Below are 225,382 nucleotides of genomic sequence, written 5' to 3' on the forward strand. Positions count from 1 at the left end.
CTGGCCTTCAAGGAGGCGCTGCGCGGCATCGACGTGCTCGTGATCGACGACCTCCAATTCCTGCAGGGCAAGTCGACCCAGGCCGAGTTCTGCCACACGCTGAACGCGCTGATCGACGCCGGCCGCCAGGTCGTGATCGCGGCCGACCGTCCGCCGTCCGATCTCGAAAGCCTCGACGACCGCGTGCGCTCGCGGCTTGCCGGCGGCCTCGTTGTCGAGATGGGCTCGCTCGGCGAGGAGCTGCGCCACGGCATCCTCAAGTCGCGCGTCGCGGCCGCCCGCGCCCATCACGCGACGTTCGAGGTGCCGGAGGAGGTGCTGCATTATCTGGCGCGCACCATCACCCATAACGGCCGCGACCTCGAAGGCGCGATCAACCGTCTGCTCGCTCACTCGAAACTCAACAACCGGCCGGTGACGCTGGAGATGGCGGAGCACGAGGTGCGTGACCTGGTGCGGCCGCAGGAGCCGAAGCGGATCAAGATCGAGGACATCCAGCGCGTGGTGGCCCGGCAGTATAATGTCAGCCGCTCCGACCTGCTCTCCTCGCGCCGCACCGCCAACGTGGTGCGCCCGCGCCAGGTCGCGATGTATCTCGCCAAGACCCTGACCCTGCGCTCGCTCCCCGAGATCGGCCGCCGCTTCGGCGGACGCGACCACACCACGGTGCTGCACGCCGTGCGCAAGATCGAGGCCCTGGTCTCCAAGGACAATGCGCTGTCGGAGGAAGTGGAGTCGCTGAAGCGCCAGCTTCAGGAATAAACGCCTATCCGTTTTCACCTCTCCCCGCTTGAGAGGTCGGAATGCGCGCGCAGCGCGGATTCCGGTGAGGGGGTACAGATCCAACGACCGCCTCACCCGCGGAGAGAGGCCCCTCACCCCACCCCTCTCAGGGCGAGCGAAGCTCGTCCCGGCCCCGTAAGAACGGGGCGAGGGAGCGCAGCTGTGCCCGGGCGACGGCTCTCGTTTTGGGCGGGTAAATCGTGGGGAACTGCCTCCGATCTCTTGAAACCGGGGGCCATCCAAGCCACCTTGCGCGACCCTGACAGCTTTGGTCATATCGGCTGGATGATCCGGCTTTCCGGGGTCTTCGGTGCCGTGGCGCGCGTCCCGCCGCCCGGCGTTCTCAACGTTGTGTTTCCTTGGGGATCGGGCGAGTAGTGCAATGAAGGTTACGGTCGAACGCGCGCAACTCCTGAAGTCGCTGGGCCATGTCCACCGCGTCGTCGAGCGCCGCAACACGATTCCGATCCTCGGCAACGTGCTGGTCCGGGCCGAGAACGCCAAACTGTCGCTGAAGGCGACCGACCTCGACCTCGAGGTGACGGAAACGCTGCCCGCGGAAACCGCGACCGCGGGCTCCACCACGGTGCCGGCGCACATGTTCTACGACATCGTGCGCAAGCTGCCGGATGGCTCGCAGATCGTGCTGGAGGCGGATGGCGACCGCGCCGTACTGGCGATCCGCGCCGGCCGCTCGCGCTTCACCCTGCAGACGCTCCCCGAGAACGACTTCCCGGATCTGGCCGCCGGCGACATGTCGCATTCCTTCTCGCTCGCCGCCAAGGACGTCAAGCGGCTGATCGACCGCACCCAGTTCGCGATCTCCACCGAAGAGACGCGCTATTACCTCAACGGCATCTATCTGCACGCGGCCGGCACGGCCAAGGCCGCGACCCTGCGCGGCGTCGCCACCGACGGCCACCGCCTCGCCCAGCTCGATTTGGTGCAGCCCAAGGGCGCCGAGGGCATGCCCGGCGTGATCGTGCCGCGCAAGACGGTCGGCGAGGTGCAGCGCCTGATCGAGGACACCGACGCCGAGATGACGATCGAGCTGTCGCAGGCAAAAATCCGCTTTACGATCGGCAACGTCGTGCTGACCTCGAAACTGATCGACGGCACCTTCCCCGATTACGGCCGCGTCATTCCGCAGGGCAACGACAAGGAGCTCGTCGTCGACAAGAAGGACTTTGAGAACGCGGTCGACCGCGTCTCGACGATTTCGAGCGAGCGGGGCCGCGCGGTCAAACTGTCGCTGTCGCCGGGTAAGCTGGTGCTGTCGGTGACCAATCCGGATTCCGGCAGCGCGACCGAAGAGCTCGAGGTCGAATACGCCTCCGACGCCCTCGATATCGGCTTCAACTCCCGCTACCTGCTCGACATCGCCGCCCAGATCGAAGGCGACGTCGCCACGCTCAAGCTCGCCGACCCCGGCTCGCCGACCCTGGTGCAAGACCGCGACGACAAGAGCGCGCTGTACGTGCTGATGCCGATGCGGGTGTGAGACCTAGCGGCATCCAGACCTGTTACTACATCGTCATGGCCGGGCTCGTCCCGGCCATCCACGTCTTCAGAGCCAAGAACGTGGATGCCCGGCACAAGGCCGGGCATGACGGAAAACGGATCTCATGACTCCCTCCCGCATTCACCGCCTGACGCTGACGCATTTTCGTAATTACCGGGCGGCGGGGCTCGAGACGGCGGCTGACCTGGTGGCGCTGGTCGGGCCGAACGGGGCGGGCAAGACCAATTGCATCGAGGCGATCTCGTTCCTGTCGCCGGGGCGGGGCTTAAGGCGCGCCACGCTGGAAGACGTCGCCGACAACCAGGGCGACGGCTCCTGGGCGGTATCGGCGCAGGTCGAGGGCGCGCTGGGGCTGGCGACGCTCGGCACCGGCATCGATGCGCCGCGGCCCGACAACGCGGTGAGCCGGCGCTGCCGCATCGACCGCGAGCCGGTGGGGTCGGCGGCAGCCTTCGGCGACCACATCCGCATGGTGTGGCTGACGCCGGCGATGGACGGGCTGTTCATGGGCGCGGCGTCCGAGCGGCGGCGCTTCTTCGACCGCCTGGTGCTCGCCATCGACAGCGAGCATTCCAGCCGCATCAACGCGCTGGAGCGCTCCCTGCGCTCGCGCAACCGGCTGCTCGAGACCCGCAATTACGACGATCATTGGTGTGACGCGATCGAGCGCGAGACCGCGGAGCTTGCGGTCGCGGTCGCGGCGACGCGCGGCCAGACCGCAGCTCGGCTGACCGGCATGCTCAACGCGCGCGCGCAGGCTTCCGCGTTTCCGTCCGCGCAAATCGCGCTCGATGGCTGGATGGAGAACGCGCTGCTGAGCGAGACCGCGACGTCGGTCGAGGACCGCTACCGCCAGATCCTGCGCGACAACCGTCCCCGCGATGCCATCGCCGGCCGCACCACCGACGGCCCGCATCTCACCGACCTCCAGGTGATCTATGCACCGAAGAGCATGCCGGCGCGCGACGCCTCGACCGGCGAGCAGAAGGCGCTGCTGATCGGCCTCGTGCTGGCGCATGCGAGCCTCGTTGCCGAGATGACCGGCATCGTGCCGCTGCTGCTGCTCGACGAGGTCGTGGCGCATCTTGATCCGAGCAGGCGCGCCGCGCTGTTCGACGAGCTGAAGAAGCTCGGCGCGCAGGTCTGGCTGACCGGCGCGGACCCGGCGGCCTTCGCCGAGATTGGCGCAGGTGGCGAAGTGTTTGACGTCGAGAGCGGACGAGTCTCGGCCCGAACGTAGAAGCGGCATTGAACCCGCTCGTTTCCGTCAGCGACTAGCTGCTTGAGGCCGTAACACGCGGCCATCGCGCGACTATCTTGGACACGCGATATCCTTGGAGCATTGGCATGACGACGCTGAGGCATGGGGCGCAAGCTCCGGCACGATGGCAGCTGTTTGCGTGTGGCCTTGCGCTTCTCGCAAGCTGCCTGCTCGCGGCAAGTGCCGGCGCCCTGGTCTCCAATCTGCCGCCGCTGTTCTCGGCCGCGCTCACGCCGGATCCCGCGGCCAGACTGCCTGCGCCAACCCGCTACCTCTATCGCGGCACCCACACCACCGTGATGCCCGGCATCGAAGCCCCGCTCCGCACCAGGCTCGAAACCACCGTGCCTGCAGAGCTCGGCGACGTCCTCACCTTCTATCGCACCGAGCTCGGAAAGCTCGGCTGGCAGCAGAAGCCCGATGGCGCGGTGATCGCAGCCGACCACGCCCAGCTCGCCTTCGCCTCCCCGCTCGGGCCCGCCGCACTGGAGCTCGCCCGCAAGGGCGGCAGCACCTCGGTTCATCTCGTGCAGAAGAACGCCGAGGCGGCGACCCGGGCGAACGTCCTGCCCGAGCCCGACCAGGCGAAACTGGTGTTCAGCAATATCAGCGGGACGGACGCCGTGCTCACGATCGACGCGCGGACCGTCAGGCGTACCGCCGGCGCCCACGCGGTCTCACTGGATCTGGCGCCCGGCAGATATTCCTACGAACTGCGCGTGCCGGACCGCTCCGCCACCACGAATGTCCTCACCATTGCCGCCGGCGATGCCTGGGAGCTCACGGTCGGGCGCGACGGAGACGCCTGGCCACCGCTGCAGTTGTATTGAAGGCTTCTGAGGCTTCGGCGAGCTTTGAATCTCACGGGACCAAAGACCCGGACCAGCCTTTTCCAGGCGCCCCGGCCCCTCCTACCGCCCGCAAAACCACGCCTTTCGAAGCCCCAAAACGCCCCTCGAATCGCTTTTTTGCAGCGCCCTAAATCGGCCTCGAGAAGGCTTGAAAACTCGCCAGAAAACCCTATTTATTCAAAGGGTTGCGGCGGCATACTTTGCGCTAGGCGCAATCCCGCTTTCATGGCACAAATAGCTCGCAAATCAGCGCCTTCTGCGCGGCTGATTCGGGCGACATCTCGAAGGCATCTCATGACTGAACCTGCTCGGCAGCCCGCTGCCGAAAACGAGCCCTCCAATCCGAACGAATACGGTGCGGAATCGATTCGCGTGCTCAAGGGTCTCGATGCCGTCCGCAAGCGCCCCGGCATGTATATCGGCGACACCGACGACGGCTCGGGCCTGCACCACATGGTCTACGAGGTCGTCGACAACGCGATCGACGAGGCGCTGGCGGGCCACGCGACGCGCGTCGACGTGATTCTCAACGCCGACAATTCCGTTACCGTGCGCGACGACGGCCGCGGCATTCCCGTCGACATCCACAAGGGCGAAGGCATCTCGGCAGCCGAGGTCATCATGACCCAGCTGCACGCCGGCGGAAAGTTCGACCAGAATTCCTACAAGGTTTCCGGCGGCCTGCACGGCGTCGGCGTCTCCGTCGTCAACGCGCTGTCGAGCAAGCTTGGCTTGCGGATCTGGCGCGACAACAAGGAGCATTATATCGAGTTCGCCCATGGCGATGCCGTCGCGCCGCTGAAGGTCGTCGGCGATGCGCCGGGCAAGCGCGGCACCGAAGTGACGTTCTTGGCTTCGACCGAGACCTTCAAGAACATCGAATATGATTTCGCCACGCTCGAGCATCGCCTGCGCGAGCTCGCCTTCCTCAATTCCGGCGTCAACATCGCCCTCTCCGACATGCGTCACGCGGTCGAGAAGCGCGAGGAGATGCACTATTCCGGCGGCGTCGAGGAATTCGTCAAATATCTCGACCGCAACAAGAAGGCGATCGTGCCGGCCCCGATCATGGTGCGCTCGGAAGCCAACGGTATCGGCGTCGAGGCGGCTTTGTGGTGGAACGACAGCTACCACGAGAACGTGCTGTGCTTCACCAACAACATTCCGCAGCGCGACGGCGGCACCCATCTGGCCGGTTTCCGCGGTGCGTTGACGCGCCAGGTCAACGGCTATGCCGACGCCAACGCCAAAAAGGAAAAGATCGCGCTGACCGGCGACGATTGCCGCGAAGGTCTCACCGCCGTTTTGTCGGTGAAGGTGCCCGATCCGAAATTCTCGTCGCAGACCAAGGACAAGCTGGTGTCCTCGGAAGTGCGACCCGTGGTCGAGAACGTGCTCAACGAGGCGCTGCAGGCCTGGTTCGAGGAGCACCCGTCCGAGGCCAAGATGATCGTCGGCAAGGTGATCCAGGCCGCCGCGGCCCGCGAAGCCGCGCGAAAGGCGCGTGAGCTGACCCGCAAGAGCCCGCTCTCGGTCTCCTCGCTGCCGGGCAAGCTCGCTGACTGCCAGGAGAAGGATCCGGCCAAGTCAGAACTGTTCATCGTCGAGGGCGACTCGGCAGGCGGCAGCGCCAAGCAGGGCCGTAACCGCGAATTCCAGGCGGTGCTGCCGCTGCGCGGCAAGATCCTCAACGTTGAACGCGTCCGCCCCGACAAGATGCTCTCATCCGAGCAGATCGGCACGCTGATCACCGCGCTCGGCACCGGCATCAGCGACGAGTTCTCGATCGAGAAGCTGCGCTATCACAAGATCATCGTGATGACCGACGCCGACGTCGACGGCGCCCACATCCGCACGTTGCTCCTGACCTTCTTCTACCGGCAGATGCGCGACATCATCGACGGCGGCTATCTCTATATCGCCCAGCCGCCGCTCTATAAGGTCTCACGCGGCAAGTCCGAGCAGTATCTGAAGGACGAGCGAGCGCTGGAAGACTATCTGATCGACGCCGGCCTCGACGACTGCGTCTTCATTCCCGGCACCGGCGGCGACCGCATCGGCCGCGACCTGCGCTCGCTGGTCGACGACGCGCGCGTGGTCCGCAGCATTTTGCGCAATCTGCACAGCCGCTATAACCGCAAGGTCATCGAGCAGGCCGCCATCACCGGCGTCCTGAACAAGGCGATCTACGGCGATCCCGAGAAGGCCGCGGCCGCCGCACAGTACATCGCGGGCCGGCTGGACAACCAGGCCGAGGAGGTCGAGCGCGGCTGGATCGGGCAATACGTGGAGGGCCAGGGCTTCCAGTTCGAGCGCACCGTACGAGGCGTCAAGGAAGCCGCTGTCATCGACGACGCCTTCCTGGGGTCCGCCGAGGCACGCAAGCTCGACGAGTACACGGTGAAGCTTCAAGACGTTTATGCCCGCCCCGGCAACCTGCGGCGCAGGGATGTCGAGCACATGGTCTACGGCCCGGTCGACCTGTTCGAGGCGGTCACCGATGCCGGCCGCAAGGGCATCGCGCTGCAGCGCTATAAAGGCCTGGGCGAGATGAACCCGGAGCAGCTCTGGGAGACGACGCTCAACACCGACGTCCGCTCGCTCTTGCAGGTGAAGGTCAAGGAGGTCGACGAGGCCGACGACATCTTCACCAAGCTGATGGGCGACGTGGTCGAGCCGCGCCGCGACTTCATCCAGGAACATTCGCTGAGCGCGACGATCGATATTTGAGGCCTTTGGCTTCAGGTGCGATCTCCTGGCCATGGGCGTGTCGCTGCTGATCGTCATCCTTTATGTGGTAGCGAATATCATCGGCTTGTTCTAAACGCCTGACGCAGCGGGCCTGTTCAAGGCCAATGAGCGGCTTCCGCCGCGACAAGTGCAGAATTGCTACCCTGCTCAATTCTCGGTAGTTTCCGCTCCCGAAGCAGCCCGCCCCAACGCAACAGGACAGCGAGAAACCCCGTGGCGCCCATCCAATACATCGTCGAGGGCGGTCACCGGCTCTCGGGCTCGATCGAGCCATCCGGCAACAAGAATTCGGCGCTGCCGATCATCGCCGCCGCCCTGCTCACCGAACACCCGGTGACGCTGGAGAACGTGCCGCGGATCCGCGACACCGAGACGCTGGTCGAGCTGATCCGCTCGGTCGGCGCGTCCGCGGAATGGACCGCTCGCAACACGCTTCACATCCACGCCAAGAGCATCCGCGCCGCCGATCTCGACCCCGAGCTGTGCGTGCGGATCCGCGCCTCGATCCTGCTCGCCGGCCCCCTGCTCGCGCGCTGCGGCGAAGTGATGCTGCCGCCACCGGGCGGCGACGTCATCGGCCGCCGCCGGCTCGACACCCACGTGCTGGCGCTGGAGCAGCTGGGAGCAAAAGTCACCGCGACCGATCGGCTCGAATTCCGCGCGCCCAAGCTTGCCGGCGCGGACGTGTTCCTGGACGAGCCGAGCGTGACCGCGACGGAGAACGCGCTGGTCGCGGCGGTCGCCGCCGACGGTGTCACCATTTTGCGCAATGCGGCCTCCGAGCCGCATGTACAGGACCTCGCCAACTTCCTGGTCGCGCTCGGCGCCAAGATCGAGGGCATCGGCACCAACACCATGATCGTGTACGGGCCGGCGACGCTGGGAGAAGCGACCTACCGGATCCAGCCCGACCATATCGAGGTCGGCTCGCTGATCGGCCTTGCCGCGGTGACGCGCTCTCCCTTACGCATCACGCGCGCCGGCGTCGAGCATCTGCACTCGATCCGCATGGGGTTCGAGCGGCTCGGCATCGTCTGCCGCATCGAGGGCGACGATCTCATCGTGCCGTCCAATCAAACATTGAAGATCCAGGACGATTTCGGCGGCCACGTGCCGAAGCTGGAGGACCAGCCCTGGCCAGCGTTCCCCGCCGATCTGATGTCGATCGCGATCGTCACCGCTACGCAATGCGAGGGCGTCATCCTGATGTTCGAGAAGATGTTCGAATCCAGGATGTTCTTCGTCGACAAGCTGATCGCGATGGGCGCGCGCATCGTGCTGTGCGATCCGCACCGCGCGATCATCGCCGGTCCGAGCCGTCTGCACGGCGCAACCATGACCTCGCCCGACATTCGGGCCGGCATGGCGATGCTGCTCGCGGCCGTGTGCGCCCAGGGCACCTCCACCATCAACAACGCCGACCAGATCGAGCGCGGCTACGAGCGCATCGAGGAACGGCTGAATGCGCTGGGCGCGAAGATCAAGCGCGTGCCGGAGCGGAAGGGCTGATCTTCGCCTCTCCCCGCTTGCGGCAGGGTAATCGCATTTGAACATTCAGCAGAGGTCGTCATGCCCGAGCTTGTCCCGGGCATCACGTTCTTTGTGCTGCGTGGAAAGGCGTGGATGGCCGGGACAAGCCCCGGCCACGACGCTGTGGGTACTGTCGGTGCCCCCAGCCCACACCTCATATGCGATTGCCCTGCCGCGTGCGGGGAGAGGCCGGAATTTGCGAGAGCAAATTCCGGGTGAGGGGGACTCTCCGCGAGTCCAACTGCCATCTTTTCTGCGGAAACAGCCCCTCACCCAAACCCTCTCCCCGTAAGAACGGGGAGAGGGAGAAGAAGCGTCGGGCCATGTTTTCGTCGCGCGGCCGTGCTATTGAGCCGCCATGCTCGACACCGTGCAACATCGTGCGCAGCCGCAGGCCGGCGTGCCGCAAAACCATCTCGCGCAGGAATTCGTCGAGACGCTGCGGCTGGCCGTGCCGCTGATGCTGACGCAGCTCGGACAGATCGCAATGATCACGACCGATCTCGCGCTGATCGGGCGGCTCGGCGAGGATGCGGTGGCCGCGGCGGCGCTGGCCCACACGGTCTATTTCGTCAGCTTCACCTTCGGGCTCGGATTGATGGCCGCGGTGTCGCCGCTGGCGGCGCAGGCATTCGGTGCCGGCGACGTCAGGCTGATCCGGCGCTCCTTGCGTGTCGGACTATGGGTCGCGTTGCTGATCTCACTGCCGATGATGGCCTCGCCGCTCTATGGCGAGCAGATCCTCCTCGCGCTGGGACAGGCGCCGCAGCCAGCCGCGCTGGCGCAGCGCTATCTCAATGGCCTCGCCTGGGGCATCGCGCCGGCGCTCGGCTTCATCGCGCTGCGCAGCATGATGAGCGCGGTGAACCGGCCGCAGCCGCCGCTGTGGATCACGCTGGCGGCGATCCCGGTCAATGCCGTGCTGGTCTACGCCCTGATCCACGGCCTGTTCGGCCTGCCGGAGCTCGGCCTGTTCGGCGCGGGACTTGCGACCACGATCGTCAACCTCGGCACGTTCGTCGCGACCCTTGCCATCGCGGGGCTGCGCAAGCCGTTTTCGGACTATCGCCCGCTCGCCCGCCTGTGGCGGATCGACTGGCCTCTGATGCGGCAGCTGATCGCGCTCGGCGCACCGATCTCGTTTTCACTGCTGCTGGAATACGGCCTGTTCTCCTCGGCCGCGCTGCTGATGGGATTGATCTCGACCACCGCGATTGCCGCGCATCAGATCGCGCTGCAGGTCACCGCCGTGCTGTTCATGGTGCCGCTCGGCATCGGCATGGCGGCGACGGTGCGGGTCGGCCACGCCTTCGGCCGCGGCGACCCGGCCGCGGTGAAGCGCGCGGGGCTGGCCGCCGCCGTGCTCGGTATCGCGCTCGTGTCGGCGCTGACGCTCGCCATCATTCTCGGTCGTTATCAGCTGGGGCGATTGTTCTTCGGCAGCAATGAAGCCAGCGCGCCTACGGTCGCGCTGACCGCGACGCTGCTGCTGGTCGGCGCCACCTTCTTCATCGCCGACGGTCTCCAGACCATCATGGGCGGCGCGCTGCGTGGCATCAACGACACCAGGATGACTCTGCTGTTCGCGGCGATCGGCTATTGGGGCATCGCCTTTCCCGTCGCCTGGGTGCTGGCATTCCATGCCGGGCTCGGCGCGGTCGGCGTCTGGATCGGATTCTCGGTCGGCACCTTCGTCTATGCCGGGCTATTGATCTTGCGCTTCCGGATGCTGACGCGCAGACTGGCGGGATGACGGCGACAGTCCACGAAGTCATGCCCTTCCACAAGCTAGTCGTCCGCGGCATGATGGGACAGATCGTGGAGCGGGCCGATGACTCTGTCAGTTGATCTTTTCTTCTCTTTCCGCAGCCCGTTCAGCTATCTGGCGCTGCCGAAGACACTGAAACTCGTGGAGGAGTACGATCTCGCCGTCAACCTGCGGCCGGTCTATCCGCTCGCGGTGCGCGTCCCCGGCTTCTTCAAGAAGGCCAGCCCGAACTTCATTCGCTATGTCGTGCTCGACAGCACGCGCGTGGCGCAGCACGAGGGCATTCCGTTCCGCTTTCCCCGCCCCGATCCGATCGTGCAGGACAAGACGAATTTCGATGTCGCGGCCGAGCAGCCCTATATCCACCGCCTGACCCGGCTCGGCGCGATGGCGCAGCTCGATGGCCGCGCGCTCGCGTTCACCAATGCGATCGCCCGCGTGCTGTGGGACGGTTCGGTCGCGGGGTGGAACGAGGGCGATCATCTCGCGCGCGCGGCCGCGGACGCCGGCTTCGATCTCGCGGCGATGGATGCCGCGATCACCGCCGATCCGGATCGCTACGAGCAGGTGATTGCCGACAACGAGAAGGACCACGCCGCGTCAGGCCATTGGGGCGTACCGACCTTCGTGTTCGAGAACGAGCCGTTCTTCGGACAGGATCGCATCGACCTGCTGGTCTGGCGCATGCAGGGCAAAGGGCTGACGCGGCGTGCGGGCCAACATCGATGAAGACTGCCGTGTTCAACCCACGGGCCCCGGGGTCCAATTGTCCCCTGCAAGCGGACTAACTCTCACGTCAGTAATGACTCCGAGGTCCATGCTTGGATCAAAATGGCGCATCGTCCGCTCATTGAGGTCAATGATGCGGCCAGGTCTTAGTGGCCCCACGTCATTTATCTTGACGATGACCTTCTTGCCCACGGCCTCGACAAGGGCATATTTCGGCCTCGTGCCAAATTGAACCCCACCGAATTTCCGACGCAAGCTCGTCTTGATGGCGGCCGTCCAGGCAGAGGGATCATAACGCTCGCCGGTCGCTGTCTTCAGACCTCCCTCCTCCTTGCCGGGCTTGAACGGATTGTATGTGGACGCCGCGCCAACAATTGCATTGCCAGAGGCGGCATCGACGACGTCCTTTGAGGGATCCCCACGTGTTTCACTTCGAGCACTGGCAACAGAAACGGCAAGCGCAATCAGGGCGCCGCAAATTGCGGCGCTCGAGCGGAAGAGCATCATAAGTCCTGTGATTTTCTGGATTGTCCGGTTCCAGAACCGCAAACATGGTCAAGCCGAACGCAGAAGCGTCCATGAACTTGCGCCAATCTTTTGCGGATTCGAGCCAACCCCTGGCTACGGAACCGTTGTGAGAACCGGAGTTGGTCCTCACGTCGTGTTTAGCTTCTCATCCAATAAGACAGAGATTGCGTCAGCAGCATGACCCGATGGAACCTCGTGCGCGCAACGTCTCAGGGTCGCAGGCAGCCGATCGGGGCCAAGCCGCGCGACATGCGCATTGCTGTCGAAAGCCGACGTTTACGAGGTGGGGCCCGAACTCACTCCGCCACACGCACGGACTTGCCGCTCGCGACCTCCGACCATTCGCCGACGACGCGGTCGAGATCGCAGAGATTCTGGTGCATCTGCTCCAGCGAGAAACCGAGTGCGAAGAAGCGTTCGGCGGTGTCGCCGGCATGGCCGCGGATCAAACCGTCCTGACGGACGGCGGCAACCGCCTCCGCGTAGTGCTGGAGCGCGACGTGGACGGGATGGATCGGCGGCGCGCCCGCGCCTTCGCGCAAGGCGCTAGCGGCCGAACGCAGGAAGCGCGCGATCGCGGTCGACACTTCCGTCAACGGAGCAGCTAACCGCATCTGCACCTCGACCGGCAACGGCACCACGGTCGCGCGGCCGATCATCACGACGTCGTGGCGCAGCCGCAGCACGGTGCGCAACAGCGGGCCGGTGTCGGGCCCGCTCGACAGCCGCGCGGCGCGCTCGCGTTCGGCTTCAGCGCCGATGGCATTCATGCCCACCATCGCGGTGCCGATGCCGTCCTGGATCCGGTGCAGCGCGTCGTTGTCGCGGCCGCGCGTGAGGCCCGCGAGCAGCTCCGTGAAGGCATCCGCGATCAGCTCGAGCAGGATCGCCGCACTGGCACGAATCTGGCGCACCGCGCGCGAAGGCAGCACCAGAAACGACACCAGCAATCCCGTGATCGCGCCAACACCGACCTCGCTGACGCGATCGATCGCCGAGGTCATGGGATCGGAATGATGCATGGTCGGAACCAGCAGCACGATCACGGCCGTCACCGTGGCCGCGCTGAGGCTCGGATTGATCGCGGCGATGAAGGCGAGCGGCGCGACGGAGAGCACCAAGAGCCCCAACAGCCCCGCTTCACTGGAATAGGGGATCAGGATCGCGATGGCGCCGCCATAGATCGCGCCGCCGATCGTGCCCAGCATGTAGTCGCGCGTCGCCTTCAGCGAGCGGCCGACGCTCATCTGGGTGACGATCAGCGAGGTCAAGACCGCCCAGAGCGGCAGCAACAGATGCAGCGCGGTGGCGAGCGCATAGGCCGCGGTCGCGGCGACCGTGACCCGGATCGCCAAGCCCAGTTGCGTCCGCCGCGACCTGATCCGGTCGAACAGCTCGTTTGCGAGTGCCATCGTCTGAAGTCCCGATCCTCTCGAGGCCAGGCAAAAGCATGGCTGATGCCCGCGGCCGCAAGGCCGCTTGAAAGGCCAAATCAGCCCGCCTAACTTGCGCGCCAAAACGAGGAAACACGATGGCTCACGAAACCGCAACGCTCGCCGCCTATGTCTTCAATCTGAAATACGGGGATATTCCGGCTGAGGTGCTGGATCGCGCCAAAGTACTGACGCTGGACTTCCTCGGCAGCGCGATCCGGGCGAGGCGCGAAGCAGAATCGACCCCGTCGATCCTGAAGATGCTGGAAGCGCTGGCGCTCGACACCAAGGGCGAGTCCACCGTGTTCGGCGACAACAAGACGTGGACGCCGGCGGTCGCAGCCCTCCTCAACGGTGCGCTCGGCCATTCCCTCGATTTCGACGACACCCACGCCGATTCCTCGCTGCATCCGAGCGCGCCGGTCGTTCCGGCCGCATTCGCCGTCGGCGAGATGGTCGGCGCGTCGGGCCGCGACGTGCTGACCGCGATCGTCGCAGGCTATGAGGTCTGCTGCCGGCTCGGCAACGCGCTCGACCCGACCTCGCATTACGCGCGCGGCTTCCACCCGACCGCGACCGCCGGCACCTACGGCGCGGCAGCTGCCGCGGGCAAGCTGTTCGGCCTCTCCGAGCAACAGCTCATCTCCGCCTTCGGCGTCTCCGGCAGCCAGGCCGCGGGCTCGCTGCAATTCCTGGTCAATGGCGCCTGGAACAAGCGCTATCAGGTCGGTGCCGCCGCGATGAACGGCGTGATCGCCGCGACGCTGGCGCGCAACGATTTCGTCGGCGCGACGGAATCGGTCGAGGGCAAGCACGGCCTGCTCGCCGGCTACACCGACGATGCGCATCCGGACAAGGCGGTCGCCGAGCTCGGCAAGACCTATGAGACGATGAAGATCGGCGTAAAGCCCTATCCGAGCTGCCGCTATACGCATGCGGCGATCGACGCGCTGATCGCGATGCGGCGCGAGCACAATCTGACACCCGACCAGGTCAAGCGCGTCGAGATCGGCCTGCACCGCAACGGCATCACGCTGACCGGCGATGCCGCGACCAAGCGGCATCCGACGTCGATCGTCGGCGGCCAGTTCTCGATGTTTTTCACCGGTGCGCTTGCGCTCGACCAGGGCTCGTTCGGCTGGGACGATTATAATCGCCTCGGCGATGCCGCGATCGAGGCGCTCGCCGACAAATTCGATGTGGTGCAGGACGACCGGCTCGAGATCGGCCGCACCCACCCGTTCGGCGCCCGCGTCAGCATCACCACCGACGACGGCGTGCACGAGCGGCTTTATGCGGATCCCTCGGGCGAGCCGACCTCGTTCCCGGATACTCAGGCGATGCAGCAGAAGTTTCTGACGCTGGCACGCCCCGTGCTGAACGCGCGCGCGGAGAAGTTTGCCGATGCGATCATGACGCTGGAGCGGTTCGATCGCGTCGCGAAGGCGACGGAGCTGGGCCGGTAGCAAATTCTCGCCGCGCAGACGGTGCACCCTCGCCCCTTGTGGGAGAGGGTGGATGCGCGAAGCGCAGCCGGGTGAGGAGACGGCACTCCGCTCTCAATCCGCCCCCGCCAATTTCCCTTTCTCGCGCGTCGCGGCCACCACCTCGCGCACGAGATCGAACACGCCGTCCGCTTGCGGCGGCACGTTCGGCGAGCGGCCGAGCCGCACGATCACCAGCTTCTCCGACGGGATCACGATGGTGTATTGCCCGATCGTGCCCTTGGCGAAGAAGGCGTCGCGCGGCCAGCCGTGCTCCACGCGAAACTTCGCGTCAAAGCTGTCGCCCTGGTTGGTCCAGAAGCCGGCGCCGATGCCGACCCAGGCGTTTGGCGTGGCCGTCGCCGAATAGTTTACCCAGCCCTCCGGCAAGATGCGTTTGCCGCCGGCGACGCCGTCATTGAGATAGAGCTGGCCGAAGCGCGCCCAGTCGCGTGCGGTGGCGAGCATCTCGCTCGACCCTTCGATCGTGCCGGAGCCATCGAGCTGGAGCGTGACATGGCGCATGCCGAGGGGCGCCAGCAATTCGCGCCGCGCGAAGCGCAGGGCAGCTTCGGGCGCGCCGCCGGCGGCGTTGCGGATCAGGCGCGAGAGGATGAGCATGTTGCCGTCGTGATAATTCCACGCGGTGCCGGGCGCGGTCTCGAGCGGAATGGTCTCGGCATAGGCCGCCATGTCCGTCTCCACGAACTTCATGCGATTGATGGGCTCGAAGGCGGAGCCGAGCGAGGCCTGGAGCGAGCTGCCGAGCGCAAGCCCTGCGGTGTGGCGCAGAAGCTGATCGACCGTGATGGCGTGGCGCGGATCATCCGGATTTTTCCAGGCCGCGACCGGCGCGGGCTCGTCGAGCTTCAGCTTGCCCTGACGCACCAGCACGCCGATCAGGGCGGACACCACGGATTTCGTCATGGAGAAGCCGAGCAGCGGCGTCTCCGGTCCAATGCCATCGGCATAGCGCTCGGCGATGACGCGGCCCGATTTCATCACGACCACCGCGCGGGTGCGCCGGTGAGGCGGCTGGGCGGGCTCGGTGAAGGCGCGGTCGAGCGCGGCGGCAAGCGAGGGGCTCTGCGGCGGCACGATTCCGGGGCCGGCAATCTCCGGCAGCAGCGCCGGCTGCCCGTCCTCCGCCGGTACCTGCACATCGGCGAGCGGCACACCATGGTCGAGCGTGCAACCGAGGCCCTCGCGATAGACGGCATGGCTGCGGCCGAGGCCGAACAAAGTCACCGTAACGTCCTTGCGGACACGGTCGACCCGGTAGTCCATCGCCCAGGTGATCAGGCTGGTCCCGGGCATGGCATCGGTGGTTTCCGTGAAGGTGCGCTGCGGATCAAGGCCGGAGACAAAGGTCTCCGAGCACAGGATGTCGGCGACGAAGCCGGTCGCGACCTTCGACACGTCGCGGGCACGCGCCGCGCCGAGCGCGAGCCCGGCACAGGCGATGGTGGTGGTGAGGAGGGTGATCTTACGGCGGCGGGTCACTGGCTTTCTCCGGCTGGGGCGTAGGCCGGAAGGACGCCGGAGTGGGCGGAGAAGCGCTCGCCGGATTTGGAAAATGGCCTGGTTGAAGTCAGAAAGAGGCTGATCGATACTGAAATATTACAGTGATTACAGCGACTTGGATCTAAGCCGCATTCACCTTGAGTCGCCGGTACTCCGTCGGCGTCACGCCCGTGACCGCCTTAAAGGCGCGGTTGAAGGGCCCGAGCGACTGGAAGCCCGCGTCCATGGCGATGGTGATGACGGGCACCTCGGCCTGGGCGGGATCGGCGAGTGCGGCCTTGGCCTCCTCGATCCGGTGGTTGTTCAGGAACACATTGAAGTTGCGGTAGCCGAGCCGCTGGTTGATCAGCCGGCGGAGCCGGTACTCGGGAATCTTCAGCCGGCCCGCCAGCACGCCGATGGTGATGTTCTCCTGGCGATAGATCCGCTCGTCCGCCATCAGCCGCATCAGGGCATCGATGAGCTTTTGATCGGCGGCGTCCTCGGTGGCTTGCGGAGAGAAAACGACCGCCGGTGCGGCCTTCGCTTCGAGCGGAAACAGATCGCTGGCGTCGACGTGCATCATGGCGTAGGCGATGGCCGCAACGATACAGGCGAGCACGCCCGTATTGATCGCGTCGGCGACATCGCCGACTTGGCTGCCCGCGACGGCGATCTGGAGAGCCGCATTCACGCCGCCATAGAGCGCGCCCGCACAGACGATGAAAACGCGAACGCGGCGGCGGCGCTCGACCAGGTCGGCCGGCCATGAGGCGATCGTCTGCCCGATCGCAAGCGCGATGAAACCGAGCACGATCAGGTTGACCACCGTCACCGAGAATCGCACATGGCCGCTTGGCGCAATCCAGACACAACCTGCGAAGCTGAACGCCGTCACCAGCGCCCAGACCCATCCATGCCACCAGCGGAGGCGAAACTCGTCGTCGAATAGCGCGCGCGTGAACAGCCAGAACACGACGATATTGCCGGTCGACAGTGCAATCAGCGGCGCATGCGACGCCGAGATTCGCGACGTGACACCCACCGAATAGCTCACCGCATGCGCGGCCAGGCCCAGTGCGAGGGCGGCACCGAGCCGTCCCGCCAGCACGTTGCGGAAATCGGAAAGCAATGACGCCGCCAGAATCAGCAGCAGCGCGACGCTGGCAGCGCGGAAAGCAAGCTCGGTTGCGGCAAGTGTCATCGGGTGATGCGATCGGTCGCGGCTGGAAGCAGCCGAACATCGTTCGTTGCGCCGACTTTTTCAAGGACGATCCGCACTCACAACTGTCGTCGCCCGGCCAGCGCGCAATTGCGCACTAGGAACGGGCGATCCAGCACGCCGAGAGGGTCGTTATTGAACCGATGGGCGGCGGCGTACTGGATGCTTCGCTTTCGCGCGGCATGACAACGGAGTGGAACGATGACAGCGGAGTATGCGAAGCCATTCGCCGCGACGTCCGGTCCCGGCTTTGTCGCGACGCCACTTCAAAATCCTGCTACGATCATACCAACAAGAAACAGGAGTCCACTATGAGCTGGCAACCCTCGAACGATCCCGTGCTCGGCGATCCCATGTCCTGCGATGCGCTCGACCTCGTCATCGTGCCGCGGACGCGCGATCTCGGTGACGGGTTCGCAGTCCGGCGTGCGCTGCCGCACGGCAAGCGGCAAATGGTCGGGCCGTTCATCTTCTTCGACCATTTCGGGCCGGTGCAGTTCGTCTCCGGCAAGGGCTTGGACGTGCGCCCGCATCCGCATATCGGGCTTGCCACCGTCACCTATCTGTTCGACGGCGCGATCATGCATCGCGACAGCGAGGGCAATGTCCAGGAGATCGCGCCCGGCGCGATGAATTTGATGACGGCGGGGCGCGGCATCGCGCATTCCGAGCGCACGCCGGATGCGCAGCGCGCCTCGGGCCAGAAGATGCTGGGCTTGCAGAGCTGGATTGCGCTGCCGGCCGGGTCGGAAGAGATCGCGCCGTCGTTCCAGCATTATGCGGCGGGCGACCTGCCGATGATCTCCGAGCGCGACTTCACCGTACGCGTGATCGCGGGCTCCGCCTTCGGCATTTGCTCCCCCGTGTCGATGGTCTCGCCCTGGTTCTACACCGAGGTCACGGCCGCGGAAGGCGCGAGCATGCCGCTCGACCCCGACCACGAGGAGCGCGCGATCTATGTCGTCGATGGCGAGGTCGAGATCGCGAACGAGCGCTATGAGGGGCCGCGGCTACTGATCTTCCGCCCGGGCGACCGCATCACCGTGAAGGCGCTCAAGGTCACGCGGATGATGTTTCTCGGCGGCGATGCGCTGGAGGGGCCGCGCCATATCTGGTGGAATTTCGTCTCCTCCAGCAAGGAGCGGATCGAGCAGGCCAAGCAGGACTGGAAAACCGGCCGTTTCGCGGCAGTTCCGCAGGAACATGAGTTCATTCCGCTGCCGGAATAGGCTAATCCGGTGTCCGGCCGTGCCATCAGGCGCGGCCGGATGTTCTGCCTGAAGGCCTTGTCCGCGAAAGCTTTGCCGATGACCACCATGCTCTCCAGCGACCTGCCTCTGCCCAAGATCGGACGCGGCAAGGTGCGCGATATCTACGCCGTCGACGACGACCGCCTGCTGCTCGTCACCACCGACCGCATCAGCGCCTTCGACGTGGTGATGGGCGAGACCATCCCGATGAAGGGCGCGGTGCTGACGCAGATCAGCGCGTTCTGGTTCAACGAACTCGAAGGCGTGGTGCCGCATCACATGATCAGCGCCGACACCGACGAGATCATCGCGGCCATGCCGGCGTTGAAACCGCACCGCGCCGAGATCCTCGGCCGCGCCATGCTGTCGCGCCGCACCACCGTCTTCCCGATCGAGTGCGTGATCCGCGGCTATCTCTCGGGCTCGGCCTGGAAGGAGTACGCCGCCAGCGGCACGCTCGCCGGCGAGAAGCTGAAGGCGGGTCTCGTCGAGAGCGAAAAGCTGGAGCCGGCGATCTTCAGCCCGGCGACCAAGGCCGAGACCGGCCATGACGAGAACATCACCATCGCGAAGATGCGCGCGGTCGTCGGCGACGAGGTCGCCTACACGCTGGAGAGCATGACGCGCGCGATCTACACGCTCGGCGAGGAGCTGGCGCGTGAGCAGGGCATCATCATCGCCGACACCAAGTTCGAGTTCGGCCGCGACAAGGACGGCCGCATCATCCTGATCGACGAGGTCATGACGCCGGACTCCTCGCGCTTCTGGGCGGTCGATGCCTACAAGCCCGGCCAGCCGCAGGCGAGCTTCGACAAGCAGCCCTTGCGCGACTATCTCGACGTCGAGCGCCGCGCTGGCCGCTGGAACGGCGACGCCCCCCCGCCCCCGCTGCCGGCGAGAGTGGTGGAGGCGACGAGCAAGCGATATCTGGAAGCGTATCGGCGGGTGACCGGAGCGGAGCTGAAGATCTAGCTCCCACTTTGCCGTCGCGACAACACGCGTCGCCTCAAGCGTCCGACGACACGATGCGTTCGGCAACGATCGATCGGTGACCGGCTTCAGCGCCGGTCGCGCGATCCGCATCCAAAGCCAGCAGCAGCTCGGCAACCCGGTTGGCGGACGCCGTCCATTCCGCGAGCTTGGCGTAGTTGTCCGTAAACCAGTTGAAGGCGGTCTGGACAACGACGAACGCCGCCGAGGCCTGAACCACCTCGCCGAGCGTCATGGTGTCATCGAGGTACTTGGGCAGGCAAAGCAGCAGGCCGACCACCGGCGTCACCAGAAGCCCCGTATAGGTGACCAGCGTCATCCGCATCAATTGCCAGCAGTAGATTCGCCAGATGGCGATCACGGCTTTCAAAGCGGCGCCGACGGCGTGGCGGTCGTTCGTGCCGGCCTCCTCCACCACCTTGCCTTCGCGGGTCTCGCGCACATGCGTTCCGATCGCCCGCAGCTCGGCTTCCATGCGCTTATTTTCCTCGATGACCCGAGTCAGACGGCCGGCTGTCAGCCAGATGCCGATCACCAACAGCCCGGAATATGCGATCACCGCGAGGACGAGATAGCCGGGAATCGCAAAGGCGATGCCGTCGACGTTGACCGCCAGGCTCCCACCGACCGACCATAGCACGCCGACGAAGGTTGCGATCGTGAGCACCGACTGCAGCAGACCGGTGACCAGATCGATCGGGAGGTCCGTTGCCACCTTGGCATCTTCGGCGATGCGATATTCCGGCGCCTCGTGATGTCCCTCGATGGAGCTGCGCCCCGCAGAACGATCATCCGCCAGCCAGTCGCCATAGAGACGGCTGCTCAGCCACTCGCGCCAGGAACGCTGCAGGGTCATGCGCGCCCACACCGAGAACACGGTCAAGGCGATGCTCGCCGCCGCCAGCGGCAGAAACCGAAGTGCCTGGGACAGCAGCTCCGCCTGATCCTTCCGGCCGACGGCGTTGAAGAAATCCCGATTCCAGAAGTTCAGTCCGTACTGCGTCAGGAGTTGGAGGATGACGTTGATAATCAACGCGACCACCAAAAGCCACGCTGTCCAGGCGGTTGGTCCGCGCCAGTATCCCGAGGCGCTCTGCCAGAAGCGGCCTAGAAGCTGCTTTTCACCCGGAACGAAAGAGGTCCTCGTCAGCATCAGCGAGCCGCAAATCCTGCGCGCGCGCCATCCCTATGATGCCGCGCGTCCCAAATTAGGCGGTCTTGGCCGAGGCCTCTTGACCTGCGTCAAGCGATGCTGGCGGCTACACCCCCGCCATCATCACGTATTTGATCTCGACATATTCTTCCATGCCGTGGCGGGAGCCTTCGCGGCCGAGGCCGCTCTCCTTGACGCCGCCGAAGGGTGCGACTTCGGTGGTGATCAGGCCGGTATTGACGCCGACCATGCCGGATTCCAGCGCCTCGGCGACGCGCCAGACGCGGCCGAGATCGCGGGAGTAGAAATACGAGGCCAGGCCGAACGGCGAGGCGTTGCACATCGCAATGACATCGGCCTCGTCCTTGAACCGGATCACCGGCGCGAGCGGACCGAAGGTTTCCTCCTGCGACACCAGCGAATCCGACTTGACGTCGGCCAGCACAGTCGGCTCGAAGAACGAGCGTCCGAGCTCGCTGCGCTTGCCGCCGGTCACGACCTTGGCGCCGCGCTTGACGGCATCCGCGATGTGGCGCTCGACCTTGTCGACCGCCTTCATGTTGATCAAGGGCCCTTGCGTGACGCCGCTCTCGGTGCCGTCGCCGATCTTCATCGCCGCGACCTTTGCCGACAGCTTCTGCACGAACTCGTCGTAGATTTTGTCCTGGGCATAGAGACGGTTGGCGCAGACGCAGGTCTGGCCCATGTTGCGATATTTCGAGACGATGGCGCCCTCGACCGCAGCGTCGATGTCGGCGTCGTCGAACACCACGAAGGGCGCGTTGCCGCCGAGCTCCAGGCCAAGCCGCTTCACGCCGACGGAGGCCTGCTGGTAGAGGATCTTGCCGACCGCGGTCGAGCCGGTGAAGCCGACGAAGCGCACCGCCGGATGCTCGCACAGCACCTTGCCGATCGGCGGCGCATCACCGGTGACGATGTTGAGCACGCCCTTGGGGATGCCGGCCTTCTCGGCGAGCACGGCGAGCGCCAGCGCCGACAGCGGCGTCTCGTTGGCGGGCTTGAGCACCACGGTGCAGCCGGCCGCGAGCGCGGGGGACACCTTGCGCGTGATCATCGAGTTCGGGAAATTCCACGGCGTGATCGCGCCGCAGACGCCTATCGGCTGCTTGATCGCGAGCAGGCGCGCATCGGGGCGCTGCGTCGGAATGGTCTCGCCATAGACGCGCCTTGCTTCCTCGGCGAAGAATTCGATATAGGCGGCGCCGATATCGACCTCGCCGAGCGCCTCCGAGAGCGGCTTGCCCTGCTCGGAGGTGAGGATCAGCGCGAGATCCTCGCGGTTGGCGATGATCAGCTCGAACCATTTGCGCAGGATGTTGGAGCGCTGCTTGGCGGTGTGCTTGGCCCAGGCCGGAAAGGCGCGCTGAGCGGCTTCAACCGCCTTGGTGGTCTCGTCCGCGCCGAGCTGCGGGACTTTTGCCAGCTCGACGCCGGTCGCGGGATTGTTGACGGCGAAGACCGGCGTGCCGACCCAGGCGCCGTCGATGTAGCAGGCCTCCTTCAGGAGCGAAGGGTCCTTCAACCGGTCGCGCAGGGTGGCGGTGGCTTGCGGGGCGCGTGCGGCGGCGGTCGGTGTCATGGCGTACTCCCTTAGGCAATCGGACTTGGGACGATCGGATTGGCCCGGAATATAGGGGCAAGCGGTGCCCGATGCACCGCCCCGCAACGCACATCTGATGGGAGCTAAAGTTGGGAGCGGTGCTGTTATCCCTCCCCAGCGGGGAAAGGTTTGGCATCGCGATCGAGGTCAGGCCGCGCCGCTCATATAGGTTTCGCGCCGGCCGATCATGCGCTCGGCGGCGGCCTTGGCGTCGGCCTTCGAGGAGGTCGCGCAGGTCCGGTATTCGAGATCGGGCACGTCGGACGCGTTGCGACGTCCGAACCAGGATTTCGAGCCGACCGGCAGCAGCGCCAGGGATTGCGCCAGATTGTCGACCGCGCCGAAGGAATAGAGCGCGCCGGTGCCGGCGACTCGGACTTCGTAAATGCCGGGCGAGATCGGCGCCTCCAAATTCTCGCCCCGTCCGGGCCGGGGATAGCGCTTCCATTCACTCCAGGTCGAAATCATTTGAGGTCCCCCTCGCGGCCGGTCAGCAGCCGCCAATTTGCATCAAGTCTTAATGTCGCCGGCCGATTGGCCGCGTGCTCAACCGCCGCAACGCACAAAATGTTTCAAGTGCTTCAAACAGGTGAAACATATCGCCAGAGCCCATCCACGGTCACTTCGACGTGCGGCCATCCACCGCAGATTGTGCCGGAGTGTTGCCGTTCAGCTCACCTGTCGTCCTGCGTGGGGCACGGACCGTCAAGTCACGACATCGCGACCGAAGCGGGCATCCCGACGCGCTTGCCGCGCGGAGCGTGCGGGAGGACAATCGGCTACTACCAACAATAATCAAATCCGAGGAAACGCCATGCAAAGCAAAGCCCAGATCGATGAGATTCTGCGTCAGAAGAGCGAGGCCAAGGAGATCCCCGGCGTCGTCGCGATCGCCGCGAGCGGTAACGACGTGCTGTATCAGGGCGCCTTCGGCAAGCGCGACCTGTCCAAGCCCGATCCGATGACCGCTGACAGCGTGTTCTGGATCGCCTCGATGACGAAGGCGGTGACATCGGCGGGCGCGATGCAGCTGGTCGAGCAGGGCAAGCTGTCGCTGGATGCGCCGATCGGTGAGCTGTTGCCCGACCTCGCCAATCCGCAAGTGCTTGAGGGCTTCGACGCCAAGGGCGAGGCGAAGTTGCGGCCGGCCAAGCGGCCGATCACGCTACGCCAGCTCATGACCCACACCGCCGGCTTCTGCTACAATATGTGGAACGGCGATCTCGCGGTCTATCTCGACAAGCACGGCATTCCCGCCATCACCACCTGCCAGAACGCGGCACTGAAGACGCCGATCATGACCGACCCCGGCACGCGCTGGGAATACGGCACCAACATCGATTTCGTCGGCAAGGCCATGGAGGCCGTCAGCGGCAAGCGGCTGGATGCCTATTTGCGCGACAATCTGTTCGCCCCGCTCGGCATGAGCGACACGGCGTTCAAGATCACCGACAGCATGCGCAAGCGCCTCGTCGGCATGCATGCGCGCGGCGAGGACGGCCAGCTCGCATCGATCCCGTTCGAGCTCGAGCAGGAGCCGGAATTCCACATGGGTGGTGGCGGCCTCTATTCGACCGCGGCCGACTACATCAAGTTCACCCAGATGATCCTCAACAAGGGACGCGGCAACGGCAACCAGGTGCTGAAGGCGGATACGATCGCCATGATGAGCCAGAACCAGATGGGCGATCTCAACATGACCAAGATGACGACGGCGGCGCCGATGTACACCAACGACGTCGACCTCTATCCGGAGCAAGTGAAGAAATGGGGCCTCAGCTTCATGATCAACACCGCCAAGACCGCGGAAGGGCGCAGCGCCGGCAGCCTCGCCTGGGCGGGTCTCGCCAACACCTATTACTGGATCGACCCGGCGCGTGACGTCACCGGCGTCATCCTGATGCAGCTGCTCCCGTTCGCGGATGGAAAGTGCCTCGAGGCGTTCGCGGGCTTCGAGCGCGGAGTCTATGCCGGGCTCGATGCGGGAAGCGGTCAGAAGGCGGCATGACAGGGAGCCGCTCTCTTTCCACGCGTCATGGCCGGGCTCGTCCCGGCCATGACGACCCAAAAAGATCGTGCTGATCATTCTTCGATGGGGATTTCGACTTGGCTGACAATTTGGCTGACAAAGCGGACAGTTACGTTTGCGGTATCTCGGACACGCCGCTGCTCGGCGACACCATCGGTCGCAGCCTCGACCACGCGGTGCGGCGCTGGGGCGATCGCGAGGCGCTGGTCTCGCCCAGTCACGGCGTCAGATGGACCTGGAGAGAATTCGCCGAGCGGGTCGATGCGCTCGCCGCGGGCTTTGTCGCGCTCAGGCTCGAACGCGGGGATCGGATCGGCATCTGGTCGCTGAACCGGCCGGAATGGACGCTGACCCAGTTCGCCGCCGCCAAGGCCGGCCTGATCCTGGTGACGATCAATCCCGCCTACCGCCTCAGCGAACTGGAATTCGCGCTGAAGAAGGTCGGCTGCGCGGCGATCGTCACCGCCACCGCGTTCAAGACCAGCAATTACATGGAGATGCTCAATACGCTGCTGCCGGAGCTGGCGGGCGCCACGCCCGGACAATTGCAGGCGGCGCGATTGCCGGCCTTGCGGATGGTGATCCAGATCGGCGGCCCGGCGGCCTCAGGCACGATCCCTTTCGAGAATGTCGCGCGCATGGGCGGACCCCCGCACCGCGAACAGCTTGCCGCGCTCGGCGCTGCGCTTCAGTTCGACGACCCCGTCAACATTCAATTCACCAGCGGCACCACGGGATCGCCGAAGGGTGTCACGCTGACTCACCACAACATCCTCAACAACGGCTATTTCACCGGGCGCGCGATGCGCCTGACCGAACAGGATCGCATCTGCATTCCGGTGCCGCTCTATCATTGCTTCGGCATGGTGATGGGCAATCTTGCCTCGGTCACGCTCGGCACCACCATGGTTTACCCGGGCGAGGGCTTTGATCCGCTCGCGACACTGCGCGCGGTCGAGCAGGAGAAATGCACCGCGCTGTACGGCGTGCCGACCATGTTCATCGCCGAGCTCGATCACCCCGAGTTCAAGAATTTCAATTTGAAATCACTGCGCACCGGCATCATGGCGGGCGCGCCCTGCCCGATCGAGGTGATGAAGCGCGTCAACACCGAGATGAACATGCGCGAAGTCACCATCGCCTATGGCATGACCGAGACCAGCCCGGTCAGCTTCCAGAGTGCGACCGACGATCCGCTCGAGCGGCGCGTCTCCACGGTCGGGCGCATTCACCCGCATGTCGAGGTGAAGGTCGTCGATCTCGAAGGTCGGATCGTCAAGCGCGGCGAACGCGGCGAGCTCTGCACCCGCGGCTACAGCGTCATGCTGGGCTATTGGGAGGAGAAGGAAAAGACCGCCGACGTGCTCGACGCCAATGGCTGGATGCACACCGGCGACCTCGCCACCATCGACGCCGCCGGCTATTGCAACATCGTCGGCCGCATCAAGGATCTGGTGATCCGCGGCGGCGAGAACCTCTACCCGCGCGAGATCGAGGAGTTCTTGTACCGGCACCCCAAGATCCAGGACGTGCAGATCTTCGGCGTCGCGGACACCCGCTACGGCGAGGAGCTCTGCGCCTGGATCCGCGTCAGGCCGGGCGAGACGCTGACGGCCGAGGAGGTGCGCGCCTTCTGCGACGGCCAGATCGCCCACAACAAGATCCCGCGCTACGTCGAGTTCGTCGACGAGTTTCCGATGACGGTGACGGGCAAGATCCAGAAATTCGTGATGCGCGATGCCGTGGAGCAGCGGCTGGGATTGAAGGCGGCGAAGACGGCGTGAGGGGCCGAACGCTCTCGCCACGCCGTCATTGCGAGCGCAGCGAAGCAATCCAGGCTGCCTCCTCGGAGAGATTCTGGATTGCTTCGTCGCTGCGCTCCTCGCGATGACGAGGAGAGAGACGCGCCCTACGCCGTCAGCCCGCGCTGCCCGGCCAGCTCTTTCAGCGACACCAGCGGACGGGCGCCGATGTGCTGGATCACTTCGGCGGCCGCGAGTGCACCGAGCTCGCCGCACTGCTTGTACGCAAGATTGCGCGCCAGGCCATACAGGAAGCCCGCGGCGAAGAGATCGCCGGCGCCGGTTGTGTCGACCACCTTGTCGACCGGGAATGCCGGCGCGGCGACGGCATCTTCAGACGAGACCACCATGCAGCCCTTCTCGCTGCGGGTGACCACGCCGAGATTGACGTCGTTGCGCAGCTGCTTCAGCGCGGTGTCGAAGTCGGAGGTCATGTAGAGCGAATGCAGCTCGGATTCGTTGGCAAAGACGATGTCGACGGTGCCGTTGCGCATCAGTGAACGAAACTCGTCGCGATAGCGGTCGACGCAGAACGAATCCGACAGCGTCAGCGCCACCTTGCGCTTGGAATCATGAGCGATCTTGGCCGCCTTGACGAAGGCGTCCTTGGCGTTCTTGGGGTCCCAGAGATAGCCTTCGAGATAGACGATGGCCGCGCCGGCGATCTCGGCCGGATCGATATCGGCGGGCGACAGGTCCTGCGCCGCGCCGAGATAGGTGTTCATGGTGCGCTCGCCATCATCCGTGACGAGGATGTAGGAGCAACCGGTGGCGGGACCGTCCGTCGCGGCGGGCGTGTTGAAGGCGACGCCGGAAGCGCGGATGTCGTGGACATAGAGCTTGCCGATCTGGTCGTCCTTGACCTTGCCGACATAGGCGGCACGTGCCCCCAGGCTGCCGATGCCGACGATGGTGTTGGCCGCCGAGCCACCCGAGACTTCCGTGGCCGGCCCCATGTCCTTGTAAATGGCCGCCGCCCGCGCCTCGTCGATCAGGGACATGCTGCCCTTGGTCATGCCGTGCTTGGCCAAAAAGGCCTCGTCGGTCCTGACCAGCACGTCGAACAGCGCGTTGCCGATGCCGAGAACGTCATATTTCACGTCAGCCATTCACCTTGATCCTGTTTGGCGGATTGCGAACCCTGCGAAAATCCGCTTCCTGTCAGCCTGAAATCCGGTTCGCGGCCTATCACGACCGAGCCTTCGCGGGCAAGCAACGGTATTATCAGAGAGCATGATCCGCTCCTTCCTGACCGTCTCGACGGGAACATTGGCCTCGCGGCTGCTGGGTTTTGCGCGCGATTCCATGATTGCCGCCCTGTTGGGCACGGGCGCCGTGGCGGACGCGTTTCTGGCGGCCTTCCAGCTCGTCAACGTGGTACGCCGGCTGCTCAGCGAGGGGGCGCTGAATGCGGCGCTGATTCCGGCTTGGCTGCGGGTCCGCGAGGGCGACGGCGAGAAGGCCGCCTCCGCGTTCGCAGGGCGCGTGCTCGGCACGGTCAGCGCGGCCCTGATCGCGACCTCAATCGGGATCGCGCTGGTGATGCCGTTGATCATTACGGTGATCGCGCCCGGCTTTCTCGGCAGCGCGACGCTCGATCTTGCCGTCGCGAACGCGCGGCTGATGCTGCCTTATCTCGCCTTCGCCGGCCCCGTCACGGTGCTGATGGGCCTGCTGAACGCGCAAGGACGCTTCGCCCTCACCGCCTTCTCGCCGCTGCTGTTCAACATCGCGCTGATCGCCGCGATCGCGACGCTGCTCGTCGGACATGCTGACGCGCGCCTCGCCGCCTGGCTGCTGGCGGCCACCGTCGGCATCGCCGGGCTGCTGCAACTCCTGATGCTGCTGTCGCAGCGAAGTGCGCGACTAGCGACGCCGCTGCGCGTCAGTTTCGACAAGGAGATGCGCGGTTTCTTCGCCAAGGCCATTCCCGGCATGATCGCAAGCTCCGGACCGCAATGGCTGATGGTGGCCGGTGCGATCATCGCATCCGCGACGCCGTCCGCGGTGTCCTGGCTCTATTTCGCCAACCGGCTGATCGAACTGCCGCTCGGGATCGTCGGTGTCGCCATGGGCACCGTGCTGGTGCCGGAGCTGACGCGCGCCGTCGCCAGCTCCGATCGCGAGGCGGTGGCGCATGCCGAATCGCGCGCGCTGGAGCTGGCGGCCGGGCTGGCGCTGCCCGCCACGCTCGGCCTCATCGTGCTGGCCGAGCCGATCGTGCGGCTGCTGTTCGAGCATGGCGCTTTCGGCGCCGAGGACAGCATGGCGACCGCGCATGCGCTGATGTGGCTGGCGCTGGGCCTGCCGGGCCACGTGCTAATCAAGGCACTGTCGCCGGCCTTCTATGCTCGCAGCGACACGATGACGCCGCTCACGGCCACGGCCAAGGGTTTTGCGGTCGCTGTCGTGCTTGCCGTGTTGCTCGGCCATTTTTTCGGCGCGAGCGGGATCGCGGCGGGCATCGCGGCCGGCGCCTGGAGCAGCGCGCTCTCGCTGCTCCGGAAAGGTGCGGCCGAGTTCGGCTTCTCGGTCGACGCCGCTGCCCGCAACCGGCTGCCGCGGATCGTGCTCGCCGCGGCTGCGATGGGCGCCCTGCTCTGGCTGACCACAGGCCTCGTGCCCTCGGAGGCGCACAGCCTCGTCTGCTTCATCGTGCTGGGCCTGCAAATCGGGGCCGGGATCGCGGTCTATGGCCTGCTGCTGCAAATCCTCGGCGCGGCCTCGTGGCGCGAGGCGGTTACCGCGTTGAAACGGTCCAGCTAAACCACGCGCCCAGCGAAATACTCTTGACGAGGCAGCGCCGCTGTTGGAAACGACGGCCGAATACCTATGGGAAGGCTTACCATGCCATTCGTTGAACGGGTCTTTTCGGGCGTCCAGCCGACGGGCAATCTGCACCTCGGCAACTATCTCGGCGCGATCGTCAACTTCGTGAAGATGCAGGAAACCCACAGCTGCATCTATTGCGTCGTCGACATGCACGCGATCACGCAAGGCGTCGACGTCTGGGGCGGTCCGGCCGAGCTCACGCGCAACACCCGCGAGGTCACCGCGGCGTTCATCGCAGCCGGCATCGATCCCAAGAAGCACATCGTGTTCAACCAGAGCCAGGTCTCGGGCCATGCCGAGCTCGCCTGGATCTTCAATTGCGTCGCGCGCATGGGCTGGCTCGGCCGCATGACCCAGTTCAAGGAGAAGGCCGGCAAGGACCGTGAGAACGCCTCGGTCGGGCTGTTCGACTATCCCGTGCTGATGGCCGCCGACATCCTGCTGTACCGCGCCACCCATGTTCCGGTTGGCGAGGACCAGAAGCAGCATCTCGAGCTCTCACGCGACATCGCGCAGAAGTTCAACAACGACTTCGCCGATTCCATCCGCGCGCAAGGCGCCAATGACGGTCTGTTCTTCCCGTTGCCGGAGCCGCTGATCACGGGCCCGGCAACGCGCGTGATGAGCTTGCGCGACGGTACCAAGAAGATGTCGAAGTCCGATGCGTCGGACAATTCGCGCATCAATTTGACCGACGACGCCGACACCATCGCGCAGAAGATCCGTAAGGCGAAGACCGACCCGGAACCGCTGCCGACCGAGGAGAAGGGCCTCGAAGCGCGTCCCGAAGCCGACAATCTCGTCGGCATCTTCGCCGCGCTCTCCGGCCGCTCCAAAGCGGACGTGCTGCGCGAATTCGGAGGCGGCCAGTTCTCCAGCTTCAAGAACGCGCTGGCGGAGCTGTGCGTCACCAAGCTGGCGCCGATTGCGGGCGAGATGAAGCGTCTCGTCGCCGACCCCGGCCATATCGACGCGATCCTGAACGACGGCTCCGACCGGGCCCGCGCGCTCGCCGACGAGACGATGAAGCTCTCCAAGGACATCGTCGGCTTCATCCACCGGCGCTGAAGCATGATCCGGAAAAGTGCGCAGCGGTTTTCCGAAAAGATCATGCTTAAACAACGACCTAAAGCGCGATGGCGATTCATCCTAATTGCATCGCGCTTTGCAGACGGCCGGCGCCTGAGCGCCGACCCGCATCTCCTCTCCCCAAGCTTGCGGGAGTGTGGCAGCATGCCGTCCCTGCACATTCCGGGACATGCATGACCAGCAAGCGACTTTGCTACGAGCCGGGTCACAAGCCCAAATGCCTCGTCATCGTCGATGACACCGCCGAATGGGATCGCGCGGTCTATTATGCCAGCCGCTGGGCGATCCGCGCCGGTGGCGGCGTGGTGATGCTGCGTATCATCGAGCCCGAGCAGCAGAGCCAGGAATGGCTGGGGGTCGCCGACATCATGCGCGCCGAGGCGCAGGAAGCGGCGGAGGCCGCGCTCGACCGCGCCGCGGGCCGTGCCAACGGCATCGCCGCGATCACCCCGGAGCGGGTGATCCGCGAGGGCGCGCCGATGGAACAATTGCTCGCCGTGATCGACGAGGACCCCGACATCGCAATGCTGGTGCTCGCCGCCAATCCCGGCGCGGAGGGGCCAGGGCCGCTGGTCGCACTGCTCGCGCACGCGGTGGGGACGTTCCCGATTCCCGTGACCATCATTTCCGGCGCGCTCAGCGACCAAAGCGTGGATTCGCTGTCGTAGCGGCGGTGCCTCTTACCCTCCCCCCTTGCGGCCCTCCAGGAGAGGGTAAAGCGGAGCCAACCCTCTGAATTCGTGGACTAATATCGTACCTTCCCCTTGATCGTGCGTTCGCCGTCGCCATCTGCTAGGGAATGGAGCACGCGCCGGCCTTGAACCGGCGACGTCTGGAGAAAACCATGTTCATTCAAACCGAAGCCACCCCCAATCCCGCCACGCTGAAGTTCATTCCCGGCCGCGTCGTGGTCGACGGCAGCCCGATGGAATTTTCGAGCCGCGAAGCCGCAGGCCGCTCGCCGCTGGCCGAAAAGCTGTTCGAGGTGCCCGGCGTCACCGGCGTGTTCTATGGATCGGATTTCATCACCGTGACCAAGGCGAGCGGCGAATGGCAGCAGCTCAAGCCCGCGATCCTCGGTGCCATCATGGAGCACTACATGTCCGGCGCGCCGCTGCTCGCGGACGGCGCGGCTGCCGATGATGCTGATCTGGACGACGAGGACGAGTTCTTCGACGAGGCCGACGCCGAGACGGTCGACATGATCAAGGATCTGATCGAGACCCGCGTGCGGCCGGCGGTCGCCAACGACGGCGGCGACATCACATTCCGCGGGTTCAAGGACGGTATCGTCTATCTCAACATGAAGGGCGCCTGCTCCGGCTGCCCGTCATCGACCGCGACGCTCCAGCACGGCATCCAGAACCTGCTCAAGCATTTCGTGCCCGACGTGGTCGAAGTCCGGCCGATGTAGGCGAGCTGCCGTAGGGTGGGCAAAGCGAAGCGTGCCCACCTGCTCTCTCGGCGACAAAAGTGGTGGGCACGGCGCAAGAGCGCCTTTGCCCACCCTACGAAATGCAGCGCTCTCAGAGGCAACAAATAGCGAATGACGAATGGCGGATAGGCGTGTGGTCCGCTAAACTATTCGCCATTCGCCACTCGCCATTCGCTTTTTCATGCTGATCCTCGCCATCGATACCGCGCTCGACGCCTGCTCCGTCGCCGTGCTCGACACCGAAACGGCCGAGCTCCTTGCGCAGGAGCAGCTTCTGATGAAGCGCGGCCACGCCGAGGCCTTGATGCCGATGATCGCGCGCGTCATGCAAGCGGCCGATCTCGCCTTCACCTCGCTCGACCGCATCGCGGTCACCGTGGGCCCCGGAAGTTTCACCGGCCTGCGTGTCGGCATTTCGGCGGCGCGCGGCCTTGCGCTCGCGGCCGAGCGGCCGGCGATCGGCCTCACCACCTTGTCGGCCTATGCCGCCACAATCGTCGGCCAGAGCAAATCGGCGCCCGTGATCTCCGCGATCGACGCGCGGCACGACCACGTTTATTTCCAGATCGTCGCCGGCGACGGCAGCCAATTGGTGCGGCCGCGCGTCGCTTCCATCGACGAGGCGATCGCCGCCTCGCAGTTCGGCGCGCCGCATCTGGTCGGCAATGCGGCAAACATCCTCGCCGAGCGCTGGCCGAAAGATGGCGAGCAGCCGGTCGCCGTCGACGCGCAAGCAGCGCCCGATATCGGCTGGGTCGCATGGCTCGGCGCTGCGGCCGATCCCGAGACAAATCCGGCGCGGCCGTTCTACCTGAAGGCACCCGACGCCAAGCCCGCCGCAGCTCCGCCGCTCGCAGCACAAGCCGCAACCTCATGATGAGATGGCTGTCGGAATGGTGGCGCGGCGGCACCGCCGCCGTCGAGCCAGCCTCCGCGCGCGACGCCGCGCGCCTGGCGCAGCTGCACGGCACCTCCTTCGCACATGGCTGGGGCGAAGGCGAATTCGAGACTATGCTCAGTGAGCGCAACACGCTGGTGCACCGCTTGCGCCTGGGACGCAGGATCATCGGCTTCGCGGTGTCCCGGATCGGTGCGGACGAAGCGGAAATCCTCTCGATCGCGGTGGACGAGGCCTATCGCGGCCGTGGCCTCTCCCGCACGCTGCTGATGACCCATCTCGGCCACCTCGCGGGGCGCGGCGTCCGCACAATATTTCTCGAGGTCGAGGAAAACAACCAGCCGGCGCGGCGGCTCTACGCCGGGTGCGGATTCATGGTGGTCGGGCGCCGCGAACGCTATTATAAGCAGCCGAACGGGGAACAATTGAACGCCCTTCTGATGCGACGTGACTTGTCGTAACATTGGTGGCAGAAAGCGCCCCCGCCAGGCAGACAAACAATGACCGCACTGAAACCTTCTTCCGCATCCAAGGCGTCCGGCATCGAGGCGCGCTGTGCCGCCACTGGCATGCGCATGACCGAGCAGCGCCGTGTCATCGCCCGCGTGCTTGCGGAGGCGATCGATCACCCCGATGTCGAGGAACTGTACCGGCGCTGCGTCGCCGTCGACGACAAGATCTCGATCTCGACTGTCTATCGCACCGTCAAGCTGTTCGAGGACGCCGGCATCATCGAGCGCCATGATTTCCGCGAGGGTCGTGCACGCTACGAGCAGATGCGCGACAGCCATCACGACCACCTCATCAATCTGCGCGACGGCAAGGTGATCGAGTTCACCTCCGAGGAGATCGAGAAGCTGCAGGCGGAGATCGCCCGCAAGCTCGGCTACAAGCTGGTCGACCACCGGCTTGAACTCTATTGCGTCCCGCTCGACGACGACAAGCCCACCAACTAAGTGCCGGTCGATCTCATCATCTTCGATTGCGACGGCGTGCTCGTGGACAGCGAGGTGATCTCCTGCCGCGCCCATGCCGATGTGCTGACGCGGCACGGCTATCCGATCACCTCGGAGCAGGTGTTCGCGCGCTTCCTCGGCCGCTCGACGCGGCAGGCCAATCTCGAAATCGAATCCGAACTCGGCCGAAAACTGCCTGAAGCCTATCACGGCGATCTGCAGGACGAGCTGTTCCGCTCGTTCGAGGCCGACCTCGAAGCGATCCGCGGCATCCATGAGGTGCTCGACGTGGTGCCTCAACGCGTCTGCGTCGCCTCGAGCGGCTCGCATCAGCGGATGCAGGTGAGCCTCGGGAGCACCGGCCTCTACGAGCGCCTCGCGCCAAATATCTTCTCAGCCTCACAGGTGACGAACGGCAAGCCGGCGCCGGACCTGTTCCTGTTCGCGGCAAACGAAATGGGCGTGCCACCCCAGCGCTGCGTCGTGATCGAGGACAGCTTGGCCGGGATTGCCGGCGCGCGGGCCGCCGGCATGACCGTGTTCGGCTTTTACGGGGGCAGCCATTGCCGCGACGGCTATGCCGAAACGCTGCGCGAGGCCGGCGCCGACCTGGTCTTTGCCGACATGCATCGATTGCCGGAGCTGGTCCGGCGGGTCGGGGCGGACGCCCTGGCGGGCTGATCTTCGCCCCTCGCAGTCATTCCGGGGCACGCGCGGCGCGCGTGAACCCGAAATCAGAGGTTTTTGGCTCGAGATTCCCGGTTCGCCGCTTTGCTGCTCCCCGGAATGACCGTTTTGGGGCTACTCGCTGGATTTTCGCCTCTCCAGCCTCTATTTGATGGCCGTCCTCCACCGCCATTTTCGGGTTCCATGACGCCGCCGCGCAAGCTGCACATCAAATCATATGGCTGCCAGATGAACGTCTACGATGCCCAGCGCATGGTGGACACGCTGGCTCCAGAGGGATTCGTGGAGACGGCCAGCGCCGAGGACGCCGACCTCGTCATCCTCAACACCTGCCATATTCGCGAGAAGGCTTCCGAGAAGGTCTATTCCGAGCTCGGCCGCCTGCGCGTCGCCAAGGACGAGGCCGCGCGCGGGGGCCGCGCGATGCAGATCGCGGTCGCCGGCTGCGTGGCGCAGGCCGAGGGTGAGGAGATCGTGCGCCGCGCGCCTGTCGTGGACGTCGTGGTGGGGCCGCAGAGCTATCATCATCTGCCGAAGCTCTTGAAGCGCGCCGGGAACGAAGGCCGCGCGATCGAGACCGAATTTCCGGCGGCCGACAAGTTCGGCTTCCTCGCCCAGCCCAAGCCTGACGCCATCCGCGCGCGCGGCATTTCCGCTTTCGTCACCGTGCAGGAAGGTTGCGACAAGTTCTGCACCTTCTGCGTCGTGCCGTACACGCGGGGCTCGGAAGTCTCGCGCCCTGTCGCGAAGATCGTCGACGACGTGAAGCGGCTCGCCGACAACGGCGTGCGCGAGCTCACGCTGATCGGGCAGAACGTCAACGCCTATCACGGCGAGGGGCCGGACGGGAAAACCTGGCCGCTCGGCCGATTGCTCGAACATCTGGCGACGATTCCCGGCATCGCGCGGCTGCGCTATTCGACCAGCCATCCCCGCGACGTCGACGACAGCCTGATCGCAGCCCATCGCGATCTCGGTGCCCTGATGCCGTTCGTGCACCTGCCGGTGCAGTCGGGCTCGGACCGGATTCTGGCGGCGATGAACCGGAAACATACCGCTGATGATTACCGCCGGGTCATCGACCGTTTCCGCACCGCACGCCAAGACATTGCTTTTTCATCAGATTTTATTGTCGGTTTCCCCGGCGAGAGCGAGCAAGATTTTCTCGCCACCCTCGCGCTTGTCACGCAAATCGGCTACGCTGCGGCTTATTCGTTCAAATATTCCGCCCGGCCGGGAACGCCGGCCGCGGACATGCAGGAGACGGTGTCCCCCGCCGAGATGGACCAGCGATTGGAGCGGCTCCAGGAACTGATCGACAGCCAGCAATCGGCCTTCAACAAGGCGGCGATTGGCTCAACGGTCGACGTGCTGTTCGAACGACCGGCGCGCAAGGACGGCCAGATCGTCGGCCGCACCGCCTTCCTCCAGCCCGCCCATGTGATGGCCTCGCCCGACATCATCGGACAGATCCTGCCTGTGCGGATCGACAGCCTCGAGCGCTACAGTTTTCTCGGCGAGCTCGCCACACCGCGCGACGGGCGCGAGCCCGCTTTATCGCAAGCCATTGGAGCCTGAACCCTTGCCAAAAAGCGCATCGGATTCGTCTTCGTTCGCTCCCCGCAAATTTGACCGCGACATGCAAGTTCCGCCCGAGACCCAGGTCGTCATCGACTTCGACGACAATCGCGCCGCTTCGGCACTGGTCGGCCCCTACGGCCAGCATTTGGCGCAGGTCGAGCGGCGGCTTGGCGTCGTCGTCGATTCCAAGGGCAACCACATCACGATCGGCGGCACGCGCGACGGCTGCGACGCCGCGCGCCGCGTGCTGGAGATGCTCTACGCGCAAGCCGTGAAGGGACAGGATCTCGACCAGGGCGAGGTCGAAGGCGCGATCCGCGCCGTGATCGCCCAGGGCTCGCTGTTCGAGTTCGACGCCAAATCCGCCAAATCGGCCTTCGACAGCATCAACTTGCGCAAGCGCCCGGTGCGCGCGCGCACCGCCGCGCAGGACTCCTACATCCGCGCGCTGAAGCGCCACGAGCTGGTATTCGGCATCGGCCCGGCCGGCACCGGCAAGACCTGGCTCGCAGTTGCTCATGCCGCGCAGCTGTTCGAGCGCAAGGAGGTCGACAAGATCATCCTGTCGCGCCCGGCGGTGGAGGCCGGCGAGCGGCTCGGCTTCCTGCCCGGCGATCTCCGCGAGAAGGTCGATCCTTATCTTCGCCCGATCTACGACGCGCTCTACGACCTCATGGATGCGCGCATCGTCGAGCGCGCGCTGCAGACCGGCGAGATCGAGATCGCGCCGCTCGCCTTCATGCGCGGTCGGACGCTCACCAACGCCGCCATCATCCTGGACGAGGCGCAGAACACCACCTCGATGCAGATGAAGATGTTCCTGACCCGTCTCGGCGAGAACAGCCGCATGATCATCACAGGCGATCCCTCACAGATCGACCTGCCGAACGGCCAGACCTCGGGCCTCGCCGAAGCGACCCGCCTGTTGAACGGCGTCGAGGGCATTGCCCAAGTTCATTTCAAAGCCGAGGACGTGATCCGCCACGAACTCGTGGCGCGAATCGTCGCCGCCTACGAAGGTTCGCCGCAGCGGCCGGCCACCGGCCAATCCTGACGAGGCAACAGCTGGACCCCGGAGGGCGCGGACACGGCGCCTTTTCGTCCCAGACAACACAATGTCCCATCCCAACCTTCCCATGACCGAAGTCCTCGTCGTCGCCGATTGCTGGCAGCGCGAACCCGATTCCGAAGCCGTGATCCAGCGCGCGGTCGCGGCCGCCGCCGAAAGCGTCGACGAAGACGTTGCCGACGCGGAAGTGGCTGTCATGCTGACCGATGACGCCGGCATCCGCACCCTCAACAGCAACTGGCGGGGCATCGACAAGCCTACCAACGTGCTATCGTTTCCCGCGCTCCAGCCGGAAGGCGAGTGGAAGCCGGGCGATGCGCCGCGCATGCTCGGCGACATCGCGATCGCCTACGAGACCATGCGGCGCGAGGCGGACGAGGAACAAAAGCCGTTCGACCACCATTTGAGCCATCTCGCCGTGCATGGCTTCCTGCACCTGGTCGGCTACGACCACGAGAACGACGGCGACGCCGAGGAGATGGAAGCGCTGGAGACCCAGATCCTGGCTCACCTTGGAATCCCCGATCCCTATGCAGACCGCGCGGGGACGCACTGAGATGCCCGATTCCGACCCGATCCACGACAACCCGCGCAACACGGCCAATCTTCCGGCCGTGGTGACGCCAGGCGAGGTGATGCGCCCGACCGCCGACGGCTGGCTGTTGCGCGCCATCCGCACGCTGTTCGGCTGGAAGGCGGGATCGGTGCGCGACGACCTCCAGGTCGTGCTCGATGCGACGACGCCTGGCGATTCCGGCTTCTCGGCGGTCGAGCGCACCATGCTGCGCAACATCCTCGGCCTGCACGAGCGCCGCATCGCCGACGTCATGGTGCATCGCGCCGACGTCGTCGCGGTGAAGCGCGATATCCCGCTCGGCGAGTTGATGGACCGCTTCGAGAGCGCCGGCCATTCGCGCCTCGTGGTCTACAACGAGACGCTCGACGATCCCGTCGGCATCGTCCACATCCGCGACCTGCTCGCCTTCATGACCGCGCGCGCCCGCGCGTCGGAAACCACCAAGACCAAGCGCAAGAAGCCGCTGCCGGCCGGGCTCGACCTGCGCGCCGTCGATCTCGCGCTGCCGCTCGAGGAAGCGCGCATCATCCGCAAGCTGCTCTACGTGCCGCCGTCGATGCGCGCGATCGACCTGCTCGCGCAGATGCAGGCCACGCGCATTCACCTCGCGCTGGTGGTCGACGAATATGGCGGTAGCGACGGGCTGGTTTCGCTCGAGGACATCGTCGAGCAGATCGTCGGCGAGATCGATGACGAGCACGACAGCGACGAGCCGCCCTCGATCGTGCGCCTGCCCGACAACGCCTTCATCGCCGACGCGCGCGCCAGCCTCGACGACGTCCGCTCGGTGATCGGAGAGGATTTCGTCACCGGCGAAGCCGGCGAGGAGGTGGAGACGCTGGGCGGTTATCTCGTCAGCTTCGTCGGGCGCCTGCCGGTGCGCGGCGAGGTGATCTCGGGCCCCGGCACTTACGAGGTCGAAGTGCTCGATGCCGATCCGCGCCGCGTCAAGCGGCTGCGCATCTCGACGCGGAAGGAGCGTCCCGCGCCGCGGACCCAGCGCGAGAGAAGCCGCCGCGAGGCCGCGCCGGATGGCAGCCAGCCGCAGGCCGGCGACACGCCCAGCCCGCCGCCGAGCGACGGGACCGGCCAACAGTGAGTCCGTTCCAGCGACTTCGGCAGATCGCGCTTGCCATCATCCTCGCCTGGGGATGGAAGCGCGCCGTGATCGCCATGGCGTGCGGAGCGCTGTCGGTGCTGGCACTGGCGCCATTCAATTTTTTTCCAGTGCTGTTCATCACCTTTCCAGTGCTGGTCTGGCTGATCGACGGCACCGGCGCCGGACGATATGGCGGCGTCCCCGCCGCGGCGTTGACCGGCTACTGGTTCGGGCTCGGCTATTTCGTGCCGGGACTCTACTGGATCGGCTACGCCTTCTTCGTCGATGCCGATGTGTTCGCCTGGCTGACGCCGTTCGCCGTCCTCGGCCTGCCGGCCTATCTGTCCATCTTCACGGCCATCGGCTTTGCGCTGGCGCGCCTGCTCTGGACCAAGAACGCCACGCGCGTGCTTGCGCTCGCGGCAAGCCTCACCGTCAGCGAATGGGTGCGCGGCCACGCGCTGACCGGCTTCCCCTGGAACGCGTTCGGCTATGCGCTGTCCGAGCCGCTGCCGCTGGCGCAGACGGCGTCGCTGATCGGCCTGTGGGGCATGACGTTCCTGACGGTTGCGATCTTCGCGAGCCCCGCGACGCTGATCGACCGCACGCCCGATCGCCGCCTGCCCTGGCGCGCGCCGGCGGCGGCCATCGGGCTCCTGATTGTCATGAGCGTCTTCGGCGCGATCCGCCTGTCGCTGCATCCGACCACGATGGTCGCAGGCGCCAAGCTGCGCCTGATGCAGCCAAACCTTCAGCAGGACGCGAAATTCAACTACTCGGCCAAGCCGGAGGTGATGAAGAAATACCTGGCGTTGTCGGACCGCGCCTCGGGCCCGCGATCGACCGGCGTGCGCGATGCCACCATCCTGATCTGGCCGGAATCCGCCTTTCCGTTCTTCCTGACCCGCGAAGCCGACGCGATGGCGCAAATCGCCGAGCTTCTGCCGAAAGGCACCGTGCTGATCACGGGTTCGGTCCGCGCGCCTGACCTACCGCGGGGCACGCCGATCACCCGCGCCTACAATTCGATCTACGTGATCGACCACGACGGCAGCATACTGGCCGTGTACGACAAGTTGCATCTGGTGCCGTTCGGCGAATTTCTGCCGTACCAGACGTTGATGGAGACGCTCGGATTCGAGCAATTGACGCGTGTGCGCGGCGGCTTCATTCCCGGCACGGTACGGCATGCGCTGCCAGTACCCGGCGCACCGGCCGCGCTACCGCTGATCTGTTACGAAGCCATCTTTCCCGGTGAAGTGGCCGGTCGCAACGAGCGTCCGGGCTGGATCGTGAACCTCACCAATGACGGTTGGTTCGGCATCTCGACCGGCCCCTATCAGCATCTGGAGCAGGCGCGGATGCGCGCGATCGAACTCGGATTGCCGCTGGTCCGCTCCGCCAATACCGGGATCTCCGCGGTGATCGATCCGGTGGGCCGCACCGTCGCAAGCCTCGGTCTTGGAATCGAAGGCATATTGGACGCAAACCTGCCCGCCGCGATCCCGCCCACCGTCTATGCGCGGGTGGGCGATGCGCCCGCAGCCATGCTCGTCGCGCTGGCCGTGATTCTGGCGGTCCGCCGACGCGTCACCAAGCGGAAGAGCTGATCGCGCCGTCGCCGCGGAGGTAGCCGGAAACTTTTGACAACCGCAGTCCCACGGTTGACAGACTGCACACAGGCTCCCCATTCTGCACCGGCTGCAAAAGACAGTGGTGCATTGCTAAATTTCTCCGCAATGTTTCCCAATAACAGGGTTTGATTTGACGTTGCTTGCACCTGAGGCACTCCGGTTGATTGCGCTGAAGGTGGTGTTTGGAGGGGTGAGGAAATGTCGAAAGCGCCCAACCCTGTTGACAAATATGTCGGCAGTCGCGTGCGTATGCGCCGCATCATGTTGGGCATGAGTCAGGAAAAGCTCGGTGACGCTTTGGGCCTGACTTTCCAGCAGATCCAGAAATACGAGAAGGGCACCAACCGGGTCGGCGCGAGCCGCATCCAGCAGATCGCCGAAATTCTGCAGGTGCCGGTGTCGTTTCTGTTCGAGGGCGGTCCGAGCGGCGTGCCGGGGCCGGATGGCTTCAGCGAAGGCGCCTCGCCGTCTTACGTATCGGATTTTCTCGCGACCTCCGAAGGCCTGGCCTTGACCAAGGCGTTCACGCGAATCACCGATTCGAAGATGCGTCGCTCGATCGTCGATCTCGTCGAGCAGATTGCGGCTCGCGAAGGTCCCGACAAGCGCTGACGCGCCGTCTCGATGGCGATTTGAGACCGCGTCAAATCTGGCCTATGTCGTCATTTGTGGCCGCGCCTCGACGTGCGTCCGCTTCGATGATGCGATTCAAAGGCACAGATGCACCCATGGTCAGCACCAATTGGTTCGATTCTCAAACTATTCTCGATGGCATCCGCCGCTGGGTCGAGATCGAGACGCCGACGGAAGCGCCTGAACAGGTCAACAAGCTCGTCTCGGTCGTCGCGGAGCAATACCGCGATCTGCCCGTCACGCTCGAGCGCGTCGCCGGCGTCGATGGCTGCGGCGATCATCTGCTGGCGCGCTCGACCTGGGGCCAGGACCAGCCGGGCATTCTGGTGCTGAGCCACCTCGATACCGTCCATCCCATGGGATTCATCGAGCGTCTGCCGTTCAAGGTCGAAGGCGACGTCGCCTACGGTCCCGGCATCTACGACATGAAGGGCGGCGCCTTCATCGCCCATCACGCCTTTGGCGCGCTGTGTGCGACGGCCGATCGACCGCCGCTCGGCATCACGCACCTGTTCACCTCCGACGAGGAGATCGGCAGCCCGACCTCGCGCGCGCTCATCGAGCAGGAAGGACGCAAGGCCAAATACGTGCTGGTGACGGAGCCGGCGCGCGACGGCGGCAAGATCGTCACCGGACGCAAGGGCGTCGGACGCTTCCGGGTGTTCGTCAAGGGCGTGCCGGCGCATGCCGGCTCGCGGCCCGAGGACGGCCGCAGTGCCGTCCGCGAACTCGCCAACGTCATCCTGGCGCTGGAAGGCATGAACGACCTCGAGCGTGGCGTCTCCGTCAATGTCGGCGTGGTGCGCGGCGGCACGCGCCCCAACGTCACGCCGGAAGAGGCCTATGCCGAAGTCGATCTGCGCGTGCTGAGCCTCAAGGATGCAGACGAGTTCGTCGGCAAGATTCTCGCTCTGACCTCGAAAACCGAGGGCGTCGCCGTCACCGTCACGGGCGAGCTCAACCGTCCGCCTTACGAGAAGAGCAATGCGGGCGCCTCGCTGTTCGAGCATGCGAAGACGCTCGCCAGCGAAATTGGCTTCGAGCTGATCGACACCCACACCGGCGGAGGCTCGGACGGCAATTTCACCGCCCCGCACACTGCAACGCTGGACGGGCTCGGCGTCGACGGCAAGGGCGCGCACACCCATTATGAGCAGCTCTATGTCTCGTCGCTCGCGCCGCGCGCGCGGCTGCTCCATCGGCTGTATCAGACGCTGCGATGAGCGAGCGCAAATCAGACCCCGATCGCGACGACAGCGAGCGCGCCTTCTTCGGGCGCCGCAAGGGCCACAAGCTCAGGCAGCACCAGGCCGAGCTGGTCGATCACCTACTGCCGCATCTTGCGCTCGACATCCACAGTGAGACACCGACGGACGCCCGCGAGATCTTTGGCCCCGCAACTGAAGATGTCCGGCTCGAGATCGGCTTCGGCGGCGGCGAGCATCTTGCGGCCGAGGCACAGAAATTCCCCACGACCGGCTTCATCGGCTGCGAACCCTACGTCAACGGCATGGCGAAGATCCTCGCGCAGATCGAGGCCGCCAACATCGGCAACATCCGCTTGTTCGCGGGCGATGCCGCGGAGCTGCTGGCCTGGCTGCCGAAGGGATCGCTGTCGCGGATCGACCTGATCCATCCCGATCCCTGGCCGAAGCGGCGGCACTGGAAGCGGCGCTTCGTCCAGGACCGCACCATCGCCGCGATGGCGCGCGTGCTAAGGAGCGGCGGCGAATTCCGCTTCGTCTGCGATATCGACGATTATTGCGCCTGGACGCTCTCGCATCTTGCGCGCTCGCAGGACTTCGTCTGGCTGGCCGAACGCGCCGATGACTTCAGGCAGCCATGGCCGGGCTACACCATGACCCGCTACGGCCGGAAGGCCGCGCGCGAAGGCCGCAAGGCGGCATACTTACGGTTCAAGCGAGTTTAAATCGTCTGCCGGTTGCGCCAGAAATTCACGACGCGTTCGGCGGTCGTCGGCATCAGGCGCGTGAAGTTCACGCGCGCGGCCTCGATGTCGGCATCGGCGGGCGTGCGATGCGGACCGTACCAGAGCAGGATGAGCGCACGCACCGTGGGCCAGCCCAGATTCAGCACGCGGCCGACGATGAGAATCGGATCATAGCGGTCGCCTGAAATCAGGCGGTCGAGAACCGAGAGGCGAACACCGGACATCGCCGAGAGCGAGGCGATCGATTCCTCGTATTTGTTCGCCTTGGCGAAGCCGAGCAGCGCGCTCTCGCCAAGATTGCCCCCGCGATGCAAGGAGAGCACTGTGCGCTGGGCCGCCGAGAAATCGCGCCGGGGTCCGGGCGGCAGCGCGGCTTCCTCGATCGCCGCCATCGCGCGCTTGATCTCGACCTGGCGCACGGGATTGACCACGCTGGAGAGGCGGCGGCGGATGACGTCGAGTGTCCCGTCGAGAAGATGCTTCAGGTTCTCACCGGAAAGATCGGTGCGCTGGCCGATCTTGAGCGTCAGCACGCCGTCCCGCGCCGCGCGCTTGATCATCTCGGAATAGCTGGCCGGTGAGAACACCGCACCGGCATTGCCGGCGGCGCGGCGTACGACGTCGCGATCGCCGCGCTCGATCAGCACGTCGGTGATTCCGGCGGACAATGCCGGGCGCTCCGTCATCGCCAGCAGATGACCCTGGCCCTTCAGCCTCGCGATCTCGACCAGAGCGGCGTCATCGAGCACGGGCGAGCGGCGCAGCACGGGGCCGGCCACCATAATCTCGTTTTCGCGCGCGAGTTGATTGACCAGATGCGGCGGCGCGTTGTTCAGGTGCGAGAAGCGCTCGGCCAGGTCGGCGCGCGAGGCAAGCTCGGCATGCGGCACGAGATCGATCAGGAGATTGTCGAAGAGATCGATGAGCTCGGGACGAAGATTGGCGGCACCCTGAAAGAACAATTCGGAGATGGCGCGCGCAATCTCGCCGCGCCGCCGCGGATCGCCGCGTTTGACGATATCGTCCAGTCCGGGAATGAGCGACGTGGCAACGGTCATGAAAACGCAACTCGAGCAGGGCACGCCGCGGGTGCGCCCTTGGTCCAAGCCGCCCCACAATCATGGAATTTAGCCTCCCCAGGTGAAGGAAGCGTTAGGCCCGGGACGCCGCGAATCGGGCGCAAAAAGCCTCGTTTGACCCGCGATGGGCCTTGTCCGGGCGGATCAAAAGCGCTATATCAGCGCCAATTCATCTTCTCATACGATCCGCGTAGTGAGAGTGGGCCCGAAAGGACCCGCTCTTTTTTATTACCTGAACGCGGCTTGGCGGAAGATGCGCGGCCCGACGCGTGTCGGGGAAGTTCCGAAGCGGGCTTTGAGATCTTAACCAAGCCTTAACCATCGAGCGCCTGATCCTGGACATGACCGAACCGAACCCTGGTTCCACGGACGCCGAATTGCTGGCCGAGCCGAGACTCGTGGTCGAGCCGGGCGTGGCGGCACGGGTGTCCGCGGTCGCAGCGCCGGTGCTCGAGGGCATGGGCTACCGCCTGGTGCGAATCCGCATTTCCGGCGAAGCCGGCTGCACCGTGCAGATCATGGCCGAGCGGCCGGACGGCTCGATGCAGCTCGAAGATTGCGAGGCGATCTCGCGGGCGCTGTCGCCCGTGCTCGATGTCGCCGACCCGATCGATCGCGCCTATCGGCTGGAAATTTCCTCGCCGGGGATCGACCGTCCGCTGGTGCGCCGCTCCGATTTCGAGCGCTATTCCGGCCATCTGGTGAAGATCGAGATGGCCGTCGCCCATGAAGGACGTAAGCGGTTCCGCGGCATGCTCGGCGCCGTCGAAGGCGACCGCGTGCATCTGCGTCGCGACGACGTCAAGGCGGGCGATGATCCCGACGTGCTCCTGACCATGGAGGACATCGGCGAGGCCCGGCTGGTGCTGACCGACGAGCTGATTGCGGAATCGATGCGCCGCGGCAAGGCCGAGGAGCGCAAGATGCGCAGGGATCTCGGCCTGGAGCCGCCGGCTGCCCCGCACGCGGAGATCAGCGCGAAGACCACCAAGAACACCAAGCCGAAGAAGAAGCCGGCCCCGACCAATACAAAGAAGCATCGCCTGGCCGCCGAACGTGCGCGACGGGGCGAGATCGAGCCTGACGAAGGAGACTAGCCATGGCAGTCAGCGCCAATCGACTTGAATTGCTCCAGATCGCCGACGCCGTTGCGCGCGAGAAATCGATCGACCGCGGCATCGTCATCGCGGCGATGGAAGACGCCATCGCCAAGGCCGCGCGCGCCCGTTACGGCAGCGAGACTGACGTTCACGCCGAGATCGATCCGAAGAAGGGCGAGCTGCGGCTGTCGCGCCATATGCTGGTGGTCGAGAAGGTCGAAAACCATTCCAACCAGATCTCGCTGGTCGACGCGCAGCGCGCCAATCCCGGCGCCCAGGTCGGCGATACCATCGCTGACACCCTGCCGCCGCTGGAATATGGCCGCATCGCCGCGCAGTCGGCCAAGCAGGTCATCGTGCAGAAAGTGCGCGAGGCCGAGCGCGACCGGCAATACCAGGAATTCAAGGACCGCATCGGCGACATCGTCAACGGCGTCGTCAAGCGCGTCGAATATGGCAGCGTGATCGTCGATCTCGGCCGCGGCGAAGCCATCATCCGCCGCGACGAGATGCTGCCGCGCGAAGTGTTCCGCAACGGCGACCGTGTCCGGGCCTACATCTTCGACGTCCGCCGCGAGACGAGAGGCCCGCAGATCTTCCTCTCCCGCACCCATCCGCAGTTCATGGCGAAGCTGTTCGCGCAGGAAGTGCCGGAGATCTATGACGGCATCGTCGAGATCAAGGCGGTGGCCCGCGATCCGGGCTCGCGCGCCAAAATCGGCGTGATTTCCCGCGATTCCTCGGTCGATCCGGTCGGCGCCTGCGTCGGCATGCGCGGCTCGCGCGTGCAGGCCGTGGTGAACGAATTGCAGGGCGAGAAGATCGACATCATCCCCTGGTCGCCTGATATCGCGACCTTCGTGGTCAACGCGCTGGCGCCGGCCGAAGTGTCCAAGGTCGTCATCGACGAAGACCGCGAGCGCATCGAGGTCGTCGTGCCCGACACCAACAACCAGCTTTCGCTGGCGATCGGCCGCCGCGGCCAGAACGTGCGTCTGGCCTCGCAGCTCACCGGCTGGGACATCGACATCCTGACCGAGCAGGAGGAATCGGAACGCCGTCAGGCCGGCTTCGAGAACTCCACCCGCGTCTTCATGGAATCGCTCAATGTCGACGAGGTTGTCGGCCAGCTGCTCGCGTCCGAAGGCTTCACCGCGGTCGAGGAAGTCGCCATGGTGGACCTCAAGGAACTCGCCGGCATCGAGGGTTTCGACGAGGAGACCGCGCAGGAACTCCAGAACCGTGCCCGCGAATATCTCGATCAGCAGGAAGCCGAGATCGAGGCCAGGCGCAAGGAGCTCGGTGTCGAGGACGCGGTCAGGGACGTGCCCGGCGTCACCTCCAAGATGCTGGTGAAGTTCGGCGAGAACGACATCAAGACGGTCGAAGACCTCGCCGGTTGCGCCACTGACGATCTGGTCGGCTGGACCGAGCGCAAGGAAGGCGGAGAGCAGACCAAATTCCCGGGCGCCCTCGATGGAATCGATATCTCCCGCGACGATGCCGAAGCGATGATCATGCAGGCCCGCGTCAAGGCCGGCTGGATCACCGAGGCCGACCTCGCCAAGCCCGCCGAAGAGGCTGAGGCGACCGAAGATCAGCCGGCTTGAGGCGTATTCAGCAAAAGTGGAGGCCGGTTTTGCTTAGAGAACACGCGACTTAGAAGGCGAAGGAGGATGTCGCCCGGATGCTCGCCAATACTGACAGCGAACTCGACAATGGACCGCGGACCGAAAGGTCCGCGACCATGCGGATGTGCGCTGTCAGCCGGCAGGTCCGGCCGATCGACGAGCTGATCCGCTTCGTCATTTCCCCGCAGGGCGACGTAGTTCCAGATCTCAAGCGCAAGCTGCCCGGACGCGGCATGTGGCTCACGGCCTCCCGCGGGGTGGTTGCGGAAGCGGTGCGGCGTCACCAATTTAGCAAGGCCTTCAAGCGCGAGCTGCGCCCCCCACAGACGCTTCCTGCCGACATCGAGGCGCTCCTGGTTCGGAGCGTGACGGAAGCCCTTGGGATCGCCGCCAAGGCCCGCCAGATCGTGACTGGCTTCGGCAAGGTCGAAAGCGCCCTCAAGGAAGGCACGGTCGAGGTCCTGATCCATGCCAGCGACGGGGCCGCGGACGGAATCCGCAAATTGGACACGCTGGCACGTCAAAATGCCGGAAATCGCGGCGCCAAGCCGCAGATTCCCGTCGTCACCGCACTGAAATCGGTAGAATTGGATTTGGCACTGACCCGGTCAAATGTGATACATGCTGCCCTGCTCGCGGGCCCGGCGAGCAAGTCATTCCTGTCACGTAGCCAGATGCTGGTCCGATACCGGATGGCGGACGATGACAAGACTGCCGAAAAGCACGGCCAGGATTTCTGAGAGACAACGACGACCCAATTGGACGGTGCGGCAACGCACAACACTGATAAATCAGGATTAGGACTGCTGAATGGTTGATACCAAGACCCCTGGCGACAAGAAGCTGAGCGTTCCGAGCAAGACGCTATCGCTCAAGCCGCGCGTCGAAACGGGCACTGTGCGCCAGAGCTTCAGCCATGGCCGCAGCAAGCAGGTCGTGGTCGAGAAGCGCGGCAAGCGCCGCATCGACGGCACCCCTGAGCCGCAGGCTGCCGAGGTGGCGAAGCCCGCACCGGCCGCGCCCACGCCCGCCCCGTCACGGCCCGCGCCGCCGCGCAACTCCGGATCCGGCGTGGTGCTGCGCACGCTGACCGAGGACGAACGCTCCGCCCGCGCCAGCGCGCTGGCCGATGCCAAGGTGCGCGAAGTCGAAGAGCGCCGCCAGGCCGAGGAAGAGGCCCAGCGCCGCGCGGTCCGCGAGGCCGCCGAACGCGCCGAGCGCGAGGCCGCCGAATCCCGCCGCAAGGCCGAGGAAGAGCGCCACCGCCACGAGGACGAGGCCAAGCGCAAGGCCGAGACCGAAGCCAAGAAGCGCTTTGGCGAAGGCGAGCAACCGCAATCCGCTCCGCGCCCCGCAACCGCGGCCCCGGCCGCTCCTGCGCCGCGTTCCGGCGCGCCCGCAGCGCGCCCCGGCACCACGACCACGGCACGCCCGGGAACGACGACGGCGCGCCCCGGAACCAGCACGCAGCGGCCGGCCGGCGGACCTTTGGGTCGCACGCCCGCGGTCGCGGCCGGACCGGACGAGGACGATGGTCCGCGCCAGATCCGTCGCGGTCCCGGCGGCGCCGCGCGTCCTGTGGCGGCCCCCAAGACCACCCACAAGCCCGGCCCGCAGAAAGAGCGCGGCCGCCTGACGGTCGTCACCGCGCTCAATGCCGACGAGGTGCGCGAGCGCTCGATCGCCTCGTTCCGCCGCCGCACCCAGCGTCTGAAGGGCCACGCCTCGAACGAGCCCAAGGAAAAGCTGATCCGCGAGGTCGTCATCCCGGAAGCGATCACCATCCAGGAACTCGCCAACCGCATGGCCGAGCGCGCCGTCGACGTCATCCGCATGCTGATGAAGCAGGGCGCGATGCACAAGATCACCGACGTGATCGACGCCGACACCGCGCAGCTGATCGCGGAAGAACTGGGCCACACCGTCAAGCGCGTTGCCGCCTCCGACGTTGAGGAGGGCCTGTTCGACCAGGTCGACGATTCCACCGACACCGAGACCCGCTCGCCCGTGGTGACCGTGATGGGTCACGTCGACCACGGCAAGACCTCGCTGCTTGATGCGCTCCGTCACGCCAACGTGGTCTCCGGCGAGGCCGGCGGCATCACCCAGCATATCGGCGCCTATCAGGTCGTCTCGCCCGAAAGCGGCAAGAAGATCACCTTCATCGACACGCCCGGCCACGCCGCGTTCACCGCGATGCGCGCCCGCGGCGCCAAGGTCACCGACATCGTCGTGCTGGTGGTCGCGGCCGACGACGGCGTGATGCCGCAGACGGTCGAGGCCATCAACCACGCCAAGGCGGCGCGGGTGCCGATCATCGTTGCCATCAACAAGATCGACAAGCCCGACGCCAAGCCCGAGCGCGTACGCACCGAACTGCTCCAGCACGAGGTGCAGGTCGAATCGTTCGGCGGCGACGTCGTCGACGTCGAGGTGTCCGCCAAGAACAAGACCAATCTCGACAAGCTGCTCGAGATGATCGCGCTCCAGGCCGACATCCTCGACCTCAAGACCAATTCGGAACGGCCGGCCGAGGGTACCGTGATCGAGGCCAAGCTCGACCGCGGCCGCGGCCCGGTCGCGACCGTGCTGGTCCAGCGCGGCACGCTCCGGGTCGGCGACATCATCGTCGCCGGCGCCGAAATGGGCCGCGTCCGCGCGCTGATCTCCGATCAGGGCGAGACCGTGCAGGAAGCAGGTCCGTCGGTGCCGGTCGAAGTGCTCGGCTTCAACGGTCCGCCGGAAGCCGGCGATCGTCTCGCCGTGGTCGAGAACGAAGCCCGCGCCCGCCAGGTCACCAGCTACCGCGCGCACCAGAAGCGCGAGAACGCGGCTGCCTCGATCTCCGGCATGCGCGGCTCGCTCGAGCAGATGATGTCGCAATTGAAGACCGCGGGCCGCAAGGAATTCCCGCTGATCATCAAGGCCGACGTGCAGGGCTCGCTGGAAGCGATCCTCGGCTCGCTGGAGAAGCTCGGCACCGACGAAGTCGCAGCCCGCATCCTGCATGCCGGCGTCGGCGGCATCTCGGAATCCGACGTGACGCTGGCCGAAGGTTTCAACGCCGCGATCATCGGCTTCTCGGTTCGAGCCAACAAGGAAGCCGCTGCGGCCGCCAAGCGCAACGGCATCGAGATCCGGTACTACAACATCATCTACGACCTCGTGGACGACGTGAAGAAGGCGATGAGCGGCTTGCTCGCGCCGACCTTGCGCGAAACCATGCTCGGCAATGCAGCGATCCTGGAGATCTTCAACATCTCCAAGGTCGGCAAGGTCGCCGGCTGCCGCGTCACCGACGGTACCGTGGAACGCGGAGCCAATGTGCGCCTGATCCGCGACAACGTCGTCGTGCACGAGGGCAAGCTGTCGACGCTGAAGCGCTTCAAGGACGAAGTGAAGGAAGTCCAGTCCGGTCAGGAATGCGGCATGGCCTTCGAGAACTACCACGACATGCGCGCCGGTGACGTGATCGAGTGTTACCGCGTGGAGACGATCCAGCGCTCCCTGTAAGTCCAAATCTTACCGAAGCGCCCGGATCTTTTTGAACTGAAATTGCGGGAGTGCGATGGCCGGATTTTTTCCGACCATCCACCCCTCTTCGTTTCAACAGGACAAATGACAATGCCCGTGTCCCAAACACGGGCATGACGAGGTGATTTTCGAGAATGCCACGCCATCATCAGAAGAAGAGTTCCGCACCCGGCGGAGGCTCGCAACGTCAGTTGCGCGTCGGCGAGCAGGTTCGCCACGCGATGGCCGATATTCTGGCGCAAGGCAATGTGCACGATGCGGACCTCGAAGGTCACATCATCACCGTGCCGGAGGTGCGGATGTCGCCCGACCTGAAGCTCGCGACAGTCTATGTGATGCCGCTCGGTGGCCGCGACACCGAGATCGTCATCGCTGCGCTCGAACGCAACAAGAAGTTCCTGCGCGGCGAAGTCGCGCGGCGCGTTAACCTGAAATTTGCACCCGACCTTCGCTTCCGCGTCGACGAACGATTCGACGAAGCGGAACGAATCGAGAAGCTTTTGCGAACACCTGCGGTGCAGAAGGATCTGGAACAGGATCCGGAGACGGATCGGGAAGAAGAACGATGACGATGGACCCGGCTCACGACACGATCAGCGGCGAACAGGCCGATCAGCGCGACGTGCAGAAAAATAATTTTCCGGACATGGGCGGCAATTCTGAGCCGCATCACGAGCCGCGCCGCGTCAACAACGATCCGCGCGCCAGGCAGCAGAAGGGCAACCAGGTTCGCCGCGACCGGCGCGACGTCCACGGCTGGGTCGTGCTCGACAAGCCGATCGGGATGACCTCGACGCAGGCGGTTGCGGTGCTCAAGCGCCTGTTCAACGCCAAGCGCGCCGGACACGCCGGCACGCTCGATCCGCTCGCCTCGGGCGGGCTGCCGATCGCGCTCGGGGAGGCCACCAAGACCGTTCCCTTCGTCATGGACGGCCGCAAGCGCTACCAGTTCACGGTGTGCTGGGGCGAGGAGCGCGACACCGACGACATCGAGGGCCGGGCGACCGCGACCTCCGACCAGCGTCCGACCCGGGAGGCCATCCTGGCCCTGTTGCCCCGCTTCACCGGGGTGATCGAGCAGATCCCGCCGCGCTATTCCGCGATCAAGGTCCAGGGCGAGCGCGCCTACGACCTCGCTCGCGACGGCGAGGTGGTGGAGCTGGCCCCCCGCCCGGTCGAGATCCATCATTTAACCCTTGTGGATCAACCGGATAACGACCACGCCGTATTCGAGGCCGAGTGCGGCAAGGGCACCTATGTCCGCGCGCTGGCCCGCGATATGGGCCGGATTCTCGGCACTTTCGGCCATATTTGCGCGCTCAGGCGGACCCTGGTCGGCCCATTTGGCGAAAACGACATGATTCCGCTGGATCAGTTGGAGGCTTTGTGCGATAGAGCCGCGTCCGGCGAGGGCAGCCTCGCCGACGCGCTTTTGCCCGTTGAGACCGCGCTGGACGACATCCCGGCACTGGCCGTCACTCGGGCTGATGCGGCAAGGCTCCATCGGGGCCAGGCCGTTTTGTTGCGCGGACGGGATGCGCCCACTTGTAGCGGCACAGTCTATGTCACGGTGGCAGGCCGGCTTCTCGCGCTTGCTGAAGTCGGCAATGGCGAAATCATCCCCAAGCGTGTGTTCAACCTGACCGGCCTGACTGCCAGCCCCGGTCGCAACGAGAGAAATTGACGATGTCGATTGCCGCAGAACGCAAAGCGGAAGTCATCAAGACGAATGCCACCAAAGCCGGCGATACCGGCTCGCCCGAGGTTCAGGTCGCAATCCTGTCGGAACGCATCAACAACCTCACCAGCCATTTCAAGACCCACGTGAAGGACAACCATTCGCGTCGCGGCCTCCTGAAGCTGGTCTCGACCCGCCGCTCGCTCCTCGACTACCTCAAGAAGAAGGACGAGGCGCGGTACAAGGCGCTGCTCGAGAAGCACAATATTCGTCGTTAAGAGTCCCTGCGCGCGCCACCGGCGCGCGTTTTCGCACGCGGTTTCGAACGAAAGCACTTATTTAAAGCTTTTTGATCGAGGTTGCGCGCACGTCGGATGCGGGCCGTTGACGGCCAGCATCCGGGGCATGATGGGCGAAGACCGAAGGTTCGGTGTTCGCATTCGTGCCGACTGACAGTCCAGCAGCAATCCGGCGGCTGGGCACAACGGGCAAGGCGCCCGTATGACCCGAAAGGATGGACGCCATCCGAAATCCAAAAACCATGGCAGGATCGCAGGACGCTGATCATCCGCTCCGATCAGCGTCCCGCAATCTTGCGCATGGTTTTTGTTTTTCGGGGTCGCCCCTCTTTCGAGAACCCATGAAAGAAGACCTCTATGTTCAATAAGCATTCAGTCGAGATCGACTGGGGCGGACGCCCTCTCAAGCTCGAAACCGGCAAGATCGCCCGCCAGGCCGACGGCGCCGTCGTCGCCACCTATGGCGAGACCGTGGTGCTTGCCACCGTCGTCGCGGCGAAGGCGCCGCGCGAAGGCGTCGACTTCCTGCCCCTGACCGTCGACTATCAGGAGAAGACCTACGCTGCTGGCCGCATTCCCGGCGGCTATTTCAAGCGCGAGGGCCGTCCGACCGAGAAGGAAACGCTGGTCTCCCGCCTGATCGACCGTCCGATCCGCCCGCTGTTCGTCGACGGCTGGCGCAACGAGACCCAGGTGATCGTCACCGTGCTCTCGCACGACATGGAGAACGACCCTGATATCGTCGCGCTGGTGGCCTCGTCCGCGGCGCTGACCCTGTCCGGCGCTCCGTTCAAGGGACCGATCGGCGCGGCCCGCGTCGGCTTCGCCAATGACGAGTTCATCCTCAATCCGACGCTTGACGAGATGGTCGACACCCAGCTCGACCTGGTCGTCGCCGGCACCGCCGACGCCGTGCTGATGGTGGAATCGGAAGCCAAGGAGCTGAACGAAGACATCATGCTCGGCGCGGTGATGTTCGGTCATCGCCACTTCCAGCCGGTGATCAACGCCATCATCGAGCTCGCCGAGAAGGCCGCCAAGGAGCCGCGCGAAGTCACCGTGATCGACAATGCCGCGCTCGAGAAGGAGATGCTCGGCCTCGTCGAGCAGGAGCTGCGCGCCGCTTACGCCATTCCGGTCAAGCAGGACCGCTACGCCGCGGTCGGCAAGGTCAAGGAAAAGGTGATCGCCCACTACTTCCCCGAAGGGCAGGAACCGAAATACGACAAGCTGCGCATCGGCGCCGTGTTCAAGGAGCTCGAAGCCAAGATCGTTCGCTGGAACATCCTCGACACCGGCAAGCGCATCGACGGTCGCGACAGCAAGACCGTGCGCAACATCGTCGCCGAAGTCGGCGTGCTGCCGCGCGCCCACGGCTCGGCGCTGTTCACCCGCGGCGAGACCCAGGGCCTGGTCGTCACCACGCTCGGCACCGGCGAAGACGAGCAGTACATCGACGCGCTGTCGGGAACGTACAAAGAGACGTTCCTGCTGCACTACAACTTCCCTCCCTACTCGGTCGGTGAGACCGGCCGCCTCGGCGGCACCAAGCGCCGCGAGATCGGCCACGGCAAGCTGGCCTGGCGCGCGATCCATCCGGTGCTGCCGCCGCATCACGAGTTCCCCTACACGATCCGCGTGGTCTCGGAGATCACCGAATCCAACGGCTCCTCGTCGATGGCTTCGGTCTGCGGCGCTTCGCTCGCGCTGATGGACGCCGGCGTGCCGTTGAAGCGGCCGACCGCGGGCATCGCGATGGGCCTGATCCTCGAAGACAAGCGCTTCGCGGTTCTCTCGGACATCCTCGGCGACGAAGACCATCTCGGTGACATGGACTTCAAGGTCGCCGGCACGGAAGCGGGCATCACCTCGCTCCAGATGGACATCAAGATCGAGGGCATCACCGAAGAGATCATGAAGGTGGCGCTCGGCCAGGCCAAGGAAGGTCGTATTCACATCCTCGGCGAGATGGCGAAGGCGCTCACCAACGCCCGCGCCGAGCTCGGCGAATACGCGCCGCGCATCGAGACCTTCAAGATCGCCACCGACAAGATCCGCGAAGTGATCGGCACCGGTGGCAAGGTGATCCGCGAGATCGTCGAGAAGACCGGCGCCAAGGTCAACATCGAGGACGACGGCACCGTGAAGGTCGCCTCCAGCGACGGCGAAGCGATGAAGGCTGCGATCAAGTGGATCAAGTCGATCGCGTCCGATCCTGAAGTCGGCCAGATCTATGACGGCACCGTCGTCAAGGTGATGGAGTTCGGCGCCTTCGTGAACTTCTTCGGCTCCAAGGACGGCCTCGTTCACATCAGCCAGCTCGCGGCCAACCGCGTGCAGAAGACTTCCGACGTCGTCAAGGAAGGCGACAAGGTCAAGGTCAAGCTGCTCGGCTTCGACGATCGCGGCAAGACCCGCCTGTCGATGAAGGTGGTTGATCAGACCACCGGCGAGGACCTCGAAGGCAAGGGCGGCGAGGGCGAGAAGGCCCCGCGCGAAGCCGCCGGCGAGTAGTCGCTTCACTGTGTCAGAAATAGAAAGGGCGGCCGAAAGGCCGCCCTTTTTGTTTGTGTTCGCTCCGGGCGATCTGCGCCCCCTCTCCTGCTTGCGGGCGAGGGTCGGGGAGAGGGTGTTTCCTCAGCGAGACTCCCGACGCGGAGACTGCCCTCACCCGCGCCTTCGGCGCGACCTCTCCCGCAAGCAAGCGGGGGAGGTGAAGTGCCTCATGTCGCGACGTCGTAGCGGTCGAGGTTCATCACCTTGGTCCAGGCCTTGGCGAAGTCCTGCACGAACTTCTCCTTCGCATCTGAGGTCGCATAGACCTCGGCGAAGGCGCGGAGCTGCGAGTGCGCGCCGAAGATGAGATCGACGCGCGTGCCGGTCCACTTCACCGCATTGGTCTTGCGGTCGCGGGCCTCGTAGCTGCCGTCGGCGGCCGGCGTCCACTGCGCGCTCATGTCGAGCAGGTTGACGAAGAAGTCGTTGCTGAGCGTACCCACCTTCGACGTGAGGACGCCGTGCTTCGAACCGTTCGCATTGGCGCCGAGCACGCGCAGACCGCCGACCAGGACCGTCATCTCAGGACCGGTCAGTCTGAGCAACTGGGCACGATCGACGAGGGCTTCTTCCTGCTGCAGGAACTGATGCTTCTTACCGACATAGTTGCGGAAGCCGTCGGCCCGCGGCTCGAGCGGTGCAAAGGATTCCGCGTCGGTCTGCTCCTGCGAGGCATCCATGCGGCCCGGCGTGAAGCCGACCTTCACGTCCACGCCGGCATCCTTCGCGGCTTTCTCGACCGCAGCGGTGCCGCCAAGGACGATGAGGTCAGCGAGCGAGACCTTCTTCGCGCCTGACGAGGCGTTGAAGTCCTTCTGGATCGTTTCCAGCTTGCCGAGCACCTTCGAGAGCTGAGCCGGCTGGTTGACCTCCCAGTCCTTCTGCGGGGCCAGGCGAATGCGCGCGCCGTTCGCGCCGCCACGCTTGTCCGAGCCGCGGAACGTCGAGGCCGACGCCCAGGCAGTCGAGACCAGCTCGGGCACCGACAGGCCCGATGCCAGGATCTTGCTCTTCAGCGCGGCGACGTCCTGCTCGCTGACCAACTCGTGGTTCACCGCCGGAATCGGGTCCTGCCAGATCAGCGTCTCCTTCGGCACCAGCGGGCCGAGATAGCGCTGGATCGGACCCATGTCGCGATGGGTGAGCTTGAACCAGGCGCGGGCGAAAGCGTCCGCGAACTGAGCCGGGTTCTGAAGGAAGCGCCGCGAGATCTTCTCGTAGGCCGGGTCGAAGCGCAGCGAGAGGTCGGTCGTCAGCATCGTCGGCCGATGCTTCTTCGACTTGTCGAAGGCGTCGGGGATGATCGCGTCGGCGCCCTTGGCGGTCCACTGGTGCGCACCGCCCGGGCTCTTGGTCAGCTCCCATTCGAAATTGAACAGGTTCTCGAAGAAGTTGTTGCTCCACTTCGTCGGCGTCGTCGTCCATGTCACCTCGAGACCGCTGGTGATGGCATCACCCGAATGACCCGACGCGTGCTTGCTCTTCCAGCCGAGGCCCTGATCCTCGAGCGCGCCTGCTTCCGGCTCCGGTCCGACCAGCGAGGGATCGCCCGCGCCATGGGTCTTGCCGAAGCTGTGGCCGCCGGCGATCAGCGCGACGGTTTCCTCGTCGTTCATCGCCATGCGCGCGAAGGTCTCGCGGATGTCCTTGGCCGCGGCGACCGGATCCGGCTTGCCGTTGGGGCCTTCCGGATTGACGTAGATGAGGCCCATCTGCACCGCGCCGAGCGGCTCGGCGAGCTGGCGTTCGCCGCTGTAGCGCTCATCGCCAAGCCAGGTGCCCTCGGGACCCCAATACAGCTCTTCCGGCTCCCACACGTCGGCGCGGCCGCCGGCGAAACCAAAGGTCTTGAAGCCCATCGATTCCAGCGCGACGTTGCCGGCGAGCACCATCAGGTCGGCCCAGGAGAGCTTGCGGCCATATTTCTGCTTGATCGGCCAGAGCAGACGGCGCGCCTTGTCGAGGTTGGCGTTGTCAGGCCAGCTGTTGAGCGGCGCGAAGCGCTGTTGTCCGGCGCCGGCGCCACCGCGGCCATCGGTGATGCGATAGGTGCCCGCGCTGTGCCAGGCCATGCGGATCATGAGGCCACCATAATGACCGAAGTCGGCGGGCCACCATTCCTGTGAGTCGGTCATCAGAGCGGTCAGGTCCTTGATGACCGCGTTCAGATCGAGCGACTTGAATTCCTTGGCGTAGTCGAACTCCTTGCCCATCGGATCGGACAGGCTGGAATTCTTGTGCAGCACCTCGATATTGAGCTGCGTCGGCCACCAGTCGCGGTTCACGCGCGTGGGTTTTCCGCCCGAAAACGGGCACTTCGAAGTGTCGTCCATGATTACCTCCTCTGGTGGCGTCCGACGGCGCCTTGGACCAGGTAGAACCACTCTAAGCGTCGCAATCGATCAGGGGAAGTTGACTTTAATGATCGCTGCGATAGGTTTTTCTGATGATCAACGTGACGCTGCGTCAACTCCGGTACTTTGATGCGCTGGCGCGCCACGGTCATTTCGGCCGTGCGGCCGAGTCTTGCTCCATCTCGCAACCGGCCTTGTCGATGCAGATCAAGGAGTTGGAGGAGGCGCTGGGCGGCCTGCTGCTGGAGCGCAGTGCGCGCCAGGTGGCGCTGACCCGGTTCGGCGAGGAGCTCGCGCAACGCGTCCGCGACATTTTGCGCTCGGTCGATGAGCTCGGCGATTTCGCCCGCGCCTCGCAGGATCGCTTCGCGGGCCGCTTACGCATCGGCATGATCCCGACCATCGCGCCATATCTCCTGCCCACGATCACCAAGAATCTCACGCGCCTACATCCAGAGCTCGACATCCGCGTGCGCGAGACCATGACGCCGCGGCTGATCCAGGAGCTGGTGGAGGGGCGGCTCGACACCGCCATCGTCGCGTTGCCGGTGTCGGAGCCCTCGCTCACCGAAGTCGCCTTGTTCGAGGAAAAATTTCTCCTGGTCCGGCCAAGCTCCGACGAGGGGACGCCGGCCCCCTCGCGCGAGAGGATGCGCGAGATGCGGCTGTTGCTGCTCGAAGAGGGCCACTGCTTCCGCGATCAGGCGCTGTCGTTCTGCAACATGCAGTCGGCGCCGCCGCGCGAGATGCTCGATGCCAATTCGCTGTCGACGCTGGTACAGATGGTGAGCGCCGGCATCGGCGTGACCTTGATCCCGGAGATGGCGGTGCCGGTGGAGACGCGCTCGGCCTCTGTCTCGCTGACGCGCTTCCGCGACCCCGAGCCGTCGCGCACCATCGGCATGGTCTGGCGCAAGACCAGCCCGCTGGCCCGGCAGCTGCTGCAGATCTCCGAAGTGGTGTGCCTGTCGGCTGGCAAGGTGCGGGCGGGTCCGGCCGCGCGCATTCACCGGACCTGAGCGCCAGATGTCGCATCCGGTCATCCGTCCCGCCCGCGCAGACGAATACGATGAGGTCGGCCGAGTCTGGATGGAGAGCTGGGTCTCGACCGGCCTCGGCGAGGCCAGCGACTTCCTGCTGGCAAACCTGCGCGCGCGCATCCGGCGCGAGATCGAGGACGGCTGGAGCCTGTTCGTCGCCGATGATCGCGGCACCATCGCCGCCATGCTGGCGCTGCATCTGCCAAAGCATTATCTCGACATGCTGTTCGTCGCGCCGGCCTATCAGGGCCGATCGCTCGGCCGGCAATTGCTTGCCTTCACTCGCACGCAGATGCGGGATGAGATGTACCTGCGTTGCGTCCGCGAGAACGAAAAGGCCTGGCGCTGGTACGAGCGCGAGGGTTTTGTGTTCGAGAAGGAAGAGATCGAGCCGTCGAACGGATTCATGATGAAATATTATCGGTGGAAGCGGCAGCGATCCAACGGATAGGCGACGATCTCGGGGGGCAGCTTGCGGTTGTCACGACCCCCCCTTAGTGTGGTGCGTGCGATGACCTCCTGCTTCTGATCCCCTCTGGAATCCATGTTTCGATCTGCTGCCTCAGTGCTCGTTCTGCTGATCTTTCTGGCTCCGGCAGCAGCACAATCCCCGCCTGCAACCACCGGGCCCGCCGCTCAGTCCGCGCCACAGGCAAAGCCGACAGCCAAGAAAGCGACCGCGAAACCAAAGGCGGCAGCCAAGTCTGCGGAGCCAGCGACGACCGGTCCTTGTGGCGTCGGCGTGATTGCGGGGATCGGAGACGTCTTCGTCGTCCAGAAGATCGGTCTGACCGTGTTCGGCAACGACTACGCAGAAGTCCCGGTATCTTGGGGTCTCGACGATCTCGTCTTTGCGCGGGCGCGGGCCGCAGCAGGCAACGCGCCGGTCCGACGCATTGCTTACGCCAAGGGCGCGCTCGATTCCTACTATCACCCCAAATCGGGCCTGTTCCGCAATCAGCGCCAAGAGTTGTCGAACCTGATCCGACAGATTGCGGGCAATGCCGGTTGCGAGCGCTATCTCGTCATCATGCGTAGCGAAGGACAGCTTGACGGAACCAATCAGTCGCTCAGCGGCGTCGGCATCTTCAGCCGGGGTGTCGGTCTCATCTCCTACGCCTATGTCTTCGCCTATATCGGCGTGACATGGGTCGACGGCCACACCTTCGAAATCATGAAAGGCCCCGCCGTGACGTTCGAAGGTGTTATGAAGCATATGGCGGACAACTTCGTGTCGAACGAGCTTTTGCAGAAGGTGGACAAGTCCATGTTTCCGGAGGCGGCCGCGGACTCCGCCAACAACACCGCCCTGCACGACACCACGCGCGACCTTCTGACAAAGCGGCTCGACAAGATCTTGCCGCCCTACTTCGCGCAGTAAGACGCGTTCGGGTGCGACGATGAACATTCTCGCTGCGGTACTGGTATCGTATGCGCTGCTGTCGCCGACGGGCGGGCAGGTGCAACCGGCGCCGAAGCCGGAGGTGGTCAGGCCGCCTGCGGCGAAGAAGCCGGCTGTCGCTCCACGTGTTCCCGCAGAAGGGGGTCCGTGCCAGATCGGCGTCATTCCGATTGCCGGCGACCTGTTCATGGTTGAGAAATTCGGTCCCCTGAAGTTTCTCGACAAGTATGCGCGGACTTCGGTCGCGGCGTGGGCGCTCGACGACCTCGTCGTCTCGCGCGTTCGCGCCGCCGCGTCCGGCAGTTTGGTCCGGAGAATCCCGTATGCGCCGAAAGAGCTCAGATCGGGAGGTCGTCAGGAGCAGACTTCACTCTTCAGGCCCTACCGCGAAGCGGCGGCGATCGGGAGCTTCGTTCAATTTCTCGCGCCACGGCTCCGCTGCGAACGCTACCTGGTCGTTCACCGGCACGGCGGAACGCAGCGGGAATACGGCATCGGCATCTCGCAATACCCGTATGGCGGACCCGTACACCTCTTCGCCATGATGTTCATCCGGATCTATGACGGCCGGACCTTCGAGTTGCTCAAGGAGGCGCCTGCCTTGATGACCGAGGACACCTATATCGAGCGCATGCGGGCTAATTTTCTCGGCGGCCCCTCGATGCAGTTGGAACGCGCGATGTTTCCGGAAAAGCCTGCGGACGTGGTCGGCAATCCTGTGCTCCGCGAGGGCGTACGCACGATGTTGACGAAAAGCCTCGACAAGACATTACCCTCCTTGCTGCAACGACCGGCGCAGACTCAGCCGCGCTGACTGAAGACGCCCGCCGGATTTGTTGACCAAGTTGTGGCTCTCGGACGCCGCATACGCCCAGGCGTAGTACGTTGCGAATGCGCGGCAAACGCGGCATGAATCGCCTGCTCTTCGCCTCTCGCCCACGAAAGGTCCCTCGCCATGATCAAGCTCTATTGGTCGCCCCGCTCGCGCTCGTTCACGACGCTCTGGCTGATGGAGGAGAGCGGCCTGGCCTATGAGCGCGTGCTGACCGACATCTCGACCGGCGCGCAGAAGGCGCCGGACTATCTGAAGATCAACCCGATGGGCAAGGTGCCGGCGCTGACCGACGGCGACGTCGCGCTCGGTGAAGCCGCCGCGATCTGCGCCTACATTGCCGACCGTTATCCCGAGACCAAGCTGGCGCCGGCGGTGACCGATCCGCGCCGTGGACGGTATCTGCAATGGCTGTTCTTCTCGCCGGGTTGCATCGAGCCCGCCATCATCCAGATCTTCACCAAGATCGAGATTCCGACCTCGACCGCGGCCTGGGGCAGCGCCGCGCAGGTATTCGACGTGCTGGACAATGCGCTCGCCAAGGGACCGTGGATTCTGGGCGAGGACTTCTCGGCCGCCGACATCACCATCGGCTCGGGCCTGAATTTCGCAGTGCGCCTGTTCAAGATGGTGCCGACGCGCCCCGCCTTCGATGCCTATCTGGCGCGCTGCATGGCGCGGCCGGCGTTCCAGCGCGCGGAGAAGATCGCGGCGGGGTGAAACCGCACGCTTACAACTTGATCTTGAGCACGGCGAGCCCGGACTGCTGAAGCAGTCCGGAAGATGTCGCCGCAACACCGTAGCGGATGCCGAGATCAAACCCCTTGCCGTCGGCCGCGACGAGGCCCAGTGCGGTCGAGTAGATCCAGGGCGACAACGCAAGGCCGCCTGTGACGAAACTATCGCCGCCGCCGGCAAACGCCGACTTGATCTGCAGTCCCTGGCTCAACGTGTTGTAGCCGACGCCGACATCGCCAGTGAGATAGACCTGCTTCGTGATCTGGTACGCGCTCTTCAGCCCTGCCGTCAGTGTCAGTTCGCGATAGGTTTGCGAATCCACGTTGAGGCTGAAGCCGCCCGCGCCACCCTCTTGATAGGCGGGTGAGCGAACCTGCCCATAGTCCAGCCGCGCCGACGGCGCGATGGTAAGCCCCGGCTCGGCCGAAATCAGCTTGCGGACGCCGGCCCCCACGTGACCGCTGTAGGAACGATAACCGGCGGCGGCCATGCCGTTGATGAACGTGAGCGAGCGGCTCTCGCCGCTGTCATTCAGCGCGACGTCGAGCTGACCGTCGACCTGAAAGCCATGGCCGAGGACATAGGCCCCGTAGAGACCCGCCTGATAGGAATCGATGGCAAGCCGGTTCGGGACGGCATCGTCGCTGCCGGTGATGGCTTGATGCGAATAGGCAAACACGCCGCCGAGCATCGCGCGCGAGGTGATCGTCGTGTCCGCACCGACGGCAATGCCCCCGCCGGACGCGTTATAGCCCGGTACGCCGCCGACGCTGTCCTGCCGAATGCTGCCGCCGAGCGGCTTCATCCAAAGATTCCGCTCAGGCGTGACGCCGGTGTTCAGCCCAATCACATCGTCCAGTCGCCCCGTCATCGCCTGCTGGAACACGCGCTGCGTGGCGTAGGTCGCCTGCGATGCCGCACCGGTGAGAACCGGCAAGGTCTGGTTGACCGCGTTGACCAGACCGGAACCGCTGAGATTGTCGAGCGCGGTGAAGCCGGTTGCCATGCTGCCGGTCCAGCCGAGCGATGTCGCCGACAGGCGATAGAGCATGTCGGCCGCGCCTAAGCCCGCGCGGCTGTTCTGCGCCCGAAGCGTTTCGGCATAGGGGCGCACCAGGGAGAGATAGGCGACCCCGCCAGTGGGATTGCCCGAGAGATCGTAGGTGCTGACGAGCATCTGTGCGCCCGACGCGTCGCCGCTGGCGGTGCCATAGAGGCTGGCGAGCGTGCCCTTCGAGAGCGTGTTGAAGAGGACATTGCCTTCTGGAGTGGCAGATCCCAGCAGCGTGAAGTTGGCGGCAGAGCTGCCGGCCGGTGCAACGCCCGCGCCCCAGAAATATCCGTTCTGGTAATTCGTAATGACGAAACGGCCGGGGGCCGACGTGCCGAACAACGCGTTGCTGGCAATCCGCCACGGCGTGCCCGAGGTCCACGCCCATTGCGGGACGGAGTTGGCGGGAACGGGCTGCGAGGCCGGCGGCGTGAACGTCGCGGGATCGTAGGGCAGCATATAGGCCCAGTGCGTCACCAGCAGATTGTCGCCTGTGATCATCTGCATTTCCATCGCGGTGACGCCGTTGATGGTTCGCATGTGGCCGAGGCCGACCGTCACCGCGCCGCCCGACGTCGGCGTGAACAGCATCGTGATCTGGCCCGCGGTCGTGACGAAACCCTGGATGGTCGAGGTGTCGGTCAGCAGCGCCGGCCCAAGCTTGAGCTGCGCAACGCTCGTTCCCGTGAACGAGCCGTTGGTCGCCGTCGCGAGCGACCACAGCGTCTGGTCGCCGATCGGGATCGGACTGGAAAAGCCCGTCTTCGGCGCGGCATAGGCCAGCAGCTGCGCCGTGGGGACGTACCAATTTGTGTTGGAGAGGGTCGGGTCCCAGATCGCCGACTGTGCCAAGGCATGCGAAGCCCCGCAGAGCAGCATGGCGCCCGCAACGGACGCCAGCGCGCTCGCGCGACCCATCGCATGCACCGTCGGCACGACCACTCCTCCCGAACCGCAGGAGATACGACCCTGCGGCGCCACCGCGGGAAGCATGCATAATTCTATTGCGGAGTCAGCCCCATGATCGTGGGGCAGGAGGAAACGTCGCGGCGCGATCGCCGAGAGATGGTGGGCACGGCGCGCGAAGAACGCGCCTTTGCCCACCCTACGCCATCTTGCCTATTCCGACTTCAAATCGTCCGGCCGCGGCATCAGGACGATGTTGTAGCCGGAATCGACATAGTGGATCTCGCCGGTGACGCCGCCGGAGAGATCCGACAAGAGATACAGCGCCGAGCCGCCGAGCTCGTCGAGCGTGACGCCGCGGCGCAGCGGCGAATGCTTTTGCATGAAGGCGAACATCGCGCGCGCCTCGCCGATGCCGGAGCCCGCGAGCGTGCGGATCGGACCTGCGGAGATCGCGTTGACGCGGATGCCGCGCGGTCCGAAATCCGAGGCGAGATAGCGCACCGAGGCTTCCAGCGCCGCCTTGGCCACGCCCATCACGTTGTAGTTCGGCATCGCGCGCTCCGAGGCGCCGAAGGTCAGCGTAATCATGCTGCCGCCCTCCGTCATCAGCTCGGCGGCGCGCTTGGCGACTTCCGTGAACGAGAAGCAGGAGATCACCATCGTGCGCGAAAAATTCTCGCGGCTGGTGTCGGCGTAGCGACCCTTCAGCTCGTTCTTGTCGGCGAAACCGATGGCGTGAATGACGAAGTCGAGCTTGCCCCATTTTTCGCGGAGCACGGCGAAGGTGGCATCGACGCTGGCGATGTCCTCGACGTCGCAAGGCAGCACCAGATCGACACCAAGCTGCTCGGCCAGCGGCTTGACGCGCTTGCCCAGGGCTTCGCCCTGGAAGGTGAAGGCGAGCTCGGCACCGTGGGCATGCAGTGTCTTCGCCATGCCCCAGGCGATCGAATGATCATTGGCGATGCCCATGATCAGACCGCGCTTGCCTCTCATCAAACCTTCCATCTCGCGATTACTCTCCGCTGTCCGTCATGCCCGGGCATAGCCGTCCTAAGGACGGCGTGGCTTCGCTCGCCTATGTCCCGGGCATCCACGTTCTTCCGCAACCGGTAGCAAAGACGTGGATGGCCGGGCCTTCGCCTCGCCGGTGCGGCTTCGGCCGCGCAGGCGGGACGAGCCCGGCCATGACGAAGAAACTACCAGTTCGTACGCAAGGCCTCACACATCCATCCGGCTGAACACCAGCGTGGCGTTGGTGCCGCCGAAGCCGAAGGAATTCGACAGCACGGTGCCGATCTTGACGTTGTCGATGCGCTTGCGCACGATCGGCATGTCGGCGAAAACAGGATCGAGCTCCTGGATGTGGGCGCTTTCGCAGATGAAGCCGTTGTTCATCATCAGCAGCGAGTAGATCGCCTCCTGCACGCCGGTGGCTCCCAGCGAGTGGCCGGTCAGCGCCTTGGTCGCCGAGATCGGCGGGCACTTCTCGCCGCTGCCGAACACCCGACGAAGCGCGTCGATCTCCGGAGGATCGCCGGCCGGCGTCGAGGTCGCGTGCGGATTGATGTAGTCGACCTTGGTCTTCACAGTCGACATCGCCATGCGCATGCAGCGCTCGGCGCCTTCGCCTGACGGCGCGACCATGTCGTAGCCGTCCGAGGTCGCGCCGTAGCCGACGATCTCGCCGTAAATACGGGCGCCGCGCGCCTTGGCATGCTCGAGCTCTTCCAGCACCAGCACGCCGGCGCCGCCGGCGATGACGAAGCCGTCGCGGTTGACGTCGTAGGGACGCGAGGCCGTGGCGGGCGTGTCGTTGTACTTCGAGGACATCGCGCCCATGGCGTCGAACAGCACCGACAGCGACCAGTCCAGCTCCTCGCAGCCGCCGGCGAAGATGACGTCCTGCTTGCCGATCTGGATCGTCTCATAGGCATTGCCGACGCAATGATTCGACGTCGCGCAGGCCGAGGAGATCGAGTAGTTCACGCCCTTGATCTTGAACCAGGTCGCAAGCGTCGCGGAGGCCGTGGACGACATCGCCTTCGGCACTGCAAACGGTCCGACGCGCTTCGGTCCCTTGGTGCGGGTGATGTCGGCGGCCTCGACGATGGTGCGGGCGGATGGACCGCCAGAGCCCATGATGATGCCGGTGCGGATGTTGGAAACTTCGTCAGGCGACAGGCCGGAGTCCTGAATCGCCTGCTCCATCGCGACATGATTCCACGCCGCGCCCTGACCGAGGAAACGCATGGCGCGGCGGTCGACCACGGTCGCAGGATCGAGCGACGGCGCGCCTTGCACCTGCGAACGAAAGCCGAGCTCGGCATATTTCTCAGCCCGAGAAATGCCCGACTTCGCCTCGTGAAGGCTCGCAAGCACTTCCTGGGTGTTGTTTCCGATCGACGAGACGATACCCATCCCGGTGACCACAACCCGCCTCATGACAGCCTCGCCCTGCTCGTTGTCTTCTCGTTCTCTTCGTGGTGATGCGCGTTAGCCCAGGCTCGTGCCCTGCTTGAACAGACCGACCTTCAGGTCCTTGGCGCGATAAATAATCTGCTCGTCGACCGAAAGCCACCCGTCGGCGATACCGAGCACCAGCTTTGAACGCATCACGCGTTTGATATCGACGTTGTACACAACCTTGCGCGCCTCGGGCAGCACCTGGCCGCTGAACTTCAGCTCGTTCAGGCCGAGCGCGCGACCACGACCTTCGCCCCCGGTCCAGCCCAGATAGAAGCCGACCATTTGCCACAGCGCGTCGAGGCCGAGGCAGCCGGGCATCACCGGATCATTCTTGAAATGGCAACCGAAGAACCAGAGGTCGGGCTTCACGTCGAGCTCGGCCCGCACTAGCCCCTTGCCGAATTCGCCGCCATCCTCGTTGATGTCGGTGATGCGATCGAACATCAGCATCGGCGGCAACGGCAGCTGGGCATTGCCCGGGCCGAACATCTCGCCGCGGGCACAGGCCAGCAGATCTTCGTATTCGTAACCGTTGCGCCTGTTCAGCATGGACGAGCCTCTGTTTGAATTCCGGTTGAGCGGCGTTTTTTGGCGAAAATGGGCCCCGTCTCGGTCGGAGAGCAACGCCAATTGCCACCGTCAGGCGCGGCTCCCGCATGTCCCGGATGGACTGCCGGCCGGGCTTCCGTGCCCGGCTGCGCCAAAATCGGCTAAGCGGAACCGCGCGCTCTCTAACACAGGCCATTCGGGTGGCAAAGTGCATCCATGAAGGTAAAATGACGCGATCCCGGCCGGGTTCCAAGCTTGATTAGAACCTCTCTAGTTGCGAGAAACTTGCATCTGCATCTTTCTGTTCTTATATTGCGGAGAGATATTGTTCACGCGTGCCCGAAATCTGGAAATGAGCGAGAATACCGCGCCCCATCACGACGACGACGTCCACGCCGCGGCCCTCTTGTCCGGCCGCCAGCCGGCTTTGACCGGCTGCCCCTGGCACGACGTCAACGAAATGCTCCAGTCCGCCGGGCTCCGTCCGACGCGCCAGCGCATGGCGCTGGGCTGGCTATTGTTCGGCAAGGGGGCACGCCACCTGACGGCTGAAATGCTGTACGAGGAAGCGACCCTGGCCAAGGTCCCGGTGTCGCTGGCGACCGTCTACAACACGCTGAACCAGCTGACGGATGCCGGCTTGCTCCGACAGGTCAGCGTCGACGGCACCAAGACCTATTTCGACACCAACGTCACCACCCACCACCATTACTACCTCGAGAACAGCCATGAGCTGGTGGACATCGAGGATCCGCATCTGGCGCTGTCCAAGATGCCGGAGGTGCCCGAGGGTTACGAGATCGCGCGCATCGACATGGTCGTGCGGCTGCGCAAGAAGCGCTGAGATCGTCCTGAAATCGAACTGAGACGTCATGGCCGGGCTTGTCCCGGCCATTGTCGTTTTACGGGGTCATTCCGGGGGCGGTGCGCAGCACCGAACTATGGTGCACGCTCGCGCACCTGAGGTCTGGTGCTTCGCACCATCGCGGGATGACGCTTCGCGTCAATTCACCTGCTCGTCCGAATACACGCCCCAGAGTCGTTCCTGCTGGATCCAGCCGTCGAAGCCGTTGCCGGTGACGCGGCACCAGTTTGCGGCGCACTTCTTCACCTGGGTGACGACGCCGGCCTGGAGCCTTGCTGCAACTGCACTGTCGGGATCGGCGCGATCGTAAATCGGGGCGAGATCGTCCTTGTGCTTCATGGTGACTACCGCGGTGCGGCGGCCCGACAGCAGCGAGTGATAGACCCAGCCCTCGGCGCCCTCGGAATCGCGCACCCGGCGCCAATTCTCGAACTCAGCGGTAATTTCGACCGGCAGGCCCGCGCGGGTATAGACCCAGGCCACGTCATTGTCCTTGGTCGGGCCGGCGCGAACATTGACGTGATCCGACTTGAGGCTGACGTAACGCGGCACCGGCAGGCCGCTGGCGGTCTGCGGGGTATTATCCTTGGCCGAATGCGAGGGACCGACCGAGGCGCTCCACCAGGTGCAAACGAGCGCCATCACCGAACAAAAACGCCCCAACGCCATCAACCCGTCTCCTGTCGAGGACCCGGCCTTGCCGGACCCTCACCCCGAAATTCCAAACCCTGCCGCGCAGATCCCGACCCGCCCCACGCGGGTGTTCCCCAAGCCTCGCCCGTGGTTCTTGTCTTGGCCCGGCCTTCTGCTAGAGAGGACGGGCACTTGAACAACCAGTTTGCCCCGATTTTCCGGCCGGAAATCTCGGGAGAGCTTGAAGGAAACGCCGGGGACGGACACGGCAAGGGCAGTGTCGAACAACCGGGTTAATGAGGCCTCAACGACCAGCCTTTGGCGACAGAGGCGGCCTGCGACGCCTCATGAGAGCAGGACATGTCGGTGAAGAAAAAGCCCCTCGTCGTCGTGACGCGCAAGCTGCCGGATTCGATCGAGACGCGCATGCGCGAATTGTTCGACGCGCGGATCAATCTCGATGACACGCCGATGTCCACCGAACAGCTCGCCGAAGCCGCGCGCACCGCCGACGTGCTGGTTCCGACGGTCACCGACCATATCAGCGCCGACATCGTCAACCAGCCCGACTGCAAGCTGCGGCTGATCGCCAATTTCGGCAACGGCGTCGACAATATCGACGTCCAGGCCGCCCACGCCCGCGGCATCACCGTCACCAACACGCCGAAGGTTCTCACCGAGGACACCGCCGACATGACTATGGCGCTGATCCTCGCCGTGCCCAGGCGAATGATCGAAGGCGCCTCGATCCTGACCGAGGGAAAACCCTGGGCGGGCTGGTCGCCGACCTGGATGCTGGGCCACCGCATCGGCGGCAAGCGCCTCGGCATCATCGGCATGGGCCGCATCGGCCAGGCGGTCGCGCGTCGCGCCCGCGCCTTCGGCCTGCAGATCCACTATCACAACCGCCGTCCCGTCGCGCCTGTCATCGCTGAAGAGCTTGGCGCGACTTATTGGGAAAGCCTCGACCAGATGCTGGCGCGGATGGACATCATCTCGGTGAACTGCCCGCACACGCCGGCGACTTATCATTTGCTCTCGGCGCGGCGGCTGAAGCTGATCCGCAAGGACGCCTATATCGTCAACACCGCGCGCGGCGAGGTCACCGACGAGGACACGCTGATCAAGCTGATCGAAGGCGGCGAGATCGCCGGCGCCGGGCTCGACGTCTACGAGCACGAGCCCGCCGTCAACCCGAAGCTGGTGCGGCTCGCCAAGGCCGGCAAGGTGACGTTGATGCCGCATATGGGTTCAGCCACGATCGAAGGCCGCGTCGAGATGGGCGAGAAGGTGATCATCAACATCCGCACCTTCCTCGACGCCCACAAGCCGCCGGATCGCGTGCTGCCAAGCATGCTCTGATCGCCGCGACGCTCAGGTGCGATGGGCGCTGAGGTCGGCGACCACAGGCCCGTCGCCGTTGAGCGGATTGGCCGGATCACGCGCGTAGCGCAGCGTCTCGAAGCGCATCGCGCGCGCATCGATCATCAGGAGGCGGCCGACCAGGCCGTCGCCGAAACCGACGATCTCGCGGATCGCTTCCAGCGCCATCATCGAGCCGAGCACTCCCGCCAGCGCCCCCATCACGCCGGCTTCGGCACAGGCCGGCACGGTGCCGGGCGGCGGCGCTTCCGGAAACAGGCAGCGATAGGTCGGGTTGAATTCGCCCTGCTCGTTCCTCTCATGCGCGCGGATGGTCGTAAGCGAACCGTCGAAGGTACCGAGCGCCGCGGTGATCAGCGGCCGCTTGGCGAAGAAGCAGGCGTCCGAGGCCAGATAGCGCGTCGAAAAATTGTCGGAGCCGTCGAGTACGAGATCGTAGTCGCCGATCAGGCTGAGCGCATTGTCGGCATTCAGCCAGGTGGCGTGGCCGACGAAGCGGACATGCGGATTGAGCGCCGCGATCCGTTCGGCGGCGCTCTCGACCTTGTGCCGGCCGATGTCGGGCGTGGCGTGGATGACCTGGCGCTGCAAATTGGACAGCGACACCACGTCGTCATCGACCACGCCGAGCGTGCCCACGCCGGCAGCGGCGAGATACATCAGAGCGGGCGCGCCGAGGCCGCCGGCGCCGATCACCAGCACGGAGGACCGCTTCAGCGCGGCCTGGCCGGGACCACCGACATCGCGCAGCACGATATGGCGGGCATAGCGTTCGAGTTCGTCCGGGCCCAGCATCGTCTTTCGTTCCTCTCACTCCTCATGGTGAGGAGCCAACACCTGAACCACCCCAATATTGTTCGCGACCAACGAGATGTGCTTCAATGGCACTGCGTTCAATGGGCTGGTTGGATTTGTCATGAGATCGATGCTTGCGGCAACCTTGATGTTTGCGGCTGCCACGGCTGCGAACGCCCAGATGACGACGCCGCAGATCCCCGGCACCAAGCCGAAGACGGTCCAGACCGTGCCGATCCACCCTCCCGCGATGCAGACGCCGTCGGCGACGGCGGATGCCATGGCAAAAGCCGAGCGGCTGGCGCTGCAATCCGACCTCGCCTGGGTCGGCCAGTACAACGGCGCCATCACCGGCGACGTCAGTGAGCGCATGGTCAACGCCATCAAGGAATACCAGAAGGCCAAGGGCGGCAAGCCGACCGGCGTGCTCAATCCGCAGGAGCGCGCCGCGCTCGCAGAGACGGCGCGAAAGAAGCAGGACAGCGTCGGCTGGAAGATCGTGACGGAGCCGACCAGCGGCGCCCGGCTGGGCATCCCCTCGAAACTGGTGCCGCAGCAGACGAGCGACGCCAACGGCTCGAAATGGACCTCGCCGACTGGGACCGTGCAGGTGCAGCTCAGCCGCCGCAAGGAAGCGAACCCGACCGCGGCAAAACTCGCGGAGCTGGAGAAGGGGCCGTCCGGGCGCAAGGTGGACTACACCGTGGTGAAGCCCGACTTCTTCGTGCTGTCGGGCTTGCAGGGCCTGAAGAAGTTTTACGTCCGCGGCACCTTCAAGGGCGACGAGGTCCGCACCATGACGATCCTCTACGACCAGGCGACGGAGAACACGGTCGAGCCGGTCGTGATCGCGATGTCGAGTGCCTTCAATCCGTTCCCGCCGGGACCGCAGGCCGGGCCGCCGCCGCGCAAGACCGTCGAATACGGCACCGGCCTCGTCGTCAGCGACGATGGCGCGATCGTTGCCGACCGCCTCGTCACCGACAGCTGTCTTGCGATCACCATCGCCGGTCACGGTAGTGCCGATCGCCTTGCCGAGGACAAGGAGCATGGTCTTGCGCTCCTGCACATCTACGGCGCACGCGGCCTGAAGCCGCTCAGCCTTGCCGGTGGCGCAGCGAAGACGAGTGTCGATATCGTCGGTATCGCCGATCCGCAGAGCCAGGGCGGCGCAGGCGGCGTGTCGATCGTCAAGGCTGCATTGGCGCCGGTCCCGAGCAGCGATTCCGTGCTGTCCTCGCCGCCGGCGGTCGGATTTTCCGGTGCTCCGGCGATCGATGGCGACGGCAAGTTCGCCGGCATTGCGCTGTTGAAGCCGGCAATGGTGGCAGGACCTGCGATATCGGTGCCGGCCTCGCAGGCGGTGATGGTGTCTGCCGATGCGGTGCGCGATTTCCTGAAGGCGAACGGTGTCGCGGCGAACGGCACGTCGACGGATGCTAAATCTGCCGTCGTCCGTGTCATCTGCGTTCGGAAATAGCATGTTGCGGCGTCTCATCCCTCTTTCCGCGACGGCAGCGACTGCGCTGCTGAGCTTTTCGGCTTGGGCACAATCGCCGGCGCTGCCAACGCCGAAAGTGGAGGAGGTAATGGTGAAGGTGGCGCTGCTGTCGCTCAACGACGCCAATCTCACCGGCAACTACGATGTCCTCTATGCAAAAATGGCGAGACCCTTTCGCGAACGCTTTTCAGCCGCCACGCTGAAGCAGGCATTCGCGACCTTTGCCGGACATCACATCGACGCCATTGCCGGCATGCCGATTGTGACCACGGAAGAGCCCAGGATCGGCGAGAACGGCGCGCTATTGTTGCGCGGCCATTTCGACACGGCTCCATCGCGGCTGAGCTACGCGCTGGACTACGCCATGTCGGAGGGCGAATGGAAGTTGATCACGATCGACGTCAAGATCCGATCGCTCCAGACCAATGCGACCGCCACCGACCTTGTTGCGCGCGCCGCTGCCGACCTCGCGGGCAGCGGAGCACAAAAATGAGAGCCGTCAGGCGAGCCTGAACCTGATCCCGCTCCCCGCAAGGCCGCCCGAAATGCCGACCGGCGTACCGTCGGCGCGCCAGCAGGCGGCGCCGGTCATGGTGCCGTCGTCGTGGAAGGCGATCCCGTTCATGCCGCCGGCGACGGTCGCAACGGGCAGCACCGTGTGGCCGAGCCCGGTCAGCTTCGCGCGCACATTCTCCGGCACCGTCTGCTCGACCTCGAGCGCGTTGCCCTCGGTCCAGACCCTGGGCGCCTCGACGGCCTCCTGCAGGCTCATGCCGTGGTCGATCAGATTGACCAGTGCCTGCATCGCGCTCGGGAAGATGCGCTTGCCCCCCGGCAAGCCGAGCGCATAGCGCAGCTTGCCGCCCTTTAACGCCATCATCGGCGACATCGAGGTGGTGACACGCTTGCCCGGTGCCAGCGAGAGCGCGTGGCCCGGCCGCGGATCGAATAGATTCATGTAGTTGTTGGCGATGGCCCCCAAGCCCGGGATCATGATCTTGGCGCCGAACAAATTGTTGATGGTCTGCGTGGTCGCGACCACGTTTCCGAAAGCGTCTGCCGCCGTCATGTGCGTGGTGTGCGCGCCTTCGAGCTGCGACACGCCGGCGCCCCACGTCTGCGCCCGCGCTGGGTCGATGGCGCGGCGGCGCTCCTCGGCATAGGCTTTCGAGGTCAGCTTTTCCACGGGAACGCCAACATAGTCAGGATCGCCGCTGGCCGCGGCGCGGTCGGCGAAGGCGATCTTCAGCACCTCGGCGAGATAGTGGATCGTCTCTGACGTGCCGAAGCCGAGGGCGCCGATGTCGTAGCCCTCCAGAATGTTGAGCATCTGCGCGATGTGAACGCCGGACGCGGCGGGCGGCGGCGGGCCGAGGATGGTCCAGCCGCGATAATCGGCACGGATCGGCTGCCGCTCGACGGTCTTGTAACCGGTGAGATCGTTGCGACGGATGAAGCCGCCGGACTTCTCCATGTAGTCGACCAGGATATCGCCGAGGGATCCCTCGTAGAGCGCCTTCTCGCCGTGATCGGCGATGGTGCGCAGCGTGTCGGCATATTCGGCCTGCACCACGCGCTCGCCGACCTTCAGCGGCTCCCCGCCAGGCAAGAAGATCGCCGCGATCGTCCGGTCCTTGCGCATCTCGTCAGCGCACTCGCTGATGCACTCGTGGAGGTACGGCGTCGCCGCATAGCCGCGGGCTGCATGTTTGATCGCGGGCTGCATCACGTCGGCGAGGCTCATGGTGCCAAACCGGTGCAGGGTCTCGCACCAGGCCTTTAGCGAGCCCGGCACCGCGACGGCCTTCGGACCGTTGAGGTTCTCGTTGCCGACGGTGTCGAACACGTCATGCGCCGAGCCGGGCTTCGACGTGTAGGTGGTGTCGCGAACGGCCGAGGGCGCGGTGCTCTGGCCGTCGATGAAGCGATGGCTGCCGTCGGCCAGCCGGATATGCGCCATGCCGCCGCCGATGATGCCGACCATCATCGGCTCGACCACGGTCAGCGTGAACAGGGTCGCGATCGCCGCATCGATGGCGTTGCCGCCGGCGGCCAGCATCTCGGCGCCGGCGCTGGAGGCCAAGGGATGGTTGCTGACCACCATGCCGCGGCTTGAGACCGCCGGCATCTTCTGGCAGTCAAAGGTGGTTGTTGTCCGGTCGCGCCAGTTGCCGCTCATCGCCTGCCCTTTCCGTTCACCGCAGCGAGCACATCATACGTGCGACTACTGGTCCAGTAATGGTACGGATTAGCTGGCATTCGCTATTCCGCCATCATCGTTGCCGTTGATTCGGACCTCCGCGATCCCCTTTGGATCGGGCCGGCACGTCCTGAGCGAGAAGAGCTCGGCATCGAGATCGATGCACGTTCGCGTGGCGTATTCCTGACCCAGGCACTCCAAAGGATTGAACTTCAAATGCACACGATCGTACTGGCCACCCAAAAGGGTGGCAGCGGCAAGAGCACGCTCGCTATCGGCCTCGCGCTCGCGGCCAAGCAGGCCGGCTTCACCGTCCGCCTGATCGAGACCGACCCGCAGGGCACCCTGTCGAACTGGCAGCGCCGCCGCACCGCCGATGATCTCGTCGTCGAGCCGATCTACCATGCCGCCGACATCGAGCCGCGCCTGAAGATGCTGGCTGACAGCGGCCTGCAGCTCGCGATCGTCGACACCGCGGCAGGCCTGTCCGCCGCCACCACCGCTGCGATCCGTCATTCCGATCTCTGCCTGATCCCGGCCCGCCCGAGCGTCGCCGACATCGAGGCGACGGCCTCGACGCTCAACGTCGCGCGCGCCTGGAAGCGGACCTACAGCTTTGTGCTCAACCAGACGCCGATCCGCGGCCAGCGCATCGACAATGCCGCGGGCGCGCTCGCCGAGGAAGCTTCGCTCGATCTCGCAGAGGTGCTCGCGCGCCCGCTGATCGTGATGCGCAATGATCACCAGGATTCGCTCGCGCGCGGTCTTGCGGTGAGCGAATTCGCGCCGAACGGCAAATCTGCGGACGAGATCCACGGCCTCTGGCGCTGGATCGAGACCCGGCTCGAGCTTGAAGCCACGACCAATGTCCCGATCGACCAGGTGATGGCGGTTGCAGACGGCATGCTGCATGTCGCCGCCGATCTTTCGACGGACGACACCACGACACTGGCGTCCTGAGCGGACGATCGCTCAGACGGAGGTCGGCCCTTCGCCATCCGGAAGTGCCCAGCGACGATGCAATCCAGCCACCGGCCCGGTCGGATTGCTTCGCTTCACGTTTTTACGGAATGCTTTATCCGCTCGTCATTGCGAGGAGCCCTTGCGACGAAGCAATCCAGAGTTGGACCTCCCCTAAATCGGTGGACACCTATAGCTTAGGCAGCGAGAGGTGTCAGATGGCGAAACGGCGGCGTCGGTCCTATTCGGACGAGTACAAGCGACAGGCGGTTGATCTGGCTTTGTCGAGTGGTCGCTCGGCGAAGTCGGTATCGAAGGAGCTCGGGCTTGACGGCTCCCTGCTCAGCCGATGGGTGAAGGAGCGGAGCACGGTGGCAGCCTGGATTGCCTCGCTGCGCTCGCAATGACGAAGTAACTCTCACCGAGAATGCGCTTCGCGCCCTCGCAACCAGGCCTCACGCCGCACGATCCATTTCTCGGCCTTCGACTGCCCTCCGTGATGTGGCAGCTCGATGAAGCCGACGAACTCCGCGCCGGTCTTCTGCTTGACTCGCCGCGAGGCTTCGTTGGTTGCGGCATTGCAGACGTAGAAATGATCGAGGCCGAGTGTCAGGAACGCAAAATCGTTTACGGCGATGATCGCTTCCGTCATCAATCCGCGGCGCCAGTAAGGCTCTGCCAGCCAAAAGCCGCGATTGCCTTTCAGGCCTTCGGCGCGCGGCCGAAGATGGATGTTTCCGATCGCTTCGCCGTCACCGCCCCTAAGCACCAGCACCCAGAGACGGATTTCCTGGCCGGCTGAGACCTTGTCGAGCTGCGTCCTGACGAAAGTTTCGGCGCCGTCCGCCGGATACGGCCAGGGCACGACAGTGGAGAGATGCCGGATGATATTCCAATTGTCGAAATGGCGCTGGATCGCCGGCACGTCGGAGAGTGCGAGCGGACGCAGGATCAGCCGTTCGGTTTCAAGCTGCGGCGTCTGCATGGGCAGCTATTTCTGACATTTCGGACACCAGAAGGTCGACCGGCCGTTCTGCGTGAACCGCTTGATCGTGCCACCGCAGCGCGGTGTCGTACATTTCTCGCCCTCGCGGTCATAGACCTTGAACGAGTGCTGGAAGTAGCCGAGTTCGCCCGAGGTCTGGCGATGGTCGCGCAAGCTGGAGCCGCCGGCCTTGATGGCATCGTTCAGCACGGTGTGAATTGAGCTGACCAGCCTCTTCGCATGATCGGTCGGCTCGCCCCCGCCGACGCCCTTGGTCGCGAGCGTCGCGGCGATCCGGCGCGGCGACAGATGCGAGCGATGCAGCGCCTCGCAGACATAGATGTTGCCGAGTCCGGCGACCACGCGCTGGTCGAGCAGGGCCGCCTTCAGGCTCGTTGTCTTGCCTTCGCAGGACCGCGCCAGCATCGCGGCGTCGAACTCGTTGCCGAGCGGCTCGGGACCGAGCCCACGCAGCAACGGCTCATCTTCGAGCGTATTGCGCGCGATCACTTTCATGTAACCGAAGCGGCGCGGATCGTTGAAGACGATGTCGGCACCGGAGGACATCCGAAACAGCACGTGGTCGTGCACGGTATCCTTCCCCCGCGGGTAGTGAAACTCGCCAGGCACGGCGTCGTTGTCCGGCTTGATGACGCGGAACGAGCCCGACATGCCCAGATGCATCAAGAGCACATCGCCGGAGGCGAGATCGGCCATGAGATATTTTGCCCGGCGGCCGAGCCCCGTGACGACCTGCCCCTGGAGCCGGGCCACGAAGTCCGGCTGGAACGGAAAACGCAGGTCTGGCCGGCGAGCCTCCGCGACAAGGATTTTCGCGCCCTCCATGACGGGCTGAAGGCCGCGGCGGACGGTCTCGACTTCGGGCAATTCAGGCATGGTCAGGCATTCACCTTATGAGGGCGGTGTGATAGCGCCATTGCGGCGGGCGCGCTATGGTCCGCCCAGTGGAGTAGAGTAATGGATCGGCCGGGCGAAACCACGCATTTTGGCTTCAAGGACGTTCCCCTCGGGGACAAGCAGACGCTGGTGAACGACGTGTTTCACAGCGTGGCGTCGCGCTATGATTTAATGAACGACCTGATGTCCGGCGGCCTGCACCGGGTCTGGAAGGACATCATGATCACGGCGCTCGATCCGCCCAGGAGCGATCGGCCGTTCGCACTGCTCGACGTTGCCGGCGGCACCGGCGACATCTCGTTCCGCGCCGCCAAGGCCGCAGGTGCGGGCTTCCATGCCACTGTCTGCGACATCAACGCCGACATGCTGGCGGTGGGCCGCGAGCGCGCCGTCAAACGGCATCTCGAAACCCGGGTCGATTTCGTCGAAGGCAATGCCGAAGCGCTCGGCTTCGCCGATCGCAGCTTCGACGCTTATACGATCGCTTTCGGCATTCGCAACGTGCCGCGGATCGATCTGGCGCTGCGCGAAGCCTATCGCGTGCTCAAGCCCGGCAGCCGCTTCCTCTGCCTGGAATTCTCCACCGTCGAGATGCCCGGGCTCGACAAGCTCTATGATCTGTTCTCGTTCAAGGTGATTCCGCCGCTCGGGCGCATGGTTACGGGCGATGCCGAATCCTATCAATATCTCGTCGAATCGATCCGCAAGTTTCCGAAGCCTGCCGCCTTCGCGGACATGATCCGCGACGCCGGCTTTTCCCGCGTGAGCTGGCAGACATTGTCCGGCGGCATCGTCGCACTGCATTCGGGCTGGCGTTTGTGATCTCTGCCTTCACCCACATTTCGCGCCTGATCCGCGCCGCGTTCGTGTTTGCCCGCGAGGGCGTGTTCGGCTCGGTCGATCCGAGCCTGGTGCCGCCGCCGGGACAGCTCGCGCTGAAGCTGGCGCGTCTCGTCGAACGCCGCGGCGTCAAGCACGGCCCGCGGATATCTCGCGCGCTGACGCGGATGGGCCCCGCCTATCTCAAGCTCGGGCAATTCCTGGCCACGCGCCCCGACGTCGTCGGCGTCATCATGGCCCGCGACCTCGAAAGCCTCCAGGATCGTCTGCCGCCGTTTCCGCAGGACGAAGCCGAGGCCGCCATCGCGATATCGCTGGAGCGGCCGCTGAAGGACGTGTTCGTGAGCTTCGGCCCTCCGGTCGCGGCTGCCTCGATCGCGCAGGTCCATCGCGGCGAGGTCTTGCGCGACGGCATCAGCAAGTCGGTCGCGGTCAAGGTGCTCCGGCCGAATGTTGCCGCGCGTTTCCGCCGCGATCTCGCCGACTTCTTCTTCGTCGCATACAAGGCCGAGACCTACTCGGCGGAAGCGCGGCGGCTGCGCCTCATCGAAGTCATCAACACCATGTCGCGCTCGGTCGCCATGGAGATGGACCTGCGGCTGGAGGCGGCTGCGCTGTCGGAGATGGCGGAGAACACGCGCGACGACCCCGACTTCCGCGTGCCCGCGGTCGACTGGGACCGCACCACGCACAACGTGCTGACGATGGAGTGGATCGACGGCATCGCGCTGAACGATCACAAGCGCCTGGAAGAGGCACAGGTCGATTTACCCGATCTCGGCCGCAAGGTGATCCAGAGTTTTCTGCGCCACGCGCTGCGCGACGGCTTCTTCCACGCCGACATGCATCCGGGCAATCTGTTCCTCGATGACGCCGGCCGTCTCGTCGCGGTCGATTTCGGCATCATGGGCCGGCTCGGCATGAAGGAGCGGCGCTTCCTCGCCGAAATCCTGCTCGGCTTCATCACCCGCGATTATCGCCGCGTCGCCGAGGTGCATTTCGAGGCGGGCTACGTGCCCGCGCATCACTCGGTCGAGAATTTCGCGCAAGCGATCCGCGCCATCGGCGAGCCGATCCACAACCGCACGGCGGAAGAGATCTCGATGGCGCGGCTCTTGACGCTGCTGCTCGAGGTCACCGGCCTGTTCGACATGAGGACGCGGCCCGAGCTGATCCTGCTGCAGAAGACCATGGTCGTGGTCGAAGGCGTGGCGCGCGGCTTCGATCCCAGGCTCGACATCTGGAAGGTCGCCGATCCCGTGGTGCGCGAATGGATCGAGCGCAATCTCGGTCCGATCGGCCGGGTGCAGGGCGCGCTCGCCGGAACCGGGGACGTCGCGCGGGTGCTGATGCGCCTGCCGGAGATCGCCGAGCGGTCGGTGAAGGTGCTCGAGCAGCTCGAAACCATGACGCGGGAGGGCATCAGGCTGTCGCCGGAGAGCATCGCCGCGATGGGTCGCAGCGAGGGCCGCAAGAACCGTTGGCGGACCATCGCGCTCTGGATCATCGCCGCGACCTTCATCGGGATCCTGATAGCCGTCCGGAATTTGTGATTGCATTGCAATCATTCGAATGATAGCATCGCTATCATTTCGTGCTGGAGGGCGCCGTGGCAAGCCTGACCATCCGTAAGCTCGACGAGGGCGTCAAAACCTATTTGCGGCTGCGCTCGGCCAAGAACCACAGGTCGGTCGAGGAAGAGGTCCGGGTCATCCTGCGGGAGCTAATCGAGGGCCGCGAGGAGCCGCTGACGCCGTTTTCGGCGCCGCCAGCCCCATCCACCGCCCCGACGCCCCAGCGCACCGGCGCCGTTCCCGAGGCCAGCGTCACCCTGATCATCGGCGGCGGCATCGCCGCCTATAAATCGCTCGACCTGATCCGCCGGCTGAAGGAGCGGCGCATCGAGGTCCGCTGCGTGCTGACCAAGGCGGCACAGCAATTCGTCACGCCACTGGCGGTGAGCGCGCTGTCCCATGAGCGCGTCTACACCGATCTGTTCGATCCGCAGAGCGAGTTCGACGCCGGACACATCCGTCTCGCGCGCGACTGCGACCTGATCGTGGTGGCGCCGGCCACCGCCGATCTGATGGCGAAGATGGCCAATGGTCATGCCGACGATCTCGCCAGCGCCATCCTGCTCGCGACCAATCGCAAGGTGCTGCTGGCACCGGCGATGAACCCGCTGATGTGGACCAATGCGGCCACGCGCCGCAATGTCACGCAGCTTCAGCGCGACGGCGTGGTGCTGATCGGGCCCAATTCCGGCGAGATGGCGGAGACGGGCGAGGCCGGTGTTGGCCGCATGTCGGAGGCGATCGAGATCGCCAGTGCCGCCGAGCGCCTGCTGCGGCCGCCGGTGCCAAAGCCGCTCGCCGGCAAGCGCGTGCTGATCACCGCAGGCCCCACGCACGAGCCGATCGATCCGGTGCGCTACATCGCCAACCGATCCTCGGGCAAGCAGGGTTTTGCGATTGCCGCGGCCGCGCAGGCCGCCGGCGCCGAGGTGATCCTGGTGAGCGGCCCGGTTGATCTCGACGATCCCACCGGCGTTACGGTGAAGCATGTCGAATCGGCCCGGCAGATGCTGGAGCAGGTGCAGGCCGCACTGCCCGCCGACATCGCGATCTTCGCCGCCGCGGTCGCCGATTGGCGCGTTGCCAATGAAGGTGAGCAGAAGCTGAAGAAGACTTCCGCCGGCATGCCGCCGCTGCAGCTGGTCGAGAACCCCGACATTCTCGCGACGATCGCCAAGCTGACCGACAAGCGTCCGCCGCTGGTGATCGGCTTTGCCGCGGAGACCGAGCACCTCATCGACAACGCCAAGTCCAAGCTGGCCCGCAAGGGCTGCGACTGGATCGTCGCCAACGACGTCTCGCCCGCCACCGGCGTGATGGGCGGCGACCGCAACACCGTGCATCTGATAAGCCGCAAGAATGGTGAGAAGGACGGCGAGATTGCAGTTGATTCCTGGCCGGTGATGACCAAGGAACAGGTCGCGATCGAACTGGTCGCGCATGTCGCAAAAAGCGTGAGCGGCAAATCCGTGGAGCCGGCATCTTGAGCACGAAGGTCACCGTCGAACTGCAGCAACTGTCTCATGCCGACGGCCTGCCGCTGCCGGCCTATCAGACCACAGAGGCCGCCGGGCTCGATTTGATGGCGGCGGTGCCGGACAGCGCGCCATTGACGCTCGCGCCCGGCCAATATGCGCTGGTGCCGACCGGGCTTGCGATCGCCTTGCCGCCCGGGCACGAGGCGCAGGTACGGCCGCGCTCGGGACTTGCGGCCAAGCACGGCGTCACCGTGCTGAACTCGCCGGGCACGATCGACGCGGACTATCGCGGCGAGATCAAGGTGATCCTGATCAATCACGGCGCGACACCGTTCGTGATCAAGCGCGGCGAACGCATCGCCCAGATGGTGATCGCGCCCGTGGTGCAGGCCGCGCTGGTTCCCGTCGCCATCTTGTCGGCAACCGATCGCGGCGCCGGCGGCTTCGGCTCGACCGGCCGCTAACACACGGCAATCCCAGCCGAATCATCCGAAGAACTACGTGCGTTGGAACACCACAGCCTGCATTTTTTTGGAGCCGCCTTTACGTTCACGATCTGGACTCTTACCGGCGGAGTCACGGTGAGGGTATTGTCTTTTGATTCGCGCGCGACGGGGGTCGCCGCGCGTAGATTCGTGCGGTCTTGGGGCAACTATGTCAGGCGTGATCGTGTCGATGCGTCGGACGCTGTTGTCGTGCACATCGCTTGCGCGCAACGGCTTGTTGGGAGGCGCTCTTGCAGCGCTGCTGCCGGCTGCGCCGGCTGAGGCCGCCGACCTCATCGACACCCTCTCCATCATGCTGGATTTCAACCGGCAGGAACTCGCGGTGCTCGCCACCGCGCTGGCCCTGCTCGGCTTCTCGGTGATGGCCGCGATCCTGTTGATGCGCACGCGGGTGCGCACGGCGAAGAACGAGGCGCGGTTGCACGCCCGGATCGGGGAACTGCAGCTGCAGGCCGATCGCTTCGGTGCGCTGCTGTTCGCCGAGCCGCAGATTCTGATCTCCTGGCCGGCCGGCGATAATCGCGCCCAGATCTCCGGCGACATCTCCATGGTGCTGCCGCGGGATTCTTCCCCGCAACGCGTGCTCGCATTCGGAACCTGGCTGCCGCCGGAACCCGCGCTGCAGATGGACCACGCGGTCGACGCGCTGCGTGACCGCGGCGACGGATTCCAGCTCACACTGACCACCGCGCATGGCCATACGCTGGAAGCGATCGGCCGCGCCATCGGCGGCCAGGCCATCGTCCGGATTCGCGAGCTCTCGGGGCTGCGGCGCGAGCTCGCCGAGACCAATCTGCGCTACAACGCGCTCTCCGACGAGACCGAGATGCTGCGCGGGTTTGCCGCCGCCGCACCCTGGCCGATCTGGGCCAAGGGCGAGAACGGCGCGCTGACCTACGCCAACCCGGCCTATGTCCGTGCGACCGAGGCGAACAGCGTCACCGACGCGCAGGAGCGCAAGCTCGAGCTGCTCGACAGCGCCGACCGCACCGCGATGGAGCGGGGCCTGAAGGACGCGGCCAATTTCAACGCGCGGCTGCCGATCGTGATCGGCGGCGAGCGCCGTATTTACGACGTGCGTGCCGTCAATGTCGGCAGCGGCAGCGTCGGCGTCGCCATCGATGCCAGCGAGGCGGATGGGCTCAGCGCGGCGCTGGTGCGGATGGCGGAGGCGCATCGCCGCACGCTCGACCAGCTTTCCTCCGGCGTTGCCGTGTTCGACGGCCAGCGGCGCCTGGCCTTCTACAACGATTCCTACCGCCGGCTGTGGGACCTCGACCGCAGCTTCCTCGACGCCAACCCCGACGATTCCAGCGTGCTCGACCAGCTCCGCGCCGCGCGCAAGCTGCCGGAGCAGCCGGACTTCCGGGCCTGGAAGGCCAAGCTGCACGAGGCCTATCGCGCGGTCGAGACCGCGAAGGAAACCTGGTATCTGCCCGACGGCCGCGCGCTCTCGGTCGTCACCACCCCGAACCCGGAAGGCGGCGTCACCTATCTGTTCGACGACGTCACCGAGAGCCTCGACCTCGCCCGCCGCTTCGACGGCCTGATCCGCGTCCAGCGCGAGACGCTGGACAGCCTCGCCGAGGGCGTCGCGGTGTTCGGCAGCAACGGCAAGGCGCAGCTGTTCAACCCGGCCTTCGTCCGGATGTGGAAGCTGTCGAGCGATGCCATGCGCGACGAGCCGCACATCCAGACGGTGGAAGGCTGGTGTCATCAGCTGTTCGACGACCCCGCGGTCTGGCGCCAGATTCGCGAGGCCATCACCTCGATCGAAAACCGCGCCGACGTGCCGCTCAAGCTGGAGCGCAAGGACGGCAGCGTGCTCGACGGCATGATCCGCCCGCTGCACGACGGCGCGACCATGCTGACGTTCCAGGACATCACCGACACCGAGAACGTCGAGCGCGCGCTGCGCGAGCGCAACGAGGCGCTGGAGGCCGCCGACCAGATGAAGGTGGATTTCGTCCACCACGTCTCCTACGAGCTGCGCTCGCCGCTCACCACCATCATCGGCTTCGCGCATTTCCTCAGCGATCCCTCGACCGGGCCGCTGACGCCGAAACAGGCCGAATATCTCGACTACGTCACCAAATCGACCAACGCGCTCTTGGCGCTCACCAATAACATCCTCGATCTCGCCACCATCGACGCCGGCGCGATGAAGCTGGAACTCGGGCCGGTCGACGTCAGCAAGACCATCGAGCTCGCCGCCGAGGGCATCCAGGACCGGCTCGCCACCGACCGCATCCGCCTCAAGGTCGAGATCGCGCCCGATGTCGGCAGCTTCGTCGGCGACGAGAAGCGCGTGGTGCAGGTGCTCTATAACCTCCTCGCCAACGCCGTCGGGTTTTCTCCACAGGATTCCACCGTTGGCATCAGCGCGCGGCGCACCGAACGCAGCGTGGTCTTCACCGTGACAGATTCCGGGCCTGGAATACCTGCCGACATGAAGGACAAGGTGTTCAACTGGTTCGAAAGCCGCTCGCAGGGCTCGCGTCACCGCGGCGCCGGGCTCGGCCTGTCGCTGGTGCGCTCCTTCGTCGAGCTGCATGGCGGCAAGGTGCGGGTGGATTCGATCGTCGGCCGGGGCACGGTCGTGATCTGCGATTTCCCGACCGACCAGGCGGCGCATCGCGACGCCGCCGAATGACAGAACCCACCAAACTCTCCGTCGCGCTTCACAACGAGACGGCCACCGCACAATTGATGGCCGATCTCGCGCTGCTGGTCGGTCCCGGCGACGTCATCACACTCACCGGCGATCTCGGCGCCGGCAAGACCGCCGCCGCCCGCGCGCTGATCCGCTACCTCGCCGGCGACGAGGAACTGGAGGTGCCGAGCCCGACCTTCACGCTGGTGCAGGGCTACGAGCTGCCGCCCTTCCCGGTGCTGCATGCCGATCTCTACCGCGTCGAGGACGAGAGCGAGCTCGAGGAGATCGGGCTGTCGCCGCTGCCCGATGCCATGCTGGTCCTGATTGAATGGCCGGAGCGCGCACCATCGGCGATGCCGCAAGACCGCATCGACATCGCGCTGACGCACCGGCCGGCGCTGGGCTCGAACGCACGCGCGGCCGACGTCACCGGTTACGGCAAGGGTGCCGCGCAAGTCGCGCGGCTGAAGGCGCTGCGCGAGTTCCTCGCCGCATCCGGCTATATCGACGCGACGCGTCGGCGCATGGCCGGCGATGCCTCGACCCGCTCCTATGCGCGGCTGTTGCGCAACGACGAGATCGTCATCCTCATGAACTTTCCGCAACGCCCAGATGGCGCTGCTCTCTACAACGGAAAATCCTACAGCGCCGCGGTGCACCTCGCCGAGAACGTCAGGCCCTTCGTCGCCATCGACGAAGGCCTGCGTGCGCAGGGGATCTCGGCGCCCGCGATCCACCATTTCGACCTCGAACATGGCTTTCTGATCTCTGAAGATTTCGGCAGCGAAGGCGTGATCGAAGGCGATCCGCCACGCCCGATCGCCGAGCGCTATGAGGCCGCAACCGAATTGCTGGCGGCGCTGCACGGCAAGACGCTGCCGGAGACGCTGCCGCTAGACGGGCAGACCTACGCCATTCCCGTCTTCGACATCGAAGCGATGCTGATCGAGATCGGGTTGATGCCGGAATGGTATCTGCCCGACCGCAACGCACCGTTGGCCGACGAGAAGCGCGCGGAATTTTTTGCGATGTGGCGCGAGCTCTTGAAGAAGCCGCTCGCCGCGCCGAGGACGTGGATCATCCGCGACTATCACTCGCCCAATTTGATCTGGCTCGGCAATCGCACCGGCATCGAGCGCGTCGGCGTCATTGATTTCCAGGACGCCGTGCTCGGTCCGCAATCCTACGACGTGGTGTCGCTGCTCCAGGACGCCCGCATCGACGTGCCCGAAAGTCTCGAGCTGACGCTGCTGTCGCGTTACATCAAGGCGCGGCGCGCGGGCGATGCCGGCTTCGATCCGGCCGGCTTCGCCGAGCTCTACGCGATCATGTCGGCACAGCGGAACACGCGCCTGCTCGGCACCTTCGCCCGGCTCAACCGCCGCGACGGCAAGCCGCATTATCTGCGGCACCAGCCCCGGATCTGGACCTATCTCCAGCGCTCGCTGGCCCATCCCGCGCTGGGCTCCTTGCGTGACTGGTATCTCGCCAACGTCCCACCCCCTCAAGGCTGATTTACCGGCCGTTAGCCAAGATGTCGCTATTCTGGCGGCGAGGCAGCCGGATCATTTACGGGGCTGGAGCAAGGCAGATGGCGGCGAAAACGGATCAGCGCGGAAATAGCAGGGTTATTTTCGAGCGCGGGATTCCGGCCCAGATGATGGGAATCGACGGGACCTGGCGGCGCGAATGCACCATGGAGGACGTCTCCGATAGCGGCGCCAAGCTGACCATCGACGGCTCGGTCGAAGGCCTCCACCTGAAAGAGTTCTTTCTGCTGCTGTCGTCCACCGGACTGGCCTACCGGCGCTGCGAGCTTGCCTGGGTCAATGGCGACCAGATCGGTGTCAATTTCCTGAAAGTGGGTGACAAGAAGAAAAAGGTCCGTTCCACAGCCGTCGGGGCATGACGGCAACACCCGTCGTACAACCGTCACGGCGGGTGGCTAAGGCGGTTGAGATGCGATGCGGTTGATCGAACCTCGTGTTAGGATTGCTGCGAACGCGAAAGGTCTGAGAAAGCGAAGGATGTCCGTCAAACCGACCAAAGCCATGGTGCTCGCCGCGGGGTTCGGCCTGCGCATGCGTCCGCTGACGGACAAGATGCCGAAGCCGATGGTGCCGGTGGCCGGCCAGCCGCTGCTCGACCACGTGCTCGACAAGCTCGGCCTGGCCGGCGTGAGCGAGGCCGTGGTCAACGTGCATTACCTGCCGGATCAGATCATCGACCACGTCGCATCGCGCCAGCATCCGCGCGTGACCATCTCGGACGAGCGCGACCAGGTGCTGGGCACCGGCGGTGGCGTCGTCAAGGCGCTGCCACTGCTCGGCGACGCGCCGTTCTTCCACGTCAATTCCGACACGCTCTGGATCGACGGCGTGCGTTCGAACCTGATGCGGCTCGCTGAAAACTTCGATCCCGCGCGCATGGACATCCTGCTGCTGATGGCGCCGACCGCGACCAGCATCGGCTATAGCGGCCGCGGCGATTACGGCATGCTGCCCGACGGCGCCTTACGCAAGCGCAAGGAAAAAGAGGTCGTTCCGTTCGTCTATGCGGGCGCTGCGATCCTGTCGCCGTCGATCTTCGAAGGCGCGCCGGCGGGCGAATTTTCGTTGACCAAGATGTTCGACCGCGCCAACGAGCAGGAGCGGCTGTTCGGCCTCCGCCTTGACGGCGTCTGGATGCATGTCGGCACGCCCGACGCCGTGCACGCGGCCGAAGAGGCGTTTCTGGAGAGCGTGGCATAAGGGCTACTCTCGTGTCCCGGACGCGGTGCGGCGCGAAGTGCCGCTCCGCAGAGCCGGGACCCAGAAAGCTGCACGGCAAGCGCGGCGAGTGGACCCCCGCTCTGCAGCGCACCGCTGAAGGAGCGCTGCGCTGCGTCCGGGGCACGAGAGTTGAGGTCGGCGAACAGCGGGGACTACTCGCGCACACCCATGACCATTTGACCCCGCCTCCCTATATTGCCTGATCCTTCGAATCAGGCAGCTCATGCGCGTTTTCAGCGTTCCCATCTCGGTTCCGTTCCTGCGCACGGTCGTCACAGCGCTGCTCGACGGCCGCCTGGTCGAGGGATTCGAGGCGCGCAAGGAACCGGCGCGGCTGGCCGATGCCACGCTGTATTTGCCGACCCGGCGCGCCATGCGCGTCGTGCGCGAGATCTTCCTCGACGAGATGAAGGCGGACGCCGTGGTGCTGCCGCGCATCGTCGCGCTCGGCGACATCGACGAGGACGAGCTGGCGTTCGCCGGTGAAGGCGAGCAGTTCTCCGGCGCGATGCCGCTCGACATTCCGCCGCGGCTCGGCGAGCTCGAACGGCGGCTGACGCTGGCACAACTGGTCGCTGCCTGGGCCAAGGGCCCGGTGCTGGCGCCGCTGGTGGTCGGCGGGCCCGCCTCGACGCTGGCGCTCGCCGGCGACCTCGCGCGCCTGATCGACGACATGGTCACGCGCGGCGTCGACTGGAACGCGCTCGACGGCCTCGTACCTGATAACCTCGATCGCTACTGGCAGCACTCGCTCGAATTCTTGCGCATCGCGCGCATCGCCTGGCCCCAACATCTCGCCGAGATCAACCGGATCGAGCCTGCGGCGCGGCGCGATCTCCTGATCGCGGCGGAAGCCAAACGGCTGACCGCGCACCCGAACGGGCCGGTGATCGCGGCGGGATCGACCGGCTCGATGCCGGCCACCGCGAAGTTCCTGCACGCAGTCGCGTCGCTGCCGCATGGCGCCGTGGTGCTGCCGGGCCTCGACACCGATCTCGACGAGGATGCCTGGCGGACCATCGGCGGCGTGCGCGATGCGCTCGGCAAATTCGTGGAGCATCCGGCCTCGAACCATCCGCAATATGCCATGCACGCACTGTTGCAGCGCTTCGGCATCAAGCGCAGCGACGTCGAGATCCTTCAGCTGCCGGCGGAAGGCGGCCGCGATCTGCTCGCCTCGGAATCGATGCGGCCGTCGGCCAAGACGGAAATCTGGCACGACCGGCTGAAGCAGCCGGATGTCGCCAAGAAGATCTCCGGCGCCATGAAAAACCTCGCGGTCGTCGAAGCCCCTAATCCTGAAATGGAAGCCCTCGCCATCGCAATTGCGATGCGCGAAGCACGGCATATCGACAAAACGGCGGCGCTGGTGACGCCCGACCGCGCGCTGGCGCGACGGGTGATGGCTGCGCTGACCCGGTGGGGCCTCAATTTCGATGATTCCGGCGGCGACGTCTTGATGGAAACCTCGGCCGGAATCTTCGCACGCCTTGCGGCAGAGGCGGCGACGAAGGGATTGGAGCCACCAACGCTGCTGGCGCTGCTGAAGCATCCGTTGTGCCGGCTCGGCCGCGCGCCCGGCGCGTGGAAGGCGGCGGTCGAAGGCCTCGAGCTCGCGGTCTTGCGCGGCACGCGTCCGCCTGCCGGCACGGCCGGCCTCCTGCGCGAATTCAACCGCTTTCGCGAGGAGCTTGCAAAATTGTGGCGCAGCGAGGTCTCCGCGCTCCACCGCGCCGAGCCGCGCGCACGCCTCAAGGCCGAGGATCTCGATCGGATCCAGGGCCTGATCGATGCCTTGCAAAAAGCGCTGGCGCCGATCGAGAGCCTGGCATCATCGAAGCCATATGACTTCGCCGAGCTGGCGCACCGGCATCGCGAGATCATGATCGAGCTGTCGCGCCACGAGCAGGGCATTCCGCTCGCGTTCGAGGAGCGCGAGGGTCTCGCACTCGCCGCCGCCTTCGACGATCTCCTGCGCGGCGGCACGACCAGCGGATTGATGGTGCCGCTGCCCGATTATCCCGATGTCTTCCAGACCGCATTCAGCGATCGTGCGGTGCGGCGGCCAGACAGACCGGGCGCGCGCTTGCAGATCTACGGCCCGCTGGAATCGCGCCTGATGCAGGCCGACCGCATCATCGTCGGCGGCCTGATCGAAGGCGTCTGGCCGCCGGCGCCGCGTATCGATCCCTGGCTGAGCCGGCCGATGCGGCACGAGCTTGGTCTCGATCTGCCGGAACGCCGTATCGGCCTGTCCGCGCACGACTTCGCGCAGCTGCTCGGCGGCGATGAGGTCATTCTCACCCATTCCGCCAAGTCAGGCGGCGCACCGGCCGTGGCTTCGCGCTTCCTGCACCGGCTGGAGGCGGTTGCGGGAGATGATTTCTGGAAGGCGGCGACTCGCACCGGTGCGAGATACGTGCAGTTCGCGAGCGCGCTGGACCAGCCCGTCGAGGTCAAGCCGATCAAGCAGCCCGAGCCACGGCCGCCGCGCGCAACGCGCCCGCTGAAGATGTCGGTCACCGCGATCGAAGACTGGCTACGCGATCCCTACACGATCTACGCAAAACACATTTTGCGGCTGGATGCCCTCGACCCCGTCGACATGCCGCTGTCGGCCGCCGATCGCGGCTCGGCGATCCACGAGGCGATCGGCGAATTCACGGAGCGCTATGCGACCCGTTTGCCCGACGATCCCGCGCGCGTGCTGCGCGCGATCGGCGAGAAGCACTTCTTGCCGCTGATGGAACGTCCCGAGGCGCGAGCCCTGTGGTGGCCGCGCTTCCAGCGTATCGCACGCTGGTTCGGCGAATGGGAGACCGCGCGCCGCGAAGCGATCGAGGCGATCACCGCGGAGACCCGCGGCGAGATCTCGATCCGGCTCGACAATGCGCGCACGTTCTACCTCTCCGCGCGCGCCGACCGCATCGAGCGCCGCCAGGGCGGCAGCTACTCCATCCTCGACTATAAGACCGGGCAGCCGCCGAGCGATAAACAGGTGCGCATTGGCCTGTCGCCGCAACTAACGCTGGAAGCGGCAATCCTGCGCGAGGGCGGCTTCCCTGATATCGACGCTGGATCGTCTGTGAGCCAGCTCATCTATGTCCGCCTAAGTGGTAACAATCCGGCGGGTGAGGAGCGCATCGTCCAGCTCAAGGTCAATAAAGGTGACGAACCCATTCCGCCCGACACCGCGGCAGCCGAAGCACGGGCCAAGCTGGAGACGCTGATCCGCGCCTTCGAGGACGAGAACCAGCCCTACACGTCGCTGAACCTGCCGATGTGGACCAACCGCTACGGCACCTATGACGATCTCGCCCGGATCAAGGAATGGTCCGCGGCCGGCGGATTGGGGATCGAGGAATGGTGAAGGCACCGCGCCCCATTCCCGACGAGGTGCGCGCAAGGCAGGCGCGCGCGTCCGATCCGATTGCCTCCGCTTTCGTGTCGGCCAATGCCGGCTCGGGCAAGACCCATGTGCTGGTGCAGCGCGTGATTCGTCTCTTGCTCTCCGGCGTGCCCCCGGAAAAGATCCTCTGCATCACCTTCACCAAGGCCGCCGCGGCCAACATGGCCGAACGCGTGTTCACCACGCTCGGTCATTGGGTGACGCTGGACGACACCGCGCTCGATGCGGCGATCCGCGCGGTCGGCATCCCGCATCCGAGCGCAAGGCTGCGTCGTGACGCGCGAAAACTGTTCGCCTGCGCGCTGGAGACGCCGGGCGGATTGAAGGTGCAGACCATCCACGCGCTGTGCACGCGCCTGCTCCAGCAATTTCCGTTCGAGGCTAACGTTCCCGCGCGCTTCGCCGTCATCGACGAGCGCGACCAAAATGACATGATGGAGCGCGCCAATCTGAAGGTGTTGCTGGAAGCCGCGCGGGCGCCTGACAGCGTCACCGGCCGCGCGCTGATGGCCGCGATGGAGAGCGCCGCCGACGTCACCTTCAAGGATGTCGTGCGCGAGGCGTGCCTCAGCCGCGATCATTTCATGGCCTGGACCGATGAAGCCGGCAACGCCGAAGCGGCCGCCGCGCAGATGGCGGCGGCACTGGGCGTCGATGCCAGCGACCGCATCGAGGACGTCGAGACCGAGATTCTCGACGGCCCCTTCCTGCCGCGATCGCGATGGGACGAGATAGCCCTCGTACTTGACAATGGGAACAAGACCGAAAAAGGCCATGCTGATTGCTTGCGGACTGCGAAGCCTTCCTCGGGCGGTGCGCAAGTTGATGCTTATCTTGGCGTATTCCTTACCGATGATAAGAAGCAACCGCGTAAGGCGCTGCTGACGAAGCAGTTTTGCAAGGACCATCCGTTCGTTGCGGATCTTTTAGAGAAAGAGGCGCAGCGTCTCGGCGCTCTGATAGAGAAGCGCCGCGCCGTGACCATGCGCGACCGCACCGCGGCACTCCTGCATATCGCGACCGCGGCCGCCGCGAACTACCGCCGCGAGAAGCAGGAGCGCGGCCTGCTCGACTACGACGATCTCATCGATAAGACGCTGGCGATGCTCGACCGCGTCTCCTCGGGCTGGGTGCATTACAAGCTCGACCGCGGCGTTGATCACGTCCTAATCGACGAGGCCCAGGATACGAGCCCGCGGCAATGGGATATCGTCGCGCACATCATCTCGGAATTCACGGCCGGCCAAGGCGCGCGCGAGGGGCTGAACCGCACTATCTTCGCGGTCGGCGACGAGAAGCAGTCGATCTTCTCGTTCCAGGGCGCAGCGCCGCACGAATTCGACGCGCGCCGGCGCGAGCTGCACCGCAAGTTCACCGCCGCCGGACTGAAATTCGATCCCGTCGCCTTCACCTATTCGTTCCGCTCGGGCGCCACGATCCTGCACTCGGTCGACCACGTCTTCCGCGATCCCGCGATCTACAAGAGCATTCATGCGGTCGAGATCGGCCATCCCCTGCACAATGCGCTCGCTGACGCCGGTCCCAGCGTGATCGAGCTGTGGGATCTTGCCGAGCCCGACGATCGGCAGGACATCGAGGGCTGGCGCGCGCCGTTCGACGGCGTCGCCGTCACCAGCCCCGAGGTCAAGCTCGCGCGCCGCATCCAGGCCGAGATCAAGCGGCTGGTCGAAAGCGGCACGCTGACGGGACACGAAGGCGAGCGCCGGCCACTGCGTTACGGCGACATGCTGATCCTGGTGCGCCGGCGCGGCAACGCGTTCGATGCCGTGATCCAGGCGCTGAAACACGCTGGCGTACCCGTCGCCGGCGCCGACCGGCTCAAGCTCACCGAGCACATCGGCATTATCGATTTGATGAACCTCGCCGACGCGCTGCTGCTGCCGCAGGACGATCTCGCGCTCGCGGTGGCGCTGAAGAGCCCGCTGTTCGGGCTCGACGACGACGACCTGTTTCAGCTGGCCCATGACCGCAAGGGGTCGCTGCGCCGCGCGCTCGGCGAGCACGCGGCCGCAAGCGACAAGTTCGCGACTGCGCTGCGCCGCCTGGAAGCCTGCGAGATGCGTGCGCGCGAGGAGACGCCGTTTGCCTTCTACGCCTGGCTGCTCGGCGGCGACGGCGGCCGCGCACGCATCCTGCGCCGGCTCGGCCATGAGGCCAATGACGCCCTCGACGAGTTCCTGGAGCTGGCGCTGAACTACGAGCGCAAGGCGCCGGCCTCGCTGCAGGGCTTGATGGCCTGGCTGCGCTCCGCCGACACCGAGGTGAAGCGCGACATGGAGATCTCGCGCGACGAGGTCCGGGTGATGACAGTTCACGGCGCCAAGGGCCTCGAGGCCTCGGTCGTGTTCATGGTGGACACCACATCGTCGCCCGCGGACTCCCAGCGTCTGCGGCTGATCCACGTGCCGCGCAGCAATGGCGGCGAGGTCGTGGTCTGGGCCGGCCGCAAGGCGGACGATCCCAAGCCGGTCGCCGGAGCACGCGATGCGATGCTGGAGGAGACTGAGGACGAATATCGCCGTTTGCTCTATGTCGCGATGACGCGGGCGGCTGACCGGTTGATTGTCGGCGGCTGCCTGCCGGGCAACAGGAAGGACGTCCGCAAGCTCAGCTGGTATGACTTGGTCGACACTGGGCTCGCCGGCTCGGGTCTGGACAAGCAGGTCATCGAGACGCCCCTCGGCAAGGTGACTCAATTCGCCCGACCGGAGGATGTGGCGGCGCTGGGTACGCCGGCGGCGTCCATGGATCAGACCGTCGCCCTCCCCGATTGGCTAAGGGCGCCGGCGCCACGCGAGACCACCGACGATGATCTGGTGCGCCCGTCCGGTCAGCCGGCCGAGGAGGGGCGTGCCGTGCGATCCGGCGAATCGGTCCAGTCCCGCGCTCTCGCATTGCAACGCGGCACGCTGGTGCATCGGCTGCTGCAATCCCTTCCCGACATCGCCGTTGAGCGGCGGCGCGAGGCGGCGCTCGGCTTCATGGCGCGCAATGCCTCGGACTGGACCGAGGCCGACCGCACCGCGCTGGCCGACAAGGTGCTCGCCTTGATCACCGAACCGCGCTTTGCGCCGGTCTTTGCCGCCGGCAGCCGGGCGGAAGTCGCCATCGTCGGCCGGCTGGAGCGGCCCGGTCGCCCCCCGGCATTGGTGTCGGGGCAGATCGACCGGCTGATCGTTCGATCGGATGAGGTTTTGATCGTCGATTTCAAGACCAACCAGGCCATGCCGAAGAGCGCCACTGATGCGCCCGCCGCCTATGTCCGGCAGCTGGCGCTGTACCGAGCCGTGCTATCGCGGCTTTATCCCCAAAAGCCCATCCGCGCGGTCCTGCTCTGGACCGAGGCCCTTGAATATATGGAGATTTCAGCCCCCGCGCTGGACGCGGCGCTGGCATCTCTTCATCTCGGTGTGAGCGTCCTTGACCCGGCAAGGGGCCGTTCATAGGTTGAAGCCATGATCCGCGGCGCGATTCCCATGCGCGCCGATTCTCTTTCAACCGAGTGAGGTACTCCCAATGGCCGTTGGCAAGGTTTCTGACACCGACTTCGAAGCCGAAGTGCTCAAGGCGAACGGCCCTGTCGTCGTCGATTTCTGGGCCGAGTGGTGCGGCCCCTGCCGCATGATCGCACCTGCGCTGGACGAGATCGCCGGCGCGATGGGCGACAAGGTCAAGATCGTCAAGCTGAACGTCGACGAGAGCCCGAAGACCGCCTCCAAGTACGGCGTGATGTCGATCCCGACCCTGATGATCTTCAAGGGCGGCGAGATGGCCTCCCGCCAGGTCGGCGCGGCGCCGAAGGCGAAGCTGCAGCAGTGGATCACCTCCGCGGTCTGATCCGCCTCGCGTCAGATTATTTTCGACGACGGCCGGCGAAAGCCGGCCGTTCTGCGTTGATGGGACGTGTCCAGCGTATGACGAGTCCCGCCCTTGCCTGCTCCTCCCGCGAAGCGCGCCCGAAGATCGACCTCTCTGGTTGCGATGGAGGCGCGGTCGGTCGACGAGATCCCGCGCGGCAAAGAGTGGCAGTACGAGCCGAAATGGGATGGCTTTCGCTGTCTGCTCTCGCGGAATGGCCGTGATGTCGATCTGCGCTCGAAGTCGGGCGAGGATCTCGCGCGCTATTTTCCGGAAGTCGTTTCCGCTGCGCTGAAGCTGAAAGCGGACCGTTTCACACTCGACGGCGAGATCGTCGTGCCGCACGGCAAGGGCTTTTCCTTCGACGCGCTGCTGCAACGGATCCATCCCGCTGCAAGCCGCGTAAAGAAGCTCTCGCAGGAAACGCCGGCGCTCTATCTCGTTTTCGATCTGCTTGCGAGCGCCAGAGACAAGCAGCTTGCCGAAAGGCCGCTGAGCGAACGGCGGCCGGCGCTGGAGGCATTTGCCAAAGCCAATCTGAAAGGCAGCCTCTTTCATCTCTCGCCGACGACGACGAGCTATGCCACGGCCAAGAAATGGCTGGCGCAGTCCGGCGGCGGCTCGGACGGCGTCATCGCCAAGCGCATCGATCTGCCCTATCAGGCGGGAAATCGCGACGGCATGCAGAAGATCAAGAAATTCCGCAGCGCCGATTGCGTGGTCGGCGGCTTCCGCTATGCCATCAACAAGATCGCCGGCCGCAAAGTCGTCGGATCGCTGCTGCTCGGGCTCTACGACGCGAAGGGACTGTTACACCATGTCGGCTTCAGCTCGGCGATCAAGGCGGAGGAGAAGCCCGCGCTGACCGACCGGCTGGAGGCGCTGGTCGGCGAGCCCGGCTTCACCGGCAACGCACCGGGTGGACCGAGCCGGTGGTCGACCGATCGCTCGGCCGAATGGTGCCCGCTGAAGCCGAAGCTGGTGATCGAGATCTGCTACGACCATTTCAGTGGCGAACGCTTCCGCCACGGCACCTCGATCCTTCGCTGGCGCCCAGACAAGGCGCCGCGGCAATGCAGCTTTGAGCAGCTGAAGCAGAAGGCGGCCGATCCGATGAAGCTGGTGAAGTGAGCGCAGCTGCAGCTCGGGACCACCCTACCTGATCCATCCCGTCGCGAGCGCATTCGCGAGCTCTGGCTGATTGTTGCGACGAGCCAGCGCCGCCATGGCCTCATGATCATACGCGACGTGGCGGAATGTCACCTGCCAGGCCCCCTTCACCAGTTCGAGGATCGCATAGCGTGCGTGCGGCGTGCCGGCTTCGACGACATGTGGATGCGGATGCTTGTCGCGGAAGCCCGGGCAGCCGACGCTGCCGGGATTGACGATCAGCCGGCCGTCGCGCAGGCGCACGGCACGGGCGAGATGGGTGTGGGCGCAGAGAATCAGCGATTGCGTGAGCCCCAGCGCGAATTGCTCGATCCGGTCCAGCGGCGACAGCGCCACCGCGCCGTCGGGATGCACAATGTCGAGCCAGTACACCTCGTCATCGCCGGGCGTCGCGTGACAGAGAAACACCCGGTCGTGGAACACCCGCGCCATCGGCTGCGCCCGCAGCCAGTCGAGCTGCGCGGCGTCAAGCGCTGCATGGGCAGGACGATCCCACGAGCCCATCTTCTCCGGCGGACGGTCGAGCAGATACCGGTCGTGATTGCCGAGCACGTGCACGGCGTCGAGATTCATCAGGATCTCGATCGTGCGGCGGGCATCGAGCGGGCCGCTCAGCATGTCGCCGAGATTGACGATGTCGGCGATGTCATGCGCGCGGATGTCGGCGAGGACGGCTTCAAGCGCAAGGTAGTTTCCGTGGATGTCGGCGATCGCGGCGAAACGCATATCGTATCCCTACTCTCGTGCCCCGGACGCAGCGCATCACGCAGTGGTGCGCTGCTGAGCCGGGGCCCATGGCGCGGCATTCTGGGTCCCGGCTCGCGCTTCGCGCATCCGGGACGCGAGACCGTCTATGCAGGCGGCGTGCCGTTGATCGCGAGCACGTGACCAGCCAGATACAGCGAGCCGGTGATCAGGATACGCGGCGGCACTTCATAGGCGAGCTTGGACAAAGCCCGTAGCGCGGCTTCGACGCTGGGCGCGGGCTCGACGCGCATGCCGAGGCTGCGCGCGGCGTCCGCGAGGCGGTCGGCCGGCATCGCATTCTCGGTGTCGGGGATCGGCACCGCAATGATGTGACGGGTGAGGCCGGCGAAGTTGGCGAGGAATCCTTGCGCGTCCTTGTTGGCCATCATGCCTGATATGACGACCAGCGGCCGCGACACCCGCTCTTCGAGATCGCCGAGCGCAGCGGCGGCGACGCGGCCGCCTTCGGCATTGTGGCCGCCGTCGAGCCAGATCTCGGAGCCCTGCGGACCCCACGACAGCAGTTCGCCCGAAGTGATGCGCTGCATCCGCGCCGGCCATTCGGCACCGACGATGCCGGCCTCAAATGCCGCCTGACTCACCTTGAAATTGGAGATCGCGCGTAGCGTCGCGATGGCAAGGCCGGCATTGGCGAATTGGTGGCGGCCGAACAGACGCGGCGCCGGGAGATCCATCAAGCCGCGGTCGTCGGAATAGACCAGACGGCCGCGCTCGACATTGACGTGCCAGCTCTCGTTCGCGGCGAACAGCGGCGCACGCATGCGTTTGACTTGCGCCTCGATCGCGGCCATCGCCTCCGGTGCTTGCTCGGCGCAAATCACGGGCACGCCGCGCTTGATGATCGCCGCCTTCTCGCCGGCGATCGACGCCAGGGTGTCGCCGAGGAAATCCATGTGGTCCATGCTGACAGGCGTGATCACGCAGGCCGCCGGTGTCTCGACCACATTTGTCGAGTCGAGCCGGCCGCCGAGGCCGACTTCGAGCAGCAGCACATCGGCCGGGTTCTGCGCAAACAAAAGAAAGGCGGCTGCCGTCTTCAGCTCGAACAAGGTCGCGGCTTCGCCGGCATTGACGCGCTCGACCTCTTCCAGAGCCGCGCGCAACTCGTCGTCACCGACCAGCACGCCGCCGCCAACGCGGCCGAGCCGGAAGCATTCGTTGATGCGGACGAGATAGGGCGAGGTATAGGCGTGGACGCGCAAGCCCGCGGCCTCCAGCGTCGCGCGCAGATAAGCGAGCGTCGAGCCCTTGCCGTTGGTGCCGGCGATGTGGATCACCGGCGGCAGCTTGGCTTCAGGATGCCCGAGCCGCGCGAGCAGCCGGTGCATCCGCTCCAGCCCGAGATCGATGCGTTTCTGATGCAGGACCGACAGCCGCCCGATCAATTCGCCGAGCGGGGTCTTGGTGCTGTCAGGGGACGCGTTCACGCGTGGGGCGCAGCCGGCGCCGTCTCAGCGGCCGATACGATCTGTGCCGGACTGGTGACGGCCTGCGTCGGCTTCGATGCGCCTTCCTGCGCCGGCGCCTTGGTCAGCAGGCGGCAGAGCCGCGCCAGGGTCGGGCGCAACTCGTGGCGATGCACGACCATGTCGACCATGCCGTGCTCCTTGAGGTACTCGGCGCGCTGGAAACCTTCCGGGAGCTTTTCACGAATGGTCTGCTCGATCACGCGCGCGCCGGCAAAGCCGATCAGCGCGCCGGGCTCGGCGATCTGCACGTCGCCCAGCATCGCGTAGGAGGCGGTGACGCCGCCGGTGGTCGGATTGGTCAGCACGACGATGTAGGGCAGCTTTGCCTCGCGCAGCATCTGCACTGCGACCGTCGTGCGCGGCATCTGCATCAGCGACAGGATGCCTTCCTGCATGCGCGCGCCGCCCGATGCTGCAAACACGATGAACGGCGAGTTCTTCTCGACCGCAAGCTCCATCCCGCGCACGATGGCTTCGCCTGCGGCCATGCCGAGCGAGCCGCCCATGAAGTCGAAATCCTGTACGGCGACGACGACGGCGGAGCCTTCGAGCTTGCCGTAGCCGACCTTGACCGCGTCATTCAGGTTGGTGCGCGCGCGCGCGTCCTTGATGCGGTCGACGTATTTCTTCTCGTCGCGGAACTTGAGCGGGTCGGGGGTGACCTCGGGCAGCGCGACGTCGAACCAGGTCTCGTTGTCGAAGATCGATTTCAAGCGCGCCACCGCGCCCATGCGCATGTGGTAATTCGAACCGGGGATGACGAACTGGTTGGCCTCGACGTCCTTGTAGAACACGAGCTGCCCGGAATCCGGGCATTTGATCCACAGGTTCTCCGGCGTCTCCCGCCGCAGCATGTTGCGGATCTTCGGCCGGACCACATTGGTAAGCCAGTTCATGGTTTGCTCCGATGTGCGATGCCGCCTGGCGGATCGCCTGAAAGGGTATATGGCGGCCAGGCCCCTGCCCGGCAAGCCGCCGTGTCGCCCGCCTCAAAAGCGGAATTATGGCCTATTCGGCCGCCTGTTGCGCGCCCTTGACGCCCTGGGCCAAGGCCGCCGTCAGCTCAGCCACGGCGTTAACGGTTTTGCCGGTCGCCCGCCCCTCGGCATCGAGGCTGTTCTTGAGTGCATCGACCAGCGCGGTGCCGACTACCGCCCCGTTCGCATGCGATGCGATGGCGCGCGCAGTTTCGGGCGTGCGGATGCCGAAGCCGACGCAGACCGGCAGCTTGGTGTGCCGCTTGATGCGGGCCACTGCCTCGCTGACGGCCGAAGAGTCCGCCGCAGCGGCGCCGGTGATGCCGGTAATCGAGACGTAGTAGACGAACCCCGAGGTGTTGGCGAGCACCGCCGGCAGGCGCTTGTCGTCGGTCGTCGGCGTCGCCAGGCGGATGAAGTTGAGGCCGGCCTTCATCGCAGGCAGGCAGAGCTCGTCGTCTTCCTCCGGCGGCAGATCGACGATGATCAGACCGTCGACACCGGCGCTCTTGGCATCGACGAGGAATTTGTCGACGCCGTAGATGTAGATCGGGTTGTAGTAACCCATCAACACGATTGGCGTTGCGTTGTCGTCCTTGCGGAAGCCGCGCACCAGCTCCAGCGTCTTCTTCAAGGTCATGCCGGCCTTGAGCGCACGCAGGCCCGCGGCCTGGATCGACGGGCCATCGGCCATCGGATCGGTGAAGGGCATGCCGATCTCGATCACGTCCGCGCCCGATTTCGGCAGCGCCTTGATGATCGCGAGCGAGGTCGCGGGATCGGGATCGCCGGCCATCAGGAAGGTCACGAAGGCCGAGCGGCCCTGCTTCGCAAGCTCGGCAAAACGGGTGTCGATACGCGTGGTCACTTCTTGCCCCTCAGGATGTCGCCGACCTGCGGGACGTCCTTGTCACCGCGGCCAGAGAGATTGACGACCATCAGGTGATCCCTGGGCCGCTTCGGCGCGAGCTCCATCACCTTGGCGATGGCATGCGCTGGCTCGAGCGCGGGGATGATGCCTTCGAGCTTGGACAGCAGCTGAAACGCGGCGAGTGCCTCGTCATCGGTCGCGGAGAGATAGTTGACGCGGCCAACCTCGTGCAGCCAGGAATGCTCGGGCCCGATGCCGGGATAGTCGAGGCCGGCCGAGATCGAATGCGCATCCTGGATCTGGCCGTCCGCGTCCATCAAGAGATAAGTGCGGTTGCCGTGCAGAACGCCGGGACGTCCGCCGGCGATCGAGGCTGCGTGCAGCTGCGTCAGGCCGTGGCCGGCGGCCTCGACGCCAAAGATCTCGACCGAGGGATCGTCGAGGAACGGATGGAACAGGCCCATCGCGTTCGAACCGCCGCCGATGCAGGCGACCAGCGAATCCGGCAGGCGTCCCTCGACCTCCTGCATCTGCGCCTTGGTCTCGTTGCCGATGATCGACTGGAAGTCGCGCACCAGGGTCGGATAGGGATGCGGGCCCGCCACCGTGCCGATGCAGTAGAAGGTGTTGTGCACGTTGGTGACCCAATCGCGCAGCGCCTCGTTCATGGCGTCCTTCAGCGTCCGCGTGCCCGACTGCACCGGCATCACCTTGGCGCCCAGCATCTCCATGCGGATAACGTTGGGCTGCTGCCGCTCGACGTCGACGGCGCCCATATAGACCACGCATTCGAGGCCAAAGCGCGCGCACAGCGTCGCGGTGGCGACACCGTGCTGGCCCGCGCCGGTCTCGGCGATGATGCGCTTCTTGCCCATGCGCCGCGCCAGCATGATCTGGCCGAGCACGTTGTTCACCTTGTGCGAGCCGGTGTGGTTGAGCTCTTCGCGCTTGAGGTAGATCTTGGCGCCGCCGAGATGCTCTGTCAGGCGTTCGGCGAAATAGAGCGGCGAAGGCCGGCCGACATAGTTCTTGAGATAGCCGTTCATCTCGGCCTGGAATGCCGGATCGGCCTTGGCGGCGGTGTAGGCCTTCTCCAGATCGAGGATCAGCGGCATCAGCGTCTCGGCGACGAAGCGTCCGCCGAAAATGCCGAAATGGCCGCGCTCGTCGGGGCCGCTGCGGTAGGAATTTGGCTTGGCGATGTTCATCTGACGCTCAACTCTTGACTTGCATCTTGGGTAGCGCGCGCGGCGCGAATGAAGGCCTTGATCATTTGGGGGTCCTTCACGCCGGGGGCGCTCTCGACACCGGAGGAGACGTCGACGCCGCCGGCGCGGGTGACACGGAGAGCCTCGGCGAGGTTGTCGGCGTGAAGCCCGCCCGAGACCATGTAGGGCAATTTCAGATCGAGGTTTTCAAGCAGGTGCCAGTCGAACGGTTCCCCGAGACCGCCGGGCCGCGTCGCCTCCTTCGGCGCGCGCGCATCGAACAGGATGCGGTCGGCGACCGCGGCATAGCCCGGCAGCACGGCGAGATCGGCTGAGGTCGCGATCGGAACCGCCTTCATCACCGGGCGGCCGAACCGCTGCTTGATGTCACGCAGCCGCGCGACGCTTTCCTTGCCGTGGAGCTGGAAAATGTCCGGCGACAGCGCGTCCATGATGTTGTCGAGCGTCGCATCGTCGGCATCGACGGTGAGCGCCACCTTGAGCGCGCGACCGCTCACCTGGCGGCCGAGATCCCGGCCGAGTTCCAGGGACAGGTGCCGCGGCGAAGGCGGGAAGAACACGAAGCCCACCATATCCGCACCCGCCTCGAGCGCCGTTTGAAGCGTCTCGCGCGTGGACAGGCCGCAGATTTTGACGAGCAGGGACATGGTCTCAAAGCAAATGGAGGCCGCGGGTCCGCGGCCGGAAAACGGGGCTTTCGGTTGCGGCCGCTTCTACAACGTCGCGCGCTGCTTGTCTCGCCCGACGGGCCCGTAAAGCCCCACCCCGATCGGGGTGGGAAGACGCTGGGATTCCGGCCTTGCCGCGACCGCCTGGGCCCGCAGATCGGCCAGCTCACCTCTTGCCGCCCGGGCATCCGCCTCATGCCGGCGCGCGGCGCGCCGCCAGTGCCGCTGGCCGAACCAGACCGCGCAGCCGCCGGCGAAGACCCCGATGGCGGCCACCAGGATCAGCAGCAGAAACAGCGGCAGCGTGATCTCCAGTGACGGGTCGTTCGCAATGAAGGGATCGAACGAGACCGTGACGAAATGCCGGTTGGCGACGGCAAACGCCACCAGGATCAGGCCCAGCGGAATGACGATCAGCGCGGTCAGGAACTTTCGCATCGCGATCGCTCGTCTTGAATCAAGCTTGCTGTCGCATCAGGGGGCCGTTCGGTTAAAGGCCGGACGACAGCGGCTTCTTTAATCGGGCGCGCCGGGATCCGGATGGTCGCGGTTCAGCCGCTCGCGCATTTCCTTGCCTGTCTTGAAGAACGGAACGCTCTTCTGGTCGACGGGCACATGGGCGCCGGTGCGTGGATTGCGCCCGGCGCGTGCAGGGCGATGCTTGACCGAGAAGGCACCGAAGCCGCGCAGCTCGACGCGATCACCGCGTGCGAGGGCCGCTACGATCTCTTCGAGAATCGCATTCACAATGTTCTCGACATCCCGCTGGTACAGATGCGGGTTGTGCTCGGCGATACGCTGAACAAGTTCGGATTTGATCATCGAGAGATAGGACCCGGGAGCGTGCGGATAACCATTTCCGTGAAAATACCGTGATCTGTCAAGACGCTAAATCAAGATTGAGCGTCGTGAAAATGCGTGACAAATGCCGAAAAACCAGGCTGCCCCGACGCTCGTCAGACGGGAAAACCCCGGGACGCTCGCCCAACCCCTCAGTTTGAGGTGGCCGGTTGCCACAGGGCCAGCATTCCATCCATTCCGAACCGATCGACCGCCTGCGCAACGCCGGTTTGCCCGATTTGATGCGCAATCGAGCCCAAACCAAGCGCTTCCAGCGTGACGGCGGCCGCCGTTTTGAGGAACGTCAGATCGCCAAAGCGCGGCTCGAGCTTGTAGTCGCGTACCGGCAGACCCTTCTTGACGCTCTTGTTCTCGACAAGCCAGGACACCGCCGTCTTCTCGTCGCCGATCTGGTCGATCAGCTTGAGATCGATCGCCTGGCGTCCGGTGAAGACGCGGCCATCGGCCACTTTCTCGAGCTGCGTGTCATCCATGCCACGCCGCTCCTTCACCAATCCCCTGAACCAGGCGTAGGAATCCTTCACCAGCGCATCGAGGGCGGCCCGCGCTTCGGGACTGGTCGGCTCGAAACCGTTGGGCGCGGCCTTCAGCGGCGACGACTTCACCTCCTCGACCTTGACGCCGATCGTCTTCAAGAGCTCGGAGACGTTGGGATATTGGAACAGCACGCCGATCGAACCGACCAGCGAGCTCTGCTGGGCGATGATGTGATCGCTCGCGATCGCAGTGATGTAGCCGCCGGAGGCAGCCAGGCCCTCGACCACCACGACGAGCGGCTTCTTCGCCTTCAACCGGACGAGCGAATCGTAGAGCTGCTCGGAGCCGGCGGTGGTACCGCCCGGCGAGTTGATGTGAACGATGACGGCGGCGGCGTGCGAGTTCTCGAGCCGCTCCAGCGCCTGCGTGCGATCGGAATCGCTGCGGATCAATCCCTCGATATGAACGCGCGCGATCGAGCCGGCGGATACGAAGCTGCCACGCGCGCCGGGCGTCGCAATCAGCGCAAAGCTTGCGATCGCCGCGATCGCGATCAGCGCGGCCATGACGCGCCAGAACGTCAGCTTGCGACGGATCCGGCGGCGATCGACGATGATGTCCGAATCGAGCGACATCGGAATATCTCCAAATAGAAGACTGGACGCGTTGTGCCGTCACGAGATGACCGACGGCTTATCTGGATACATCAATTGCGGCGCAATTTGAAGAAAACAAGGCCTCGTGAGGCCCAGCAAGTCGCCACAAATCCAGTCGTCATCCCCGCGAACGCGGGGATCCATAACCACAGGGAGAAGTCGTCGCGGAGACCGGCAACTCCGAGTCTTCGCCACACCACTGCCGGTGGTTATGGGTCCCTGATCTGCGCTCCGCCCTGGACAACGCGGCGCGTTGTCTAGGGCCCCGCTTGTCAGGGACGACAACGGAGTATGCGACAACAAAAAAGCCCCGGCGCGAGCCGGGGCTTTGATGCAGCGAGACGCGTTTCGCTTACTTGCTGTCGCGGTTCTTGAGCGCGGTGCCCAGGATGTCGCCGAGCGTCGCACCCGAATCGGAGGAGCCATACTGCGCGATGGCTTCCTTCTCTTCGGCGACTTCGAGCGCCTTGATCGACACCTGGACCTTGCGGGCCTTCTTGTCGAACTGGATCACGCGGGCATCGACCTTCTCGCCGACGGCGAAGCGTTCGGCGCGCTGGTCGTTGCGGTCACGGGCAAGCTCGGAGCGCTTGATGAAGGTCGAGAAGTCGGTACCGGCGATCTTCACCTCGATACCGCTCTCCTTCACTTCGAGCACTTCGCAGGTCACGACCGCGCCCTTCTTGACATCGCCCGGCTCGGCGAAGGGGTCGCCTTCGAGCTGCTTGATGCCGAGCGAAATGCGCTCCTTCTCGACGTCCACATCGAGCACCACGGCCTTCACCATGTCGCCCTTCTTGTAGTTGTCGATCACCTGCTCGCCCGGAAGCTTCCAGTCGAGGTCGGAGAGATGGACCATGCCGTCGACGTCGCCCTCGAGGCCCAGGAACAGACCGAACTCGGTCTTGTTCTTGACTTCGCCCTCGACCACCGAACCGGTCGGGTGACCTTCGACGAAGACCTCCCAGGGGTTGCGCATGGTCTGCTTGAGGCCGAGCGAGATGCGGCGCTTGACGGAATCGACTTCCAGCACCTGCACTTCGACTTCCTGCGAGGTCGAAACGATCTTGCCGGGGTGCATGTTCTTCTTGGTCCACGACATCTCGGAGACGTGGATCAGGCCTTCGATGCCCGGCTCGAGCTCGACGAACGCACCGTAGTCGGTGATGTTGGTGACGCGGCCGGTGAAGCGGGCACCCAGCGGGTACTTGGCTTCGATGCCCTGCCACGGATCGTCCAGCAGCTGCTTCATGCCCAGCGAGATGCGGTGCGTCTCGTGGTTGATCTTGATGATCTTGACCTTCACGGTCTGCCCGATCGAGAGCACCTCGGTCGGGTGGTTGACGCGGCGCCACGCGATGTCGGTGACGTGCAGCAGGCCGTCGATGCCGCCGAGATCAACGAACGCACCGTAATCGGTGATGTTCTTGACCACGCCGTCGATGACCTGACCCTCTTCGAGGTTCTGCACCAGCTCCTGGCGCTGCTCGGCGCGGGTCTCTTCGAGAACCGTGCGGCGGGACACCACGATGTTGCCGCGGCGGCGGTCCATCTTGAGGATCTGGAACGGCTGCGAGTTGTTCATCAACGGCGCAACGTCGCGGATCGGACGGATGTCGACCTGCGAGCGCGGCAGGAAGGCCACGGCACCGTCGAGGTCGACGGTGAAGCCGCCCTTGACCTGGTTGAAGATGACGCCGTTGACCTTTTCGTTGTTCTGGAACGCCTTCTCGAGCTTGCCCCAGCTCTCTTCACGGCGCGCCTTGTCGCGCGAGAGCACGGCTTCGCCGAGGGCGTTCTCGATGCGATCGAGGAACACTTCGACCTCGTCGCCGACCTTCAGTTCACTGTCACGGCCGGGGCCGGAAAATTCGCGCAGGGCGACGCGGCCCTCGGTCTTCAGGCCGACGTCGATGACGGCCATGTCCTTTTCAATTGCAACCACCTTGCCCTTGACGACGGAGCTTTCCTGCAGGTTGCCGCCTGCGAAGGACTCGTCGAGCATCGCGGCGAAATCGTCGCGCGACGGGCTATAGGTATCAGCAGAAGTCGAAGCCATTTGTTCTCCAGTTGCGGATGTCGTGCCGGCCGTTGGGTTCATGGGCGCATCGCACACGCAGTGTCGGAAGGCCCGCAAGACCTTCGAGCGACCGCTCGCTGTCCAGGCTCGGCGCCAGAACGGCGGAAGCGGGCCGGCTGAGGCCCGCGCGTTCGATACGTGGAAATCTTGTGTCCGGAGCCTGGATCGCGCCGGTCCCAAAACGGAGGGACCTGACGTATCGACCTCAAAGAGCGGGAGCGGGCACTTCCTCCAATGACGGCAGCGGCTTAACCCCGCGACCGGCCCGCTCGGACGGCCTCGATAATGTCGATGGCGGCCCGGACGCCGCCTTCTATATCCAGTTGGGAGTTATCTAGCAAGTAAGCATCCGGGGCCGGCTTTAAAGGCGCAATCGGGCGGTTCTTGTCGCGTTCGTCGCGTTGGATGATGTCGGCGAGCACGGCCGCCTCGTCCGCCTCCTCGCCCCTCGCTTTGGCTTCCATGGTCCGGCGGCGGGCGCGGACCCTGGGGTCGGCGACCACGAAGATCTTCACATCGGCATGCGGACAGATCACGGTTCCAATGTCCCGACCGTCCAGTACCGCCCCCGGTGGGTCGGCGGCGAATTGCCGCTGGAAATTGAGCAGGACCTCGCGGACGCGCGGGATCGCCGAGACGATGGAGGCGCCTTCGCCGGCCAACTGGGTCTTGAGGGCCGGATTGCCGAACTTTTCGGGGTCGAGCTCCAACGCCGCCGCGACGGCCGCGGCCTCGTCCCGGAGATCATGACCTGATTGCATCAGGGCGTAGGCCACCGCGCGGTAGATCACGCCGGTATCGAGATGACGATAGCCGTAATGGTGCGCGAGACGCTTGCCGAGCGTCCCCTTGCCCGAGGCCGCGGGCCCGTCGATGGCGATGATCATGTCACTCAAACCTTGACTGTCTGGGGCCCGCGGGCGCGTCGCAGGGGCCGCTCTTCGGTAAGTATGTTGCGAGACGCGAACTCCGCGGGACTCGCAAACGTGAGATATTCGCGCATCGCGTCGGACGGCGACGATGTGGTGAACCATGGCTCGGCGAGCCGCCGCGCGGGATCGCAGACCCACGCCGGCACCCGGCCGAGACGACGTTGCTTAGGCAGATATTCGGCGATCGCGCCGACAAGCGCGTCGAGCCGGTCGTCCTGCGTCAGCACCGGCTCGTCCTTGATCGTCTCGTATTGAGCCTCGCTCGAGCCGGCCAGATCGAACGTGTCCACGAAATCGGCCAAGGTCGTATCCTGTGGCGCTCCCGCCCGGATACGGCCGACGGCTTCAGCGAGGGTATTTGGGCGCATCCGCTCCTCCCCCGAGATCCATGTTCTTCAGCAGGAAGCGCTGCTTCTCCGAGGATGCCGCGCTCACCGGAAAATAGCGGCCGAAGGCTGCGCTCATGGCCGCGGCCTCATGAAAACTCGGCCCCTAACGAACGCATCATCGGAATGAAGTCCGGAAAGCTGGTGGCGATGAAGGCGGTGTCGTCGACGGTCACGGGCTGATCGGAGGCGCAGCCCATCACCAGCGCGGACATCGCAATGCGATGGTCCATATGGGTGGCGACGGTGCCGCCGCCGGGAACGTGACCTCGGCCTTCGACGATCAGATCGTCGCCGGAGATCTCGACCTTCACGCCGTTGCCGCGCAGCATGGCCGCGGTGGCCTCGAGCCGATCGGACTCCTTGACGCGCAGCTCGTGCAGGCCGCGCATGATGGTGGTGCCCTCGGCGAAAGACGCCGCCACCGCCAGCACCAGGTATTCGTCGATCATCGACGGCGCGCGCTCCGGCGGCACCGCGACCCCGCGCAGTTTCGAGGCCCGCACCCGCAGTTTCGCCATCGGCTCGCCAGCGTCCCCGCGCGCCTCGCTTTCCTCGATCGAGGCGCCCATTTCGCGCAGCGTGGTGAACAGGCCGGTGCGCAGCGGATTGGTCATGACGTCAGACAAGACGACATCGGAGCCCTCGACGATCAGCGCTGCGACCACCGGGAAAGCCGCCGAGGAGGGATCGGCGGGCACCACCACCGTGGCGCCGTGCAGCTCGGGCTGGCCTTTGAGCGTGATACGGCGGCCATGCACGCCCTCCCGCGCCGAGGAGATATCGGCCCCAAAATGCTTCAGCATCAATTCGGTGTGGTCGCGGCTGGCTTCGGTCTCGATGACAGTCGTGATGCCGGGTGCGGCGAGGCCCGCCAGCAGCACCGCCGACTTGATCTGGGCGGAGGCGACCGGGGTCGTGTAGGTGATCGGCAGCGGATCGCGCGCGCCCTGAAGGGTCAGGGGCAGACGGCCGCCTTCACCACCAGAGATGACCTTCGCGCCCATCTTTTCCAGGGGATCGAGGATCCGGCGCATGGGGCGGCTGCGCAGCGAGGCATCACCGTCGAACACCGCCGAGATCGGGCAGCCCGCGACGGCGCCCATGACCAGCCGGCACCCGGTGCCGGAATTGCCGAAATCCAGGGGCGTCTTGGGCGTGGCGAAGCCCGCGACGCCGACGCCGTTGACCTTCCAGGCGAAATCGCCGGTGCGCTCGACCCTGGCGCCCAGCGCCTGCATGGATTTGGCCGTGTTGAGGACGTCTTCGCCCTCGAGCAGGCCCGAAATCTTGGTCTCGCCGACCGCCAGCGCGCCCAGGATCAGCGCGCGGTGAGAGATCGACTTGTCGCCGGGCACCCGTACTTTCCCGGTCAGGGGACCGCTGGCGCGAGACTGAAGCGGCCTCGGTTGGTCGGAATGAGTCAAGATTGTGTCCTTGGATGAGCCCTGAGGGGACTGCGGCGCAGGTACCACATGGTCCGCGCCCCGTCACGGGCATGTCGTTCTCCCGTAATGCGCTATTGACAGCGGGCCGCCAACTAGCCAAGTGAAACACCGCTTTTCAGACATTCCCAGGATTCCTGCCGTGGCCAAGTCCGAACTCGGAACTAAACGTATTTGCCCGACCACGGGCAAGAAGTTCTATGACCTCAACAAGAATCCGGTGATCTCGCCCTACACCGGCGAAGTGGTGCCGATCGCCCCGGTGGCGCCAGCGCGTATGCCCCGTGGCGCCGAAGCCCGGCACGCGGCGACAGCGGACGCTACGCCCGAGCCGGCAGAGGTCGAAGAGGTCTCGCTCGAGGAGGCCGATGCCGAGGAGAACACCGGCAAGGTCAAGGCCGTGGTGCCCGAATCCGAGGAGGATATCGAGGTCGACGAGACCCTCGACGATGACGACGACGATGATTCGACCTTCATTGCCGACGAAGAAGAGGGCGATGAGGACGTGACCGACATCATTGGTGATGTCGGAGGTGATGAAGAGACTTGAGATCAGCCCTGATCTGTGAAAAAGGGTGCACCGCGCGAGTCGCCAGGACTCGCCGGTTGGGGTGATCCACCAGATTCACCCCGTTAAGGACTAAGGGGCCATAGCTCAGCTGGGAGAGCGCTTGCATGGCATGCAAGAGGTCGGCGGTTCGATCCCGCCTGGCTCCACCAGCCTTCGCTGGCTTCGCCAGCTACGGCTCGGCAAGCCACGCCGAACTCTATCGTAGCGAAGGCTGCCGCGGCTTAGCCCGGAGGGCGAAGCCGGGCTTCAGCAGATCGAAAGCGGGTGTAAGTTCTCCCTCGACAGCCGGGGAGCGTGCCGTGAAGTACGTCTACATCCTTGAGAGCCTCGATTCCCTTCACTTCTATGTCGGGATAACCGACGACTTGCGCGCCCGACTGACAAAACACAATGCTGGCGAGGTGCCTCACACCTCGAAGTACGGACCTTGGCGTCTCAAGACTTACGTTGCGTTCAGCAACGAGAAGCAGGCCGTCGCATTCGAGTACCTGAAATCAGCGTCCGGCCGCGCCTTCGCCAAGAAGCGCCTCTAAGCTCCCCTACTCCCCGATCACCGCATTCAGCCGATCCCGTAGCGCCACGATCTCGTCCCTCATCGCGACCAGTTCCGGCACCGAACAGTCCGAGGCCGCCAGGATCGACTGCGGCACGCTGCGGGCTTTTTCCTTCAAGGCATGGCCCTGCGCCGTCAGTGCAATCAACACCTGGCGCTCGTCCTCGCTGGAGCGGGTGCGCCTGACGAGATGGGCGGCCTCCAGCCGCTTCAGCAGCGGCGTCAGCGTGCCCGAATCCAGGAACAGCCGCTCGCCGATGTCCTTGACCGGCACATCGTCGCGCTCCCACAGCACCAGCATCACCAGATATTGCGGATAGGTCAGGCCGAGCCGGTCCAGCAGCGGCTTGTAGACGCGGTTGAAGGCGTGCGCGGCCGAATAAACCGCGAAGCAGATCTGGTTGTCGAGCCGCAGCGGCGCGTCCGCTGCCGATGATTTTCGGGGCATGGAGACTCTCTTTGGATTTGTCTCATTCTGGCGCCGCGCGCCGGCACATTCAATTGCGAACAATTAAATGTGAGGCTTCGCAATTTCAATTGCGTACAATCTAATTGCCTGCAATAAAGATTGCACCCATCGAACCCCCCAGGGAGACGACAATGTCAGTGAACGTGCTCTACAAGACCAGCGCCAAGGCCACCGGCGGCCGCGACGGCCATGCTGCGACCCTCGACGGCGCGCTCGACGTCAAGCTCACCACGCCGAAGGAGCTCGGCGGTGGCGGCGGCGCCGGCAACAATCCCGAGCAGCTGTTCGCGGCCGGCTATGCCGCCTGCTTCATCGGCGCGATGAAGTTCGTGGCCTCGCAGGGCGGGCCGAAGGTTCCAGCGGACGCCTCCGTCACCTCGACCGTCGGCATCGGCCCGCGCTCCGAGGGCGGCTTCGGTCTCGATGTCGACCTCGCGGTCTCGCTGCCGGGCGTCGCCCGCGCCGAGGCCGAAGCGCTGGTCGCGAAGGCCCACCAGGTGTGCCCCTATTCCAACGCCACGCGCGGCAATGTCGACGTTCGCCTGACGGTCGTCTGATCGAACGGCGGATTGGCTGGCCCGGGATCCCCCTCGGGCCGGCCGCTTCCGCTAGAATCCGCATTTGCCACGCCGCGGGATTGACGCATGGCGGGCGCATGCGGCCCTACGCCGGGAGCCATTGCTGCTCCCTGCAAACCTCGCTAGGCCTGTGACCAAACGTCGACACAGGGAAGCGAAGGCATGAGTTCTGAAGCCGTCAGTTCTGGAGCTGCCACGGGCGCAATGAGCGGACTGCGCGTCATCGATCTCACGCGCGTGCTCGGCGGTCCCTACTGCACCCAGATCCTCGCCGACCATGGCGCCGACGTGATCAAGGTCGAGCCGCCTGCAGGCGATGAGGTGCGCGAATGGGGTCCTCCGTTCCACGAGGAGGACGCGGCCTATTTCGTCGGCATCAACCGCAACAAACGCTCGATCGGCCTCGACCTCGCCTCCGAGGGCGGCCGCGTCGTGCTGCTCAAGATGCTGGAGACGGCCGACGTCCTGATCGAGAATTTCAAGCCGGGCACGCTGGAGAAATGGGGCATCGGCAACGAGACCTTGCGCAAGAAATTTCCGCACCTCGTGCATTGCCGGATCTGCGGCTTCGGTGCCGACGGTCCGCGCGGCGGCAATCCCGGCTATGACGCCATCATCCAAGCCATGACCGGCATGATCGCCGCGACCGGCTCGCCCGAGAGCGGGCCGATGCGGATCGGCGTGCCGCTGGTCGACATCACCACCGGACTTTACGCGGCGATCGGAATCCTGATGGCACTGTCGGAGCGGCAGCGCTCGGGCCAGGGCCAATTCCTCGAGACGACGCTGTACGAGACCGGCCTTGCCATCATGCATCCGCACACCGCGAACTATTTCATGCATGGCAAGCCGCCCTCGCTCACCGGCAACGAGCACCCGAACCTCGTGCCTTACGCGATCTTCCCGACGAAAACCGACAACATCTTCATCGGCGTCGGCAATGACGGCACCTTCCGCAAGCTCGCCAAGGAGATCGGCAAGCCGGAGCTCGGCACCGATCCGCGCTTTGCTCGCAACAAGGACCGCATCGCCAACCGCGAGGCGCTGCGCGCCGAACTCGCCGCCGTGTTCAGCCAGCACGAAGCCGAGCCGCTGTGCAATCGCCTGCTTGCCGCGGGCCTGCCCGCAGGGCCCGTGCAGAAGATCGACCAGGCGCTGACCAACCCGCACACGATCGCGCGCGGCGATATTATCGAGAAGGACTGGTACAAGGGCGTGGCCTCGCCGATCCGGCTCGACCGCAGCAAGCCGAGCCTGCGCCGGCTGCCGCCGAAATTCAGCCAGCACGCGGCCGAGGTGCTGGGCGAGTTCGGTTACTCCAAGGCCGAGATCGACGCGATGGTCGAAAAGGGCACGGTCTGCGGCCCCGAGCGCAAGCGCTAAGCTAGGACAGAGATCAAGCGGCGGCGCAGGTGCGCGCCCTCTCCCGCTTGCTTGCGGGAGAGGGTTGGGGAGAGGGTGTCTCCGCAATGGGACAGTCCCCAAGAGGAAAGAGCCCTCACCCGGCGCTTCGCGCCGCCCTCTCCCGCACGCACGCGGGAGAGGTTTGGGGCCCGCGGCTTGATCGTCAGCTCACATAAGTAATGCCGCACTGCGGCGCGGGCACGATAGTGCACCGCGAACGGAGGAGGCTGCCCGCTTCGTCTTCGCCTATTTGACAGCTTCCCTTTTCCAGCGCTTGCCGCTTTCGTTTCGGCCGCTTACACAGTCATGTGAACGTCATATGGCGCTGCTAGCGCAAGCGCTTCTTTAGTGACGGGCAAGGGAGGTTTTCTTGATGACTCTTCGACACTTTGGCGCGGCTGCCGCATTTGCAATCACGGTCGGCATGAGCGCCTCGCCGGCTCTGGCCGTGACTGAAATCCAGTGGTGGCACGCGATGACCGGCGCCAACAACGACGTCATCGTCAAGCTCGCGAACGACTTCAACGCCGCGCAGAGCGACTACAAGGTCATCCCCACCTACAAGGGCAACTACGCCGACACCATGAACGCGGGCATCGCGGCGTTCCGCGCCGGCAACGCGCCGCACATCATGCAGGTGTTCGAGGTCGGCACCGCCACCATGATGGCTGCGACCGGCGCCGTGAAGCCGGTCTACAAGCTGATGGCCGAGACCGGCGAGAAGTTCGATCCCAAGGCCTATCTGCCCGCGATCACCGGCTACTATTCGACCTCGAAGGGCGAGATGCTGTCCTTCCCCTTCAACTCGTCGTCGACCGTCATGTGGGTCAACCTCGACGAGCTAAAGAAGGCCAATGTCGAGATCCCGAAGACCTGGCCCGACGTGTTCACCGCGGCCAAGAAGCTCCACGACAACGGTCATGCGACCTGCGGCTTCTCCAACTCGTGGGTGACCTGGGTCAATCTCGAGCAGCTCTCTGCCTGGCACAACGTGCCGCTCTCGACCAAGGCCAACGGTCTCGACGGCTTCGACACCGTGCTCGAGTTCAACGGCCCGCTCCAGGTCAAGCACCTCGAGAAGCTGGTCGAGCTCCAGAAGGACAAGACCTACGACTATGCCGGCCGCACCAACACCGGCGAAGGCCGCTTCACCTCGGGCGAATGCCCGCTCTACCTGACCTCCTCGGCGTTCTTCGGCAACGTCAAGGCGCAGGCCAAGTTCAACTTCACCGCAGTGCCGATGCCGTATTATCCGGACGCGAAGGGCGCGCCGCAGAACTCGATCATCGGCGGTGCTTCGCTCTGGGTGATGGGCGGCAAGGCGGCCGACGACTACAAGGGCGTGGCCAAGTTCCTGAGCTTCCTCTCGGACACCGATCGCCAAGTCTACATCCACAAGGCCTCGGGCTATCTGCCGATCACCAAGGCGGCTTACGAGAAGGCCAAGGCTGAGGGCTTCTACAAGGATCAGCCCTATCTCGAGACCCCGCTGCTCGAGCTGACCAACAAGGAGCCGACCGAGAATTCGCGCGGCCTCCGCCTCGGCAACATGGTCCAGCTCCGTGACGTCTGGTCGGAAGAGATCGAGCAGGCGCTCGCCGGCAAGAAGACCGCCAAGCAGGCGCTGGACGCGGCCGTCGAGCGCGGCAACACCATGCTGCGCCAGTTCGAAAAGACCGCCGTCAAGTAAGGTGACGGACGGCAGGCCGGCAAGCCGGCCTGCCGCTCCTGCGGGCATCATGCAAAAGCAAGCCATTTTCCAATCGAAGCTGTTGCCGTATGCGTTGGTTGCGCCGCAACTCGCGATCGTCCTGATTTTCTTCTACTGGCCGGCCCTGCAGGCCGTGATCCAGTCCTTCCTGCTTCAGGACGCCTTTGGTCTGTCGACCACCTTCGTCTGGTTCGACAATTACGTCGAGCTGTTCAGGGATCCCGCTTATTTCGAGGCGATCCTCCGCACTTTCTTCTTTTCGTTCGCCATCGCGGTCTCGTCGCTGTCCTTTGCCCTGCTGCTCGCCGTGATGGCGGACAAGCCGCTGCGCGGTGTCATGCTCTACCGCACCCTGCTGATCTGGCCCTATGCGGTGGCACCGCCGGTCGTCGGCGTGCTCTGGATCTTCATGCTGCATCCCTCGCTGGGTGTGCTCTCGCGATACTTGCGCACCCTCGGCATCGACTGGAATCCGATGCTCGACGGCGACCAGGCCGCTGCGCTGATCATCCTCGCCGCCGCCTGGAAGCAGATCTCCTACAATTTCCTGTTCTTCCTCGCCGGCCTGCAAAGCATCCCGCGAAGCGTGCTCGAGGCTGCCGCGATCGACGGCGCCCGCCCGATGCGGCGGTTCTGGACCGTGACCTTCCCGCTGCTGTCGCCGACCATCTTCTTCCTGCTGGTCGTCAACATCGTCTACGCCTTCTTCGACACCTTCGGCATCATCGACACCATGACCCGCGGCGGACCCGGCACGTCGACCGTCACGCTGGTCTACAAGGTCTATTCCGACGGCCTGCTCGGCGGCAATCTCGGCAGCTCGGCGGCGCAATCGGTGGTCCTGATGATCATGGTCATCGTGCTCACCGGAATCCAGTTCCGCTTCGTCGAACGCAAGGTGACCTACTGATGGTCGAGGAAGAAGGCTTCCGGCGCTACGTCGCCCACGTCATCCTCTGGATCGGGATCGCGATCGTCGCCTTCCCGGTCTACATCGCGATCGTCGCTTCGACCCAGGACAACGCGCTGATCGCGAACGGGCAGATGTCGCTGCTGCCGGGCGGCCACTTCTTCGAGGTCTACTACCAGACCATCTTCGTCGGCACGAGCGGCTCGACCCGCGAGCCCGTCGGCAACATGATGCTGAACTCGCTGGTGATGGCGCTGGCGATCGCGGTCGGCAAGATCGCGATCTCGATCATCTCGGCCTATGCGATCGTGTATTTCCGCTTTCCGTTCCGGATGCCGATCTTCTGGCTCATCTTCATCACCCTGATGCTGCCGGTCGAGGTCCGCATCTATCCGACCTACAAGATCGTCGCCGACCTGCACATGCTCGACAGCTATGCCGGCCTCTCGCTGCCGCTGATCGCCTCCGCCACGGCAACGCTGCTGTTCCGCCAGTTCTTCATGACCGTGCCGGATGAATTGCTAGAAGCCTCGCGCATCGACGGCGCCGGTCCCTTGCGCTTCTTCTGGGATACGCTGCTGCCACTGTCGCGCACCAACATGGCGGCGCTGTTCGTGATCCTGTTCATCCTCGGCTGGAATCAATATCTCTGGCCGCTGCTGATCACCACCCGCGACGACATGCAGACCATCCAGGTCGGCATCCGCAAGATGATCACCACCACCGATGCCCTGACCGAATGGCCGATCGTGATGGCGACCGCCGTACTCGCGATGCTGCCGCCGGTGTTCGTCGTCGTCGTGATGCAGAAATTGTTCGTGCGCGGACTGGTCGAGACGGAAAAGTAAGAAGCGAGTTTTCATGGCTAACGTCACCCTGCGCAACGTCCGCAAGACCTATCCCGGCGGCTTCGAGGCCATCAAGGGCGTCAATGTCGATGTCGGCGACGGACAGTTCTGCGTGCTGGTCGGCCCCTCCGGCTGCGGCAAGTCGACCTTGCTGCGCATGGTCGCAGGCCTCGAGACCGTTACCGGCGGCGAGATCGACATCGGCGGTCGTGTCGTCAACCAGATCGAGCCCGCCGATCGCGACATCGCGATGGTGTTCCAGAACTACGCGCTCTATCCGCATATGAGCGTCTACAACAACATGGCCTACGGCCTGCGCAACCGCGGCATGGCGGAGACCGAGATCAAGACCCGCGTCGAGGAAGCCGCGCGCGTGCTCGAGCTGTCGCCGATGCTGGAGCGCAAGCCGCGCCAGCTCTCCGGCGGCCAGCGCCAGCGCGTCGCCATGGGCCGCGCCATCGTGCGCCAGCCGAAGGTGTTCCTGTTCGACGAGCCGCTCTCCAACCTCGACGCCAAGCTGCGCATCGCGATGCGGGTCGAGATCCGCAAATTGCAGCGCCGGCTCAACACGACCTCGATCTACGTCACCCACGACCAGCTCGAGGCGATGACGCTCGCCGACATTCTTGTCGTGATGAACGGCGGCCAGGTCGAGCAGGTCGGCAATCCCCTTGCGATCTACGAGAAGCCCGCGACCACCTTCGTCGCCTCCTTCATCGGCGCCCCGCCGATGAATCTGATGTCGACGCGGCCTGAGGAGATCCGCTCGCAGCTCGCCGGCAGCAACGCTGCCGACGCCGGCATTCTCGGCATCCGCCCGGAAGATTTCGTCATCACCGACCAGACCCCCGCCAGCGGCGTCGCGTTGCCGTTGACCGTGGAAGCGATCGAGCGCGTCGGCGCGGAAACTTTCGTCTATGGCTGCCGCGAGCAGGAAGGCGAGCGTGTCGCCGCAACCCCCGGCGAACTGCCGCCCGGCGAGATCATCGTCCGCATTCCCGGAACCGAGGCCCCCGCCATCGGCCAGAAGATCCGCGTCGCGGCTTTGCGCAACAAGCTGCATTTGTTCAGCGGCGACGGGCGCAAGCGCCTGGAAGCCTGAGCGGTTCCGAAGGGCCTGACAACACAAAGCGCGAAAACAACCCCATGCACAGTAGAAGGGGCTTGTTTTCATTGGGATAAATCGCACCGCGTTTTGATCATGTCGGCCATGACGATCCGGGACCATCTGGTGCGGTGAGTGACTGCGCTGCGGCTGAATCGCGCATCCACAGCCTCTTGGCTACCTGCTTGAACCCACACGGGAACATGCCCATATTGCTGAGCAAGGGGTGCCGCGTGCGGGCCCTGATGCACCAAAGTCGCTTCTGCGAGGACTTTGTAAACTATGTCTCGTGTTCCCACGTTATCCAGTCCGTTCCTTCTGGGCTTCGACGAGATTGAGCGCGTGCTCGATCGCGTCGTCAAAGGCGCCGACGGCTACCCTCCCTACAATATCGAGAGGTGCGACCGATCGGACGGCCAGCCCGAGCGCTTGCGCATCACGCTGGCGGTCGCCGGATTTACGCGCGACCAACTCGATGTAACCATTGAGGAAAACCAGCTCGTGATCCGCGGACGTCAGCAGGACGACAAGACCCGGCAATACATCCATCGCGGCATCGCCGCGCGCCACTTCCAGCGCACCTTCGTGCTGGCGGAGGGGATGCTGGTGCTGGGTGCGGATCTGAAGAACGGGCTGTTGTCGATCGATCTGGCCCGGCCTGAACCGGAGAGGATCGTTAAGACAATCGCTATCAATGAGCACGAATAATGGAACGAGTAGCGGACTCGACCGCTTAGTGTTCCAGAGGAGTCGAGACCATGAGTGAAGGTCACGTTGCGTTCGAATACGAAGCCAAGAACGTCTCGCCCGAGACGCTGGCAACCCTCGGCGAAGGCCATATCGCCTATGTGAAGCAGATCCGCTCGGAGGACGTGCCGGGCCTGTTTCCCGAAGCGCCGAAAATCGCGCCGGGCCTCAAGCTCTTCGCGCTCCACGCCGCCGACGGCACGCCGATCATGCTGACTGACAGCCGCGAAGCCGCGGTCGCCAACGCCTGGAGCAACGAGCTGCAGGCCGTCAGCGTGCACTGAGCACGCGCACGTCGCATGAATAGAGTTTTGGCGGGCATGCCTTCGCAGGAGGGCGTGCCCGTTTTCATTTTGATGTCTCGGCATCGTCAACGCGAACTCTGCGCTCGCGTGCCCCGGACGCAGCGCAGCACTACTTCAGCGGTGCGCTGCAGAGCCGGGGCCCATGCGGCTGATGACAATCCGTGTGGCACTGGGGTCCCGGCTCTGCGCAGCAACGCTTACGCGTTGCTGCTTTGTCCGGGACACGAGAGCTGAAAACACGCGCCCCACTCTCGTTCAACGCGGGAGATAGACGATCGGTTCTAGCGACCGGCTTTCTCCAGTCCGGCGATCACCGGCCGGATCGATCGACGGAATTGAAGCTCAACTTCATCAATGCGAACTGGGTGCCTCTTCTCCGCGAGCCAAGCCAGCAGTTCAACCAACGCACCCGTGAGACAATGCGCTGCGGCATCTCGCCGCCAGCTCGCCGCAAGCCGGTCCAGATCCTCTCGGACGAGTCCAAGCACCATATCCTTGAAGCGCATCTTTTGACCGCTGCGCCGACCGACGAGCGCTCGAAGCAGCTTGCGTTGCTCGTGAGCGTGCTCGATCAGTCCGCGCAGGAACGGCAGCACATCGGGGCGCCCTCGCTTGTCCAAGCTGGCCTGCAGCGCAGCGCCTGACGAAGGTCGTCCAATCCGCCTTCCAGCAATTGCTCCTTGCTGTCGTAATGCAGGTAAAAAGTCGAGCGACCGATATTCGCGCGCTCGCAGATGCTCTGGATACTGACGTCGTCCCACCCGCGCTCTGCCATCAGCGTATGGAATGCATCCCGGAGCGCTCGTCGCGTACGCTGCACGCGGCGATCGACGAGCTTTGGGTTCGGAGAAGCCAAAGGTGCCTCCTTTCCTGGACAACAGATGCCATTGTGTCTGAAAACGAACATTCCCTGGGCCATGTGTTCTTCACATGAGAGCGCACGACTGCTTTCGAGCGTATTGATTGAGATCAAGCTGAGGCGCCACCGGATATGCAGAGGGACATGACATATCGTGTTCAGGTCTCCTCACAGGTCTAGAGGCCGTCTCCGTGTCATATCAAGCGGGTACGGATGCTTCAGGGTGGCCAAGCTCGTCAGTGAATTGCTCGGGAAAACAATACGGGGGAAGGGATGCGTCGCACTATTCTATTGTTGAGGGTCAGCTATTGGATCGGGGCGGTGACCGATGCTCTTGCTGCAATAGCCATGTTGTTTCCAAGCCTCGGGAGCATGGTCTACGGTCTTTCCAATTTCACGCCCGGCGCCGACTATCGCTACGCCATGGGATCGGCAGCATCTCTCATGTTGGGCTGGACCGCGCTCCTAGTATGGGCAGATCGCGCCCCCCTGGAACGACGATTTGTCTTGGTACTCACCGTGTTTCCCGTCATCGCCGGCCTCGCAGCGAGCGAGATCGCCGCCATCCGTGCGGAATTCCTGCCCTTTGCTTCCGTCGTGCCGACGTTTGTCCTGCAACTTGCGCTATCAGCACTGTTTCTTGGCAGCTACGTTCGTGCGGGCAGGATGTTGGCGACGTGGCCAGATCGGACGGAACGGCAAGCGATCTCGACTTAGCAACGACATCAACGCTGGTCTTGTCGCGGCGAGCATCCCAATTCGCATGCGTTGGGATATTCGACAAACCGGAGCCCTTGCCGTTCCATCGCCACAGAAGGTCGGGAGAGCGCGTTCGCGGTCGACGGCACGCCGATCATGCTGACCGACAGCCGGGAAGCCGCTATCGCCAATGCCTGGAGCAACGAGCTGCAGACGGTGAGCGTGCACCGAGCGCACGCGTCGCACGAATAGAGTTTTGACGGGCATGCCTTCGTGCGAAGGCGTGCCCTTTTCATTTTGGGCGATGGTGTCTCGGCATCGTCAACGCGAACTCTGCGCTCGCGTGCCCCGGACGCAGCGCAGCACCACTTCAGCGGTGCGCTGCAGAGCCGGGGCCCATGCGGCTGACGACAATCCGTGTGGCACTGGGTCCCGGCTCTGCACAGCAACGCTTACGCGTTGCTGCTTGTCCGGGACATGAGAGCGGAAAACACGCGCCCCACTCTTGTTCACTTCAGAAAACCAAGCCCTTCGCGCGCGGTGTCCGCGGCCCATTTGTCGCTCGGCGGCAGCGCGAGCACGCGGCTGAAATCCGCGCGCGCATGCTTTGGATCTGACATCATCATGTAGAGGAGGCCGCGATTGGCCAGGGCGAGCTGGCTTTTGGGATCGAGCCGGATCGCCTCGTTGTAGTCGGCGAGTGCACGATCGTGCCGTCCCAGGTCTCGGAACACACCCGCACGACTGTGGTAGGCCTCCAAATTCGCCGGCTTTAGTCGAATAGCTTCGTCTAAATCTGCAAGGGCACGTTTGTCGTCGCCCTTCCTGTGCAGGACCACGGCGCGAACGACATAGGCTCTCTCGAAAGACGGCATGATCCTGATGACATCATCCAGTTCGCGGATGGTGCGGTCGGAATCGTCTTTTTTCAGGAACACCATGGCCCGGCAATAGTGGCCGCCGGCATTTCCGGGCTCCAGACGGACGGCGCTATCGCAGTCATCCAGCGCCGCATCGAGGTCACCCTTGTTGAGACGAATGGTGCTCCGCAGCTCGTAGGGCCAGGCTGCGGCTGGATTGCGCTGCATCGCCTCGCCGTAATCGGCGACGGCTCGATCGGCGTCGCCCTTCGCCGCGTACGCCTCTCCTCTCATGACCAACGCACGGTAAGCCTGCTTGGGGCTGCGTTCGATCGACTCGGTGAAGCCCGCGATCGCGAGATCGAAATCACGCTTGTTGAAATATTCCTCGGCGCGCGAGGTGTAGGACGGTCCGTAAGCAGGATCGAGACGAATGGCCTCGTTGTAGTCGGCCATGGCGTGATCGCGATCGCCCTTGGCAGAATATGCGCGCCCGCGGCAGTGATAGGCCCGCCCGAAATTCGGATCGATCCTGATCGCCATACTGCAATCCTCGAAGGCACGGTTCCAGTCATGCTTGAGATACCAGGCTTCCCCACGCAGCTCGTAAGCGACCGCATTTGCCGGGTCGACCGCAAGGATCTCGGTCTTCTCCGCAATGACGCGGTCGTTCGACGCCTCGTCAGCGCGGGCCACGACCGTGACGGCGATGGTGACGGAGCAAAGCAGGCCGAACGCCCGGCCGACGGAAGCGCAAATCATGTCTCACGAATCCTGCACCGAATCCCGCAGGTTGCGCGAGGCGCAACCGATCCGGACGCGCGCGGAATACGATCGACAGCGCCCGGCTACGACATAAGTCGCAGGCGGCGCGGCGCGGGTTCGAGAGAGGCGGGAGGCTTACGCTGCGGTCGCCGGCGGCAGGGCCAGCACCGAATAGATCGCCTGGGCGTCGCGCGAGGCGCGGAGTTTTTTGGCGATGTCCTGGTCGCGCAGGAGGCGGGCGATGCGAGCAAGGGCCTTGAGGTGGTCGGCGCCGGCGCCTTCGGGGGCGAGCAGCAGGAAGACGAGATCGACCGGCTGGCCGTCCATCGCCTCGAAATCGATCGGGCGATCGAGCCGTGCAAACAGGCCAAAAATCTTTTCGAGCTTGGGCAGCTTGCCGTGCGGAATGGCAACGCCGTAGCCGACCGCGGTGGTGCCGAGCTTCTCGCGCTGCAGCAGCACCTCGAACACGGAGCGCTCGTTCTGCCCGGTCAGCTCGGCGGCCCTGGCCGCGAGCTCCTGCAAGGCCTGCTTCTTGCTGTTGACCTTCAATGCCGGGAGAATCGCCTCGGGTGCGACCAGATCGGTAATCGGCATGGAGGCTTTCCGAGGTGAATTAAACCGTCAGGTTCCGATTTGGCCAGCTTGATAGACCAAGCTGAGCCGGCGTCAATAACTTGAAGCAGGAGGCGGACTTAGCCCCGATCCTGATGTGGGGGGCTTCTACTCCAACGCAATCCCGGTGCCAACTCCCGCGTGCGGCTTTGCCCCGGTCATTGTTAAGGCCCGGGATTGTACGGACCTTGCCTTGGCCTAACCCTCAGCCTTGCCGTCGGCCTTGCTATTCGATTTGGCCCCCGGCGGATCGATCCAGCCGACGTTGCCGTCCGCCCGGCGGTAAATGATATTCACCCGACCCGACGAGCCATGCTGGAATACCAGGCAAGGTGCTCCGCTGAGGTCGAGTTCCATGACCGCCTCGCTAACCGAGAGCGGCTTCAACGAGGTGGTTTGCTCTGCGATGATCACGGGGCTGTAGCCGGTGACATCCTCTTCGCCCTCTCCGGGCGCCTCCAGCACGTAAGCCGTCGCATCGAGCGCAGCCATGGCCTCGGAGGCGACATGAGCCTTGCGGGCGGAGCGGTCCTTGAGCCGGTTCTTGTAGCGGCGCAGCCGCTTCTCGATCATCAGCAGCGCCTGGTCGGCGCTGGCATAGGCATCAGGCGCGTTCGAATCGGCCTCCAGCGTGATCCCCGAATCGAGGTGCAGGGCGCAATCGGTACGGAAGCCGAAGCCGTCCTTGCTGAGCGTGATGTGGCCGGAATAATTGCCGTCGAAATACTTGCGCAGCACCTCGTCGGTGCGGTCGGCAACGCGGCCGCGCAGGGCCTCCCCGACGCTGATGCTCTTGCCCGAAATCCGAAGAGTCATGGATGCCTCGCTTGGTTTGCTCCTCAGCTGCGACGACGTCATCGCAGCTGAAGTCGTTCCCTTCGCATGACCTCCCCACGAACACTTTCCGCGTTTGTCGGGAGAGGAAACCGCTGTGCACTTTTCCGGATCATGCGCGTGCTTGGATCGGTTGCAAAGGGGAGCCGAGAGTAGCGCGATTTCGCGCCAGCGCAATCAGGCCGGTTCGGGGTTGCGCGAGCGATCGGACAAGGCGGTGGAGAGGACGTTACCAAGGGCGCTCTGCTTGTCGCGGCGGCGTTGCACCGAGGAAGGAATGCGCATGGCTTCGCGGTACTTCGCGACCGTGCGGCGGGCAATATCAATGCCCGAGGCGCGCAAGCGTTCCACGATGGTGTCGTCCGACAGGATCGCGCTAGGCACTTCCGAATCGATCAGCTGCTTGATGTGGTGGCGCACGGCTTCGGCGGAATGCGCCTCGCCGCCGTCGGCCGAGGCGATCGAGGCCGTGAAGAAATATTTCAGCTCGAACGTGCCGCGATTGGTCGCCATGTATTTGTTGGCGGTGACGCGCGACACCGTGGATTCATGCATCTGGATGGCGTCGGCGACGGCCTTCAGATTGAGCGGTCGCAAATGCGCCACGCCGTGGGTGAAGAAGCCGTCCTGCTGGCGCACGATCTCGGTTGCAACTTTCAGGATGGTGCGGGCGCGCTGGTCGAGCGCGCGCACCAGCCAGGTCGCGTTCTGCAACGCGTCGGTGAAATAGGACTTGTCGCCGTCCTTGCCGATCTTCTTCGACAGCTCGGAATAGTAGGTCTGGTTGACCAGCACGCGCGGCAAGGTGTCGCTGTTGAGTTCGACATGCCAGCCGCCGTCGGGACCCGGGCGGACATAGACGTCGGGCACCATGGCCTGCAGACGCGCCGAGCCGAATTTCATGCCGGGCTTGGGATTGAGGCGGCGGATCTCACCGATCATGTCGGCGATGTCCTCATCGTCGACGCCGCAGATCTTGCGCAGGGCGACGATGTCGCGCTTGGCGAGGAGATCGAGATGTTCGACGAGAGCCTGCATCGCGGGGTCGTAGCGGTCGAGCTCGCGGAGCTGGATCGCGAGGCATTCGCTTAAGGAGCGCGCGCAGATGCCGGGGGGATCGAATTTTTGCAGCACGGCGAGGACGCCCTCGACGTCGGCTTGCGATGCGCCAAGACGCTCGGCGGCCTGGCCGAGATCGGGCGGCAGATAGCCGGCCTCGTCGACGAGGTCGATCAGGTACTGGCCGATCATGCGCTGCGCAGGCGCGGTGAAGGCCACCGAGAGCTGCTCGGCGAGATGGTCCGAGAGTGTCATCTCCGCGGCCACGAAGGCTTCGAGATTGTAGTCCTCGTCGCTGGAGGCGCCGCCGCCCCATTCGGTGTAGGTGGTGGGCGCGGCGTCCTGGGCGTTGCGCGCAGCTGCCTCGGCCGGCTCCTCGGAGAAGACGTTGTCGAGGCCCGTGTCCAGGGTCTGCTCGATCTCGGCGCGGGTGCCGAGATCCTTGCTCATCCATTCTTCCTGGCCCGGCTCGAAGGCCTCCGCGCTGCCGCCAAAGCCATCGTCGCCTTGACCTTCTCCTTGGCCGCCGGACTCGTCGCCACCGTACTGGCCGGCATCAGGGGGGGTCTCGCCCGCGGGGGCCTCGTCATTGGCCCGTTCCAGCAGGGGGTTCCGCTCGAGCTCCTCTTCCACGAACGTCGTGAGATCGAGATTGGACAATTGCAGCAGCTTGATCGCCTGCATCAGCTGCGGCGTCATCACCAGCGACTGCGATTGCCGGAACTCTAATCTCTGCGTGAGCGCCATGAAGCAAGAACCGTTCCCAAAAATTGGTCCGATTTTTGCTTATCCTAGTCCAAGCCCGATGTACATGTCTTGACGAAACGCAAAAACGGGCTAGAGGCGGAATTCCTCGCCAAGATAAAGGCGGCGCACGTCCGGATCGGCGACGATCTGATCCGGGCTCCCCTCAGTCAGGATTTCCCCGGCATAGACGATATAGGCGCGATCGGTGAGGCCGAGCGTCTCGCGCACATTGTGGTCGGTGATGAGCACGCCGATGCCGCGATTGGTGAGGTGGCGGACGAGGTCCTGGATGTCGCCGACCGCGATCGGGTCGATGCCGGCGAAGGGCTCGTCGAGCAGCATGTAGTTCGGCCGCGTCGCCAGCGCACGCGCGATCTCGACGCGGCGGCGCTCACCGCCGGACAACGCGATCGACGGCGATTTGCGCAGCCGCGTGATGTTGAACTCGTCGAGCAGCGAGTCGAGCTGCTGCTCGCGCTTCTTGCGCGAGGGCTCGACCACTTCGAGCACGGCACGGATGTTCTGCTCGACGGTGAGGCCGCGGAAGATCGAGGCTTCCTGCGGCAGATAGCCGATGCCGAGCCGCGCGCGCTGATACATCGGCAGCTGAGTGACGTCGTGGCCGTCGAGCTCGATCGCACCGCGATCGGCCTTGATCAGGCCGGTGATCATGTAGAACACGGTGGTCTTGCCGGCGCCGTTCGGGCCGAGCAGGCCGACCGCTTCGCCGCGGCGCACATAGATGCTGACGCCACGCACCACCTGGCGGCTGCCGAAGGCCTTTTCCACGCTATGCACAGCCAGGAAACCCGGCCGCTTCAGGAGCTGAGGCCCGCCCGTGCCATTCGATTTGGCGGCGTTCCTGAGGGGATGAACGGCCTGCACACGCGGCGGCTCGGCTTGATAGTCGGCTTGATAGTCGCCCTGATACTGATCGGGCGCACGCACCTGGTCGCGGGCGATCGGCGGTGCGTCGCGGATCGGGCTGGTCACGAGCCCGCCGACACTGTCACCGAGCGCGGTGATGTCCTGACGCGCAAATCCTGGCCGGCCGCGCTTGGCGGGGCGCCGACGGAACATGCTGAAGAGATCGACCATCCCCGCCTTCTAGCCTTTCGCGACGATCCTGCGCGCATTCGCGCGATCTGCCGCACCGGCCGTTCGATTCGCCGATGCAGCATGAGTGAAGGGATGTCTCATGCCCAGTGAAACACGCCCGAAAAGCGGCGGACCCCGCTTCGAAAGCCCTGTGCGCTAGATACAGTCTCGCCGGCCAAGCTTCAACCTCGGTTCGGGAGCATCCGAACCAAGCCGTTGAATTTATTTCGGTTTACTTGCGCCGGGCAATTGCAGAGGCGGCGCTCCGCCGGGCTTGCCGCCTTGTCCTCCCTGGCCGCAATCGCTGCCGCCGCCCTGCGGCAGCAGGGCTTGAACCCGGCCATTGTCGGATTCCACCCGCGACACGCCTGTCGTCATGTCGACCATCAAACGGTCGCCGCGCAGCACGTTCTTGCACTGCGTCAGGACCACCTGGCCGGAACCACCGAGCATGGTGATGAGATTGGTCTTGGTGTCGAACACGGCGGTGTCGCCGGTCACCACCTGGTCTTTCTGGGTGACCACGACGTTGCCGCGCGCCTCCAGCCGCTTGATCGAGGAGCTGCCGCCGGGACCGGGCGTGGCCGACTGCATCGGCGCGGACTTCGCGCCCTTTGCGGGCGCGGGCTGCGGCGTGGCGGGCTTGTCGCCGCCGGACTCGTAGAACACTACCAGCGTCTTCGAGGTCATGGTGGTGTCGCCCTGGATGACCTTGACGTTGCCGGCAAAGGTCGCCTCCTTCTTCTTGTCGCGCATCTCGAGCGAGGCGGCCTCGATCTGGATCGGCTGGTCGCGGTTCTGCGAAAAGCCCTGCATCGCGTTGGGCACGCCCTGCATCGCGCTCTGCGCGATGGCCGCACCTGTGGCGACCAGCGCGATGCCGACTGCAAGTGCAGCCACGCTGACGATGGCGCACCGCTTGTCGTCGTTGCGCGAAAAGATCCTGGTCATGAAAATCATCTTGAGTTGGCAGACTTGTTCTGAGGCGTACGTGTCTTCGCCGGCGGTGGCGGCGCAGGTGCAGGCTCGACCGCCGCAGGCTGTGCGGCGGCGGGCTCGTCCAGCTTATCCAGATGCATCACCACGTTGCCTTCGAAGCGAATGACGTCGCCGCCTTCTGTAATTCGCAAGCGATCCGCGGTCAGCGTGCCGTTGGTCAGCTTGACGTCGACACGCTCGTCCGAGGAGACCGTGCCCTTGTTCATGTCGACGAAGGCCGAGTTCAGCCGCGCCTCATAGCCGGTGGAGGTGCGCAGGAAGATATCCTTGTGCAGGTCTAGCTGCTGCTGCTTGTTGTCGAAGCGGCCGGTGCGGGCATCGAGGTACAGGGTGGATTGATCCTCCATCAACACTTTCGCGCGCAGGTCGTTGAGATCGACATGGTCAGGGTCGGTGATGTCCTGCGTCGCGGTCTTGGCCCAGAGCTCGTAGGGCCGCTGGTCCGGGGTGAAGCCGGCCAGATGCGGCGATTCCATCGTGATCTTGGTGCCCGACACCACCATGTTTTCGACCGTGAGCGGCAGCTCCGGAATCCGGAATTTGTTGAAGAACGCGATGTAGATGATCACGGCCATGGCCACGACCACGGTCGCGGGGACCCAAACCCGCAGAATCCGCACCAGACGGCTGTGGCGCGCCGCACTGGCAAACTTCGCCGCAAGCGCGGCGTCGTAGGTGGGATTATGGGCCGAATTCACCTGAGCTCCTGAGGTGTCGCTCGCCAAGCCGGGTCGAGGGCGCCCCATTGTACCCGTCACCGCCGCAATATGCAGCCTTGGACATAAGCCTTGGACATAACAGGCCTGGACAGGCCGCAGGAAAGTGTCCGAAACGGGGCGCAGTCCAGAGTCTAACCGGCTGTCGAGGGCTCAGGAATGCGCGAAAATGTCCTCTTCCGCCCAGCCCTGGAGGTCGAGCAGGGCACGGGTCGGCAGGAAGTCGAAACAGGCCTTGGCGAGCGCTGAGCGACCCTCCCGGACCAGCATGGCATCTAACCGTTCGCGCAAGCCATGCAGGTGCAGCACGTCCGAGGCGGCGTAGGCGAGCTGCGGCTCGGTCAGGCTGTCGGAGCCCCAGTCGCTGGACTGCTGCTGCTTGGAGAGGTCGACATTGAGCACCTCGCGCACGAGATCCTTCAGGCCATGGCGGTCGGTATAGGTGCGGGTCAGACGGGAGGCGATCTTGGTGCAGTAGATCGGCCCGGTCATGACGCCAAAGGTCTGGTACAGCACCGCGACGTCGAACCGCGCGAAGTGGAAGATTTTTGTGATGGCGGGATTGGCCAGCAGCGCCTTCAGGTTCGGCGCGTCGGTGTGCCCCTTGGGGATCTGCACTACGTCGGCGCTGCCGTCGCCGGGCGAGAGCTGCACCACGCAGAGCCGGTCACGGTGCGGGTTCAGCCCCATGGTCTCGGTGTCGATCGCCACCGCTGTGGTGTAGCGCGTGAGGTCGGGCAGGTCGCCGCGGTGCAGGCGTACGGTCATGGCGTTTCAAAACCTCGGGTCGAATCGGTTGCGTCGGCACAATAGCTAATTCGGATTGCCGGCGATGTAGCCATTGCTGGCGGGCCGCGCAAGCAAGGTTGCGCGGGGGTGGGCGGCGCGTTGGCCGGCGGGCTGTTGCCCTAATCCCACAACCCGGCCCCGGCTTCATATTCCAGCGCAATCTGTGCCATGCGCCCTGTGGACATCGCCCCGGCCGCCCCCATCTGCCAGTTTTGCGCGCTTCCTCCCCCTCGCCATCAAACAGGTGAACATGACCGAACAGACGCTCGCTGCGGCTATCGACGATTCATCGGAACGCCGGCGCGGCTTTTCGCGCTACCAGGCGCTTCTCATCGCGCTGCTCGCGTTCACGCAGTTCACGATCATCCTCGACTTCATCATCATGTCGCCGCTCGGCGCCATCCTGATGCCCGCGCTCGACATCACGGCCGGGCAATTCGGCGTCGCGGTGTCGGCCTACGCGTTCAGTGCGGCCATTTCGGGCGTGCTGGCCGCCGGCTTTGCCGATCGCTTCGACCGCAAGCGCCTGCTGCTGTTCTTCTATGTGGGCTTCACGCTCGGCACCGCGCTGTGCGCGGCTGCGCCGAACTACCATGTGCTGCTCATGGGCCGGATCGTGACCGGATTGTTCGGCGGCGTGATCGGCTCGGTGGTGCTCGCCATCGTCACCGATCTGTTCCCGCTGCAGATGCGCGGCCGCGTGATGGGATACATCCAGACGGCGTTCGCCGCGAGCCAGGTGCTCGGCATTCCCGCCGGGCTGTTTCTCGCCAATCACTGGAGCTGGCATGTCTGCTTCATCGCGATCGTCATCGTGTCGATCGCCGCGATCGCCATCATCGCCTTCGCCATGGAGCCGGTCGATGCGCATCTGAAGCTGAAGCAGGACAGAAACCCGTTCCACCATCTGATCGCGACGATCGCGCAGCCACGCTATACGCTGGCCTTCGCAGTCACGACGCTGCTGGCGACAGGCGGATACATGCTGATGCCGTTCTCGAGCGCCTTCACGGTGCACAATCTCGGCATCGACATCACGCATCTGCCGACGATCTATCTCGTCTCCGGCCTGTTCAGCATCGTCACGGGGCCGCTGGTCGGCCGCGCGGCCGACGCGTTCGGCAAATATCCGACCTTCGTGTTCGGCTGCGTGATGACCGTGATCATGGTGCTGATCTACACCCATCTCGGCCACGTTGCGCTCGCGACCGCGATCCTCGTCAACGTGCTGATGTTCGTCGGCATCTTCTCGCGCATGATCCCGTCGCAGGCGCTGATGTCGGCGATTCCCGATCCCGACCAGCGCGGCTCGTTCAGCGCGATCAGCGCCTCGCTTCAGCAGCTCTCCGGCGGCCTCGGCTCGGTGCTCGCCTCCGCCATCATCGCGCAGGCGCCGGACGGCTCGCTGATCCATTTCGACCGGATCGGCTACGTCGTCGTCGCGACGTCAATCATCTCGCTGGTGGCGATGTATTTTGTGCAGAAGGCGGTGGCGGAGCGGGCGGGGAAGCGGGTGGTGTGAGGGGGGCCTTGGCGGGGCAATTTGGCGTACCAGGGGACCGTTGCGACGGCGACGTAGGGACCGCCGCCCCTGACCAGCTTCAGCGAGAAGCAGCCCTGTTCGGGGACCAGATCCCGCTAAATGGTGCCCAGGAAAGGACTCGAACCTTCACGGCCGTTAAGCCACTGGCACCTGAAGCCAGCGCGTCTACCAATTCCACCACCTGGGCATGCCGTTTGGGGCACGGAGGCGGTTACTACGGTTCGGTGACGCCGTTGTCAATTCATGCTTGAAGGGCGGTTCGGGATGCCGATTGCGCATCGCAAACCGGCCCGATACAAGCCTGACAAGACGCACTCTTTTCCGCAGGAATGGCTCCCATGGCATCGAATCTGGACACGCTCGTCACGATTTTCGGCGGATCGGGATTTTTGGGCCGGAATGTCGTCCGTGCCTTGTGCAAGCGCGATTACCGGGTCCGGGTTGCGGTGCGGCGGCCGGAGCTGGCCGGGTACCTCCAGCCCTCCGGCAGGGTCGGGCAGGTCCACGTTGTCCAGGCGAACCTGCGCTATCCGGCCTCGGTCGAGGCGGCGCTGCGCGATTCGCATGTCGTGATCAATCTGGTCGGCGTCCTCGCCGAGAGCGGCGCGCAGACCTTCGACGCCGTGCAGGCCAGGGGCGCCGAAACGGTCGCCAAGGCCGCTGCCGCGGCAGGGGCCGGCCTGGTGCATGTTTCGGCGATCGGGGCCGACGCCGAGTCTCCCTCGCGCTATGCCAGGGCCAAGGCGGCCGGCGAAGCCGCGGTATTGGCCGCGGTGCCCTCGGCCACGATCTTCCGCCCCTCCGTGATGTTCGGCCCCGAGGACCAGTTCACCAACCGCTTTGCCGCGCTGGCCCGGATGTCGCCGGTGCTGCCGCTGATCGGCGGCGAGACGAAGATGCAGCCGGTCTATGTCGGCGACGTCGCCACCGCGATCGCGGACGCCGTCGACGGCAAGGCCAAGGCGGGCGCGACTTACGAGCTCGGCGGGCCGGAAGTGCTGACCATGCGCGAGATCATCGAGACCATTCTCGAGATCACCGACCGCAAGCGGATGCTGGTGCCGCTGCCGTTCGGCCTCGCCCGCTTCAAGGCCAGCTTCCTGCAATTCGCACCCGGCGCGTTCAAGCTGACGCCGGACCAGGTCACGCTGCTGGAGCGCGACAATGTCGTGTCGGACGCGGCGAAAGCCGCCGGCCTGACGCTGGAAGGGCTCGGCATCGCCGCCGACTCGCTGGAAGCGATCGCCCCGCAATATCTCTGGCGCTTCCGCGCCGCCGGGCAGTTCCAGCGCAAGAGCGCGTGAGGGGTCGTTCTCTCCGTCGTCATGGCCGGGCCTGACCCGGCCATCCACGTCTTTCTCGCGCAGCCGCCAAGAACGTGGATGCCCGGCACAAGGCCGGGCATGACGAGCTTCAACGTCGAGACTGCTGTTACCTGAACTTCGAGCCTACCGGCCCAGCGCCAGCGCGATCAGGCCGAGCGTGCCGACGATGACGCGCCACCAGGCGAACACCACGAAGCCGTGCCGGGTGACGTATTCCAGGAACGTCTTGACCACGATGATCGCGGTGACGAACGACACCACGAAACCGATCGCGACGATGCCCATATGGTCCGTCGTCATCTCGGAGCGGTTCTTGTAGAAGTCGTAGGCGAACGCGCCGATCATGGTGGGGATGGCGAGGAAGAACGAGAACTCCGCCGCCGCGCGCTTGTCGGCGCCCAAGAACATCGCGGCGACGATGCTGGCACCGGAACGCGACACGCCCGGGATCATCGCCACGCACTGCGCGATGCCGATATAGAGATACATCAGCAGCGGAAACCGGGTGGCGTCATGCTCGCGCGGCTTGAGATCGAGCTTGTCGACCCAGAGCAGGATGGCGCCGCCGACGATCAGCGTGAAGCAGACGACCCACGGATTGAACAGCACGCTCTTGATGTATTTGCCGGCGACCAGGCCGACGACGACAGCGGGCAGGAACGCCACCAGCACGCCGATCACGAAGCGGCGCGAATAGGTGTCGCCGGTGAAGAAGCCGATCACGACGTCCCACAGCTTCTTGAAATAAAGGCCGACGATCGCGAGGATCGCGCCCAGCTGAATCAGAACCGTAAACGAATCCCAGAAGGCGCCTTCACCGAGATGGAAGAAGCGCTCCGCGAGCAGCAAATGGCCGGTCGAGGACACGGGAAGGAACTCGGTCACACCCTCGATGATGCCGAGGATCACTGCCCGTATTGCGTCTGACATATTTACGGTCCATTTCGGCTTGAAAAGCGGGGCTCTTCTCGCCTATTCGCCCCCATGCCGCAATCGCAAAATGCGAAATCACGCCCTTGCCTCGCGGTTTTGAAGGACTAGTGTGGCGCCGCACAAACATTGATGGATTCTTAAGCACCATCAAATAGTCAAAGGCTTCATGTTTACGCTGTTTCATCATCCGTTCTGTCCGCATTCGCGCTTCATCCGCCTGATCGCGGGCGAATACGGGCTCGACCTGAAACTGGTGGAGGAGCGCAGCTGGGAACGGCGCGAGGCGTTTCTGCTGCTCAATGCGGCCGGTACGACGCCTGTCATGGTGGACGACGAGCAGCCGCCTGTCCCGGGCGCGGCGATCATCGCCGAATATGTCGATGAGGCCTATGGCGCCGAGATGGGACCCAAGCGCCTGATGCCGGAGACGATTTCCGAGCGCGTCGAGGTGCGCCGGTTGATGGCCTGGTTCAACGAAAAGTTCTTCGAGGAGGTCTCGCATCCTCTCGTCACCGAGCGCATCTACAAGCGCTTCATGAGCGAGGAGAACGGCGGGGGTGCGCCTTCCGCCGACGTGATGCGCGCCGCGAAGGCCAATGTGCGCTATCATCTGGCCTATATCGGCTGGCTGGCGCAGACGCGTAATTTCCTCGCCGGCGACCGGCTCACTTACGCGGACCTCGCCGCCGCGGCGCATCTTTCGGCGATCGACTATCTGGGCGACGTGCCATGGAGCGAGGACGACGCAGCAAAGGCGTGGTACGCGCGGGTGAAGTCCCGCCCGTCGTTCCGTCCGCTGCTGAGCGAATGGCTGGCCGGCGTGCCGGCGTCGCGGACCTACGTGGACCTGGATTTCTGAGCTCTGATCCGACCGAACTGAAGACGGCGCTCGCACGCGAAGCGCGTGCGCTCGGCTTCGACTGCATCGGCATCACCGCACCAGGCACGATCGAGAACGCCGGGAGATACTTTCTCGAATTCATCGCCTCGGGCGGTCATGGCGACATGGACTGGCTCGCCGCGCAGCCGGAGCGTCGCGTCGATCCGCGCGGGCTGTGGAGCGACGTGCGCAGCGTCATCATGCTCGGCGTCAATTACGGTCCCGACCAGGATCCGCTCGCGGTCCTGAAGCAGCGCACCCGTGCGGCGATCTCGGTCTATGCGCAGGGCGACGACTATCACGACCTCATCAAGAAGCGGCTGAAGGCGCTGGCGCGCTGGCTGGTCGCGACCGCGCCGTCGGACGTGAAGGTGTTCGTCGACACTGCGGCCGTGATGGAGAAGCCGCTGGCGCAGACCGCCGGTCTCGGCTGGCAGGGCAAGCATACCAATCTCGTCTCGCGCGAATTCGGCTCCTGGCTGTTCCTCGGCGCGATCTATACCACGCTGGAGCTGCCGCGCGATGAAACCGAGATCGATCATTGCGGCACGTGCCAGGCCTGCCTCGACATCTGCCCGACCGCGGCCTTCCCCGCACCCTATAAGCTCGATGCGCGGCGCTGCATCTCCTATCTCACCATCGAGAACAAGGGACCGATCCCGCGCGAATTCCGCAAAGCCATCGGCAATCGCATCTATGGCTGCGATGATTGTCTCGCCGCCTGCCCCTGGAACAAGTTCGCGCAGGAGGGACGCGAGGCCAAGCTCGCCGCGCGTGACGAATTGCGCGCGCCTAATCTCGCTGAACTGGCACGGCTCGACGACGCGGCGTTTCGGGCGCTGTTCACGAAGTCGCCCGTGAAACGCATCGGCCGCGATCGTTTTGTGCGCAACGTGCTGATCGCGATTGGCAACTCCGGGGAGGTGGCGCTGGCTGCGGAGGCGCGGCGATTGCTGCAGGATGCGAGCCCGCTGGTGCGCGGAGCTGCGGTGTGGGCGCTCGCGCAGTTGATGTCGAAGGAGGAGCTTGCGGCGATGAAGAGCGCTGCGTTGAGCGGAGAGTCCGACGATAGCGTGCGTGAGGAGTGGCGCGCCGCCTCCTAACTCTCGGTGTCATGCCCCGGCTTGACCGGGGCATCCAGTACGCCGCGGCTTCTCGACTCAATCACTGCCGTCTCGGAGTACTGGATCGCCCGATCAAGTCGGGCGATGACAGCGGTTGTTGTGGCTTGAGCGGCGCGCACCCGACCCTCATGCGACACCCACACTTGATTTCCTCACCTGTTCCCGCAAAGTCGCGCGCATGACAAATATGCCTTTCTTCACCCGCGACAGCGATGCATTCCATCCGACGGAAGTGGCCAACGGCCCGTGGGATCCGAAATCGCTGCACGGCCGCGTCATCGTCGGCCTGCTCGGCTTTGCCATCGAGGAGCGCCATTCCGGCCCCGACTTCGTGCCGGCGCGGCTCACCGTCGACATGTTTCGGCTGCCGACCATCGACAAGCCGATTCAAGTGACGACGCGCCTGGTGCGCGACGGTTTGCGCATCCGCGTGGTCGAGGCGGAGTTCGTCTCCGGCGGCGTCAGCATGGCGCGCGCCTCCTGCCAGCTGCTGCGCAAGACGCAGAATGCCGATGGCAATGTCTGGTCGCCGCCGAACTGGGACGTGCCCAAGCCGGACGACATTCCGAAGCCAACCGATCCCAGGCTCGGCATGCACGGCAAATGGACGACGCGCCCCATCGTCGGACACATGGGCTCGCTCGGGCCGCGACGGCTGTGGATGAGCGAGGTGCGCGAGCTCGTCGCCGGCGTGCCGATGACGCCGTTCGTCCATGTCGCCACCGGCGCCGATTTCGCCAGCCCCTTTGCCAACGCCGGCGACAACGGGCTCGGCTACATCAACAGCGACGTCACGATCTATCTGCACCGCCTTCCGGTGACGAAATGGATCGGTTTCGAGGTGGTGAACCATCACGCTACCGATGGCGTGGCGATCGGCGAATGCTGGCTCTACGACGAAGCGGGCCCGATCGGCACCGCGACGGTCGCCGCGCTGGCGCAGCGCAAGCCGATGGCGAATCCGTCGAAGCGGTAGGGTCTCCCCGTCATTCCGGGGCGCGCCACTTGGCGCGCGCCCTGGAATGACGGCTAGGTGAGATGCCGCTGCATCTCCGGTCGCGCCTTCAGCTCGGCGCCCTGCTTGGCGACGATCTTCGTGATTCTTTCCGGCGCGAACTTCAGATCGACGAATGCCGGCGCCGTGTTGGCGACCTCGCGATAGCTGACGATCTGCCCCTCGCGAAGCGTCATGATCGCGACGCCTTCGAACATCGCCCGCGCGCCGTCCGCTTCCGGTAGCGTCGAGCGATAGCTGAAGGTGTAGCGCGCATAGAGCGTGGTGCCGTCGGTGACGGGGTCATGCATGTCCCAGCGGAAGTCCGTCGCCGTGCGATAGAACCAATCGTCGATCATCGCGGCGATGTTCTCGCGACCTGCGAAGGCGCCGTAGAAAACGTCGTGATAGACGCCGTCCGCGGTGAACAATTCGGCGAAGGCACGGCCGTTGCGCTGCTCGACGGCGTCGCAGAAGGCGCGCAGCATGGCGGTGTCTGTCATTGGCGTTTCTCCTTCCCTCGTTCTCCGTCATGCCCCGGCTTGACCGGGGCATCCAGTACGCCGCGGCTTCAGTTCATCACAACGGCCGCGGCGTACTGGATCGTCCGCCTTCGCGGACGATGACACCGCCTGTTTGGAGATACTTCACCCGATCTCCGCGACCGCGGCAAGAATCCGCGCAATGTCCTGTGGGCGGGAGAGGCGGTGATCGCCGTCCTGGATCATGGTCAGCACAACGTCGTCGGCCGGCAGACGATGCGTCAGCGCGAAGGCGTGCTGCCAGGGCACGTCGGGATCCTGCGCGCCTTGCAGGATGCGAACCGGGCAGCCAAGATCGATGGCGCTGCCGAGCACGAGATGGCTGCGCCCTTCCTCGATCAGGTTCCGCGTGATCGGATAGGGCGAGCCATCGCCATAATCCGACGGCCGCATCCAGACACCCTTGGTCTCGATCTCCTGCTTCACGGCGGGCGAGAAATTTTTCCACATCAGCTCTTCGGTAAAATCGGGCGCCGGGGCGATCAGCACGAGCCCCGCAAGCGCGGCCTTGGCTTGTTGTTTCTCTTCTTGTTTCTCTTCTTTCTCTTGCCGCTTCTTGATCTCGCGCGCGAGCAACAGCGCCATCCAGCCGCCCATGGACGAGCCGATCAGAACCTGCGGGCCGTCGCAGAAGCGTTCGAACACCGCAATGCTGTCTTCGAGCCAGCTGCCGATGGTTCCGTCGGCGAAATCGCCGCCGGATTCGCCGTGACCGGAATAGTCGAACCGGACCATGGCGCGGCCGTGATCCCGGGCCCAGCCGTCCAGCGCCACGGCCTTGCCGCCCTGCATGTCCGACTTGAATCCGCCCAGCCAGATCAGGCCAGGTCCGTTCCCGGGACGGTGGCGCACCGCGATCCTGCGTGCGGACGGCCCCTCGCCCACATCGATGAAGTCGAGCACGGCATCGGGAATTGCATCGGTCATGGAACGTTTACTCTGGCTGTGCGGTTTGAGCTGTCCGGGGTGCCTCCTGCGACGCAATCGGACGCGGCATTGGCCCTTTGGGACGCTTGCGGAACAGATGCAAGGTGTCTATGTCGAGCACCGTGCCCAGGCGTGACCAAAATGCCTCGCATTTGAGGGTTTTTCACTTGCCGCACGAGCGACTTGCTTGCCGGCAACCGCATCTTCCTTCAAGATAGCCGCTTCTTTCACAACTTTGGAGAACCACCCATTCGCCGTCCTAATAAAGCTCCGCCCGCTGCCAGCAAAGACGGGCCGCGCATCAATGATGATATCCGCAACGCGCAGATCCAGCTGATCGATCAGACCGGTGACAATAAGGGCACGGTCGAGACGGTCTTGGCCATCAAGATGGCCCAGGAAGCTGGCATGGATCTGGTCGAGATTTCGCCGAATGTCAGCCCTCCCGTCTGCAAGATCATGGACTACGGGAAGTACAAGTATTCGGCACAGAAGAAAGCCGCCGAAGCCCGCAAGCGGCAGAAGACCGTCGAGATCAAGGAGATCAAGCTCCGCCCGATGATCGACGACCACGATTACGACGTGAAGATGCGCGCGATGCAGCGGTTCTTCGAAGAGGGCGACAAGGTCAAGATCACGCTGCGCTATCGTGGCCGCGAAATGGCGCACCAGGAGATCGGCACCAAGCTTCTGGACAAGATCAAGACCGACGTGGCCGAGCTCGCCAAGGTGGAGCAGGACGCGCGCTTCGAAGGCCGCCAGGTCGTCATGGTGCTGGCGCCGCGCTGATAGCGGCTCGTTAGGACATTAAGAAGTTCAACGGCCCGTCCGGATCTCCGGCGGGCCGTTTTGTTTGTTGACTTTGCCAAGAGTGCTGCCACGAGCGCCGCTGCACCTCTCCCCAACCCTCCCGGCAAGCGGGGGAGGGAGCGCACCGGCCGCTTGGCGACAGCTAGCTCCGCGTCGCCTGCCAGGTGCCGCTGCAGGGGTCGCCGGAAATGATGCCCTTCCACGAGCCGGCGCCGTTTACGCCGGCGAGCCGGCCGCCGCCGCTGGCATGGGAGGCGCCGACCGAGACCTGGACCGCGACAGCGCCGCCGCTATTGACCCTGCCGGAGACCCGGCCCCCGCCGGCGGACGAGACCCGGCTACCGGTGACGGTGAACGGCACGCTGTAGCCGGAGCTGCAATTGCCCCGTGTGGTGGCAAAGGTGACATTCCAGATGCCGTCATAGCTGCCGACGCGGGCATCGGCCGTCGATGGCAGCGCGGCCGTGGCGAGCACGGCGAATAGCGCCAGATGGCGCAGGCGAGCGAAACCGGTCAAAGACGAAAGCGATTGGGAAAAACGAGCCATTTTGGTCCTGCTCCAGGCGACAGACTTGGACGTGAACTTGGACATGAGAGGCGCAATTCCGGATAGTCGCGGACCGAGTTCCATCGGTTCATCGTTGCCAATTGGCTTGTCCTCTGCCATAAGCCCAGCCTTCATCGCCCGGCTGATTAAGGGCTGCCGTGGCGGTGTTCGTGCGGGTTTCGCGCTTGTTCGTAAAACCTGAGCACAATCAACGCTCTAACGAGCATTTTGACGGCCAGCCGCCTTCGCGGGCGGATCTCTGTGGCCATTAGGAGAGCCAAATGCCCAAGCTGAAGACCAAATCGGGCGCTAAAAAGCGCTTCAAGGTGACTGCCACCGGCAAAGTGATGCACGCCCAGCGCGGCAAGCGTCACGGCATGATCAAGCGGACGAAGAAGCAGATCCGTCAGCTCCGCGGCACCCGCGTGCTGTTCAAGACCGACGGCGACAACGTCAAGAAGTACTTCTTGCCGAACGCCTGATCGCGTCCACGATCACTGCCAGCCGTGCCGCGTCTTGCGCGGCAATCCGATAACCAAAGTCATCTCTGAAGGATTTCGTCATGTCTCGCGTCAAACGCGGTGTGACCGCCCACGCCAAGCACAAGAAAGTCTACAAGGCCGCCAAGGGCTTCTACGGCCGCCGCAAGAACACCATCCGCGCCGCCAAGCCGGCGGTCGAGAAGGCGATGCAATATGCCTTCCGCGACCGCAAGCGTAAGAAGCGGACGTTCCGCGCGCTCTGGATCCAGCGCATCAACGCTGCCGTCCGTCCGTTCGGCCTGACCTACAGCCGATTTATCGACGGCATGGCCAAGTCCGGGATCACCGTGGACCGCAAGGTGCTGTCGGATCTCGCGATCAGCGAGCCCGCCGCGTTCCAGGCGATCGCCGAGAAGGCCAAAGCGGCTCTGGCGGCCTGACGGTTGCGCTAGCGGGTCTTCTGGCCCGCAGCCTTCTCCGCGCGCTGCGAGTAGCGCTGGGCGACCTCCGCCCGGCAGAATGCCGCGAACGACAGATACATGGTGCCGGACTTGTTTCGGTACTTCTGGTCACAAACGCGCATCTCGCGTTTGTAAGCCTGCTGCTGCGCGAGATTGAGGCCAGGCATGAAGTCCGCCTCGCATTTCTTTTCAACGGCGGCGCCAAGCTGGACATCGCCGCTCGCGGTCAATTGGCAGTCCTGAAACACCTTCATCGCGGCTTCGCAGCTCTTCTGCTTGTTGATGGTATCGACGACCTCATCCAGCGTCATGGATGTCTCCATACAGACCATGGCGCGTGCAGGGGTGCCGGCAATGAACAAAATAACAGCCAGGACAACCAGGCAGGATTTCGAAAGCATCGCAAAAGTCTCCTCACATTCCCCTTGGTGCAGGGCCGATGCGCGAGGTTCAATCCCAACCGGGTGGGAGCCCGAAACCACCGGCTTTTCGCTTGACGTTACGCCCTTCGGGCGGCGACAACCCAGCCGAATTTTGGCAGCAAGGATTTGACTGTGTCCGACCTCGCAACGCTCGAAACCTCCATCCTCGACCAGATCGCCGCCGCCGGCGACGAAGCCGCGCTCGAAGCGGTGCGCGTCGCAGCCCTCGGCAAGAAGGGCTCGATCTCGGCGCTGCTCGCCACGCTTGGCAAGATGTCGCCGGACGAGCGCAAGACGCAAGGCGCCGCGATCAACCAGGCCAAGGACAAGGTCACCGCGGCGCTCGCCGCACGGCGCGACGTCCTGAAATCGGCGGCGCTCGATGCGCGGCTGGCATCCGAGACCGTCGACGTCACGCTGCCGCTGCGCGAGGCTCAGGCCGAGGCCGGCCGCATCCATCCGCTGAGCCAGGTCTGGGACGAGCTGACCACGATCTTCGCCGACATGGGATTCTCGGTCGCTGAAGGCCCGGACATCGAGACCGACGATTACAACTTCACCAGGCTGAACTTCCCGGAAGGTCATCCCGCGCGCGAGATGCACGACACGTTCTTCTTCCATCCGAAAGAGGACGGCTCGCGCATGCTGCTTCGTACCCACACCTCGCCGGTGCAGGTGCGCACCATGCTGAGCCAGAAGCCGCCGATCCGCGTGATCTGCCCGGGCCGCACCTATCGCATCGATTCCGACGCGACCCACACGCCGCAATTCCACCAGGTCGAAGGCCTCGTCATCGACAAGACCTCGCATCTCGGCCATCTCAAATGGATCCTGCACGAGTTCTGCAAGGCGTTCTTCGAGGTCGACCACATCAACATGCGCTTCCGGCCCTCGTTCTTCCCGTTCACCGAACCGTCGCTGGAAGTCGATATCCAGTGCCGCCGCGACAAGGGCGAGATCCGCTTCGGCGAGGGCGAGGACTGGCTCGAGATTCTCGGCTGCGGCATGGTGCATCCGAACGTGCTGCGCGCCTGCGGCATCGATCCCGACGAGTACCAGGGTTTTGCCTGGGGCATGGGCATCGACCGCATCGCCATGCTGAAATACGGCATCGCCGATCTGCGCCAGCTGTTCGACAGCGACATCCGCTGGCTGTCCCATTACGGCTTCAAGCCGCTGGAAGTGCCAACGCTTGCCGGAGGGCTGAGCTCGTGATGGCTGTGATTAGCCATACGAAGACTCTCTCCGTTCCCTTTGCGGAGACAACCCTCTCCCTTTCCCTCCCCCGCAAGCGGGGGAGGGAAAGGATGGTGCGCGCTCGTGGTGACGTTTGTCTCATGGGTACCTATTCTCCGTCCGCTCGACAGGTCGAGCTCCCTCCCCCGCTTGCGGGGGAGGGTTGGGGAGAGGGTTTCTCCGCAATGGGGCTGCCGATGGTCGATCCCAAGCACCCGGATTGGAAGGTACCGGCTAAACTGCGCGCCAATGCGCGCGCGCTCAGGCGCAACTCGATCGATGCGGAGCGTATCCTCTGGTCAGAGCTGCGCGCCGGCCGATTGAACGGCGCGCGCTTTCGCCGCCAAGTGCCGATTGATCACTACGTCGCCGACTTCATCTGCCACGCGGCCAAGCTCGTCATCGAGCTCGACGGCGGCCAACATTTCTCGGATGCAGGCGAACGGGCCGATGCGCGTCGCTCTGTTGCGATCGAAGCGAAGGGCTTCAAAGTTCTGCGCTTCAACAATCATGACGTGATGACAAACCGTTCCGGTGTTCTTGAAACAATAGTTACTGCCATTGCGGAGAGAACCCTCTCCCCAGCCCTCCCCCGCAAGCGGGGGAGGGAGCAGACCGTCTCCGTGGAGAAAAAACAGCCATGAAATTTACCCTCTCCTGGCTGAAGGATCATCTCGAGACCGACGAGCCGCTGGACAAGCTCGCCGATAAGCTCACCATGATCGGGCTCGAGGTCGAGAACATCGAGGACAAGGCGAAGGCGCTCAAGCCCTTCACCATCGCGAAGGTGATCTCGGCCGAGCAGCATCCGAATGCGGACCGGCTGCGTGTCTGCATGGTCGACACGGGTGACGGCGGCGCGCCGGTGCAGGTCGTGTGCGGCGCGCCGAATGCGCGCGCGGGTCTCGTCAGCGTGTTCTCGCCGCCCGGCACCTATATTCCCGGCAAGGACATCACGTTGGGTGTTGGCACCATTCGCGGCGTCGAGAGCCGCGGCATGCTGTGCTCGGCGGCGGAGCTGCAGATCTCCAACGACCATGACGGCATCATGGAATTGCCGGCGGATGCGCCAATCGGCGCCGGATACGCCGAATGGGCCGCGCTTGGCGATCCCGTGGTCGAGATCAATCTGACGCCGAACCGGCAGGATTGCACCGGCGTGCACGGCATCGCGCGCGACCTCGCCGCTGCCGACATGGGCAAGTTCAAGGACCCCACGATCAAGCCGATCAAGGGCGAATTCCCCTGTCCGGTGAAGGTCACGGTCGAGGACACCTCGCTCTGTCCGGGCTTCGCGCTTCGCCTCGTGCGCGGCGTCAAGAATGGCCCGTCGCCGGAATGGCTGCAGAAGCGGCTGAGCGCGATCGGGCTGCGCCCGATCAATGCGCTGGTCGACATCACCAACTTCATGACCTACGACCGCGCGCGTCCGCTGCACGTGTTCGACGCCAAGAAGGTGAAGGGCAATCTCGTCGTGCGCCGCGCGCGCGACCGCGAGACGCTGCTGGCGCTCGACGGCCGCACCTATGATCTCGATCCCGCGACTTGCGTGATCGCGGACGAGCACGGCGTCGAATCGCTAGCCGGCATCATGGGCGGCGAGGCCTCCGGCTGCGATGAGACCACCACCGACGTGCTGATCGAATCGGCGCTGTGGAACGAGATCAACATCGCGCAGACCGGCCGCAAACTCGGCATCAATTCCGATGCGCGCTACCGCTTCGAGCGCGGCGTCGATCCGGCCTTCATGGTGCCGGGGCTGGAGCTCGCGACCAAGCTGGTGATGGAGACGTGCGGCGGCACGCCGTCCGAGAACGTCGTCGTCGGCAACTCCTTCGGCGACGACCGCGTGATCGATTTCCCTGTCACCGAGGTCAAGCGTCTGTCCGGCATCGAGGTGCCGCAGCCGGAGATGAAGCGCATCCTGACCCATCTCGGCTTCATGATGGCGGGCCCGGGACCGGTCGTGAAGGTGGCCGTGCCCTCGTGGCGCTCGGACGTCCACGGCAAGGCCGACATCGTCGAGGAGGTCGTCCGCATCTTCGGCGTCGACAAGGTGCCGATGACGCCGTTCGAGCGCGGCGAGGACGCGCGCAAACCGGTGCTGACGCCGCTGCAGCTGCGCACCCGCCGGGCCAAGCGCGCGCTCTCGAGCCGCGGCATGGTCGAGGCGGTGACCTGGTCCTTCATCACGAAGTCCGCGGCACAATTGTTCGGCGGTGGCCAGCGCGAGCTCGAAGTCGCCAACCCCATCGCGTCGGATCTGTCCGACATGCGCCCGACGCTGCTCGCGGGCCTGATCGCGGCAGCCCAGGCGAACGCCAATCGCGGCGTGGGCGATGTCGCGCTGTTCGAGGTCGGCCAGGTCTTCAGGGGCGATCGCCCGCAGGACCAGTTCATGGCCGCGAGCGGCGTTCGCCGCGGCTTTGCTTCGTCCGACGGTCTGGGGCGGCACTGGTCGGGCTCGGCGCAAGCCGACGTGTTCGACGCCAAGGCAGATGCGCTGGCTGTTCTGGCTGCGGCCGGCGCGCCGATGCAGGCACTGCAGATCGTCGCCGGTGGACCGTCTTGGCTGCATCCGGGCCGCTCCGGCACGATCCAGATCGGACCGCAGAACGTGCTCGGCACTTTCGGCGAGGTACATCCGCGCGCGCTCGAAGCACTCGGCGCCGACGGCCCGCTGCTTGTGTTCGAGGTGATCCTCGACCGCATCCCGGAGGCCAAGAAGAAGCCGACCCGCGCCAAGCCCGGAATCGAGCTGTCGGCGTTCCAGCCGGTGTCGCGCGACTTCGCCTTCATCGTCGATCGTGCCGTGAAGGCCGGCGACATCGTGCGTGCCGCGCAGGGGGTCGACAAGAAGCTGATCACCGGCGTCAACGTCTTCGACGTCTACGAGGGCAAGGGCATCGACGAGGGCAAGAAGTCGCTCGCGGTCGCGGTCACGCTCCAGCCGCGCGAGAAGACCCTGACCGATCAGGAGATCGAGGCCGTCGCGGCGAAGATCGTCGCCGAGGTCGCGAAGAAGACCGGCGGCACGTTGCGAGCATGATGCCGAAAAGTGTGAAGCGGTTTTCGGACAACGTCATGCTCCAGAAACATAGAGCATGACGTTCGCGGACTTCCTTCCGAAGGACGTCAGCCTCACCATTGCGATGGCGCTCTGCGCCGTCGCTTTCGTTTCGGGCACTGCACGCGGCTTCTCCGGTTTCGGCGCCGCGCTGATCTTCATGCCGCTGGCGAGCAGCATCGCCGCGCCGCGGCTGGTCGCCGCCCTGCTGCTCGTCATTGATTTCGTCTCGGCAGCACCGCTGCTGCCGCACGCGTGGCGGAAGGCCGACCGCAAGGCCACCGCCGTGATCGCGCTGGGCGCGCTGGTCGGCGTACCCGTCGGCACCTATTTCCTCAGCGTGCTCGAGCCCGTCACCACGCGCTGGATCATCTCCTGCTTCGTCGCCGCGCTCCTGCTTCTGCTGCTGTCGGGCTGGCGCTACCGCGGCAAGGACCACGCCTGGCTCGCGGTCGGTATCGGCGGGCTCTCCGGCTTCTGCAGCGGCCTCGCGCAGACCGGCGGGCCGCCGATCGTCGGCTATTGGCTCGGCCGCCCGATCGCGCCGATCGTCGCGCGCGCCAACATCGTGCTGTTTTTCGGCGCCTCTGATTTCTTCTCGATGATCAGTTACGCGACCACGGGGCTGATCTCACGCGAGTCGCTCGCGCTTTCGCTGATCGTCGGCCCGGTCTATGCGCTCGGCGTCGCGTTCGGGGCCTCGCTGTTCGGACGCGCCAGCGAGCGAGTATTTCGCGGCATCTGCTACGCGCTGATCGCGATGGCGGTGATCGCCGGGCTGCCGGTGCTGGATGGCGTGCTGCGGTAAACCACCGTGTCGTCCCTGCGAACGCAGGGACCCATAATCCCGGTCAGCGTCTATCGCGCGAAGCTGACAACTCCGAGTCTTCGTAAAACCACTTCCTGTGGTTATGGGTCCCGGATCTGCGCGCGCCTTGGAGCGCGCTTGTCCGGGACGACAGCGGAGTTTGTGGCGAGTTGAGTGCCCTACTTCCGTGGCACGCGGCGCTTCTTCGTCGACTGCGTCGGCATGTCGGCGGGCTCGTCCTTGAGCGCGCCGATCTTGCGCAAGGCCGCGTCCGCGGCGCGCTCGCCGCTTTCCCAGGCGCCGTCGACGGTGCCCCACAGCGTCTCGTGGGTGGCCTCGCCGGCGAGGAACACATTGCCGATCGGCTCTGCCAAAATCTTTCGCGAGAGCTGGCCGCCGGGTGAAGCCGCCGACATCGCGCCCATCACGTAAGGCGAGGCGTTCCAGCGCGTGGCGCTGGTCTTCTGCACGGCGGCCGCAGCCTCGCTGCCGAACAGTTTTGTGATCCATTCCCTGGCGAAGGCGGCCATCGCCTTCTCGCCCTGCTCGGAAAGTTCGCGGCCGAACGTGCCGCCGACATCGATGGAGCAGAGCGAGGAGCCGCCGATATTGGCGAACATCAGCGCCGTGCGCGTCGAATTGCTCTGCTCGATCAGGATATCGTCGCGCGACAGGCCGAGCGGGTTGCCCGGCAATTGCAGCATGATGCGATCGTAGCTGCCGAGGCCGAGTTTTGACGCCGCGTCCAGTGTGCGCTTGGGAATATCGGGCGTGAACTTGATCGCGCCTGACGTCAGCACGTTGGTCGAAACCGTGACGATGATCGCGCGCGCGGCGATCCTGCCGGCTGGCGTCTCCACGCTGACGTCGCGGTTGCTCCAGGCTACGCGGCTCACCGGGCTCGACAGCGCCACCGGTGCCTGCTCGCCGAGCTTGGTGATCAGCGTGCCGAGGCCCTGACGGCAGGCGATCGCCGCGTTGCGGTCCTGCGCGCGCCCCTTGTCGATCGCGGATAGCTCCTTCAGGTCCTTGCCGGCAAAGCTCGCGCCCAACATGAACTCGGCCGCGCCCGCCCAGTCGCCGAGATCCTTTGGCAGCACGGACGCGCAGGAGGTATCCAGCTTTCCCCGCGCGGCCTCGTCGATGGCGCGGTTGGCGCGCACCAACGCCGCCAGGAACTGCTCGGTCTCGCCCGCACGCGCGTTGCGGCGGCCGATACGCATCTTCTGGCCGGACGGCGCCGGCAGCACGTCGAGCCCGGCACTGCGCGCCAGCCGGATCATCGGATTGGTGTCGGGATTGTGCATCCAGCGCGCACCGCGGTCGAACGGCGTGTCGAATGTCATGCTGTCGGTGATACAGCGGCCGCCGATCTGGGACGCCGCTTCCACCACGACGACCTTGCGGCCCGACGCCATGATGCGCCGCGCCGCGGCGATTCCCGCAGCCCCCGCCCCAATCACGACGATGTCGACCTCGCGCGGCAGGCTGGCTGCGTTTGCGCGCAGGACCGGCATCGCGGCAACAGCCGCCGACGCGACAAGGAAACCGCGGCGCGTGATTGTCATGTCATGGTTTCCGAGGACTTGCGGCGAACGGGAACAGTCAGTGAAACTTGCCGCATCTGATGTTGCACGGCAACCATCATGGTGAATCAATCGTGCTTGACCTCACGGATTGATGAACCGAATTGCAACACGTTTCGACCATGATAGAGAAGGGAAAAAGACGGCCGGAAAAGGCCGTGGGGGGGAGTTGGAAATGGGGACGGTCCTAGATTCAGTCGGCAAGCTGATTGCCGCGTACCTCTCCAAGGAGGTGCCGGGCTACGAGCCGTTCACACCGAGCGACCCGGAGCACCTGCGCGGCGTCATCGAGCCCGGCGACGTGCTGCTGATCGAGGGCAACAACCGCATCTCCGGCATCATCAAATATCTGACGCAGTCGACCTGGTCGCATGCCGCGCTCTATGTCGGCCCTGTCGAGGGCGCCGTGGAGCCCGACGGCGAGCCGCATGTGCTGATCGAAGCCAATATCGGCGAAGGCGTCACCTCTGCGCCGCTGTCGAAATATTTCCCGTATCACACCCGCGTCTGCCGCCCGGTCGGGCTGTCCTATGAGGATCGCACCACGGTCTGCCGCTATGCGATCAACCGCATCGGCTTCGGCTACGACACCAAGAACATCGTCGACCTCATGCGCTTCCTGTTCCCGCTGCCGGTACCGCAGCGCTGGCGGCGACGCATGATCGCGATTGGCTCGGGCGATCCGACCAAGATCATCTGCTCGGCGCTGATCGCGCAGGCGTTCGACGCGGTGCGCTACCCGATCCTGCCGAAGATCACCAAGGCCGGCAGCCGCGCCGCCCGCCGCGAGATCCTGCACATCCGCGATTCCTCGCTCTACATGCCCCGCGACTTCGACATCTCGCCCTATTTCGAGGTCGTCAAACCCACCATCGTGCACGGGTTCGACTACACCGCGCTGCACTGGGCCGACAAGCAGAAGCCGCTCGAGGAGGTAGCGGGCACATTCAGTGTGTTTCCAGAAACGATCAGTGCGCCGCCGCTCGTTCCTGAAGCGATTGACCAAGAGGCGCCGGATGAGGTTCCGGCTGAGCAAGTGAGTGCTCAGCCTGCGGCAGCCGAAACCGTCCCCGAACATGTCCCGCTGCTGAAGAAGCTGGCGATGTACCGCCCGAGGCGCCGTGGCCCGGCGCGCGAGCGGGCGGCATAGGTCGTCCCTGCCTGGTGCGCAATTGCGCACGGGCGCAGGGACCCAGACCGCGTGATCTATCGCGTGCGGACGATAGCAGTACCGATCGAGAAGTCTTCGCCAAACCTCTCCCTGGGGCTATCGCGACGAGCGTAGGCGCTCGCGCGCAGGTCCCTGCGTTCGCAGGGGCGACCTGGGGTTTGAGTGCGATCTCGCGCCTCAACATCCGTCATTGCGAGGAGCTCTTGCGACGAAGCAATCCAGACTACCTCCTCGGAGACGGTCTGGATTGCTTCGCTGCGCTCGCAATGACGGTGGAGACCTACCGCTCCGCCCGTCCGATCACCGCCATCAGCTCCGCGATCTTCTCGCGTTGGTCGGCCTTGTCGCCGCTCGCGATGGCGTGCTCGACGCAATGGGCGACGTGATCCTTCAGGATCTCCTCCTCGACCCGGCGCAGCGCGGCCCGCACCGCCGAGATCTGCGTCACGATGTCGATGCAGTACCGGTCCTCCTCTACCATTTTCGAGAGGCCGCGAACCTGGCCCTCGATCCGGCCGAGGCGTTTTCCGACAGATGCCTTGATGTCTTTGCGCATGAGGTCTATATACCCCTACCGGGTATAGGTTGCAAGACCTGGGCACAAGCGCCGGAGCAAGGCTATGAACGAACACGGGCATCATCACGACGCGAACGGACATTCCGGATGCGGGTGTTCAGCCAAAACGGACGTGACCGAGGCGACAGCGGCCAAACCGGCGGAGTCCTCCTGCTGCGGCGGGCACGGCGATCATGCCGGTGACGCTCATCATCACGCGCATGACCCTGGTGAGGGCGTGACGAAGGTCAAAGATCCTGTCTGCGGCATGAGCGTCGATCCCGCGACCTCGAAGCACCAGCTCACACATCACGGCGAGACCTTCCATTTCTGCTCGGCCGGCTGCCGCACCAAGTTCGCCGCCGATCCCGCCAAATATCTTGCCAAGGAGAAGGCGCCCGAACCCGAGATGCCCGCGGGCACGATCTACACCTGCCCGATGCACCCCGAGATCCGCCAGGTCGGCCCGGGCACGTGCCCGATCTGCGGCATGGCGCTGGAGCCGGAAGTCGCGAGCCTGGAGACCGGCCCCAATCCCGAGCTCGCCGACATGACGCGGCGGTTCTGGATCGGCGGCGTGCTGTCACTGCCGCCCGTGGTGCTGGAGATGGGCGGCCATCTCGCGGGTCCACACAATTGGATCGATGCGGCGCTTTCGAACTGGATCCAGCTCGTCTTCGCCACCCCGGTGGTACTGTGGGCCGGCTGGCCGTTCTTCGTCCGCGGCTGGCAGTCGCTGCTGACACGCAACCTCAACATGTTCACGCTGATCGCGATGGGTACGGGCGTTGCCTATGTCTACAGCGTGCTCGGCACCGTCACGCCGCAGATCTTCCCTGCCACGTTCCGCGCCCATGAAGGTGCGGTCGCCGTCTATTTCGAAGCCGCCGCCGTCATCACCGTGCTGGTGCTGCTCGGCCAGGTGCTGGAGCTGCGCGCGCGTGACGCCACCTCGGGCGCGATCAAGGCGTTGCTTCAACTGGCGCCGAAGACCGCGCGACGCGTCGATGCCGATGGCAGCGAGCACGAGGTCGAGATCGATACGCTTCATGCCGGCGACCGCTTGCGCGTTCGGCCTGGTGAGAAAGTGCCGGTCGACGGAATCATTCTCGAGGGACGCTCGTCACTCGACGAATCCCTCGTCACGGGCGAATCCATGCCTGTCACCAAGGAAACCGGCGCAAAGGTCATTGCCGGCACGCTGAACCAATCGGGTAGCTTCGTGATGCGTGCCGACAAGGTCGGCCGCGAGACGCTGCTGTCGCAGATCGTGCAGATGGTCGCGGATGCGCAGCGCTCGCGCGCGCCGATCCAGCGTCTGGCCGATCAGGTCGCCGGCTGGTTCGTGCCGATGGTGATCGTCGTCGCTCTCGCGGCCTTCGCCGCCTGGGCCTGGTTCGGACCGGAGCCGCGGCTCGCCTTCGGTCTCGTCGCCGCCGTCAGCGTGCTGATCATCGCCTGCCCCTGTGCGCTGGGCCTGGCGACCCCGATGTCGATCATGGTCGGCGTCGGCCGCGGTGCGCAAGGCGGCGTGCTGATCAAGAACGCCGAGGCGCTGGAGCGGATGGAGAAGATCGACACGCTGGTGGTCGACAAGACCGGCACGCTGACCGAGGGCAAGCCCAAGGTGGTCGCGATCGTGCCGGCCGCCGGCTTTGCGGAAGATGACATCCTGCGGCTTGCGGCCAGCGTCGAGCGCGCCAGCGAGCATCCTCTGGCCGACGCGATCGTTCGCGCAGCCAAGGAGAAGCAGCTTGCCTTCGGCCAGGTCGAGCATTTCGACTCCCCGACCGGCAAGGGCGCCACCGGCAAGGTCGACGGCAAGACCATCGCGCTCGGCAACGCGAGATATCTCACCTCGATCGGAATCGACACGGCGACACTCGACGCCGAGGCCGAGCGGCTGCGCGGCGACGGAGCCACCGTGATCAACATGGCCGTCGATGGCCGGCTTGCCGGCCTGTTCGCGATCGCCGATCCGGTCAAGGCCTCGACCCCGGAGGCACTGAAGGCGTTAGCTGCCGAAGGCATCAAGGTGATCATGCTGACCGGCGACAACCGCACCACGGCGGAAGCGGTGGCGCGCCGGCTCGGTATCGCCGAGGTCGAGGCCGAGGTGCTGCCGGATCAGAAGAGCGCGGTGGTGACCAAGCTGCAAAAGGCCGGCCGCATCGTCGCGATGGCCGGCGACGGCGTCAACGACGCGCCCGCGCTGGCCGCCGCAGAAGTCGGCATCGCCATGGGCACCGGCACGGATGTCGCGATGGAGAGCGCGGGCGTGACCCTGCTCAAGGGCGATCTCGTTGGCATCGTCCGCGCCCGAAAACTGTCGCAGGCGACCATGAGCAACATCCGCCAAAACCTGTTCTTCGCCTTCATCTACAATGCCGCCGGCATTCCGATCGCCGCCGGCATCCTCTATCCGGCGTTCGGCTTGCTGCTCTCGCCGATCATCGCCGCGGCGGCGATGGCACTGTCCTCGGTCAGCGTGGTCGGCAATGCGCTGCGCCTGCGTGCGACGCAGCTGTAGGGAAGCCGCGTAGCCCGGACGGAGCGCTAGCGAAATCCGGGAGTCCTGCCCACATCGGCACCGTCCCGGATTGCGCTTCGCTCCATCCGGGCTACGGTTCACGGAACGCAGGCGAGAGGTGCGGGGAATATCTGATGCAGCGAATTACCATCACGATCGAGGACGACCTGTTGGCGGAGATCGACGCGGCGGCGGAAGCGCGCGGTTACCAGAATCGCTCCGAGATCATCCGCGACCTCGCGCGCGCCGGTCTGCAGCAGAGCACCGAGGACACCGCGCAGACCGGCCCCTGCGTCGCCGGTCTCGTCTATGTCTACGACCACGCCGCCCGCGATCTGTCGAAACGACTGGTGCAGGAATTCCACGGCCATCACGACCTCGCGCTGGCGACCCTGCACGTCCATCTCGACGACAACAATTGCATGGAGATGACGGCGCTGAAGGGGTCGGCGGATGAGGTCAAGCATTTCGCCGACCACATCATCGCCGAACGCGGCGTCCGCTACGGCCGCGTGGTGATGATCCCGACGGGCGAGGGGAAGCCGGCGAAAGCGCGGAAGCACGGGCACGGCCATCGGCATGAGTAGGCGGGCTTGCGTGCCCCGGACGCAGCGCAACGCTTCTTCAGCGGTGTGCCGCAGAGCAGCGTTGCACGCTGCACCGCGTCCGGGACACGGCCGTGTCTTGGACAACCAACCTCCCTTGCCGAAGCCGCATTGGGTGTCTACCTCTCGCGGGTCGTTTCGTGAAAGGGTCTCCCATGCTGGATGCCGCCGTGAAGGCGCTGTCGCAAATGATCTCGCCGCCGATGCGCTCGATCCTGTGGCGATCGATCGGGCTTGCGCTCGTGCTGATCATTGTGCTGGCGATCGGCTTGCAGCGGCTGCTCAGCTGGTTTGCGACCTCTGGCGAGGTCTGGCTGGAAGGCCTGCTCGGGCCGGGCTGGCACTCCTCGCTCGACGTCTTGTCCTGGATCGTTTCGATCGCAGCGGGCCTCGGCGTCGTGTTCGGCGGCATCTTCCTGATGCCCGCGATCACCTCGCTGGTGGCGAGCCTGTTCGTCGACGACGTCGCCGACATCGTCGAGCGCGAGCATTATCCCGCCGAGCAGCCGGGCGTCGCGCTGCCCCTCAGCCAGGCGATCCTCGAGGGCGTCAAGACCGCGCTGTTGACGATTTTGGTCTATCTCGCCGCGCTGCCGCTGGTGTTGTTCGCCGGCGCGGGCTTCCTGATCTTCTTCCTCGCCGCGGCCTGGCTCCTTGGCCGCGAATATTTCGAGCTCGCGGCGATGCGCTTCCGCCCGCCGGAGGAAGCCAAGGCGATGCGGCGCGACAATGCCGCGACCATCTTCACCGCCGGGCTGTTCATCGCCGCCTTCGTCTCGATCCCAATCGTCAATCTGGCAACGCCGATCTTCGGCATGGCCTTCATGGTCCACATGCACAAGCGGCTGTCAGGTCCGCGGCCCGAGCTGATCGCGCCGGCACGGCAGTTGCGGTGATGACGCGGGCCGCGGCGCCGTCGCTCAGACCGTCTTCTCCGGCCAGCGGCAGAGATCGTTGATCAGACAGACCTCGCAGCGCGGCTTGCGCGCGAGGCACGTATAGCGGCCGTGCAGGATCAACCAATGATGGGCATGCAGCATGAATGCGGCCGGGATCACCTTTTCCAGACCAAGCTCGACCTCCAGCGGCGTCTTGCCGGGCGCTAGCCCGGTGCGGTTGCCGACGCGGAAGACATGCGTGTCGACCGCCATGGTGTGCTCGCCGAAGGCCATGTTGAGCACGACGTTGGCGGTCTTGCGGCCGGCGCCGGGCAGCGACTCGATTTCGGCGCGCGTGCGCGGTACCTCGCCGCCGAACTCGCTGAGCAGCTTGGCCGACAGCGCGATCACGTTCTTCGCCTTGGTGCGGTAGAGGCCGATGGTCTTGATGTAGTCGCGCAAGCGCTCCTCGCCGAGGTCGAGCATCTTCTGCGGGGTGTCGGCGACCTCGAACAACGCGCGCGTCGCCTTGTTGACGCCGGCATCGGTCGCCTGCGCCGACAGCACCACGGCGACCAGCAGCGTGAACGGATTGAGGTGCTCGAGCTCTCCTTTCGGTTCCGGGTTGGCTTTGCGGAAGCGACTGAAGGCGTCGTGGACCTCCGCCGGGGTCCAAGGTTTTAAGGAGCTGGGTTTGGTGGCTTTGAGCGATTTTTTCGCTGAGGCCGTTTTCTGAGCGGGCTTGGGCTTCGCGACGGCGGCCCTGGCCGTCTTCTTCGGCGCGGGCGCTTTGCGCGGAGCCGGCTTGCGGGTGATTTTCGCCATGATCGGGATATACTGACGGACAATGAGCACAGGCAACGAAATTGAGCGCGGCGAGCCTGATCAGCGCGAAGTGCAGATCTTCTCCGCACTGCTGACGCCGCACCGCTCGCTGAACCGCACCGGCTTCCTCGCCGTGATGCTGTTCCTGAGCGTGGTCAGCTTCGTCACCGGCCTCGTCTTCCTGATGATGGGCGCCTGGCCGGTGTTCGGTTTCTTCGGCCTCGACGTGCTGGTGATCTGGTGGGCCTTCAAGGCCAACTTCCGCGCGGCTCGCGCGCGCGAAGAGATCACCGTCACGACGAGCGAATTGCGCGTGCGGCGCATCAGCCACCACGGCCAGGTGGCCGAATGGACGTTCAACCCGCTCTGGGTCCGCCTCGACATGGAGGTCGACGAGGATTTCGGCATCGAGCATCTCTACCTGATCTCGCGCGGCTACCAGATCCAGATTGCCCGATTCCTGGGGCCAGAGGAAAAAGCAAGTTTTTACAAAGGCTTGGTTGAGGCGCTCAATGCCGCCAAGCGCGGCCCGACCTACAATCCGGTGACCTGAGCGCAGTCAGAAATCGGGTGGTTTCCCAGCCGCCCCTCTCCTACATTTCCGGTCATGATGACACTCGCCATACATGACCAGCGCCTGACCAAGCCGGGCCCCCAGAACGCCGCGTTGCGCGACTACGATTCGGTGCGCCGGGCGATCGCCTTCATCTCGGAGAACTGGCGCGCGCAGCCGACCATCGAGGCGATGGCGGATGCGGCCGGCGTCACGCCGGATGAGCTGCACCATCTGTTCCGCCGCTGGGCCTCGATCACGCCAAAGGCCTTCATGCAGGCGCTGACGCTCGATCACGCCAAGGGCTTGCTGCGGGACTCCGCGAGCATCCTCGACGCCGCGCTCGATTCCGGCCTGTCGGGTCCGGGCCGGCTGCACGATCTCTTCGTCACGCACGAAGCCATGTCGCCGGGCGAATGGAAGAACGGCGGCGCCGGCCTCACCTTGCGCTACGGCTTTCATCCCTCCCCGTTCGGCACCGCGATCGTGATCGCCACCGATCGCGGCTTGTCGGGGCTTGCCTTCGCCGACCACGGCGAGGAAAAGGTTGCGCTCGCCGACATGACGCGGCGCTGGCCGAACGCCACCTATGTCGAAGACCACGAGGGCACGGCGCCGCTCGCCGCGCGCATCTTCGACACCAGACTGTGGCGGCCGGACCAGCCGCTGCGCGTGGTGATGATCGGCACCGACTTCGAGGTGCGGGTATGGGAGACGCTGCTGAAAATCCCGATGGGCCGCGCGGTGTCCTATTCCGACATCGCCTGCAACATCAACAGCCCGAAGGCCTCGCGCGCCGTCGGTGCGGCGGTGGGCAAGAACCCGGTCTCGTTCGTCGTGCCCTGCCATCGCGCGCTCGGCAAGAGCGGCACGCTCACCGGCTATCATTGGGGCATCACGCGCAAGCAGGCGATGCTGGGCTGGGAAGCCGGGCAGCTGGGGATGCAGTAGTCGAGATGCCGTAGGGTGGATTAGCCCTGCAGATGCGCAAAGCGCAGCTGCTCGGCGTAACCCACCTTTTTAATCTCTGCGAGAGATGGTGGGTTACGCTGCGCTAACTCACCCTACGAGACCGGCCCTACCCCGCCAGATCCAGCTTCGACGCCACGGTCGAATCCGCATTGAGGCGATAGATGATCGGCACGCCGGTGGCGAGCTCGCGCTTCAGGATGCCTTCGGGCGAGAGCTTCTCCAGCACCATGATCAGCGCGCGCAGCGAATTGCCGTGGGCGGCGACCAGCGTGCGCTTGCCGTTGAGCACGCCGGGCAGGATCTCCTGCACGTAATAGGGCAGCGCGCGCGCGAGGGTGTCCTTCAGGCTTTCGCCGCCGGGCGGCGGCACGTCGTAGGAGCGGCGCCAGATCAGCACCTGGTCCTCGCCCCATTTCTTGCGGGCGTCGTCCTTGTTGAGGCCGGAGAGATCGCCATAGTCGCGCTCGTTCAGCGCGAGGTTCTTCGAGGTCGGCAAGCCTTCTTGACCGAGCTCACCGAGGATGATGTCGAGCGTGTGTTGCGCGCGCGTGAGAACCGAAGTGAAGGCCACGTCGAACACGAGGCCCTGTGCCTTCAGCTTGCGGCCGGCTTCCGTGGCTTCCTTCACGCCGAGCTCGGTGAGATCAGGATCCTTCCAGCCGGTGAACAGGTTCTTCAGATTCCATTCGCTCTGGCCGTGGCGCACGAGCACGAGAAGACGTTCGCTCATTGACTGCTTTCCGTTAGTTTCGATCAGATATCGGCGAGGCCGAGCACGTCGGCCATGGAATAGTGCCCCGGCTTCTTGCCGTTGGCCCACAGCGCCGCCTTCAGCGCGCCATGGGCGAACAGCATGCGGTCCTCGGCCTGATGCGACAGCGTCAGGCGCTCGAAGGGGCCGAGGAAGGTCACGCTGTGGTCGCCGGCGACGGTGCCGCCGCGCAACGAGGCGAAGCCGATATTGCCCGGCCTGCGCGCACCGGTGATGCCGTCGCGGCCTCGCTCGGAATGGTCATCGAGGGTGACGCCGCGGCCGGCCGCTGCGGCCTGGCCCAGCATCAGCGCGGTGCCGGAGGGGGCGTCGACCTTCATGCGGTGATGGGTTTCGACGATCTCGATGTCAAAACCCTGGTCGAGCGCCTTGGCGACGCGCTTGACCACCGCGGCGAGCAGGTTGACGCCCAGGCTCATATTGCCTGACTGTACCACGACGGCGCGGTTGGTGACGCTCTTGATCACGGCGTTGTCGGACATCGAGAGTCCCGTCGTGCCGACGACATGGACGATGCCCCGCTGGGCGGCGATCGCGACATTGGCGATGGTGGCGGCCGGCACGGTAAAATCGAGAATGCCGTCGGCCTCCTTCGACATCGCCCAGAGATCGGCCGAGAGCTTGATGCCGTTGGCGGGCAATCCCGCGAGCACGCCGGCATCCTTGCCGAGCAGCTCCGAGCCCGGCGCCTCCAGCGCACCCGCAAGCACCGCGCCTTGGCTCTCGGCAATCGCCCGCACCAGTGCGCGGCCCATCCGGCCGCCGGCCCCAGCAACAATCAAGCGCATGTCGGACATGGTGTGATCCTCTTCGCCGCCGTTGTAGCGGGGGGATGAAGTTCCGGCAACCGAGGGGGGACAGCGGCGGCACGTTCGGGGCGGCTCGCAGAGCCGAACCCGGAATCTCGAGATTCTCAGGTGCGCAATTGCGCACCGGGGTTCGATGCTTCGCATCGCCCCATAATGACGGCCTCCTCTCAGCCGTCCTGCGGTTGCGGGCCGTCATAGCCCTCGATGATGATGAGATCGGCAACCGAGTGCGGCTGGCGCACCTTGATGTTGGCCTGGTATTCCGGCGAATTGAAGCAGCCGATCGCGGTCTCGTAGTCCGGGAATTCGATCACGACGTTGCGGGTCCGGCTGGCGCCTTCGACGGTGGTGAACTTGCCGGCGCGGACGACGAAGCGGCCGCCCCATTTCCTGAAGATCGGACCGTTGGCGACGGCGTAGGGCTTGTAGCCCTCGTCATTGTTCACGTCGACGCGCCCGATCCAGTAGCCCTTTGCCATTGCTCTTCTCCCTGTGTTGTTGATCAGCCAAGCGCCTGCGCAATCTCGGCCTGGATGGCGTCTGCGACGGCCTTGGGATCAGCGGCTTCCACGATCGGACGTCCGACGACGAGATAATCGGCGCCGGCGGCGATCGCGCGGCCCGGCGTCATGATGCGCTTCTGGTCGCCGGTCGCCGAGCCTGCCGGCCGGATGCCCGGTGTGACGAGGTGCATCTGGTGGCCGACGATCTTGCGCAGAGCACCAGCTTCCTCCGGCGAGGACACCAGACCGTCGATGCCGAGCACCTGCGCCTGCTGCGCGCGCGCCTCGACCAGCTCGGAGACGCCGAGCCGATAGCCGGCCGCGTGCAGGTCGTCCTCGTTGTAGGAGGTCAGCACCGTCACCGCGAGTATCTTCAGGCTCGAATTGCCGCGCCCTTCGACCGCGCCCTTCATGGTCTGCGGATAGGCGTGCACGGTCAGGAAGGTGGCGCCAAGCCTGGTGATGCTCTCGACCCCTTGCATCACGGTGTTGCCGATGTCGTGCAGCTTGAGATCGAGAAAGACCTTCTTGCCCTTGTCGGCGAGCTTGCCGACCAGCGGCAATCCGCCGGCATAAGCGAGCCGATAGCCGATCTTGTAGAAGGTGACGCTGTCGCCGAGACGGTTGATCGTCGCCTCCGCGGCATCGACGCTGGGCAGATCGAGCGCGACGATCAGGCGGTCCTTTGGAGCGATCTCGGCTGGCGTCATGTCACCTCACATCATGCGTTGGGAAATGTCGATCAATTGCGCGACCAGCTCCTTCAACGCGGCGATATCGCCCTCGTTCTTGAGCTTGTCCATATCGTCATAGGCCTGGTCGGCAAAGCCGAGCGTGAGCTGGCTGGCAATCACATTGGCGTGGCAGGAGGTCAGGATCAGCCGCAGCGCCTGCAGCGCGCGCGCCGCACCGAGCCGGCTCTGCGAGGCGCCGGCAAGCGCGAAGGCGCGGTTGCGGAACACATCGCCGCGCGCCTCATGCAGCTCGTGCACGCGGCTGACCCAGTCGATCGCGTTCTTAAGCAGCGGCGGCACCGAGGCGTTGTATTCGGGCGTGACGAACAGCACGCCGTGATGGGCGCCGATCATGCGCTTGAGATTGATCGCGTGCTTGGGCACGCCGGATTTGGCCTGGAGATCGCCGTCGTAGATCGGCAGCGGAAAATCGGCGAGCGAGATGCGGGTGACGTCGACGCCGGCCCGGGCAAATTCATAGGCAGCGACCGCCGCCAGCTTCGCATTGTGCGAGCCGGTGCGCAGCGAGCCGGGAATGACCAGGATTTTCGGTGCGGACATCCGCTTCCATACGTTCGGCGAAACAAGCCCGCCGCGCAGAGAAGGAAGCCGGCGGAATTAGTCCTTGCGATACACCCAGACGCGGGCCGGCGGAAGGTTCATCCAGATCCGTTCCGAAGCCTCTGTGGACACGCCGGGCAGCGATTTCGGGATCGGCGGCACCACCGCATAGGTGAACTGGACGAAGGGCGCGCCGGGCGCCAGCGCCGTGAAGGCATCGCGGATCAGCCGCAGCCGCGTCAGCATCGGTTTTGTCACGAGCGGCAGGCCGGAGACGACCGCACTGGCCGGCGCGCTCAGGACGTTCCAGAGCGTGTCCCGCAGGCGATAGGCATCGCCCTGCACCACCTTGGCCTGCGGATAGCGGTCGCGCAGCAGCGCGCAGAAGCCGGGATTGTATTCGACGAGGACCAGACGTTTCTGGTCGACTCCGCGCTCGATGAGGGCGGAGGTGATGGCGCCGGTGCCGGGCCCGAGTTCGACCACGGGCGCGTCCGAATCGACATCGACGTAATGGGCCATGGTCCGGGCGAGCAGCTTGCCCGACGGCATCACCGCGCCCATGTGCAGCGGCTTTTCGATCCACGATCTGAGAAAGCGCACCTCGTCGTCGAGACGAGGCTTCTTCAACGCACGCGCGGACGATGGCAATGGCATGTCTGGACCGGACGGGACCGCGGGACCGCGGCGTGTCAGAAAATGGTCATAAAGACGTATAGGCCGAAGGCGGTACGGTCAAGCCGAGTCAACTCGCCCGATTACCGAAGAAATCCTTGACCTTGGCGAAGAAGCCCTCGGATTCCGGCTGGGTGTTGCCGGAGGACAGCTTTTCGAACTCGGCCAGCAATTCCTGCTGCTTCTTGGTGAGGTTCTGCGGGGTCTCGACCACCACCTGAACATACATGTCGCCCATCTGGCGCGACCGCAGCACCGGCATGCCTTTTGATGCAATGCGGAATCGGCGGTTGGACTGGGTCCCGGCCGGCACCTTCACCTTGGCCTTGCCCTTCTCGATGGTCGGCACCTCGAATTCGCCGCCGAGGGCGGCCGTCACCATCGAGATCGGCACACGGCAATGCAGATCGGCGCCGTCGCGCTGGAAGAATTGGTGCTGGGCCAGCGACAGGAAGATGTAGAGGTCGCCGGGCGGGCCGCCGCGGACCCCGGCCTCGCCTTCGCCGGCGAGCCTGATCCTGGTGCCGTCCTCGACACCCGGGGGAATGTTGACCGAAAGATTCCGCTCGCGGGTGACGCGGCCCTGGCCCGAGCAGGACGGGCAGGCATCCTCGATCATCTGGCCCCGGCCCTGGCAGCCTGGACAGGTCCGCTCCAGCGTGAAGAAACCCTGCGACTGCCGCACGCGGCCGGCGCCGCCGCAGGTCGAACAGGTCTTCGGCTTGGTTCCGGCCTTGGCGCCGATGCCCGAGCAGGCCTCGCAGGTGACCGAGACCGGAATCTCGATCTGCGCGGTCTTGCCGCCAAAGGCTTCCTCGAGCGTGATTTCCATGTTGTAGCGCAGGTCGGCGCCGCGCTCACGACCACCGCGGCCGCGCTGTCCGGCCATGCCGAACAGGTCTTCGAAAATGTCGGAGAACGAGGAGGCGAAGCCCGCGCCGAAGCCGGCGCCGCCACCGCCCTGCTCGAAAGCGGCATGGCCGTAACGGTCATAGGCGGCGCGCTTGTCCTTGTCTTTCAGGACCTCATAGGCCTCGTTGAGTTCCTTGAACTTGACTTCGCTGGTCTCATCCCCCGGATTGCGGTCGGGATGGAATTTCATCGCGAGCTTGCGGAACGACGACTTCAGCTTGCCTTCGTCGGCGTCGCGTTCGACCTCGAGGGTCTCGTAGTAGCAGCGCTTGGTGGACGTGGACATGTCGGACTCGGTCTATCCAATCGCATTCAAGTTGGAGCAAAACGACGTCGCCACGCAACGATATAGGCACCCTTCCGCCTTGTGGCAGAGGGCAGCATGCCTGCGTTCAGCATAGCGGCTGGGAATTGATTGATCGTAACGGGCACGATTGAAACAGAATCTTGGCCCGTCGAGCCCGACGCGACGGCCTCCCCCGTAAGGGAGGAGGCCGGTAGCGCGTGTGGGGTCCAAGCCGTCCGCATCGTGACCCTCTCGGGGCTTAAGCGGACTTCTTGTTGTTCTTGTCGTCGTCGACCTCGGTGAATTCCGCGTCGACGACGTCGTCCTTGGCCGCATCCTTCTTGGCGTCGGCCTCGGCCTGCTGCTTGTACATGGCCTCGCCGAGCCTCATCGAAGCTTGAGCCAGCGTGTTGGTCTTGGCCTTGATCGCCTCGGCGTCGTCGCCCTTCAGCGCTTCCTTGAGGTCGCTGACGGCGTCCTCGATGGCGCGGCGCTCGCTCTCGGCGACCTTCGAACCGTGCTCGGCCAGGGCCTTCTCGGTCGAGTGCACCAGGCCATCGGCCTCGTTCTTGGCGGTGACGGCCTCGCGGCGCTTCTTGTCCGCCTCGGCATTGGCCTCGGCGTCCTTGACCATCTTCTCGATGTCGGCTTCCGACAGACCACCGGAGGCCTGGATGCGGATCTGCTGCTCCTTGCCGGTGGCCTTGTCCTTGGCCGAGACGTTGACGATGCCGTTGGCGTCGATGTCGAAGGTCACCTCGATCTGCGGCATGCCGCGCGGAGCCGGCGGAATGCCCATCAGGTCGAACTGACCGAGCATCTTGTTGTCGGCCGCCATTTCACGTTCGCCCTGGAAGACGCGGATGGTGACCGCGTTCTGGTTGTCCTCGGCGGTCGAGAACACCTGGCTCTTCTTGGTCGGGATCGTGGTGTTGCGGTCGATGATGCGGGTGAACACGCCGCCCAGCGTCTCGATGCCCAGCGACAGCGGGGTCACGTCGAGCAGCAGCACGTCCTTGACGTCGCCCTGGAGCACGCCGGCCTGGATCGCAGCGCCGATCGCCACGACTTCATCCGGGTTGACGCCCTTGTGCGGCTCCTTGCCGAACAGCTGCTTGACGACTTCCTGGACCTTCGGCATGCGCGACATGCCGCCGACCAGCACGACTTCGCCGATCTCACCGGCGGTGACGCCGGCATCCTTCAGCGCCTTGCGGCAGGGCTCGACGGTCTTCTGGATGAGGTCGTCGACCAGCGCCTCGAACTTGGCGCGGGTGAGCTTCATCGTCAGATGCTTCGGACCGGTCTGGTCCGCGGTGATGAACGGCAGGTTGATCTCGGTCTGCGTCGTCGACGATAGCTCGATCTTGGCCTTTTCAGCGGCTTCCTTCAGGCGCTGCAACGCGAGCTTGTCGTTGCGCAGGTTGATGCCCTGCTCCTTCTGGAATTCGTCGGCGAGATAGCCGACCAGGCGCATGTCGAAGTCTTCGCCGCCGAGGAAGGTATCGCCGTTGGTCGACTTCACCTCGAACACGCCGTCGCCGATTTCGAGAATGGAGATATCGAACGTACCGCCGCCGAGATCGTACACTGCGATGGTGCCGGCCTTGGTCTTGTCGAGGCCATAGGCGAGCGCGGCCGCGGTCGGCTCGTTGATGATGCGCAGCACTTCGAGGCCCGCGATCTTGCCGGCGTCCTTGGTCGCCTGGCGCTGGGCGTCGTTGAAGTAGGCGGGAACGGTGATGACGGCCTGGTCGACCTTCTGGCCGAGGTGGGCTTCCGCGGTCTCCTTCATCTTCTGCAAGATGAACGCCGAGACCTGCGAGGGCGAGTAGGTCTGGCCGTCGGCCTCGACCCAGGCATCGCCGTTGGAAGCCTTCACGATCTTGTAGGGGACGAGCTTCTTGTCCTTCTCGACCATCGGGTCGTCGTAGCGGCGACCGATGAGGCGCTTCACTGCGAAGAAGGTGCGCTCGGGATTGGTAACGGCCTGGCGCTTGGCCGGCTGGCCGACGAGGCGCTCACCGTCGTCCGTGACGGCGACGATCGAGGGCGTCGTGCGCATGCCTTCGGAATTCTCGATGACTTTGGCGTTCTTGCCATCCATCACGGCGACGCACGAATTCGTGGTGCCGAGGTCGATCCCAATGACCTTTCCCATGGTCCTGATATCCTTCTTTTTGCGGCAGGTTGGCTGGGCCCAGAAGGCACCCAAACCGAAACCCCCTAAGATCAAACATCCGCGATATTGCGATGATTGACGCTCATATAGGAGGGGGGGAGGGGCCCGCAAGGACCGAAGCTAGGTTTCTGCCGCTAAAACATTGGGTTTTGGAAGATGATATCCGGGCTCGACCGCCCTCGCGGGTGAGGAATTATTAACAGGTTCGGGCTCCGGCAAGCCCCCGCTACCGCAAGCCCGCCCGCCCTGTTGCCGCAAGCCCAAACCCGGTAAAAGGCGGACCGGCCGGGCAGCCGCCACAGCTGCTTCGCGCGACAAAGCGGCCCGGTGGCCGACCATCGAACGGCCTCAATGTGAACCAATCAGAGTGCCCATGAAGCTGATCCGCCCCCTCGCCGCGCTCGCCCTTCTCGCCGCCTCCGCGCTTCCGGCCCTCGCTGCCGACGCCGTGTTTCCGCCCGGCTTGCGCCTCGGCATGGTGCCGCTGGTCGGCCTCAACACGGCCAAGACCTTTCCGGGCTTCGAGAGCGAGGACGGCAGCGTCAAGGTGCTGATCACCGAGCTGCCGCCGGCCGCCTATGGCGAGGTCGTGAGCGCCTTCAATTCCAATCCGGCCGGAGCGAGCGGCGTCAAGCAGGATAAGGTCGAGACCCCCGCGGGTCTTGCCTATTTCACCACTGAGACCGGCAAGGCCGGCGACAGCCCGGTGAAGCGCTATTCGATGATCGTGCCGGGTACCGGCTTCTCCGGCTATGTCGCGGTGCAGATCCCGGAGAACGCAACCAAGATCTACACCGACGAGGCGGTGCGGCAGATGTTCGCGAGCGCCACCACCCGCAAGCAGGTCTCGGCCGAGGAGCAGATCGGGCTGATGCCGTTCAAGATCACCGATCTTGCCGACTTCAAGGACATCCGCACCCTGGCGCCGGGGAGCAGCATCATCCTGGCCGACGGCAACGAGGGCTCGGGTTATGAATCGAAGCCGTTCATGATCCTCGGCGTGATCGGCGCCACCCCGCAAGCCGCCGACGACCGCGCCCGCTTCGCCCAGGAGGCCGCGCTGCAAATCCCCGGACTGCGCGAATCCCGCGTCACCATGTCCGAGCCGATCCGCATCAATGGCCAGCAAGGCTTCGAGACCAGGATCGACGGCGTCAGCGGCAAGGACAAGACGCCGGTGACCGTGGTGCAGTGGATTCGTTTCTCGGGCAGCGGCGCCTCGCTGCGCATCATCGCCAGCGCTCCGCGCGACCAGTGGCAGGCCGCCTTCACCCGCTTCCGCGCCGTGCGCGACGGAATTCAGCCGAAGGGTTGAGCGCATCCACGAGCTGGATGCGCTCCCTCCCCCGCCTGCGGGGAGGGATGGGGAGAGGGTGTCTCCGCAATCAAGAACCCCCAAGAGGAGAAAACCCTCACCCGACGCGTGGGACGAGCGCTTAGCCGCTAACCAAAGCCGGCTGCATTTTCGGGCTTCTGTTCGCTCGCGCGCAGAATTAGGCTTCGCCTCGATTGGCTCACAAGGGGAGGCGAACGATGCTGGATCGGCGACAGATTTTGGCAATGCTTGGAACGACGGCGCTCGCGACTCTCGCGCCAACCGCGCTGTTTGCGGCCTCATCGATCAAGCCGGACGAGGCCTCCGCGCTGCTCGTGATCGACGTGCAGAACTGCTTCCTGCCCGGCGGCAGCCTTGCCGTGAAGGAAGGCGAGCAGGTGGTGCCCGTCATCAACAAGATCTCGAAGGCGTTTGCGAACGTGGTGATGACACAGGACTGGCACACACCAGGCCACATTTCGTTTGCCTCAGTCCACTCCGGCAAGAAGCCGTTCGAGACCGTCGACCTTCCCTACGGCAAGCAAGTGCTGTGGCCCGATCATTGCGTGCAGGGCACCGACGGCGCGGCGCTGTCCAAGGACCTTGCGATCCCGCACGCCGAGCTCATCATCCGCAAGGGTTTTCACAAGGACGTCGACAGCTATTCGGCCTTCCTCGAAGCCGACGGCAAGACCTCGACGGGCCTTGCCGGATATTTGAAGGCGCGCAAGATCAAACGCGTCTTCGTCGCAGGGCTCGCGACAGACTTCTGCGTTGCCTGGACCGCGCTCGACGCGCGCAAGGCAGGCTTCGAAGTCTATGTGGTGGAAGACGCCTGCCGCGGCATCGACACGCAGGGTTCGCTCGCAAAGGCCTGGGCCGACATGGCCAAGGCCGGCGTGAAGCGGATTCAATCTGCGGATATCGCGGCGAGTGCGTAGGACACGCAACACTGCAAAACCCTCGTCCCGAGGAGCGCGCTACTTCGCGCGCGTCTCGAAGGATGAAGGCCCCCGCTGCGGCACCTTGGCCTTCATGGTTCGAGACGCCGCGCAAGGGCGCGGCTCCTCACCATGAGGGTCTGAGGATTCAGTTCGCCGCGCTGCTGGATTCATTGTTGTTCGCCGCGGGCGCGGGCTTTACGCCGCCCTTGGCGACGCCGACCAAAGCCGGACGCAGCACGCGATCGCCGATGGTGTAGCCGGCCTGCATGATCTGGACCACGGTGCCCGACGGCACCGACGGATCGGGCACTTCGTACATCGCCTGGTGGAAGTTCGGGTCGAACTTCTGGCCCTGCGGATCGAGCTTCTTCACGCCATGCTTTTCCAGCGCGTTGAGCAGCGACCGCTCGGTGAGCTCGACGCCCTCGATCAGCGAGATCAGGCCGGGATCGGCCGTGGCACGGGCCTCGGCCGGAACGGCATCGAGCGCGCGCTGAAGATTGTCGGCGATGTCGAGCACGTCGCGGGCAAAGCCGGTGATGCCGTAGAGGCGGGCGTCAGCGACTTCCTTGGTGGTCCGCTTGCGCAAGTTCTCCATCTCGGCCAGCGTCCGCAGCATGCGATCGCGCGCCTCGGCGACTTCCTTCTGCAAGGTTTCAACCGAGCCGGGCTCGGGATCGTCGGGCATGATGTAGGGCTTTGACACCACGGGCTCGCCAGTCGGCGCAGCCGCGTCTTCGGGTTGCCGGTCTCGATCGGTCATCGGCTCTGTTCTCGAACTTGTTCCAAGGGATTTTGCTGGCCCGGATATCGTGCTTCGGGCGTCGAAAATCAAGCGCCCGTGATCGGTTCAAACGCCGGTCAGCCCCCCAGCAGGCGACTGACGATGCGGGCGGCGTAGTCCACGGTCGGGATCACGCGGGCATAATTCAGCCGCGTCGGGCCGATCACGCCGAGGACGCCGACGATGTGGCCGGCGGCATCCCGATAGGGCGAGATGATGGTGGACGACCCCGACAGCGAAAACAGCTTGTTCTCGGAGCCGATGAAGATGCGCACGCCCTCGGCGGTCTCGGCCCGGCCGAGCAGATCGATCACGCCGCGCTTGGTCTCGAGATCGTCGAACAAGAGGCGCACCCGCTCCAGATCCTCCAGCGCGTGCAGATCTTCGAGCAGATTGGCGTGGCCGCGCACGATGAGCTGGCGGTCCTCGTTCTCGCCGCCGGACCAGCTGGCGATCCCGGCTGAAATCACCTTCTGTGCGAGCTGATCGAGCTCGGCGCGGGCCTCGCCCAGCGCAGTCTCGAGCTCGAGCCGCGCCTCGGCCAGGGTCCGGCCGCGGATGCGGGCGTTCAGGAAATTGCCGGCTTCGGTGATCGCCGAGGAGGGAACTCCGGGGGGCAGTGCCAGCACGCGGTTTTCGACCTGACCATCCTCACCGACGAGGATGACCAGCGCTTTCTCCGGTTCCAGGCGGACGAATTCGATGTGCTTGAGCCGCGCATTGGATTTTGGCGTCAGCACCACCGCCGCAGCCCGCGTCAGTCCGGATAGCCGCGTCAGCGCCTGGTCCAGCGCCGCCTCGACCGAGTGCGCCTGACCTACGGACGTGAGCTGGCTCTGGATTGACTGCCGTTCGGCCTCGTTGAGGTCGCCGACCTGCATCAAGGCATCGACGAAGAAGCGCAGGCCGAGTTCCGTCGGCAGCCGGCCGGCGGAGGTGTGGGGCGCATAGATCAGGCCGAGCTGTTCCAGATCGGCCATGACGTTGCGGACCGAAGCCGGCGACAGCGGCATCGCGATCAGGCGCGAGATATTGCGCGAGCCCACAGGCTCACCGGTCGCGAGGTAACTTTCGACAATTTGACGAAAGATATCGCGGGAACGCTCGTTGAGCTGGGCGAGGCCTGCGCGCGGCGCGATCAGATGGATCGGATCGTGATGGGCCACAGCGGTAACTCCTCTCAGATCCTCATAATTTGTCCATCCCGGGCGCTTCTGACAAGCGTTGCGTTTGCAGCCCCGGAATCAGGGGCTGAATAAGCCCTTGCCGCCCACCCTCACCCCACCTACAAGCACCGCGAACAGCCTTTCCCGTTGAGTTTTGGAGGATTTCCATGCGGCCAAGCCGCCGTGCGCCCGACGAATTGCGCCCCGTGACGCTGGAGCGCGGCGTGGTCAAATATGCGGAAGGCTCGTGCCTGGTGAAGTTCGGCGACACCCATGTGCTGGTCACGGCCACGCTGGAAGACCGCCTGCCGCCGTGGCTGAAGGGTCAGGGCCGCGGCTGGGTCACCGCCGAATACGGCATGCTGCCCCGCGCCACCTCGGAACGCACCCGCCGCGAGGCCGCCGCTGGCAAGCAGAGCGGCCGCACCGTCGAGATCCAGCGCCTGATCGGCCGCTCACTTCGCACCATCGTCGATCTCGAAGCGCTCGGTGAGCGTCAGATCACGGTCGATTGCGACGTGCTACAGGCCGACGGCGGCACCCGCACGGCCTCGATCACCGGCGCCTGGGTCGCACTCGCCGATTGCATCAACTGGATGAAGGCGCGCAACATGATCAAGGCCAACGTCATGCGCGACAACGTCGCCGCGATTTCCTGCGGCATCTACAACGGCACGCCGGTACTGGATCTCGACTATGCCGAGGATTCGGAAGCCCAGACCGACGCCAATTTCGTCATGACCGGCGACGGCCGCATCATCGAGGTGCAGGGCACGGCGGAACGCGAACCGTTCACGGAAGCCGAGTTCCTGGCGCTGATGGCGCTGGCCCGCAAGGGCGTTGCGCGTCTCGTGGACTTGCAGAAACTGGCTGTCGCGTAGTCAATAAGCCCATGCACCGCCGAATCACCGGAAAGCTCGTCATCGCCACCCATAATCCCGGCAAGCTTGCCGAGATGCGGGAGCTTTTGGCGCCCCACGGCGTCGAGGCGGTGTCGGCCGGTGACCTCGGGCTCGGCGAACCGGATGAGACCGGCACCGATTTCCGCAGCAACGCCGCGATCAAGGCGATCGCGGCGGCGCAGGCGACCAAGCTTCCCGCTTTCGCCGACGATTCCGGCATCGTGGTCGACGCACTGGACGGTGCGCCCGGCATCTACAGCGCGCGCTGGGCCGGCCCGGCCAAGGACTTCAACGCGGCGATGGCGCAAATCGAGCGCCTGTTGCAGGAGCGCGGCGCCACCACGCCGGACCGCCGAACAGCGCATTTCGTCTCCGCGCTCTGCGTCGCCTGGCCCGACGATCATCTCGAAGAGGTGGAGGCGCGCGTCGACGGCACGCTGGTCTGGCCGCCGCGCGGCACTGCCGGTTTTGGTTACGACCCGATGTTCCTGCCGGATGGCCATACGCGCACCTTCGGCGAGATGGAGAGCATCGAGAAGCACGGGCTGCCGCCGCTCGGTCTCGGCCTGTCGCACCGTGCGCGCGCCTTCGTGAAACTGGCGGAGATCTGCCTTGAGCCGCGCTAAGGAAGCCTTCGGCGTCTACGTGCACTGGCCGTTCTGCCTGTCGAAGTGCCCCTATTGCGATTTCAACAGCCATGTCCGCCACGCCGCGATCGACGAGGTACGCTTCGCCTCCGCCTTCGCGCGAGAGATCGCAGCCACCGCCGAACGTGCGCCCGGACGCGAGGTCACCTCGATCTTCCTTGGCGGCGGTACGCCGTCCCTGATGCAGCCCGCAACGGTCGGCGCGGTGCTCGATGCGATCGGCAAGCACTGGAGCGTTGCAGGCGACGTCGAAGTCACGCTCGAAGCCAATCCCACCAGCGTCGAAGCCACGCGCTTTGCCGGCTATCGCAGTGCCGGCGTCAACCGCGTCTCGCTCGGCGTGCAGGCGCTCGATGATGCCTCGCTGAAAGCGCTGGGCCGCATGCATAGTGCGCGCGAGGCGCTCGATGCCGTCGCCATCGCACGGCGCTCGTTCGACCGTTATTCGTTCGACCTGATCTATGCCCGCCCCGACCAGACGCCGTCGATGTGGGCCGATGAACTGCGTCTCGCCATCGACGAGGCGGCCGAGCACCTGTCGCTCTATCAATTGACGATCGAGGAAGGCACGCCGTTCTTCGGCCTGCATCAGGCCGGCAAATTGAAGACGCCGGATGAAGCGGTCGCGCGCGCGCTCTACGACATCACGCAGGAGACCTGCGACAAGCTTGGGCTACCCGCCTATGAGATCTCCAACCACGCGCGGCGCGGCGCCGAGTGCCGGCATAATCTGGTGTACTGGCGCGGCGACGAATATGCCGGCATCGGCCCCGGCGCGCACGGCCGCCTCGACATTGACGGTATTAGGCACGCCACCGCCACCGAGAAGCGACCCGAGGCCTGGCTGATGCGGGTCGAGACCAACGGCCATGGCATCATCACCGACGATCTCCTCAACAGCGAGGAACGCGCCGACGAGTTCCTGCTGATGGGATTGCGGCTCGCGGAAGGCATCGACCCCGAGCGCTACAAGGCCCTCGCCGGCCGTCCGCTCGATCCCCGTCGTATCGCGCTCTTGCGCGAGGAAGGCGCGATCACGGTCGATGCGACCGGACGGCTGCGCGTGACCAGCAGCGGTTTTCCCGTGCTGGATGCGGTGGTCGCGGATTTGGCGGCGTAACGAGCTCTCGTAGGGTGGGCAAAGGCGCACTTGCGCCGTGCCCACCATCTCTTCGCGAATGGATTGAAGCCGTGGGCACGCTTCGCTTTGCCCACCCTACGGCACCGTCGTCCTGAGCTACGCCCCAAAGCTCTTCGGCGAGCCCGCCACCGCAACGCCACCGCCCTGCGTCACCTTCATCACCGCAAGCCCCCGCTCATTGGTGCCGTCGGCGCGGAAGCGGAACAGGCCGTCGATGCCGGCAAATCCCGAGGGGTTGGTGAGCACATCGGACGAGAAGCGCGTGGTGCCCTGCGTCCGCGCGAGCGCGGCGACGAGGGCGACGGCGTCATAAGCGAGTGTCGCGGTGCGGATCGGCTCGCCGCCGTACTTGGTGCGATAGCGGCCCGAGAAGGCGCGGAAGCCGGCCGGGTCGGGCGCGGCATAAAGGCCGCCTTGCAGGCTCGCATTGGCATAGACGCGCGGGTTGTCCCACAGGCCGGTGCCGAGCAGCTGGATGTTGCGCAAGTTCGCGCCCGCGGCGGTCATCGCGTCGGCGACCGTCACCACGGCGTCGCCGTCATCGGCGATGAACAGCGCGTCCGCACTGCCGAGCTGCTGCGCCACCGTGCGTGCCGGCGTCGCGCGGTCGGCGCCGTATTTCTCGAACGCGACGATGCGCCCGCCGCGCCGCGGCACTGCCACCTTCGCCGCGGCCTCGACGACATTGCCATAGGCATTGTCGGGCACCAGCACCGCGATCGAGCGCTTTCCGATGCTGGCGGAATATTCGACGATCCGATTGACGTCGGACTCCGGCAGGAAGGAGAGCAGATAGACGCCGCGGCCGGCGACGCTGGAATCTGTCGAGAACGCGATCACCGGGATGCCGCGCGTGCGCGCGACCTGCGCCACGGCCGGCACCGACTGTGCGAACAGCGGTCCGAGGATGATCTCGGCGCCCTCGTCGACCGCCTGCTGCGCGCCGGCCTGCGCGCCTTGCGGGCTGCCATTGTCGTCCTTGATCAGGAGCTGGATGTTCGGATTCTGGAACTCGGCCAGCGCCATCTCGGCGGCGTTGCGCATGGATTGCGCGGCAAGGCCGGCATTGCCGGCGGCCGAGAGCGGCAGGATCACGGCGACCTTGACGCCGCCGGTGCCGGCGGTCGTCGCCTGCTGCGGGGGACCTGCCGGCTGGGCCGGCGGCGCGGAACTCGAGAACGGGTTGGAGAACTGGCTGAGACTCTGCTGTACGCCGGCGCAGGCCGACAGCAGGGGCGCGCCGAGCAACAGGCCGAGCGCGCTCCGGCGGGTCGCCCCTGACATCAGGGACCCCGGAAGGGGAGACTTTGGAAAACGCGGGCCCACCATGGCAGCTTCTCTTCTGACCCGCCGTCGCCGGCCGATCACGATCTTCTTTCCACGACAAAGGCCGCGGATTCAGGCATATTGTCGGCAAATAGTTAACCAAAACAAAAGGATAATAACCGCTTAACGCGGCCGCCTTCCTGTCCCGGCAGCTGTTCGCCGTCGCTCTTGCAGCATCAAGGCGGCGTTTCCGTCGCGAATATGGCGCGAGGGCCCTAACTCCCTCCCGACGTGATCCTGACCGATCACATTCCCGTCCGTTCCTCGCCCCTCACCTCGGCACGATCTTTTTCGGCGAGCCGGTTCCCAGCCCTGCGGATCGTGCCTAAGTTGACTTCATTATGCGCGCAAAGCCGGCCCCGATAAATACGCCTGACGCTCAAGACGCCGCCTCGCGCGGTTTCTCCATCGATGCCCATCGGCTGGCGGCGCCGAAGGCGGCACCGGGCCTCCATCTGGTCGCGACCCCGATCGGCAATCTCGGCGACATCACGCTGCGGGCGCTGCAAACCCTCGCCGGCGTCGACGTCATCGCCTGCGAAGATACCCGCATCACGCGGCGCCTGACCGAGCGCTACGCCATCGCGGCGCAGCTCAGGCAATATCACGAGCACAATGCGGAGATTGCCCGTCCAAAAATCCTGGAGGCGCTCGCGGCCGGCGGCTCGGTCGCGCTGGTCTCGGACGCCGGCACCCCGCTGATCTCCGATCCCGGCTTCAAGCTGGTGCGCGAGGTCTGCGCCGCCGGCCATGCGGTGTACGCGCTGCCCGGCCCGTCCTCGGTGCTGGCCGCGCTGTCGGTGGCGGCGCTGCCGACCGACCGCTTCTTCTTCGAGGGTTTCTTGCCGGCCAAATCCGCCGCGCGCCGGACGCGCCTGGCCGAGCTCGCACGCATCGACGCGACATTGGTGATGTTCGAGTCGGGAAATCGGATGCAGGCCACCTTGACCGATCTTGCCGAGATCATGGGTGAGCGAGACGCCGCGGTCTGCCGCGAGCTGACCAAGCTGCATGAGGAGGTCAGGCGCGCGCCCCTTGCCGAGTTTGCGCGACAAGCGGACGCGCCGGAGACGCGCGGCGAGTTCGTCCTGGTGATCGGCCCGCCTGCCGCGGACGCCGAGGTGCTGACAATGGACGCCCTCGACGGTCTGTTGCGCGAGCAGCTTGCCGCGCACAGCGTCAAAGATGCCGTGGCGCATGCGGTCGCGCTCTCGGGCCGGCCGCGCCGCGAGGTCTATGCCCGCGCGCTCGAGCTCGCAAAGGATTCGCGGGGCGGCGATGGCGAAGACTGAGATCCCCGGGGAACCAAAGGTCGCCTCGCCCGAGCGTGTCGCCGCGTTTCACACCGGCATCTCCGCGGAAAGCCGCGCCGCCGCCTATCTCATGGCCAAAGGCTATCGCATTCTCGCCAAGCGCTACCGCACGGCGCATGGCGAGATCGACATCGTCGCGCGCCGCCGCAACCTGATCGCTTTCATCGAGGTCAAGGCGCGCGCAACGCTGGACGATGCCGCCTTTGCCGTGACGCCGCGCCAGCAGCAGCGCATCATCGATGCCGCGCAAGGCTGGCTCGTAGCGCATCCCGAGCATGCCGAATTCGAATTGCGATTCGACGCCATGCTGATTGCGCCGCGCTCACTTCCGCGCCATGTGTTGGCGGCATTCGACGCCTCGACCTGAAAGGCAGACCATGAAACTGAACGTCGCCGTCCAGATGGACCCCATCGCCCGCATCAACATCAAGGGCGATTCCACCTTCGCGCTGCTGCTGGAGGCGCAGAAGCGCGGCCATGGCCTTTTCTATTACACGCCCGACAAGCTCTCGATGGTCGGCGAGGAGATCGTCGCTCCCGTTCAGCTGCTGACCGTGCGCGACGAGCCCGGCGATCATTTCACCCTTGGCGAGCCGAAGCGCGAGGCGCTGAACGGCTTCGACGTGGTGCTGCTGCGCCAGGATCCGCCGTTCGACCTCGCCTACATCACCTCGACACACTTTCTGGAGCGCATCCATCCGAAGACGCTGGTGGTCAACGATCCCGCCTCGGTCCGCAATGCGCCGGAAAAGCTGTTCGTGATGAACTTTCCGCAGCTGATGCCGCCGACGCTGATCTCGCGCGACCTCGATGAGATCAACGCGTTTCGCGACATGCACGGCGCCGTCGTGATGAAGCCGCTGCACGGTCACGGCGGCGCGGCGGTGTTCCGCGTGATGCCGCAGGACATGAATTTCGGATCGCTGTTCGACATGTTCTCGGTGACGTTCAAGGAACCATGGGTGATCCAGCAATTCATCCCTGAGGTGAAGCACGGCGACAAGCGCATCATTCTGGTCAACGGCGAGTTCGCCGGCGCGGTGAACCGCGTGCCGGCCGCGGACGATCTCCGCTCCAACATGGTGCGCGGCGGCGCGGCGCAGGAGACCGAGCTCACTCCGCGCGAGCGCGAGATCTGCGCAACGGTCGGACCGGCGCTACGCGAGCACGGCCTGTTGTTCGTCGGCATCGACGTCATCAACGGCAACCTCACCGAGATCAACGTGACCTCCCCCACCGGCATCCGCGCCATCGCGCGGCTCGGCGGGCCTGATGTGGCAGCGAAGGTCTGGGACGTGATCGAAGAGAAGCGGAAGAAGTAACTCACCGCAATGATCGCGCTGGAGAGTCCGCACTCTCTCCCCAACGTCGTCCCGGACAAGCGAAGCGCAGATCCGGGACCCATAACCACGGGAAGATATGGTTACGAGGACTCGGAGTTGCCGCTTGGCACCGCAACTCCTCCCTGTGGTTATGGGTCCCTGCGTTCGCGGGGACGACAGCGATGTTGCGGCGAGCTACTACGGCCTCACTCGCATCGTCGCGAGCTCATCACTAACCACCCATTCACCATGACGTCCCCCGTCAGGTGCCAACGCACGCGCGGAAATACGTGAATCTACGGGGCCGCTGGCCGACCGGCTAACGCGACGTTCACCATCTGCGGAAAGACCCCGGCGTGACCGGCAGGCGCGGTCGGCCTCGCAACACCCCTTATACTTTTACTCCCTACTCATCGACATGGGGGGACCCGCCAGGTGCGGTTCGAGTGCCCCGCGTATGAGTAAAGCGTATGAACACCGCACGCATTATCGTCCTCGTCATCGCGCTCGCGGCCGGCGGCGTCGCCGCGTATCTGGCGAGCGGCTATCAGAATGCCTCTGCGCCCGTCGCGCCCGTGGCTGAGAAGCTGCCGACGGTCGAAGTTCTCATCGCGAAGAACGACATCCAGCTCGGCCAGGCGCTCAAGCCCGAGGATCTGCAATGGCAGACCTGGCCGGCGGCAACTGCGAGCGGCGCGTTCATCCGCCGTGACAGCAGGCCCGAGGCCCAAAGCCAGATCGCCGGCTCGATCGCGCGCGTTCCCCTGATGCAGGGCGAGCCGATCCGCGAGCAGAAGCTGGTCAAGGCCGAAGGCTCCGGATTCATGGCCGCGATCCTGCCCTCCGGCATGCGCGCCGTTTCGACCGAGATTTCCGCCGAGACCGCCGCCGGTGGCTTCATCCTGCCGAACGACCGCGTCGATATCGTGCTGACCCGCCGGCTGAAGAGTCCTGAAGGCGCCAACGCGCCGACCGGCGGCAACGACCTCATCCTGTCCGAGGTCATCCTGACCAATATCCGCGTGCTCGCGATCGACCAGGCACCGAAGGAAAAGGACGGTCAGAACGCCGTGATCGGCAAGACCGTCACACTCGAGCTCAAGCCCGACCAGGTCGCCACGCTGTCGGCCGCGCGCCAGGGCGGCACGCTCCAGCTTGCGCTGCGGAGCATCGTCGATGCCAACGCGGCGGAAGTCACCGTCGAGGACCAAGGAGCCAAACGCTCCGGAGGCGTCAACGTCATCCGCTTCGGCGTACAGACGCGGCAGCTAACGTCACAGAAGTGATGGGGACAGAATGAAATACGGGGATGATCGGACGGGGCTGCGCATTCGGGGGAAGCGCGCGGGCTCGTTCTGGACGGGGACGATGCTGATGCTGGGGCTTCTCGCAGCGCCAGGTTGCGTCAGCGCGGCGGACGCGCCGGTCGGCGACCAGGCGCCGATGCAGGCGCCGGATCTCGGTGTGTCGCCGGTCGCGACGATCGCGCCGGCGAGGACGCGTTTTCTCTCGCTTGGTATCGGCAAATCTGTCGTCATCGACCTGCCCCGCGAGGTCAAGGACGTGCTGGTGGCCGATCCCAAGATCGCCAATGCGGTCATCCGCTCGGCTCAGCGCGCCTATATCATCGGTGGTCAGGTCGGCCAGACCAACGTCGTCTTCTTCGCCGCCGACGGCCAGCAGGTCGCCTCCTATGACATCGCGGTGAAGCGCGATCTCAACGGCATGCGCGCGGCCCTGCGGCAGTCGCTGCCGGGCGTGCAGATCGAGGGCGTCGGCGACAGCGTGATGCTGACCGGATCGGTGTCGAGCCCGGTCGAGGCGCAGCAGGCCGGCGACGTCGCCGCAAAGCTGGTCGGCGGATCGGACAAGGTCGTCAACAACATCGTCGTGCGCGGCCGCGACCAGGTGATGCTCAAGGTCGTCGTCGGCGAAGTGCGCCGTGACATCGTCAAACAGCTCGGCGTCGATCTCAGCGCCAGCCTGAATGCCGGCACGGCGGTGGTGAATTTCAACAATTCCAACCCGTTCTCGGTCTCGGGCGGACCGATCGTCGGCAGCAACGGGCTCGGCGTCGCCGGCCTCGCCAAGGGCGTCGCGACCGTCAGCGCCACCATGCGCGCGATGGAAAGCGCCGGTGTCATGCGGACGCTCGCCGAACCGAGCCTGACGGCGATCTCGGGCGAATCCGCCACCTTCATCGCCGGCGGCGAATTCCCCATCCCCGCAGGCTATTCCTGCGATCCGGTCACCCACGTCTGTACCACCCAGGTCACCTACAAGAAGTTCGGCATCTCCCTGAACTTCACTCCGGTCGTGCTGAGCGAAGGCCGCATCAGCCTGCGCGTGATGACCGAGGTCTCGGAGCTGTCGAATACGAATTCGATCACGTTGACCCAGGCGGTGTCCTCGACCTCGAGCAACTCGATCACCATCCCCTCGGTCCAGACCCGCCGCGCCGAAACCACGCTCGAAATTCCCTCGGGCGGCTCGATGGCGATGGCCGGCCTGATCCAGCAGCAGACCAAGCAGGCGATCAACGGCCTGCCCGGTGTCGACCAGGTGCCGATCATCGGCGCGCTGTTCCGCAGCCAGGACTTCGTCAACAACGAGACCGAATTGATGGTGATCGTGACGCCCTATGTGGTGCGCGCAGTCGCCCAGAAGGAATTGGCGCGGCCCGACGACGGCTTCGCGCCGGCCTCCGATGCGCAGACGGCGCTGCTCGGCCGCATGAACCGCCTCTACGGCATCACGCGGCGCGTCGATCCGATCAACGGCACGCCCGGCGATTTCGGCTTCATCATCGACTGAGGCGAACGGTTTGGAGACCGGGGCAAGAACAGGCCAAGACACGGGGCAAAAGGGGACTGGGCGATGACGACAACATCAGCCGATCGACGTCGCAGCTTTGGGATCGCGCTGGCATTGACTGGGCTGTCCGTCATGCTCGGCGCTTGCAACACCACCGGCGAGATCGTCACCCAGACGGTGCCGACCGATTACCGCCAGCGTCACCCGATCGCGGTGCAGGAGGGCAAGAAGTCGATCGTGATCTTCGTCGGCAAGGCGCGAGGCGGTCTTTCTGCCGCGCAGCACTCTGATGTCGCGGGCATTGCGCAGGACTGGGTGCGCGAAGGCACCGGCTCCGTCGTCGTCGACGTCCCCGTCGACAGCGCGAATTCGCGCGCGGCGGCCACAACCTATCGGGAGATCCATTCCGTGCTCGCATCCGGCGGCGTGCCGTCGCGGGCCATTGTCCAGCATCCCTATCGCCCTGAAGACCCCGGGCTGCTGCCCACCATCCGCCTCAGCTATTCGAAGATCACCGCCGTTGCAGGTCCCTGCGGTCTGTGGCCGGAAGACGTCGGCCCCTCCATCCTCGATCCCGGCTACAACGAGAACCGGCCCTATTTCAATCTGGGCTGCGCCAGCCAGCGCAACCTCGCGGCAATGATCGACAACCCGGCCGATCTCGAGCAGCCGCGATCCGAGACGCCCTCCTATACCGCGCGGCGCAACATCGCCTTCGAGCGCTATCGCAAAGGCACCGCGATCGCGTCTCCCAATCCCGAGGCCGACAAGGCCAAGCTCAGCGATACCGGCAAATGACACGGCTCCACGACGAAGACGCGGACGATCCGCAGCACCCCGAGGAACACATCGCGCCGGTTCCTCGCATCTCGGTGCAGGCCTTTTGCGAGACCGAACAGACGCTCGCCGCAGTGACCGCGGCGGGGCAGGACCGCCGGCTCGCCAAGGCGCACCTCACCGCCAAGGACGGCGGCCTTGCCGCGGCGATCGAAGTCTATGAATCGATGCCGACGCCGAACGTGATCGTGATCGAATCCGACGGCACGCGCGACATCCTCGAGGGATTGGACGACCTCGCCGGCGTCTGCGACCCCGGCACGCGTGTGGTCGTGATCGGCAATCCCAACGACACGGCGCCCTATCGCGAGCTCGTGCGCCGCGGCGTCAACGATTATGTGGTCGGACCTGTCGAAACCCTCGACGTCGTCCGCTCGATCTGCAGCCTGTTCTCGGCCTCCGAGACCATCATCACCGGCCGCGTCATCGCAGTGGTCGGCGCCAAGGGCGGCGTCGGCGCCTCCACCGTCGCGCACAATGTGGCCTGGACCATCGCCCGCGACCTTTCGCTCGATTCAGTCGTGATCGACCTCGACCTCGCCTTCGGCACCGCGAGCCTCGACTACAACCAGGATCCGGTACAGGGCATCGCCAACGCCGTGCTGTCGCAGGACCGGCCGGACACGGCGCTGATGGAGCGCCTGCTCGCCAAATGCACCGAGCGCCTCAGCCTGCTCGCTGCGCCTGCCACCCTTGACCGCGTCTACGATTTCGGCGCCGAAGCCTTCGACGCCGTGTTCGACACGCTGCGCATGACCACGCCCTGCATCGTGCTCGACGTTCCCCACCAATGGTCGGGCTGGACGCGGCGCGCGCTGGTGAACGCCGACGACATCGTGATCGTCGCCGAGCCCGATCTCGCGAACTTGCGCAACACCAAGAACATGCTGAGCGTGCTGAAAGCGGCGCGGCCGAACGACCGGCCGCCGCTGTACTGTCTCAACCAGGTCGGCATGCACAAGCGCGCGGAGATCGACGTCAAGGCGTTCGCCAAGACCATGGAGAGCCAGCCGATCGCGGTGATCCCGTTCGATTCGAAGCTGTTCTCGACCGCGGCCAATAACGGCCAGATGATCGCGGAAGTCTCCAAGAACCACCGCACCTCCGCGCTGTTTCAGAGCATGGCGAACCGCCTCGCCGGCCGCGGCGAGGTGAAGAAGCCGAAGCGTTCGCTGCTGGAGCCACTGCTGAGGAAGCTGAAGGGCCGGCCGGGCCGCCCATCGGCCCCGCATCGTAAGGCGTCGTAAACTGACACCAAAAAGGGCGGACTACTTGTCCGCCCGTTGCTGCTTCTTCGCCAATAGCTGCCGCAGCGCCGTGACCTTGGCCGCCGCCTGGTCCGGCGGCAAATCTGCCTTCACGAGGATTTCGGCCTCGGCCTCGCGGCCCTGCAATCCCAGCACCAGAGCCAGATTGGCGCGGACCCGCGCATCGTTCTGATTGCGCTGATAAGCGCGGCCGAGCACCTGTTCGGCCTTCGGCAGATTGTTTTGCAGCATATAGGACAGGCCGAGATTGGACAGCACGGTCGGCTCGTTCGGCACGATCTTCAACGCCGCGGCGTAGTATTGCTGCGCTTCCTCGTTGCGGCCGAGCTGGTCGAGCGCCGCGCCCTGCGCCGACAGGATGCGCCAGTCGGGGTCCTCGGGCGTATGCGCGCGGCTGAGGACGTCGAAGGCCTGCTGGAAATTGCCGCTGTCGGCGAGCGCGCGGCCATAGCCGGCGAGCAGCGCCTTGTTGCTGGGATGGGCGAGTACGGCCTGTTCCAGCACCGCGACCGCCTGCGCGCGCTGGCCGCTGTCGCGCAGCGCCTTGCCGTATTCGAGCGCGATTGCGGGATCGCTGGGCTTGGCGCGGTAACGCTCGCGGAGTGCGTCCATCTCCGGCCGGGCGTTGGCGTTGGCGGCGGGCTCCTGCTTGCCGCCGAGCGCACCGGTGACGTCCTCGAGGCCGGTGGTCTGACAGCCGCCGAGGGCAAGGATCAGAACGGCGGACCACAGAAATCTCGCCGGGGGAGAGGCGAGGGACAAACGCTTGGACATACTCTGATCACTCGGCAACTGATCAGAGATGCTTACCGATTAACGCTAAAGTCCCGTTAAGGACGCGGAGCCCTTGCGTCTCAATCGACGAATTCAGCACCGAACTCGCAGCCGATGCGCCAGCGCAGGCGGCATTGGCGGGAATAATCCGGCGCGAAGATGATGGTGAATTGCGGCGGCACTTCCAGAAATTCCGCCACCACCTTCACGCCACCATCCGAGATATCCGTGATCGTGCAGTCCCGCGGCAGCGAGCCCGCGCCAAAATGGATCTTGGCGAGCCGGCTGCACACCCGACGTTCGCTTCTCCGGCGATTTGCAAGCATTTGAATTGTTCACCCGTTAGACCACGGCCCATCCCGCAGGCTTAGGAGTAGCGAACATTCGTTGGAATGTGCTGAGGACAGAAGCCGGCATTCGAAGCGTAGTGTCGGCTTGGCGTTTACGACTTGTTAGGGATGCCCGCCTTCCCCGAACGTTCCTGTATTGTTCTTGCGAAGAGAGCCAGGCTCTGCTACCCCTAATTGTGCGAGAGGGGCAGGCTGGTTTGAGCATGGTTCAGCGGGTTTCCACCGTCGCCTTTGAGGGGATCGAGGCCCGCGCGGTCGACGTGCAGGTCCAGGTCGCGCCGGGCTTGCCGGCCTTTGCCATCGTCGGCCTGCCGGACAAGGCGGTGTCGGAGGCGCGCGAGCGGGTGCGCTCGGCGTTGATCGCCTCGGGGCTGGCATTGCCGGCGCGCCGGATCATCGTCAATCTGGCGCCGGCCGACCTGCCCAAGGAAGGCAGCCATTACGACCTGCCGATCGCGCTCGGCCTGATGGCGGCGATCGGGGCGATCCCGCCGGATGCGCTGACCGGCTTCACCGTTCTCGGCGAACTCGGCCTCGACGGCTCGATCGCGCCCGTGGCCGGCGTTCTTCCCGCCGCCATCGGCGCCAATATGCGCGAGGAAGGGCTGATCTGCCCGGCGGCTTGCGGCTCCGAAGCGGCATGGGCGAGCCCGGACATCCAGATCATCGCAGCAAGCTCGCTGATCCAGATCGCCAACCATTTCAAGGGCACGCAGGTGCTGTCGCGGCCCTCGCCGAAGGTCCACGAAGCCGCGGCGTCCACGCTCGACCTGCGCGACATCAAAGGTCAGGAAAGCGCCAAGCGGGCGCTGGAGATCGCAGCTGCCGGCGGCCATCATCTGCTCATGATCGGCGCGCCCGGCGCCGGCAAGTCGATGCTGGCGGCACGGCTGCCCTCGATCCTGCCGCCGCTGTCGCCGGGCGAACTGCTCGAAGTCTCGATGATCGCCTCCGTTGCCGGCGAGATCGAAGGCGGCGCGCTGACGGCGCGGCGGCCGTTCCGCTCGCCGCATCATTCCGCGAGCATGGCCGCGCTCACCGGCGGCGGCATGCGCGCCAAGCCCGGCGAGATCTCGCTGGCGCATCAGGGCGTGCTGTTCCTCGACGAGCTGCCCGAATTCGATCCGCGCGTGCTGGATTCGCTGCGGCAACCGCTGGAGAACGGCGACGTCGCGGTGTCGCGCGCCAATCACCGCGTCACCTACCCTGCCCGCTTCATGCTGGTCGCGGCGATGAATCCGTGCCGCTGCGGCAACGCGTTCGAGCCGGGCTATGCCTGCAAGCGCGGCCGCATCGACCGCTGCACCGGCGACTACCAGGCGCGCATCTCGGGCCCGTTGATGGACCGCATCGATCTTCGCATCGAGGTGCCGGCCGTGACCGCGGCCGATCTGATCCTGCCGCCGCCGGCGGAGGGCTCGGCCGAGGTCGCCGCGCGCGTGGCGGCGGCGCGCGACATCCAGCTCGCACGTTACGCCGATGCCGGCCTGCCCAAAGTTCGCACCAATGCCGAGGCGCCCGCCTCGGTGCTGGAGGAGATCGCCAAGCCGGACGCGCAGGGTCAAAAATTGCTGCGCGACGCCGCCGAGACGATGCGGCTGTCGGCGCGCGGCTATCACCGCGTGCTGCGGGTGGCGCGCACGCTGGCCGACCTCGATCATGCCGACAAGATCGGCCGGCTGCATCTCGCCGAAGCGCTGTCCTATCGCGCACTCGCGGAGGATGTGCGGCAGATGGCTTGATCATACCGCGCATCAACCCGGCGGTAACGAGTTTCCTTTACGCTCTGCAAACCATACGGCCCGCTGATTTCGGTTTCGCGTTCCCGAGGGCCCCGGCGAGTAGAGTGTCATGTTGCGTTTCAAGATCCTGGCCTCGGTCGTTCCCGTGTTGGCGGCTGCGGTGTTTGCCCGCGCCGAGATCGGATCGGTCTCACATCCCTGCATCGCCCTCGGCGAAACCTCGGTCGAGCTGACGTCGCTGTTCTGGACCGCCGGCGTGCACGTCGCCTTCACCGAAGATCCGGAACGGGCCACGGTACGGGTGCAGGTCACTGACGATGCCGACGCTGCGGACTTCACCGTGGTCGACGACGGCCTCGGTTCCGAGCCGGATTCCTGTCAGGCCAATCCCTCGACGCGCCTCGTCTCGATAGCCGCTCAGCCGGTCGATGGCGGCCAGGTGATCTATCTCTCCACCGAAGGACCGGCGGATTACCGCATCTATGTGCGCTCGAAGTCGTTCTCGCAGCGCGAGGCGGCGGCGCTGATCGTCGGCGCCCGCGACAGCCACCGCCATCTCCAGGCGGCTTCGCTCTGAAGCGTTAATACCTCATCAACCCTGTTTGGAGGCTGAGCCGAAGCCTCAAACTGTTCGCAAGGTCGGCGGGCCATCGTCGCATACGGCAACGGGGTTTCGGACAAGAGTCGGGGTCGGTGGCGATGGGTCGGACGTTCCGGATCAAGGTGCGCATGCGCCGCTTCAGGCGACAGCACCCCCGCATCGCCTTCGCGATCCGCTCCTTCGTGATCTTCTCGGCGACCTTCGGCGGCGCCTATGGTTTCGTGTCCGGCAGCCGGTCGGAAAACTCCGGCTACGATCCCCACGCCTTTGCGATCGGCGCGAGCTTCCTGTTCGCGCTCGCCTGCCTCGGCCTTGCGACGCTGAGCATGCGCCTGCGTTTCGTGGGCAAGCGGCTGCGTACGCTCGCCGCCCACAACGAGACGCTGATCGACCGCAATTGGGAGCTGAAGGAAGCGGAAGAACGCGCCCGCAGCCTGTTCGAGCAGCAGGGCGATCTCATCGTGCTGCGCGACACCAGCCGCCGCATCACCTTTGCCAACGAGGCCTATTGCGCGCTCGCAGGACAGAAGCGCGGCGCGCTGGTCGGCACGCGTTTCGATTTCGACGTGCTGGAGCAGGGCGACAGCGCGCGCGAGAGCAACGGCACGCGCATCCACGACCAGAAGATCGCAACCCTGCTCGGCCCGCGCTGGATCGCCTGGCGGGAGGGCTATGTCCGCCTCGATGCCGGCCAGCCCGCCGAATTGCAGAGCGTGGGGCGCGACGTCACCGATCGCACCGAGACCGAACGCGCACTGTCCGACGCGCGCGACCAGGCCGACGCCGCCAACCGCGCCAAATCGCGCTTCCTCGCAATGGCCTCGCACGAGATCCGTACGCCGCTCAACGGCATCATCGGCATGGGCGGCCTCTTGCTCGACACCAATCTGACGCCGGAGCAGGCGACCTATGCCAAGGCGGTCAAGACCTCGGGCGAAGCCTTGATGTCGCTGATCGAGGAATTGCTCGACTATTCCAAGATCGAGGCCGGCAAGCTCGATCTCGAGCAGCGCCCCTTCGCGCTCTCGACCCTGGTCGAGGAGATCACCGAGCTGCTTGCGCCGCGCGCGCAGGCAAAGTCGCTCGAGATCGCCGCCTATGTCGACGAGCGCCTGCCGCTGGAAGTCGTCGGCGACGCCGCGCGGCTGCGCCAGGTGCTGCTCAACCTCGCCGGCAACGCCATCAAGTTCACCGCTCACGGCGGCGTCGCGCTGATCGTCGAGCCCGGCATCTGGGCGAACGAGATCAGCTTCCTGGTTCGCGACACCGGCATCGGTATCGCGCCCGAGGCGCAGCAGCGCATCTTCCGCGAATTCGAGCAGGCCGACGAGCGCGTCGCCCGCACCTATGGCGGCACCGGGCTCGGGCTTGCCATCAGCGAGCGCATCGTCAAGCGCATGGGCGGCCGGATCACGCTCACCAGTGAGCCGGGCAAAGGCTCGACCTTCGAGATCGCAGTACCGCTTCCGCCGTCGCAGGCGAGCGCGGGACAGACCGCCTTTCCGAGCCCCGACCTCGCCGGCAGGTCGATCCTCCTCGTCGCCGACGGCATCGAGGCTTCGCTGATTGCGCGGCGCCTGGAGCGCTGGGGCGGCCAGACCTGCCTGGTTGCGGACGCGGCGGTTGCCGAAGCGCTGCTGCCGGAACGCTCCTGGCACGCGGTGCTGATCGATCGTGCGATCGGCCCCGCAATGACCGACCAGCTGGGCGAAAGAGCCCGCGCACATGCGCTGCAGCGCCTCGTGCTGCTGACGTCGAGTTCGCGGCATGAAAAGCTGTCGCCGGCCTTCACCGGCTTTCTGGTGAAGCCGCTGCGGGCGGCCTCGCTCGCCGCGCGTCTTGCGCTGACGCCGGCGGTCGCCTCGCCCGATCTCGCGCCGGAACCAGCGGCTGAAGCTGCCGGCGCGACCGCCGCAAAGGGCCTGTCGATCCTCGTCGCCGAGGACAACGAGATCAACGCGCTGCTGATGCGCTCGCTGCTGACGAAACTCGGCCATCGCGTCGTGATCGCCGTCCACGGCGAGGCCGCGCTGGAATCCTGGCTCGCCGCGTCGTCGGCCGGCACGCCCTATGATCTCGTGCTGATGGATATCCAGATGCCGCAGCTCGACGGCATCGAGGCGACGAAGCGCATCCGCGCGCATGAGGCGGCCACGGGCGGCCATCACACGCCGATCCTCGCGCTTACCGCCAATACGCTGGTGGAGGATCGCTATGCCTGCTTCGAGGCCGGCATGACCGGGTTTCTGATCAAGCCGCTCGATCGCGATAAGCTCGACGAAGCGCTGGCCGGGCTCGCGGCATCGCAGCGGCTGTCGGTCTGATTGGGAACCTCGCGGGAACCTAGGTCGGGCCGGCTATCGACAATTGAAATCGACCGCGTTGCGCGTCACCATCCTCCGGGGGCATTTGCACGAGAGGATTTTGCGCATGAACGTGCTTTGCCGCCTCGCACTTGTTGTCCTCCTCGCTGGAATTTCCCGACACGCCGCAGCCGATACCCCGGAGCTCATCGATTCGCTCAAGCAAGGCGGCTTTGTGCTGATCTTTCGGCACACCGCCACCGACGACAGCCAAAAGGACGTCTACCCGTTCAAGTTCGACGATATGAGCGCCCAGCGCCAGCTCAGCGACAAGGGCAGGGACATGGCGCGCCAGATCGGGGCGGCGATCAAGGCGCTCGCGATCCCGATCGGCGATGTCTACAGCAGCCGGCTGAACCGCGCGATCGAGGCCGGCAAGCTGATCTCCGGCCGCGAGGTCAAGCCGGTCGGTGCGTTGACGGACAGCAGCAATGCCAGCGCATCGGGGATGGCAAACCCGACCGGGGCCAATGCAAAGGCCGGACAGGCCGTGCGTCAGCTTGTCGATGCGCCCCCGAAAGCAGGCAACAACAATTTCCTGATTACCCACAAGACCAACATCGCCGATGCCTTCGGCAAAGAGGCCGGCGACGTCCAGGAAGGCGAAGCCTTCGTCTACAAGGCCAGCGGCTCTGGTCCCGCCACGTTTGCAGGACGCATCAAGATCGCCGATTGGGCTGCGAAAACCGGCAAGTGACAGGCCGCATCCAACCTCGGCCGCCGGCGCGACGGAGGCGGGGGCGTGACTTGCCGCTCCGCCATGGTCCTGTGCTACCAACGTCGCGTGAGGTGCGACTGGAGGCCGGCGACACGTGAGAACATCGGAAGACCGCTCATTCCTGGTCTGGCTCGGCGTCATTACTCTCGCGTTCGGCTGGCTGCTTTGGCCGTTCTCTGGCGCCTTGTTGTGGGCCACGCTGCTGGCGATCATCTTCGCGCCCTTTTATCGACGCTGCCTGCGGACGTTTCCGGAAAGGCGCAACCTTGCCGCACTTTCCACCGTCATGGTCGTGGTCGTCATGGTCCTGATCCCGGTCGGGATCGTGATCGCTTCGCTCGTCGACCAGGGAGGCGAGCTTTATCAGCGCGTTCAGACCGGCGAGATCAATCTGGCTCATCCCCTGCAGCAGCTGAAAGCCGCGCTGCCGGACTGGGCCGCCTCCATGTCAGATCGCCTGGTCGGCATCGATCTGACCGCCCTGAAAGAACGCCTGTCGAGCCTGGTGGTGCCGGCTGGCCAGCAGCTGGCCGGCCACGCGATCAATATCGGTCAGTTGACGCTGGAGTTCGTCGCGAGCCTGCTCGTGATGCTGTACCTGCTGTTCTTCTTCCTGCGCGACGGTGACGAGCTGAACCTGCGCATCCGCCACGCGCTGCCGCTGCGCGCGAGCCATACCGCCGAGATCCTGGACGCGTTCACGCTGGCCGTTCGCGGGACCATCAAGGGGATCATCCTGGTTGCCATGATCCAGGGAGCGCTTGGCGGGCTGATCTTCTGGCTGCTCGGCCTGACCGCGCCGCTGCTGGCGGGCGCCATCATGGCGCTGCTCTCGCTTCTGCCCGTGCTCGGCTCCGCCCTGGTCTGGGTTCCGGCCGGCCTCTATTTGCTTGTGGCCGGCGCCGTGACGAAGGGAATCATCCTGCTTGCGTTCGGGACCTTCGTGATCGGTCTTGCCGACAACTTCCTCCGCCCGGTCCTGGTCGGCCAGTCGATCCGGATGCCGAGCTATGTTGTGCTGCTCGCGACCCTGGGCGGCCTTGCGACCTTCGGGGCGAACGGCTTCGTCATCGGCCCGCTCGTCGCTGCAATGTTCCTGACGGCGTGGCACATCTTCATCGGGTCGAAAGAGCGACAGCAGGCCTGCAAGTGATCCGTTACGCGGCGTGAGCCATAAAGCGCGGCGCGGAGAGTTTATCAGGCGGGCCGAGAGTCCCCTTGAAGATGGTTTCCGTCTGCGCGGCGCGCTTGCAGTGCGGGCAAACAAAGAGATGCGCGATGACCGGAACCGGCTCGTCCGCGAGCAGCTCCGAGCGGTACCATCTCATCTCGATGTGGCAATCGGGGCAGGTCGGTGCTTCGAGCTGCTCCGCAGCGCTTCTCAGACGATCAACCATGGAGCCCTCGCGTTTCGAAGCTCATAGTCGAATACCTTTTGCCCGTCTGCAACAAAAGACACTTTGCCCGAACGATCCAGGATCTCGTCAACCGGCGCGATTACAGCCTTCGCAACGCCACGCTCTCCACTGCGTGATCCGCCCCCTTCTTCAGGATCAGTGTCGCGCGGGGGCGGGTCGGCAGGATGTTGTCCTCGAGATTGGCGAGGTTGGTGCGCTCCCAGATCGCGGTGGCGGTGGCGGTGGCTTCGTCGTCCGACAGCAGCGCATAGCGGTTGAAGTAGGATTTCGGATTGGTGAACGCGGTGTCGCGCAGCGCCAGGAAGCGCTTGATGTACCATTGCCGCAACGCTGCTTCGTCGGCGTCGATATAGACCGAGAAATCGAAGAAGTCGGAGACCACAGGCACCGCCTTGCCGTCGCGCGGCAGCTTGCCGGTTTGCAGCACGTTGACGCCCTCGACGATCAGGATGTCGGGCTGGTCGATCTCCGCCCATTCGTTCGGCACGATGTCGTAGGTCAGATGCGAGTAGACCGGCGAACGCACATGGCGGCGACCGGACTTGATGTCGGAGAGGAAGCTCAGCAGCAGCGGCAGGTCGTAGCTCTCCGGAAAGCCCTTCTTCTGCAGAATGCCTTGGCGCTCGAGCAGGGCCTTAGGGTACAGAAATCCGTCGGTGGTGATCAGGTCGACCTTCGGACGCGGCGACCAGCGCGCCAGCAAGGCCTGGAGCACACGGGCCGTGGTGGACTTCCCGACGGCGACCGAACCGGCGACACCGATGATGTAGGGCACCTTGCGGTCGCGGATGTTGAGGAACTGGCGCTCGGCGTAATACAGGCGCTGCATCGCATCGACGTAGATCGAGAGCAGGCGCGACAGCGGCAGATAGATGTCCTCGACTTCCTTGAGATCGAGGCGGTCGTGCAGCGAGCGCAGCCGGTCGAATTCGCCCGGCTCCAGCGTCATCGGCGTGTCGTCACGCAAGCGCGCCCATTCTTCGCGCGTATAGACGCGGTAGGGATTATACTGCTGCTCGGGTGCGCGGATATCCATGACGCCGCCTTTCCGTTGCTCTAGAGCATGATCCGGAAAAGTGTGAAGCGGTTTTCCGACAAGATCATGCCCAAACAATAACCTCAATCGCTTTTGCGCGACGCCTTTTCTTCCAACCCCGACATCGAAGTGCGCTTGCCAAGCGCCGCCTCGACCTCTTCCAGCTTTATGCCGCGTGCCTTCAAAAGCACAAGGAAATGATAGAGCAGGTCGGCACTTTCAGCGACCAGATGCGCGCGATCGTTTTCGACTGCTGCGATTACGGTTTCGACTGCCTCTTCCCCGAACTTCTTGGCGCAATGCTCGGCGCCTTTGTCCAGGAGCTTGCGGGTATAGGACGCCTCGCCGCCAGCCGCGGCGCGGGCGTCGATGGTCTCGGCCAAATCGTGGATCGTGAAACGCGGCATCGGACTTACTCGGAAAACACATGAGGCCACGGAGGCCATTCCCCGTTACCTCATGTAGCACTTTTATGCACGGGAGTCGTCAGGCATCCAGGCGCATCGCCAGCCCGCGGCGGGCCATGTGCTCCTTGGCTTCGCGAATGGTGAATTCCCCGAAATGGAAGATCGAGGCCGCCAGCACGGCCGTGGCGTGTCCGTCGCGGATGCCGTCGACGAGATGGTCGAGATTGCCGACGCCGCCCGAGGCGATCACCGGAACGGGCACGCTGTCGGCGATCGCCCGGGTCAGCGGGATGTCGAATCCTTGCCTGGTGCCATCGCGGTCCATCGAGGTGAGCAGGATTTCACCGGCGCCGAGCGAGACCACTTCCTGGGCATATTCGATCGCGTCGATACCCGTCGAGTTGCGCCCGCCATGCGTAAAGATCTCCCAGCGGTCGCCGCCCGGACGCTTCACCCGCTTGGCGTCGATCGCAACCACGACGCACTGCTCGCCGAACTTCTCCGCCGCTTCCTTGACGAACTCGCGCCGGGATACAGCGGCGCTGTTGATCGAGACCTTGTCGGCGCCCGCGCGCAACAGCGTCTTGATGTCGTTGACCTCACGCACGCCGCCGCCGACGGTCACAGGCATGAAGCAGGCTTCCGCGGTGCGGCGGACCACGTCCAGCATGATGCCGCGGTTCTCGTGAGTGGCTGTGATGTCGAGAAAGGTGAGCTCGTCGGCGCCGGCAGCATCATAGGCGATCGCGGCTTCGACGGGGTCGCCGGCATCGCGCAGGTCGACGAAGTTGACGCCTTTGACGACGCGGCCGTCCTTGACGTCGAGGCAGGGGATCACGCGGACCTTGAACATGTGTCAGCTCCTGCGCGCGTCGCGGATCAAACTGAGGGCCGCAGCCGGATCGAGCCGGCCGTCGTAAAGCGCGCGGCCGGCGATCGCCCCGGCGAGCTTTTTCGCACGGGGCGTCAGCATCGCCTTGACGTCCTCGATCGAGGCAAGGCCGCCGGAGGCGATCACGGGAATCGAGATGGCGTCGGCGAGCGCGATGGTTGCATCCAGGTTCAGGCCCTTGAGCAGACCGTCACGCGCGATGTCGGTGAAGATGATGGCGGCGACGCCGGCGTCCTCGAACCGCTGTGCGATCTCGAGCACCGTGACCTGCGAGGTCTCGGCCCAGCCCTCGACCGCGACCTTGCCGTCACGGGCGTCGAGACCGACCGCGACGCGGCCGGGGAATTTCTTCGCAGCGGACTTCACCAGCTCCGGATCGCGCACTGCGGCGGTGCCGATGATGACGCGGGTGATGCCCTTGTCGAGCCAGGCTTCGACGGTCTTGAGATCGCGAATGCCGCCGCCGAGCTGCACCGGAATCTTGATCGTCTTCAGCATCGCCTCGACGGCCTCGGCGTTCACCGGCTTGCCGGCGAAGGCGCCGTCGAGGTCGACGACATGGAGATACTCAAAGCCCTGTTTGGCAAAGCTCTGCGCCTGCGCCGCCGGATTGAGGTTGAACACGGTCGCGCGGGCCATGTCGCCTTGCTCGAGGCGCACGCACTGGCCGTTCTTGAGGTCGATCGCGGGGAAGAGAATCACGGTTTCCATCGCAAGAAGTTCGAGATCAGAGCGAGGCCAAAACGCTGGCTCTTCTCGGGGTGAAACTGCGTGCCGATGGCGGTGTCCTTGCCGACGATCGCGGTGACGGGCCCACCGTAATCGGCGCGCGCGAGCACGTCCGCCTCGTTGGCGGCGTTGAGGTGGTAGGAGTGCACGAAATAAGCATGCTGGCCCTTGGGGCCGAGCGGCAGCTTGTTCAGCACCGGATGCTCTTGCAGCAGGTCGAGCGTGTTCCAGCCCATGTGCGGGATCTTCAGGCTCTCGTCGCGCGGCGTGATCTTCTCGACGTCGCCGCCGATCCAGTTCAGGCCTTCGGTGACGACATGCTCCTTGCCGCGGCTCGCCATCAGCTGCATGCCGACACAGATGCCGAAGAACGGCCGCGCCTTGACGCGCACGGCTTCGGTGATCGCCTCGACCATGCCGTTGACGGCATCGAGCCCGCGTCGGCAATCGGCAAAGGCGCCGACACCCGGCAGCACCAGGCGGTCAGCCTCATAGGCCTGGTCCGGATCGCTGGTGACGAAAACCTTTTGCGGGTTCTCCAGGCCGCGCGCGGCGCGCTCGAAGGCTTTGGCGGCGGAATGCAGATTCCCGGAACCGTAATCGATGATGGCGACGCTCATCTTGACCCTCCCGGTTCTGGAAACAATCCAATGATGCCGCCGGCCGGAATAGGCGGCGGGTTCGAAAATTGCTGGCCCGGCACATTGCGGGTCGGCGGCGGGCCGCCGCGATCGACGGCCCATTGATCGTTGACGATGCCGTGCTGCTTCTGGCTCCAGCGCTCGAAAAAGCGGCGCTCGGCGGTGTCCTCGTCGTCCGCAACCACCACGTCGAGCTGGCGCCATTTGCCGCGCGACAGCGTCCAGCGACGCAGGCTCGCGGCCTCAAGGCCCATCAGCAGCGCAACGATGAGATCGGCGAAGAAGATCGACGAGCGTCCGACGCCAAGGCTCGACAGCCCCGCATTGAATGCAGCCACGAAGATCAGGTAGCCGATCAGAGCCAGCCACAGCCGATTCCACAGCAGCCAGAACGGGCCGAAGACCATCGCCCAGAAATGAAAACCGTCACGCACGAACACGAACTTGTCGGTCGCGCGCAGATCGGCTCCGGCCGGGGAGGGAGCATGAACTGTGTAGACAGGCATGGTGATGCCCCGTTCCTAGGGATTCAGTGATACCGCAAGCGGCGCGTGCCGCCGCTGGCCGAAAGACGTCAGCCGCCGAGCGAGCCTTTGGTGGACGGGATCTCGCCCACAGCTTTCGGATCGATCGCGACGGCGGTGCGCAGCGCCCGCGCCAGACCCTTGAAGCAGGACTCGGCGATATGGTGGCTGTTATCGCCATATAGGGTCTCGACGTGCAGAGTCACGCCGGCGTTCATGGCGAAGGCCTGGAACCATTCGCGCACCAGCTCGGTATCGAACTCACCGATCTTGTCGCGGGGGAAGTCGGCCTTGAACACCAGGAACGGGCGGCCCGAGATGTCGATGACCACGCGCGACAGCGTCTCGTCCATGGGCATGTGCACGCCGGCATAGCGGGTGATGCCCGCCATGTTGCCGAGCGCCTGCTTGACCGCCTGGCCAAGCGCGATGCCGGTGTCTTCGGTGGTATGGTGATAATCAATGTGCAGATCGCCCACCGCCTTGACCGTGAGGTCGATGCGGGAATGGCGGGCGAGAAGATCGAGCATATGGTCGAAAAAGCCGATGCCGGTCGCGATATTGGCCACGCCGGTGCCATCGAGGTTCACGGAGACCTCGATGTCGGTTTCCTTGGTCTTGCGCTTGATCGTCGCGGTGCGCATTGAAAGCTGGCTTTCATCCTAGCTAGAGAGCCGAAAACGCCTGTCTATTAACAGCCAAATGACGCCTTCGCTACTGCGGGAACGGCTGGCGGGCCCTCTACTTCTGCCTATGGTGAGCGAAATTCGGCCCGGAACGGCCCGTTGTGCCCAGGTTGTCCCCTTGCCCCCGACCGCCTAAATCAGGCCGGACAACGAGGATCATTCATGCAGGCTTCCCAGAACAGCTCGCCTAGCTGGCACGGCACCACGATTTTGACGGTCCGCAAGGGCGGCAAGGTGGTGGTTGGCGGCGACGGCCAGGTTTCGATCGGCCAGACCGTGATCAAGTCCAACGCCAAGAAGGTCCGAAAGCTCGGCAAGGGCGACGTGATCGGCGGCTTTGCCGGCGCCACCGCCGACGCCTTCACCCTGTTCGAGCGGTTGGAAGCCAAACTCGAGCAATATCCGGGGCAGCTGACCCGTGCCGCGGTGGAGCTCGCCAAGGACTGGCGCACCGACCGCTATCTGCGGCGGCTGGAGGCCATGATGATCGTGGCCGACAAGGACGTCTCCCTGGTGCTGACCGGCACCGGCGACGTGCTGGAGCCCGAGGCCGGCGTGATGGCAATCGGCTCGGGCGGCAATTACGCGCTGGCGGCGGCCCGAGCCCTGCTCGACACCGACAAGGACGCCGAGACCATCGTCCGCCGCTCCCTCGACATCGCCGCGGACATCTGTGTCTACACCAACCGCAATGTGACCATCGAGAGCCTGGCGACCGGATAGTGGAGCGTAATTTGTCCGAACGCCCATCCGCGAGCTCGGTGCGACCTCTCCCGCTTGCGGGGGAGGTCGGCGCGAAGCGCCTGGTGGGGCTCTCTCCTCTGGGGGCTGTCCCATTGTAGAGACACCCTCTCCACGACCCTCTCCCGCAAGCAAGCGGGAGAGGGGCGCAGCATAGCTTTGGTAACTGAGTGGCACCCATTTACGCCTTCCGCCCGATGACCGCCGTCGACCTGCCGCTGATCCGGCGGTGGCTCGGCGAGGTGCATGTGCGGGACTGGTGGGGCGATCCGGACGAGCAGTTTGCCCTCGTCAGCGGCGATCTCGATGAACCCGCCATGGACCAGTTCATCGTGTTGGCCGGCGACAAGCCCTTCGGCTATCTTCAGTGCTATCGACTGACCGGCTGGAATACAGGCTTCGGGCCACAACCGGAGGGCACGCGTGGGATCGACCAGTTCATCGGCGAAAGCGACATGATCGGACGCGGTCACGGCTCGGCGTTCATCCGCCAGTTCGTCGATGAGCAGTTTCGCAGGGGTCTGCCGCGCATGGTCACCGATCCTGCCCCCTTCAACGCACGCGCCTTGCGCGCCTATGAGAAAGCCGGCTTCCTCCGCGACCGCATAGTCGATACGCCGGATGCGGCGGCACTGCTGATGGTGCGTGAGCCGTGACGCTGGTCCACGCGCGCGAGAGCAAGGTCGCGTTTCCGCCGTTCGGCTGGGCCGCCATCGCGCCATCGCTGCTGGCGCTGCAGGCCGCGATCCTGTTCGCGATGGGCCGGGTGCCGATCTGCACCTGCGGCACCATCAAGCTGTGGCACGGCGTGGTGAACAGCTCGGAGAATTCCCAGCATATCGCCGACTGGTACAGCTTCTCGCACGTTCTGCACGGCTTCCTGTTCTACGGCCTGACCTGGCTGTTGTTCGCGCGCCTGCCGCTCCTGCCTCTCTCCTGGCCGGCACGGCTGATCGTCGCGATGCTGATCGAAGGTGCCTGGGAGATCGTCGAGAACTCGCCGTTCATCATCGAGCGCTACCGCGCCGGCACGATCTCGCTGGATTATTACGGCGACAGCATCGTCAACTCGGTCTCCGACACTCTGGCCATGATGCTGGGGTTCCTCGCCGCGCGCGTGCTGCCGGTCTCGATAACCGTCCTGATCGGCCTCGCCTTCGAGATCATGCTGGCGCTCCACATTCGCGACAATCTGACGCTCAACATCCTGATGCTGATCCATCCGATCGACGTCGTGAAGCAATGGCAATCCGGCCTGCCGATCATCTGACGGCTGAAAAAGCGGCTTGTCCTCGCCCGCAACTGACCCTAGCTAAGGTCCCATGACAGACTTCTCCCCCCGCGAAATCGTTTCCGAACTCGATCGTTTCATCGTCGGCCAGGCCGATGCCAAGCGCGCCGTCTCGATCGCGCTGCGCAACCGCTGGCGGCGGCAGCAGCTGTCCGGCTCCTTGCGCGAAGAGGTGCTGCCGAAGAACATTCTGATGATCGGCCCCACCGGCGTCGGCAAGACGGAAATCGCGCGGCGGTTGGCAAAACTCGCGAACGCGCCGTTCCTGAAGGTGGAAGCGACGAAATTCACCGAGGTCGGCTATGTCGGCCGCGACGTCGAGCAGATCGTGCGCGATCTCGTCGAGGTCGCGATCGCCCAGGTCCGAGAGAAAAAGCGCAAGGACGTGCACGTCCGCGCTCAGCTCGCCGCCGAGGAGCGCGTGCTCGATGCGCTGGTCGGTGCCAATGCCTCGTCCACGACGCGGGAATCCTTCCGCAAGAAGCTGCGCGCCGGCGAGCTCAACGACAAGGAAATCGAGATCGAGACGCAGTCCTCGGGCGGCGGCATGCCGATGTTCGAGATCCCGGGCATGCCGGGCGCGCAGATGGGCGCGATCTCGATCGGCGACATCTTCGGCAAGCTCGGTGGCCGCAGCAAGACGCGGCGGCTCACGGTCGAGGGCTCGCACGAAATCCTCGTCAACGAGGAATCCGACAAGCTGCTGGACAATGATCAGCTGACGCTGGAGGCGATCAGCGCGGTCGAGAACAACGGCATCGTGTTCCTGGATGAGATCGACAAGATCTGCGCGCGCGAGGGCCGCGCCGCCGGCGACGTCTCGCGCGAGGGCGTGCAGCGCGATCTACTGCCTCTGATCGAGGGCACCACGGTCTCGACCAAGCACGGCGCGGTGAAGACCGACCACATCCTGTTCATCGCCTCCGGCGCCTTCCATGTCGCCAAACCGTCAGACCTGCTGCCGGAATTGCAGGGCCGCCTGCCGATCCGCGTCGAATTGCAGGCGCTGACCCGCGACGACATGCGCCGCATCCTGACCGAGCCCGAGGCCTCGCTGATCAAGCAATATGTTGCCTTGTTGCAGACCGAGGGCGTGACGCTCGACATCACCGACGGCGCGATCGACGCGCTGGCCGACGTCGCGGTTGCCGTGAACTCGGCCGTCGAGAACATCGGCGCGCGACGGTTGCAGACCGTGATGGAGCGGGTGCTGGACGAGATCTCCTTCACCGCCCCCGACCGCAACGGCGAGACCGTCCGGGTCGATGCGGATTTCGTGCAGAAGCACGTCGGCGACCTCGCCAAGAACGCGGATCTGAGCCGGTTTATTTTGTAATTCGACAGGCCCGCGGTATTCATTCCGGCGTCGTCCCCGCGAACGCGGGGACCCATAACCACCAGCGGTCCTTGTTGAAACAGATGGCGGCTCCGATCCCGGCACACTCGACCTCCTGTGGTTATGGGTCCCGGGTCGCGCTTTGCTTGCCCGGGACGACAGCGGAGGTAGTTCGCGCCACTTCAGGTGCGGCGTGATCGCTCAAATTCAGAAAAATCCCTGGCGCCTGTTGCTCGCGATCAACGCGGCGGTCATCGTCGGCGTGTTCGTTCACAAGATCGAGCTGCCGCCTTACGTCCCCTACATCCACCTCCTGGTCGACTATCATTTCGGCTTCATCAAGCGCGCCCTGGTCGGCGCCATCGTCGCGCTGTTCACCGACAAGGTGCCGGTGTGGCTGGTGTTCGCGCTCGGCGGGGCGACGTGGCTGATCACGCTCGGCCTCTATGCAAGACTGTTTCAGAAGACCTTCGGCTTCACCGCCAAGACGCTGCCGCTGTTCGTCTTGATGGCGGGCTCGCCGTTCTTCCTGAAGAATTTCATGCACACGCTCGGCCATTTCGACATCTACGGCTGTGCGCTCGCGCTCGTCCTCTTGCTGATGCCGGCGGGCTCGCTGCTGTTCGTCGCAACAGCAGCGCTGTTCTCGGTCATCCTCGTGCTGATCCACCACATTCATCTGTTGATGTATGTGCCGACCATCGTTACCATCGTCGTGATCAGGCACTATCTCGCTTACGGGCTCAATCGCAGCAACGTCGTCTTCGGCATTATCGCCTCGCTTGTCGTCTCCGCGCTGTTCTTCGCCGCGCAATTTTGGGGAACGATGCCGATTCCGGAAGCGGACTTCGTCGCGTACTTGAAAACGCGCATGGCCGATCCGTCGCGCACCGACCTCTTGCAATTCGCCTATATCTGGTACCAGCCGCTGGCGAAGGAGGTCTCGGACACCTGGGGGCGCCTGCCGCACAACATCCTCGGCGTGCCGGTGTTCGCGCTGCTGATCTGGCTGCACACGCCGCTGTGGCGCTTCTTCGCGAGCCTGGTCGGTGCGCTCGCCAGCGATCTGCACAAGCGGCTCGTGATCGCGGCGCTGATCGGCGTCAGCCTTGCCACTCTCGTGATGTTCGCGATGGTGTTCGACTATTCGCGCTGGATTTCGAACTGGGCGGTCTGCCTGTTCCTGATCCTGCACGCGGTGAAGATGCTGCCGGCGAAGCAGGAAGCTCCGCTGATTCCGGCCGAGGATCGCAAGACAAATATCTTCGGCCTGATCATCACCCTGATCCCGCGCGTCGGCATCGTCCGGCCGTTTTAGACGGTGCGCTCCCTCTCCCGCTTGCGGGAGAGGGTTGGGGAGAGGGTGTTTCCGCAGAGGGATTCCCCAAGAGGAGAAAGCCCTCACCCGGCGCTCGGGACGATGCTTCGCATCGCCCGGGACGCGCCGACCTCTCCCGCAAGCGGGAGAGGTGTAAAACAACTAGAGCCTCGCCCGCCTGATCCGCACATACAGCGCGCCCTCGCCGCCGTGGCCGATATGGGCCGTCTCGAAGCCGACGACGAAGGCGCGGAATTCCGGCAGGCTCAACCATTCCGGCACCTGACGCCGCAGGACGCCGCTTTCGCCGCCGCTGCGGCCCTTGCCGGTGATGACGAGCACGAAGGTCAGGCCGTCGTGATGGGCGCGGTGCAGAAAGCCGCTCAGCGCGCGATGGGCGCGCGTCTGGGTCATGCCGTGCAGATCGAGCCGCGCCTCGATCTCGCTGCGGCCGCGCGACAGCTTTGTCCGCTCGCGCTTGCCGAGCGGAGCCAGCGGTGGGACGGCCGGTTTTGTGGTGCGCGGCGCCGGCGCTGCGGCAATCGGCCGAGGCGATGGCGCTGGCCGCGAGACGGATATTGCGGGCAAAGGCTCGGTGCGCGGAGCGGCGTGCGCTTTCGCCGCGCGATGCTTCCGCAGCGGCTTGACCTGTTTGGCAACGAAGTCCCACAGCGCGCGCTCCTCCTCGCTCAGCGCGCGGCGGCGCGGCGAGGGGCGAGGCTCCAGCACGGGCGGACGGGACGGTCGTTTCATTGCTGCCGATGAGGACGATTCTTCACGGGACGCCGCGGCTCGGAGGCAGGCTCGATCGCAGGACGCGGCACTGGTAGCGGGACAGGACCGGCGGTGGCAATCGTTTCGTTCTTGTTGTCCGCTGAGCCGGCGGTAGCGGCCGGTTTCGTCATCCCCTTGCTCGGATCGGTTTGCGGAAACAGCTTTGCGATCTTCTCGGTGGGGCGCGGATCAGGCACCGGCAGCCGCGCGGCGCGCACGGAGGGATCGAGGCCCTTCGGCACCAGCATCACAAAGTGCATGGGATGGCGCAGCCGGCCGGAGACGCGTCCGGCGTCCTGACCGGCGCCGAAAAACAGATCGGCGCGCGCGGGCCCGATGATCGCCGAGCCGGTGTCCTGCGCGATCATCAGCCGGTGGAACGGCGTCTTTGCGCGTTCGGATTCGATCGGCAGCTCGCCCTCGATGAAAAACGGCGTGCCGTAAACATGCAGCGATTTATCGACCGCGATCGAGCGTCCCGCCGTCAGCGGAATGCCTTGCGCGCCCACCGCCTCGTCCTTGTCGGAGAGGTTGACCTCGCGGAAGAAGATGTAGGCGCGGTTCTGGCGGCGCAGCTCCTTGGCCCCATCAGGATTCTGCGCCATCCATTCCCTGATCTTGTGCATCGACATCTCTTCCTTCGGAATGATGCCGCGTTCGATCAGGATGCGCCCCACCGCGGTGTAGGGATAGCCGTTATAGGCGTCGTAGTTCAGCCGGACCGAGCTTCCGTCGTCGAACTTGATCCGCGCCGAGCCCTGGATCTGCGCGAACAACAGATCGGTCGGGTCCTTCAGCCAGGCGATCTCCAGCCCGCGGCCGGCGATCTTGCCGTCCTCGATCTCGCCACGGTCGTAATAGGGCACCAGCTTGCGGCGGCCGATCTTGCGATAGACTGGGCCCTTGTTGGGCAGGCTCACCGAATCCTGCTTGTAGCCGCGCACGAACAGATTCGAGGGGCGGCGGTAGACCGGAACGTTGTAGATTTCGGTCTGCGTGCGCGATCCCTCCAGCACCGGCTCGTAATAGCCGGTGACGAAACCATCGGGCTCGCCGAGGCGCGAGATTCGCAGCGGCGCGAAATTCTCCTCGAAGAAAGTCTTGGCTTTGGCGTCGTCGGTGATCTCGAGCGGTTTTGCCGCCCGGCACGGTTCGCTCAGCGATCCACCGAGCGCCTTGGGTTCAGCCTTGGGTTCAGCCGCGCCGTTCTGCGCATTGATCGAGCGGCAGCTGGCGCGGAACGTCTTGTAAGCGGCGAGGTGATCGTCATCGCTCCAGCCTTTCACATCCGCCCAGGCCAGCGGCAAATATTGCGCGCCTGGAATTTCGAACGGCAGAGGAAGCTGCGGATAGGGCAAGGCCCGCAATGGTGCGGCAGGCAATTGCGGCGGATGATGATGGTGATGGTTGCGATAGTGGCGCCGCGCCGCCTCGGCGCCGAGCGAAAACGACGACAGCACGACGACGCCTGCGCAAAGCGCGGTCGCGCTGGTCTTCAGTAGGATCTTAATTCGCGCTTCCGGTGCCAACCAGCTTCCAGTTCGGATCGCGAGAGGTGATGTCGCGGGCGAAAGTCCAGATGTCGGTAATGTCGGCCACCGTGTCGGCGCTGCCGTCGACGATGTTGCCGGCCTTGTCGCGGGTGGCCGAGATCATCTGCGAGACGAAGCGCACGGTGAGCTGGGCGGTGCGGTCGCGCAGCTCGGCGCCGACGAGCTCGGCCTTGTCGATCGAGACGAAGCGGGTCTCGGTCTTCTGCTCGTTCTTCTCGCGCTCCTTGATCGCGGCGTCGAAGCTCTCATAGACCTCCGACGACAGCAGGTCGCGCAGCGCGCGGCGGTCGCCATTGGCAAAAGCCAGCACAATCATCTCGTAGGCGCCGCGGGCGCCCGAGATGAAATGACGCGGGTCGAACGTGGAATCCTTGTCGACGATGGCATCCAGGCCCTGCGCCAGCGCGGTGCCGGGTTCGGTCAGGCCCTTCCAGCGGTCGGAGGGCGGGGTCGGATCGGCCGACGGCGCCAACGGGGCCTGGTCGATCACCTTGCCCGGCATGGTCACGACGTTGTTGTCCTGGGCACCCCCCAACGCATTGCGGGCCGCGGTCCGGTCGAACGGCGGCCGTTCGTTGCCGGTCCGCTGCCCGAGCACGCTGCGCAGCCGCAGAAAGATAAAGACCGCCAGCGCCAGGAAGATGATGGTGTAGATGTCCACGTCGGATTCGCTTTCTGGTCTTTGCTCTGGGTCTTCGCTTTTGGGGTCGTCGCCGGGAAAATCAATCCGGCCAGTAGACCGTTCCCTACGGGAACGGCAAGTCTACATCACCATTTTGGGTCCACATCAGGTCCCTGGGATGTAGGCACGAAATCTTGCCCGGCCAATGGCGCCTTTTGGCACAGCACTGAGTGTAGCGCGTTTTATGCTTAAGGGGAAACCCGATCCTGCCCGGAAATCGCGTATCTTCAATCGTTTAAGGCGCTATTTTACGAAAATGGCAGGATGACCGTCACAGGTGTCGGCGCGGCCCGAATCCCCGCCCGGGACCGTTCGTCCTTGTGGAACGAGGCGGCCCTATGTTAGCCAACCGCCGCGAAATTCAGCCCAAATCGGGTAAGGAGAGACTCTCATGACCAACGGTAACGGCACCCCTCCCGAGGCGGCCCAGGCTCCCCAGCTCAACGTGCTGGCGCAATATACCAAGGACCTGTCGTTCGAAAATCCGAACGCGCCCAGCTCACTCCAGCAGCAGAGCCAGCCGCCCCAGATCAACATCCAGATCAACGTCAGCGCCAACAATCTCAGCGAACAGGAGTTCGAGGTGACGCTGTCGGTCGAGGGCAAGGCCGAGACCGCGGGTAAGATCATGTTCTCGTTCGAGCTCGCTTATGCCGGCGTGTTCCGCATCGCCAACGTGCCGAAGGAGAATCTGCATCCGCTGGTCATGATCGAGTGCCCGCGCCTGCTCTTCCCGTTCGCGCGCGAGATCATCGCGACCGCGGTGCGCGACGGCGGGTTCCCGCCGCTGATGCTGGATCCGGTCGACTTCGTCGGTCTCTATCGCCAGAACATGGAGCGGCAAATGGCCGCCCAGGGTGGTGGCCAGACCGGCCAAGCCTAAATCTGGGCTAACCGTCCGAAGCAGCAGCTGGAGCGACGAGATACTCGTTCCAGATCGCCTTGTCGCCGAGCGTTGCTATGAAGGCCCGGTGGGCCTCGCGCTCGGCGTCCGACGTCCGCGGCGCAAGCGGCACCAGGCGCTGCCGCCGCGGCGCATCGCCGGCCGCATTGACGCGAATCTCCTGAGCTTCCGACGCCAGGAGCAGCCGCGACTGCCGCGCTCCGACCAGATCGACATAGACCTCGGCCAGCAGCTCGGCGTCCAGCAGCGCGCCGTGCTTGGTGCGGTGTGAATTGTCGATTGCATAGCGCGAGCAGAGATCGTCGAGGCGGTTCGACACGCCCGGATGCTTGCGCCGCGCCAGCAGCAGCGTATCGACAAGCCGCTCACGCGGGATCGCCGCGCGCTTGATCCTGTCGAGCTCGGCGTTGATGAAGCCGATGTCGAACGAGGCGTTGTGGATCACCAGCGGCGCATCGCCGATGAACTCCAGAAACGCATCGACGACCTCGTGGAACAGCGGCTTGGTCGACAGGAATTCGGCCGACAGCCCGTGCACCGCGAAGGCTTCCGCCGGCATGTCCCTCTCAGGATTGATATAGACGTGATACGACTGGCCCGTCGGCATGCGGTTGAGGATCTCGACGCAGCCGATTTCGACCAGACGATCGCCGCGAAGCGGATCGAGGCCGGTAGTTTCGGTGTCGAGGACGATTTCGCGCATGTCTTGGCGTCAGTGTCTTGAGATCAATGTCGTGAGAGCCGTGTGAGGCGGCGAATCAGGTTCGCCGCTGCGGCATCTTAACGACCTCGGCCAGGATGTGCGCGATTTGCGCCCGCACCGGCTCAAGTCCGTGCGAGGTATCCACCACGAAATCGGCCCGCTTGCGCTTCTCGGCATCGGGCGTCTGCTTGGCGATGATGGCATCGAGCTTGGCTTCATCCATTGTGCCCCGCGCCAGCACCCGTTCGCGCTGGAGTTCCGGCGAGGTCGACACCACGACCACGGCATCCACCCGCTTCTCGCCGCCGGTCTCGAACAGGAGCGGGATGTCCAGCACCACGACCGGCGCCTTGGCGGCCTCGGCCTCAGCGAAGAATTTTTGCCGGGAGGCGCCGAGCATCGGATGAACGATCTGCTCGAGCTGCTTGATCGCGGCGGGATCGTGCACGACGCGCGCCGACAGTTTTGGCCGGTCCACCTTGCCGTTGACGGTGGTGCCGGGGAAAGCAGCCTCGATCGCGGGCGCCGCTTCGCCCTCGTAGAGCCGATGCACGGCGGCATCGGCGTCGTAGACGGGCACGCCGGCCTCCGCGAACAGTTTCGCGGTGGTGGATTTTCCCATCCCGATCGAGCCGGTCAGTCCCAGGATCCGCATCAGCGCCCAGCCATCTCCGTCATTCACACCGCAACTAGCCGTTCACGCCGCAGGAACGCAAGCAGCGGCAGCAGCGGCAGGCCGAGAATGGTGAAATGATCGCCCTCGATGCGCTCGAACAAATGGATGCCCAGACCCTCGAGCTGATAGGCGCCGACGCTGGTCGTGACGGCGTCGCCGGCAGCGTCCAGATAGGCTGAAAGCTCGCTCTCGGTCATCTCACGCATGGTCATGCGGGCGATCGAGACGTCCTCGAAAACAATCTTGCCGTCATGCGCCACGGCCACTGCGGAATTCAACTCGTGGCTGTTGCCGGCAAGATCGCGCAATTGCGCCAATGCCTGCGAACGGCCCGTGGGCTTGTTGAAGAGACGGTAGCCAAGCGCCAGCGTCTGATCGGCGCCGATCACGTAGCTCCCGGGATGACGGGCGCAGACCGCCTTGGCCTTTTCGCGCGCCAGCAGCAGGGCGATCTCGCGTGGATTTGAAAGCTCTGAAGCGGCCTGAATACCGCGTTCGTCGATATCGGCGGTAACAGCCTTGAACTCCAGCCCGGCATTGGCCAGCAGCAGCTTTCGCGCGCTGCTCTGCGAGGCCAGGATCAACGGAGATGTGCCGAGCCACAGACCCATTGCGCAAACTATTCGGAAGGTCGGTTGCGTTGGCGATCGCTGTAGAGCTTCATGATCGCCGCCGCGGTTTCCTCGATCGAGCGACGCGTGACGTCCAGCAATGGCCAATCGTGCTTGGCGCTGAGCTTGCGCGCAAAAGCGACTTCCTCGGTGACCGATTGCTTGTCGGTGTAGGTGTCGCTGCCGGACTCCGCTCCCATCGAGAGCAGGCGATTCTGACGAATCTGGATCAGGCGTTCCGGCGTCGCGTGCAGGCTGACGACCAGCGGCCGCGTCAGCGTCTCCAATTGCGAGGGCACCGGAATGCCCGGAACCAGTGGCACGTTGGCGGTGCGGATGCCGCGATTGGCGAGATAAATCGACGTCGGCGTTTTCGAGGTGCGGGACACGCCGACCAGGACGACGTCGGCATCGTTGAGGCCATCGACATGCTGACCGTCGTCGTGGATCATCGTGTAGTTCAGCGCGTCGATACGCTTGAAATATTCCGCGTTGAGGACGTGCTGAGCGCCGACGCGGCCCGTGGTCGCAGCCCCGAGATAGGCTTCGAACAGCTGCATCACCGGGCCGATGATCGACAGGCTCGGAACATTGATCTCCTTGCACTTGTCCTCGAGCCTGGAGACCAGGTCCTTCTCCAGCAGCGTGAACAGCACGATCCCCGGGGCTTCCTCGATCTCGTCGAGCACGCGATCGAGCTGCTTCTGGCTGCGCACCAGCGGATAGACATGCTCGACCGGCGTCACGTTGGCGTATTGGGCGGCAACCGCGCGGGCCACGGTGATCAGCGTCTCGCCGGTGGAATCGGAGACGAGGTGCAGATGGAAATAATTGTTCGAGGTCGGCACAAAAACTCTTGGGATGAGGGCGGGACGGATTGTGGATTTCTGTGGAGCTTAACCCCTTGGAAAGGGATGTGCGACACCAGGGGCGGGACAAGGGCCAATTTTCTTCACACCGCTGCCGGTCTGAACAAGTTCGCCGGCCCGCCGTGACGAAAAAGGGATTGCGCGGACAACCCCCTTGATAAGCTGCCGACAGAAAGGCGCAAGCCTTTGAAGCTGGTCGGCTTATCGCAAAGCGCCAAGAGCAATCCGGATATGTTGATGGGTGTGAAAAAGCGCGCGTGAACCCGCGGATGGAATTGCATGAGTCCAATCCACGGTCACATAGACTCAGACCTTAAGAATCTAAGATTCTAGATTTGAGGAAGGCGCTACGGACGGATATGTGTGCACGGTGAGACCTTAACGAGTTCTTACTATCCCCAGTTCCCTTCACTGGGCAGAAGCCGGACCCGCGAAAATGTTCGAAGACGTCTATCTCTGGATCAAGGCGCTGCATGTGATCGCCGTCATCGCCTGGATGGCGGGCATGCTCTATCTGCCGCGGCTGTTCGTCTATCATTCCGAGGCCGAGATCGGCTCGAAGCAGTCGGAAACGTTCAAGGTGATGGAACGCCGGCTGCTCAAGGCCATCATCAACCCCGCCATGATCGTCACCTGGCTCGCCGGGCTCTATCTCGCCTGGTCCGGCCATTGGTTCTCGTTCGGCTGGCTGCACGTAAAACTGGCACTGGTCCTGGCGATGTCTGCGGTCCACGGCTTTTTTTCCCGCTGGCTGAAGGATTTCGCCGCCGACCGGCGCCCGCGGACCCAGAAATTCTATCGAATTATCAATGAAGTGCCGACCGTCCTGATGATTTTCATCGTCATCATGGTGATCGTGAAGCCGTTCTAGGCAAGGCGCCTGACGATTAGCTCAGTGCTTCGGCTTGCGGAGCAGGAAGCGATTTTCTATATTGTCGATATCCCACCCAACGCAGGCGGATGTGGTTGTGTCTGAGCTTTCCAGAGGCCGGACACCGCATCAGGTTTGAAGCCTCACCGGCACTCTCCTTGCCAGACCTGCGGACTTTCTCTTCTCACGTCCGCATTTCAGAGCCTCCTCGCACCCCCCTCCTAGGTTACCCCACAGGACCACCCCAATGCGGGAAATTAAACTCGAAGACCTCAAGTCCAAAACGCCAGCCGAGCTCGTCTCGTTTGCGGAGGAGAATGGGGTCGAGAACGCCAGCACGATGCGCAAACAGGAGCTGCTGTTTGCGATCCTCAAGCAGCTCGCACTCGCCGAGACCGACATTGTCGGCCAGGGCGTGGTCGAAGTGCTCTCCGATGGCTTCGGTTTCCTCCGCTCGCCCGATGCGAATTATCTGCCGGGCCCCGACGACATCTACGTTTCGCCGTCGCAGATCCGTCGCTTCGGCCTGCGCACCGGCGACACCATCGAAGGCCATATTCGCAGCCCGAAGGAGGGCGAGCGCTATTTCGCGCTGCTGAAGGTCAACACGCTCAATTTCGAGGATCCGGAAAAGGCCAAGCACAAGGTCAATTTCGACAACCTCACGCCGTTGTTTCCAAATCAGCGTTTCCGCATGGAAATCGACGATCCGACGCGCAAAGACCTGTCTGCACGCGTGATCGACATCGTCGCTCCCATCGGCAAGGGCCAGCGCGCATTGATCGTTGCGCCGCCACGCACGGGTAAAACCGTGCTGATGCAGAACATCGCGCACTCGATCACGCATAACCATCCCGAGTGCTATCTGATCGTGCTCTTGATCGACGAGCGTCCGGAAGAAGTCACGGACATGCAGCGCTCGGTGAAGGGCGAGGTCGTGTCGTCGACCTTCGACGAGCCGGCGGTGCGCCACGTCCAGGTCGCCGAGATGGTGATCGAAAAAGCAAAGCGTCTGGTCGAGCATGGCCGTGACGTCGTGATCCTGCTCGATTCGATCACGCGTCTCGGCCGCGCCTACAACACGGTGGTGCCGTCATCCGGCAAGGTGCTGACCGGCGGTGTCGACGCCAACGCACTGCAGCGCCCCAAGCGCTTCTTCGGTGCCGCCCGTAACATCGAGGAGGGCGGCTCGCTGACCATCATCGCGACCGCGCTGGTCGATACCGGCAGCCGCATGGACGAAGTCATCTTCGAAGAGTTCAAGGGCACCGGTAACTCGGAACTGATCCTGGACCGCAAGGTCTCGGACAAGCGCACCTTCCCGGCGATCGACATTTCGCGCTCCGGCACCCGCAAGGAGGAGCTCATCACCGATCCGCAGGTGCTCAAGAAGATGTACGTGCTGCGCCGCATCCTCAATCCGATGGGCACGATGGATGCGATCGACTTCCTGCTCGACAAGCTGCGCTCGACCAAGAGCAATTCGGAGTTCTTCGACTCCATGAACACCTGAGTGCGGTGCAACATAGTCTGTTCAAGTTCAAAGGGCGCCTCCGGGCGCCCTTTTTGTTGTGCGGGCTTTGTTGCAGATGATACGCAGCATGGAAGGCGGTATGATGCCGGGGCTGCTATTCAATTAATATGTTGATTTATATAAGTAATCGTTGAAATCCCGCGGTCCATCGAGAAAGGTGTCGGGATTAATTGCAGCAAAATTCCCTGATATATTGCTGTGCAATATTAGGAATTTTTGCAGCATACAGCGCAGCAAATCGTGCCGTCTTGTCGCCGGAACGGGTATTTGCCTTTTGATCGGCAGCCGGACAAATAGGCCATGCATCCGCGAGACCAGACCATCTTTGCGTTGTCGTCCGGCCGGGCGCCGAGCGCGATCGCCGTGGTCCGCGTGTCGGGACCTCAGGCTGGCCAGATACTGACGACGCTTGCGGGCAAGCTGCCGGCACCGCGGCAGGCCAGCCGCCGGCTGCTCCGCGACAGGGCTGGCCAGCCGATCGACGATGCGGTGGTGCTCTGGTTTCCAGGACCGGGCAGCGCGACCGGCGAGGACGTCGCCGAATTTCACGTCCATGGCGGACGCGCGGTGCTGGCGGCGCTGCTTGCCTCTATTTCGGTTATTCAGAATACGCGGGCGGCCGAGCCAGGTGAATTCACCCGACGTGCGTTCGAGAACGGCAAGCTCGATCTCACCGAGGCCGAGGGTCTCGACGATCTCATCCACGCCGATACCGACCGGCAGCGGCGCCAGGCGCTGCGGCAATTGCAGGGCCTGCTTGGCGACCGCGCGCGCGACTGGCGCGAACGAATTATCGAGGCGTCGGCGCTGATCGAAGCCGGCATCGATTTTTCCGACGAAGGCGATGTGCCGGCAGAATTGCGGGCTCCGGCGGTGAAGGCGATCGCAGCGCTGCATGACGAAATCAAAGAAGTCCTTGCGGCACAGGGACATTCTGAACGCCTTCGCGACGGGCTCGTGGTCGCGATCGCGGGTGAGCCGAATGTCGGCAAGTCGACGCTAATGAACCAGCTCGCGCGCCGCGAGGTCGCGATCGTCTCGCCGCATGCCGGCACGACGCGCGACGTGATCGAGATCCAGCTCGACCTCGACGGCTACCCCGTCACAATCATCGACACCGCGGGCATCCGCGAGACCGACGATCCGGTCGAGCAGGAGGGCGTGCGCCGGGCGCGGGCGCGGGCCGAGGATGCCGACCTGGTGTTGTGGCTGGTCGAGTCCGAGCAAGCCGTGGATCCGGAGACGATGCGGACGCTTCGGAATTCCGGGAGGGATAGTGATCGGTCCGGTGGCCCGGTCTGGATCATCCGCAACAAGATCGATCTGGGCAGAGCCGGAGGCGCTGCCGTGCGCGATGAGTTTGCGATCTCGGCGCGTGAGGGCGATGGCATCCCGGAGCTGGTTGAGGCCCTCGTTGAATTCGCGGCCGAGTTCTTCGCAACCAGCGAGGGCGCCGTTGTGACCAGGGCGCGCCAGCGGGAGCTGTTGAGTCGCGCGTTGGACAGCTTGCGCCGGAGCCTTGAGCTTGTAGAAGAGGGCGAAGAGCTGGCCGCTGAGGAATTGCGAGCGGCCGCTTATGCCTTGGGCCGGCTGCTGGGCCGGGTCGACGTCGAGGACGTTCTGGGGGCCATCTTCCAGAAGTTTTGCATTGGAAAGTAGCTCTAGTTCTTCAATGTAGAACTAGCACTTGTTCCATTCCTTATGTTTCACGTGAAACGGGTCAGGTTCGCGACGTTTGTTTCACGTGAAACAGGAGCTGCCGTAACAGTCTCTTCGCTCTCTCCTTAGTGTACCCCGACTCAGCTCGCAGCTTCTGAGCCCCGGCTCGGCGCAGCAACGCGCGCGTTGCTGCCGGTCCGGGACACGGGCAGAGGACTATGGGCGTGCTTTGCTGCGGAAGAGCGCGGGTGGTTCCCATCGAATTCAGACATCTTGGGCCGCCAACCGAACTTGGTTTCACGTGAAACGTGGCTGTCCATTTGCGTCCGCGGGAAGAGCAGTCGCAACAACGATCTTTCTACTGTGTTCTCGCGAAATCGATTTCCGCTCCGAAACCGCCCCGTTTCACGTGAAACATCCACCTTCCAGTTTCCGCTTCCGGCTTTCCCGCCTCTGAGCTAGAAGTCCGCTCATGCGAACAGAGCGAGAGAGCTTCGACGTCATCGTGATTGGCGGCGGTCACGCCGGCTGTGAAGCCGCAGCTGCGTCTGCCCGGATGGGCGCGACGACCGCGCTGGTGACGCACCGCTTTTCCACGGTCGGCGCGATGTCCTGCAATCCCGCTATCGGCGGTCTCGGCAAGGGGCATCTTGTGCGGGAGGTCGATGCGCTCGATGGTCTGATGGGCCGCGTGGGCGATGCCGGCGGCATCCAGTTTCGCGTGCTCAATCGTCGCAAGGGTCCGGCTGTCCGTGGTCCTCGGGCTCAGGCTGACCGAAAACTCTATGCGGCGGCCATGCAGGCCGCGATCCGGGAGACCGAGGGACTGTCCGTCATTGAAGGCGAGGCCGACGAGCTGATCGTGGCCGATGGCCGGGTGACGGGACTTCGCCTGGCGGACGGCCGGGAGCTTCGGGCAGGGGCTGTGGTGGTCACCACCGGCACCTTCCTGCGTGGTCTCATTCATCTCGGCGAGAAGAATTGGCCGGCCGGCCGTGTCGGTGAGGCCCCGGCGATGGGTCTTTCCACGTCCTTTGAGCGTGCCGGCTTCGCCCTGGGACGGCTCAAGACCGGTACGCCGCCGCGTCTGGACGGCACCACGATCGATTGGTTCGCGGTCGAGATGCAGCCCGGAGACGAACCGCCGGAGCCATTCTCGGTCATGACCGAGCGGATCACGACCCCGCAGATCCAGTGCGGCATCACCCGGACCACGGCCGCCACCCATGAGGTGATCCGGGCCAATGTTCATCGCTCGCCGATGTACTCCGGTCAGATCAAGAGCTCCGGGCCGCGCTATTGCCCCTCGATCGAGGACAAGATCGTCCGCTTCGGCGACCGCGACGGCCATCAGATCTTCCTGGAGCCGGAAGGGCTCGATGACAGCACGGTCTATCCCAACGGCATCTCGACCTCGCTCCCCGAAGAGGTCCAGCTCGCGATCCTCGCCAGCATCCCTGGTCTGGAGCGGGTGAAGATGGTCCGTCCGGGCTATGCCATCGAGTACGACCACATCGATCCCCGTGAGCTTGATCCGACCCTCCAGACCAAGCGTCTGCGCGGTCTGTTCCTGGCGGGGCAGATCAACGGCACCACCGGATACGAAGAGGCGGCAGGGCAGGGCATCGTCGCCGGCCTGAACGCGGCGCTTGCTGCGAGCGGGGCGGCGCTGACGGTGTTCGATCGTGCCGACGGCTATCTCGGTGTGATGATCGACGACCTGGTCACCCGCGGGATCAGCGAACCCTATCGGATGTTCACCTCGCGGGCCGAGTACCGGCTCACGCTGCGGGCGGACAATGCGGATCAGCGTCTGAGCGAGAAGGGCATCGCCCTGGGATGTGTTGGAAACGCCCGGACCTTCCACCATCGCGCCAAGATGGACGCGCTGAATGCAGCCAGGACGCTCTCGAAGTCGCTGACGATCACCCCGAACGAGGCGATCAAGCGCGGATTGTCCCTGAACCGCGACGGCCAGCGCCGGTCGGCCTTCGAGCTGATGGCCTATCCGGAGATCGGCTGGAGCCAGGTCCGAACGATCTGGCCTGAGCTGGCGGGGATCGATCCTGTCATCGCGACTCATCTTGAGATCGACGCCAAGTACGATGTCTATCTTGAGCGCCAGAGCGCCGACGTCGATGCCTTCAGGCGCGACGAGGGACTGGTGCTCACAGAGGTCGATTACAGCCTCGTCCCCGGTCTCTCCAACGAGGTGCGGGCCAAGCTGGAGAAGGCGCGGCCGTTCACCGTCGGCCAGGCCGGCCGGATTGACGGCATGACGCCGGCTGCGCTCGGCATCCTCGCCGCCTATCTTCGGCGTGAGGCACGAAAGTCCTCCAAGGCCATCGCATAGGTTTCACGTGAAACAGCGCGGACCGGGCAGGGACAAAGAGCTATCGCGACGTGCCGGAGTAGGTGAGGGCGGGGCCAAGCCGAAGTTCGGCAAAGCCAGCGCCAATGATCAGGCGCTCGATTCCATCATCGCCGCCGACAAGCGCGCAGCACTGAAGCTCGCGCCCGTTTCACATGAAACGGAAGCCCGGCTCGACCGCTACATCGCACTGCTGCGGGAGTGGCAGGCCAAGACCAATCTGGTCGCGCCCTCGACCTTGCCGCACCTCTGGACGCGGCACATCGCCGATTCGCTTCAACTCGTCGATCTTGCGCCGATTGCAAAACGCTGGGCCGATCTTGGCAGCGGTGGCGGCTTTCCCGGCGTCGTCCTGGCCTGTGCCATGGCCGAGACCCCCGGCGCCAGCGTCCATCTCGTCGAGCGGATCGCCAAGAAGGCTGCGTTTTTGCGCGAAGCGATCCGCGTCACCACATCTCCGGGAGTCGTACATCTCGCTGAGATCGGGGATAATGTGGATAGAATCACTGGCCCCGTCGATTGCGTCACCGCGCGTGCGCTGGCTCCGCTACATCAGCTCATCGGCTTTGCGGAGCCGCTGATGCGCCAGGGCGCAAAGGCGTTATTTCCTAAGGGTCAAGATGTAGAGGCCGAATTGACCGAAGCCGCTAAATATTGGAATATTACGCCTCAGCTCCACCAAAGCCGCACGGGTGACGGCTGGATCGTGGAGCTCAACGCCGCCGAACGGCGCAGCTGAGGCTTCAGGGGCTGAGTGGGGAAATTCGATGACCGTGATTGACGAGCCGCAGCAAGAGCAGACCCAGGAACCGACCAGCGAGGTACCGCACGGCCATCCGCGCATCCTGGCACTGGCGAACCAGAAGGGCGGCGTGGGAAAAACAACCACAGCGATTAACTTGGGTACGGCACTCGCGGCAATCGGCGAACGCGTCCTGGTCGTCGATCTCGATCCCCAGGGCAACGCCTCGACCGGCCTCGGCATCGACCGCCGCAACCGCTCCTGCTCGACCTATGACGTGCTGGTTGGCGAAGCCGCCTTGCGCGAAGCTGTGGTCTCGACCGCGGTGCCGCGGCTGCACATCGCGCCCTCGACGATGGATCTCTCCGGTCTCGAGCTCGAGCTCGGCACCACACCCGGCCGCGCCTTCAAGCTGCGCGATGCCATCGGTGCGCTCAACAACAATGTCTCGCCGGATGCCGACTACACCTATGTGCTGATCGACTGCCCGCCCTCGCTCAACCTGCTCACGGTGAACGCGATGGCGGCCTCCGATGCGATCCTGGTGCCGCTGCAGTGCGAGTTCTTCGCGCTCGAAGGTCTGTCGCAATTGCTGCAGACGGTGGAGCAGGTGCGCTCGACGCTCAATCCGAACCTGTCGATCCACGGCATCGTGCTGACCATGTTCGACTCGCGCAACAACCTCTCGAACCAGGTCGTCGCCGACGTCCGCCAGTTCATGGGCGAGAAGGTCTACAAGACCATGATCCCGCGCAACGTACGCATCTCGGAGGCGCCGTCCTACGGCAAGCCGGTGCTGGTCTACGATCTCAAATGCGTCGGCAGCGAAGCATATCTGCGGCTCGCCACCGAAGTGATCCAGCGCGAGCGCGAGCTGCGCACGACGCATTGACGGTGCGTAGGGTGGGTTAGCGTAGCGTAACCCACCAGGTCTCTCGCCCCCGGACTAACCAATGGTGGGTTACGCTGCGCTAACCCACCCTACGATTTGAAATTCAGTTCTGGAGTGCTGCACCGTGAATCCAAGGGAGCTGGCGATGGCCGATGAAGCGCGTTCGCGACTGGGCCGGGGACTTGCAAGTCTGATCGGTGATGTCGGCGGCGAGGCCCAGCACGTCGATCGTCCGCGCGCGCAGCGCAAGGTGCCGATCGAATTCATCAAGGCCAATCCGCGCAATCCGCGCCGCACCTTTTCGGACGCCGAGCTGAAGGAGCTCAGCGAGTCCATTAGGCAGCATGGCGTGATCCAGCCGATCGTGGTGCGTCCGGTGAAGGGCGCACAGGACCGCTTTGAGATCATCGCCGGCGAGCGACGCTGGCGCGCCTCGCAGATGGCCGGCCTGCACGAAGTGCCGGTCGTCCCGGTCGACATCAGCGACAGCGACGCGCTGGAGTTCGCGATCGTCGAGAACGTGCAGCGCGAGGACCTCAACCCGATGGAAGAGGCGCAGGGTTATCACGCGCTCGCCAACGAGTTCAAACGCAGCCAGGACGAGATCGCAAAGGTCGTCGGCAAGAGCCGCAGCCACGTCGCCAACATGATGCGGCTGACAAAGCTGCCAGCGGAGGTGCAGGCTTTCATCGCGACCGGCGAGCTGACGGCCGGTCACGCTCGCGCACTGATCGGCGTGCCGGATCCGCTCGCCGCCGCCAAGCGCATCGTCGAGGAGGGACTCAACGTCCGCCAGGCCGAAGCGCTCGCGCATGAAGAGGGCGTGCCGGAGCGCAAGCCGCAAAAGGCGCGCAGCACGGGGGGCAAGGAAAAGGACCCCGACACGATCGATCTGGAGAAGCGCGTCAGCGATGCGCTCGGCCTCAAGGTCACCGTCAATCACCGCGACCCCGGCGGCTCGGTCCAGATCAACTACCGCAACCTCGATCAGCTCGACGAGGTGATGAAGCGGCTCGCCAAGGGCGCGCTGTAGGTTTCGCCCTCGTTCCGCGGCGCCGGGCGAAAACCGGATCGCGCGGCCCGTTCAGTCTATCTCCCTCACCCTGAGGAGCCGCGAAGTGGCGTCTCGAAGGGCGAGGGCCACAGGCGGGCCTGCATCCTTCGAGACGCGCGCAAGAGCGCGCTCCTCGGGATGAGGAATTACCGCCATCATTGTGATATGCGACTCTCTCCCCACGTCATTGCGAGGAGCACTTGCGACGAAGCAATCCAGAATCTTTCCGCGGAGGGATCCTGGATTGCTTCGCTTCGCTCGCAATGACGGGGAGACAGTGAGAGCCTTAATTAACCCCGCCGCTTCGCGTTCGCCGCGATCGCCATCAGTGTGCGCTGGGCGATGGCGGCGGCGAGCGTCGATTGCTTGCGGGTGTCGAGCGCGGCGGTCGCGAGCTGCTCGATGACGGCGGCGAGCTTCGCCACGCTAAAATTGCGCAGCGCGGTTTCGACCGCGGGCTTTCGCGAGAAATGCAGGCGCGGATAGCCGCCGTCGAGCACGGCGGAGGCAGGCTGGCCGTCGGCGATGGCCAGCGCGGATTTGTGCAGCCACGCCGCCTGGCGCTGCGCGGCGGAGATGATTACACCGGGATAGGTGCCGGCGATCATCGCCTTGGCGAATTCGGTCTCGACGATGTCGGGCCGCCCGGCAAAGGCGCCGTCGACGATCGGATCGAGCTTCAGCTCGGAGGCGTCCGCAACCACGGCCATCACGTCGTCCAGCGTCACCTCGCCTTTGCCATGGGCGTAGAGCGTCAGCTTGCGCAGTTCGTTGCGCGAGGCTTGGCGGTCGCCGCCGAGGAACGACATCAGCGCCGCGCGGGCATCCTGTGCGATGCGCAGATTAGCGATGCGCAACTCGTCTTCCATGAGCTTGCCGAGATCGCGCTCGGTGTCGGGATAGCAGCCGATCGCCACCGCCGTCTTGGCCTTTTCGCAGGCCTTTCGCAGCGGCGATTCCGGGCGGAGCTCGCCGGCCTCGATCACGATGCGGCAATCCCTGACGTTCATCTCGGCCAGCGTGTCGATTCCGCCGGCAAAGCTGCGCGAGCCGGCGCGCACGCGAATCGCGCGGCGGCCGCCGAACAGCGGCACCGTCATCGCCTCGTCGACGAGGCGCGATGGCTCGGCGGAAAGCTCGTCGCCGTCGAGCTTGACCAGGGAAAACGGATCGTTGGGATCATCGACGGCGGAAGCGATCAACGCATCGGCACGCTCGCGCACGAGGCCGGCATCGGGACCGTAGAGCAGGATGATCGGACGGCCCGCATCGGGGCGGGCGAGGAAGCTGTCGATCTCTTTTCCGCGCAGTGCGACCATCGGGCCCAATCGTCATTCCGGGGCGCGCGAAGCGCGAATCCGGAATCTCGATATACAATCTCTGGATTCCGGGTTCACGCTTGGCGCGCCCCGGAATGACTGGAGTGACTTACGTGCCCGCGGTGAAGAACGAGGCGAGCCGGGTCGTGATGTTCTCGGCAATCTCGTTGGCGGCACGATCCTCCGCATCGCGCACGGCGCGGTTGCGGGAGAAGCGCTGATAGGATCCCGGCATGTCGTAGGACACGCGCGAGAAAGTCGAGCCGGTCATGACGGACTTGCCGGTTGCGGCGTCGATCAGATTGTATTGGGCGTCGATGCCGTAATTTTCGTTGGTCGGCAGTCCCGTCGCGGTGCTGACGATCAATGAGGAGCGGGTGGTGGTGAACCGGATGTCCAGCCGGTGGGTCGGCGGCATGCCCGTCGCCGAGCCGTAAAGCTTGAAAGCAAGCGCGTTGCGGATCTCGACGCCGACGCGGGCCTCGCGGGAGGCATTGGGCTTGCTGATCGGGGGCAGCTCGACACCCATCAGCTTCTCGCGCAGGCCGGGGGTGCCGTCGTTTCGCTCGGCATACATCGGCTGGAAGCAGCCGGCCGTCAACGCGGCCAGGGCGGCGACCGCCAGCAAGCGGGCTGCGATGCGGATCCTAGCCGACAACATTTACGATCCTCTTGGGGACGATGATCACCTTGCGGACGGGCTTGCCGTCCAGGGCCAGCTTTACCGCATCGAGGGCCAAAACGGCAGCCTCGATTTCCGGATTCTGGGCCGCTGTTGCAACTGTGACCTCGCCCCGCTTCTTGCCATTGACCTGGACCACCAGGGTCACGCTGTCTTCAACCAGCAAATCGCGTTCGATTTGGGGCCAATTGGCCTCGGAAACCAGCCCGCTCTGGCCCAGAACCTGCCAGCACTCCTCGGCGAGGTGCGGCATCATCGGGGAGAACAGCTGGACCAGGATCTGGCCGGCTTCCCGCACTGTCCAGGCTAAGTCGGCCGCAGGCTGCCCGGGACGCTGCAGGATCTCCGAGAAGCTATTGGCGAATTCGCGGATATGGGCGAGGCAGACGTTGAAGTGCAGCCGCTCGATCCCAGTGGTGACTTTGTCCAGCGCACCATGGGCCGCCTTGCGCAAGGCGGTGGCGTCCGGGCCGAAGCTGGCCGGCCGGGCCGCCGGCGCGCTCTTGCCGAGCTCGACGGAATCGTTCACCAGCCGCCACAGCCGCTGCACGAAGCGCGAGGCGCCCTGGACGCGCTCGTCGCTCCAGATCACGTCGCGGTCGGGCGGGGAGTCCGACAGCATGAACCAGCGGGCGACGTCGGCGCCATAGGTCTCGATGATGTCGTCGGGGTCGACCGTGTTCTTCTTCGACTTCGACATCTTCTCAATCGGGCCGATCGTGATGTCTTCGCCTGTGCCAAGCAGCGTGGCGCGGCGCCCGTTGCCGCCGACTTCGACCTTGACGTCGGCCGGCTGCACATAGGTACCGTCGGCCTTCTGGTAGGTCTCGTGCACCACCATGCCTTGCGTGAACATGCCGGCGAACGGCTCGTCGAGCGCAATGTGTCCGGTCGCCTTCATCGCGCGGGTGAAGAAGCGGCTGTAGAGCAGATGCAGGATCGCGTGCTCGACGCCGCCGATATATTGGTCGACCGGCAGCATCCGGTTGGCGACCGCGGGCGTGGTCGGCGCGTTCTCGTTCCAGGGATCGGTGAAGCGCGCGAAATACCAGGACGAATCCACGAAGGTGTCCATGGTGTCGGTTTCGCGCTGGGCTTTGCCGCCGCATTTCGGGCAGGTGACGTGCTTCCAGGTCGGATGATGGTCGAGCGCGTTGCCCGGCCTGTCGAAGGTCGCGTCGTCAGGCAGCTTCACCGGCAGGTCGGCATCCGGTACCGGCACCACATCGCATTTCGGGCAATGAATGACGGGAATTGGGCAGCCCCAATAGCGCTGGCGCGAAATGCCCCAGTCGCGCAGGCGGAAATTGACCTGCCGCTCGCCGACGGGCGCGTTGCCGCGCAGCTCGCTTTCCAGACGTTTTGCGACCTCGTCCTTGGCCTGCTCGATGGTCATGCCGTCGAGGAAGCGCGAATTGATCATGCGGCCGTCACCGTCATAGGCGGTGTCGGTGATGACGAACGACTTCGGGTCCTGCCCTTCCGGGCAGACCACGGGCGTGTTGCCGAGACTGTACTTGTTGACGAAGTCGAGGTCGCGCTGGTCATGCGCGGGGCAGCCAAAGATCGCACCGGTGCCATATTCCATCAGCACGAAATTGGCGACATAGACCGGCAGCTTCCAGCTCGGATCGAACGGATGCACCGCGCGGATGCCGGTGTCGAAACCCTGTTTCTCCGCGGTGTCGATGATTTCCTGCGCGGTACCCATCTTCTTGATCTCGGCGATGAACTCCGCGAGTTTCGGGTTCTTCGCGGCCGCAGCCTGCGCCAGCGGATGATCCGCCGAGATCGCCATGAATTTCGCGCCGAACAGCGTATCCGGGCGCGTCGTGAAGATCTTCAGCTCGCTCTCGCCGGCCGGCGTCGTCGCCGCATCCAGGGCGAAGCGGACAAGCAAGCCCTCCGAGCGGCCGATCCAGTTGCGCTGCATCAGCCGCACCTTGTCCGGCCAGCGGTCCAGCGTATCCAGCGCCGACAGGAGTTCCTGCGAGTATTTCGTGATCTTGAAGACCCACTGATTCATCTCGCGCTGTTCGACGACAGCGCTTGAACGCCAGCCGCGGCCGTCGATCACCTGCTCGTTGGCGAGCACGGTCATGTCGACGGGGTCCCAGTTCACCTTGCGCTTCTCGCGCTCGGCGAGGCCTTCGCGCAGGAAGTCCAGAAACATCTTCTGCTGGTGCTTGTAATAGGAGGGATCGCAGGTCGCGATCTCCCGGGACCAGTCCAGCGACAGCCCGATCGAGCGGAGCTGTTTCTTCATCGCGGCGATGTTGTCGTAGGTCCAGGCCTTCGGCGCGACCTTGCGTTCGATCGCGGCATTCTCGGCCGGCAGGCCAAACGCGTCCCATCCCATCGGGTGCAGCACGTTGAACCCCTTGGCGCGCATGAAGCGGGCCAGCACGTCGCCGAGCGTGTAATTCCGGACATGGCCGATATGGATGCGCCCGGACGGGTAGGGGAACATCTCAAGCACATAATATTTCGGCCGCGAATCATCGTTCTTGGAGACGAAGATCGCCTGTTCGTCCCAGAGGCGTTGCCAGCGCGGTTCGGCGTCGCGGGCGTTATAGCGTTCGGAGGTCATGGAATCGTTGGGGTTTTCGTGGGTTCGGCCGTGTCAAGACGGCGGACTAGGCCATAGAAGTCCTCAAGGGGTCAATGGGTTGCCGCGATTTGGAACCATGGCCGTCGCCTCCGCATAACTACGAGGATCGGTGTTGGCGTGTGATTAAGAGCTCGATGCCAATTTGCGGCCCGACAGGACCCGCATGACCGCGATGGATTCGAGCTTCGACGATCCCGACTACGACTATGCCGCCTCCATCGCCGGACGGGCGATGCGCAGCATGGCCGAACAGCGGATTGCGCCGACCCCGGCCAATTTTGCGGTCTGGTACCAATATTTCGCGGGCAGCCATGACGATCTGCGCAACGCGATCGATCTCCTGATCGACCACAATCGTCCGTTCGACGCCCGAACCAATCAAGACCTGTTCGAGACCTATGTCGCGCCCCAGGTGAGCGCCATCGCGGTCGACACCTCCGAGCGGCTGCAGGCACTGATGGGAGCGGCCAAGGAATTTCTGGCGACCGCGATCGCTGACAATCATTCGCAGATGCAGGTCATCAGCGAGGTAGCGGACCAAGGCAAGGCCGGCGTCGATCCGAAGGCGCTGGTCGCCCAGCTCATGAACGAGCTGGCCCGGGCCGCCACACGAGCGACGCGGCTGGAAGCGGGCTTTGCGGAAAAGACCCGCGAGCTTGACGTGATCCGCGATTCGCTCTCGCGCTCCGAGGAGCGCGCCCGGACGGACACGCTGACGGGCCTTGCAAACCGGCGCGCGCTCGACGAATTCCTGCGCAAGGCGCAGGCGACCGCTTCATGGGGCGAGCCGCTCAGCGTGCTGATGCTCGACATCGACCACTTCAAGGCCTTCAACGACAATTTCGGCCACGGCGTTGGCGACCAGGTGCTGCGCCTGATGGCGAAGGTGCTGCGAGAAAAGGTCCGCGAGCAGGATCTGCCGGCCCGCTATGGCGGCGAGGAGCTGATCGCGGTGCTGCCGGACGCCGATCTCGCCACTTGCGCCGAGATCGCCGAGCGCATCAGGCGTGCGCTCGCCGAATGCACGATCACGCGCCGCTCGACCGGCGAGATCCTGCCCAACATCAGCGTGTCGATCGGTGTGGCGCAGTACCGGGCCGGCGAAGCGATCACCGATTTCATCGAGCGCTGCGACCGCGCGCTCTATCTCGCCAAGGGCAGCGGCCGCAATCGCGTGGTGACGGAAGCCGAGCTCGATCGCACGGGAGCTGCGGGTTAGGCGCTGGCCGCCATCATCATGTCCGCCGCGCCGCTCTCGATCGCCTGGATGCCGTGCTCGACGACATTGTTGCGGCCGCGGTGCTTGGCGGCGTAGAGCGCGGCGTCGGCGGCTTCGATCAAGTCGCCGGGGCGCAGACTTTCGTTGGGCTTGGTCGCGGCCACGCCGATCGAGACAGTGACGATCATATGGGCTGAGGTGATGTGCGGCAGGCATAGCTTCAGCACGGCCGCGCGCACCTGTTCGCCGATTTTCACGGCGCCATTCACATCGGTGTTCGGCAGCAGCAGGCAGAATTCCTCGCCGCCATAGCGCGCCGCAAAGCCCATCGTGTCGGCGGCGATGCCGGACAGCGATTCGCCGAGCCTGGTCAGACAGGAATCGCCTTCGAGATGACCATAGGTGTCGTTGAACAGCTTGAAATGGTCGACGTCGATCATCAGCAGCGCGAGGTCGCTGCCATATTGCTGCGCACGCATCCATTCGAAGTCGAGCCGGCTCTGGAAGCCGCGGCGGTTGGCGAGGCCGGACAGCATGTCGATCGAGGCCATCACCGTCAGCCGGTCGTTGCTCGCGATCAGCTCGCGCTCGCGCTGGCTCAGTTGTGCGGCCATCGCGTTGAACGCGCGGGCCAGGGGCACGAACTCGGCCGGCAGGCGATTGCGCGCCGCGCGGGCCGACAGGTCGCCCTCACCGAGGCGCTTGGCCATGTCGACGAGCATCTCGATCGGCTTGATGACGAGCTTTTCGGCAGCGATCAGCGCGCCGAGAAGGACGAACACGACGACGAAAGCGAGCTGGAGATAGGCGGTGCGGATGTCGCGGCTGACCGCCGCGGACACCTTGTCTTCGTCGATGCTGGCGATCAGGCGGGCATTGGTGCCGGCGATGCGGATGTAGCTGACCGCGCGGCGCGAGCCGTCGGCGGCGAGGAAAGACAGTGAGCCCTCGTCCTGGTTCGACCGCAGCGCCCGGTCGGCGATGGCCGACATCAGCGGCATGTTGTCGAGGGGACGGCCGACAGCGCTGTGCTGATCGGCCGGCGCGGCCAGCACGGTGCCTGTGCTGTCGACCAGCACGGCGGTGATGCCGGCGCGTCCGCCCAAATTGCTCATCACCTTCGACATCCAGTCGAGGTTGACCGTGGCGAGCACGACGGCATCGGCGACGCCGCTGAACGCGGACACCGGGTAGACTGCCATGACGGTCGGTGACGGTACCGGGCGCGACAGGATGAAATCGCTCAGCACGAAGCGGCCGCTCTCCTGGGCCTGCTGAAAGTAGGGCCGGTCGCTGAGGTCGAGGCCGACATACATGTTATTGGTGGCGCATTGGATGCGTCCGTCCTGGCCGGCGATCAAAAGCGTGCGGATCCAGGGCAGGTTCGACGGCAGGCTCGCGCGTAGCACGTCGCAACTCTTGCTGACGCCGCCTGCGGAGGCGCGAATGAAGGCTTCCGATTTCAGGATGGTCTCGACCGATGAGATCACCTCGCGCTGCGCATCGGCGCTGTGCCTTGCGACGGTGGTGAATTCAACCGTGGCCTGCGCGATCTGCCGGGTGCGGGTGTCTTCGAGCGAACGGATGCGCTCGAGCATCAAGGGTGCCACCAGAATCACCGCGAGCAACGCAAGCCGCGCCCGGATTCCGAGAACCTGCTTGAGTTTCGCTCGCTTGCGGTTGAGACTGATGCTGGCCATCTTCGCTACCCACCCCGATGGTCCAAGGTAAAGCGAAGGGTTCAAAGACTCTTTCTTGAACTCGGTAAAATTGGACTTACCTCCGGTTACGAACACAGCCAAACGACGTCATGACAGAACCCAACGCCGCGCCGGTAACCGGCCATTCACCAAACGCGCTCGCTGCGGTCGAAGCAGAAATCGCCCGCGCCTGCAAGGATGCGCGGCGCGATCGCGCCTCCGTGACGCTGATCGCCGTGTCCAAGACTTTCGCCGCGGATGCCATTACCCCGATCATCGAAGCCGGACAGCGCGTATTCGGCGAGAATCGGGTGCAGGAGGCCAAAGGCAAGTGGCCCGCGTTAACGTCTGTTTACCCTGGCATCGCGCTGCATCTGATCGGACCGCTACAATCCAACAAGGCGAAAGAGGCGGTCGCGTTATTCGATGCCATCCACTCGGTGGACCGTCCGAGCATTTGCCAAGCGTTAGCCAAGGAAATCGAATCCCAGAACAAGCACCCGCAGCTCTTCGTCCAGATCAACACCGGCGAAGAGCCGCAGAAGGCCGGCGTCGCGCCCGGAGAGGCCGACGCCTTCCTCGCCAGCTGCCGCGACACCTATGGGCTGACGATCTCCGGCTTGATGTGCATCCCGCCGGTCGACGAACCGCCGGCGGCGCACTTTGCTCTGACCGCCAAGATCGCCGCGCGCAATGGATTGACGAATCTCTCGATGGGCATGAGCGCGGATTTCGCGACCGCGATCATGCTCGGTGCCACCCATGTGCGGGTCGGGAGCGCGATCTTCGGGCACAGGTGAGAGTCGTTGACGAGGGATGCGCCCAGCAACCGCTATCGATTTCGTCATTGCGAGCGCAGCGAAGCAATCCAGACTCCCTCCGCGGAGAGATTCTGGATTGCTCCGTCGCAAGAGCTCCTCGCAATAACGGAGCACGTACACCGCCGCCACTCACGCTGGTGTCCCGGACAAGCTGCAACGCCCAAAGCGTTGCGGCGCAGAGTCGGGACCCAGAGCAACACGATACAGTGCGGCGAGATGGACCCCGGCTCAGCAGCGCACCGCACCGGACGATGCTTCGCATCGCCGGGGGGCGCTGCGCTGCGTCCGGGGCACGACAGCAAAGCGTTGCGTTCGCAGGGACGACAGCGGAGCATGAGGCGATTTACACGAACCCCACCGACACCTTCCCCAGCACCCCAAAGTCCGCCGCAAAATGATCGCCGGACGCAATCGGCAGCGGCGGATGGCACGTGCCTGTTGTCACCACCTGCCCTGCCCGCAAGGTGATGCCGAGCCCGGAGAGCTCATTGGCAAGCCAGGCGAGCGCGGCGCGGGGATCGCCGAGCACGTTCTTGCCGTGACCGATATACCGCTCGCCGCGCAGCGTGATCTGCGGCCGCTCCTCGACGAGATCCATCGCACGCCAATTTGCAGTCGTCGCAGCGCCCAGCACGAACAGATGCGCGCAGGCATTGTCGGCGATCAGCTGCGCTTCGCCGGCGCGGGCGAAATCGGCAAAACGCGAATCGGGAATCTCGATCGCGGGATGAAAGCTGTCGACGGCGGCCAGCACCTCGAAGGCTGTGTACGACGCTGCCCGCGGCGGCAGATCGCGTCCCATGCGGAAAGCGAATTCAGGCTCGCCGACGCGCATCTCGTTGCCCTTCATCGACGCAGTGCCGCCGTCGGCGATCACCGTGTCGCTCATGATGCGGCCGGCCAGTGGTCCCGTGACATTGATGTGCTTCTGTCCTGATACGCTCGTGGCTGCGATCTTCCAGCCGAACAGGTTTCCAAGCGACTGGCTTTCGAGCGCAGCCTGGATGGCGTAGCCGTCTGCGCGGCTCTGCGGCCGCAAGCGCTTCTCCAGCGCGTCAAGCTTGGAGCCGTCGCGCCAATGTCGAACCAGCAGGCGCGATGCGGCCGCGATCTGATCTTTGTCGAGCATGCATCCTCATCCGATGATGATTTTTGTTCGCGGGCCCAGGCGCCGCAGCAATTGCAGCATCGCAGATTTCGTCATCGAGACGCAGCCCGCGGTCGGACCGAAATTGTCGCGGGCCAGGTGCAGAAATACCGCGCTGCCACGGCCGGCGATCCGCGGCCTGGTATTGTGGTCGATCTCGATGATGAAGTCATAGAGATGGTCGGCGCGCTTGAGGCGGTCGCCGCCCTGCCCCTCGCCGCGCCGGATTCGCTGGTTGTAGTGGCGGTCGCCGGGATCCTCACACCAGGCGTCCTCTCCGGTGATGGCTCGGGTCGGCAAGAAGCTCTGCGGACGGCTATGCCGGTCGCCCCGCCACCACAATCGCCGGGGATGGAAGCTGCCTCTGGGAGTGCCGCCGTCGCCCTCGCGCTTGTTGGCGAGGATGCCGCCCCGTCCCAGCGCGACCGGTATGGTCAGCGATCCCGCAATCAGCCAGCCTCGCAGCGGATTGCCGGCCGCAGGCTTAACGCGGATTGCGGAGAGCGGTCCGGCACTGCGAATCATAGTGTAACCGATTGAAGCAGCTCTATTTTTCATGTGAACGTGCAATGTCGAATTCATTACAGGACATTCATCAAAACGCCCTGCTATTCTGGGTTAGAGTGGTTCTGGCTTGTGAATCGGTGACAGCCCACTACTTCAACACGAATAACAATAACAACAGCGACCCCTAAACTTCCCCTCACGGCTGAGTGCGGCATGGATGCGCGCCGAGCCGGACCCCAAAAGGATGACCCCCTATGGCCAATGCCCGCAAGATCCTGATCGTGGATGACGATACCGATCTGCGCGATACGTTGGTGGAGCAATTATCGCTACACGAAGAGTTCGAAGCCTCCGCCGTCGATACCGGCGCCAAGGGCGCGAGCGCCGCCAAGGCCAATGCCCCCGATCTCGTTCTGATGGATGTCGGCCTGCCCGACACCGACGGCCGTGAGGTGGTCCGCTCCTTGCGCAAGGGCGGCTTCAAGGCCCCGATCATCATGCTGACCGGGCACGACACCGATTCCGATACGATTTTGGGGCTGGAATCCGGCGCCAACGACTATGTAGCCAAGCCCTTCCGCTTCGCCGTTCTGCTGGCCCGCATTCGCGCCCAGCTCCGCCAGCACGAGGCCAGCGAGGACGCGGTGTTCTCGGTCGGCCCCTACTCCTTCCGTCCCGGCTCGAAAATGCTCACCGCGGCCAATGCGCGCAAGGTGCGGCTGACGGAGAAGGAAACCGCCATCCTCCGCTTCCTCTACCGGGCCGGCCAGATGCCGGTCTCGCGCGAAACTCTGCTCCAGGAGGTCTGGGGCTATAATTCCGGCGTCACCACCCACACGCTGGAAACCCACATCTACCGCCTGCGCCAGAAGATCGAGAAGGACGCCGCCAACCCGGAAATCCTGGTCACGGAAGCCGGTGGCTACAAGCTGGTGCCGTGATACGCTCGAAGGGCGTGCGAATCGTTTTAGATCGCATGCCCTTGAGCCTCGGATCTGAATGTCAATCGACGACGACGTAGCGCTTCTCGAGCGAGTCCCGACACTGCGCCTGTTGGGAGACGCCTCGTTGCGCATGCTGGCGATCGGCTCCGAGCAGCGCGACTTCGTCCGCGGCGACACCCTGTTCAATCTCGGCGACGATGCCGATGCCGGCTTCGTGGTCCAGCGCGGCGCCTTCCGGGTCGAGGACGGCGCCGGCGCCGAAATGATCGCCGGTCCCGGCGCGTTGATCGGCGAGCTCGCGCTGGTGGTGCCGATGAAACGCCCATCGAGCGCGATCGCGCTGGAGCACTCCTCCGTCATCCGCGTCGCCCGCAGCCTGTTCCAGCGCGTGCTCGAAAGCGACCCTGCCGCCGCCGTGCGCCTGCGCGACGAATTCGCGGTCCGCTCCAGCCAGATCGCAAGCGATATATTGATGGCGGGCGCGAAGCTGACGTCGTAGCTATCTCCACTCGTCATTCCGGGGCGAGCGTAGCGCGAACCCGGAATCCATTGAGCGTCAGAGACGGTGGATGAATGGATTCTCAGATGCGCAATTGCGCATCATAGTTCGCGACTTCGTCGCGCCCCGGAATGACAAAGGTGGCTCACACCTCCAGCGTCACCGTCACGGGCACATGGTCCGACGGCCGCTCCCAGCTCCGCGCGTCGCGCAAAATCCTAAAATCGCTGACCGCATCCTTCAGCGCGCGCGAAACCCAGATGTGGTCGAGCCTGCGGCCGCGATCGCCGACGGTCCAGTCGGGGGAGCGGTAGCTCCACCACGTATAGACCTTCTCCGACAGCGGAATGCGGTCGCGTGCGACATCGACCCATTCGCCGGCTTCGAGCGCCGCCTTGAGCTTCTCGGTTTCGACAGGCGTATGCGAGACCACCTTCAGAAGCTGCTTGTGCGACCACACGTCGTTCTCGTGCGGGGCGACGTTGAGATCGCCGACCAGGATGTGGCGATCCTGCCCACGCGGATGCAGCGGCTCGCACGCCTTCATCTCGTCGAGGAAGCGAAGCTTGTGGTCGAACTTCTCGTTCACCGCGGGATCGGGAATGTCGCCGCCGGCGGGCACGTAGAAATTATGCAGCACCAGTGGCCTTGCGATATTGGCCTTCTCGCCGAACGATACGGAGATGTGGCGCGAATCCACCTTGTCGCAGAAGGTGCGGATGTCCGTGGACTCGAACGGAATCTTCGAGACGATGGCAACGCCGTGATAGCCCTTCTGCCCGTTCAGTGCGACGTGCTCATAGCCGAGCCGCTTGAAACGCTTCAGCGGAAAGGCGTCGTCGATGCACTTGGTCTCCTGCAGGCACAGCACGTCCGGTCGCGCGCTCCTAAGGAATTTCGCGACCAGGTCGATGCGCAGCCGCACCGAATTGATGTTCCAGGTTGTCAGGGAAAAACGCATGAGGGATGCGTCTTAGCAAGCTCTCGTAGGGTGGGCAAAGGCGCAAAGCGCCGTGCCCACCGCGTTTTTGGAGTTGGAAGCAAACGCTCGGTCCGATTGCGTGCCCCGGACGCTGCGCGGCACGAAGTGACGCGCTGCAGAGCCGGGGCCCATCTTGCGGCATTCTGGTCCCGGCTCTGCGCTCCGCTTCGCTGCGCTGGTCCGGGACACGGGAGTTCAACCCGGCGCAGGGCCGTAATTGGTGAAATCGATCTTGAACATGCCGGGATCGAGCTTCTTGCTCGAATCCAGATTGTAGACCGCGATCGTGGTGTCGTAGCCCTGCGGGTCGGTGACGGTCCACTGCTTCAGCTGGCCGTCCTTGGCGCCGAACATCAGCAGCAAGCGGCTGGTGCCGACCAGCGCCTGCTTCTCCTCGATGGTGACGCTGACGAAGACGTCGTCGGCCGAGACGTTGACGACGTTGGTGTCCTTCATCAGGTCGATGCGGTCGGACAAGAGGAAGCGCAACGGCGTCTGCGACAGCGGATAGACATCCTGGGTCGCAAGCTTGCGGTCGCGCACCACCAATGACGATCCGTCGGCGACGATGTCGATCGGGCTCGGCGCATCATATTCGAAACGCACCTTGCCCGGCTTCTGGATGTAGAAATCGCCCTGCGTCTTGCTGCCGTCGGGGCCGACCTGGACGAAGTTTCCAACCAGCGTCTGCAGCGACGAGAGATAGGCGCTGACCTTGGCCGCCTGCGCCTTCTGGTTGGCATCGAAGGTCTGGAAGATGCTGCTCGGCACGTTGCGGCGCGGATCCGGAATCACCGGAGTCGGCGGCGTCTGCGTCGCGCCGGTGACAGCGGGCCCACCGCCTCCGGATTGAGCATCACGGCCCTTCGGCGCGGGCTTCGGCACAGGCACGGACTGCGCGAGCGACGTCGCAGTCACCATCGCGGCAGTGACGAGCAGCACGCCGGCCACGCGCGCGCCTCGCGCAGCGATGGTGGCAGCGAATCGAATGTCCGGATGTCTGATCAACGCGTCGTCCTAACGTGGCTGGGCGCCTTTTAGCGTGATTTCGGGCAAAAGCAGATATCGATTTTGCGTGAAATGATGTCTCGAGGCTCCGCGCCTCACATATGGCTGTCTTCTTCCTCGACCAGAATCTCGCGCTTGCCGGCGTGATTGGCGGGTCCGACGATGCCTTCCAGTTCCATGCGCTCCATCAGCGATGCGGCGCGGTTATAGCCGATTTGCAGGCGGCGCTGGATATAGCTGGTCGAGGCCTTGCGGTCGCGTTTCACGATCGCAACGGCCTGCTGGAAGAGATCGCCACCGCCGTCCGCGCCCATGCCGCTGGCGTCGAACACGGCTCCGCCGTCCTCGTCCTCGCTCGGCTCTTCGGCGGTCACCGCCTCGAGATATTCCGGTTGTCCCTGCGTCTTGAGGTGACGCACCACCTTCTCGACTTCCTCGTCGGACGCGAACGGTCCGTGCACGCGGCTGATGCGGCCGCCGCCGGCCATGTAGAGCATGTCGCCCTGGCCGAGCAGTTGCTCGGCGCCCATCTCGCCCAGAATGGTGCGGCTGTCGATCTTGGACGTGACCTGGAAGGCGATGCGGGTCGGGAAGTTCGCCTTGATGGTGCCGGTGATGACGTCGACCGACGGACGCTGCGTCGCCAGGATCACGTGCAGGCCGGCGGCGCGCGCCATCTGCGCGAGACGCTGCACCGCGCCTTCGATGTCCTTGCCGGCGACCATCATCAGGTCGGCCATTTCGTCGACGATGATGACGATGTAGGGCAGCGGGTCGAGCGAGAGCTTCTCTTCCTCGTAGATCGCCTTGCCGGTCTCCTTGTCGAAGCCGGTATGCACCGTGCGCGTCGGCTCCTCGCCCTTGGCCTTCAATTCCAGCAGGCGCGTGTTGTAGCCGTCGATGTTGCGCACACCGAGCTTGGCCATGTTCTTGTAGCGCTCTTCCATCTCGCGCACGGCCCATTTCAGCGCGACCACCGCCTTCTTCGGGTCGGTCACGACGGGCGTGAGCAGATGGGGAATGCCGTCATAGACGGAGAGTTCGAGCATCTTCGGATCGACCATGATCAGGCGGCACTGGTCCGGGCGCAGCCGGTAGACCAGGCTGAGGATCATGGTGTTGATGGCGACCGATTTGCCGGAGCCGGTGGTGCCGGCGATCAGCATGTGCGGCGTGCGCGCGAGGTCGATGATGACGGGATCGCCGCCGATGGTCTTGCCGAGGCACAGCGGCAGCTTCGCCACCGTCTCTGTCGCTTCCTTGGCGACCAGCAATTCGCGCAAATAGACCTTTTCGCGATGCGCGTTCGGCAGCTCGATGCCGATGGCGTTGCGGCCCGGCACGACGGCGACGCGAGCCGACAGCGCGCTCATCGAGCGGGCGATGTCGTCGGCAAGTCCGATCACGCGCGACGATTTGATGCCGGGCGCGGGCTCCAGCTCGTACAGCGTGACGACGGGGCCCGGATTGGCTTTCACGATCTCGCCGCGCACGCCGAAATCCTGCAGCACCCCTTCGAGCGAACGCGAATTGGCTTCGAGCTCGGCCTTGCTGAGCGGCTGGCGATCGCCGGCCTTCGGCGCGGCCAGCATGGAGACGGAGGGAAGATCGAACTTGTCGGAGGATTTCTTGGCAGGAGCCTTCGGCGCAGCCTTCTTGCGCGGGGCGCGCGCGACGGGCTCCTCTTCCTCTTCTTCCTCGTCTTCTTCGTGCTGGTCCTCGTAGTCCTCGTCTTCGGGCTGCGGTGAGATCGAGGGCGCGGCACGGCCGCCGCCGAGATTCGGCTCCTGACGGCTGAACGCCGCGGCCTTGGTCTTCGGTCCGCTCGAGACCAGCGAACGGTAGGCGGCACCACACAGCCAGATCAGCCGCGCCTTCGTGCTCATCAGCGCATGGAACAACCAGCCCAGCGACACCGAGCCTCGATCGTTCTCATCGTCTTCGTCGAGCGGCTTGTCGTCATCCTCGATCTCCGTGAGCTCGTCGTCACGCTCTCGGGCGCCAAGACCGCAGGCGATCAGGAAGGTCGCGGCCATTGCGGCGAACAGGATCGTGCCCAGCACGATGCGGTAGATCGTGCCGGCGGGTCCGAAAATCACTGCGGGCGCGCGCACCAGGGCGTCGCCGACCACGCCGCCGAGGCCGGTTGGCAGCGGCCATGCGCCGCCATGCGGCCAGCAGCTGACGAAGCCCGCCGCGATGACCGTGCAGAGAACCCAGGAGCCGAGCCGCAACGCTTCGCGGTCGAACAGGCGATGCGTCATCATGCGCCAGCCCCAGACCGCGACGGTCAGGACCAGCATGATCGCGCCGAGCCCGAGGATCTGCATCGCCAGATCGGCACCGATCGCGCCGGCATAGCCGAGGATGTTGCGGATCGGCCGCGAGGTGGCGTGGCTGAGGCTGGGATCCTGCACCGACCAGGTCATCAGCGCGGCCGAGGCGAGGCCCGCCAGCGCGATCAGGCCGAGGCCGGTGAGCTCGCGCATGCGCCGCGCCAGACTCTCGCGGATCGATGGCGGCAGATGACCGACCAGTGGAATGACACGTTCAATTGCCGACATGCTCATGGGCCCCGCCTAACCCAGAGTCTCGACCAGGCGATGCAATGCTTGCGCCGTGGTCTCACCATCCTGCACCAGCGCGAGGCGAATATAGCCCGCGCCGGGATTGAAACCGTCAGGCTGCTGCCGCGCCAGGAAGCTGCCGGGCACCACGCGCACGCCGGCTTCCCTGAAAAGCTTGAGCGTCACGGACACGTCGTCGCCGATCCCGGACGTGTTGAGCCAGACGCAGAAGCCGGCATCGGGCCGGCGATAGCCGTAGCGGTTGCCGATGATCTGGTCGGCGAGATCGAACTTGATCCGGTAGAGCCTGCGGTTCTCCTCGACATGGGCTTCGTCGCCGTAGGCGAAGGTCGCGACATGCTGGAGCGGCACCGGCACCTGCGGCGCTGCGATGTTGCGCAGCTCCAGGAACATGCCGATGAAGGTCTTGTCGCCGGCGGCGAAGCCGACGCGCAGGCCCGGCAGGTTC

At 64.9% G+C, this 225,382-nt stretch carries 212 protein-coding genes, 2 tRNA genes and 1 pseudogene (2 of these 215 only partly in view); 125 read left to right on the forward strand and 90 right to left on the reverse strand.

The window, feature by feature from the left end:
• The 8 genes from dnaA to XH84_RS19190 all read left to right on the forward strand — a co-directional run.
• Window positions 1-762: the 3' portion of a chromosomal replication initiator protein DnaA gene (gene dnaA, locus XH84_RS19150; RefSeq protein WP_430641926.1), read on the forward strand. 642 nt of this gene lie to the left of the window's left edge; 762 of the gene's 1,404 nt are visible here — the last part of the coding sequence; its start codon lies beyond the left edge, outside the window; the stop codon is at window positions 760-762.
• Between the two features lie 403 nt (window positions 763-1,165).
• Window positions 1,166-2,284: a DNA polymerase III subunit beta gene (gene dnaN, locus XH84_RS19155; RefSeq protein ID WP_128922726.1), complete on the forward strand. Its 1,119-nt coding sequence runs from the start codon at window positions 1,166-1,168 to the stop codon at window positions 2,282-2,284.
• Between the two features lie 124 nt (window positions 2,285-2,408).
• Complete coding sequence (recF, locus tag XH84_RS19160; RefSeq protein ID WP_128922725.1) at window positions 2,409-3,545, forward strand: DNA replication/repair protein RecF; 1,137 nt, start codon at window positions 2,409-2,411, stop codon at window positions 3,543-3,545.
• Between the two features lie 107 nt (window positions 3,546-3,652).
• Window positions 3,653-4,396, forward strand: coding sequence for a hypothetical protein (locus XH84_RS19165; protein ID WP_128922724.1), 744 nt, complete (start codon window positions 3,653-3,655; stop codon window positions 4,394-4,396).
• Between the two features lie 315 nt (window positions 4,397-4,711).
• On the forward strand, window positions 4,712-7,147 hold the full coding sequence (gyrB, locus tag XH84_RS19170; RefSeq protein ID WP_128922723.1) for a DNA topoisomerase (ATP-hydrolyzing) subunit B: 2,436 nt from the start codon (window positions 4,712-4,714) through the stop codon (window positions 7,145-7,147).
• Between the two features lie 234 nt (window positions 7,148-7,381).
• On the forward strand, window positions 7,382-8,677 hold the full coding sequence (murA, locus tag XH84_RS19175; RefSeq protein WP_128922722.1) for a UDP-N-acetylglucosamine 1-carboxyvinyltransferase: 1,296 nt from the start codon (window positions 7,382-7,384) through the stop codon (window positions 8,675-8,677).
• Between the two features lie 379 nt (window positions 8,678-9,056).
• Window positions 9,057-10,451, forward strand: a complete 1,395-nt coding sequence (locus XH84_RS19185; RefSeq protein ID WP_128922720.1) for an MATE family efflux transporter — start codon at window positions 9,057-9,059, stop codon at window positions 10,449-10,451.
• 78 nt (window positions 10,452-10,529) lie between these two features.
• Window positions 10,530-11,195, forward strand: a complete 666-nt coding sequence (locus XH84_RS19190) for a 2-hydroxychromene-2-carboxylate isomerase (RefSeq protein ID WP_128922719.1) — start codon at window positions 10,530-10,532, stop codon at window positions 11,193-11,195.
• Between the two features lie 12 nt (window positions 11,196-11,207).
• Here the strand turns inward: XH84_RS19190 and XH84_RS19195 are convergent, their stop codons facing one another.
• Together XH84_RS19195 and XH84_RS19200 are read right to left on the reverse strand one after the other, a co-directional pair.
• Window positions 11,208-11,702, reverse strand: a complete 495-nt coding sequence (locus XH84_RS19195; protein ID WP_181769455.1) for a septal ring lytic transglycosylase RlpA family protein — start codon at window positions 11,700-11,702, stop codon at window positions 11,208-11,210.
• Window positions 11,703-12,019: 317 nt separating this feature from the next.
• Window positions 12,020-13,135, reverse strand: a complete 1,116-nt coding sequence (locus XH84_RS19200; RefSeq protein ID WP_128922718.1) for an FUSC family protein — start codon at window positions 13,133-13,135, stop codon at window positions 12,020-12,022.
• A 119-nt stretch (window positions 13,136-13,254) separates the two neighbouring features.
• Between XH84_RS19200 and XH84_RS19205 the strand changes: the two genes are divergently transcribed.
• Entirely contained in the window at window positions 13,255-14,622 is a 1,368-nt protein-coding gene (locus XH84_RS19205) for an MmgE/PrpD family protein (RefSeq protein WP_128922717.1), read from the forward strand.
• A gap of 93 nt (window positions 14,623-14,715) precedes the next feature.
• On the opposite strand, the gene XH84_RS19210 is transcribed toward XH84_RS19205, so the two are convergent.
• Together XH84_RS19210 and XH84_RS19215 are read right to left on the reverse strand one after the other, a co-directional pair.
• Window positions 14,716-16,143: a serine hydrolase domain-containing protein gene (locus XH84_RS19210; protein ID WP_128922716.1), complete on the reverse strand. Its 1,428-nt coding sequence runs from the start codon at window positions 16,141-16,143 to the stop codon at window positions 14,716-14,718.
• A 142-nt stretch (window positions 16,144-16,285) separates the two neighbouring features.
• Window positions 16,286-17,347 (reverse strand): AraC family transcriptional regulator, encoded by a 1,062-nt coding sequence (locus XH84_RS19215; RefSeq protein WP_128922715.1) that lies wholly within the window; start codon window positions 17,345-17,347, stop codon window positions 16,286-16,288.
• Between the two features lie 329 nt (window positions 17,348-17,676).
• Here XH84_RS19215 and XH84_RS19220 point away from each other — a divergent pair, with 329 nt between their 5' ends.
• Window positions 17,677-18,594 carry a pirin family protein gene (locus XH84_RS19220; protein ID WP_128922714.1) on the forward strand — a complete coding sequence of 306 codons (918 nt, stop codon included), beginning with the start codon at window positions 17,677-17,679 and terminating at the stop codon, window positions 18,592-18,594.
• 78 nt (window positions 18,595-18,672) lie between these two features.
• Window positions 18,673-19,587 carry a phosphoribosylaminoimidazolesuccinocarboxamide synthase gene (locus XH84_RS19225; RefSeq protein ID WP_128923008.1) on the forward strand — a complete coding sequence of 305 codons (915 nt, stop codon included), beginning with the start codon at window positions 18,673-18,675 and terminating at the stop codon, window positions 19,585-19,587.
• 34 nt (window positions 19,588-19,621) lie between these two features.
• On the opposite strand, the gene XH84_RS19230 is transcribed toward XH84_RS19225, so the two are convergent.
• From XH84_RS19230 to XH84_RS19240, 3 genes are all read right to left on the reverse strand, one after another.
• Window positions 19,622-20,758, reverse strand: a complete 1,137-nt coding sequence (locus tag XH84_RS19230) for an SbmA/BacA-like family transporter (RefSeq protein ID WP_128922713.1) — start codon at window positions 20,756-20,758, stop codon at window positions 19,622-19,624.
• A 106-nt stretch (window positions 20,759-20,864) separates the two neighbouring features.
• Complete coding sequence (locus XH84_RS19235) at window positions 20,865-22,358, reverse strand: NAD-dependent succinate-semialdehyde dehydrogenase (RefSeq protein WP_128922712.1); 1,494 nt, start codon at window positions 22,356-22,358, stop codon at window positions 20,865-20,867.
• Between the two features lie 168 nt (window positions 22,359-22,526).
• Window positions 22,527-22,847 (reverse strand): hypothetical protein, encoded by a 321-nt coding sequence (locus tag XH84_RS19240; protein ID WP_128922711.1) that lies wholly within the window; start codon window positions 22,845-22,847, stop codon window positions 22,527-22,529.
• 346 nt (window positions 22,848-23,193) lie between these two features.
• Here XH84_RS19240 and XH84_RS19245 point away from each other — a divergent pair, with 346 nt between their 5' ends.
• Both XH84_RS19245 and XH84_RS19250 read left to right on the forward strand, forming a co-directional pair.
• Window positions 23,194-24,387 (forward strand): serine hydrolase domain-containing protein, encoded by a 1,194-nt coding sequence (locus XH84_RS19245; protein ID WP_128922710.1) that lies wholly within the window; start codon window positions 23,194-23,196, stop codon window positions 24,385-24,387.
• 110 nt (window positions 24,388-24,497) lie between these two features.
• On the forward strand, window positions 24,498-26,192 hold the full coding sequence (locus XH84_RS19250; RefSeq protein WP_128923007.1) for an AMP-binding protein: 1,695 nt from the start codon (window positions 24,498-24,500) through the stop codon (window positions 26,190-26,192).
• Between the two features lie 125 nt (window positions 26,193-26,317).
• On the opposite strand, the gene XH84_RS19255 is transcribed toward XH84_RS19250, so the two are convergent.
• Window positions 26,318-27,319: an adenosine kinase gene (locus tag XH84_RS19255; protein ID WP_128922709.1), complete on the reverse strand. Its 1,002-nt coding sequence runs from the start codon at window positions 27,317-27,319 to the stop codon at window positions 26,318-26,320.
• A 124-nt stretch (window positions 27,320-27,443) separates the two neighbouring features.
• Between XH84_RS19255 and murJ the strand changes: the two genes are divergently transcribed.
• The 16 genes from murJ (at window position 27,444) to trmB (ending at window position 42,630) form a co-directional block, all read left to right on the forward strand.
• A complete protein-coding gene (gene murJ, locus XH84_RS19260; protein WP_128922708.1) occupies window positions 27,444-28,976 on the forward strand; it encodes a murein biosynthesis integral membrane protein MurJ in 1,533 nt (510 codons plus the stop codon).
• Between the two features lie 81 nt (window positions 28,977-29,057).
• Window positions 29,058-30,110, forward strand: a complete 1,053-nt coding sequence (gene trpS / locus XH84_RS19265; RefSeq protein ID WP_128922707.1) for a tryptophan--tRNA ligase — start codon at window positions 29,058-29,060, stop codon at window positions 30,108-30,110.
• A 194-nt stretch (window positions 30,111-30,304) separates the two neighbouring features.
• Window positions 30,305-30,799: a universal stress protein gene (locus XH84_RS19270; protein WP_164936663.1), complete on the forward strand. Its 495-nt coding sequence runs from the start codon at window positions 30,305-30,307 to the stop codon at window positions 30,797-30,799.
• Between the two features lie 176 nt (window positions 30,800-30,975).
• The gene (locus tag XH84_RS19275) at window positions 30,976-31,545 is read left to right on the forward strand and encodes a NifU family protein (RefSeq protein WP_128922705.1); all 570 of its coding nucleotides are present in this window, start codon (window positions 30,976-30,978) and stop codon (window positions 31,543-31,545) included.
• A 202-nt stretch (window positions 31,546-31,747) separates the two neighbouring features.
• Window positions 31,748-32,443, forward strand: coding sequence for a tRNA (adenosine(37)-N6)-threonylcarbamoyltransferase complex dimerization subunit type 1 TsaB (gene tsaB, locus XH84_RS19285; RefSeq protein WP_128922704.1), 696 nt, complete (start codon window positions 31,748-31,750; stop codon window positions 32,441-32,443).
• On the forward strand, window positions 32,440-32,925 hold the full coding sequence (gene rimI, locus XH84_RS19290; protein WP_128922703.1) for a ribosomal protein S18-alanine N-acetyltransferase: 486 nt from the start codon (window positions 32,440-32,442) through the stop codon (window positions 32,923-32,925). The genes tsaB and rimI overlap by 4 nt, the downstream gene beginning before the upstream one ends.
• A 39-nt stretch (window positions 32,926-32,964) precedes the next feature.
• On the forward strand, window positions 32,965-33,420 hold the full coding sequence (locus XH84_RS19295; protein WP_128922702.1) for a Fur family transcriptional regulator: 456 nt from the start codon (window positions 32,965-32,967) through the stop codon (window positions 33,418-33,420).
• Window positions 33,421-34,101, forward strand: a complete 681-nt coding sequence (locus XH84_RS19300; RefSeq protein WP_128922701.1) for an HAD family hydrolase — start codon at window positions 33,421-33,423, stop codon at window positions 34,099-34,101.
• Window positions 34,102-34,290: 189 nt separating this feature from the next.
• On the forward strand, window positions 34,291-35,685 hold the full coding sequence (miaB, locus tag XH84_RS19305) for a tRNA (N6-isopentenyl adenosine(37)-C2)-methylthiotransferase MiaB (RefSeq protein WP_128922700.1): 1,395 nt from the start codon (window positions 34,291-34,293) through the stop codon (window positions 35,683-35,685).
• Window positions 35,686-35,746: 61 nt separating this feature from the next.
• Window positions 35,747-36,742, forward strand: coding sequence for a PhoH family protein (locus XH84_RS19310; RefSeq protein ID WP_128922699.1), 996 nt, complete (start codon window positions 35,747-35,749; stop codon window positions 36,740-36,742).
• 61 nt (window positions 36,743-36,803) lie between these two features.
• Complete coding sequence (gene ybeY, locus XH84_RS19315) at window positions 36,804-37,313, forward strand: rRNA maturation RNase YbeY (RefSeq protein ID WP_128922698.1); 510 nt, start codon at window positions 36,804-36,806, stop codon at window positions 37,311-37,313.
• A 1-nt stretch (window position 37,314) separates the two neighbouring features.
• Window positions 37,315-38,433, forward strand: a complete 1,119-nt coding sequence (locus tag XH84_RS19320) for a hemolysin family protein (protein WP_164936662.1) — start codon at window positions 37,315-37,317, stop codon at window positions 38,431-38,433.
• Complete coding sequence (gene lnt / locus XH84_RS19325; protein ID WP_128922696.1) at window positions 38,430-40,043, forward strand: apolipoprotein N-acyltransferase; 1,614 nt, start codon at window positions 38,430-38,432, stop codon at window positions 40,041-40,043. Before XH84_RS19320 ends, lnt begins: the two co-directional genes overlap by 4 nt.
• 222 nt (window positions 40,044-40,265) lie before the next feature.
• Window positions 40,266-40,679 (forward strand): helix-turn-helix domain-containing protein, encoded by a 414-nt coding sequence (locus tag XH84_RS19330; RefSeq protein WP_028133651.1) that lies wholly within the window; start codon window positions 40,266-40,268, stop codon window positions 40,677-40,679.
• Window positions 40,680-40,765: 86 nt separating this feature from the next.
• Window positions 40,766-41,923: a M20 family metallopeptidase gene (locus XH84_RS19335; protein ID WP_128922695.1), complete on the forward strand. Its 1,158-nt coding sequence runs from the start codon at window positions 40,766-40,768 to the stop codon at window positions 41,921-41,923.
• A complete protein-coding gene (trmB, locus tag XH84_RS19340) occupies window positions 41,920-42,630 on the forward strand; it encodes a tRNA (guanosine(46)-N7)-methyltransferase TrmB (protein ID WP_128922694.1) in 711 nt (236 codons plus the stop codon). Before XH84_RS19335 ends, trmB begins: the two co-directional genes overlap by 4 nt.
• Here trmB and XH84_RS19345 read toward each other — a convergent pair.
• Window positions 42,627-43,709, reverse strand: a complete 1,083-nt coding sequence (locus XH84_RS19345) for a DUF2336 domain-containing protein (protein ID WP_128922693.1) — start codon at window positions 43,707-43,709, stop codon at window positions 42,627-42,629. The genes trmB and XH84_RS19345 overlap by 4 nt on opposite strands.
• A 362-nt stretch (window positions 43,710-44,071) precedes the next feature.
• Here XH84_RS19345 and rimP point away from each other — a divergent pair, with 362 nt between their 5' ends.
• The 8 genes from rimP (at window position 44,072) to pnp (ending at window position 54,486) form a co-directional block, all read left to right on the forward strand.
• A complete protein-coding gene (rimP, locus tag XH84_RS19350) occupies window positions 44,072-44,827 on the forward strand; it encodes a ribosome maturation factor RimP (protein WP_128922692.1) in 756 nt (251 codons plus the stop codon).
• Between the two features lie 2 nt (window positions 44,828-44,829).
• Entirely contained in the window at window positions 44,830-46,440 is a 1,611-nt protein-coding gene (gene nusA, locus XH84_RS19355; protein ID WP_128922691.1) for a transcription termination factor NusA, read from the forward strand.
• Between the two features lie 77 nt (window positions 46,441-46,517).
• Complete coding sequence (locus tag XH84_RS19360) at window positions 46,518-47,201, forward strand: RNA-binding protein (RefSeq protein WP_128922690.1); 684 nt, start codon at window positions 46,518-46,520, stop codon at window positions 47,199-47,201.
• A 70-nt stretch (window positions 47,202-47,271) separates the two neighbouring features.
• Window positions 47,272-49,974 (forward strand): translation initiation factor IF-2, encoded by a 2,703-nt coding sequence (infB, locus tag XH84_RS19365; RefSeq protein WP_128948496.1) that lies wholly within the window; start codon window positions 47,272-47,274, stop codon window positions 49,972-49,974.
• A 155-nt stretch (window positions 49,975-50,129) separates the two neighbouring features.
• Window positions 50,130-50,564, forward strand: coding sequence for a 30S ribosome-binding factor RbfA (gene rbfA / locus XH84_RS19370; RefSeq protein WP_128921223.1), 435 nt, complete (start codon window positions 50,130-50,132; stop codon window positions 50,562-50,564).
• Window positions 50,561-51,679: a tRNA pseudouridine(55) synthase TruB gene (gene truB, locus XH84_RS19375; RefSeq protein WP_164936483.1), complete on the forward strand. Its 1,119-nt coding sequence runs from the start codon at window positions 50,561-50,563 to the stop codon at window positions 51,677-51,679. Before rbfA ends, truB begins: the two co-directional genes overlap by 4 nt.
• A 2-nt stretch (window positions 51,680-51,681) precedes the next feature.
• Entirely contained in the window at window positions 51,682-51,951 is a 270-nt protein-coding gene (gene rpsO / locus XH84_RS19380; protein WP_028133641.1) for a 30S ribosomal protein S15, read from the forward strand.
• Between the two features lie 378 nt (window positions 51,952-52,329).
• Entirely contained in the window at window positions 52,330-54,486 is a 2,157-nt protein-coding gene (pnp, locus tag XH84_RS19390; protein WP_128921221.1) for a polyribonucleotide nucleotidyltransferase, read from the forward strand.
• Window positions 54,487-54,695: 209 nt separating this feature from the next.
• Here the strand turns inward: pnp and katG are convergent, their stop codons facing one another.
• Complete coding sequence (gene katG / locus XH84_RS19395) at window positions 54,696-56,861, reverse strand: catalase/peroxidase HPI (protein WP_128921220.1); 2,166 nt, start codon at window positions 56,859-56,861, stop codon at window positions 54,696-54,698.
• Between the two features lie 113 nt (window positions 56,862-56,974).
• On the opposite strand from katG, the gene XH84_RS19400 reads away from it, so the two are divergent.
• From XH84_RS19400 to XH84_RS19420, 5 genes are all read left to right on the forward strand, one after another.
• On the forward strand, window positions 56,975-57,901 hold the full coding sequence (locus XH84_RS19400; RefSeq protein WP_128921219.1) for a hydrogen peroxide-inducible genes activator: 927 nt from the start codon (window positions 56,975-56,977) through the stop codon (window positions 57,899-57,901).
• Between the two features lie 7 nt (window positions 57,902-57,908).
• A complete protein-coding gene (locus tag XH84_RS19405) occupies window positions 57,909-58,373 on the forward strand; it encodes a GNAT family N-acetyltransferase (protein WP_128921218.1) in 465 nt (154 codons plus the stop codon).
• A gap of 291 nt (window positions 58,374-58,664) precedes the next feature.
• Window positions 58,665-59,303: a hypothetical protein gene (locus XH84_RS19410; protein ID WP_245471769.1), complete on the forward strand. Its 639-nt coding sequence runs from the start codon at window positions 58,665-58,667 to the stop codon at window positions 59,301-59,303.
• Window positions 59,304-59,322: 19 nt separating this feature from the next.
• Entirely contained in the window at window positions 59,323-60,138 is an 816-nt protein-coding gene (locus XH84_RS19415) for a hypothetical protein (protein WP_128921216.1), read from the forward strand.
• A gap of 141 nt (window positions 60,139-60,279) precedes the next feature.
• Window positions 60,280-60,876 carry a glutathione S-transferase family protein gene (locus tag XH84_RS19420; RefSeq protein WP_128921215.1) on the forward strand — a complete coding sequence of 199 codons (597 nt, stop codon included), beginning with the start codon at window positions 60,280-60,282 and terminating at the stop codon, window positions 60,874-60,876.
• A 10-nt stretch (window positions 60,877-60,886) separates the two neighbouring features.
• On the opposite strand, the gene XH84_RS19425 is transcribed toward XH84_RS19420, so the two are convergent.
• The 4 genes from XH84_RS19425 to fabA all read right to left on the reverse strand — a co-directional run bounded on the left by XH84_RS19425 (window position 60,887) and on the right by fabA (window position 65,872).
• A complete protein-coding gene (locus XH84_RS19425) occupies window positions 60,887-62,881 on the reverse strand; it encodes an autotransporter family protein (protein WP_430641917.1) in 1,995 nt (664 codons plus the stop codon).
• A 183-nt stretch (window positions 62,882-63,064) separates the two neighbouring features.
• Window positions 63,065-63,862, reverse strand: a complete 798-nt coding sequence (gene fabI / locus XH84_RS19430) for an enoyl-ACP reductase FabI (RefSeq protein ID WP_128921214.1) — start codon at window positions 63,860-63,862, stop codon at window positions 63,065-63,067.
• 213 nt (window positions 63,863-64,075) lie between these two features.
• Window positions 64,076-65,299, reverse strand: a complete 1,224-nt coding sequence (gene fabB / locus XH84_RS19435; protein ID WP_128921213.1) for a beta-ketoacyl-ACP synthase I — start codon at window positions 65,297-65,299, stop codon at window positions 64,076-64,078.
• 51 nt (window positions 65,300-65,350) lie between these two features.
• Complete coding sequence (gene fabA / locus XH84_RS19440) at window positions 65,351-65,872, reverse strand: bifunctional 3-hydroxydecanoyl-ACP dehydratase/trans-2-decenoyl-ACP isomerase (protein WP_128921241.1); 522 nt, start codon at window positions 65,870-65,872, stop codon at window positions 65,351-65,353.
• A 352-nt stretch (window positions 65,873-66,224) separates the two neighbouring features.
• Between fabA and irrA the strand changes: the two genes are divergently transcribed.
• A complete protein-coding gene (gene irrA / locus XH84_RS19445) occupies window positions 66,225-66,716 on the forward strand; it encodes an iron response transcriptional regulator IrrA (protein WP_008131763.1) in 492 nt (163 codons plus the stop codon).
• 159 nt (window positions 66,717-66,875) lie between these two features.
• On the opposite strand, the gene XH84_RS19450 is transcribed toward irrA, so the two are convergent.
• On the reverse strand, window positions 66,876-67,406 hold the full coding sequence (locus XH84_RS19450; RefSeq protein WP_128921212.1) for an SH3 domain-containing protein: 531 nt from the start codon (window positions 67,404-67,406) through the stop codon (window positions 66,876-66,878).
• A gap of 324 nt (window positions 67,407-67,730) precedes the next feature.
• Here XH84_RS19450 and XH84_RS19455 point away from each other — a divergent pair, with 324 nt between their 5' ends.
• The gene (locus tag XH84_RS19455) at window positions 67,731-68,732 is read left to right on the forward strand and encodes a 2-hydroxyacid dehydrogenase (RefSeq protein ID WP_128921211.1); all 1,002 of its coding nucleotides are present in this window, start codon (window positions 67,731-67,733) and stop codon (window positions 68,730-68,732) included.
• A 12-nt stretch (window positions 68,733-68,744) separates the two neighbouring features.
• On the opposite strand, the gene XH84_RS19460 is transcribed toward XH84_RS19455, so the two are convergent.
• Window positions 68,745-69,548: a HesA/MoeB/ThiF family protein gene (locus tag XH84_RS19460; RefSeq protein ID WP_128921210.1), complete on the reverse strand. Its 804-nt coding sequence runs from the start codon at window positions 69,546-69,548 to the stop codon at window positions 68,745-68,747.
• Window positions 69,549-69,669: 121 nt separating this feature from the next.
• Here XH84_RS19460 and XH84_RS19465 point away from each other — a divergent pair, with 121 nt between their 5' ends.
• Window positions 69,670-71,028, forward strand: a complete 1,359-nt coding sequence (locus XH84_RS19465; RefSeq protein ID WP_164936481.1) for a peptidoglycan-binding protein — start codon at window positions 69,670-69,672, stop codon at window positions 71,026-71,028.
• Between the two features lies 1 nt (window position 71,029).
• Window positions 71,030-71,542: a hypothetical protein gene (locus XH84_RS19470; RefSeq protein WP_128921209.1), complete on the forward strand. Its 513-nt coding sequence runs from the start codon at window positions 71,030-71,032 to the stop codon at window positions 71,540-71,542.
• A 6-nt stretch (window positions 71,543-71,548) separates the two neighbouring features.
• Here XH84_RS19470 and ggt read toward each other — a convergent pair whose 3' ends face one another.
• Window positions 71,549-73,228 carry a gamma-glutamyltransferase gene (ggt, locus tag XH84_RS19475; protein ID WP_128921208.1) on the reverse strand — a complete coding sequence of 560 codons (1,680 nt, stop codon included), beginning with the start codon at window positions 73,226-73,228 and terminating at the stop codon, window positions 71,549-71,551.
• 237 nt (window positions 73,229-73,465) lie between these two features.
• Between ggt and XH84_RS19480 the strand changes: the two genes are divergently transcribed.
• A complete protein-coding gene (locus tag XH84_RS19480; RefSeq protein WP_128921207.1) occupies window positions 73,466-74,209 on the forward strand; it encodes a ParA family protein in 744 nt (247 codons plus the stop codon).
• A 218-nt stretch (window positions 74,210-74,427) separates the two neighbouring features.
• Window positions 74,428-74,616: a transposase gene (locus XH84_RS39885; protein ID WP_164936480.1), complete on the forward strand. Its 189-nt coding sequence runs from the start codon at window positions 74,428-74,430 to the stop codon at window positions 74,614-74,616.
• 11 nt (window positions 74,617-74,627) lie between these two features.
• Here XH84_RS39885 and XH84_RS19490 read toward each other — a convergent pair whose 3' ends face one another.
• On the reverse strand, window positions 74,628-75,194 hold the full coding sequence (locus XH84_RS19490; protein ID WP_128921205.1) for a GNAT family N-acetyltransferase: 567 nt from the start codon (window positions 75,192-75,194) through the stop codon (window positions 74,628-74,630).
• A 6-nt stretch (window positions 75,195-75,200) separates the two neighbouring features.
• Window positions 75,201-76,091, reverse strand: a complete 891-nt coding sequence (mutM, locus tag XH84_RS19495; RefSeq protein ID WP_128921204.1) for a bifunctional DNA-formamidopyrimidine glycosylase/DNA-(apurinic or apyrimidinic site) lyase — start codon at window positions 76,089-76,091, stop codon at window positions 75,201-75,203.
• An 81-nt stretch (window positions 76,092-76,172) separates the two neighbouring features.
• On the opposite strand from mutM, the gene ubiE reads away from it, so the two are divergent.
• From ubiE to XH84_RS19555, 12 genes are all read left to right on the forward strand, one after another.
• Window positions 76,173-76,934 (forward strand): bifunctional demethylmenaquinone methyltransferase/2-methoxy-6-polyprenyl-1,4-benzoquinol methylase UbiE, encoded by a 762-nt coding sequence (gene ubiE / locus XH84_RS19500; protein WP_128921203.1) that lies wholly within the window; start codon window positions 76,173-76,175, stop codon window positions 76,932-76,934.
• Window positions 76,931-78,505 (forward strand): 2-polyprenylphenol 6-hydroxylase, encoded by a 1,575-nt coding sequence (gene ubiB, locus XH84_RS19505; RefSeq protein ID WP_128921202.1) that lies wholly within the window; start codon window positions 76,931-76,933, stop codon window positions 78,503-78,505. Before ubiE ends, ubiB begins: the two co-directional genes overlap by 4 nt.
• A gap of 56 nt (window positions 78,506-78,561) precedes the next feature.
• Entirely contained in the window at window positions 78,562-80,013 is a 1,452-nt protein-coding gene (coaBC, locus tag XH84_RS19510; protein ID WP_128921201.1) for a bifunctional phosphopantothenoylcysteine decarboxylase/phosphopantothenate--cysteine ligase CoaBC, read from the forward strand.
• The gene (dut, locus tag XH84_RS19515; protein WP_128921200.1) at window positions 80,010-80,468 is read left to right on the forward strand and encodes a dUTP diphosphatase; all 459 of its coding nucleotides are present in this window, start codon (window positions 80,010-80,012) and stop codon (window positions 80,466-80,468) included. Before coaBC ends, dut begins: the two co-directional genes overlap by 4 nt.
• Window positions 80,469-80,658: 190 nt before the next feature.
• Complete coding sequence (locus XH84_RS19520; RefSeq protein WP_128921199.1) at window positions 80,659-83,163, forward strand: sensor histidine kinase; 2,505 nt, start codon at window positions 80,659-80,661, stop codon at window positions 83,161-83,163.
• Window positions 83,160-84,680: a tRNA (adenosine(37)-N6)-threonylcarbamoyltransferase complex ATPase subunit type 1 TsaE gene (gene tsaE / locus XH84_RS19525; protein WP_128921198.1), complete on the forward strand. Its 1,521-nt coding sequence runs from the start codon at window positions 83,160-83,162 to the stop codon at window positions 84,678-84,680. Before XH84_RS19520 ends, tsaE begins: the two co-directional genes overlap by 4 nt.
• Window positions 84,681-84,757: 77 nt before the next feature.
• Window positions 84,758-85,075: a PilZ domain-containing protein gene (locus XH84_RS19530; protein ID WP_128921197.1), complete on the forward strand. Its 318-nt coding sequence runs from the start codon at window positions 84,758-84,760 to the stop codon at window positions 85,073-85,075.
• A 118-nt stretch (window positions 85,076-85,193) separates the two neighbouring features.
• Window positions 85,194-85,916 (forward strand): nucleotidyltransferase family protein, encoded by a 723-nt coding sequence (locus XH84_RS19535; protein WP_128921196.1) that lies wholly within the window; start codon window positions 85,194-85,196, stop codon window positions 85,914-85,916.
• A 244-nt stretch (window positions 85,917-86,160) separates the two neighbouring features.
• On the forward strand, window positions 86,161-89,307 hold the full coding sequence (gene addB / locus XH84_RS19540; RefSeq protein WP_128921195.1) for a double-strand break repair protein AddB: 3,147 nt from the start codon (window positions 86,161-86,163) through the stop codon (window positions 89,305-89,307).
• Window positions 89,301-92,813, forward strand: coding sequence for a double-strand break repair helicase AddA (addA, locus tag XH84_RS19545; RefSeq protein ID WP_164936479.1), 3,513 nt, complete (start codon window positions 89,301-89,303; stop codon window positions 92,811-92,813). Before addB ends, addA begins: the two co-directional genes overlap by 7 nt.
• Before the next feature lie 70 nt (window positions 92,814-92,883).
• The gene (gene trxA / locus XH84_RS19550; protein WP_007598398.1) at window positions 92,884-93,204 is read left to right on the forward strand and encodes a thioredoxin; all 321 of its coding nucleotides are present in this window, start codon (window positions 92,884-92,886) and stop codon (window positions 93,202-93,204) included.
• A 144-nt stretch (window positions 93,205-93,348) separates the two neighbouring features.
• Window positions 93,349-94,356 (forward strand): ATP-dependent DNA ligase, encoded by a 1,008-nt coding sequence (locus XH84_RS19555; RefSeq protein WP_128921239.1) that lies wholly within the window; start codon window positions 93,349-93,351, stop codon window positions 94,354-94,356.
• 24 nt (window positions 94,357-94,380) lie between these two features.
• On the opposite strand, the gene XH84_RS19560 is transcribed toward XH84_RS19555, so the two are convergent.
• From XH84_RS19560 to aroA, 13 genes are all read right to left on the reverse strand, one after another.
• On the reverse strand, window positions 94,381-95,121 hold the full coding sequence (locus tag XH84_RS19560) for a metallophosphoesterase family protein (protein WP_128921193.1): 741 nt from the start codon (window positions 95,119-95,121) through the stop codon (window positions 94,381-94,383).
• A 125-nt stretch (window positions 95,122-95,246) separates the two neighbouring features.
• Entirely contained in the window at window positions 95,247-96,590 is a 1,344-nt protein-coding gene (locus XH84_RS19565) for a bifunctional folylpolyglutamate synthase/dihydrofolate synthase (protein WP_128921192.1), read from the reverse strand.
• The gene (accD, locus tag XH84_RS19570; RefSeq protein WP_128921191.1) at window positions 96,587-97,528 is read right to left on the reverse strand and encodes an acetyl-CoA carboxylase, carboxyltransferase subunit beta; all 942 of its coding nucleotides are present in this window, start codon (window positions 97,526-97,528) and stop codon (window positions 96,587-96,589) included. Before accD ends, XH84_RS19565 begins: the two co-directional genes overlap by 4 nt.
• Window positions 97,529-97,640: 112 nt before the next feature.
• The gene (gene trpA / locus XH84_RS19575) at window positions 97,641-98,477 is read right to left on the reverse strand and encodes a tryptophan synthase subunit alpha (protein WP_128921190.1); all 837 of its coding nucleotides are present in this window, start codon (window positions 98,475-98,477) and stop codon (window positions 97,641-97,643) included.
• Entirely contained in the window at window positions 98,474-99,688 is a 1,215-nt protein-coding gene (trpB, locus tag XH84_RS19580; RefSeq protein WP_128921189.1) for a tryptophan synthase subunit beta, read from the reverse strand. The genes trpA and trpB overlap by 4 nt, the downstream gene beginning before the upstream one ends.
• Entirely contained in the window at window positions 99,685-100,356 is a 672-nt protein-coding gene (locus XH84_RS19585; RefSeq protein WP_128921188.1) for a phosphoribosylanthranilate isomerase, read from the reverse strand. The genes trpB and XH84_RS19585 overlap by 4 nt, the downstream gene beginning before the upstream one ends.
• A gap of 66 nt (window positions 100,357-100,422) precedes the next feature.
• The gene (locus XH84_RS19590) at window positions 100,423-100,815 is read right to left on the reverse strand and encodes a lipopolysaccharide assembly protein LapA domain-containing protein (RefSeq protein ID WP_128921187.1); all 393 of its coding nucleotides are present in this window, start codon (window positions 100,813-100,815) and stop codon (window positions 100,423-100,425) included.
• 78 nt (window positions 100,816-100,893) lie between these two features.
• Complete coding sequence (locus tag XH84_RS19595) at window positions 100,894-101,199, reverse strand: integration host factor subunit beta (RefSeq protein ID WP_007598410.1); 306 nt, start codon at window positions 101,197-101,199, stop codon at window positions 100,894-100,896.
• A 170-nt stretch (window positions 101,200-101,369) separates the two neighbouring features.
• Window positions 101,370-102,350, reverse strand: a complete 981-nt coding sequence (gene sppA, locus XH84_RS19600) for a signal peptide peptidase SppA (RefSeq protein ID WP_128921186.1) — start codon at window positions 102,348-102,350, stop codon at window positions 101,370-101,372.
• A 373-nt stretch (window positions 102,351-102,723) separates the two neighbouring features.
• Window positions 102,724-104,430, reverse strand: a complete 1,707-nt coding sequence (gene rpsA, locus XH84_RS19605) for a 30S ribosomal protein S1 (protein WP_126256970.1) — start codon at window positions 104,428-104,430, stop codon at window positions 102,724-102,726.
• Window positions 104,431-104,699: 269 nt separating this feature from the next.
• Window positions 104,700-105,338, reverse strand: a complete 639-nt coding sequence (cmk, locus tag XH84_RS19610) for a (d)CMP kinase (RefSeq protein WP_128921184.1) — start codon at window positions 105,336-105,338, stop codon at window positions 104,700-104,702.
• A 5-nt stretch (window positions 105,339-105,343) separates the two neighbouring features.
• Window positions 105,344-105,685: a hypothetical protein gene (locus XH84_RS19615; RefSeq protein ID WP_245471770.1), complete on the reverse strand. Its 342-nt coding sequence runs from the start codon at window positions 105,683-105,685 to the stop codon at window positions 105,344-105,346.
• A 173-nt stretch (window positions 105,686-105,858) separates the two neighbouring features.
• Window positions 105,859-107,196 carry a 3-phosphoshikimate 1-carboxyvinyltransferase gene (gene aroA / locus XH84_RS19620; RefSeq protein ID WP_128921182.1) on the reverse strand — a complete coding sequence of 446 codons (1,338 nt, stop codon included), beginning with the start codon at window positions 107,194-107,196 and terminating at the stop codon, window positions 105,859-105,861.
• 160 nt (window positions 107,197-107,356) lie between these two features.
• Here aroA and XH84_RS19625 point away from each other — a divergent pair, with 160 nt between their 5' ends.
• The 3 genes from XH84_RS19625 (at window position 107,357) to XH84_RS19635 (ending at window position 108,318) form a co-directional block, all read left to right on the forward strand.
• Window positions 107,357-107,764, forward strand: coding sequence for a TIGR02300 family protein (locus XH84_RS19625; protein ID WP_128921181.1), 408 nt, complete (start codon window positions 107,357-107,359; stop codon window positions 107,762-107,764).
• A 94-nt stretch (window positions 107,765-107,858) separates the two neighbouring features.
• Window positions 107,859-107,934 (forward strand) — tRNA-Ala (locus XH84_RS19630).
• Between the two features lie 150 nt (window positions 107,935-108,084).
• Window positions 108,085-108,318 (forward strand): GIY-YIG nuclease family protein, encoded by a 234-nt coding sequence (locus tag XH84_RS19635; RefSeq protein WP_128921180.1) that lies wholly within the window; start codon window positions 108,085-108,087, stop codon window positions 108,316-108,318.
• Between the two features lie 6 nt (window positions 108,319-108,324).
• Here XH84_RS19635 and XH84_RS19640 read toward each other — a convergent pair whose 3' ends face one another.
• Complete coding sequence (locus XH84_RS19640; protein WP_128921179.1) at window positions 108,325-108,786, reverse strand: MarR family winged helix-turn-helix transcriptional regulator; 462 nt, start codon at window positions 108,784-108,786, stop codon at window positions 108,325-108,327.
• 152 nt (window positions 108,787-108,938) lie between these two features.
• Between XH84_RS19640 and XH84_RS19645 the strand changes: the two genes are divergently transcribed.
• The 8 genes from XH84_RS19645 to XH84_RS19680 all read left to right on the forward strand — a co-directional run bounded on the left by XH84_RS19645 (window position 108,939) and on the right by XH84_RS19680 (window position 116,394).
• Entirely contained in the window at window positions 108,939-109,364 is a 426-nt protein-coding gene (locus XH84_RS19645; protein WP_128921178.1) for an organic hydroperoxide resistance protein, read from the forward strand.
• A 183-nt stretch (window positions 109,365-109,547) separates the two neighbouring features.
• Window positions 109,548-110,768, forward strand: coding sequence for a CaiB/BaiF CoA transferase family protein (locus XH84_RS19650; protein WP_128921177.1), 1,221 nt, complete (start codon window positions 109,548-109,550; stop codon window positions 110,766-110,768).
• Window positions 110,769-111,162: 394 nt separating this feature from the next.
• Entirely contained in the window at window positions 111,163-112,479 is a 1,317-nt protein-coding gene (gene ugpB / locus XH84_RS19655) for a sn-glycerol-3-phosphate ABC transporter substrate-binding protein UgpB (RefSeq protein ID WP_128921176.1), read from the forward strand.
• 49 nt (window positions 112,480-112,528) lie between these two features.
• Entirely contained in the window at window positions 112,529-113,410 is an 882-nt protein-coding gene (ugpA, locus tag XH84_RS19660; protein WP_128921175.1) for a sn-glycerol-3-phosphate ABC transporter permease UgpA, read from the forward strand.
• The gene (ugpE, locus tag XH84_RS19665; protein WP_128921174.1) at window positions 113,410-114,258 is read left to right on the forward strand and encodes a sn-glycerol-3-phosphate ABC transporter permease UgpE; all 849 of its coding nucleotides are present in this window, start codon (window positions 113,410-113,412) and stop codon (window positions 114,256-114,258) included. The genes ugpA and ugpE overlap by 1 nt, the downstream gene beginning before the upstream one ends.
• Before the next feature lie 13 nt (window positions 114,259-114,271).
• Window positions 114,272-115,360 carry a sn-glycerol-3-phosphate import ATP-binding protein UgpC gene (locus XH84_RS19670; RefSeq protein ID WP_128921173.1) on the forward strand — a complete coding sequence of 363 codons (1,089 nt, stop codon included), beginning with the start codon at window positions 114,272-114,274 and terminating at the stop codon, window positions 115,358-115,360.
• Window positions 115,361-115,645: 285 nt separating this feature from the next.
• Entirely contained in the window at window positions 115,646-116,071 is a 426-nt protein-coding gene (locus XH84_RS19675; protein ID WP_011083554.1) for an Hsp20 family protein, read from the forward strand.
• 50 nt (window positions 116,072-116,121) lie between these two features.
• Window positions 116,122-116,394, forward strand: a complete 273-nt coding sequence (locus tag XH84_RS19680; protein WP_011083553.1) for a BQ00720 family protein — start codon at window positions 116,122-116,124, stop codon at window positions 116,392-116,394.
• Between the two features lie 302 nt (window positions 116,395-116,696).
• Here XH84_RS19680 and XH84_RS41895 read toward each other — a convergent pair whose 3' ends face one another.
• Together XH84_RS41895 and XH84_RS41900 are read right to left on the reverse strand one after the other, a co-directional pair.
• The gene (locus XH84_RS41895; protein ID WP_128921172.1) at window positions 116,697-117,011 is read right to left on the reverse strand and encodes a hypothetical protein; all 315 of its coding nucleotides are present in this window, start codon (window positions 117,009-117,011) and stop codon (window positions 116,697-116,699) included.
• Window positions 116,987-117,334, reverse strand: coding sequence for a TetR/AcrR family transcriptional regulator (locus tag XH84_RS41900; protein ID WP_430641927.1), 348 nt, complete (start codon window positions 117,332-117,334; stop codon window positions 116,987-116,989). The genes XH84_RS41895 and XH84_RS41900 overlap by 25 nt, the downstream gene beginning before the upstream one ends.
• 261 nt (window positions 117,335-117,595) lie before the next feature.
• Here XH84_RS41900 and XH84_RS19695 point away from each other — a divergent pair, with 261 nt between their 5' ends.
• Both XH84_RS19695 and XH84_RS19700 read left to right on the forward strand, forming a co-directional pair.
• Complete coding sequence (locus XH84_RS19695) at window positions 117,596-117,991, forward strand: hypothetical protein (protein WP_128921170.1); 396 nt, start codon at window positions 117,596-117,598, stop codon at window positions 117,989-117,991.
• A gap of 117 nt (window positions 117,992-118,108) precedes the next feature.
• Window positions 118,109-118,225 (forward strand): annotated as a pseudogene (locus XH84_RS19700) (DUF1150 family protein); the annotation flags it as partial.
• A 257-nt stretch (window positions 118,226-118,482) separates the two neighbouring features.
• Here the strand turns inward: XH84_RS19700 and XH84_RS19705 are convergent.
• The 8 genes from XH84_RS19705 to XH84_RS19740 all read right to left on the reverse strand — a co-directional run bounded on the left by XH84_RS19705 (window position 118,483) and on the right by XH84_RS19740 (window position 126,434).
• Window positions 118,483-119,376: a tetratricopeptide repeat protein gene (locus tag XH84_RS19705; protein WP_245471772.1), complete on the reverse strand. Its 894-nt coding sequence runs from the start codon at window positions 119,374-119,376 to the stop codon at window positions 118,483-118,485.
• A gap of 357 nt (window positions 119,377-119,733) precedes the next feature.
• The gene (ptsN, locus tag XH84_RS19710) at window positions 119,734-120,195 is read right to left on the reverse strand and encodes a PTS IIA-like nitrogen regulatory protein PtsN (protein ID WP_014438750.1); all 462 of its coding nucleotides are present in this window, start codon (window positions 120,193-120,195) and stop codon (window positions 119,734-119,736) included.
• A gap of 216 nt (window positions 120,196-120,411) precedes the next feature.
• Window positions 120,412-121,029, reverse strand: a complete 618-nt coding sequence (hpf, locus tag XH84_RS19715; RefSeq protein ID WP_128921168.1) for a ribosome hibernation-promoting factor, HPF/YfiA family — start codon at window positions 121,027-121,029, stop codon at window positions 120,412-120,414.
• A 195-nt stretch (window positions 121,030-121,224) separates the two neighbouring features.
• Window positions 121,225-122,853 carry an RNA polymerase factor sigma-54 gene (gene rpoN, locus XH84_RS19720; protein ID WP_128921167.1) on the reverse strand — a complete coding sequence of 543 codons (1,629 nt, stop codon included), beginning with the start codon at window positions 122,851-122,853 and terminating at the stop codon, window positions 121,225-121,227.
• Window positions 122,854-122,943: 90 nt separating this feature from the next.
• Entirely contained in the window at window positions 122,944-123,951 is a 1,008-nt protein-coding gene (lptB, locus tag XH84_RS19725) for an LPS export ABC transporter ATP-binding protein (RefSeq protein ID WP_128921166.1), read from the reverse strand.
• 222 nt (window positions 123,952-124,173) lie between these two features.
• On the reverse strand, window positions 124,174-124,911 hold the full coding sequence (locus XH84_RS19730) for an LptA/OstA family protein (protein WP_128921165.1): 738 nt from the start codon (window positions 124,909-124,911) through the stop codon (window positions 124,174-124,176).
• Complete coding sequence (gene lptC, locus XH84_RS19735) at window positions 124,908-125,648, reverse strand: LPS export ABC transporter periplasmic protein LptC (RefSeq protein ID WP_128921164.1); 741 nt, start codon at window positions 125,646-125,648, stop codon at window positions 124,908-124,910. The genes XH84_RS19730 and lptC overlap by 4 nt, the downstream gene beginning before the upstream one ends.
• 171 nt (window positions 125,649-125,819) lie before the next feature.
• Window positions 125,820-126,434 (reverse strand): ribonuclease D, encoded by a 615-nt coding sequence (locus tag XH84_RS19740; RefSeq protein ID WP_128921163.1) that lies wholly within the window; start codon window positions 126,432-126,434, stop codon window positions 125,820-125,822.
• A 271-nt stretch (window positions 126,435-126,705) separates the two neighbouring features.
• Between XH84_RS19740 and XH84_RS19745 the strand changes: the two genes are divergently transcribed.
• Window positions 126,706-127,977: an MFS transporter gene (locus XH84_RS19745; RefSeq protein WP_128921162.1), complete on the forward strand. Its 1,272-nt coding sequence runs from the start codon at window positions 126,706-126,708 to the stop codon at window positions 127,975-127,977.
• Window positions 127,978-128,098: 121 nt separating this feature from the next.
• Here the strand turns inward: XH84_RS19745 and XH84_RS19750 are convergent.
• Window positions 128,099-128,185 (reverse strand) — tRNA-Leu (locus XH84_RS19750).
• Between the two features lie 151 nt (window positions 128,186-128,336).
• On the opposite strand from XH84_RS19750, the gene XH84_RS19755 reads away from it, so the two are divergent.
• Window positions 128,337-129,302 (forward strand): complex I NDUFA9 subunit family protein, encoded by a 966-nt coding sequence (locus tag XH84_RS19755; RefSeq protein WP_128921161.1) that lies wholly within the window; start codon window positions 128,337-128,339, stop codon window positions 129,300-129,302.
• A gap of 144 nt (window positions 129,303-129,446) precedes the next feature.
• On the opposite strand, the gene XH84_RS19760 is transcribed toward XH84_RS19755, so the two are convergent.
• A complete protein-coding gene (locus XH84_RS19760; protein ID WP_128921160.1) occupies window positions 129,447-130,253 on the reverse strand; it encodes an undecaprenyl-diphosphate phosphatase in 807 nt (268 codons plus the stop codon).
• Window positions 130,254-130,422: 169 nt separating this feature from the next.
• Here XH84_RS19760 and XH84_RS19765 point away from each other — a divergent pair, with 169 nt between their 5' ends.
• The 3 genes from XH84_RS19765 to XH84_RS19780 all read left to right on the forward strand — a co-directional run bounded on the left by XH84_RS19765 (window position 130,423) and on the right by XH84_RS19780 (window position 133,236).
• Window positions 130,423-131,115 carry a glutathione S-transferase family protein gene (locus tag XH84_RS19765; RefSeq protein WP_128921159.1) on the forward strand — a complete coding sequence of 231 codons (693 nt, stop codon included), beginning with the start codon at window positions 130,423-130,425 and terminating at the stop codon, window positions 131,113-131,115.
• Window positions 131,064-132,239 (forward strand): tRNA epoxyqueuosine(34) reductase QueG, encoded by a 1,176-nt coding sequence (queG, locus tag XH84_RS19770; protein WP_128921158.1) that lies wholly within the window; start codon window positions 131,064-131,066, stop codon window positions 132,237-132,239. The genes XH84_RS19765 and queG overlap by 52 nt, the downstream gene beginning before the upstream one ends.
• Before the next feature lie 199 nt (window positions 132,240-132,438).
• Window positions 132,439-133,236, forward strand: coding sequence for an acyl-CoA thioesterase domain-containing protein (locus XH84_RS19780; protein ID WP_128921156.1), 798 nt, complete (start codon window positions 132,439-132,441; stop codon window positions 133,234-133,236).
• A 53-nt stretch (window positions 133,237-133,289) separates the two neighbouring features.
• Here the strand turns inward: XH84_RS19780 and XH84_RS19785 are convergent, their stop codons facing one another.
• Entirely contained in the window at window positions 133,290-133,757 is a 468-nt protein-coding gene (locus tag XH84_RS19785; protein ID WP_128921155.1) for a nuclear transport factor 2 family protein, read from the reverse strand.
• 144 nt (window positions 133,758-133,901) lie between these two features.
• Entirely contained in the window at window positions 133,902-134,723 is an 822-nt protein-coding gene (locus XH84_RS19790; RefSeq protein WP_128921154.1) for an alpha/beta hydrolase, read from the reverse strand.
• Between the two features lie 249 nt (window positions 134,724-134,972).
• Between XH84_RS19790 and infC the strand changes: the two genes are divergently transcribed.
• Window positions 134,973-135,512 (forward strand): translation initiation factor IF-3, encoded by a 540-nt coding sequence (infC, locus tag XH84_RS19795; RefSeq protein WP_085969949.1) that lies wholly within the window; start codon window positions 134,973-134,975, stop codon window positions 135,510-135,512.
• Window positions 135,513-135,675: 163 nt separating this feature from the next.
• Here infC and XH84_RS19800 read toward each other — a convergent pair whose 3' ends face one another.
• Window positions 135,676-136,080 (reverse strand): hypothetical protein, encoded by a 405-nt coding sequence (locus XH84_RS19800; RefSeq protein ID WP_128921153.1) that lies wholly within the window; start codon window positions 136,078-136,080, stop codon window positions 135,676-135,678.
• Window positions 136,081-136,361: 281 nt separating this feature from the next.
• Between XH84_RS19800 and rpmI the strand changes: the two genes are divergently transcribed.
• Both rpmI and rplT read left to right on the forward strand, forming a co-directional pair.
• Window positions 136,362-136,562 carry a 50S ribosomal protein L35 gene (gene rpmI, locus XH84_RS19805; RefSeq protein WP_008539890.1) on the forward strand — a complete coding sequence of 67 codons (201 nt, stop codon included), beginning with the start codon at window positions 136,362-136,364 and terminating at the stop codon, window positions 136,560-136,562.
• Window positions 136,563-136,642: 80 nt separating this feature from the next.
• A complete protein-coding gene (gene rplT / locus XH84_RS19810; protein WP_028179126.1) occupies window positions 136,643-137,002 on the forward strand; it encodes a 50S ribosomal protein L20 in 360 nt (119 codons plus the stop codon).
• Window positions 137,003-137,010: 8 nt separating this feature from the next.
• On the opposite strand, the gene XH84_RS19815 is transcribed toward rplT, so the two are convergent.
• Window positions 137,011-137,505, reverse strand: a complete 495-nt coding sequence (locus tag XH84_RS19815; protein ID WP_245471773.1) for a hypothetical protein — start codon at window positions 137,503-137,505, stop codon at window positions 137,011-137,013.
• Window positions 137,506-137,577: 72 nt separating this feature from the next.
• On the opposite strand from XH84_RS19815, the gene pheS reads away from it, so the two are divergent.
• The 4 genes from pheS (at window position 137,578) to XH84_RS19835 (ending at window position 142,556) form a co-directional block, all read left to right on the forward strand.
• Window positions 137,578-138,660 (forward strand): phenylalanine--tRNA ligase subunit alpha, encoded by a 1,083-nt coding sequence (pheS, locus tag XH84_RS19820; RefSeq protein WP_128921151.1) that lies wholly within the window; start codon window positions 137,578-137,580, stop codon window positions 138,658-138,660.
• Window positions 138,661-138,878: 218 nt separating this feature from the next.
• Complete coding sequence (locus XH84_RS19825) at window positions 138,879-139,325, forward strand: endonuclease domain-containing protein (RefSeq protein WP_128921150.1); 447 nt, start codon at window positions 138,879-138,881, stop codon at window positions 139,323-139,325.
• A complete protein-coding gene (gene pheT / locus XH84_RS19830) occupies window positions 139,322-141,730 on the forward strand; it encodes a phenylalanine--tRNA ligase subunit beta (protein ID WP_128921149.1) in 2,409 nt (802 codons plus the stop codon). The genes XH84_RS19825 and pheT overlap by 4 nt, the downstream gene beginning before the upstream one ends.
• A 55-nt stretch (window positions 141,731-141,785) precedes the next feature.
• A complete protein-coding gene (locus tag XH84_RS19835) occupies window positions 141,786-142,556 on the forward strand; it encodes a sulfite exporter TauE/SafE family protein (protein ID WP_128921148.1) in 771 nt (256 codons plus the stop codon).
• 179 nt (window positions 142,557-142,735) lie between these two features.
• Here XH84_RS19835 and XH84_RS19840 read toward each other — a convergent pair whose 3' ends face one another.
• On the reverse strand, window positions 142,736-144,124 hold the full coding sequence (locus tag XH84_RS19840) for a flavin monoamine oxidase family protein (protein ID WP_128921147.1): 1,389 nt from the start codon (window positions 144,122-144,124) through the stop codon (window positions 142,736-142,738).
• A gap of 193 nt (window positions 144,125-144,317) precedes the next feature.
• On the opposite strand from XH84_RS19840, the gene XH84_RS19845 reads away from it, so the two are divergent.
• Window positions 144,318-145,292: a YiiX/YebB-like N1pC/P60 family cysteine hydrolase gene (locus tag XH84_RS19845; RefSeq protein WP_128921146.1), complete on the forward strand. Its 975-nt coding sequence runs from the start codon at window positions 144,318-144,320 to the stop codon at window positions 145,290-145,292.
• Window positions 145,293-145,593: 301 nt separating this feature from the next.
• On the opposite strand, the gene XH84_RS19855 is transcribed toward XH84_RS19845, so the two are convergent.
• On the reverse strand, window positions 145,594-145,869 hold the full coding sequence (locus XH84_RS19855) for a metal-sensitive transcriptional regulator (RefSeq protein WP_024338640.1): 276 nt from the start codon (window positions 145,867-145,869) through the stop codon (window positions 145,594-145,596).
• 64 nt (window positions 145,870-145,933) lie between these two features.
• Between XH84_RS19855 and XH84_RS19860 the strand changes: the two genes are divergently transcribed.
• The 3 genes from XH84_RS19860 (at window position 145,934) to XH84_RS19870 (ending at window position 149,900) form a co-directional block, all read left to right on the forward strand.
• On the forward strand, window positions 145,934-148,399 hold the full coding sequence (locus XH84_RS19860) for a heavy metal translocating P-type ATPase (RefSeq protein WP_128921144.1): 2,466 nt from the start codon (window positions 145,934-145,936) through the stop codon (window positions 148,397-148,399).
• Between the two features lie 134 nt (window positions 148,400-148,533).
• Entirely contained in the window at window positions 148,534-148,986 is a 453-nt protein-coding gene (gene nikR / locus XH84_RS19865) for a nickel-responsive transcriptional regulator NikR (protein ID WP_128921143.1), read from the forward strand.
• Between the two features lie 173 nt (window positions 148,987-149,159).
• Window positions 149,160-149,900 (forward strand): sulfate transporter family protein, encoded by a 741-nt coding sequence (locus tag XH84_RS19870; protein WP_128921142.1) that lies wholly within the window; start codon window positions 149,160-149,162, stop codon window positions 149,898-149,900.
• Window positions 149,901-149,924: 24 nt separating this feature from the next.
• Here the strand turns inward: XH84_RS19870 and nth are convergent, their stop codons facing one another.
• Window positions 149,925-150,707, reverse strand: coding sequence for an endonuclease III (nth, locus tag XH84_RS19875; protein ID WP_164936476.1), 783 nt, complete (start codon window positions 150,705-150,707; stop codon window positions 149,925-149,927).
• 22 nt (window positions 150,708-150,729) lie between these two features.
• Between nth and XH84_RS19880 the strand changes: the two genes are divergently transcribed.
• A complete protein-coding gene (locus XH84_RS19880) occupies window positions 150,730-151,260 on the forward strand; it encodes a DUF2244 domain-containing protein (protein ID WP_128921141.1) in 531 nt (176 codons plus the stop codon).
• A gap of 54 nt (window positions 151,261-151,314) precedes the next feature.
• Window positions 151,315-152,211, forward strand: coding sequence for a methylated-DNA--[protein]-cysteine S-methyltransferase (locus XH84_RS19885; RefSeq protein ID WP_128921140.1), 897 nt, complete (start codon window positions 151,315-151,317; stop codon window positions 152,209-152,211).
• 127 nt (window positions 152,212-152,338) lie between these two features.
• On the opposite strand, the gene XH84_RS19890 is transcribed toward XH84_RS19885, so the two are convergent.
• The 8 genes from XH84_RS19890 to dnaK form a co-directional block, all read right to left on the reverse strand.
• Complete coding sequence (locus XH84_RS19890) at window positions 152,339-152,962, reverse strand: 2,3-bisphosphoglycerate-dependent phosphoglycerate mutase (protein WP_128921139.1); 624 nt, start codon at window positions 152,960-152,962, stop codon at window positions 152,339-152,341.
• Between the two features lie 23 nt (window positions 152,963-152,985).
• Entirely contained in the window at window positions 152,986-153,801 is an 816-nt protein-coding gene (gene dapB / locus XH84_RS19895; protein ID WP_164936475.1) for a 4-hydroxy-tetrahydrodipicolinate reductase, read from the reverse strand.
• A gap of 179 nt (window positions 153,802-153,980) precedes the next feature.
• Window positions 153,981-154,292, reverse strand: coding sequence for a DUF1330 domain-containing protein (locus XH84_RS19900; protein WP_128921138.1), 312 nt, complete (start codon window positions 154,290-154,292; stop codon window positions 153,981-153,983).
• 23 nt (window positions 154,293-154,315) lie between these two features.
• Window positions 154,316-155,026 (reverse strand): orotidine-5'-phosphate decarboxylase, encoded by a 711-nt coding sequence (gene pyrF, locus XH84_RS19905; RefSeq protein WP_128921137.1) that lies wholly within the window; start codon window positions 155,024-155,026, stop codon window positions 154,316-154,318.
• A 6-nt stretch (window positions 155,027-155,032) separates the two neighbouring features.
• A complete protein-coding gene (locus XH84_RS19910; RefSeq protein WP_128921136.1) occupies window positions 155,033-155,611 on the reverse strand; it encodes an NADPH-dependent FMN reductase in 579 nt (192 codons plus the stop codon).
• Between the two features lie 57 nt (window positions 155,612-155,668).
• The gene (locus XH84_RS19915; protein WP_018323496.1) at window positions 155,669-156,268 is read right to left on the reverse strand and encodes a class I SAM-dependent methyltransferase; all 600 of its coding nucleotides are present in this window, start codon (window positions 156,266-156,268) and stop codon (window positions 155,669-155,671) included.
• Between the two features lie 88 nt (window positions 156,269-156,356).
• Window positions 156,357-157,484: a molecular chaperone DnaJ gene (dnaJ, locus tag XH84_RS19920; protein ID WP_128921135.1), complete on the reverse strand. Its 1,128-nt coding sequence runs from the start codon at window positions 157,482-157,484 to the stop codon at window positions 156,357-156,359.
• 259 nt (window positions 157,485-157,743) lie between these two features.
• A complete protein-coding gene (dnaK, locus tag XH84_RS19930; RefSeq protein ID WP_128921133.1) occupies window positions 157,744-159,645 on the reverse strand; it encodes a molecular chaperone DnaK in 1,902 nt (633 codons plus the stop codon).
• Window positions 159,646-160,039: 394 nt separating this feature from the next.
• Here dnaK and XH84_RS19935 point away from each other — a divergent pair, with 394 nt between their 5' ends.
• Together XH84_RS19935 and pncA are read left to right on the forward strand one after the other, a co-directional pair.
• On the forward strand, window positions 160,040-160,981 hold the full coding sequence (locus XH84_RS19935) for a hypothetical protein (protein ID WP_164936474.1): 942 nt from the start codon (window positions 160,040-160,042) through the stop codon (window positions 160,979-160,981).
• 218 nt (window positions 160,982-161,199) lie between these two features.
• Window positions 161,200-161,922, forward strand: coding sequence for a bifunctional nicotinamidase/pyrazinamidase (pncA, locus tag XH84_RS19940; protein ID WP_128921131.1), 723 nt, complete (start codon window positions 161,200-161,202; stop codon window positions 161,920-161,922).
• A 148-nt stretch (window positions 161,923-162,070) separates the two neighbouring features.
• Here the strand turns inward: pncA and grpE are convergent, their stop codons facing one another.
• Complete coding sequence (gene grpE, locus XH84_RS19945) at window positions 162,071-162,688, reverse strand: nucleotide exchange factor GrpE (RefSeq protein WP_128921130.1); 618 nt, start codon at window positions 162,686-162,688, stop codon at window positions 162,071-162,073.
• A 98-nt stretch (window positions 162,689-162,786) separates the two neighbouring features.
• Entirely contained in the window at window positions 162,787-163,875 is a 1,089-nt protein-coding gene (hrcA, locus tag XH84_RS19950) for a heat-inducible transcriptional repressor HrcA (protein WP_128921129.1), read from the reverse strand.
• 167 nt (window positions 163,876-164,042) lie between these two features.
• On the opposite strand from hrcA, the gene rph reads away from it, so the two are divergent.
• Genes rph through hemW form a run of 3 tightly spaced genes read left to right on the forward strand, consistent with a single transcriptional unit; the run spans window position 164,043 to window position 166,544 of the window.
• Window positions 164,043-164,756: a ribonuclease PH gene (gene rph, locus XH84_RS19955; RefSeq protein ID WP_128921128.1), complete on the forward strand. Its 714-nt coding sequence runs from the start codon at window positions 164,043-164,045 to the stop codon at window positions 164,754-164,756.
• Between the two features lie 11 nt (window positions 164,757-164,767).
• Window positions 164,768-165,403, forward strand: coding sequence for an RdgB/HAM1 family non-canonical purine NTP pyrophosphatase (gene rdgB, locus XH84_RS19960; RefSeq protein WP_128921127.1), 636 nt, complete (start codon window positions 164,768-164,770; stop codon window positions 165,401-165,403).
• Complete coding sequence (gene hemW / locus XH84_RS19965; protein ID WP_128921126.1) at window positions 165,390-166,544, forward strand: radical SAM family heme chaperone HemW; 1,155 nt, start codon at window positions 165,390-165,392, stop codon at window positions 166,542-166,544. Before rdgB ends, hemW begins: the two co-directional genes overlap by 14 nt.
• Window positions 166,545-166,661: 117 nt before the next feature.
• On the opposite strand, the gene XH84_RS19975 is transcribed toward hemW, so the two are convergent.
• Complete coding sequence (locus tag XH84_RS19975) at window positions 166,662-167,894, reverse strand: penicillin-binding protein activator (RefSeq protein WP_206734158.1); 1,233 nt, start codon at window positions 167,892-167,894, stop codon at window positions 166,662-166,664.
• Between the two features lie 338 nt (window positions 167,895-168,232).
• On the opposite strand from XH84_RS19975, the gene rsmI reads away from it, so the two are divergent.
• The 7 genes from rsmI to XH84_RS20010 all read left to right on the forward strand — a co-directional run bounded on the left by rsmI (window position 168,233) and on the right by XH84_RS20010 (window position 175,424).
• Window positions 168,233-169,183 (forward strand): 16S rRNA (cytidine(1402)-2'-O)-methyltransferase, encoded by a 951-nt coding sequence (gene rsmI / locus XH84_RS19980; protein ID WP_128921124.1) that lies wholly within the window; start codon window positions 168,233-168,235, stop codon window positions 169,181-169,183.
• Window positions 169,170-169,571, forward strand: coding sequence for a YraN family protein (locus tag XH84_RS19985; RefSeq protein WP_128921123.1), 402 nt, complete (start codon window positions 169,170-169,172; stop codon window positions 169,569-169,571). The genes rsmI and XH84_RS19985 overlap by 14 nt, the downstream gene beginning before the upstream one ends.
• A gap of 10 nt (window positions 169,572-169,581) precedes the next feature.
• Entirely contained in the window at window positions 169,582-170,526 is a 945-nt protein-coding gene (gene gshB, locus XH84_RS19990; protein WP_128921122.1) for a glutathione synthase, read from the forward strand.
• 470 nt (window positions 170,527-170,996) lie between these two features.
• Window positions 170,997-171,812 carry a Flp pilus assembly protein CpaB gene (gene cpaB, locus XH84_RS19995; protein WP_128921121.1) on the forward strand — a complete coding sequence of 272 codons (816 nt, stop codon included), beginning with the start codon at window positions 170,997-170,999 and terminating at the stop codon, window positions 171,810-171,812.
• Window positions 171,813-171,822: 10 nt separating this feature from the next.
• Window positions 171,823-173,340, forward strand: a complete 1,518-nt coding sequence (locus XH84_RS20000; protein ID WP_128921120.1) for a type II and III secretion system protein family protein — start codon at window positions 171,823-171,825, stop codon at window positions 173,338-173,340.
• A 63-nt stretch (window positions 173,341-173,403) separates the two neighbouring features.
• Window positions 173,404-174,138, forward strand: coding sequence for a CpaD family pilus assembly protein (locus tag XH84_RS20005; RefSeq protein ID WP_128921119.1), 735 nt, complete (start codon window positions 173,404-173,406; stop codon window positions 174,136-174,138).
• Window positions 174,135-175,424 carry a CpaE/TadZ family protein gene (locus XH84_RS20010; protein ID WP_128921118.1) on the forward strand — a complete coding sequence of 430 codons (1,290 nt, stop codon included), beginning with the start codon at window positions 174,135-174,137 and terminating at the stop codon, window positions 175,422-175,424. The genes XH84_RS20005 and XH84_RS20010 overlap by 4 nt, the downstream gene beginning before the upstream one ends.
• A gap of 21 nt (window positions 175,425-175,445) precedes the next feature.
• Here the strand turns inward: XH84_RS20010 and XH84_RS20015 are convergent, their stop codons facing one another.
• Window positions 175,446-176,219, reverse strand: a complete 774-nt coding sequence (locus XH84_RS20015) for a tetratricopeptide repeat protein (RefSeq protein WP_128921117.1) — start codon at window positions 176,217-176,219, stop codon at window positions 175,446-175,448.
• A gap of 80 nt (window positions 176,220-176,299) precedes the next feature.
• Window positions 176,300-176,545: a PilZ domain-containing protein gene (locus XH84_RS20020; protein WP_018644993.1), complete on the reverse strand. Its 246-nt coding sequence runs from the start codon at window positions 176,543-176,545 to the stop codon at window positions 176,300-176,302.
• Between the two features lie 227 nt (window positions 176,546-176,772).
• Between XH84_RS20020 and XH84_RS20025 the strand changes: the two genes are divergently transcribed.
• From XH84_RS20025 to XH84_RS20045, 5 genes are all read left to right on the forward strand, one after another.
• Window positions 176,773-178,311 (forward strand): YifB family Mg chelatase-like AAA ATPase, encoded by a 1,539-nt coding sequence (locus tag XH84_RS20025; protein ID WP_128921116.1) that lies wholly within the window; start codon window positions 176,773-176,775, stop codon window positions 178,309-178,311.
• Window positions 178,312-178,420: 109 nt separating this feature from the next.
• Complete coding sequence (locus XH84_RS20030; protein ID WP_128921115.1) at window positions 178,421-178,888, forward strand: hypothetical protein; 468 nt, start codon at window positions 178,421-178,423, stop codon at window positions 178,886-178,888.
• 122 nt (window positions 178,889-179,010) lie between these two features.
• Entirely contained in the window at window positions 179,011-181,236 is a 2,226-nt protein-coding gene (locus tag XH84_RS20035; RefSeq protein ID WP_164936473.1) for a PAS domain-containing hybrid sensor histidine kinase/response regulator, read from the forward strand.
• A 106-nt stretch (window positions 181,237-181,342) separates the two neighbouring features.
• On the forward strand, window positions 181,343-181,972 hold the full coding sequence (locus tag XH84_RS20040) for a histidine phosphatase family protein (protein WP_164936472.1): 630 nt from the start codon (window positions 181,343-181,345) through the stop codon (window positions 181,970-181,972).
• A gap of 115 nt (window positions 181,973-182,087) precedes the next feature.
• Window positions 182,088-183,146 carry an AI-2E family transporter gene (locus XH84_RS20045; RefSeq protein ID WP_128921113.1) on the forward strand — a complete coding sequence of 353 codons (1,059 nt, stop codon included), beginning with the start codon at window positions 182,088-182,090 and terminating at the stop codon, window positions 183,144-183,146.
• Between the two features lie 4 nt (window positions 183,147-183,150).
• Here XH84_RS20045 and XH84_RS20050 read toward each other — a convergent pair whose 3' ends face one another.
• From XH84_RS20050 to hisB, 8 genes are all read right to left on the reverse strand, one after another.
• On the reverse strand, window positions 183,151-183,390 hold the full coding sequence (locus XH84_RS20050; RefSeq protein ID WP_128921112.1) for a hypothetical protein: 240 nt from the start codon (window positions 183,388-183,390) through the stop codon (window positions 183,151-183,153).
• Window positions 183,391-183,490: 100 nt separating this feature from the next.
• Entirely contained in the window at window positions 183,491-184,447 is a 957-nt protein-coding gene (gene coaA, locus XH84_RS20055; protein ID WP_128921111.1) for a type I pantothenate kinase, read from the reverse strand.
• Between the two features lie 83 nt (window positions 184,448-184,530).
• Window positions 184,531-184,854, reverse strand: coding sequence for a phosphoribosyl-ATP diphosphatase (locus tag XH84_RS20060; RefSeq protein ID WP_128921110.1), 324 nt, complete (start codon window positions 184,852-184,854; stop codon window positions 184,531-184,533).
• A 79-nt stretch (window positions 184,855-184,933) separates the two neighbouring features.
• The gene (gene hisF / locus XH84_RS20065; RefSeq protein ID WP_027561669.1) at window positions 184,934-185,707 is read right to left on the reverse strand and encodes an imidazole glycerol phosphate synthase subunit HisF; all 774 of its coding nucleotides are present in this window, start codon (window positions 185,705-185,707) and stop codon (window positions 184,934-184,936) included.
• A gap of 3 nt (window positions 185,708-185,710) precedes the next feature.
• Window positions 185,711-186,457, reverse strand: a complete 747-nt coding sequence (gene hisA, locus XH84_RS20070; protein WP_245471774.1) for a 1-(5-phosphoribosyl)-5-[(5-phosphoribosylamino)methylideneamino]imidazole-4-carboxamide isomerase — start codon at window positions 186,455-186,457, stop codon at window positions 185,711-185,713.
• Window positions 186,445-187,095, reverse strand: coding sequence for an imidazole glycerol phosphate synthase subunit HisH (gene hisH, locus XH84_RS20075; protein WP_128921109.1), 651 nt, complete (start codon window positions 187,093-187,095; stop codon window positions 186,445-186,447). Before hisH ends, hisA begins: the two co-directional genes overlap by 13 nt.
• The gene (locus XH84_RS20080) at window positions 187,092-187,622 is read right to left on the reverse strand and encodes a DUF2628 domain-containing protein (protein ID WP_128921108.1); all 531 of its coding nucleotides are present in this window, start codon (window positions 187,620-187,622) and stop codon (window positions 187,092-187,094) included. The genes hisH and XH84_RS20080 overlap by 4 nt, the downstream gene beginning before the upstream one ends.
• 68 nt (window positions 187,623-187,690) lie before the next feature.
• Entirely contained in the window at window positions 187,691-188,284 is a 594-nt protein-coding gene (gene hisB / locus XH84_RS20085) for an imidazoleglycerol-phosphate dehydratase HisB (protein WP_128921107.1), read from the reverse strand.
• 204 nt (window positions 188,285-188,488) lie between these two features.
• Between hisB and hslV the strand changes: the two genes are divergently transcribed.
• From hslV to XH84_RS20110, 5 genes are all read left to right on the forward strand, one after another.
• Window positions 188,489-189,049, forward strand: a complete 561-nt coding sequence (gene hslV / locus XH84_RS20090; RefSeq protein ID WP_128921106.1) for an ATP-dependent protease subunit HslV — start codon at window positions 188,489-188,491, stop codon at window positions 189,047-189,049.
• Window positions 189,050-189,237: 188 nt separating this feature from the next.
• Window positions 189,238-189,723 (forward strand): GNAT family N-acetyltransferase, encoded by a 486-nt coding sequence (locus XH84_RS20095; protein WP_128921105.1) that lies wholly within the window; start codon window positions 189,238-189,240, stop codon window positions 189,721-189,723.
• Entirely contained in the window at window positions 189,720-190,337 is a 618-nt protein-coding gene (locus tag XH84_RS20100; RefSeq protein WP_128921104.1) for a DUF2585 domain-containing protein, read from the forward strand. The genes XH84_RS20095 and XH84_RS20100 overlap by 4 nt, the downstream gene beginning before the upstream one ends.
• A gap of 52 nt (window positions 190,338-190,389) precedes the next feature.
• Window positions 190,390-191,694: an ATP-dependent protease ATPase subunit HslU gene (gene hslU, locus XH84_RS20105; RefSeq protein ID WP_128921103.1), complete on the forward strand. Its 1,305-nt coding sequence runs from the start codon at window positions 190,390-190,392 to the stop codon at window positions 191,692-191,694.
• Window positions 191,695-191,887: 193 nt separating this feature from the next.
• Complete coding sequence (locus XH84_RS20110) at window positions 191,888-193,012, forward strand: hypothetical protein (protein WP_128921102.1); 1,125 nt, start codon at window positions 191,888-191,890, stop codon at window positions 193,010-193,012.
• Window positions 193,013-193,174: 162 nt separating this feature from the next.
• Here XH84_RS20110 and XH84_RS20115 read toward each other — a convergent pair whose 3' ends face one another.
• Genes XH84_RS20115 through XH84_RS20125 form a run of 3 tightly spaced genes read right to left on the reverse strand, consistent with a single transcriptional unit; the run spans window position 193,175 to window position 196,000 of the window.
• Window positions 193,175-193,765: a Smr/MutS family protein gene (locus XH84_RS20115; protein WP_128921101.1), complete on the reverse strand. Its 591-nt coding sequence runs from the start codon at window positions 193,763-193,765 to the stop codon at window positions 193,175-193,177.
• The gene (mltA, locus tag XH84_RS20120; protein ID WP_164936471.1) at window positions 193,762-195,315 is read right to left on the reverse strand and encodes a murein transglycosylase A; all 1,554 of its coding nucleotides are present in this window, start codon (window positions 195,313-195,315) and stop codon (window positions 193,762-193,764) included. Before mltA ends, XH84_RS20115 begins: the two co-directional genes overlap by 4 nt.
• A complete protein-coding gene (locus tag XH84_RS20125; protein ID WP_128921100.1) occupies window positions 195,293-196,000 on the reverse strand; it encodes a Tim44/TimA family putative adaptor protein in 708 nt (235 codons plus the stop codon). Before XH84_RS20125 ends, mltA begins: the two co-directional genes overlap by 23 nt.
• 412 nt (window positions 196,001-196,412) lie before the next feature.
• On the opposite strand from XH84_RS20125, the gene secB reads away from it, so the two are divergent.
• The gene (secB, locus tag XH84_RS20130; RefSeq protein ID WP_128921099.1) at window positions 196,413-196,904 is read left to right on the forward strand and encodes a protein-export chaperone SecB; all 492 of its coding nucleotides are present in this window, start codon (window positions 196,413-196,415) and stop codon (window positions 196,902-196,904) included.
• Window positions 196,905-196,911: 7 nt separating this feature from the next.
• Here the strand turns inward: secB and dnaQ are convergent, their stop codons facing one another.
• The 4 genes from dnaQ to XH84_RS20150 are packed head-to-tail and all read right to left on the reverse strand — an operon-like array spanning window position 196,912 to window position 199,763.
• Entirely contained in the window at window positions 196,912-197,628 is a 717-nt protein-coding gene (dnaQ, locus tag XH84_RS20135) for a DNA polymerase III subunit epsilon (RefSeq protein ID WP_128921098.1), read from the reverse strand.
• A gap of 55 nt (window positions 197,629-197,683) precedes the next feature.
• Entirely contained in the window at window positions 197,684-198,283 is a 600-nt protein-coding gene (gene coaE, locus XH84_RS20140; RefSeq protein ID WP_128921233.1) for a dephospho-CoA kinase, read from the reverse strand.
• Between the two features lie 23 nt (window positions 198,284-198,306).
• Window positions 198,307-198,915 carry a Maf family nucleotide pyrophosphatase gene (locus tag XH84_RS20145; protein ID WP_128921097.1) on the reverse strand — a complete coding sequence of 203 codons (609 nt, stop codon included), beginning with the start codon at window positions 198,913-198,915 and terminating at the stop codon, window positions 198,307-198,309.
• A gap of 8 nt (window positions 198,916-198,923) precedes the next feature.
• Window positions 198,924-199,763, reverse strand: coding sequence for a pyruvate, water dikinase regulatory protein (locus tag XH84_RS20150; RefSeq protein WP_128921096.1), 840 nt, complete (start codon window positions 199,761-199,763; stop codon window positions 198,924-198,926).
• 457 nt (window positions 199,764-200,220) lie between these two features.
• Here XH84_RS20150 and hemJ point away from each other — a divergent pair, with 457 nt between their 5' ends.
• From hemJ to XH84_RS20190, 7 genes are all read left to right on the forward strand, one after another.
• On the forward strand, window positions 200,221-200,655 hold the full coding sequence (gene hemJ / locus XH84_RS20160) for a protoporphyrinogen oxidase HemJ (RefSeq protein ID WP_128921095.1): 435 nt from the start codon (window positions 200,221-200,223) through the stop codon (window positions 200,653-200,655).
• 247 nt (window positions 200,656-200,902) lie between these two features.
• A complete protein-coding gene (gene rho, locus XH84_RS20165; RefSeq protein WP_008133567.1) occupies window positions 200,903-202,168 on the forward strand; it encodes a transcription termination factor Rho in 1,266 nt (421 codons plus the stop codon).
• 321 nt (window positions 202,169-202,489) lie between these two features.
• On the forward strand, window positions 202,490-203,848 hold the full coding sequence (gene mnmE / locus XH84_RS20170) for a tRNA uridine-5-carboxymethylaminomethyl(34) synthesis GTPase MnmE (protein WP_128921094.1): 1,359 nt from the start codon (window positions 202,490-202,492) through the stop codon (window positions 203,846-203,848).
• A gap of 472 nt (window positions 203,849-204,320) precedes the next feature.
• The gene (gene mnmG / locus XH84_RS20175) at window positions 204,321-206,201 is read left to right on the forward strand and encodes a tRNA uridine-5-carboxymethylaminomethyl(34) synthesis enzyme MnmG (RefSeq protein WP_128921093.1); all 1,881 of its coding nucleotides are present in this window, start codon (window positions 204,321-204,323) and stop codon (window positions 206,199-206,201) included.
• Between the two features lie 124 nt (window positions 206,202-206,325).
• A complete protein-coding gene (gene rsmG / locus XH84_RS20180) occupies window positions 206,326-206,958 on the forward strand; it encodes a 16S rRNA (guanine(527)-N(7))-methyltransferase RsmG (RefSeq protein ID WP_128921232.1) in 633 nt (210 codons plus the stop codon).
• Between the two features lie 28 nt (window positions 206,959-206,986).
• Window positions 206,987-207,853, forward strand: coding sequence for a ParA family protein (locus tag XH84_RS20185; protein ID WP_128921092.1), 867 nt, complete (start codon window positions 206,987-206,989; stop codon window positions 207,851-207,853).
• A 145-nt stretch (window positions 207,854-207,998) separates the two neighbouring features.
• Window positions 207,999-208,886: a ParB/RepB/Spo0J family partition protein gene (locus tag XH84_RS20190; RefSeq protein WP_164936470.1), complete on the forward strand. Its 888-nt coding sequence runs from the start codon at window positions 207,999-208,001 to the stop codon at window positions 208,884-208,886.
• Between the two features lie 311 nt (window positions 208,887-209,197).
• Here the strand turns inward: XH84_RS20190 and holA are convergent, their stop codons facing one another.
• From holA to leuS, 3 genes are all read right to left on the reverse strand, one after another.
• Complete coding sequence (gene holA / locus XH84_RS20195; protein ID WP_128921090.1) at window positions 209,198-210,226, reverse strand: DNA polymerase III subunit delta; 1,029 nt, start codon at window positions 210,224-210,226, stop codon at window positions 209,198-209,200.
• Between the two features lie 109 nt (window positions 210,227-210,335).
• Window positions 210,336-210,887 carry an LPS assembly lipoprotein LptE gene (lptE, locus tag XH84_RS20200; protein WP_128921089.1) on the reverse strand — a complete coding sequence of 184 codons (552 nt, stop codon included), beginning with the start codon at window positions 210,885-210,887 and terminating at the stop codon, window positions 210,336-210,338.
• Window positions 210,874-213,498 carry a leucine--tRNA ligase gene (gene leuS / locus XH84_RS20205; protein WP_128921088.1) on the reverse strand — a complete coding sequence of 875 codons (2,625 nt, stop codon included), beginning with the start codon at window positions 213,496-213,498 and terminating at the stop codon, window positions 210,874-210,876. The genes lptE and leuS overlap by 14 nt, the downstream gene beginning before the upstream one ends.
• Window positions 213,499-213,691: 193 nt before the next feature.
• Between leuS and XH84_RS20210 the strand changes: the two genes are divergently transcribed.
• Complete coding sequence (locus XH84_RS20210) at window positions 213,692-214,738, forward strand: GGDEF domain-containing protein (RefSeq protein WP_181769648.1); 1,047 nt, start codon at window positions 213,692-213,694, stop codon at window positions 214,736-214,738.
• On the opposite strand, the gene XH84_RS20215 is transcribed toward XH84_RS20210, so the two are convergent.
• Complete coding sequence (locus XH84_RS20215) at window positions 214,735-216,438, reverse strand: diguanylate cyclase domain-containing protein (protein ID WP_128921087.1); 1,704 nt, start codon at window positions 216,436-216,438, stop codon at window positions 214,735-214,737. The genes XH84_RS20210 and XH84_RS20215 overlap by 4 nt on opposite strands.
• A gap of 110 nt (window positions 216,439-216,548) precedes the next feature.
• Here XH84_RS20215 and XH84_RS20220 point away from each other — a divergent pair, with 110 nt between their 5' ends.
• Window positions 216,549-217,238 (forward strand): YggS family pyridoxal phosphate-dependent enzyme, encoded by a 690-nt coding sequence (locus tag XH84_RS20220; RefSeq protein WP_128921086.1) that lies wholly within the window; start codon window positions 216,549-216,551, stop codon window positions 217,236-217,238.
• Window positions 217,239-217,602: 364 nt separating this feature from the next.
• On the opposite strand, the gene XH84_RS20230 is transcribed toward XH84_RS20220, so the two are convergent.
• Together XH84_RS20230 and XH84_RS20235 are read right to left on the reverse strand one after the other, a co-directional pair.
• Window positions 217,603-218,388, reverse strand: coding sequence for a 2-keto-4-pentenoate hydratase (locus XH84_RS20230; RefSeq protein WP_128921084.1), 786 nt, complete (start codon window positions 218,386-218,388; stop codon window positions 217,603-217,605).
• A gap of 6 nt (window positions 218,389-218,394) precedes the next feature.
• Window positions 218,395-218,931 (reverse strand): L,D-transpeptidase family protein, encoded by a 537-nt coding sequence (locus XH84_RS20235; RefSeq protein ID WP_245471775.1) that lies wholly within the window; start codon window positions 218,929-218,931, stop codon window positions 218,395-218,397.
• 236 nt (window positions 218,932-219,167) lie between these two features.
• On the opposite strand from XH84_RS20235, the gene XH84_RS20240 reads away from it, so the two are divergent.
• Window positions 219,168-219,854 (forward strand): response regulator transcription factor, encoded by a 687-nt coding sequence (locus XH84_RS20240; protein ID WP_007598630.1) that lies wholly within the window; start codon window positions 219,168-219,170, stop codon window positions 219,852-219,854.
• Between the two features lie 58 nt (window positions 219,855-219,912).
• Window positions 219,913-220,356 carry a cyclic nucleotide-binding domain-containing protein gene (locus tag XH84_RS20245; RefSeq protein ID WP_028133428.1) on the forward strand — a complete coding sequence of 148 codons (444 nt, stop codon included), beginning with the start codon at window positions 219,913-219,915 and terminating at the stop codon, window positions 220,354-220,356.
• 145 nt (window positions 220,357-220,501) lie between these two features.
• Here the strand turns inward: XH84_RS20245 and xth are convergent, their stop codons facing one another.
• The 4 genes from xth to XH84_RS20265 form a co-directional block, all read right to left on the reverse strand.
• Complete coding sequence (gene xth, locus XH84_RS20250) at window positions 220,502-221,317, reverse strand: exodeoxyribonuclease III (protein WP_128921082.1); 816 nt, start codon at window positions 221,315-221,317, stop codon at window positions 220,502-220,504.
• Between the two features lie 216 nt (window positions 221,318-221,533).
• Complete coding sequence (locus XH84_RS20255) at window positions 221,534-222,289, reverse strand: outer membrane lipoprotein carrier protein LolA (protein ID WP_128921230.1); 756 nt, start codon at window positions 222,287-222,289, stop codon at window positions 221,534-221,536.
• Window positions 222,290-222,441: 152 nt separating this feature from the next.
• Window positions 222,442-224,916, reverse strand: coding sequence for a DNA translocase FtsK (locus XH84_RS20260; RefSeq protein WP_128921081.1), 2,475 nt, complete (start codon window positions 224,914-224,916; stop codon window positions 222,442-222,444).
• Between the two features lie 9 nt (window positions 224,917-224,925).
• Window positions 224,926-225,382, reverse strand: the 3' end of a protein-coding gene (locus XH84_RS20265) for an aminotransferase class I/II-fold pyridoxal phosphate-dependent enzyme (RefSeq protein ID WP_164936468.1). Its footprint extends 758 nt past the window's final position; 457 of the gene's 1,215 nt are visible here — the last part of the coding sequence; its start codon lies off the right edge, out of view; the stop codon is at window positions 224,926-224,928.

The organism is Bradyrhizobium nanningense, assembly GCF_004114535.1.
In the GTDB taxonomy this organism is placed as follows: Bacteria; Pseudomonadota; Alphaproteobacteria; order Rhizobiales; family Xanthobacteraceae; genus Bradyrhizobium; species Bradyrhizobium nanningense.

What these genes read in the sequence shown, in the direction of transcription:
- XH84_RS19535 (WP_128921196.1), top strand. Translation starts at nt 85,194, where the DNA reads ATGTCCGTCAAACCGACCAAAGCCATGGTGCTCGCCGCGGGGTTCGGC.
- XH84_RS19910 (WP_128921136.1), bottom strand. Translation starts at nt 155,611, where the DNA reads ATGTCCGCACCGAAAATCCTGGTCATTCCCGGCTCGCTGCGCACCGGC.
- rsmI (WP_128921124.1), top strand. Translation starts at nt 168,233, where the DNA reads ATGCGCGCAAAGCCGGCCCCGATAAATACGCCTGACGCTCAAGACGCC.
- XH84_RS19935 (WP_164936474.1), top strand. Translation starts at nt 160,040, where the DNA reads ATGAAGCTGATCCGCCCCCTCGCCGCGCTCGCCCTTCTCGCCGCCTCC.
- lptE (WP_128921089.1), bottom strand. Translation starts at nt 210,887, where the DNA reads ATGTTGTCGGCTAGGATCCGCATCGCAGCCCGCTTGCTGGCGGTCGCC.
- XH84_RS19235 (WP_128922712.1), bottom strand. Translation starts at nt 22,358, where the DNA reads ATGACACCGACCGCCGCCGCACGCGCCCCGCAAGCCACCGCCACCCTG.
- hisB (WP_128921107.1), bottom strand. Translation starts at nt 188,284, where the DNA reads ATGCGCACCGCGACGATCAAGCGCAAGACCAAGGAAACCGACATCGAG.
- XH84_RS20060 (WP_128921110.1), bottom strand. Translation starts at nt 184,854, where the DNA reads ATGCCGCGTTTCACGATCCACGATTTGGCCGAGACCATCGACGCCCGC.
- XH84_RS20185 (WP_128921092.1), top strand. Translation starts at nt 206,987, where the DNA reads ATGACCGTGATTGACGAGCCGCAGCAAGAGCAGACCCAGGAACCGACC.
- XH84_RS20000 (WP_128921120.1), top strand. Translation starts at nt 171,823, where the DNA reads ATGAAATACGGGGATGATCGGACGGGGCTGCGCATTCGGGGGAAGCGC.
- XH84_RS19975 (WP_206734158.1), bottom strand. Translation starts at nt 167,894, where the DNA reads ATGGTGGGCCCGCGTTTTCCAAAGTCTCCCCTTCCGGGGTCCCTGATG.
- XH84_RS19455 (WP_128921211.1), top strand. Translation starts at nt 67,731, where the DNA reads ATGTCGGTGAAGAAAAAGCCCCTCGTCGTCGTGACGCGCAAGCTGCCG.
- XH84_RS19420 (WP_128921215.1), top strand. Translation starts at nt 60,280, where the DNA reads ATGATCAAGCTCTATTGGTCGCCCCGCTCGCGCTCGTTCACGACGCTC.
- ggt (WP_128921208.1), bottom strand. Translation starts at nt 73,228, where the DNA reads ATGAGCGGCAACTGGCGCGACCGGACAACAACCACCTTTGACTGCCAG.
- hisA (WP_245471774.1), bottom strand. Translation starts at nt 186,457, where the DNA reads ATGGAAACCGTGATTCTCTTCCCCGCGATCGACCTCAAGAACGGCCAG.
- XH84_RS20010 (WP_128921118.1), top strand. Translation starts at nt 174,135, where the DNA reads ATGACACGGCTCCACGACGAAGACGCGGACGATCCGCAGCACCCCGAG.
- XH84_RS41900 (WP_430641927.1), bottom strand. Translation starts at nt 117,334, where the DNA reads ATGGCCCAGGGAATGTTCGTTTTCAGACACAATGGCATCTGTTGTCCA.
- XH84_RS19295 (WP_128922702.1), top strand. Translation starts at nt 32,965, where the DNA reads ATGACCGCACTGAAACCTTCTTCCGCATCCAAGGCGTCCGGCATCGAG.
- lptB (WP_128921166.1), bottom strand. Translation starts at nt 123,951, where the DNA reads ATGGTCGATCTCTTCAGCATGTTCCGTCGGCGCCCCGCCAAGCGCGGC.
- ugpA (WP_128921175.1), top strand. Translation starts at nt 112,529, where the DNA reads ATGCAAAAGCAAGCCATTTTCCAATCGAAGCTGTTGCCGTATGCGTTG.
- dapB (WP_164936475.1), bottom strand. Translation starts at nt 153,801, where the DNA reads ATGTCCGACATGCGCTTGATTGTTGCTGGGGCCGGCGGCCGGATGGGC.
- rpsA (WP_126256970.1), bottom strand. Translation starts at nt 104,430, where the DNA reads ATGGCTTCGACTTCTGCTGATACCTATAGCCCGTCGCGCGACGATTTC.
- XH84_RS20190 (WP_164936470.1), top strand. Translation starts at nt 207,999, where the DNA reads ATGGCCGATGAAGCGCGTTCGCGACTGGGCCGGGGACTTGCAAGTCTG.
- XH84_RS19360 (WP_128922690.1), top strand. Translation starts at nt 46,518, where the DNA reads ATGCTCGCCAATACTGACAGCGAACTCGACAATGGACCGCGGACCGAA.
- mutM (WP_128921204.1), bottom strand. Translation starts at nt 76,091, where the DNA reads ATGCCTGAATTGCCCGAAGTCGAGACCGTCCGCCGCGGCCTTCAGCCC.
- coaE (WP_128921233.1), bottom strand. Translation starts at nt 198,283, where the DNA reads ATGCGGATCCTGGGACTGACCGGCTCGATCGGGATGGGAAAATCCACC.
- rbfA (WP_128921223.1), top strand. Translation starts at nt 50,130, where the DNA reads ATGCCACGCCATCATCAGAAGAAGAGTTCCGCACCCGGCGGAGGCTCG.
- XH84_RS19915 (WP_018323496.1), bottom strand. Translation starts at nt 156,268, where the DNA reads ATGCCATTGCCATCGTCCGCGCGTGCGTTGAAGAAGCCTCGTCTCGAC.
- fabB (WP_128921213.1), bottom strand. Translation starts at nt 65,299, where the DNA reads ATGAGGCGGGTTGTGGTCACCGGGATGGGTATCGTCTCGTCGATCGGA.
- XH84_RS20145 (WP_128921097.1), bottom strand. Translation starts at nt 198,915, where the DNA reads ATGGGTCTGTGGCTCGGCACATCTCCGTTGATCCTGGCCTCGCAGAGC.
- XH84_RS19460 (WP_128921210.1), bottom strand. Translation starts at nt 69,548, where the DNA reads ATGCTGGGCCCGGACGAACTCGAACGCTATGCCCGCCATATCGTGCTG.
- XH84_RS19185 (WP_128922720.1), top strand. Translation starts at nt 9,057, where the DNA reads ATGCTCGACACCGTGCAACATCGTGCGCAGCCGCAGGCCGGCGTGCCG.
- pheT (WP_128921149.1), top strand. Translation starts at nt 139,322, where the DNA reads ATGAAATTTACCCTCTCCTGGCTGAAGGATCATCTCGAGACCGACGAG.
- pnp (WP_128921221.1), top strand. Translation starts at nt 52,330, where the DNA reads ATGTTCAATAAGCATTCAGTCGAGATCGACTGGGGCGGACGCCCTCTC.
- XH84_RS19270 (WP_164936663.1), top strand. Translation starts at nt 30,305, where the DNA reads ATGACCAGCAAGCGACTTTGCTACGAGCCGGGTCACAAGCCCAAATGC.
- XH84_RS19595 (WP_007598410.1), bottom strand. Translation starts at nt 101,199, where the DNA reads ATGATCAAATCCGAACTTGTTCAGCGTATCGCCGAGCACAACCCGCAT.
- XH84_RS20220 (WP_128921086.1), top strand. Translation starts at nt 216,549, where the DNA reads ATGACAGAACCCAACGCCGCGCCGGTAACCGGCCATTCACCAAACGCG.
- dnaJ (WP_128921135.1), bottom strand. Translation starts at nt 157,484, where the DNA reads ATGTCCACGTCCACCAAGCGCTGCTACTACGAGACCCTCGAGGTCGAA.
- XH84_RS19740 (WP_128921163.1), bottom strand. Translation starts at nt 126,434, where the DNA reads ATGACCGTACGCCTGCACCGCGGCGACCTGCCCGACCTCACGCGCTAC.
- XH84_RS19275 (WP_128922705.1), top strand. Translation starts at nt 30,976, where the DNA reads ATGTTCATTCAAACCGAAGCCACCCCCAATCCCGCCACGCTGAAGTTC.
- dnaN (WP_128922726.1), top strand. Translation starts at nt 1,166, where the DNA reads ATGAAGGTTACGGTCGAACGCGCGCAACTCCTGAAGTCGCTGGGCCAT.
- XH84_RS20210 (WP_181769648.1), top strand. Translation starts at nt 213,692, where the DNA reads ATGGATTCGAGCTTCGACGATCCCGACTACGACTATGCCGCCTCCATC.
- XH84_RS19450 (WP_128921212.1), bottom strand. Translation starts at nt 67,406, where the DNA reads ATGGCGTTGGGGCGTTTTTGTTCGGTGATGGCGCTCGTTTGCACCTGG.
- XH84_RS19530 (WP_128921197.1), top strand. Translation starts at nt 84,758, where the DNA reads ATGGCGGCGAAAACGGATCAGCGCGGAAATAGCAGGGTTATTTTCGAG.
- XH84_RS20040 (WP_164936472.1), top strand. Translation starts at nt 181,343, where the DNA reads ATGAACGTGCTTTGCCGCCTCGCACTTGTTGTCCTCCTCGCTGGAATT.
- ptsN (WP_014438750.1), bottom strand. Translation starts at nt 120,195, where the DNA reads ATGCCGATTACCGATCTGGTCGCACCCGAGGCGATTCTCCCGGCATTG.
- hslU (WP_128921103.1), top strand. Translation starts at nt 190,390, where the DNA reads ATGACAGACTTCTCCCCCCGCGAAATCGTTTCCGAACTCGATCGTTTC.
- XH84_RS19785 (WP_128921155.1), bottom strand. Translation starts at nt 133,757, where the DNA reads ATGACAGACACCGCCATGCTGCGCGCCTTCTGCGACGCCGTCGAGCAG.
- XH84_RS19890 (WP_128921139.1), bottom strand. Translation starts at nt 152,962, where the DNA reads ATGAGCGAACGTCTTCTCGTGCTCGTGCGCCACGGCCAGAGCGAATGG.
- XH84_RS20030 (WP_128921115.1), top strand. Translation starts at nt 178,421, where the DNA reads ATGTTGCGTTTCAAGATCCTGGCCTCGGTCGTTCCCGTGTTGGCGGCT.
- murJ (WP_128922708.1), top strand. Translation starts at nt 27,444, where the DNA reads ATGATCCGCTCCTTCCTGACCGTCTCGACGGGAACATTGGCCTCGCGG.
- fabA (WP_128921241.1), bottom strand. Translation starts at nt 65,872, where the DNA reads ATGCTGAACAGGCGCAACGGTTACGAATACGAAGATCTGCTGGCCTGT.
- nusA (WP_128922691.1), top strand. Translation starts at nt 44,830, where the DNA reads ATGGCAGTCAGCGCCAATCGACTTGAATTGCTCCAGATCGCCGACGCC.
- XH84_RS19205 (WP_128922717.1), top strand. Translation starts at nt 13,255, where the DNA reads ATGGCTCACGAAACCGCAACGCTCGCCGCCTATGTCTTCAATCTGAAA.
- pyrF (WP_128921137.1), bottom strand. Translation starts at nt 155,026, where the DNA reads ATGACGCCAGCCGAGATCGCTCCAAAGGACCGCCTGATCGTCGCGCTC.
- XH84_RS19670 (WP_128921173.1), top strand. Translation starts at nt 114,272, where the DNA reads ATGGCTAACGTCACCCTGCGCAACGTCCGCAAGACCTATCCCGGCGGC.
- XH84_RS19780 (WP_128921156.1), top strand. Translation starts at nt 132,439, where the DNA reads ATGACAAATATGCCTTTCTTCACCCGCGACAGCGATGCATTCCATCCG.
- katG (WP_128921220.1), bottom strand. Translation starts at nt 56,861, where the DNA reads ATGGACGACACTTCGAAGTGCCCGTTTTCGGGCGGAAAACCCACGCGC.
- XH84_RS19765 (WP_128921159.1), top strand. Translation starts at nt 130,423, where the DNA reads ATGTTTACGCTGTTTCATCATCCGTTCTGTCCGCATTCGCGCTTCATC.
- hslV (WP_128921106.1), top strand. Translation starts at nt 188,489, where the DNA reads ATGCAGGCTTCCCAGAACAGCTCGCCTAGCTGGCACGGCACCACGATT.
- tsaE (WP_128921198.1), top strand. Translation starts at nt 83,160, where the DNA reads ATGACAGAACCCACCAAACTCTCCGTCGCGCTTCACAACGAGACGGCC.
- rimI (WP_128922703.1), top strand. Translation starts at nt 32,440, where the DNA reads ATGATGAGATGGCTGTCGGAATGGTGGCGCGGCGGCACCGCCGCCGTC.
- XH84_RS19755 (WP_128921161.1), top strand. Translation starts at nt 128,337, where the DNA reads ATGGCATCGAATCTGGACACGCTCGTCACGATTTTCGGCGGATCGGGA.
- addA (WP_164936479.1), top strand. Translation starts at nt 89,301, where the DNA reads ATGGTGAAGGCACCGCGCCCCATTCCCGACGAGGTGCGCGCAAGGCAG.
- XH84_RS19520 (WP_128921199.1), top strand. Translation starts at nt 80,659, where the DNA reads ATGTCAGGCGTGATCGTGTCGATGCGTCGGACGCTGTTGTCGTGCACA.
- holA (WP_128921090.1), bottom strand. Translation starts at nt 210,226, where the DNA reads ATGGTCGCACTGCGCGGAAAAGAGATCGACAGCTTCCTCGCCCGCCCC.
- XH84_RS19345 (WP_128922693.1), bottom strand. Translation starts at nt 43,709, where the DNA reads ATGACCGTTGCCACGTCGCTCATTCCCGGACTGGACGATATCGTCAAA.
- XH84_RS19705 (WP_245471772.1), bottom strand. Translation starts at nt 119,376, where the DNA reads ATGGCGATCAGGATCGATCCGAATTTCGGGCGGGCCTATCACTGCCGC.
- cpaB (WP_128921121.1), top strand. Translation starts at nt 170,997, where the DNA reads ATGAACACCGCACGCATTATCGTCCTCGTCATCGCGCTCGCGGCCGGC.
- XH84_RS19745 (WP_128921162.1), top strand. Translation starts at nt 126,706, where the DNA reads ATGACCGAACAGACGCTCGCTGCGGCTATCGACGATTCATCGGAACGC.
- trpS (WP_128922707.1), top strand. Translation starts at nt 29,058, where the DNA reads ATGCCATTCGTTGAACGGGTCTTTTCGGGCGTCCAGCCGACGGGCAAT.
- XH84_RS19165 (WP_128922724.1), top strand. Translation starts at nt 3,653, where the DNA reads ATGACGACGCTGAGGCATGGGGCGCAAGCTCCGGCACGATGGCAGCTG.
- ybeY (WP_128922698.1), top strand. Translation starts at nt 36,804, where the DNA reads ATGTCCCATCCCAACCTTCCCATGACCGAAGTCCTCGTCGTCGCCGAT.
- ugpB (WP_128921176.1), top strand. Translation starts at nt 111,163, where the DNA reads ATGACTCTTCGACACTTTGGCGCGGCTGCCGCATTTGCAATCACGGTC.
- XH84_RS19400 (WP_128921219.1), top strand. Translation starts at nt 56,975, where the DNA reads ATGATCAACGTGACGCTGCGTCAACTCCGGTACTTTGATGCGCTGGCG.
- XH84_RS19320 (WP_164936662.1), top strand. Translation starts at nt 37,315, where the DNA reads ATGCCCGATTCCGACCCGATCCACGACAACCCGCGCAACACGGCCAAT.
- XH84_RS19840 (WP_128921147.1), bottom strand. Translation starts at nt 144,124, where the DNA reads ATGACAATCACGCGCCGCGGTTTCCTTGTCGCGTCGGCGGCTGTTGCC.
- secB (WP_128921099.1), top strand. Translation starts at nt 196,413, where the DNA reads ATGACCAACGGTAACGGCACCCCTCCCGAGGCGGCCCAGGCTCCCCAG.
- XH84_RS19835 (WP_128921148.1), top strand. Translation starts at nt 141,786, where the DNA reads ATGACGTTCGCGGACTTCCTTCCGAAGGACGTCAGCCTCACCATTGCG.
- coaA (WP_128921111.1), bottom strand. Translation starts at nt 184,447, where the DNA reads ATGGATATCCGCGCACCCGAGCAGCAGTATAATCCCTACCGCGTCTAT.
- queG (WP_128921158.1), top strand. Translation starts at nt 131,064, where the DNA reads ATGGCTGGCCGGCGTGCCGGCGTCGCGGACCTACGTGGACCTGGATTT.
- irrA (WP_008131763.1), top strand. Translation starts at nt 66,225, where the DNA reads ATGAGCGAGAATACCGCGCCCCATCACGACGACGACGTCCACGCCGCG.
- XH84_RS19860 (WP_128921144.1), top strand. Translation starts at nt 145,934, where the DNA reads ATGAACGAACACGGGCATCATCACGACGCGAACGGACATTCCGGATGC.
- XH84_RS19555 (WP_128921239.1), top strand. Translation starts at nt 93,349, where the DNA reads ATGGAGGCGCGGTCGGTCGACGAGATCCCGCGCGGCAAAGAGTGGCAG.
- XH84_RS19405 (WP_128921218.1), top strand. Translation starts at nt 57,909, where the DNA reads ATGTCGCATCCGGTCATCCGTCCCGCCCGCGCAGACGAATACGATGAG.
- XH84_RS19760 (WP_128921160.1), bottom strand. Translation starts at nt 130,253, where the DNA reads ATGTCAGACGCAATACGGGCAGTGATCCTCGGCATCATCGAGGGTGTG.
- gshB (WP_128921122.1), top strand. Translation starts at nt 169,582, where the DNA reads ATGAAACTGAACGTCGCCGTCCAGATGGACCCCATCGCCCGCATCAAC.
- hisF (WP_027561669.1), bottom strand. Translation starts at nt 185,707, where the DNA reads ATGTTCAAGGTCCGCGTGATCCCCTGCCTCGACGTCAAGGACGGCCGC.
- fabI (WP_128921214.1), bottom strand. Translation starts at nt 63,862, where the DNA reads ATGGAAGGTTTGATGAGAGGCAAGCGCGGTCTGATCATGGGCATCGCC.
- XH84_RS20025 (WP_128921116.1), top strand. Translation starts at nt 176,773, where the DNA reads ATGGTTCAGCGGGTTTCCACCGTCGCCTTTGAGGGGATCGAGGCCCGC.
- XH84_RS19870 (WP_128921142.1), top strand. Translation starts at nt 149,160, where the DNA reads ATGCTGGATGCCGCCGTGAAGGCGCTGTCGCAAATGATCTCGCCGCCG.
- addB (WP_128921195.1), top strand. Translation starts at nt 86,161, where the DNA reads ATGCGCGTTTTCAGCGTTCCCATCTCGGTTCCGTTCCTGCGCACGGTC.
- XH84_RS19215 (WP_128922715.1), bottom strand. Translation starts at nt 17,347, where the DNA reads ATGACACTTGCCGCAACCGAGCTTGCTTTCCGCGCTGCCAGCGTCGCG.
- XH84_RS19470 (WP_128921209.1), top strand. Translation starts at nt 71,030, where the DNA reads ATGTTGCGGCGTCTCATCCCTCTTTCCGCGACGGCAGCGACTGCGCTG.
- XH84_RS19225 (WP_128923008.1), top strand. Translation starts at nt 18,673, where the DNA reads ATGACCACCATGCTCTCCAGCGACCTGCCTCTGCCCAAGATCGGACGC.
- XH84_RS19330 (WP_028133651.1), top strand. Translation starts at nt 40,266, where the DNA reads ATGTCGAAAGCGCCCAACCCTGTTGACAAATATGTCGGCAGTCGCGTG.
- XH84_RS20020 (WP_018644993.1), bottom strand. Translation starts at nt 176,545, where the DNA reads ATGCTTGCAAATCGCCGGAGAAGCGAACGTCGGGTGTGCAGCCGGCTC.
- XH84_RS20015 (WP_128921117.1), bottom strand. Translation starts at nt 176,219, where the DNA reads ATGTCCAAGCGTTTGTCCCTCGCCTCTCCCCCGGCGAGATTTCTGTGG.
- mnmE (WP_128921094.1), top strand. Translation starts at nt 202,490, where the DNA reads ATGCATCCGCGAGACCAGACCATCTTTGCGTTGTCGTCCGGCCGGGCG.
- mnmG (WP_128921093.1), top strand. Translation starts at nt 204,321, where the DNA reads ATGCGAACAGAGCGAGAGAGCTTCGACGTCATCGTGATTGGCGGCGGT.
- XH84_RS19245 (WP_128922710.1), top strand. Translation starts at nt 23,194, where the DNA reads ATGCAAAGCAAAGCCCAGATCGATGAGATTCTGCGTCAGAAGAGCGAG.
- XH84_RS19195 (WP_181769455.1), bottom strand. Translation starts at nt 11,702, where the DNA reads ATGATGCTCTTCCGCTCGAGCGCCGCAATTTGCGGCGCCCTGATTGCG.
- XH84_RS19675 (WP_011083554.1), top strand. Translation starts at nt 115,646, where the DNA reads ATGTCTCGTGTTCCCACGTTATCCAGTCCGTTCCTTCTGGGCTTCGAC.
- dnaQ (WP_128921098.1), bottom strand. Translation starts at nt 197,628, where the DNA reads ATGCGCGAAATCGTCCTCGACACCGAAACTACCGGCCTCGATCCGCTT.
- grpE (WP_128921130.1), bottom strand. Translation starts at nt 162,688, where the DNA reads ATGACCGATCGAGACCGGCAACCCGAAGACGCGGCTGCGCCGACTGGC.
- XH84_RS19800 (WP_128921153.1), bottom strand. Translation starts at nt 136,080, where the DNA reads ATGGCTCGTTTTTCCCAATCGCTTTCGTCTTTGACCGGTTTCGCTCGC.
- XH84_RS20240 (WP_007598630.1), top strand. Translation starts at nt 219,168, where the DNA reads ATGGCCAATGCCCGCAAGATCCTGATCGTGGATGACGATACCGATCTG.
- tsaB (WP_128922704.1), top strand. Translation starts at nt 31,748, where the DNA reads ATGCTGATCCTCGCCATCGATACCGCGCTCGACGCCTGCTCCGTCGCC.
- XH84_RS20080 (WP_128921108.1), bottom strand. Translation starts at nt 187,622, where the DNA reads ATGCCTGTCTACACAGTTCATGCTCCCTCCCCGGCCGGAGCCGATCTG.
- XH84_RS19230 (WP_128922713.1), bottom strand. Translation starts at nt 20,758, where the DNA reads ATGCTGACGAGGACCTCTTTCGTTCCGGGTGAAAAGCAGCTTCTAGGC.
- XH84_RS19825 (WP_128921150.1), top strand. Translation starts at nt 138,879, where the DNA reads ATGGTCGATCCCAAGCACCCGGATTGGAAGGTACCGGCTAAACTGCGC.
- XH84_RS19585 (WP_128921188.1), bottom strand. Translation starts at nt 100,356, where the DNA reads ATGTCCCTGCTCGTCAAAATCTGCGGCCTGTCCACGCGCGAGACGCTT.
- nikR (WP_128921143.1), top strand. Translation starts at nt 148,534, where the DNA reads ATGCAGCGAATTACCATCACGATCGAGGACGACCTGTTGGCGGAGATC.
- recF (WP_128922725.1), top strand. Translation starts at nt 2,409, where the DNA reads ATGACTCCCTCCCGCATTCACCGCCTGACGCTGACGCATTTTCGTAAT.
- ubiE (WP_128921203.1), top strand. Translation starts at nt 76,173, where the DNA reads ATGGATCGGCCGGGCGAAACCACGCATTTTGGCTTCAAGGACGTTCCC.
- accD (WP_128921191.1), bottom strand. Translation starts at nt 97,528, where the DNA reads ATGAACTGGCTTACCAATGTGGTCCGGCCGAAGATCCGCAACATGCTG.
- rpmI (WP_008539890.1), top strand. Translation starts at nt 136,362, where the DNA reads ATGCCCAAGCTGAAGACCAAATCGGGCGCTAAAAAGCGCTTCAAGGTG.
- XH84_RS20005 (WP_128921119.1), top strand. Translation starts at nt 173,404, where the DNA reads ATGACGACAACATCAGCCGATCGACGTCGCAGCTTTGGGATCGCGCTG.
- XH84_RS19845 (WP_128921146.1), top strand. Translation starts at nt 144,318, where the DNA reads ATGGGGACGGTCCTAGATTCAGTCGGCAAGCTGATTGCCGCGTACCTC.
- rpsO (WP_028133641.1), top strand. Translation starts at nt 51,682, where the DNA reads ATGTCGATTGCCGCAGAACGCAAAGCGGAAGTCATCAAGACGAATGCC.
- XH84_RS19645 (WP_128921178.1), top strand. Translation starts at nt 108,939, where the DNA reads ATGTCAGTGAACGTGCTCTACAAGACCAGCGCCAAGGCCACCGGCGGC.
- XH84_RS19490 (WP_128921205.1), bottom strand. Translation starts at nt 75,194, where the DNA reads ATGCAGACGCCGCAGCTTGAAACCGAACGGCTGATCCTGCGTCCGCTC.
- rho (WP_008133567.1), top strand. Translation starts at nt 200,903, where the DNA reads ATGCGGGAAATTAAACTCGAAGACCTCAAGTCCAAAACGCCAGCCGAG.
- XH84_RS19220 (WP_128922714.1), top strand. Translation starts at nt 17,677, where the DNA reads ATGAGCTGGCAACCCTCGAACGATCCCGTGCTCGGCGATCCCATGTCC.
- leuS (WP_128921088.1), bottom strand. Translation starts at nt 213,498, where the DNA reads ATGACCTCCGAACGCTATAACGCCCGCGACGCCGAACCGCGCTGGCAA.
- XH84_RS19790 (WP_128921154.1), bottom strand. Translation starts at nt 134,723, where the DNA reads ATGACCGATGCAATTCCCGATGCCGTGCTCGACTTCATCGATGTGGGC.
- rplT (WP_028179126.1), top strand. Translation starts at nt 136,643, where the DNA reads ATGTCTCGCGTCAAACGCGGTGTGACCGCCCACGCCAAGCACAAGAAA.
- XH84_RS19310 (WP_128922699.1), top strand. Translation starts at nt 35,747, where the DNA reads ATGCAAGTTCCGCCCGAGACCCAGGTCGTCATCGACTTCGACGACAAT.
- XH84_RS19335 (WP_128922695.1), top strand. Translation starts at nt 40,766, where the DNA reads ATGATGCGATTCAAAGGCACAGATGCACCCATGGTCAGCACCAATTGG.
- gyrB (WP_128922723.1), top strand. Translation starts at nt 4,712, where the DNA reads ATGACTGAACCTGCTCGGCAGCCCGCTGCCGAAAACGAGCCCTCCAAT.
- XH84_RS19650 (WP_128921177.1), top strand. Translation starts at nt 109,548, where the DNA reads ATGAGTTCTGAAGCCGTCAGTTCTGGAGCTGCCACGGGCGCAATGAGC.
- XH84_RS19880 (WP_128921141.1), top strand. Translation starts at nt 150,730, where the DNA reads ATGAGCACAGGCAACGAAATTGAGCGCGGCGAGCCTGATCAGCGCGAA.
- hemJ (WP_128921095.1), top strand. Translation starts at nt 200,221, where the DNA reads ATGTTCGAAGACGTCTATCTCTGGATCAAGGCGCTGCATGTGATCGCC.
- XH84_RS19680 (WP_011083553.1), top strand. Translation starts at nt 116,122, where the DNA reads ATGAGTGAAGGTCACGTTGCGTTCGAATACGAAGCCAAGAACGTCTCG.
- hpf (WP_128921168.1), bottom strand. Translation starts at nt 121,029, where the DNA reads ATGACTCTTCGGATTTCGGGCAAGAGCATCAGCGTCGGGGAGGCCCTG.
- XH84_RS19885 (WP_128921140.1), top strand. Translation starts at nt 151,315, where the DNA reads ATGATGACACTCGCCATACATGACCAGCGCCTGACCAAGCCGGGCCCC.
- XH84_RS20230 (WP_128921084.1), bottom strand. Translation starts at nt 218,388, where the DNA reads ATGCTCGACAAAGATCAGATCGCGGCCGCATCGCGCCTGCTGGTTCGA.
- XH84_RS19900 (WP_128921138.1), bottom strand. Translation starts at nt 154,292, where the DNA reads ATGGCAAAGGGCTACTGGATCGGGCGCGTCGACGTGAACAATGACGAG.
- XH84_RS19730 (WP_128921165.1), bottom strand. Translation starts at nt 124,911, where the DNA reads ATGATTTTCATGACCAGGATCTTTTCGCGCAACGACGACAAGCGGTGC.
- XH84_RS20260 (WP_128921081.1), bottom strand. Translation starts at nt 224,916, where the DNA reads ATGAGCATGTCGGCAATTGAACGTGTCATTCCACTGGTCGGTCATCTG.
- XH84_RS19255 (WP_128922709.1), bottom strand. Translation starts at nt 27,319, where the DNA reads ATGGCTGACGTGAAATATGACGTTCTCGGCATCGGCAACGCGCTGTTC.
- XH84_RS20050 (WP_128921112.1), bottom strand. Translation starts at nt 183,390, where the DNA reads ATGGTTGATCGTCTGAGAAGCGCTGCGGAGCAGCTCGAAGCACCGACC.
- XH84_RS19640 (WP_128921179.1), bottom strand. Translation starts at nt 108,786, where the DNA reads ATGCCCCGAAAATCATCGGCAGCGGACGCGCCGCTGCGGCTCGACAAC.
- XH84_RS19560 (WP_128921193.1), bottom strand. Translation starts at nt 95,121, where the DNA reads ATGCGTTTCGCCGCGATCGCCGACATCCACGGAAACTACCTTGCGCTT.
- nth (WP_164936476.1), bottom strand. Translation starts at nt 150,707, where the DNA reads ATGGCGAAAATCACCCGCAAGCCGGCTCCGCGCAAAGCGCCCGCGCCG.
- XH84_RS19985 (WP_128921123.1), top strand. Translation starts at nt 169,170, where the DNA reads ATGGCGAAGACTGAGATCCCCGGGGAACCAAAGGTCGCCTCGCCCGAG.
- XH84_RS20035 (WP_164936473.1), top strand. Translation starts at nt 179,011, where the DNA reads ATGGGTCGGACGTTCCGGATCAAGGTGCGCATGCGCCGCTTCAGGCGA.
- hisH (WP_128921109.1), bottom strand. Translation starts at nt 187,095, where the DNA reads ATGAGCGTCGCCATCATCGATTACGGTTCCGGGAATCTGCATTCCGCC.
- XH84_RS19190 (WP_128922719.1), top strand. Translation starts at nt 10,530, where the DNA reads ATGACTCTGTCAGTTGATCTTTTCTTCTCTTTCCGCAGCCCGTTCAGC.
- rph (WP_128921128.1), top strand. Translation starts at nt 164,043, where the DNA reads ATGCGGCCAAGCCGCCGTGCGCCCGACGAATTGCGCCCCGTGACGCTG.
- XH84_RS20115 (WP_128921101.1), bottom strand. Translation starts at nt 193,765, where the DNA reads ATGAAACGACCGTCCCGTCCGCCCGTGCTGGAGCCTCGCCCCTCGCCG.
- XH84_RS19465 (WP_164936481.1), top strand. Translation starts at nt 69,670, where the DNA reads ATGAGATCGATGCTTGCGGCAACCTTGATGTTTGCGGCTGCCACGGCT.
- XH84_RS19415 (WP_128921216.1), top strand. Translation starts at nt 59,323, where the DNA reads ATGAACATTCTCGCTGCGGTACTGGTATCGTATGCGCTGCTGTCGCCG.
- sppA (WP_128921186.1), bottom strand. Translation starts at nt 102,350, where the DNA reads ATGTCGCTCGATTCGGACATCATCGTCGATCGCCGCCGGATCCGTCGC.
- miaB (WP_128922700.1), top strand. Translation starts at nt 34,291, where the DNA reads ATGACGCCGCCGCGCAAGCTGCACATCAAATCATATGGCTGCCAGATG.
- pncA (WP_128921131.1), top strand. Translation starts at nt 161,200, where the DNA reads ATGCTGGATCGGCGACAGATTTTGGCAATGCTTGGAACGACGGCGCTC.
- dnaK (WP_128921133.1), bottom strand. Translation starts at nt 159,645, where the DNA reads ATGGGAAAGGTCATTGGGATCGACCTCGGCACCACGAATTCGTGCGTC.
- XH84_RS19200 (WP_128922718.1), bottom strand. Translation starts at nt 13,135, where the DNA reads ATGGCACTCGCAAACGAGCTGTTCGACCGGATCAGGTCGCGGCGGACG.
- XH84_RS19240 (WP_128922711.1), bottom strand. Translation starts at nt 22,847, where the DNA reads ATGATTTCGACCTGGAGTGAATGGAAGCGCTATCCCCGGCCCGGACGG.
- ugpE (WP_128921174.1), top strand. Translation starts at nt 113,410, where the DNA reads ATGGTCGAGGAAGAAGGCTTCCGGCGCTACGTCGCCCACGTCATCCTC.
- trpB (WP_128921189.1), bottom strand. Translation starts at nt 99,688, where the DNA reads ATGAACATCGCCAAGCCAAATTCCTACCGCAGCGGCCCCGACGAGCGC.
- rimP (WP_128922692.1), top strand. Translation starts at nt 44,072, where the DNA reads ATGACCGAACCGAACCCTGGTTCCACGGACGCCGAATTGCTGGCCGAG.
- cmk (WP_128921184.1), bottom strand. Translation starts at nt 105,338, where the DNA reads ATGATCATCGCCATCGACGGGCCCGCGGCCTCGGGCAAGGGGACGCTC.
- XH84_RS20245 (WP_028133428.1), top strand. Translation starts at nt 219,913, where the DNA reads ATGTCAATCGACGACGACGTAGCGCTTCTCGAGCGAGTCCCGACACTG.
- infB (WP_128948496.1), top strand. Translation starts at nt 47,272, where the DNA reads ATGGTTGATACCAAGACCCCTGGCGACAAGAAGCTGAGCGTTCCGAGC.
- XH84_RS39885 (WP_164936480.1), top strand. Translation starts at nt 74,428, where the DNA reads ATGGCGAAACGGCGGCGTCGGTCCTATTCGGACGAGTACAAGCGACAG.
- XH84_RS20215 (WP_128921087.1), bottom strand. Translation starts at nt 216,438, where the DNA reads ATGGCCAGCATCAGTCTCAACCGCAAGCGAGCGAAACTCAAGCAGGTT.
- xth (WP_128921082.1), bottom strand. Translation starts at nt 221,317, where the DNA reads ATGCGTTTTTCCCTGACAACCTGGAACATCAATTCGGTGCGGCTGCGC.
- XH84_RS19480 (WP_128921207.1), top strand. Translation starts at nt 73,466, where the DNA reads ATGCACACGATCGTACTGGCCACCCAAAAGGGTGGCAGCGGCAAGAGC.
- trmB (WP_128922694.1), top strand. Translation starts at nt 41,920, where the DNA reads ATGAGCGAGCGCAAATCAGACCCCGATCGCGACGACAGCGAGCGCGCC.
- XH84_RS19855 (WP_024338640.1), bottom strand. Translation starts at nt 145,869, where the DNA reads ATGCGCAAAGACATCAAGGCATCTGTCGGAAAACGCCTCGGCCGGATC.
- truB (WP_164936483.1), top strand. Translation starts at nt 50,561, where the DNA reads ATGACGATGGACCCGGCTCACGACACGATCAGCGGCGAACAGGCCGAT.
- rdgB (WP_128921127.1), top strand. Translation starts at nt 164,768, where the DNA reads ATGCACCGCCGAATCACCGGAAAGCTCGTCATCGCCACCCATAATCCC.
- rpoN (WP_128921167.1), bottom strand. Translation starts at nt 122,853, where the DNA reads ATGGCGCTCACGCAGAGATTAGAGTTCCGGCAATCGCAGTCGCTGGTG.
- trxA (WP_007598398.1), top strand. Translation starts at nt 92,884, where the DNA reads ATGGCCGTTGGCAAGGTTTCTGACACCGACTTCGAAGCCGAAGTGCTC.
- XH84_RS19590 (WP_128921187.1), bottom strand. Translation starts at nt 100,815, where the DNA reads ATGCGAAAGTTCCTGACCGCGCTGATCGTCATTCCGCTGGGCCTGATC.
- XH84_RS20235 (WP_245471775.1), bottom strand. Translation starts at nt 218,931, where the DNA reads ATGATTCGCAGTGCCGGACCGCTCTCCGCAATCCGCGTTAAGCCTGCG.